Source organism: Paenibacillus sp. SZ31, assembly GCF_012912005.1.
Taxonomy (GTDB): Bacteria; Bacillota; Bacilli; order Paenibacillales; family Paenibacillaceae; genus Paenibacillus.
Genome location: NZ_JABBEA010000005.1, coordinates 57672 through 288357 on the forward strand (window position 1 = coordinate 57672; position 230686 = coordinate 288357).

A 230686-nucleotide genomic window follows, 5' to 3' on the forward strand; every position below is an offset into this window, starting at 1 on the left:
AATCCTATGAGTTATATGAGTAATCTCCCTTCTTAATCAGATCGAGGTATATAATAGCTAGATAAAAAAGCTCCCCGAGGGGAGCTCTTAATCCTTTCAACCTAAACCTTGTTGATCAAAAGTCGATCTTCCGTTTTATGCAAAACAATCACTCATCCAACGGCTTAGGCAATCACTGTCATCAGGTAATCTTCATTCTTCACTTCTGCTTCAGCGGTTTTCAAAACATCCAGGTATTTGTAGGAGTTTGTTAAAATAACTGGAGTTGTTGTAATATAACCCGCAGCCTTAATCTGCTCGATATCAAATAATAACAGAAGTTGTCCTCGTTCTACACGATCTCCCTCCTGAACCTGCTTCTCAAAATGTTTTCCTTTGAGTCGTACAGTATTCACACCGACATGAATCAGAATTTCTGCACCTTCATCCGACGTTATACCAATGGCATGTCCCGTTGGAAAGACTGTCGTAATTGTTCCATTCACCGGTGAAGTCAATCTTCCTTCTGAAGGTTCAATTAAGATCCCCTGCCCCATGGCACCTGAGGCAAAGGCTTCATCCGGTAGTGTTTCTAATGGTTGTACTTTACCTTGTAAGGGACTGTACATGATTTCTTTTTTCACTTGGGTAGCTCCTGCTTTTACAGTTGTCGTTTCCGATGCAGTTTGAGTCTCTGGCTCCGGATCTTCAAATCCAAATACATAAACAAGAATAATGGAAAGTACAAGAGAAACCAGTAAACCAATTACTAGAGATAAGAATCCGCTGGTTACAGTAGGTAGCGCCAACAGTCCAGGCAGGACGAATGCAACTGCTTCTGCTCCACCCATACCGATAATAGCTCCGCCGACAGCCCCCGCAATACAAGCATAAATGAAAGGTTTTTTCAGTTTTAACGTTACGCCGTAGATCGTAGGCTCTGTAATCCCAAATACAGCAGCCAGTGTGCTGGAACCCGCCACAGCCTTCAATTGAACATTTTTGGTTTTCAAGAATACACCAAAACCTGCGCCTACTTGAGCAATAACCGCAGCACTCAGCATCGGCAACATCGTATCATAACCAATAGTAGCTATGTTACTAAGCATTACGGGGACAAATCCCCAGTGAACACCGAAGATAACAAAAACTTGCCAGAATGCCCCCGCGATTGATCCTGCTAAGAGAGGACTTAAATTGTAAGTCCAGGTATACACAACTGCCAGTCCCTCACTAATCAGGTTTCCTACAGGTCCGAAGGCAAGAAACGTTAATGGAATAATGATGAGTAGAGACAGCATCGGAACCAAAATGTTTCTAAGCGACTGGTGAATCAATGAGTTGAACCATTTCTCAACATAGGATTGTGCCCATACTGCCAATATTATTGGAATTACACTGGAGGTATAGCTAACCAGAATAATCGGTATTCCCAAAAAATTAAGATTCTCTGTTCCGCTAACAGCGGTAACGATTGTAGGATATACAAGTGCCCCTGCCACCGCCACTGATACAAAAACATTAGCCTTGAATTTGCGTGCTGCTGTTATTGAAAGGAATACAGGAAGAAAATAGAACACGCTATCAGAAGCAGCATTCAAAATCAGATATGTGCCACCAGCTTGATCGATCCAGTTCAATGACACAATAAGTGTCAGTAAACCTTTTAATACCCCCGCTCCCACCAAGGCCCCAAGAATCGGAGAGAAAATACTTGAGATAATATCCACAGCTTTGCCGAGTGCATTTGTTTTTTCTGACGATTTGTCAGACTTGCTCGAATTCATATCCGTGTTCCCCAAACCCGTTTCCTCCATGATCTGATCATAGACCTTACCGACGTCATTACCAATGACTACTTGAAACTGTCCGCTACTCTCAACAACTGTAATAACGCCTGGAGTGGATTCCAAAGCGGCTTTATCAGCTTTATCACGATCTTTCAACTTAAATCGAAGGCGAGTAGCACAATGGAAAACCGAATTGACGTTGGCTTCCCCGCCAACGAGAGTGATAATTTTTGAAGATAATTTTGGATCGCTCATGCTCAGAACTCCTCTTATAGTTTGTTGTCTTGCATCTTATAGTCTCAGGTTCACAAGTTACTGTAGTTTAGAGAATGAGCCCGTACGCGGCCTTCCCCCTACAGACAAGAAAAACCTAAACTCGTGGTGAAAAGAGCATGAAAAAACACACCCGTTTCACCATCAGTTTAGGTTTTGCCTGCACTACCAGTTACACCCTAACCCCAGATGGAGGTTTGTATTCTATTAATCAAAAGTTGCTTCTCTCCGTCACACGATGAATGTGAATTGTTAAATATACATACTCGTCTTTGCTCAGGGATTGCTGATACGTATTTTCCAAGTAATCATTAATAATCAGCGTACACTCAAACGCTTTGGCATACGTCATTCTCACTTGATTAAATAAAAATTCTTCCCCACTTTGAATGACTTCTTTTCGGAGTACACGCATCGCAAAATGTTGTAGATGCCTAACGAATCTTGAATAATTAACTGAGGACTCGTCAAGTACAATGCGGTAATGGTACGTAACAATATTTAAAATACTTTGGACCATATCCGTCATTTTTAACGTGTATTTCATCTCATCACTATCTATACTTGCATTCACGATATGAAGTGCAATAAATCCAGCCTCATCTTCGCCTAATGAAATACCAAGTGAGTTTTGAATGAGTTTCAGAGCATCCAGTCCAATCTCGAATTCCTTTTTATAAAACCGCTTGATCTCAAACAACATAGCATTTTTCAGTTCAATTCCCTTTTCATACCGCTGAATGGCGAAATGGATATGATCTGTTAAGGTGATATAAATATTGTCCGTTAGTACAGTACCAAGTACCTCGTTGGCGTGAATAATGATTTCATTAACCACTTCCAGATGCGAGACCGGTATATCGTTTAACAGTTCAGTTAATTTGGCGATGAACTCATTTTCATTCAGCATAAAAATTTTATCTATTCTATCCTCATCGACAGTGTCTCCTGCCAATTTATTAAAGGCAATCCCTCTTCCCATTACAATCATTTCTGTATTTTTAAGATTTTTGGTCAGAAGAACATTGTTGTTGAGAATTTTCTCAATAATCATCATTGCTTATGCACCACCTTCATGTTAGTTTCAACAAAAAATGCCTAAAATAGTTAAAATAGCACCATGCATTTAAGCATAATGATATTCTAATTATTTTAGGCATTGCCCGCGTGACCGGTCACAATCCTTTATTACTGCTATTCTAGCATAAATTAAAGCGATTTCAACATATTTTTTTTCGATCCGATCAGGCTTTGAATCTTTTAAACATGATTCTTTTTCCTTTTATATACTTGTTGTACTCCGACGAACCATTGGCAGTTCTCTTCCTCTGAACGCAAAAAGAAAACTTCCCAAAGGAAGTTTTCTTTTTTTTACGTCCCAGGAGGGATTCGAACCCCCGACCGACGCCTTAGAAGGGCGTTGCTCTATCCAGCTGAGCTACTGAGACAAATATGTATAATAAATTTTCGGCGCGGTTCTTATTATACTCTGTTTTCTAGATTTTTCAATAGTTTTATAAAAAAATTAATAATTACACTTCAATGCGGGTTCAAAAATGTACTTTTCGGTATTATTCTCATACTCCATTACCTTCAGGAATATGATAGCTTGAACCAGGCTATATTGAGGAGATTGGAACAATTAGAGCAGGATTAACATAAGACATGTTCAATGTCAGAATTGCTGGGTAATCTTTTGCATACATACATTTCAATGTTCCATTGAAGGAGAGAATCGTCATGAGACAACTTTTATCAGCCCTATCCTATTTTAGTATTTTCTTTGCCCCGTTCCTGTTTCCAATCATTATATGGATTGTTGCCAAGGATGATTACATTGAGGGACACGCGAAACGCGCTTTATTCTCACATGTATTCCCGTTTCTCGCTGCTATTCCGTTATTTTATTTCTTCGTGACTGCGCACAGCCTGGGTTCTGCCGTCGGGTTTGTCATTCTATTCTTTGTGATCTACGGATTAAGCTTTGTATATAACGTGGTCAAAGGCATTCAAGTGTTACGTGAGTATGCTTAATCACATCTCAACCTGATCTGACCTCGCATGACAAACCCCGCCGTTCAATAACGGCGGGGTTTTACAGTTACACATGCAGTTACAGCAACAGATCACTGTGTACATAAAGTTCAACGTTGAGCTTCTGTCTCGCAAGCATCACATGTGACATGTGATGCTGGAGGGCCCAGTTAAGCCTGTCCAACCAGGTACCGCTGAAGTGTTGGACCCAGCAAACCAAAGGCAAACAGCTCACTCTGAAACCGAGCCTTATCTTCTTCGGCAGTAATGCCTTCGCTGTTCTCAAATGCGGTTTCTGTCGCCTCTTCAAATGCGGTATGCATATTATTGTTATACCAGTCAATCGCCGAATCGGAGTGATTGCGTACAATTCGAACGACTTCCAGCGAATTTCCGGGCTGTGTTGAGGCCACGTATACAAGTAATGACGGGTCTCCGGCATTTCCGGGCTGCACTTCAACCTCTGCACAGGACAATCCATCTACCTCTGTTAATCTGCGTATTTTGGCATCTTGAATGGCATACATTCGTCATCGCGCTCCTTTTCCTATGTGCTTATCATGTACTTTGTTCAATCTGGTATCGTGTCTCTGGTGTGCCCAATCGGTAAATCTCCCGATACACCTGTTGTAATACCGTTTCATACGCCCGGTTTACGGACTCCTCCGGTGTATCTGGCCAAGGGAATACCATACCAGGAAAGGCCTCTTCCTCCTTTTCCTGCATGAGATTGAGCAGTCCCAGCAATTGCTCCGCTTCCTGTGGCGTTGCCTGAATGATCCATTCATACGATGTTACAGATGGATCCGGAATAACGGAGCGGCCCATGACAGACACATAATACTTCATACTGTCCATTGCATGTTCTCTCCTTCACAGGCATGTTGAGGCCGTTGTCCCTAGAACTAGTTTCCGAAGAGGACAGACATTTTATGCCTGCTTTCGGCATATATTTGATACGACTTCTGACGAAAAAGACAACATTTGCTGGCTGTCAGTAATTCAAGCAGCCATACGGATGAATGACTCGACCAAGAAAGGATGAACAAACCATGTGCGGTATTACCGGATTCATACAGTGGAATCGGGATCTGACCCAGGAATCAGAGCTGCTGGTCCGTATGACGGACAGCTTGTCGAACCGGGGGCCCGACGCTTCAGGTACATGGATCTCCAATCCTTGTGCCTTTGGACATCGGCGTCTTAGTGTAATGGACCCCGAGAACGGGGCACAGCCCATGCATGCGTTACAGGGAGATACCTCCTATACCGTCGTGTATAACGGAGAACTATACAATGCACCCGAGTTGAAAAAGGAATTGCTCCAGCGGGGGCATCAGTTCCGTACGCAATGTGATACGGAAGTGTTGCTCGCCTCTTATATCGAATGGGGACCGGCATGCGTGGACCGGTTTAACGGTATTTTCGCTTTTGCCATATGGGATGGGGGTCGCGAACAGGTTTTTATCGCACGGGATCGCCTTGGCGTGAAACCTCTGTTCTACAGCAATGCCAAAGACACACTCGTATTCGGCTCAGAGCCCAAAGCTCTGCTCATTCACCCGGATGTGGAAGCCGCTGTTGGCCCGGAAGGATTGGCTGAAGTCTTTATCGTAGGGCCTGCACGGACACCAGGACACGGCGTATACTCTTCACTAAGCGAACTCAAGCCTGCGCACGCGCTGATCTATAACCGAAACGGTATCCGAACCTATGCCTACTGGAAACTGGAAAGCCAGAACCACGAACATAACCTGGAAGAGACGGCAGCAGAGGTACGCTCTCTCTTGCAAGATACACTGGAGCGCCAGTTGGCTTCGGATGTTCCAGTATGCTCTCTTTTATCAGGAGGACTGGACTCCAGCGCCTTGTCTGCATTAGCCGTTGATTATTACAAGCGAACCGGGCAAGGCCAAATCAGTACGTATTCTGTCGATTATGTGGATAACGCCAAGCATTTCCAGGCGCATTCCTTTCAGCCGGGTGCAGATGGACCCTGGATTAAGCGAATGGTGGATGAACTCAAGACCGACCATCACTGGATTGAGATTGAGAACGGAGAACTGATTCATGCACTGACACAAGCCATGCTTGTGCGGGATCTGCCAGGTATGGCAGATGTAGACTCCTCGCTCTATTTGTTCTGTAAAGAAATCAAAAAAGGGGCCACCGTTGCCATTTCAGGCGAAGCAGCGGATGAAGTGTTTGGCGGTTACCCCTGGTTCCATCGAGAAGATATGCTGAACTCCGGTACGTTTCCGTGGTCTGTAGCACCTGATATGCGAGCAGCGTTGTTATCCCCGGATATTCGGGAATGGATTCGACCACTCGACTATCTGGCAGACCGTTATTCGGATGCAGTGGCTGAAGTGCCTCTTCTGGATGGGGAAACGGGCAAAGCTGCACAAATGCGGGTGATGTCCTACCTGAACATTACACGTTTCATGCCTACACTTTTGGATCGCAAAGACCGGATGAGTATGGGGGCGGGATTGGAAGTACGGGTACCTTACTGTGACCATCGTCTGATCCAATATGTATTTAACGTCCCTTGGGAAATGAAAATAACGGGCGGGCGGGAAAAAGGCATTCTGCGAAAAGCACTCGAAGGTGTCCTGCCTGACGATGTGTTATATCGCAAAAAGAGCCCGTACCCGAAAACACATAATCCACAATATCTGGCTGCGGTCAAACAACAGGTACTTGATATCCTGGATGATCCCACATCGCCTATCTTGCCTTTAATCGACAAAGCTCAGATCCGCAATCTTGCATCTTCACCAGATGCTGCTTCCAATCTTCCCTGGTTCGGACAGTTGATGTCGGGTCCCCAGCTATTTGCATATCTGACTCAGATCAATTCCTGGTTGAAGACATATAAAGTTGCTATTCGTTAGAATGACCTTCTGATCTCTCATTCATCAAAAAAGGGTGTCAGGAGAACAGCATAACTGTTGTTCTCACTGACACCCTCTTGTTATACACATTCATGTATGCTGAATTTCACACTGGAACCATCCATCATCACACTTTAAATTGACTCAATGACTGCTGTAACCCTTCTGCCATAGACGAAAGATCATTAGCAGCTGAAGCAATCTCCTGCATCGCAGACAGTTGTTCTTCTGATGTTGCACTGACTTCCTCTGTTCCAGCAGCCGCATTCTCTGTTACTTCCATGATTGTCTTCATGGACACATTGATCTGCTCCACACCCGCTGCCATTTGTTCAATGGATGCAGATACCTCCTGAGTCTGACCAGCTACATTGCTGACAGCTTCACGAATTTCTTCGAAAGTCCCACCTGCTCTATGAACAAGCTCTATACCCTCTTGAACCTCCGCGGTTACTTCTCCCATGGATTGCATTGCATCACTCATGCCTTTGTTAATGGCAGCAACAAGTGTGCTGATCTGTTCAGCTGATTTCGCCGATTGGTCAGACAGCTTACGTACCTCGGTAGCAACTACCTCGAATCCACGACCATGCTCGCCTGCTCTTGCAGCTTCAATGGCTGCATTCAGAGACAGCAAATTTGTTTGGGCCGATATTTCAGATATACTCTCCACCATGAGTCCAATCTCCTGAGAGTGATTGCCCAGTTCTTCAATAACCGCCGCAAGGGTCTGAACGGTCTGATGAATAGAATTCATCTGTCCAACAGCGGACTGAACTGCCTCGTTACCAGACACAGTTTTGGCTGATGCATTGGTCGCTTCATCCGACATGTTCTGCGTGTTCTCCGTCATTTGTTGAAAACCCGTAGATAATTCATTAATGGTATGGAATCCGTCTCCAACCATTCTCACCTGTGTATCCATACCGGTCGCAATCTCTTCCATCGTAACAGCGACCTGTTCAGTCGCCGAGGCGGTCTGCTCTGTACTTGCCGTTAATTCCTCGGAAGAAGCCGCAACGCGATCCGCATTGTTCCCCACCTGATGGATTAGTTGACGCAAGTTAACCATCATATCGTTAAAGGATTGAGCCAGATCCCCGATCTCATCTCGGTTACGAATCACAATGGCCTCACTTGTCAGATCTCCATCTGCAATCTGCCTAGCAACTTTGGCTACATATGCAACGGGTTTGGAGATGATTCTGCCCATGAACAGTGCGATTACTGTTCCCAGAACAATAGATGCTATCCCGATCATCACGATATATAGGAGCACGTTATGAATAAGTTTATTTGCATTGACGATTCCGGTATCCAACGAACTTTGCTGATGCTGCTCCAAGGCACTGATACTCTGCTCGAACCTGGACACAATTTCTGGACCTGTTTCGAGTATTAATCTTGTAATCTCATTGCTTCTTCCTTGTCTTTTTAAGTCCATCACATTTTGAGCGTAGGCATAATATTCTTCTGAAATCTCGCTTGAACGATCCAGAAGATCAATCATTACTTCGGTTGTAACTTCCGCTCGTAATTCATCGCTTATTTTTTGATAATCCTCATAAAAAGACTGAAAATCCTGCGCACTTTTATCATTGTCTTCCACCACGAAATTTCGCAACTCCACCTGCAAGGATTTCACATCAATAACCATATTTTTAATAACAAGTAGTTTAGCTGTACGGTCTTTGATTAAATCTGTATACGTTCTTTCCACTGAACGAAATTGCGTGTACGAGATCACAACCACAGCTACCAATAAAATAAGTACCGACAAAAAACCTAACAGTAATTTACGACTAATGGAAATTCTCTTCATTTTCGTTTCCCCCGTGTGCTTAAAATGACTTGCATTCTATGATTTATGTAGTAAGACTCTTCGAAGATCTTCCCTCCTTTTGCGGAATATAGAAATGGTTAAATTTGAAACTAATTAAAATATGTTAGCACATTCACACATCCAAAAATAGGTCTTTAGTATCTACCAATACTATATTTAACGATTTTTTTATATAAAATCGACAATATACTACATTTTCTATATCCAAAACCATGTTTTTTGAATCTTTATACCCAAACAAAAAAAGACCTTACCCAGAAACATCTGCTGGTGTAAAGTCTTTATCCATTTAAAAATAGTCTATCCGTTACATCTAACGGTTGATCAATACAGGATTCCGTTCAAGCAACCCACTGCCAAACGTTTCTCTGAACGGGGAATCTTCCATATGAATATAACCGATGTAACAACCACACTTTTTCATGCGACAAGGTCGATCCGCGGCCAAAGCTTGCAGACCATCGCGATACAGATGCCCAATAATTCGGCGATCCTTGTAACACCGCTTCACATGCCCCGACCCTTGCACATAAAATACTTCTGAACCGGCAGCACAACGTTTGCCCAAGCTCTCATAATCCTGCAGATTTCCTTCAAAAAGCGGATCAATCCCGCGTAAAAACTGAATCTCTTCCGGCGTGTAATACTTGGGCCGATCTTTGAAGGCATTAACCCACATGTATACATCATCCGGTAAAGCCTGTCTCATGGACTCAATTGCGGGGAATGCACTGCGGAGTCCGACAGTACCGACACTGAAAGCAAGCCCCATCTGACGCAACGTTAGACATTGTTTTACAAAAGAAGCTTCTTTCGTCTCACGAGGATGATACGTCGCCCAAAAGGCTGCTTTATTCTCATCCAGCTCCCTTGCCCAATCCAGCTTGACGGACAGGTTCGTTTGAATCGCAACTTTATCCACATGTGGCATATGTGACAACTCAACCATCGCTTCCCGGTACCACCGACGCACCAAAGCTTCACCATAGGGATTGAAGAAAATCGAAAATTGGTGCCCCTCAACTTCCTGTTCCCTCACCCAATTCACAAATTGACGCAATTGTATTTCATCCACTTCCAACGTCTCTTTGGAATCCACTGTCTTGCTAAACGGGCAGTATGGACAGTCGTAGTTACAGGAAGACAACTTCCCCCGATAATACAAAGTCGCTCTCATGAGAAAACAAACCCTTCCATCTGTTCACGAATTTCGGCAGATATAAGCCAATCTCCAATCGCATCGGAGTAACCCAGTCCTTCTTCTGTCAGACGCAGTACCTGATTACTCTCATTGATCTCCAGCTGCGCCATACCTTCTGTCAACAGTTCAGCCAACCAGACATAGTCGGACATCACATCGGTACCGAATCGCTGGTGGTAGTCAGACAACGCCAATCCCTCCCGATGCAGCAAGGCTTTCAAAATAAAGCGCCGTCTCTGTTCCTCACGGCTTAACACGATACCATAATCCGCCACATCGTAGCGCTCAGTCGCCACATAATCGGCTATGATGCTCTGTGTGGCCTTGTAACTCACGCCGTACTTGGAAGCATAGTGTACTTCACTCGTATAAGAGCGTGCGCCGCATCCCAGACCAACCATGCCTTCCTCCTGACAGCTGTATGGCAGAAGCACTTTGGATGATGACTGTTCCTTGGCAAATCTGCGCATCGAATATTGCACATAACCTTTACTTTTCAAAGTCTCACGTGCTGCTTTATACAGCTCCATCCGAATGTCCGGTCCCTGACGGCGAATATCATCAGGCTTCACGATCGTATTTTCCCGTGTATACAAGGGGTAGATAAAGATTTCGCCCGGCTCATAGGCCAACACTCTTTCCAGTGAATAGATCCACGATTCAACCGTTTGTCCAGGCAAACCATAGATCAGATCCAGATTCAACAATGGGAAATCATAACGAGTAAGCTTCTCAAGCGCTCGTTCGACCTCCTGCGGTTTTTGCGGACGATAGATGGCGGATGCCTCAGCTTCAATAAAACTCTGAATACCCATACTGACACGATCTACACTTCGTTCCTTCATAATGGACAGCTTGGCTTCCGTAACCGTATCTGGCGACGTCTCCACTGAGATTGATGCTTGCGAGGGGTCCAGTCCCATCACATGTTCAGCAATATCAAACAGACGGTTCAACTGGACCTCATTCAATAATGTAGGCGTTCCACCACCAATCGCGAACCGCGAATACGGTCTTCGAGATGTAATAGGTGCCCACTGCTTCGCCTGACGTTCCAGCGCATCCACATAGCGTTCATGGGTATCATCCCGACGATCCGGCAGTGTGAACAGATTACAGAATCCGCAACGGGCAGCGCAAAAGGGAATGTGCATATATAGAAAATACGTATCCGTATTCTCTTTTTCCCAGAGTGGCCCCAACGGTAGTGGTGGGTCAAGCTCCCGATATGCGGTCTTGTGCGGGTATGAATATAAGTAAGAACGATACGGGAAGGCAAGTACTTCACTGAGACCTGTAGTTATGTTGGATCCAGACGGTGTGGAATGGCCTGTTGTTGTATGTTGCGATTGTTTATCCATCGGTTTCCTCCTGTCTCTATATTAAAAATTCACGATAAGGTACCGTCCAGACGACATCATGTGCGAGCCGGTGTCCTTGATACCCGTCTTCACCGTAAGCTGTACCATGATCGGAAAAAGCCAGGCAATACGCAGGCCGGGCGCGTTTTCGCATCGCCTCGAACAATGGCCCAAGAGCCTCGTCTACATATCGAAGTGCAGCCCGTTGAGTCTCCACCGAGTCTTCCTTGGCTCCTTCTACAAAGTAACGATTCGGACCATGAATGGCAGACACGTTCAAAAACATAAATATCTTTTCATCCGGCGCCGTCTGTTCAAGCAGCTTTAATGCATGCTGTACCTGATGTTCTGTCGATTTGGGGTTGGTTACCCCAAAGTTCATTCGCCAGTAGCTCTGTTGGAAATAGCCGGGCAATACTTTCGCAAGTGGGTTTTTTTTCGTAAAAAAAATGACGCCGCCAATACAGATTGTACGGTAACCTTCGGCTGCGAACCCGGATACGATATCCGGTGTATCAAAAAGCCATGTGTGAGGATGTGTCTTGAGTCCGGTATTCCGGGAATGAAACAGCCGTACATGAGATGCCTTATCTGTATTGGCAGGGGTCGGCATAAAACCACCAAAAAAAGCATGGTGCGCTGCATATGTAAAACTGCCCGGGGTATGACGCTTCTCCCACGGACCCGTACCACACAGATTAGGACAATTCTCCTCTTCCAGCTTGGCTACGTCATATCGTAACGTATCCAGCGTAATCATTAACAGATCATGGGAGCCCACGATGGTGTTCATATCAGGCATGTTGAATAGGCTCCTTTCGTAAAAGTTCCATTTCCCACTCATAGGTTCCGAGGCCATGATGCTCGACCCTGTATAACAGATCTCCAAACGGATTCACATCCAGCACATAGGCACGCGGATTCGAACCACTAGTAAGCATCACATCAATCCCGGCTGACCACGAGTTGGGAAATGCAGACATGGCTGCTTGCGCTGCCGTTCGAACTAGCGACATCCGCTGTTCATCCAGCCCTGCTTCGGTAGGCAGCATTCGTTCATTGCGCAGATGCAGATTGGTAATCGGGGTACGACTCAGCCGCATAATCGCATGACCTGCCTGTCCACCCGCAACCAGTTGGCGAATATCGTAGGCCCGTTGATCAAGCGTGGCTTTGGGCATCCACCGTTCAATCTGTGCACCTTCTACACATAACCAGTTCATCAGCGTAGCAATCTCTTCACTGCAGGTATACTTGCGTAGACGTCCTTCATTGAAAAAAATCGTCTTGCCCTGTGTCTGTTCCATCCCCATCGTCGTTACAGCGATTTCATCACCTGTTCGGGGATTAACTTGATACGCGACAACGCCTGAGGCTCCTGAGCCACTTGCGAGCTTTACAAACACTCGGTTCATACCGGCATACTTCATAACTGTACGCAGATCGGTGTAACTTCGAATCGGCTGTGAAGAGGTTAACACTGGAGGGATTCGAACCCCATGTGAGGATAAATGCTGCTGACACTGTCTTTTATCAAACATCAATTGGATGTCATCAGGATCATTCATAAATCGGACTTCAGGCCATATTTCCCGAGACTCACGGCCAATTCGATCCAAACATGCTTTCCAGCCACGAAACCACTGGGCAGGAGCGTAGATTCTTCCCCACTCCTGTTCCAATGCAAGTGCCTGTTCTGCGGAAAATGCTTCTGTACCCATTCCATCCTTTAATGTTAATTTTGACATTGGCGTATCGTTCATAGCTCCAAGGAACAGTAGCTCACGTTCCACTTCCCAATCCTCACCAGGAGCATCAATTCGAATCAAGGGTACAGGCAGATTGGAATCAACTGTATCAGCGATCGTTCCGCCGTGTCTCCAGTTCTGAAGCAATTGAGCATATGGCAGTACAACCGCAGGTTTCAAACCCAATCTATGCCTGGCCTCTTGCATCCCTTGGGTTCGTCGGTTATTAGGATTTCCAATCAATAATAAGGGCTGATCTCGTGTTGGATCAGGTACATCTATTGTTTGATGCAGGCTTTCATTCATTTCCTTTACACCTGACATCGACTATTCCGTTAACGATGGATAGCGCCAGTCATCCTCATCACTCTGTTGCTGGTCGCTAACATCTACAGATATACCCGATTGGTTCCAGCGACGGATCATTTCATTGGTCATGTAATGGTAACTTAGATCAAGATGTTTCAGTTTCTTGATCTTGTCACTGGCAAGCAACGCCTCAGCCCCTTCATCGGACAACGTCCCTTGCGATAGATCCAGTATTTCAAGTTGATCCAGAATAGGTGCTTCAGCTGCTGCTTTGGCAATCTCATCCTGAATTTCACTGTCTTTCAGACCCAAGTAAACCAGCTTTGGAAATAATCCTTTTTCTAGCAAAGGGAGTACATCTTCAAGTGATCCATTGAAACCATAATTATCCACACCCAAGTACAGTTCCAGTTTACGCAATTCAGGCAACTCGGCATGGGTGATTGAAGATAACACTTCTTTCGGGAGACCGCCACATATAATAATCAATTCTTCCAGCTTGGCATGCTGGAGCGGTTCTAGACTAAGACCGCTACTGCCCATTACCGAGAAGGATTTTAATTCTGGAAAAGCACCCAACAGTGGGGTAAGATTCGTCTGAATAATCCACGATACTTCACACTCTTCGTATCCCATATCCCCGATGAACAGTTTCTTCAATGAAGGAAAGCTTGGAGCTGACTCGACTAGCGTACCTATGAACTCGTCAGGTGAATTTTCATAAGCCTGTCCCCAATCTCCGATGACCAGACTTTCCAGTGAGCTGGCCTCCGGTTTAGCTGCCAGTTCCTTAATTAATTTTTCCATACGAATGCCGTCCTCATATTCATCGTAGGATACAACAAGCTTCACTTCTTGCATGAGTAGATCCCTCCGTTTAAGGTTCATACATGATTCGTTAATTTGAATGTTAACCCATACCACACAAGGCTTGCAACTTCTTCCAACTCCAGTCCCAATGAGATTCCCAATCATGCAATGTGAACCATTTCTGATGTAGGTACAGGAACATACGTTCTGATATATAGTCGCAGAAATAGCTATCTTCAATTAGGTATATGGATGGACCTTCGCCAAACCGGATCAAACACTTCATTTCACACAAAAAGCGTTAATGGCGGGTGAACCATCCCATCGGAATGCTTCTGTCCTTCCATTAACGCTTTGATGTTCACATATCATGAAGTTAAATCAGAATGTTTCGTTTAGTCTCAGCCTTCAAGTCTGGATACAAGCGCTCTCAGCGCATGACCACGGTGGCTAATCGCCTGCTTTTGCTCGAGCGTAAGCTCCGCCATCGTCATCTCGTATTCAGGTACATAGAAGAGTGGGTCATATCCAAAACCGCCAGTACCTGCAGCTTGAGCCGTGATCCAGCCTTCCGCAGTGCCTTCCGATTCATACTTATCACCCGTTGTCGGATCGTACAGTACCAGCGCACAGACGAAACGAGCTGGACTCAGTAGCGGTTGCTCGGTGTCCTCACCGGATTTCAACGATTCCAGTGTCTCCAGCAACTTCGCATTATTCTGTGCATCTGTTGCTTCTTCGCCTGCATATCTCGCTGAATATACTCCCGGCTCCCCGTCCAACAGATCTACGCAAAGTCCTGAATCGTCTGCCAGAACAGGCAAACCAAGCGCATCACCAACCGCCTTGGCTTTCTTCCAGGCATTCTCCGCAAACGTTACGCCATCTTCCACCACATCCGGCAGCTCCGGATAGTCAAACATGCTCTTGACCTCTTTGCCAAGCGGTGCGAAAGCATGAGCGAATTCACGGACTTTACCCGCATTGCGGGTTGCGACAATGAGGATTGGGCTGTCCAAACTCATCTTACGCTTCCCCTAATCCACGCGCGCCGATCTTAAGCGCAATCGGTCCAAGCACTTCTTTTTGACGCTCGATCATCTCCAAAATCCCCTGCTCGCCAAGTTCCAACATGGCGTTCAGCTCACGGCGATCAAATGGTGCTTCCTCACCTGTTCCCTGAAGCTCGACGTATTTACCGCCACCTGTCATCACCAGGTTCATGTCTACCTTGGCTTTGGAATCTTCATCATAGTTCAGATCCAGAACAGGCTGTTCTCCCACAACACCCACACTTACCGCTGCAATGAAATCCGTAATCGGGAACACTTGCAGTTTGTGTTGTTGGGAAATTTTGTTCACGGCAAGCGCCAGCGCTACAAACGCACCCGTAATGGACGTTGTGCGTGTGCCTCCGTCGGCTTGAATAACATCACAGTCCAAGGTAATGGTACGCTCACCAAGAGCCTGCAAATTCACTACCGAGCGCAGTGCCCGACCAATCAGACGCTGGATCTCCATGGTGCGTCCAGTTAATTTGCCACGATTGGCTTCACGTTGGTTCCGGGTATGTGTTGCACGTGGCAACATGGAATATTCCGCTGTTACCCAGCCTTTACCCTGCCCTTTCATAAAGGGAGGTACACGTTCCTCTACTGTAGCTGTACAGATCACCTTTGTATCTCCAACTTCAATCAGTACAGAGCCCTCGGCGTATTTATTCGTGTTCACTGTTAAATTCAGCGGGCGCAGCTGTTCGCTGGTTCGTCCGTTTGATCTCATTTTTCTGCCTCCTACGACTTAAGCATCCTGTAATGTTGAGCTTGTTCACACTTTTACTAATCCCTTATATTTTACCAAAGAGTTCGGTTAAAAGCATCCTTAAGCATTCCTTGCTCATTAAATCGGAATTTCGTTGATATATTCAGGCTTGGAAACAGGTGCACTGTAATCCCTGTTGTCGTCACCCATGACCGTTTTTTGGCCGTTCCATTCGATCTGCACTTTGGCATTCTTGCTGGCTGTATTCTCTGCAGTCGTTAATACGACAGACTGTAACAGCTCGCTTGGCACGATATCGCCTTCGGCAAACATATCATCTTTAAGCGCAACCGTGACCGTGCCATCCTCTGCCGTTTTGACCGATTGCAGCTCCGTTCCGCCTGTCATGACCTCTTCCAGTTCTCCGCCTTTGTCAGGTCCCTTGATCAGCTCATTCAATGCTGCCTGTACCCGATCTTCACCAGGTGTAACCAGACGTGTAACCGGAACATAATATTGGATGCCTGCTGGGGAAGCAGCGGAGAAATAGACCGTTACTGGACTGCTGTTGGTCACAAACGCATCACCCAGATCCAGATTGATTCCCACAGCCCGATTCAGCGGTTCAGGCAACGGGGTGCTATTCACCGGCATTTGCGTTAACTTTTTACCATCGACCCAGATCTGCACATTCTCCACATCAGGTGTTCCCGTTAATGTCCACGTAACAGCTTCTAGCATTTTCCGTTCTTCCTTCGCATCATACTTGGCAAAATTACCCGAGAACTCCACGACCGCCAGCTTGTCATCCGCATGAATCGTTACATTCTGTACAACCGTTCCCTGTGGGAGAACGCCCTGAAACCCTTCAGGCAGCATGCCCGCATAGGCCCCGCCTGTGACAAGTGTATCCAGTGCTGTCTTTGGACTGCTGGCATCTGTTCCAGAAGGAAGTGTCAGGGATACCGGAGCGAGCAGCCCCTGCTGGTCTTGCAGATATACCGTCGTTAACGGGAGCATTGCGAGTGCTCCATTCCCTTCGGCCGCTTGAATCATCGCTGCTTCCTGGATGGGCGGTGGTGGATCAACAGCTTCGGAAGACTGTGCTCCAAACATGCCGCAGCCTGACAATACCATAGGAATGCTCAGCAGCGCAGCTGCCGATACCGTACGCAAAGATTGGATCTTTCTCATGGTCACGTTCCCCCTCATCATTTTTACAGTTTGTACTACCATGTATACGAGCCTTTGTCCAAAAAATAACTAAAAGATAATCGCTTTGCTGAAAACATATAAATTCTATTATCTTAAAGAAACGTAAAACAGGTTCATACGTATTAGGAAGCAAGAGTAGGGACATTGCTAACTTCAGAGGAGGAATCGCCCATGGAACATCCTGAGCAAGAAAAAATCCCTTATAGCCTGAATAGCCGCAAGGTCGCGGAGGCAACAAGGGAATGGCTGCATAAGCGGGGCGTCACGATCCCTGAGATCGCAGAACTGGTCATGTTATTGCAGCAAAAATATTATCCAGGTCTTACGATAGAAGAATGTATCGAAAATGTGGAGATGGTTCTCCGTAAACGTGAGGTACAGAACGCTGTCCTGACCGGTATTCAGCTTGATATCCTGGCAGAACAAGGTCAGCTCATATCTCCTTTGCAGGAAATGATTGAGAACGATGAAGGCCTATATGGCGTGGATGAGATTTTGGCATTCTCCATTGTTAATGTTTATGGCAGCATTGGATTCACGAATTATGGTTATGTGGACAAGCTGAAACCAGGGGTGCTTGAACGACTAAACGACAAGAGCCTGGGGCCTGTCCACACGTTCTTCGATGATATTGTCGGTGCGATTGCATCGGCAGCGAGCAGTCGGATCGCCCATCGCAAACAATCCGAGCTTGAAGAAGCGCTGGGAGAAAAACCTGTCAGCGATGACGCTGTATAACGCGTAACTTGTTTCATATCTGAAGCCATGTGGAACATTGGACATGTGTGTGGATGCTTGGTGAATGAACTGTTCTGTTTCAATAAAATACCTGTTCATGGAAAAAGCGGCCTGATGGCCGCTTCTTTTGCATGTGTACGATACGTATTGCATGATCCACATGTTATTATTTCAGATGCTTAGGTCGTACCGTACCGATCAAACCAAAACCTTCAATCCGCTTCTGCTCAGCAGCTGGCTCAGATGGTGTCCATTTCGGTCCAATCGTGATTTCCGGGCCTTTGCGCTCTCGCAACATGCCACGCAGCACCGTGATACCTAGGATGCTGAGTCCGGTAAATACATACATCATCCGCATGATGATATTGCCAGAATCCGTCCCGGTAACCATGCCATGAACCAGCAGACTAATGAACACCGGATAGGACAGCATGTGGAACATGAACCACCATTTACGGCCCAGCTTGTTCCGCAGGTCACTGGATAACAGGACGATTACTAATCCGTAGAAGGCTAACGTTCCCAGACCACTGCCGATCGGATGCACAGACGCGGTAAAAGGAATCAGAAGTTCTCCCCAGGTAAACGGGCTGTAGTGATCAATATATAACGTTAACGCATGCACGAGTCCAAGTCCGAAGGCGAGCCAGGTCGTTCGTGTATGCCATTTGAACATGGCTGCTTTCGGTTTACCTTTGGCCATAGGCATCCCTTGAGCAATACCCAGGAACACACCGGCAAAGAGCAGCACATAAGCAGCAATTCCACTAATTCGAATGATATTCCACGTCGGCAGGTAATCTACAATCCATTGTGCCATAACCGGCTCCCCCATATCTGTTAGACTTGTCCTATATCAGACTGAAGCGATGATCCGGATCAAAACCGGGCCAGTGCTCAGCGAGCGTATCCGTATTCCCTCTAAAGTAAGTACTCCCATCCCGTGTCATCCACAGGACGTCATGCCGATCATAATGTCGGTTTAACCAGCCCACCGCTTCGGCGCTCCCCAAAATGCAGACCGTCTTGGCAATAATCTCGCATTGTGACGCATGCTGTCCCAGAACGGTACACTGTAGCACATCCGTATCCGTTGGTTCCATCGTCCGGGGATCAATGAGGTGGTGCGCAAGGCTTCCATCCGTATTCTGCCATTGTCTGCGGGAAATACCCGAAGTGGCAACAGCTCCTCGCTGTAAGCGAACTGCACCTGACACATTCTCTTGATCCTGCAAAGGATCTGCTACTTGCAAGGTCCACTGGGGATGGTCTGGTGTACCCCATACTTGAATATCTCCACCTGCGTTAATCACCCCCGCCGGAATATGCAATGTTCGCTGTAACCAGTCTGCGATGCGCTCCACTGCCCAGCCCTTAACGATGCCTCCCAGGTCCAGCTCAGCTCCGGGGTCCAGATGAACCATCCGACTACCTTCCCGCTGAATCCAGCTCGGACGGCTGTGGTCATATCGATCTTCCATCATTCCTGAGCATTCAGGTGTTTTCGTTTGCAAAATACGTTCAAGAAACGGAAGTTGAGACTGTCGTTGTTGTACCTTCTCGAAGCTTAGATCATATCCCGAAGCCTGAAGAGCCTGCGAGATACCCGGTTGAAAAATCCCTTCGGTCAGACCAATATATCCATATGCCAAACTCAAAACTTCATCCATCGCAGCGGAGATGGGCATCCATCCGATTGAACCATTCAGACGATTCAGTTCACTGTCTGCCACAAATCGGCTGAAGCGCTGCTCCTGCGTCTCAAACCAATTCTTCACCAAGGTTGCTGCATGTTCAGCTTCTTCCCTCCCAGCGGACAGTTGCACTTCAACATCCGTGTTCATCGCACGGAATTGAAACCGGAGCGGACGAGCGACTTGCTCCGTGCGGCTCATGATGCACCTGTACGTGACTGATAGTTGCCACTGCTGTACCCGGAGTCTGTACCCTGGTTATTTTGTCCATAACGCTGAGAATCTGAATAACTTCCCTTGTCACTCATGCTTTGATCCGCTCCAGCGGATTGTGTGCTATCGGTTGTTCCATTATATTGGCTATCATTATTGGCATTGTCCTGCGTATTCCAGTTGTGGCTGTCCGTTGTACTACTGATCCATTCATCCATCACATCATCACGCGTATCTACCTGGCTTGAAGCGGTAATGCTTGTATCTGTGCCATTCGCTGCTGCATAAGCCACATCAAAGGCATCCGAGGTTCTTACATATTGAAAGAGTGCAGCCACGGTCAACGTTGCTGCCGCTGAAGCTTGCCATTTTCTCCATTGATTCCGTTTTCTTCTGGTCATCGCTCTTCCCTGCTTTCTTTAGGGTGTGTCTCAAATCTCGCCCTAGCGAAGTTCATAGATGTATCATAGGCGCGCTGGCTTAAAAATAGATGAATGAACCGTTAAGAGAGGCTAAAAAGGCCCAGAACAGGTGAATTTCCTGTCCCGAGCCTCTATATAGGATCGAATTATGATTTCATATCCATATCATCATTCCGTTAGAATCGAAAATAGAACGTGCCATCCGGTCGTTGTTTTTGCTTCACTACTTCGCGTCGAATTAACTCCTGCAGATGGGCCAACGTCTCACTCATGGCAAATCGCAGTTGATGGGTCCCGAGTCGATTGCCAAACATGTGCACACAGATGTCATACGCATTCGCCGGTGACTCCTGAATTCGCTCCGTCATCTTCTGAAGGCGTTCCTCGTGATGAGCGAGCAGATGAACTGTACGTTCGCTGAACTGTGCAAAGGGATTCCGATGTCCTGGATACGCCTGCTTGACATTCAGAGCCCTGAGACGATGCAATCCCTCCATATAAGACAATAGTGGCTGAGGGTCACTGCCTGGTTGAAGACTGATATTTGGTGAAATCTGTGGCAATACGGCATCTCCGCACAGGATCTCCATCGACTCCGGAGCATAAAAAGATAAATGGCCTGGGGCATGTCCACCCGTCTCCACAGCAACCCAACGTTTCCCGCCCATATCGAGCCACTCACCGTCTTCAATGGGTGTCACCTTCGGAAGTGGTGTGATCTGTGAAGTAAATGCCTTCATATGTTCATGCATCTGCTCGGTCTTGTCTTCCGGCATTCCATGACGACCATAATAATCAGGTAATACTGTATTAATGCGTGAATCAGGTCCCCACATATAATCGGCCTCTTGGCGGGAACGTGTGGACATTCGAACGGGTGCCCCCGTCATCTGTTGCATCCAACCCGACAACCCCAGATGATCCGGGTGATGATGAGTCAACACAATTTGATGGATATTGTCAAAGGTCAGACCGAGATCTGACAGCGCTTCGTGCCACTCCAGTTCCGTTTCCGTATTACGCGGTCCCGGATCTATAATGGTGATCGTTCCATCCGGTTCAGACAACACATAACTGTTGACCCATCGCAGGGGAAAAGACATGGTAATCTTGACCCGGTGTATGCCCTCTGTCATGGACATCTCTTCTGTTCGCTTCATCGTACTCCCCTTCCACACGCTCTCTGTTCACTCCACAGGACGATGACCTACAAAAATCATGCGTGGAGAAGCCTGCTCGTCATATTTCTCTTCATCATAGCCGCCATGGACCTGATCTACCCGCAGTCCGGCTTCACTTAACATCTGACTCAGTTGATCCCGTGTGTACAACTTCACACGCTCCTGATATACCCGTGGTTCATCTCCGGATGTAGTATCCGTAATGCGAATTTCCTTTTGCACAAATCCATCCTCAATCTTGCGGAGCTCCTCAATCCGTTGCCCTTCATCCTCTCGAACCGAGTGCGGCACCAGATGACGCGTCACATATGCCGTGTTCATAAAATCAATAATATAGCTGCCACCCGGGCGAAGCATGCGATGAATGGCACGTAATACTTTCAGTTGTTCTCCGTCCTCCAGGAAATAACCAAACGATGTGAACAGATTAACTACGGCGTCGAAGCCACCTTTCAGCGGCAGTTCACGCATGTCCGCGTGACACCAAGATACTCGGTGTTCGTCATCCATTAGGCGGGCTTCACGCAAAAGCACATCGGACAGGTCGACTCCGGTCACTCGTAACCCTGCATCAGCAAGTGCCAGTGAGTGCCGTCCCATACCGCAGCAGAGATCCAATACTTCAGCATTGGGCTTAAGCTTCAACCAATTGATCATTTTATGTACTTCCTGATAGGCACCTTGCACATCCCGGTGCTTGTATACGAGAAGATAATCTTCTCCGAAACTCTTTTCATACCATTCCGTCATCCATTCTCGCCCTCCACCTGTTCACTGGCCCCACTGTCCGTCATCCACTGTTGTTCAGGCCTGATCATTTCCCCTAAGCTTTAATTTATTGTAACGTCTTTATCCTGCAAACTCAAAAAATTCCAGTACATCATCTACATTGAAGAGCCAAAATGCACACGATATAATGTTAAACATACACATACCCTGCGAATCGTTTAACTATAAGAGGTTGTCCAAAAAGCAACAGGAGGTGTTCTTATGATTCACATCGGACTTACCGGATGGGGGGATCAGGAAGATCTCTATCCCATCCGCACCAAAGCTAAAGACAAGCTCGGTCTATACGGGAAATACTTCTCCACCGTGGAGGTGGATAGTTCTTTCTACGCCGTTCAGCCGCGGGATCGAATGGCACGGTGGGCTGCAGAGACGCCCGAATCCTTTGCTTTTATCATCAAAGCCTATCAGGGAATGACCGGACATCTGCGAGGCAAACCATACTTCACCAGCACGTCGGAGATGTATAAGGCTTTTCGGGAATCACTGGAACCGGTCATTGAAGCCGGCAAGATGCAGGCAGCCTTGTTTCAATATCCGCCTTGGTTTGAGTGCAATAAAGACAACGTGAAAGAGCTTCGTGAAGTGAAACTGAGAATGGAGGGCATTCCGTGTGCCCTGGAATTCCGTCATCGTAGCTGGTATGAAGGTGACATGCGCGAGCGGACGCTTTCGTTCCTGAAAGAGCAAGGCTGGATTCACAGCGTCTGTGACGAACCTCAGGCAGGTCTAGGTTCTATCCCCATCGTGCCACAGGCGACGGATTCCGAGATGACACTGGTTCGCATGCACGGACGTAATGTGTCCGGGTGGCATCAGAATGGTGCGCCCAATTGGCGCGAGACCCGTTATTTATACCGTTACAACAAGGAAGAGTTGTTGGAGTGGAAAGAATATCTGGAGCAATTGCAGGAGCAGAGCAAGGATGTCTATGTTATTTTTAACAACAACTCCGGTGGCGATGCAGCAGCCAATGCACAGATGATGATGGATCTGCTGGACCAGCCAGTGAAGCCCTTTCCTGACCGTACTGAACCAGAACAGGAAGAAGGACCGGAGCAGCTGGAATTATTTTGATCCGTGTTCATGACGCAGTTATTCATATTATTGGGTGAAGGTAAGTGTGTTATTGCTATTATGCTGATCAGATTCGGGATTGAAATCACACTAAAAGCGGCAAGCCTGAGGGCATTGCCGCTTTCTTTAGCTGTTTACCTACTTATAGAGGCTATCCACATGCATCCGTTGCGTCAAACATCAGCGCTGCGCGGCTGTAACCGAAGAATCGATAGACACCTCGCGTAGCTGCTGGTTCATTTTATGTGCCTCAATGCCAGCCAACAGCACAATACCGATTCCATGGGTATCATTCAGATTCCATCCCAGATCATCGCGATAATACAAAGCGGTAAACGAGTACCCGGAGCCCCGGCATACCCCGTATATATTGCCTTTATAGTCAATCGACAAGCGCGTTATGCCTTCCCATCCTTTGCGTACGGCCTCCAGATAAGGCTCAGGCTGTTCCAGCCAGCCTTTCCGAATACCACGGGCATAAGCGTAGATAAACATCGATGTACAGGAAGTCTCTTCATACGAATCCGGGCGATTCAGCACCTGATGCCAAAGTCCATTTTCCCCTTGCAGCGCCAGATAACCCTGACTTAAATCACGATAGAAAGTTAGCAGTTCCGGCCGTTTCACATGATCATGTGGCAGGATGGATAACAGTTCGGTTAAGGAGAATAGCACCCAGCCGTTCCCGCGTCCCCACGGAATACCTGTCGCACGACCTCGCACAAAATCATACACATGGGACATGATCTGTTGTTCGGGAAGATAGAGGTATTTACGGAACATCAGGAACTGATTAACCGCATCATCCCAATACGTCCCATCGCCTGTTAACTGACCGTAACGCACCAGAAAAGGTGTGCTCATGTATAAGTCATCACACCACATCGTCTCCTGACGCATCTCTCCACTGCCGCGAACCCGGTAAAAGGCACCATCCTCCAGACGTTCCTGCTCATCCGTAATGTAGCCCGCAATCCGATCCACGGTATCTCTTCCCCCACGAATATCGCACAACTCCATCGCAGCAAGCAGCGTAGACCCAAACGAACCGCAATCATCCAGACTGTCGATGGCAGACAGTTGATTATTAATCCCTGCCGCACCATAACCTTCCCGATCCCATAGACCATAGCGATCAAATGAAGTGCTCAGTTCAATATGTTGCCGCACATACTGAATGTAATCATCACGTCCCAATTCTTGTCCCGTTTGGAGAAGTCCAAGCAGGGTGACACCGAGCGGATAATTCCACTTGCCGTAATGTGTATTCTCCAGATAGGGACGAACATGCGTACCGGGAAGATCTACCCGCCAATATACACCTTGGGCGCCATCATCAAATACGGTGTCTGTTCGCACGATGTCCGTGTGGGATGGTTCAGCACCGGGAGCAAACACACCTGTGTACAGCCAGGGGTCAGAGCATCCCGCAACCGGATGAGGAGGTTTCAGTCTCCAGCCTGTGGAACCCGAACGCTCTGCATCTTCCAACGTGAATCCCCACGAGTCACCAGCTTCCTGGATTACACCTTTAGCGACGAGATCCGAAGAACCGTAACAGCGCGAGAGTTCAACACGGAAGTTACCGCTACTTCCAGCAGAGTATACTTCAGTGCCACCCACATACAGGGTCAATGCTCCATCATGACGACCTTTTAAAATAACTGGTGATGTTCCTGGCAAGGTTACATCCAATCTGGACCATGCGTAGGCCACAGCGGGCTGTTCCGTGCCGAAGATCCGAGCAAATGAACCTGCGCTCTGCTCCTCATCTGTCCAACCCCTGCGCGGATACCAGGAAAGGCCCGTCTCTTCTTCCGTCATGCCGTCACGAGGAAGAGATAATACAGGTTCATCGACGGGTTCCGAATATAACCAGCCTTCCTGACCCTGACGATCTGCCCCAGGCATGAGGAAGTGCAGCGGGAAATTTTTGAACGAGGCTGTTCCGTAGATACCGCCGAATCCCACTTCTGTTTTGACAAAACATAGCAACACATCATTCCAGCCATAGTTAACGGAAATCGGAATCTGGGTTCTTCGCTCTGGAAATAATTCCTGCAATAGCTCAGACTTGAATACCTCTTCACCATTCACATAGATCGTCACTGGACTATAACAGTTCAGGCCCGTATTTAACGTTGCATTCTGCTCGCTCCATAACTTGCCCCGTACATACACGTATTGCCCTGCACGCGCCTCTACGCATTTCTCATTCAGATTCAGGTTGTAACGATAGTCCCCTAGCCTGCGAAAACCTCCCCGATGATAGGCTCTGAACAAAAAGGAATGTTTCGGATGATCGCCAATATAACGCTGAGCCACCGTAGTCAATATATCCGGAATTGAATCGTATACCTTGCCTGCAATCGCCTCGTTCTCATGAAAATAACGAATGATCGTCAACTCCCTTCCTTATACCTTGATTCGTTCGCTTAGCCGCAATGTCTCTCCGCCTTGCACTTCAACAATCTGCTGATCCGCAGTGAACCAAACCGGGATGGCAGACGGATTATGGATGATGGATCGATCAGCTGAACACTCCAGTCGTTGCACCGCTTTCCAGTAGGCAATCACTTCAATGTTCGTCGCGTACCAGATGTCGTTCCTGCCGCCAATCTGCTCACCAAACTGTTCGATGATCTGCCAGTTGTCGTTGTCATTGAACTCATAGCTGTGACCCCAGACGTAGAGCAATAGTGGCGTACCTGTTTTGGAATGTTGGATAAAACGTTCAGCATGCGCCGCCAGATCATGGTTATGATGACACGTCGGATGCCATTCAAGGGGACGGTCTGGCAACGTGTATCTGCCATGTGATTCAACGGTACGAGCATAATCGATGCCAAGCCACTCCAGCTTCGTACTTAACGCACGGTCATACCCTCCATTGGGATAAGCCATACCTCGTACCGGATAACCGACAAGCTGCTCCAATGCTTTTCGGTCCTCCATAATCTCTTCGGTCAGAAGTTCATTCGGAACATAAGGCAGCGTAGGGTGAGTAACCGTGTGAACGGCCACTTCATGCCCCGCATACAGTTCAGCGACTTCCCCCGCCTCAATGCGGCCTGGATTACCCAGGGTACCGGAGTTCAGATTAAATGTTCCCCGCAGGCCATACCGATTACAGATTTCCACCAGTCTGCGATCATGCACCACTCCATCGTCATAGCTGAGCGTCAACGCTTTCATCACACCACCTGGATAACGGTCAAACTGAATACGATGTCCCATTTTGCTCCTCCTCCAGCTTCTGCTCTTACTTCCTAGTCCCGAATTTCCTTCACGTTAAAATAACGAAAAACACCCTGACCTCCACGATTCGTGAACCGTGTGTTTACAGCAAAGATACCCATCTTCGCACCAACCCAGAGGGCTGTTGTGGCGTTAAACGGTGTACCTATCGGCTGAAACTCCGCTCCGTCTTCGCTCCAACTAAACTGGCACAAGGCAGGTTCTGTCAGGGTGAACCGAAGATGAATGGTCCGGTCGGTTACATGCGAACCCTGGCCCTCCCAGTCCAGTCTCGTTTCCTCCCATTCATCTGCATGCAGATGGCTGTCTGCACGTTTGGTTCCGCGAATCAGCGATAACCGAATGGTTCCATCTTCTGTCTGTAACAGACACAGGCTTGCATACGAATCACCAAACATGATGAGACCTGACTGATCCCCTTCCTGTCCAGGCAGGAACGTGAGCTTGGTCGTCGCCACAAATTCAGATGCGGGCAGCTTCTGCAACAGAAGATGAGGTGTACCAAACAAAGACTGAATGCCCTCCGGGTATGGATGAGCAGGTAATACCAGTCCTCTTTCCGTACCTGCATCAGACCACTCGGGACGGGAGTTCGCCTGCCATTGCCATTGCAGCCCCAGACGATCAGTCTGAAAATCATCGGATACATCAGGCACAGTGATCGAATAAACGGCTCCTACATCCGGTTTGACGTGCACATCCACAGGTTCACCCGTTCCATGACCTTCACGGTCTATTCCAATGACAGGCCAGCCGTCTTCCGTCCACGTCATCGGCTGAAGATGAACAATGCGCCCATAGGCATCCCGATCCTGAAAATGAATAAACCAGGACTGCCCTGATTCCAGCTCCACGTATCCTCCCTGATGAGGTCCATTGACCGGTGAAGCTCCCTGATGCATGACAATTCGATCCTCATAGGGCCCAAATACCTGTTGGGAGCGCAAAACCGTCTGCCACCCCGGCTTCACGCCTCCAGCAGGAGCAAAGATATAATAATATCCCTCGCGCTTGTAGAACTTAGGTCCTTCAATGGTCGGATGATGTTTGGTTCCATCAAAGACGATCAACCCTTCGTCCAGAAGCTTGCTCCCATCTGCAGCCATCCGGCACACCTGGATTTTGCTCTTGATTCCACTGCGACTATGGGCAAAAGCATGTACTAGATAGGCTTGCCCATCCTCATCCCATAATGGACAAGGGTCAATCCAGCCCTTCACTTCATGAACCAGATGCAGCGGCGACCACTCGCCTTCAGGGTGATCTGCCGTGGTCATAAAGATGCCCTCATCCGGTGTGCTGAAGAAGATCCAGTACTTTCCGTCGTGATACCGAATGCTGGGTGCCCATACGCCTTTTCCATGAAGAGGTACATCGTATCCTGGCAGATCCAGCCGTTCTATGGCATATCGGACAAGCCGCCAGTTCACCAGGTCCTTCGAATGTAAAATCGGTAGCCCCGGGGTATGCGAGAAACTCGATGCCGTCATATAGAAGTCATCTCCTACACGAATCACATCCAGGTCCGAATAATCGGCATGCAGAATCGGATTGCGGTATGTACCGTCTCCCTGATCTGCAACCCAGACCGGGTCCAGTCTTTGTTGTTCTGATTGGGTTGTGCTCATACGTTCACTCCTTCATCTAAATTCTTCCGCAGGTACATGACCTGCGGCCTGTAATCGATGATGTTCCGAATCAAAATAGGCGCCTTCCAGCAGGCCAATCAACGTGTTGGTAACACGAACTTCAATGTCGTTATCCCCTGGACGAAGCCAGGAGGCTTCTCCCTTCCAGCGATACGGAGACCAGCATCGCACACCAAGACTATGTCCGTTCACACGCACTTCCGTCACATCCTGCACCCGCCAATGGCTAAATTCCAGTTCAAATGAGGCAACATCTTCCCCTGACTCATCCAGCCAGAACGTGCGTTTATAACTCATTTCCCCGGCAAAATGGGGATACAGCGGCTGCGGTTCAGGTCCGATGCAAAGGGCCGTGTCCGGTTCCCGTACGAGCGAAGCCATGCCTTCATGATGGAACTCCACGCCGAATCTTCCTTGTAGATACAAGGGATCAACGATGCCATCCTCATCTTTCGTCACCTGCACAATCACCGTCATTTCGTTGAGACCGCTATGCAGCAGCTCCGTGATATTACAAGCGATGTTATTGTGGTCGGTTATTTCGATTGGATCGAATTGTTCTTTTCCAAGTGGATGCCCATTAATCTCCATGGACCAACTGCCCGAGATCGCCGTTCTGTCCATAAATAACAGGCATGCAGGCAAAGCCGTTCTCAGTTCAAATGTGGTCGTATATCGACACTCGATCGGGTAAGCAATAGATGATTTTTTCGGTGTGCCAAATACCTGATTAAACTGGACTGGCAGAGGATACTGTTCCGATAATTCTGCCGCCTGATCAATAAACGGTTTCACAGCTACATGCTGGTTTTCCAGAATTACACCGTTAGCATTGGATGCCCGAAGATCGAATTGTCCCATTCGCAAGATGTTAGGCTGCACCGTTTCCAGTCGCCATGGCCCTTCTGAAGGGACCATGATCTTACGGGCCTGATTAGCCCCTGCCGAAACTTCCGCTCCCAACGTCGATCTAGGTTTGTCTGCAACATCCACTTTCGTTGTTAATGCCTCTTCCTTCGCAGGTTGTAAAGTAAGACGAACAGCATGTGCTTCATAAGGCGCCAGCGTTAGCGAAATGCACCATTCCCCGCCACTGCTCGTATACGGCAACTCCTGGAGCTGCCCTGTCTCCAGATCGAGTCGTTCTGCCACGAGACAAGCACCCTCTGCCAGCCCCGTTCTATCCCACAGCTGTCTGGCGACCAGCTTTAATTGACCCTTCAGGTCCTGACCCTCCTGATTGGTCAAGAAAACCATATGCTCTCCATCTGACAATTGACGGGTTTGCATCAGCAGAGATGCACTTTCCTCCTCCATGATCCAGCAGATGGGTTCAGGCAATACCTGATCGAGCAGGAGAGAGATCAGCTCCAGCGAAAAGTCATCTCCTTGCCCCGTTCCTGCGGGTAGAAAATAAGCATTCCCCTCACCCTGATGCCACATGATTTCACGGTTATCGTGATCTGTTGTCACACTACGGCCCCAGTACACCTCTTGCGGCTGCTCGCCCGCACCAAAGAACTGGGCAGATTCATCTCCCTCCGGACTTCCCGGCTGAATCGCAATATGCGGAGGCATCCCAACAGAGATGACAGTTCCTCCCTGCCGAACAAATCGCTTCACCTGTTCCCAGGCCGCGGCCTCCAGATTCAGCATCGGTGGGAGAATCAGTACGTCATAACGGGCCACGCCGATCTGAATGATGCCATCCGTTAAGTCAGCGTCAGCCAACAATTCTGGATCAAGGTGGTCATAGTCCCGTCTGTTTTCGAGCAGATGGGTAGTAATCCGCATCCAGTCCTTCGTCAGGCGCTCCAGTTGCGCGCGTTCTAATTCGTCCTCGCCGCTATACTCGAATCCATGCAGCGGATTACCCATCAGACTCCAGAATGTCGTCGTTGGATCAAGCACAGCAATTCGAATGTCTGCTGCTCCGGTGCTCATGAGATAGCTCAACCGTCCGGTGTAATCCCCCAACTGCCGGAAATGCTTCCAGTAGGGATTCTGCAAAAATTGAGACGGCGGTGCATCATGCTTGGCAAGCCCACCAATCGTATAGAAGAAGGCGTGAAAGTTATAGAAATTGGTGCCCATGGCAGCCATGCGATCAATCATCCACTTGGCATCCTGCAGCGTCATGGACCAACCTACACTGTGAAAACATTCAATCAGATTGCGGCATCGGCCCAATTGCCGGGCAAGCGAACTGACCATCTTGGGATTGTCACGCATCTTTTGGCCGTAGCGTTCCAGAATCCACGATAAGGACCGTCCGATTTTCTCATGTGCCGAATCACCACCTGGCATATGGCTGAACAACTGGGTGGTCATCCGTACGCCAGGCACCTCAGCCGCGTACTGGATTCCTGCTTCCTCACACCAGTCATGCACCTGTTTGTGATAGGACTCCCTGAGAAGCAGGTGAAGTGACTGGTAATAGTCATACCGAATCCGATGCGCGTCCGGAACATCACCATATAGCAGGGCCGGTAGCGAATCAATCAGACTATAACCACAACGCTCACTGAAATAACGGGGAAGCTGTGGGGACCAGGGGATACGGCCCAGCGGTGCGATCTCATCCGAGAACATTCCTTTGATCACGCTTTCAAATTGATCTCCAACCGCTGACTTATAACGCTCGTGCGTCAGTTCAATAAAACGACTCATCGCTTCCTTGTGGCAAGGGTCAACAAAGTTGCCGTAATATTTGAAATCGTCGATCTCTTTTTCCTGAAATATAATCAATTCCCAATCACCCGCGGGAACATCCCACAACAAGCGGAACGCTGTTCGGTAGGTGAAGAACCGCTTGCGGTTATACGATGTGAGTCCGGTCTCCTGATAGACCTGATCCGTCTGGATATTGCCGATTTTGCTGCGTAGATCGATGGACTCATGCCACAGACGTTTTCCCTGTTCATCCTTGGGAATCGCCTTGGCAACCAAGACGCGTCCCCATGGCAACTCCAGATCCACAGCTTCTCCGCCCTGAACCACCAACTGGTGATGCACGAGCTGACGCTGCTTCGCTTCAGGAAAATCAAGGGTCACTTCCCCACCAGCCATCCCGCTTGGATATGGATATTCATCATATAACCATACCTGCATGCTGTGAGCAGCCGCCGCTTCCACTGCAATCCGCACCTTATCAAACCACGCTTCCGACAGATAGGGAATTTGCAGTCCCTGACGTGGACAGATGAAGAATCCACCTACACCTTGCGCCGCCATCTCAGCCACTTGCCGCTTAATCTGTTCTTCTTCCATATCCCCATTCCAGAACCAAAAGGGATGAACCCGGTACTGCGCCTCGGGATTTTCAAATGCATCCCCGTTCCACATGTTGCCTTCCTCCCTGCCTGTTCAAGAGTGTGTGGTGTCCAGCTTTACCAATAACGTTCATTTCAGTTCAAATAGGTTTGTTTTGTTTTGATTATACATCAAAAACCATATGCAGGAAGTTGTATTTTCCAGAAAGTTGGATGAAATTTGGTTCGCGAATCAAGCCATCACAGCGATAAGAAAAGCCCGGCTGTTTCCGCTACACTGAAAGCACGGCTGCCGGGCTCTGGCTTATACGACTACTTCAGCGCAGCGTACAGTTCATTAACTTCTTTGACATAATCGTCTCCACCATTGTTCTTCCACAGAGCAACAGCATCTTCGAATCCTTTCTCATCAATCTGACCTACGATATATTTGATCCGTGCATCGTTAATGATATTGTCCAGCTGCGGTCCTTTCTGAGCGTATACATCCGAGATCAGCGGTTCGCCAGGATTGGCAATGACAATCTCTTCGTTGGCTTTCTGCACCTGTGTAACCTTTTCACGGACAGGTGTCTGTTGAACGCGAAGCGTTCTGTCTTCCGGGACAAACATTAAAATCTGATTTAAGCCTTGCAGGTCGCGGAGTGCAAGCTTTTCAGTGCTCGGTACGATGTAGTCTTCTTTCTTCTCGTATTGCTTGCCTTCCAGTCCGTTGTACAACAATGCCTGCAATTCCGGTTCATTCAGCTGATCGAGGAAGCTCAGCACCTTCTTCAGGTCTTCTTCCGTTTTGACACTGCTTTTGGAGATCGCAATCAGGCCGGAGTAGCCGGACGTTGGCATATCACGCAATCCCTTTGGACCTTCCATCGCTTGCAGCACATCTACGCGTCCTGTCGCATTGGGGTCTTTATCCAGTATTTTCTGATCCATGCGCTGCGCATTATCTGCTACATCCACCATGACACCGGCTTGACCGTTTACAAATGGATCAGGCAGTTTGGTCGCATCCATCACGGCAAAATCCTTGTTTACCAGACCCTCACTATAGATTTGACGGAAAAATTTCAGGGCTTCCATGTATTCTGGTGTCTCATGCGCCGGAATCAGACCTCCGCTGCCATCATCTCCCCATTTGTTGGGTGCACCGAACCATACCTGCATGTTATCCCATGGGCCCGTGAATTTGCTGGCAACCAGACCGTACGTATCATCCTTGCCGTTACCGTCCGGATCATCCTTCGTGAACGCTTTCAATACATTGTAAAATTCATCAATCGTCTTCGGCTCTTCCAGCCCCAGATTCTCCAGCCAATCTTTGCGGATTGTGACCCCATTACGTCCTAGGGCGCGTGCCCGGTAGATTCCATAGGTTTTGCCATCGATTGACGCATTGTTGGTGATGATTTCATTCATTTGACTCAGATTCGGATAATCTTTCAGATAAGGACCAAGCTCCCAGAATGCTCCGGTTCGGGCCGCATTGATGAAACTTGGGGACTTCCCTAACACCACCATAATCTGAGGTAGCTTTCCCGAGGCAAGTGTAATGTTGAATTTGTCTTCGTACGAGCTGCTCGGCACCCACTGCAGGTTCACATCCACCTTGGTCAGTTCTTCAAGCTTCTGGATGACCGGACTGTTCTCCGGCGGATTCTCCGCTTCAAAGTTCGGTAGCATGATTGTAATCTCATCGGTGCCACCCGCTGCTGTTCCTGAACCTTCTTTATCCGTGGAGCATGCGCCCAGAATCGTACTAAGTACCAGTGACGCAGAGAGTAGCAGTGCACCTTTTTTGAATCCCGTTTTTTGTCCCATACGTTCTCCCCCTTGGCTTTAGCCTTTGATTGAACCTAACATGACACCTTTGGCAAAATGCTTCTGCAAAAACGGATACACCAACAAAATCGGAATGGTACCTACAACGATCACCGCCATTTTGATCGACTGATCTGGTGGCTGTACAAAATTGGGGTCCATGTTCGCCATATCTCCGACACTGGCTTGCGAGAGTAATACGATCTGTCTCAACATGACTTGTAGCGGCCATTTGTCACTGTCGGAAATGTACAGCAGTGCTGAGAAAAAGTTATTCCAATGTCCCACAGCGTAGAATAACGCAAACGTGGCAATCACCGGCTTCGATAAAGGCAGAACGATTCGCCACAGCACGCCTAGATCCGAACAGCCGTCGATGCGGGCCGCTTCCTCCAGCCCGGGCGGCATTTGCTGAAAAAAGTTTTTGACAACAATTAAGTTAAAAGCGCTGATCGCGCCAGGAAGCATAAGGGCCCAGTAGGAATCAAGCAGTCCCAGTCCACGAATGACGAGATACGTTGGGATCATACCACCGCCGAATAACATCGAGAAGATCACCATATTCATCATGACATTACGGCCCCAGAAGTCACTTCTGGATAGTGGATAGGCCATCGTTAGTGTGAAGAACAGATTGACCAGTGTACCTGCCACCGTAATGAAGATGGAAACACCAATGCTGCGAAAGATCGTGGACGATGAAAAGATATACTCATACGCGCTGAAGGAAAACACCTTCGGAATAAGGAAAAAACTGCGTTCAGTGATCTCGGCTTCCGTTGCGAAAGAATTCCCTATAATATACAGGAAAGGAAGGACGGTTAATATGCCCAGAATCCCCAGCATGACGTAATTGAAGATATCAAATACCTTGCCGGCAGGGCTGTTGTATAGACGGCTGTTCATGGGCGCTCCTCCTTAATAAATTCCGGGATGACCGAATTTTTTCGCAAGTTTATTACTGCCGAGCACCAGAATGATCCCCACCACAGACTTGAATAGTCCAACAGCGGTACTGTAACTGAATGCACCTTGCGTGATCCCCACCGTATACACATACGTATCAAAGACGTCAGCGACATCCCGGTTGAGAGAGTTGGTCATCAGATAGATCTGCTCAAATCCGGTATCAAGGAAATTCCCCAGTCTGAGAATGAGCAAAATGACAATGGTCGTACGAATGGCTGGAAGCGTGATATGCCACATCCGCCGTAATCGTCCTGCGCCATCTACAATCGAAGCTTCATACTGCTCCGTGTCCACACCTGCGAGTGCCGCCAGGAAGATAATTGTGCCCCAACCCATCTCCTTCCACATCATCTGTACAATAATGAGCGGACGGAACGAACCCGGACTGGAGAGGACATCAATAGGCTTGCCTGTAATCCAGGCGATCAGGTCGTATAACACGCCGCCTTGCGGGGTCAGGAACACGTACGTAATACTCGCGATAATTACCATGGATACAAAATGGGGCACATAGACCAGCGTTTGAATCGTTCTTTTGAAAAAAACGACCCGAATTTCATTTAATAATAAGGCGATAATGATCGGTGCCGGGAAAAAGAAGATAAGATCATACAGGGCCAGAACCAGCGTATTGCGTAATAGTCGGTAGAAGTCCGGATTGGAGAAGAAGTTCGTAAAGTTCTCTAGCCCCACCCAGTTGCTCTCCCGGATGCCCAGGAAAGGCTGGTAGTCCTGAAAGGCAATGACGATCCCCCACATGGGCAAGTATTTAAAGATGACAAAGTACAAAAAGCCGGGAAGCACAAGCACATATAACCATTTGTTTCGTTTGATCTGCCTTTTCCAATTGGACTCCTGTTTTAATGGTCTTGTTGCCATATCCGCTTGAGCAGTTGCAGTGCCGTTGGTATTCCAGTCCGTCTTCCCGTTCATCATGTCTCCCCTCCCTCAAAGATGTAAGCGTTATCAATTTATCTGTTATTCAGACTATACAGACGCCTGGTTTCCGGCAACCTTCATTTTTTGCATTACTACGGAATGATGGCCGAAAATCCCGCTATAACGCCATTTCCAAAAGAAATGAAACATAACGTAGCAGGTAGAATTGCACATTTTTGCGGGTTTATCCTTCTTTGTATCACGGTAAAAAAAGAAAAAACCGGCATCTGCTAAAGCAGGATGCTGGTCAGAAATGACAAAAATATAAACGGTTATTGTCCGAACCATTGATCGCGATACTGACTCGGCGTAACTCCCTCCTGTTTCTTGAAAATTCGATTAAAATAACTGTGCTGATATCCCACAGCGGCCGCAACATCATTAATTTTCATCGTTGTCTCACGTAGCAATTGCTTCGCCGCATCCATTCTCACACGTGTCAAATAATCAATAAAATTAATCCCCGAAACCTGTTTGAAAGCCTTGCTCAGTGCATAAGGTGTCATCTGCTCCTCATCAGCACAGTTTTCCAGCGAAATGTCGCTTCGGTAATGCGTATCGATATACAACATCGTTCGTTCCACCACCAGTTTCAGCGGTTCCTGCGACCATACCTCAACCTCTTGTATATAAGGTATGAATACCTCATTCACCATCCATTGCTTCATCTGTACAGGTTCACGAATACCGGATAATCGCTCATACATGTTGCTACCACCAAACAGCTTATAAGGTGTGACCCCTGTTTGCAGCATCATGTGCTGAATACTGCCGAGCAATTGAAGCATCATCTGCTGCACCTGAAATTCGGTACTGCCTGCCCGCGTAATCTCACTCATGAATTGCTCCAGCACACGTTCCGCTTCGGCTTGTTTGCCCAGCCTGACCGCCTGTAGTAACTCACGTTCCAGCCCCAATGGATAGGAAGCTGCTTCGTTTCTGCGGAAACACGCCTCATCCTCCAGATCGAGAATCTGACTTCCTTCCTCCACACTGCGATAAGCCACGGCCTGTTCCATCTCGACGAATCGTCCGGGCAGTTCCTGAAGTGAAGTTGCTGGGCGACTGACCATCAAAGTCACCTTCATTTTGAGCGTTCGTCCAATGACCTCCACCAGTTCCTGTCCCCATAACAACGCTTGTGACTTCACAGGTTCATCCTGGGGAGCGATCACAAGCATGGCTGAAGACAGGTCGTGAAAGTTCATAACACTGATCTGCCTGAAAACATTTTTCGCCACTTCCTGTGTAATATTCACTGCTGCAAAGGTGACTAATCCCGTGTCCTGGCTTCCAAATCTGCCTTGCAGCTGCTCGTACCCCGTAAAATACATCTGCACCAGCAAATACTGCTGACCCTCCAGCTCAAATCCGAGATGACGCATGCGCTGCTGGAGATCCTGCTCGTTATAGGCGTACAGATGCCCCTGCACAAGTTGTAAGACAAAACTGTCGCGCAGATGGGGAAGCTGCTCTTGCAACTGGCGATGTGCCGTTACACTGCGGGAGGTCAGTTCGTTCCACTGTTGCTCCAGCAACTCAAACTCATCCAGCTTTGCATCGGTTGGTGTTGTTTCGTTTCGGCCAGGCGTAAGCAGATGCAGCATCCGGGCTACAGGCGAATATATACGGCGTGAAGCAAACCAGGATAACAATAATCCCAGGATGAGACTGCCTGCACTGGCAATGACGATGATTTTGGATACCAGCTTGACTGGCGAAGTGACTGATGTCAAAGGTGCAGCAGAAACATAGGTCCAGTCCGAATCAATTCGACTCAATGAGCCGTACGAGACGGAATAGGTCTGATCCTCATATCGGAACAGGAATGAACGGTTGTCCGCATGCAGGGCAACTTCTTCTTTTAGCTGCTGCTCAAAAGCAGAGTTCTCTCCCGCCGTTCCCGGATTACCGGTAACCAGTGTGTTTCCTTCCTGATCCATGAGGAACGTTAACCCTTCGTCATATGGAGTAAGCGTTTTCAATAAACTGGCGACTTTCTCGTTATCCAACGTAATAATCAGTGCACCAAATGGATTAATGCTCTCCCCCGGAATCTTATGTACAAGAACCAGTGCATTGCCTGCATCCGTATGCAGTAGACTGTCGTCGGTAGAAGGTGCGGTATCTCTGTTGATGCTGGAAACCCAGTCTGTCCAGTACACGTGGTTGCCCATGGAAAGGTATCGATCATACGCTTGTACTTTGGCATCATCTTTCAACTCGTTATAATCCCGATTAAACAAGATCGGCTTCGGTTCCTGCAAATACAGCTGTGCTGACTTGATCAGCGGGTGGGAACCTTGCAATACATATAATGTAGTGACAATCTCCTGCGTTTCATTGAAATAATACACAAAATCCAGCGTCCGCAAAGCATTGCCAAACCTCGGTTCAAAAGCCCAATGAGATAAGTTCATCTCCAGATAAGCCAGCTGGTCATCCACATTGCGTGCCCGGTTCTCGATCTGGTTCTGATGCATCTGATTGAACTCGGTCTCCATCCGGCCAACCACCTGTTGATACATAACGATGCCTGTGATTAACCCGGGAATGCTGGCAATGAGTAAAATAAGCATCAGGCTGTTTCGATAAAATCGTCCTTTATGCCTTCCTGCCTTTAAATCGGATAACCGCTTGAATCTGCCAAATATTCGATCGCTCCTAGTCGGTTCCATCGTTGTTCACCTGCCTGCTTGCATCGGGTCTGACTGTCATGGAAACTTCCTCAACTCCCCTGAGAATATATGGATGAAATCCTTTTCTTGTATTATACGCACAATCTACAGGTGAATGAAACGATCTGTAACCGATCATTTTTTTAACCAATGTTTTATTAACATGGCAAAATGGATTACAATGAGATAAAGCAAACATGAAGGAGGCCTTTTTAATGAAAGAACAGACTTATTTTGAACAAAATAGAGAAAAACACCTGGCAGAACTGAATGAATGGTTGTCCATTCCGAGTATTTCCGCCATTTCAGCGCATAAAGAGGATGTTAATCGTGCAGCACAATGGGCAGCAGATGCGCTCACACGTGCAGGTATGGAAAACGTAGAGGTCATTCAAACGGCTGGACATCCGATTGTCTATGCAGATCACCTGCATGCACCGGGCAAACCGACAGCTCTGATCTATGGACACTATGATGTACAACCTGTTGATCCGCTTAATCTGTGGGAGACGCCTCCTTTCGAACCTACCGTTCGTGATGGCAAGCTGTTTGCCCGTGGTGCGACGGATGACAAAGGACAGATTTTCCTACATATCAAGGCAGTAGAAGCCATTCTCGCCGAAAACAAAGAACTTCCGGTTAACATCAAGTTCTGCATTGAAGGCGAAGAGGAAATCTCCAGCCCCAACTTGCCCATCTATCTGAATGATAATACGGACAAGCTGCGTGCAGACATGGTACTGATCTCGGATACGTCCCTGCTTGAAAAAGGCAAACCGGCGATCTCCACTGGCCTGCGCGGTCTCTGCTCGCTTCACGTAGATCTGAACACAGCCAATACCGACTTGCACTCTGGTTCATTTGGTGGTGGTGTACCTAACGCACTGCACGCACTCGTATCCCTGCTCGCTTCGTTGCATGATGAGCAAGGTCGTGTGAGTGTAGACGGTTTCTACGACGGCGTTCTGCCACTGTCTCCTGAGATGAGAGAAGAATTTGTAAAACAAGGCTTCAATGAAGAACAGCTTCGTCAAGACCTTGGGCTGGAGCAATTGTACGGCGAAGAAGGCTACTCGTTCGTGGAACGTGTTGGCGCTCGTCCAACATTGGAACTGAACGGCGTATGGGGTGGTTTCCAAGGCGAAGGTAGCAAAACGGTTATTCCGAAGGAAGCTCATGCCAAAATTACCTGCCGCCTCGTGGCGGACCAGGATCCACAACATGTATTGGATCGTATCGAAGCACATCTGCGCGCTCACGTTCAACCGGGTGCAACGCTACATGTGAAACAGATCGAGAAAGCTTTTGCTTTCAACACCGATCCTTCCAATGCAATCCTGCAAAAAGCGGCAGATGCGTATGAGCACGTGTATGGCGTTCGTGCCCTCTTTACCAAAGATGGCGGCTCCATTCCGATTGTTGAGAAGCTCTCACGTGTACTCGAAATCCCTGCTGTCATGATGGGATTCGGCTTGCCGGATGAGAATTTGCACGCACCGAACGAGCACTTCAACCTGGAGAACTTTGATAAAGGGTTGTTGACGATTGTTCAGTTTTTGAAGAGTTTGTAATCATCGTGTTTAAAACCAGTTCATGAGGGTGTGCTGCGTGGACGTTCCGGGGCCGAATCGTTCTTTAGATCGCTGTTATCGTCGGATTTTTTGGATTTTCCCTTCTCAAAGGGTAAAATCCGACGATAAAGGCGAACGCTCCGCTTCTTCAGAATCGATTTCGTCCCCTCCACTACGTTGCAGCTTTTCGCATGACTGATTTTAGGATTGAGCTAACTATTGAATGGTTAGTGTAATGGGGAGAACAAAAGGACGGCCTTCGGGTCGTTTTTTTGTTATTTATTTTGTTTTTTTGTTTTTTATTCTTTGTTCTTTGGTTCTTTGGTTCTTTGGTTCTTTGGTTCTTTGGTTCTTTGGTGACGTTGTATTTTTTTCATGGTGCTTCTTATGATGGAGACGATGGAGGCTTACTTTTAAATGGGTTAGTGTATTAGAGATAACAACATGGTGACCTTATTAGGCCGTTTCTTTGGATTTTGTCGCTATCGTTACGTTGTAGCTTTATCCCGACTGCTTCGAAGGATTGGGTCTGACTTTGATGGGTTAGTGTGATAGATTACCTTAACGATGGGCTGCTGAACACTTTTTCGATTTTTTTCTAGATAACTTCGTTATCGTTGTTCCTATGACTGATTTTATAGACGGGGTCTCGGTTTTAATGGTTTAGTGTTATAGAGATAACATACGCGACCTTATAGTCTTTTTTGATTCGGTCTCCTTCACTAGGTTTCAGCTTTTACAGTGGTTGCTTTATTGTGACTGGTTTTAGACAACGGCTAACTTTTAAGGAGTTGTGATAGAGATAACTCAAGCGGTGGTATTCGGCTGTTTGGTTGAATCGATTGATATTCAATATTTAGAATGCACTCTTATGGCGTATGATGTGGAACGGGTAATAGAGATGTTGATAGCTACAAGGGGTTTTGTGGATGGAGAATCTTGCGGGATTCCTGCGTTTTGACTTGTTTGTGCTTAGCGACTTCAGCGCGGGGCTTTTCCATGAGTGTTTACGTGCTGTTGCGCCCCGGCAAGCTAATCCAAAATGATGAGGTGAATGTTGTGTCTGCTTCTCACCTGACCAAAAATGCGCTGGCTCACTCGCTTAAATTACTGATGGAGCATACTCCACTGAACAAAATTACGGTCAAACATCTGGTTGATCATTGCGGCGTAAACCGGCAAACCTTTTATTATCATTTTCAGGATATTTACGCGCTGCTTGGATGGATCTATCAGACTGAAGCAGTGGAAAGTCTTACGGAGTACCGAAGCTACAGCACATGGACGGACGGTTTCTATAAAATATTTTGCTACATCGAGAACAACAAAACGTTTTGCTGCAACACGCTCGACTCGCTCGGGCGTACCCACCTGGATGTATACCTCTATGAAGTAACCCATGATCTGATCATGGGTGTTATTGATGAACTCGCCTGTGGGATTAAGGTCCGCGGTGAAGACAAAGAGTTCGTCGCCAACTTCTATACCCTGGCCTTCACTGGGCTGATCATTCAATGGATGAGAGGCGATATGCAAGAACCGCCAAAACAGATAATTGAGAAGCTCAGTGAGCTAATCGAAGGCAATGTCCTGAGGGCACTGCACAGGTATGAGAATAAGCTGCCATCCACTTAAGGATGCGCGGCTTTTTCATACGTGATCTAAGCCTAGGTTTTAGACACTTTTCCAAAAGTGACCAAAAATTGGACGCTCCCGTTCTTTTGATCATACCTTACGGAACCTGCAAGGTTTACATTAGGGATGTGATTACAGCAACTTTTGGAGGCGAATGATCGTGAAGAAAGAACATGGTAATAAACAGGTCTATTTTGTAGGCGGCGGCATTGCATCTTTGGCGGGTGCAGCTTATCTGGTCAGAGATTGTGGCTTTCCCGGTGAACACATTCACATTATCGAAGAAATGCCGATTCTTGGCGGCAGCAATGACGGAGCTGGTAATACCGATCAAGGATATATCATCCGCGGCGGACGGATGCTCAATGACGAGGCCTATGAGAATCTGTGGGAGTTGCTGGCTTCCATCCCTTCCATCGACCGTCCGGGCATATCTGTCCGACAGGAAATTACCGAATTTGACGATGCCAATCCCACACATTCCAATGCGCGGCTCATCAACCGTGATGGCAAGGTCGAAGATGTGCTCTCCATGGGTTTTGATATGGCGGACCGGTTGGCGATGGGCAAACTGATTATTACTCCTGAAGACACGCTGGGTAAATTGCGAATCAACGACTGGTTTGGCCCTCACTTTTTCAAAACGAACTTCTGGTATATGTGGGCGACGACCTTCGCCTTCCAACCTTGGCATAGCGCCGTGGAATTCAAAAGATACATGCTTCGCTTTTTTCACGAATTCCCAAGAATTCAGACGCTGGAAGGTGTCACCCGCACACCGTTCAACCAATATGACTCGATTATCCTGCCATTGCATAACTACCTGGAACCGTTTGGCGTTGATTTCACGCTGAAATGTACGGTTACCGATCTGGATTTCAAAGACGGCGACGGCATTACGGTAAGTCGGATGCATGTACGACGCGAAGGTACCGAGGAGATCATCGACATTCATGAAGGCGATCTGGTCATTGTCACAAATGGTTCGATGACCGAAGGGGCCGATATCGGCTCCATGACTTCCGCACCGAAACTGAACGGCAAGGGCAGCTCATGGAAGCTATGGGAGAACATTGCCGCCAAGAAACCGTTGCTGGGCAACCCTTCTTCTTTTAATGATCATGTGGATGAGTCCAAATGGGAATCGTTTACGGTCACCTTCCAGGATTCGGTCTTCTTTGATCTGATGGAGAAATTTACGCGCAATCGGGCAGGCACCGGGGCTCTGGTTACTTTCAAGGATTCCAGCTGGTTCATGTCTGTCGTTCTGGCCTTTCAACCGCACTTCCGCGGCCAACCGGAGCATGTCAACGTATTCTGGGGATACGGATTATACCCGGATAACGTGGGCGACTACGTGAAGAAAAGAATGTGCGATTGTACTGGGGAAGAAATTATGCAGGAGTTGATCGGCCATCTTCATTTCCAGGAACATCAAGAGGCCATCATGGCTACCGCCAACTGTATTCCATGCATGATGCCTTACATTACAGCCCAATTCATGCCTAGACTGAATAGTGACAGACCAAAAGTTGTGCCTGACGGCTCCACCAACCTGGCTTTTATCAGCCAATTCTGCGAAATTGCCGATGACGTGGTATTCACCGAAGAATATTCGGTCCGGGCAGCACGGATCGCCGTCTACACTCTTCTCGGAGAGAACCGGCCGATTGAGCCGATCAATAAGTATCAGTATGATGTCCGGACGTTGTTCAGTAGTTTTGTGACTTCGTTTAGATGACTAGTTATAAAGAGGATTCAGATATAGGATGAAAGAATCGTTGGATGGATCGGTGGATGGGGATAGATCTTTGGAGATATCTGTAGGATTCGGTAAGTAACTTTGTGATCTTTAGAAGCTTTGTTATCTTAATTCTATTGATTGTGCCAAGTTAGTAAGATATGAGTTACTACATGAGTTAGCTTCAGAAGCTTGCATCCCCGTTGAACGAGTCAATGAGTGAATATGGTTGTTGCTGAACTGAAGAGTCGTTGTATAAAGAAAATAGAGAGAGTTCCGTCAGCTATGACAGGACTCTCTCTTTCGTTTACTCGTTTACTATCTAAGCCCAACACATAGCTTTCATCGCGATTGCCAACAGTCGTCTAAAGAACCTCACAAGCCTTATTACTTGAAATTTCGCAGGTTTGAAAATCTAACGAATCGTAGACACCTTATTTGTGCTTAAAGCATGTTTGGGTAGCAGAATATCGCTAAATTGCATTGAATAGCGTGTCTGAGATTCGTTACATTTTGTTTGACAGCAAAATCATTGGAATAAGGCTTCACAGGTTCGTTAGCGCTACGCGGCCTACGGAGAAGACTACTTATGAAAATGGAATCGCAGTGATATGTTATTGTCGATATCCTAGTCCATTCTTTCTTGAAACTTAACTTATAACTCTTCCTACTCACTTGCTTATGTGCGGAAAGTCGTGAATTTCAACATGTGCACAAGCTTGGATAAATGTGCGATCTCCTGCTGGACTCCAGCGGTGTCCGTACCTGCCATTGCCTGATTCGCCCGCAGCGTTCTGCGTGTGTTCAGCATACCTTCGATCAGTTTCATGACCGTGTTACGTCCACGATGATCGACAATCATATACTTTTTGCGTGCATCCAGCTCTACCCATACGATGTTGCTGAATGATGTGAACAGATGCTTGCGGTACTGCTCCATATCGGTCTCATTGTAATGCTCGCCATAAAAGGCATAATATCCGTGTATGTGCAACTTCTCCGCCAACACTGTGATGAACGGATCATGTTCGAGCATAGCGTCACGTTCCATGTTTCACGCCTCCGTTATGCGTGATCCGCAGATCCCGTCTTTTTGAGATCTATTTTAACATATTGTGCAAGGTGTTGCCTCTACACAGATAAAAGCCAAGATTTAACTCCGAAGACCGATGCATCACAAATGAGAGTTATTAGCACGATACTAATTTTCTAAATCTAATATGACTCACCGATCCGTCTGCCCTTCACCCACACACCCTCAATATCCAGCTTCGCATTCAGCAAAACGATATCTGCCTGTTTTCCTTGAGCCAGGGAACCTGTCCGATGATCAATGCCCAGCAGGCGTGCCGGGGTCAGACTTGCTGCACGTGATGCAGCATTCAGGCTCAAGCCCACTTCCTGCACCAGATAACGGAAACCGCGAATCATCGTCAGTGTGCTTCCCGCCAGTGCGCCGCCGTCCTTCAGTCTGGCCTCGCCATGCTTCACGATTACGGGCAGGTCGCCGATTTTATACTCTCCGTCATCCAGTCCCGCTGCAGACATGGCATCTGTGATCAACACGAGTTGATCGTTATGTTGCTTCAGTTGAGCGAGGATCGATATCGCCGCAGGGTGCACGTGAATGCCGTCAGCAATTACCTCAGCACTGATGCGTGGATCACTCAGTACAGCTCCGGCAGCTCCGGGTAGCCGGTGATGCAACGGTGTCATGGCATTGAATGTATGTACCGCATGATGCAGTCCTGCCTCGACTGCCCGCTCCACCTCTTCATAGGTCGCATCGGTGTGACCGAGTGCCGCTGTAATCCGCTGTTCACGTAACCACGAGATGACTTCCAGCGCGCCTTCACGTTCCGGTGCCAATGTAACTTGACGGATTAGGCTAGGATATTGCTTCTCCCACGCTTCAAGCCAAGATACATCAGGCAGAATGATGTGTTCCGGATTTTGCGCGCCAGGCCATTTCGGACTAAAAAACGGACCTTCCAGGTGCACACCCTCAAGCTGTGCATATGGCATTTCACTCGAACGATAGCGGTCGACTTCAGCAAGTACGCTGTCCAGGCGCTCTTTTGGAGCGGTCATGGAAGTCGCAAGCATCGCTGTTGTGCCCTGCGTGCTATGGAAAGAAGTGATCTTGTCCAACACCTCTGGGCTTGCGTCCATAAAGTCTTCTCCGTTCCCACCATGCACATGGATATCAATGAATCCAGGCACAATGAGACCACATTCCGGTACTGGCAGCGGCAAAGCCTCGCTCCGAATCCGTTCAGGAAGACCTTCCGGTATCCCAGCATAGAGGATTTCCCCATCCCTCCAGGTTATTACACCGTCTTCCAATATTTCATCTGCAAGGAGCAGCTTGCCCCGAAGAAGAGAAATATTTTCATCGTGCTGGCTCCCGCTAACACGGCTATTCTCCTCCGTCATCTCACCAGCCTCCCAGCCGCACGGTCCAGCAATACCACCACATTCGGATGACATTGCAAAAGCGATGCAGGACAGGCCGTTGTGATTGGACCCATGAAAGCTTCGCGGATAATCTCGGCTTTTTCCTCTCCACGGGCAATGAGCAGAATCTGTTTGGCTTTCAAAATGGTACCGACACCCATCGTAATCGCCTGAGCCGGAACTTCATCAATGCTGTCGAAGAAACGTGCGTTTGCCTTTCGCGTCTCGTCTTTCAGATCCACGACATGTGTTCGTCCTGTAAGTTCAGTTCCCGGTTCATTGAAGCCAATATGACCATTATGTCCGATGCCCAGCAGTTGAAGGTCTACCGGTCCACGATCGTCCAGCCGTTGTTCATAGGAATTACATTCCTGTTCCAGATCGGTAGCCTGACCATCAGGCACATGCGTTCTGGCAAGATCCATATCAATATGATTGAATAATTGTTCATTCATAAAACTGCGGTAACTTTCACGATGTTCTGTTGGAAGTCCGACATACTCATCGAGATTAAAAGAAGAAGCCTGTGAGAAGCTGACAAGCCCCTTCTGGTACAACGTGATAAGCTGTTTGTATATGCCCACAGGAGAACTTCCTGTCGCGAGCCCCAATACAGCCCGTGGTTTGGTTTGCAACAAGCTGGCAATGAGACCAGCACCCGTGGCGTTCAAGTCTTCTTCATTTTCAAAAATGCGTATATTCATCTTCATCTGTCAGGCACCTCCGTTGTGTTGGACTCGATAAGATTGCACATTATGATAGGATTGTTCCAGTCTGGGGATAAAACGGTCAAAGTCGGCACTTACCATGCCTGTGAACAAAATATCGATCACATGCAGCAGCGCAATACGTGAAGCCATATCTCCACGCCTCATGCCTTCTTCCAGAGAGGACGTAAATAGTGGGATATCGGATACAGTTGCAAGCTTGTTACTACCATAGGAAGTCAGTGAAATCGTAGAAGCTCCGGCCTGTTTGGCACAATGCAGGGCATCGATGGTCTCTGGTGTTTCGCCTGAATAGGATACGGCCATCGCCACATCTCCCTCTACGAGCGAAGATGCGGATGTAATCTGCATGTGTGAGTCGGAGAAAGCCGTACAGCTTTTGCCGATCCGCACCAGTTTCTGATAGAAATCCTGTGTAACAATCGACGAGGTTGCCACACCGTACAGATCGATGCGGCGAGCCTGGCACAATAATTGAACGGCTTGCTCCAATCTGCCCAAATCCAGCAAACGAGTGGTATCTGCAATAGACGCGAGGTGGTTAGCTTCGATAGCTTCAACAATTTTGGATAGTGAATTGCCCGCTACAATATCCTGATACGCCGTTTCATCAGATGTGTGGGACAATTCTGCGGCGAGTTTCATTTTGAAATCGGGAAATCCTTTGAAATGAAACGACTTGCAAAAGCGGGTCACCGTCGCCGCACTCGTTCCACTCCGCTCTGCCAGATGACTAATCGTCCAGCCGGGAATGTCCGATGGAGATTGCATAATGACTTCGGCAATACGTCGCTCCTGAGACGGAAGGTTATTCAGTTCTTGCTGCAACGCACGTAATATGGCTGCCATGAGGACCTCACTTCATGAAAATTATTTTTATTTATTTTTAATAAATTAAGAAAATCATTTTTATAACTTCATTTTAATCAAGACGATCCTGCAAATCAAGAGGAATTTCACACGACTTTCGCATTCATACTGAACGTGTGGGTAGACCCTCATCTCCTTGCTCCAAATAGTGGATATCCTTTATATTGAGAATCGAGATATGATCGTATTAAAAGAAGGAGCAATTCTAATGAATCGAAGACAACGGGAAAAGCTCATTCCTTCCACCTGGATTATTGCTACCAAACAAACAGAAGGACGCGCCTATTATGCCCTCTATGCTATCGACTGGAAACGCGGAGGTCGATTGAGTTGGGAAGGCTGGAATCAGCTCGAAGACCTACTGCAATTTCATATTCCGATCAAACGAAAAGCTGGAGGGCAGAAATCCACTTCCCAACCTGCCGCCAAAATTGCGAAAAGAGCGCTCCATCTTTCTCTGAATGATGCACAGTTCGAGAAATTGGAGCAACTCTTTTATCAGCCATTTTCGAAGAAAAGATGGAGGGTGTTCATTCAAACGAATAGGAATCTATAAGTGATATGTATTCGGTTGTTTCATTTTTTCACGCTAAAACAAAAAAAAGCCTCTTCCCTTCTTTGGATAAAGAATAGGAAAGACTTTCGCGGTACAACGATTCAATTCATTTTGATTCAATTTAACTAAGTTAACTCGTTCTAACTGATGCCATCATATCGTTTTAAAAACTTGCTGGCTAAGCTGGGTATTGTCATTTGATGAACCGATTGATTCTCAATCTCCTCCGCCAAATCATCATCTGTGAGAGTAACGAAGAACGTAATGTCTACTTTGGTTTGTCCATATCGGGCGAAAACGTCATCTGCTGTCTCATTTACAACTTTGACGATGATTCGAATGATCTCATCTTTATACTTCTGGACATCCTCTGTTGCATACAACAATCGGCTAATATGGTTAAAGTGCGTATCCTCGCCATATTGATATTCGGAGCAGGCCCATCTGTAATAGATCTCGTCCTCCTCACTATCACACAGCCCTTGCTCTTTCATACTCGAAACATGCTCAGCCAGGGATTCCTCTGTATTCACCGCCAAAAACAGGGTAACCCAATCACTGTCCGTTCCAAATGCACAAGCATATACTTTTTCATGCTGCACCTTAGCCAGCGTTTGTTCCAGATCGGATAGAAACCCCGCTCGAAATTGAATTTCAAATTCACTTAAAAAGCGTTCCACTCAGCTCATCCTTTCATTTTTATTATAAGTTGAAATACCGAATAGTTACACTTGCCACTTCGCTGACAGAATAACCTTCCGATCACTGTTATCGCTCAAACCAACGTTTCACTTTCAAGCCTTACCTAATGCCTTATCCGCTTCATATATGTAATCATCATTATGGTCTACTAAAATAATGAAAACAAGCGATGCTACGTTTCGGATCTTCCCTCAATAACAGCAAAAAAGCCTTGCCCCATTCTTCATGATAAAGAATAGAGAAAGGCTTTCATGCTGCTACTTAATCCTAACTGTAATTCGCAACTAAATCTTCAGTTCTCCAAGCTTAATCAGCTCGACAACTGCCTGCGAACGACCCTTAACATTGAGTTTCTGCATCACATTCGAAATATGGTTTGAAACACACAAAAAAACTATAGCCTACCCAGTACGGAATGGATCTCAACATTGTTTGCATTATCAACAGTGATATTTGAAACCAATTTTTTTAGGATCAGGTTTACTTGGTCTACTTCAGTAAATTGACTCAGATTCGACAATTCATCAAGTGAAATGATTATTTCATTAAATTGTTCATTGTCATTCAAATCTCTTTCTAAATCATCTTTCATTTTGGATAGCTGTGCCTGTTTTTGTTTGATCTCTTGCTCATACTGTTCCTTCTCAAACTCATATTGCTCATCATCAATCTCATCGTTTAACTTTTGCTTACGAATTTCAAAAAGCAATTTACGTGCATTTTGTATCTGCTTTTCTAATTTTATAATTAATTTCCCGGTGTCTTCCCTTGCTTTTTTCGTGATGGTTATCGCTTTACCTGATTTAATCTTGGCTCTCAGTTTCTCACTTAGACTCTGAATAAGAGCATCTTTGAAATCATCATACGGAATCCTGTTGTGATTTCCACATCCAGTTTCACCCTGCCTTCTCCTCTTACTGCACACTAAGTAACGATAGGTGTTCTTCTTGCCATTAGAGGTCACAATGTTCAATGATGATTCGCAATGCTTACATTTGATTATTCCAGCGAATACATTAACCTTATTTCTTACCCCTCCACGCTTTCCACCTCCACGCTTTAAGCGAACCTCCTGTGCTTTTCTAAATAGCTCCTCACTGATAATTGCCTCATGAGTCTGCTTGCCACTCTCTTCCCATAACTCCTTATCACGTTTAACTAATTTTTTGGATCGATCAGACATATTGTTGATATCGTTATAAACCTTCACTACTGTAAACTTGTTAAATATGTTTTTACCTGTATATATCTCATTAGTTAATATTCTTTCAACTGAGGTAATACCCCATTTGCCACCCTTGTAAGAAGGTATTTCTTCCTTATTCAAGTATTTTACTATTTCCTTTTCACCCATCTTCTGATTGACATACATATCAAATATGAGTTGTACAAGGATAGCACGTTCATTAGGTACGATTGTTTTCCTATCATCAACTTTGACTTTGTCGTACCCTAATGGAGCAATTGTGCCCAAAAAATTGCCCTTCATTCCAGATTGTCTAATTCCTCTTCGTGATGAGATGCTAATTTGCTCACTCAACTTTTGGTTCACTGCTGAGAATATTTGAAATTTAAACTCTTCTTTATCAACTTCTGAATCATAGTTCTCGTCTAACGAGACAACTCTCAATCCTAGCTTATCAACAAGAATTCTCTTCAAACCTAACGAATCGTAAGTATCACGAGAAAATCTGGATAAAGAAGAAAAGAGGATGGTCTTAAAGCAACCCTTAGTCGCATCCTCAATCAACGTCTGGATGGATGGTCTTCCAACAATAGAAGTTCCGCTATCCCTGTCCACATATATGTACTCTTCACGAACCTTTAAACTTAACTGCCTTGCTTTCTCTTCACAATCCATCCTTTGATGTTCTGGACTAAATTTTTGGGACTCCTTTGTCGTGGATACCCTAACGTATATCGCTGCATCATCATATCTCATGTAACTTTCCCCTTTATTCTGCCGTTTTAATATGGATGTCATATTCTGAAGCAGGGAAATTTTTGATTGCTTTATGTACTATCGTATCAACTACAAATTGAATTGCTTCTCTTTCTTCTTCTACGCTACGGTTGTCATCTATAAAAATAAAGTTGAATGATTGTTTCTTTTTACTTGTCTCCTTCATTCGTTGCACACCACCCGTATTAGTGTCATACGGATACTTTATGCGGATACTGCTTGGACGAATGACAGACAATGTCTTCGCTGTACTTTGAATATTTACTCACCTCCCTACCTGTAAATACGAGGTGACAGTAGGTGTCACCCCATGACACCCCACTAGGCTGTTCAGAATCAATTCTAAGCATCATTCCATATGTGTTCATTCAACAAACAAGGGTGTAACGGCTAGTAGACTCAAAATTGTATTCTAGACAGTTTGTTTGGTCTTCTGTTATGTATTTAGGATTGATTTTTCAGTTTTATTTGCACTTGCTCAAAGGTAAACGGTTGATGAACGTTGAACACTTTACCATCAATCATAATCTGGCCTATTGGAATGTAACCCATATATACTTTCTGTTCACTCTCATTGCTATCTAATTCAACTGATTGCTCTCCTACCGTTGTGGCGCTTGACTGCAAAATAAACGTTTTTCCATCAGGTGTATTTGTAAAAACTCCAGTGTCGCTTTCTAAATTAGGTAAGCCCATATCTTTTTTTGCATCTGTAATTGTTTCATACCTTTTAAATGTAGCTAAGCTTTTGGATTGATTTTTCCCCATCTCAAATGCATAAACTGGTTTGGCCTGTGCCTTATAAGAATTTTTGCCGAACGGTAGCATGGCAATATTAGACAACCTGTATCCTACATCTGGATTAGTCTCAGTACGGTCAACTGTGGGACGGTAAGATTGCTGTTGATCTTTCTCTAGAAAGATTTTTGTCTGCTCAATCCACTGTAACCACATATCTGTTTTGTATTTGATAATGTCCGTTACTCCACTAATTGAATCACTCCAAGCACAATGAACTCCCTTATAGACACCTTGTTCATAGCGACAACTATGGATACGCGATTCTATTGATTTGAATAGTAGATAACAGGCAAATTCGTGCTCTTCATCAATTATCTCGTTCTCAATTAAAGTCTGTGTGCATAAAATCGCCCTTGGTAAATATGTATTGTCTCCATACTTTTCATTCCAATTGTTAATTTCCGATGGGAGCACCATATATGGTCTACCCTTCTTTTTATCTGACAACGACAACCCAACCTTTCTATATTATAATGTTATTTTAGTGTTATTAAGAATTCAGAAGTCGGACAACTACTCCCGACCCCCGTATCTGTATAATTGCTACTCGCTAACTTTCTTGAAATATTTCAGTTGTAGTTTGGGATTATAGAAGAATTCCGTGTTGGCTGTATATGTATCATCGATCACGTAGCGTTCACCCTCTGTGAAAATTGAACCGTCATCGACCAAAACTTTATACTGCTTTCCAACTGTATAATCCTTCTTTTCCCCACTTACCAGTTCAATAAAATCTGCTTCGTTAATGTCTGTAATTTGCGTTATTTCAGGTTGCATATATCTTCCTCCGTTTTATATTTTGATAGACACCAATTGACAGTACCGCCAAATCAAATCAATTCGCATCACCACCTTTAATAAGCGTCAATGGTGTCTATCTATATAAAACACTGCTTAAATCGTATGTAGGGTGTTACCATGCATTTACATATCCGAACTGGATCATTCCAGCCCTATCCAACATGGGCACGTATTCCTCAGGAACTGAACCTATCCGCCACATGAGCTGATCCTTCGATATCGTTGAAACCTGTTCCATCATAGCTATGCTATCTGTTCTTAGGCCGCATTCTGTAGCATCTAAATTCACATGCGTAGGCATTCCCTTTTTCTTAGCGGTTGTCACTGAAGCGACTTGAACTGTGGGACTATATCGATTTCCAATGTCGTTCTGGATTATCAATACCGGGCGCCGTCCTTTCTGGACACTTCCGTTGCTAGAATTACTCAATTCTGCGAACCAAATATCGTAACGTCTATATTGAGTATCTTGAGCAGTCAACATTTTTATCACTCCGTTTGTCGTTATCTTTATACTTGCATTATATATGCTGATTGATAATTTAACAAGTATTATTTTAGTGTAATTGAGTAAAAAAATAAAGATCAGGCTATATTTAGCCCAATCCTTTGTGTATTTTTATTTTTTATAGTATTACTGTTGATAGAGAGTGTATTATTTTCTGGAGAAGTTGGTCATATGTTCCGTCATCATACTACTAACTCTATTTACAACTCCACTAACAATGGACTCATAAAGGTCATAATTATAAAATAGACCCTGATCGAGTTCATCCATATTTTGCAAACATCCCATATGCCATTCATTCATTAGCTCCGACTTCTGTATAGTTATAACTTGGTCAAGCAATACTACACAGTCTTTGTCTAAAAATGGATGAACATGCTTAAGTAGGGCAACGTGGTAAGGGTACTTTAACTTGTCATTGTCTAAGTAATTATGTATGTCTGACACCGGAGAAACAATAACCCTGCTAGAATTCTTATTTGTTCTTCCTATGATGCAGATGGGGCGGATTTTTTGACCAGTGAATGTATCCGCACCATCTGAGAAGTCATACCAGAAAAGCATACCTTTTTCCACGGCGCGAGGATTAAATGGAATAGGATTTGGGGATAAATTTGGGGCTGGCAACAAGAACACCTCTATTCGTCAATTTGTTTCTTCTTTCTAAACATTTCCACGAAATTGTCTTCTTCAATCTCAACATAATCTTCATCAAATTTTCTGTAAATGGCTTCTCGTTTAGCTTTATCGAAAAGCAAATCAAAGAATTCGCCATTGTCTAAAGTAGGTCTTACATCTTTCTTTGTATAGGTCAGGACTGTAGCCATTTTTGTTTCCTCCTTTGGCTCACACATATTACACACCTCCGCAAGTTGATTAGTAAATTATATAAAGTATGCCCCAATAATTAGAATATACCCATTTTTACCAACGTAACAGCGGAAGATCTTTACAGTTATTATTATAACACGATCGAGCTATAGTTGGTAATAGTTCTTTTTTTGTTCGATTAAAAGTCGATTTCTATGTATTGTATTCGTTTGTATCTACATTGCTAATGTAAAAGTAAAGCGCCTAGAATTAGTCTAGACGCTAGTTAGGGTAGTTGTTGTTACATATTGATTATTTGTTGAAGAGCATGTAAGCGTTTAAATCAACACGTAGCGATGGATTATTTTCAGCATAGTCCAAAGCCGTTTTACTACTATTGTCTTTCAATTTTGTATCTGGGTTCTTATTGATTACCTCTCCAAAATAAAACGAACTATTCTCAATTACAGTCAGCATTAACGCTGTTTTGCCGTCATAACGTTGAACATTAACATCAAGTGCGTTACGATTTATCGCTTTATATGCCTCGAAATTATCTTCTTTAACTACGAGCATAAGCAGAGTTTCAAGAGTCTCGCTATCTTGAGCATTTACATCGAGTGTGCCATTATTCAATGCTGTACGAATTTTATCAGCATCTAATTTGCCATTCGTTGAATAAGTTTCTTTCAAATTCTTCACCTTTTTGCTTGCAGTTGTATTTGTATTGTTATTGCTTGGAGCAGTAACGACTGTTCCAGATTGGCCGCTCGTTGACCCACTATTTGTTACATTGCTTGAAGTAGCTCCTTCTTTCAATGAAACCTGAGAACTTGTAACGGATTCTACTGTATAGCCCATTGCATTAGCGGTTTCTCTGACTGGAAGATAGAGTCTTCCGTTCACGTTAAGTGGCGAATCAGATAGTTTTGCTTGTGTACCATCTACAACAACCTTTACATTGCTTTGTGTCGCTTTAAGGTATGTAGCTGCTCCTATTTCTGTTCCTGCTGTGAACGTAATGCCAACTATGGCTCCTAGCAGAAATGTTGGTAATTTTGATACTATTTTTTTCATTTTATGTACCTCCGATAGAATAGTATGGTATAGCAAACTTAATTACAAACTATACCATACTTATCGGTTCAGGCAGTTCTATTCGTTAGGAGACTATCCCATAATTTTAGAGAAATCTACGGGCTGTCCATTTACAAAGAAGAAGGGTTTCTGGTCGAATACTTGCTTACTAACATTCGGTTCTGGCTCATGTTCATTGGTGATAAGTCGCAAATATGCTTCCATTTGTTCCTCATTGTCACAATTTTTAACTTTAGCATAGAGGTATTGATCTAGTTTATCTTCAAGGCTGTTCTCCTGAACAAACCCCATCAAGGCATCGTACTCCAGTTCACACTCATTAAGCATAACTTTTGTTTCTCGCAATTCTTCGATTAGTTGTCGTTCCAGTTGAAATCTATTCATATGTATATTCTCCTCTATATGTTTTTGGATTAGTTTAAATCGATACGTGCACCATTCATTTTAATGTTGCCAGTTGCCTTAATATTGATGTCACCTTGGATGTCGATACCAAGACCTGAAGTTTTCAATTCAAAAGTTGAGCCATTGGACAATCCTAACTGATATGAACCATTTTCTGTAGCAATGAATTTGAAATCTTTACTTTCTGCCGTAAAAGAGCCATTGTCAGAAATTAATGTAATTCCATTGTCTTTGAACCTCACACTTCTTTCACGTCCAAAGTTGCTTGCAGTATACACAACATCTAATGAACCATTCGGCTTAGAGATTTTTGCCTTTCCGAATCCATTTCCATCTCCCTCTCCCAAAGTGACCTCTGGGAAAGCGTCTGCTCCTGATCCAACAAACGTATGCTTTTTCTTTAATTGTATATCCGAAAATGATGCTTTCTTAATATTCTTTGGTTCGTTCAAAGGAATTTCAGATGACATTTCCCACTTTTCAGGTGTTAGATGATAAAAGATGACTGATCCACCAACGCCTTCATTAGCAACGGCTTCATAAATAGGTAGATAAAATGAAGGAATGGAAGGATCTCCACTCTTATACTTGTCAAGTTCATTCATTGCTTTTTGCATCTGGGCTCCATAAGTTATGTAACTAATTTGGGAGTTCCCGTAATAGAATATATTTCTTCCTGTATCCCAGTTACTACTGTCCATACATTCAAAAGTAGCACGGCAATCATTATCGAATCCGTATTTAGCAAAGGCAAGCTTATCTCCTTCATCAGCCAATTTAGAGTATGTTTCCTTTGCAATCGATAGCAACTTTTTAAAACTTCTGTCTGGCTGATTTTTAAAACGAGCATATGTATTGACACATAAGATCGAATCTCCTGAGAAAAAGTACCCTTCTCCGTCTAATATATGTAATTTGTCATACTCTCTAGGGTCTGTATTTCTATAACTAATCCCTTTTCGATTAAAAGATACCGCAGTATCTACAGCGATATAATGTTCATGCTCATAACTAGCGCTAATTGCCAAGCTCATTTACTCACCCTCCTCAAAAAAATTAAACGTAATAGAAGCCAAATCATCATACTTGTATTCACGTGTATTACCATCTTCATCGTTAACATTAATTGGACGATTAGCGGTCAATCCATTAAAAAAATTAGAGTACGCTTGATTTAGGAATGGTTGTGCTTCTTCAAGTTTTAGAATTCTCCCATCCACTCCATCTAGCCGAAATTCATAACCATCTTTTAGTTTAACTACAATATCAAACTTGTTCATTGTTTAAATAACCTCTTTCACTATGTATTATTTCTTACTATAAAAATTCTCCTAAATGCTATCTGAACTTATTCCCTCTTCTTCTTCATCCCTATTGCCCTTACTAATTCTCCTCGGATCACTTTCCAGTCAAGCCTAGCCAGCTCATCAACCTATACCACGTATATCTAACCTTCCTCGTATCTCATCCCTCACTTTCATATGTATTCATAGGCTCCAAGAGCCCACCTTGGAATTCGTTAACCTTGTGTACTTAATATAATGCGAAACAATTAATTTTGTAAAGTATTATTTTGGTGTAATTATAAAATTCTTTTCTCTTCTACTATAGTGGCACCTCAGAATCGATTCTCTTCCTCATATCCTTGATTAATTAATAGGGAATTTGAACACAACTGTCCTCGCTGGTATAAAGTGACCCCCGTAATGTGACTGCTCATTTCCATTGTAATTAGTCATTTCTCCAAGTGAGTTTCCTTTTTGTTGAAACAGAATAGATTGTTCCTGCACTGTCAGATAAGCAAGTTGTTCAGCCGCTCTCACTCCAATTGCCCCATCTGAAACAAGAGATTGTAGTTCAGGTATTAAATCGTTAAGTTTAATTAGACGTTGCGTAGTGCGCTCAGACTCTCCTATAGACTCAGCAATGTCTTTCAAGGCGACCATTGGTCGTGTTGATCGGTTGCCACCATGTCCAGCTTTCCAGTACTCCTTTAAAAACGCTGCATGTCTTCCCTTCTTAACTGGATCGCTTTCAGCTTCTCCTCTGCGCTCTGTATTCTCTGCAATAAGCATGTATTCAGCTTGCCATTCATCTACATCCATAATTTCCACTGGAACTTCTACTAGCCTCCATAGATACATCATTGAACCTTCGTCAAATTGACGACACCCTCAAAGCTCCGCAAAATTTTGTGTACCTCCAATCAAAATTACACTAGACACACCAAATACTCCGTGATAATATGTGTTTAAGCATTATTTTAGTGTAATTAAACATTATCCAAAGGAGGACAACCAATATCACTCGCAAAAAGAGACGTACTGTAACAGATATCATCGGCACAGAAGTTGAACAATGGCAGCAAGGCGAGATTATCACAATTGAAGCTGGTACAGGTGTAGGTAAATCATACTTCATCAAGAACACTCTGTATGAGAAGGCTAAACGTGAGGGAACTAAGATACTGTTTCTTCTTAATCGCACTCGACTCAGTGAACAGTTTCAGCGTGAGATTGAACAGGACAATAAGGCAGATATAATAAAGATTCTGTTATACCAGAATGTCGAGGATGTTGTAAGGAAGCGAAATGTGGTATTTAGCAAAGATTATCAGTACATAGTGTCAGATGAGTTCCATTACTTTCTCTCTGAATCAAAGTTTAACAACAACACAGAAGATTCATTTAATCTGATTATCTCCGAATTAGAAAAGACCAGGATATTCATGTCTGCTACAGCAGATGGGGTAATAGAATATTTTCGCTTCAAGCATATTGAGCATCGTAGTTACAACGTCCCTCATGATTACAGTCATATCAAGGAATTAATATTTTATAGAAATGACAAAGTTCTAGAAAAGTTTCTACATACGATTCCTAAGAATCAAAAAGCTGTTTGTTTCAGCAAAAGTGCAAAGAAAGCTTCTACCCTACATACCATATTCAAGGATTCACTTTTTGTCTGTTCTGCATCTGGAACATCTAGAGAAAAGAAGTATCTCGACAAAGAAAGAATTAGCCGTATGCTCATGGAAGAGAAATTTGAGGAAAAGTTCTTGTTCACAACTTCCACACTGGATAACGGTGTTAACCTCAAAGACAAACAAATCAAGTATGTAGTTGCCGACATTGAAGACATAGATACACTTATACAATGTTTGGGTAGAAAAAGAATTGCTAGTGATAGTGATAGTGATAGTGATAAGGTAACCGTAATAATCAAGAATATCTCAGACAAGATGATTAATAAAAAACTTGAAGACTGTGAACGCATAATTAATCCTGCAAAATATCTGATGGATAATGGCACGTTAGAATATGTTAAGAAATACAGAAGATATAGCAGTCCTGTTATCTATGACACTGTGACCGTAGATAATGAAAAGGTTGAGAAAGTCATCAACGAATTACGATATTTTAAGGAATGCTACGACAAGAAATTTTATGAAGAGATACTACAGGAGGAAAATGGATACATGAAACATTTACAAACTAAGCTTCAACAAAATAGTTACACGATATTGGACGATACATATGAAAAAGCTACACTTTCTGATTACTTAGATAGTATTGTTGGTAAGCAACTTTATAAAGAAGAACAAGAAGAGTTAATTAAGAAGGTCAATATTCGAGACAGTAGAAACAGGTTACAACGTGGATGTCGAATTATTAATGAATATTTTATAGAAAATAACTGTCCATATAGTGTTAAAGACAAAATGAAGAATAACAAACGAAAACTTGATAATAATGAGCCTAATCCAAACTATACTAAAACGTATTGGTCACTGGCTAAACACAATTGATAATCACAAATAGTACATAAATAAAAACGACTAGAATTATAAAAAAGGCAGTGTTTATATAGGTTTTTTGATGATTTTGCATATTTTCCATGGAATAAACCCTTATAATAAGGATTGATTTGGATAAGCAATAGCTCAAAACACTTGATACGACTACGTTTATGGCTAATGATTGATTAATTATTTGGGAATTAAATGTACCAAATTGAATCGGAAGGTGAATTGGCGTAGCCAAGAGGAACGCGATAGGTCGATGAATACCGTTAACGAAGCGATAGCGAAGTGGTTTTTATCGAGATGGTATCGTTCCTAATTACTACCCTCTGTTACAGATAACAATAGTCAAAATTATCACTTAACACAATAATAATAGGTGGCGAGATCCATTCCGTTTCACTCCATGGCTGTCGCTCACCTTCATCCCCAACATAAACCGTTGTGTCTGTAGAATTGTTTATCTGATTAGCAAAATTGTACAATAACTTTCTCTGCCAATCTTCTCAACACCTCAATCCAATACCCATCTTTAGATTCTGGATGGAATATCTCAATAATAGGTACATTAATTTTAAACTTTGTATCATACTTACTATGCACAATACTATTTCTGTATTCATAAAGTTTTGTCGAAAATGTTGACACGTCAAGACTATCAACAAGCCCCTTTTGTTTAGCATAGTCAATTTGATTTCCAATACCCTCAATGTTCCCAAGGAGATTTTTCAGTAGTTCTGATTCCTCTTTCCGATATAAAGCACTCATCTCGATGATGAACGCGTCTATGTTATCAGCATTGTTATAGCTTTCAATAGACTTTTTGATTTCGAGTTTCTTATTAATAATAAAGAAATACTCAAGAACTCTATAATATAGGATAGGATCTTCAAGTTTTTTTGCCTTATTGTATAGGGAAATTGGCTCTGTATATTTTACTGGACTATACAAAAATTTATCAAAGCCACTATTATCTAACCTATCATCGGGGTCATTCCATTTAGTATCCTCACCATGATTCGTGTAAGGAACAATTGTAGGGTAGTCAGCAATAAACTCGTATTCAGGAGCATGATATTTAGCGATTAAAAACAAAATTTGTTGAAGAGTTTTTTCCTGATCTGCGAATTTACAACCTCTCAACTTGACTGTTTTATGACTTTCCCATTCATCACCAAATCCCTTATCTTTAGCAAACGAATTAAAAATCAGCCTGTATAAAGAACTTGGTTCAGACACTTCAGCAATAATATCTCCGATCATATAGTGCTCAACAAAACTTGAGTCAAAATAAAATAATGAATCATAAGTTATGAGAAATTCTGAATAATTTTGTTTTTTATCATGAAAACCACAATCTCTGTATATAGCAAGAGCCTTGTTTTCAAATTCGATTATTTCTTTCTTAAAGGAAGTTAGAACTCTACCAATATTTGAATGTAAATTGTGACCTGGAATAATATAAGAATAATTTACTGCTACTGTAACTTTAGTTTCTTTATGTTCAACCACAAGTTTAGATTCATCTAACCGATGAAAGTTAAACTCTGTTAAGAAATTGGGAATTAGTCTTTTAAACTCCTCACTTAATTCGGTTAGCACTTTTTGATCGATCATAGAAGCCCCTCCACTTATACATCATCAACATCTTGAATCTTATTAATCTCACTCAATTCCTTTATATCCAATCCATGCATCATCCTCAGTAGATAAAAACCATCAGATGTAGTTTCCAAACCTTCCGAATTACTTCACAATAAAAATCTTTTAATCATTGTCCAGTGTAGGAATCATACCAGATATCTGATCCATCTTCATCTTGTCCATATACCAATCCCCATATCAAACTCGCATAGAGGTGTCCTCAAAGATAGTATCTATATAGTTAGAGTTTAGATTTTCTATTTTCAAGTATAAACACTCCAATATTTTCAAGTGGATAGCTAAACACTTTTTCGTATATAGTAGTCGTCTGCTCTGCTCCTTCTTTCATGATTAAGAATCCAGAGTAATACCCGGTATTTTATGTATTGGATAAACTCCAAATCATGATATACAGCTTTAGTAATTGATTCTTATTAAGGTGGTCATTATGAGATATAAGAAACGGTATGAATATAAGACTATTTCTCGTTACCCAAACGAAGACGATGAAGTCGCAGTAGAATTTATGGAAGTGCAAATCCTCAATTGGATGGAGAATGTTCTACTGAGTTATCCAGGTGAGAACCAAATTAAAAACAGACAAAATTCGGAGGATTGAATTTTTTATGAGAGTACTCAAAGATCATGAAAAACTAACCAGGGAAGAAATCTCAGCCTTGATCGGTAAGATCAGGGCTATTGTTTATACTCGTGTATCATCTGATATCCAAATAGACAATTACTCGTTAGAATCGCAGATTGAAATCTGTATTAGCGAAGCAAAGACTAAGTTTGATATCAACAAAGATGAAATTATTGTATTAAGAGAAGAAGCCGAATCTGGAGACAATCCTAATCGTCCAATGCTGAATTATATACTGTTTCTACTTGAAAAGGGATTGGGGACAAAAGTTATCTTCCTGCATCCAGATAGATTGAGTAGACACTTGCATTTACAACAGCAAATCACACATAAGATTTGGGAGTTAGGTTGCGATCTACATTTCGTTGAGTTTGATTTACAAAAAGGAAACGCAGAATCAATGCTCAATTACAACATTCAAGGCTCCATTGCTCAATATAATAAGGCTAAGATTCTTGCAAATACAAAACGCGGTAGAAGAACAATGGTATCAAATAACAAGATTCCGGGAATGAATAGAATTTATGGCTACACCTATGATAAGGAATTGAGTACACTTGTTGAGAATACGGAAGAAAAAGAGAGATATTTAACAATGGTTAATATGATATTAGAGGGTCGTACTTGTTCTGAGGTTGCCGAATACTTAGCAAAGAAGAGATATTCAGCTCCTAAGGGGGATACTTGGTATCAAGCTACAATTAGTCGAATTCTAAGAAATGAATCTTACATGGGTACATATTATCATGGCAAAACAGAGGTTGTGCAGTTAAATGGCAAGAAGAAACAAGTTCCTAAACCTAGAGACGAATGGCAGAAGATTGATATTCCTCAATATATTGATGAGGTTACATTCGAGAGATTACAAAAGACATTGGATGGAAATATTAAGAATAGTGGAAGACCATCAGAAGACTATCTATTGAGAAGTATTGTACGATGTGGGAGATGTGGTGCTGCTGTATCTTCAGGGGTAGTAACTAAAACCCAGAATGGCATATTAAAATACTACACATGTACAAGAAAAACCAAAAAATCATATAGCGTTGAAACTGGGTTGTCCAACACCACATGCAATGGATCGAATTGGCGAGTTGACATAGTGGACTCGATAGTCTGGAATGAGGTATTGAAAATCATAGGTAATCCCGAACCAATGATTCCAGAATTATCTGAACGATTATCAGATAGAAGTAGATTAGATGAGATTATACTAAATATAAACATTATTATCAAAGATATTACTGAAAAGGAAATGTCCAGAAATAGGTATATCGATCTTTGTGGTGACTTAATTATCACAAAAGAGGAACTTTTGAAGAAGCTTCAACCAATTGAGAAAGAACTTACTGAATTGAAAAAAGAACTATCCGTTTTGAACAAAAACCTAGATCTGAACAGTGGACAAAATACTAGTATGCCACTTAGACTAACATTGCTTGAAAAATATCAAAATATTATTAATTACGAATTACAAATGATAGACATGAGAAAAATAGTGGGCGTCCTTGTCGATAAAGTAGTCTTACATGACGATAAACGCATCGAGATACTATATAAATTCACCGCTGAAAGTAAATTAGTTAGAAATGATCCCTATGTCTCTGATTCAGTCAACTTAAATAAGCTTAAGTGGGTAGTTGAATCCCCTCCTGCTAAATGGAGCGAGATTGAGCACTTTTACCCTCAGATGGTGAAAATGTACAACGAAAAGTTGCTTAGTTTCGAACAGATAGCTGAATCAACCGAAACAGATTGGTGGACAATTAAGCAAATGTTTAAAGCTAAGGGAGCCATCTTGCTTACAACTAAAGAAAGAGGCATGAAAAGACGAGCTCGTGACTTTGAGAAGATTTATAATCTACACTATGTTGAAGGGTTGTCCCTTACAAAGATTTATAAAGATTATGAATTAAGTCCACCATATTGTAGACAGGTGCTCCAAGAAAACATTCACAAGTTAAAAAAATGACCTCCCCTCTGTGTCCTCTGGAATGATAGTGTATTCCCCCTCCTCTATGGAGGGCTATTTTGTGTAGATGGGATGGCATTATAGTGTCGGTTTTATCCAATAGAATTTCACTCGTTAAAATTCAACTCTCGTGTCGAAGTGGAAGTGCTAGGCCACTATTCTGTAAAATGGATACTATTTCAAATTTAAAATATCCCCCCCATATATCTATGTATCGTCAATGCAATAACTTAGTGATCAATTGACAAGTGCTAGCGGATAATTTCCCAGATATTATTACTCACTGGGTGTAAATGCACCCCCTTATGTATGTCCAATTTTGTATCGGTTAGGCTTATTTCATTAATGATGTATGTGTTATACTGTAGTATACAAATATTTTAGGGAAGGTGTTACATGACGAATAATGATTATGAGAGATTAAAAGCACTTAGTAAAAGTATGTCTGTTCTACGTGGCGAACAAATAAGCGCACTTTCAAGGGTCGCAAAGGCTCTAAATCAATCTTCTGTAACTCAGATGGTGGGACAGATTAATATGACATCTAAAATGATTAATAATTCTCATCGTCTAAGGGCTTTGGATAGATTATCAAATTCTGTGTTGGCTGTTTCTTCAATAGGATTAGATATGTCTAGGTATGAGCCACTCTCTAAATCTTTAATGGAACTTTCTAAAGTAACATCCTCACCTTCTTACTTGAGCACAATGCACGAGTTACAGAAACTTGGAGATGTTTTAAAATATACAGCTCAAACTTTCTATGATTCACCTTCGTATAAGGCAATGATTAACGCATTTTCAAACATTGATTATAATTCCATACAAACATTTATAGATACCATTCCTGAAGATATTTCCTCAGATATCAAAAATATCGAAAATGAAATAGAGAATGACCCAGAAACTAAGGCTCATTTTCAACCTATACTTGACAGTATGGAGGAAGTATTATCTACTCAGGTGGGAGCGAAGATAGATTTCAGTAAAACTGGGTTTAATTTGACTGCTGTAAAAATTTTAATCTATGTTGCGTTCTTAGTGTTAAATATCTACTCAAACGATTGGCTGACACATGATCCGACAGATGATCTAGTGGACGAAACTAAGCGACACAATGCAGTAATAGAGCAACACAGCAAGGAACAAGTTGAGATTAGTAGAGAGATCTTAGAGGTACAAAAAGAACAGCTTAGAGTTAGCAAAGAACAATCGGATTCAGATAAGTCTAAGCATACATCACAAACAAAAAAGGACTCTAAATGAGTCCTCTTATTTGGTTTAACCGATCATACTCAGGATTAATTCCCGAACAATCCCTAGCCTAGTCCATTTGCTTTGGCTTCTTGTTGTTCATGTTCCTTTACCCTGCGATAGAAAGTATTGGGCTTCATATCTAGCTCCTTCATTGCGGCAACTGCTGTAATCCTTCCATGTTTCCATTCTGTGTATGCTTGCTTAAACTCCTCGTTGATTGCTTGCTTTGGTCTGCCGAACACTACATTGTTATTCTTAGCAGCCGCTATTCCCTCAGCTTGTCTACCGTTAATCCTCTCACGTTCAGACTCAGCCATATATGATAACAGTTCTAACACAATACTGCTTATAACCTTCTCTAATCCATTCTTGTATTGCCGTGTATCTAACAGTGGCATGTCAATTATGACAATGTGAGCACCTATATTCTGGATAATATCCTGCCATTCATTTTTTATTTCTTCTGCATTCCGTCCCAACCGATCCAACTCTTTAACAAAGAGAATATCACCTTTACGAAGTACATTCTTCATGGATTGATAATATGGTCTGTCAAAGTTCTTGCCACTCTGTTTGTCTATAAAGAAATCACGATCCATTATACCTAAGTCCTTCATTGCTTCTAGCTGTCTCGCTTCATTCTGATCTTTAGATGAAACTCTTATGTATCCATACTTCCGAATCTCGCTCATACTGATCATCCTTTACTATGTCGTTAAGGATATTATATCAAATATATGTCAAAATGTACACTAGAACTTTTGAAATGTTCCATATATATTTATATACTATTTGAAATGTATCATAACCAATTTTGACACATACTAAGAGAGTCTTTCAAAAAGTATACTTTTAGCCATACCTTTTCAATCGTAGGCACGTACCAATATGGTACTGGAACAACATCGGAAAATTACGAAGTCCCTTAGATCATGATTCCAATCGTGTACGATACAACAACTATCCATTTATACAGTTAAATCAACGTTTTAGTTTCTTTGTCAGGTTAATTTATCCTATATCGTAAACGCAATCGTAGAATGACCATCAACACCCTTAAAAGCTAGTCGTAGCAACGGTTTTAACATATTAGAAAATTTTGTAAGTTTACGATTGGAATATCAAAAAATGTAGGTAGGACAAGGAATTTCAGCGTTTTCTAAAATATCAATCGTATAGTAACAGGATTATTTAAAATGATGACTTATTTATGCATCATTTCACACTTATTCTGATTAAAAATCAAAGATGTTGATAACTTCTACTTGGATGACTAAATCACAATACCATTTGAAAGTTATAAATAACTAGTATAATCTCCAAGTAAGTTGAATATATTAAATAACAATAGTATTCATAGGAGGTTTAGTTTACATGGAAAAAGTCTCTTTCTTAGGAGATATTTACGATTACCAGGAGAATCTTGACGGCTCTAAACTCTTGTCTATTGATAAAAACAAACGAGGAATCAAAATGACCATCAAATTCTCAGGTGATTCAGAAGATCATAAAAGATCTCACGAAGCACTGAAAAACTTCTTTGTAAAAAGCTCTCCATAATGAGTACTTTTAAAAAGCGTAAGCCCAAGGAATTGATTACAGATTAAATTGTCTATTTGGTATTTCAGTTCAAACTCTCTTGATGTACCTCAAAGCCAATAAAAGATGAGTCACAAAAAAAGCATCCAGATTTATTCGTCTGAGTGCCTTTTACCTCTCATTTATGAAACGGTCATCTATGTGTTTTCACTTTAAAATAAATGTGTGAAGAAAAATCCTTCACACTAATTTAAACTAGATGTGCTGTACAATAATTTCACCAACTAAATCAATAAACTTTTCTCCCTCTAGAATTTCGCAATCAACCTTTGAACCGAATACATTTAGTTGCACCAAAACGTTCTCTAATTCTTCTAACTCAATAGCAAAGGGTTCCAGCTTACCATTTGACTCATACAGGGATGACACTTTGTTTTTCATCAAATACCACTTTCCATATAAATCATCTTTTTCTTTAACTAAGAAAACATTAAATCCTCTACCGTCAATAACTGCTAAGTATCCCCATGCTGCAATGAGTTGATTATTTAATTTAGGGCGTTGAATTTGCTTCCTTCTATTTCCAAAATAACGATCCTCGACTACTCTTTCAAAATCCTTATCAAACAAGACTTTAAATTCTATCAATCCTCTTTCACCTGAAGGCAGCTTAATATTTAAATAAAAACTATCTTTTTCAATATTATTGAGCGAATCAAGGATGATGTCGCCACTTGTGTACTTTAGATTAAATTCTTCTACAAAATCTTTGAGTGAATTATAAAGTTCCTGCTGAAATTGAAAATTTATTTCCTTTATATACTCTGTTCTTTCTCTGGCTTCTCTCTCTTTTTCAAGAGCAATTGTAATGGCGGAGTTATCTTTGCTGACTTTAGTGTTAACAAGATTGTCTACCAAACTGGAATTGGAGGTAGGCGGAATATCATCGATTTGCATAGTTGCCTCTACTTCATTCCAAGTCTTATATCTACGAGCAACATTCTTTTCTAACATTTTGATAATCGTCTGTACCATTCCGTTAGGAATAGAGGCATTTGATTGTTTGATAGGTTTAATATTTTGATATAAGTGAGCTTGTTGCCAATTTTGCATATCATCAATCTTAACGTCATACGGGTGCTGAAGAGTTGCTAATTCATAAAATACTATTCCCATAGAATAAATATCATTCTGTATCGTATTTGTCTCATATCTCCATCTTTCCGGTGCAGTATATTTTACCGAACCAGCTGCCTTAAATGTAAGTTGACGCGTGTCTTCAGTAGCATTTTTAGAGATGCCAAAATCAGCTATTTTCAAAATACCGTCATTGATAAGGATGTTCTCTAGTTTGATATCTCTATGTACTATTTGCTCATCCTCATTTATTGCCTTCATTCCATTTATTAATTGTAAGTACAAATCTTTTAACTCAGCCACATCAATAAATTCTTCTTTTTGAATATGCCTTGTAATTGCCTCTTGTAGAGTTCCTTGATTGGCATGCTCCATTATTAAGTAAGGAGGAAGCCTCTTGTAAGTCTCTCCATCGTGTACGTAGAAGTATTTTAATACATTGGTGTGACTCACTCTTAGTGCTGCTTGACATTCATTAAAAAAAGCGTCGTATGACTGAGTCGATGCAAAACCTGTGGGAAGAGTCTTAAGCGCATAGATTGAATCATTGGCCTTATTTCTTAATCGGTAAACAAGCCCAAATCCTCCTTGCCCTATCATTTCCAATACCTCATATTCTGTCTGGTTGTGATCATAAACTATTGTTCCAGGTGCTATCATCTAATTCACTCCCTGTCGATTATATTCTAATTATACATTATTTTGAAACATATTATCTCAATTAGGATTTAATGAAACATACCTTCCACCATAATGAACCATAACTCCCTGGCCCACATTTGGAACAATCCCTTTTTTTACTACTAGTTCTGCTACATCATTACAAACACTTAAGTATTGACTACTCGGATTCCCCTTAAAAACTTCTAAGATTAATCCTCGAATTTCATCAATAGAAAGGTCTAATTTTTGTACCTCACTCACAAAATCATCTCCAATGACAGAATTGTATTATGTAATTCATCTATTCACTCTTTGTATTAGTTGATTCACTATACCTTGATTCTATGGTGCTAATAATATTTTGATATGCTCCATACTGTTCATCTTGCCATTCTTGCAAAGTGTTGTAGTTATAAAACTCCTCCGTGACCAAAAGCGAGTCTAGTTTTCTAGTCTTTTTCCTCAAACTTGATGGTAATATATGAAGATTTCTATATAATATTGGCCTTACATGTTGTTTGTAATTTTCGCCATTTAGTTCTCCTAAACCATGATCATTTATTGCAGTAATCGTGTGTTCACCATCAGCTTTAAGAACTTCATTATATACTCTAAATTCCTCCTCCTTCTTATCCTGGAGTCTTTTCATTTCTATGTCTTCAAGATTCCAAATCCTTATCTTATTGTCACTACGCTCCTTAAGCTTTGTGGATACCACTGTTCCTAAAGTAGCTAACGCAGAGCCACCAAGTGTACCAAAAACTGCTATCCAAGCACAATCCATAGCCCTCTATGTAAAAGATTTATTTTATAAAGAGTGTAAACTAATATTGCTCGTTTACCGATATAAAACTGTATATAGATTTAATAATACTTTTGATTTTCAAAAGGAGCGAACCTCTTGGTATTACTTATCATAATAATTATAATTGTGGTTTTATTCTTTCCGATGGCAGGTTTATTGGCTGCGGGTGGGATTTGGGCTATCTTATCCACAATAATACCTTATGTTTTAGTGGCGATTTTGTTCTTGTTCCTGTTTGTTAAGATTATCAATTATCAAGAAAATAGAACGATTAATAAACAGATAGAACTTCAGAAATATAATTATAAGATGGGAATTGTCACAGAAGATCAATTTAAAGAAATCGTAAGAAACTATGAGATACACCATACTTTATGTATTGTGCCTTTTGAAACTTTGTCCGATGCGCAGAAAAAGACCGCTTTGATCAGAATGATTAAAAAATATCCTTCCCGCCGGTTTCCTAGAGAAGAAGAAAAATATTTAAATAAAAGTCGTCCTTAGATGGCTTTTATTTTTTTATACTAAAACTTTTTTTATTGGGTCTATTAAATTTTTACACTTACCTGTATAGATGCAATGCCGCTGTTCCGTGAATCACAACTAGGAAATATTTGTTAATTCATTAAGCCCCTCTCCCATGAGAAAACTAAAGCAAATCTAGGTAGCCCCTAAATTCTTTAAAGACACTGATGTAATCCGAGAAAAACATCTCCAGTAAAGTTTGCACCATTTCATCTTTTTCTTCTTCAAGTCGCTGCTCAACCCATTCTCTGATGTCGTCTTCCACTCGATCCGAATAGAACATGGGGGCAACTCTAGGTTTAGGCATTTCAGGTTTAGATAAATCGTATAACAATTGAATACTTATTTCTGCGAAACAGTTTTGCCGAGGGTCGCGGTCATCATCAATCTTCAAAATATAAATGAACACATTAAAACTTATAATGGTCCCGTCTAGATTTATGTTGACATCAGGTATCCCTTTAACATCCATTTGTTTAAGAAACTCTAATTTCTCGCATAAATATCCCTCTAACAGTTCTTCGGCTTTATTCAATAATTCATCAATAATTTTTTTAATGTCAAACATTTCTTTGAGTTCTTTTAATTTCTGTAATACATCAATAATCGAATTTACATATTTTTTTTGCTCATCATTAAGCGTATCGCAAACATCTTGTACAAATTGATCATAAGCCTGCTTCACGATTGTGTTCATCGAATCAATTGCTTGTTGTTTGAGTACGTCTGACGCATCTTTTAGTTGTTGCCACGCTTCGTTGATTTCTGCTTGGGTTCCTTCCTCCGCTTTAGCTATCATGCGCCTAGCTTTGTCCTCAACATTAACAAGTTCATTTGTAACTTCTGTCCAATCAACTTCGCGAGCTGCGTTTTCCGCTACCTGTCCCCAAGCGCGCACTTCTTGGCTTTTTCTCCCTATCCCAGCTCTGTCCGCTAAATCAGTACCCACTTCTTTAACTGAATCAATGACGCCTTCAGTAGAAACCTTAATTTTTGGCAATCCCATGATAATCCCTCCATAATTGTTTTATGGTACGGGATTATCATTATTATATTTTCCAGAAATTATACAGTTTTATTCCCTGTCACTGAAGTTGAAAATTAAGTGAAAGACTCATTTTAAAAGATCTTTAACAAAATCGTTTACAGCGGTTGCATTTTCTCTCAAGAGTACCACTGTTACCACAGAAGAAAATGCCCACCAAATAATATTGAATATTTTAACAATAACCTTATCACCGTTTACTCCAAGGTATTCAAAAAGATGTTTGGGGAGCAATACAACAATGCCAAGCCAATAAAATGGATTAAATGAATTCCACATTCTCGAACGGTATATTCCCACACATGACTTTAAAATTTGTATTGTCAAATGAGCAACATTCTCAAGTCTATTGGGGAATCCCAATAACATACCAACTCTCTGATATGTTCAATAATTTCTGCTGTAATCTCATCAGCAACCTTTTCTCTGCTCATATTACTCCTCTTTTCTTTAAATTTTGTTCTACTTGCATACATTCGAATCTTTGACCATCGTCAATTCATTCTCGTATTTTGCAATCTTTTTTATAGCTGCTGGCCCCATAATTTTATAAATTTCGGACTTTATTCCATATTTTGAATCAAGCTCTACTAGCCTAACCTTCTCAAGTTCTATATTCCTGACAAGCAATTCAATGTGCTTATCCTTTCTTCGCTCATCATATTTCTCTATGTCCTTTATACCCCATCTGCTCTCGATGAATGCTCGAATTTCTTCCAGAGCATTTGGATCATCACTAATATTGTCAAGTATGTATCCCTTGATATTCACCATGAATCCTTGTAATTTATCTTCATCATTAATCTTATGTCTGCCCATGCTACTCACCCCCAACATTGGGTTCAGATTCAGGCCAAAGAATCTTCCAAACCTTCACAAAGTGACTTAAAGCAAATATGTCCGAACGAGCCTCTATAGCATTTAGGTATTGAAAGTATTTCACCTTATTAGTCTCCAACCACTTTTGATTGGTCTTTTCATCTCCGAACATGGTGTCTAAAATTTTTTGGTATTCATTTGGAGTGCCAGCTCGTTTGAACTTCTCGTATACATCAAGATGACCTAGCTCATGTAATAACGAAAAGACAATAAGGACTCTCTTGTAAAATCAACACTTATAGATTCAAAAAATTGTTCTATCCGATATCTAATACCTGTTTCAAATTCATTTGCTTCACTAACGCTTTGAATGTCTTCGTGGATATAGACAACAAATTCATTCACTGTCGGAATCCCTTCAGGAGTCCGTGTCCCTCTAAACTCACAGCATGCCCCACCATGATCTGATAATCTTTTAGCTACTTCTTCTCCTTTCCAAGTTGGTCGGATACTTATTGGTATTGAGAACGTGAATTCAAAAGTATCAAGAACAACTTCAATCGCCCTTACAAAAAAATCATTTCGCATATAATTAAACTCCCCATAAAAGTATTATTTCACTAAGATAATCTCGAAATTTAAATTGACATATCCTACACTGGCCTGTCTCAATGCAATTAATTCCCTACCACAATTATACAACAACCGGTGTCAGTCTACGTATGTTTTATGAAATAACTCGGACTAGAGGTGTGGAATTAAAACACTAGTACACATCAAAAAAGCATCCCGAAGGATGCTTAGAATGTGAAGGTCTGAGCGTCAAAGTTCATGAATCCAGGCCCAGACACGTGCCATCCTACAAAATATTTATCTTCATTACTTGTTGGTGCCATCAATTTTACTTTCTCTAAACCAAAGGTTTCCCCTTCCCATATAGGAATACTTGTTGTATTAGATACTGGCTTCAACAGGCAATAAACTAAATGTGTTTTCCCTTCTTCATCAAGTAACTCAGCATCTGCCCCCAACATAAACCCACCATGATCTAGTATTAGAATTCTTTTATCAATATATAATCTTACACCATAATATTCAGCTGGAATCGACGAAGTATTATATATATCAATCTTTAATTCCTTTTCTATACTTCCCAGTTCAACAGAATAGATGAAACATTGCAATTTTAAATTAGGATGATCATGTCTTCTTCTTACATCTCGTACTTCATAATCTTCCATAGGAGAAGATTTGAAGTTGTATCTTTTATAGTATCTGTTGTCATCAGCCATATGAGGTGCGTCCACACTTTGTGGTATCGAAATTACATACAGCACTCTTCCAAAATTTTCACCGCTCAAATCAACCTGATGTATCCTTATTCCATCAATCTTTCTTTGTATACGGCTATCTATCACCTGCTCTATCCATTCACGTGTTACTTTGACCGGATCGCATCCATTATCTATTCTGACTGGAATATTGCCTTCTTCAACCACACCATAGACAAGAATACCGCCATCTGAATTTGCGAATGCTGATACATCTTTAGAAAGTTCTTTTTTACAGCCTTCGTATTTCGACAGAGTCAGAGGGGAATCCTTCCTTTATGTCGAATATGTTATTGGTCATAATTCACTAAGGGATTCTGGAATACTGCAAAGACAAATCATGGAACCACTTCAGAATGAACAACTCACACGTGCTCAGAATGCAATACCATACACAAAAGAGCGTGAAATACTCCACTATGCAACCAATTCCTATGAAGATCCCAATTTCCCAGACTATCAATACTTTAGTTATATCAACTCTAATACTCGCGACTTGCTTTTACACTACAATATTGATTTTGACGAACTTGGTATAGCTGAAACACTGCCTAGTGGAGTAAGTCTGCTTATCCGAAATACCAGATTCCTATAGAGTAATCCACTTATTATCCGTTGATGACTATCCTTCAGCGGATTTTCTGTATTTATTCATTTGTAAGAATACTCAACCTTCTTAAGTAGGTTCCTTTCTGCCATTGTCGTGATCGCGTACAAATATTTATCAACATAAGGATATAAAACAACTGCAACACCAAATATCTCCATTGCTGCCTTGCCTATTATCTCATCGGCTGTTTCTTGTGCTGTTTTATTTGCTGCATCTACAAGTCCAGGATTAAACCATTTTATAAGTGGATTCTTAAGAAGATCAATTGCAGATTGGTGAATTGGTGCTATAAGGATAGGTAGAGAATCAATCGCTGTGTTTAGTGCTTGATAGGCTCTTAGCAAGTCCCATACACCAGCTATAAGGTTAGGATGATCTACTGCATTAAATAGTGGACTATTCACAATTAAGTGAGCTGCTAAGGGTTCCTTAGAATAGTACCTTTTTTTCTTTTCATAGTGATCCATTGTTAACTCAAGTTCTCGCATAAAATTATGTAATAACTTGATACGCTGATTTCGTTCATCTTCTAATTCCTTTTCCTTGGCTCTCTTTATCGTTACACTCACACTGTATTTTACTGCTGCTACAGGCACAACAACCCCGGTGATTAATGCCATAACTGTAAACCCTTCTAACATGTGATTAGTAATTTTTTCTATAATCCCAGAAATTCTGATCACTCCCTGTGTATGATAGGAATATTATACCACTAAAGAATTTTAATTGGTTTGAGTTTCTATTTTTGGATTTTACCAAATTAGAATAGTTCAATAAGCATATGATCGCTGTCGACCACATCGACTGCTAAGGTTACCGTGTCAACTCAAGTTCAACCTGAACCCAACCTCATTTAACTTTGAAGTTAGAAACCGATTATTCCGGTTCTCAGAGTAACGATGTGGTTTTAACTCACACTATCAATATGGTTTATTAGGCGTTACACGCTTGTACACATCGTCCAACAAGGAAGGAAAATTTTTGCACATCTTAAATAGCTTCCCGTCAATTTGATGAAGACTTGAACGTAACTTCATTGTATAGAAAGGATAATCATGGTAATCTAATTTACATCTGAAGCATTTGATAAAAACATTGTTTCAGAAATATAATTAAGGTGGACTCCATGAAAAAGATATTATTAATTCTGTCATCCGTGCTACTAATAGTCCTTACAGCTTGTGAAACAAAAACAAGTTCGATCACTAAGGATGATATTGAGATTGTTAATGTACACACTAAAGAGAAAGTAAGCTATGGCATGAGCAGAGTAGAAGCAGAGAAAGTATTAGGTAAAGGAGAAATGGGTAGTGAAAATAATTTCGACTATGAGAAAGGTGTAGAAATTACATATAAAGATGATAAGGTAATATCAATTGGTTTAGGGAAAGATTCAGATGGTATATTTGAAACTTCTCATGGTCTGAAAATTGGAATGTTGGGTAGTGAAATTACAGAATTATATGGTGGAAGTCAAAACAAAATGGATTTATCAGATGATAGGTTTCTAGTTTTTTCATATGAAGCAAAAAAAGGTGAGTTTATTCATACATTTCCTGCAACCACTGAAGGGGCACCAGAAGTCCAGATTTACACTTTCACATTTTACATTGATTATAATCAATATGTAGGTAGCATAGATTTGACAGATATGACTGCACAAAAATAGTTAAAACTACATATTTATAGTCAATTTTCTTTTGTGGGATGGCATGATATGAAATTGTGCTGTCCTTTTTAGCGTCCTCCTAAATTCGAATCTACATAATATGGTTTAACAAGATGCTATACGGTTGTATCAGAACAAAACACATGTTCACCATGAATAGTTGTATTCAAGTTGGACACAACGTCCAACAACTCTCACAACTCAACTATGAGCGCACCTCATTTCAGATACCCTCAGTTTGAGGGGTACTCAGTTATCACAGTTCCACAGAAGAGTATTATTCGTGTTATTGCTTGAATCAGATAAAAAATGGCCGATAGCTCAATGTAGTACAAAATTGAATCCACATAAAAAAAGACAGCACCGTTTGTGCCATCCTCATACATAGCATTCAATTTTCATCATCATTCGTTTCTGTTTCCTTATTAATGTTAACTCTTCACGTATCTGTATCCTACGTTCAACTGTTAAGTCTAACCTACATCCTTCAGCAACTAAATGGCTATACCTTGAATCAATTGTTGTGGGATTAAGTCTACGTTGTTTCTTCGGCTTGATTTGCTGGCCTTTTCTTCTTGCTGATCTATACGGAATTTCCGTATGACTCAGGCTCATTATTGTTTCAAACAATTTGTCTCTACCATACATAGAATCCTGCTCCCCCTTTCCTCTGGAACTGTCCCCTTAGTCAATATTTGTTTCAGGCAATGGTCTCAATACCTTGTCGAACAAATCTGCCAACAATGATTCCAACTCATTCAGTTCTCTGCTGTACTCAGGCAGTACTTTATCCTCAATTAATTTAATGAGCGATTGATATCGAATGTCTTGCTCTCTTGCACGATCCATCATCCCTATTATCATAGCAACATCCAAACCATACGAGACAAAGTATTTATCAATTGCTGCACGTTTAAGTTGATAATCCTCTATGTGCCATGCCGCCTTCTCACGTGGTGGTAAGTTGTTGTAATCTGACGTGTACACTTCGTTTATTTCCACCTGTTCCGTTAACCTCCATTCTCTTCTGTACATCAAATGAAACTAGGATTTCACAGAGAATATTATGTTCATATAAAGTTGTTATAAGAATTTATCAAGCACAAATACAGTACAATGTTTATGTATAGGATCAATTGTGAGATACATTGCTGATAGCCCTGACTACATGAATGTATCTGTTCAGCTTACGTTGTTCGATTAGATGTTCAATGGTTACACCATATGTCCTCATACGTTCAACACATATAGGTGAAACCTGTTCTTTAAAGTATTGTGTGAGTGCCTTTACAGGATTGAGTAAAAACGTATCTTTGAAATTCTCATCGCTCATAGGATTCATTTCAAGCTGTTCACGTCTGAACTGTTTTAATAGAGTAAACACCTGAATAGATGTTGGATAGATTGGAACCCTTGCCATGAACTGTTGACGTAATTCCTGAGTTGTCAGAAGTACTTCAATCCCATGAATGATATTCAATGCCTTTTTCGGAACTTCACAAGCAACATATATCTCATCCAGTGTCCAATCCTGCTTTTGATCAAAATAGTAAATAATCATTGTGATAACTCCTTTCTCATCATGTTGGGAAATCGCTAACCTAAAGATGCAACAGACTTTAACGCTATCCATGTACCGTTACGTGTACGTATACATAATTGTCGATTGATCAGCTTGCCGTGTTTGTACATCTGTATCTCTCCCTTCTGACCCTGTGGAAAATTTTCCACACCTGTAACTTATAGTTGTAATATGCCGCGCTCTTGAAATAGAATTGCAAGTTTATAAAATGCAGATGCACGAATCTTCATAAAAGTATCCTTTGATATTGGTGGGTCAATCATAAAATTGTAGACTTGATAATCCTTTATGTATTCACTCACCATAAACTTGTGTGTAATCAAGTCCTTCTCTTCGTCAGCTAATAAGTTCACAGCAGACTCAACATCACGCTGGTATTGCTCTCTATCTGGATTAGAGATAGTACATTTACAAATTACGTACTGTTTGAAAATTTCACTCATGACTGAAGATATTGCTTTCACGTCGATTTCAGGCAACACTTTCTTTATTACCATATCAACACACCTTTCTATAATAGGATTCACTTTCCGCAGAATTCTGCGTAATGTTTAATATCAGTTGTTACATGCATAATAGTTACAGTACATTGTTGCTTATTTGATTCACTTTTCGAAATCGGAACTCAAGTTCCAGCATGTTTTTGATGATGAAAAGTTGTAGATAGTGTACAATGTTGTTTAAGGGTATACAATTTTGTATAGGGTATAACCTTTTAAAATGGCGACATCGCCACTCTTTTATATGCTTACAGGGTCATAATTAAAATATACTCTTATGGTCATATTTTGTCAACTGTTTGGAGGTAGTACATTGCTTAAAGTAAAAATGAAACTCAAAGATGTTCTAAAGGAGCGTAATCTTACTCAGAAACAACTAGAATCAATGTCTGGTGTCAATCAGGCTAGAATTTCTAAACTTACCAAAGATGATAGGCAAGAGATTAACCTCGATATGCTAATTAAGATAGCCAATGCCTTAAATATCACAGACATATCTGAATTGATCCAGTTTGAAGAAGTATCAGATACAGATGAACATGAGCCTACATCGCAATGATGTGGGTTTTTTTATTTGTACACGCACCCACACTCAACATTATTAAAAAACGCTAAACTTATTTGATAAATTCATTAAAACATATTTAGTGAACACCGTCAATTATTTTTAATGAACACTAATAATATTGAGTGTAATCCGTATAAATTCCTAAGATATTAGTATATAATATGATCAAACGTATTTGAGAGGGATCGATTATGAATACATTAGGCGAGAGAGTTAAAAAGTTGAGGAATGAGCAGAACCTTTCAATGGAAGCTTTAGCAAATAGGCTTCAAGTTGCCACATATGACAATGAAACTGGAGAGTTTGTTTCTTTTAAGAAATCTAAGAGTGCCACTATTTCAAATATTGAAAACAATAAGAATAGACCTTCAGTGGACTTGGCTCTTGCTATCGCTGATTACTTTAAAGTGTCAATTGAATGGTTGATTAGAGGAGACATTGAACAATCTAAAGGAATTGAACTCATTTCTGCTTATAGGGAGCTTACAGCAGAAGAAGAAAAAGAACTGCCAAATCTACTTCGACATGATAAGGAAATAACTGCTGCGGCGCTGAGATTAGTAAAGACACATATGGATTCTTTGATGAAAGACATCACTATCTCATTTAAAGAGAGCTTACGCAACAACATTAAGAAGGACTCTGAATAAGGGTCTTTTTTTATTTGCCTATCTACCCAATTACATATGCGGATTAGCCTCGCGAAGCCACCTGTAAATACTGTGTATACCTGTCTAAAGTCTAAATTATAATAGTACTTATTACGGGTGATTTTCTCCAAGAGGATTTCCCTGTGTATGTTGGATAATTTCCCTATACATCTTGGATAAATTCCCTGTCTATCTTGGATGATTTCCCTGTAGGAGATTCAGTGTTCTAATTACGCGAAATGCGTAAATAAGGATACCCTTATCTGCTCCCGGAAAACTTTCCGTAAGCACAATTAGGTTAAAGGTTCCCTGAAATTTTCGTGGAATAACCCTCAAATTTGAGGATCAGATATGTGCACATTGAGTACACAGTTAAACTTGTCAAATTGGTCATATGGGTGAAATTTAAAGTAGTTGATACATATGGACTTATTCGTGAAACCACGAAAAACTATTACCAATAGGTGATCGTCAAATTGACGAGAGGCTTCCACGAAAATTTCGGGTAACCTTGACTGTTACGGGAATTCTGTATTGCTACAATTCACGGCTCAACTTTGAGCGGTCAAAACGTCATATTGAAATGTCGCGTATATTTGGGAAGGATTGAATTAGACACCTCCTTTGATAAGTGCTAACCGAGTTGATTAGGAGCCAAATCGAACATCGATGTTCGATATAACGATATTCCGATTCAGAAGGTTAGAATGGTTATGAGTTTTGCATAGACTTTTCCGAGAAATCTCGATTAACTGTTCCTCCTTATTAAAAGGGGACGAAATTTCATCCTGAACGGACAACACAAAAAAAGGTTGACGCAATGTCAACCCCAATAGCCTACCCTATCCTATACCGTATATTGAGTTTAAATTCTCCATATTCAGAAAGCCAACTTTAAATCTTGAATAGGCGTACGAACCATCTGGCTGCTTGCCTACGTTATAATGCTCACAGATCGTATAGTATTCCTCTCTCTCCAGTTTTCCATGCTTAACATACAAGTCCCTTGCCATTTTAAGCATTCCACTATTTCTAAGGTTAGTAACAGTCAATAGCGGTAAACTGTGCCACTCAGCTATCTTACTAAGTCTAGACTGTACCAAGTATTTAGATGCTGGTTCATCTGTTCCTTGCTTAATACTAGAATTAACAGCAGATCTAATTATATAGTCATTATCAATCAATTCATTGGAATCGCTTTTGATATGTGCTTTGAGAACACCATTATTTTTGATGTACTTCTCTTCTCTATTCGCTATTCTTAGAATGTTATACAGAAAATTTGATATAGATATCTCTCTGCTTTCTCGACCTTTACGAGTATCATCATAAAGCGTTATTTTAAATTCATCCTCTGATCCAGTTATGTGTTCCATCTTCATATTAAGCAATTCACTGTTAGCCTTACCCATTATCCCCTCAAATAGTGACTGTACAATTAGTTTGTCTTGAAAATTTAAGCATCCATCTACAACATTCCCAATGTCTTCTTCACTGAACAGTACTGCTCTGCTATCATCTACAAACTGGATGTAAAAGTCATCTCCATAAACAGCGTCAAGTGGATTAATATTGTCCTTACGCAAATCTTGTTCTATCGCCCATCGAATATAGTTCTGTATAATGCTTCCTGTAGTTTTAACAGTAGCAAGTTTAGTGGATTCTAACAGAAGTAGTACCTGTTTGATTTCATTTAGATTAAAATCATATAAGTCCATTTCTAACCGTTTTTCAATAGCTGATGCTCTACGAAGCACTCTAGAGTATGCTTCTTTTGTATTCACATTCTGTCTTTGCAGAAATCGCTCTTTTTGTGACTCATTGTAAAGATTATCATCGTATATCTTTTTCACTGTTATTCCCCTCTGAGTGTAGAGTCAAAGTGATTAATTATTTGATTTCGGATACGTTTGTTTCCTGTGAGTGATTTCTTAGCATTGAGAAGTAGTTCAAGTTCTTTATAGTCAAAAATAATACTGTTCACATATTTTTCTATCTCATCTAAGCCTATATCATGATCTTTCATGAACTTTGAAAGTACAATGTATCCTATAAACATCAATGGATGGCTCATAATTGGAGTTTTACGCTTATTAGCGTCAATTGAAAACTCATCTGGATAACTGCCAACCAAATAAGTAAAGAAATCATTGAGATAATTTGAAGTTTTAATAACGTCTAACTGTCTGTCAAAATGATACATGCGATCAATTGAGTAACTCATGATATCAAAGGTGGTCAACTCTCCAGCCAATTCATTTACGGTCGTTGCTGAAGCAATATGTTTCCCTATCTCTGACTTTCTTTGTAGAATGGCAACTACCTTGTCAGACATTCTTTCCTGTGCAAGCTCATCTCTTCTTTCTTTCTTCAACACGTTAATTGTATTGATCTGTCCAAAATATTTCTGAGCTGTCTCATGGTCATATGACCTAATGGAGAGTATCATGTCTAAATCTAAATTAGGATTCATCTGTAATGCTGCTACAGCACCCTGTAAGCGGTGGAAGCCATCTAATATAGATATAATTGCCCCATCGTTAATAGTTAGCGTTCTAGAGTCCTCATGGTACGTCACAGGATCAACTTCTGTAGAATATACGTTTAGTGTAATCATATCCTCAAAGTAGTGATTATCAGCCATTTTAGTTGCAATCCTCTTAACACTTGTCTTATTGACAATTGGTGTTTTGACTACTCCTCCAGACTGATTAACTGTATATTTAGCACCACGTTGAGTTTCGTAATCGTACACAATCAATTGGCTTTCAGACATTTTCACTAAATCTGCAATCGCAATCTTGGTTATGTAGCTGTCAAATTTAAGCATGGTAGTGTCTGAGAATGAAATAGGTAATTCCTTTCTTTTCTGAACAATTGATTTAAGGTTATCCTGAGCATCTCTAATCTCACGTTTACCGAAAAGTTGATTTGGATCTAATTGTTCATTACCTGTCACACTAAATAAAGCTTGGCATACACCGTACAATATTGAAGCGTCAATTTGTGTGATGTATTGTGCAACGTACTCTTCTTTTTTCAGAAGTGAGTCAATTACCTCTACAGGAATATTTAGTTCAATGAGTTGATACTTGAATTGATACTTGAGACTCTTAGAGGTGCTTAATCCTTTGAGTTGAGTATTAATTAAATGCTCAATATCTGATCTATCTATCTTCATGTACATTAGCTCCTTCCATACATATAGTATGGTATCACAATTACACTAAAATAACATTGTACAGATAAAGTTTTGCGATTCAATTGATGACACTGTTTCAATGAACATTGCACTTCCGAAATTCGGAACTCGTTCTTAAAGTTAGGGTGTCACCAAGTGACACGATTATATGTAGCTAGGATTGGCTGTGGTGGAGTCTTGAAAGTTGAGCGACCAATGGTCGGGCAAAACAAAAAACAGCCGTATGAGGGCTGTCTAGGCTGTATGGTACTATGCATTTCTGTATCTTTGATTGGTACGATCTAATTTATAATCAGTCAGCACATATTTAGAGTAAATACCCTGTCTCATGCATTCACCACAATATGATCCGACTTCAGTTTGGCTTAAACGAATGTTTTTTTGACATCTGCTGCAACTGCACTTCAGAAGTCCATTTCTCAGCTCATCATACTTCTTAACAAGAGCTAATGTCTTCCCATTAGTGTAGCCTTCTTTAACCCGTTGCTTTTTACGATGATTGTTTGGTTTAAACCTCACTAAAAGAACCAACTCCTTACATTTTGATTCTTTCTATCGTAACACATTTCGACATAATACCCCAAGTTTTTACATCACAAACAAAATAAAAAAAGCCCACTAAGGGGCTGTATTTGAGAAGTCAGGTTTAAAGTATCCAGCATCGACCATCCAGTTTGTCCAAATTGATTCAGTCAGATCGGCTAGGCCATTCCATGCTATTAGAGTTAGTTCACTGAAACTTGGAATGTACTTGTAAAGTATAATTGCAATTGCTGCGACTCCAAGTATGAATAGGTATTTAATTACATCCAATTTTATTGCGCGTATGGTGTTCATCTCCTTGTTATTTATAGGGATATTATACCATGTATGAGAACTCACCTTCCACTTCACCCCGAGTAACGTATAATTATGATTAATTTCAAACTGCATCACATTCGAAATATGGTTACGCACCGTTTTCTCGCTGATGAATAACTGCCCTGCGATGTCACGCGTTGTTTTGTCTTGAACCAGTAATTCGAATACTTCGCGTTCACGGTGGGTCAACAAAAATTTGCTTTTATGATCGATACCCTTCAATGTTCACCCCTCCTTGCTCGGGTTGTGTTGGTGTAACAAGGTTAAGGGGATACAGTCAACTCATCTTATGTCAGGTCAAGGGCGTTGGTTCAGTTTTATAAGAAAAATGGGCAGTAAACATGTGATTCATTGTCCAGAGTAAACGTATGCATTTCTATATGTATTGGATCATGTAAAACAAACATGCCCCTGCAGCGGATGTTGCCATCCGCGCAAAGGCACACTTGTTCATGTCTTAAAAAACTACCGATTCATTCGATTCATGACACCACCGTTGTGATTACGGTTCATCAGGCCATCGTCGAGGATGCCATCACGATGATTGGTATCTGTACCGTTCGTTGGGAAAATGCGCTCTACCATTGATTGGAACGTATCAATCATGCCGCTAACCGGCTTACCATTTCGAATATCTGTGGCATAGTTCTCGACATGCTCCACAAAATCCGGATTGGCTGATACATATACATTCTCGATGTTCGGTGCAAACTGCTTGATTTTGGCTGAAATCTTACCCTTAATCTCAGCTGATGTGTTATCGTCCGAGCTATCTACACGTTGTCCTTCACTTTTCATACCATAATGCCCATCGTCTGTCCCACGTGCTTTGCCGCTGTTCGTCAGACCACGCATCATGCCAACCGCGCCTGTGCCCATCGTGCCATAGATGCCACGATCATTGCCCATATGGCTGCGATCCGTTGCAGAATTCGTGTTCAGTCCTGGAGCAATTCCGCTGGTACTGTACGGAGACATCGTGCCCGTACCGCCATTCACACGCATACCACCCATATCGTGATTCATATTTCCACCACGCATGGTATCACTGGCATGATTGCGCATCGTCCCACCCAGCATGCTCGTACGACCATTCGATTTGCTTTCCAACTTGCCTGCATGACCATCTGCCAAACGAACAGCGACGTAAGCATTACGATCCGTTAACATGACACGGGCGGATTGAACTTCCTTCATCTCCGTGATACGTTTTGCCAGCTCTTCACTGGATTTCAGGTCACTGACATTATGCATGCGATAACTTTTCGCACGAATGCCGTCCATGCCATTCGTTTCCACGCCATAACGGTTGATGCCGTTCGCTTGCTCACGAACACTTTGCGTATGCATATTGTTGGTATCCCGATTCGTGCCACAACCTGTCAAACCGGCCATTACAAAGAGTGCAGTAGATAATGATAACGTAATAGCTGTTGCCTTTTTGACTGCTGGCATGTACTCATCCTCCAATGTTTGTTGGTTTTGGTCACAAAGATAGGATGCGCTTCTGTACGTGCCGATATGCTGAAAGGATATGGTACATTACCCTTTAGTTTTTGATCTTTTAGTTGTGGTCTTTGCTAATAGATCTTCGGTTTTGATCCTGAACAATGAGGGCTTTACCTATAAAATAAAAAAACAGTGCTGCTTGTTCGCAGCACTGTCTCCATGTAACTTGAATTCAATTCAAGTTAGTTATATTCACTTCACTTACCTTACGCCTCGTTCATTTCCCGTCTGATGCTTTAATCGTGTCCGGGAATTTCTCGGCTTCCGTCAGACTCGTCGCATCCATGGCATATGCCCATTGACCATCCGGCGTAATGACCCAGATCTGATCCGGTTCGGATGGCATAGTAAGCCCCCGATACACATCTCGAACTTGTTGCCCATTGACCGTCTGTTCAACAGACAGGGTGAATCGTGGAACCGTCTCCTTCAGCTCGGACGCTTTACGCACATCATCTGGCGTAGACAAGTTTTTGATTTTGCCAATAAGAGATACAGCGTCTGTGGCTTCAATTGTTTTTCCATTCAATGTCCATGCCTGGTCTGCCGCACCGTTCTCCGATGTTGATTTTAACATCCAGGTGGCTGCTTCACCTTCCCACTCCAGAGATCCCACATTCGTCTCATCCATGTTGAAAGGTGTCGTGTCCAACAAATCACGACGAGTCAAGGCTATACTGGTAATCGCCTCTGTCTGCACGGCAACTACGGGGCCCGAATCAACACGTACATAACGTGCATCATCTGCTGGAAGCTGTCCACCAATAGCCAGTTTGATCTCCCGATTATCTTTGAGTTTGATATCCATACGTGTAGCATCTGTTCCTAATCCGTACTTATCCAGATCCGTTGGCGCTTCTTCTACCACCAGTTCCTGATTTGCACCACTCAGAGCATCCAACCAGCTGCTTACACTGTAACCGTTCAGAGGATAGGCTTTTGGCTCAACCATCTGCCAGACGCCATTCTCAAGCGCCAAAGTCGAAGATCCTGTTGCACCAGATAATTCTTCCGTTGTGTCATGTATCGTGATGGATTGGATATCCCCGGATTGAATACCGAGCAACTTGGCTTGCTCCGCTTCTTCTTCCCGAAAATAATTTTGACTGGCCGCGTACACCCAGCCCACAATTAGTACGATGACCACCAGAATCGTTGGGACCCATTTTCTCATACCCGTCTGCGCCTCCACCATAAGAGTACACCGATGATAACAAAGATGAGCGGGAACGCCACAATCGACACGAAGAAGATTGTTCTAGCCTGTTCACCGTTCAGGTATGCCATCTCATAACCGGCTTGAACCCGTGGACGAATCGTCAGTCCATCTTCTTTTTCACTCAAATAATTCACTGTATTCAAAATAAAGTCCCGATTGCCGCCATTCGCAATTTCCGAATCCTGCATGAAAATCGACGAGCCCAGAATAACCGCCTTCGGTTTACCATCCGTCGTATCGGCTGCATACCCCAGTTCAACTGGACCCTGAATGTCCTCATCGGCATCATTGGTCGTTTCATTTTGCAATAAACCGCCGATATTCGTCTCCCCATAACTGTCATTAGAAGAATGAATTATGGGTGAAAGGGTATATTTATCCTGTTCTTTGCTGGTCAACGCAATCGACAGCGACAACATCGGATACAATTGGCTCGACGCGAGTTTGTCCGTGATTGCATGTGTACCATACTCCGGCACGACCCAGAGCGGCCCCATCGTACTGGCTTGCTGGTTATCCACCATGACCGCATGTTCATCAATGACCCCATAATCAGCCATGAGGGCATCGATGTTTTTCCAACTGGATTTCATATCTTCCACAAATCCGAGGGATAATAACAACTTGCCGCCATTACTCAGATAGGTACGAATAGCCTTCATTTCCGTATCACTGAGATCACGTTGTGGACCAATAATGGCGAGCACATCTGCATCTTCCGGAACCTTCCCGGCCTGATTCAACTGCAACTCTTCCGTCTGCACATTATTTTGTTCCAAGGAGGATTGAAGTGTAGTCATCTGATCGAGACTCAACTCTTCATGTCCGGTCAAAAAGACCATTTTGTGCATCTCCGTAGATGACATATTCATGAGCGCCTGCGTTAGTTTTTCCTCACCTGTGAACTGATATGATCCGTCACTTCCGTCACCTGTCGCAGTGAACAGACTCGCAATATCAATCACTTTGTGTTGATCTCCCTGCTCCAGCACAATGGAGCTGCCTGTTATGCCATATTTGGATGCAAGCGCAGGTTCCTGCGTCAGATTATATTGTTTTAATTTCAGCTTGCTGTTGCGTTTGGTATACTCCTCCACCATATCCGTGACCTCACGGTTCAGGACCGTGTTGTTGGCATTTTCGACGGTTAATACCAGAATGTTGACGTCGTCCTTCACGTTTTTGATCGCAGTAAGGGACTGGTCAGATAACGTGTATTGTTTGTTCGAGGTCAGATCCAGCTGGAAGCCGCCAAGTGAATTCAGGAACAGTGTTAGCAAAATAAAGATGCCAATCACCGCTACGGACAGCACGGTACTGTTGGTATGACTTAACCATTTTTTCATCTTCTCACCTCCACCGCTTCCGTTCCACAATTTGAATGCTTAACAGCAGAAACACACCCGAAAGGGTGACATAATACAAGATATCCGGCCCACTAAGCACACCTTTCATGAAGCTGTCGAACCGGTTAGTCAGAGCAAACGGGTCCAGCCACTGTTGCAAAGCAGACCCTGTATTGCCTGCGAATGAATCAAGCATCCACAAAACGAGCAAAATAATAAAACCCGCCACCGCAGACACCATCTGATGCTGGGATAACGTTGAAGCGAACAGTCCAATTGCCATCATGCTTCCACCCAGGAAGAATAACCCCAGCGCAGACATCCATACCGTCGTCATATCCAGTGTCCCATAGAACGACATGATGAATGGATACACCAGACTGCACAGGATGAGTACGACCAGAATGGCGAGAGAAGCGAGATATTTACCGAATATAATTTCCGACACACGTGCCGGAGAGGTCAGCAGCAATTCATCCGTTCCCTGTCTGAATTCATCAGCGACTAACCGCATCGTCAGCAATGGTATGACAAACAGCAGCATGGACAATGTGTCCCCCAACACGAGACGATAATCGACAATGCTCGGCTGGTAATATACAAAGCTGGAATAGAACAACAGACTGGTCATCAGTACATATACGGCAAATGCAAAATAGGACGTTGGTGACAAAAAATAAGCTTGCAGCTCTTTATTGCATACCGCCATCATTCGTCTCATTTGGAGTCCTCCCCTTTGCGAGAATAGGGCGAGGAATCCGCTGATGCCCTCGCTGATGTTCCCAATATACTCGACGAGTTGCTGTCCGAAGTTACGTCCTGATCCGTCTCTGTCCCATCAAGCTGATTCAGATCTGCTGAATTCACATCCGTGTCTGTGGCCTCGGTTGTGGTCAACTTCAGGAAGATTTGCTCCAGACTCAGATTCTCCTTCTTCATCTCCAGTATCGGTAATCCAGCACCAGACAAAAGGTAGAATAACTCTTCCCGAAAATCTTCCGCGCTTTCTCCGGTGAGCAGCATTTTAACCGTATCCGCTGAATCTGATGTAAGTGAAGTGTCTTTGGCAGTATTCGCATCCGACGTCTGAATGACTTCACTCCGCACCTTCTCCCATGGTGTCAGCACATTATGTAGTTGCTCCGCAGTGGCTTTCACCTCAATCGACACCTTGAACTGATCTCCCATTGCTGAGCCAAAATGCTGTGGTGAACCATCCAGCACGAGCTGCCCCTGATTAATGATCAACATTCGATTACAGAGCGTGCTCACTTCAGGCAAAATATGCGTACTGAGCAGTACCGTGTGGTTCTCGCCCAGTTCCCGGATCAGATCCCGAATCTCGATAATCTGATTCGGATCAAGCCCCGATGTTGGCTCATCCAGAACCAGCAGATCCGGCTTGTGAATAATGGCTCCCGCCAGTCCAAGACGTTGCTTGTACCCTTTGGATAAACCGCGTACCAGTTGTTTTTCGCGACCCTGAAGTCCCAGTCTGCTAACCATCTCACTGATCCGCAGCTTGACCTCACGTGCAGGGACATCTCGCAGATTTGCTACAAATCTGAGATAGGACTGCACCGTCATATCCGGATAGAGCGGCGGCGTTTCAGGCAGATACCCAATCTTGGAACGAACACGCTGACCCTGCTCATGCACCGATACCCCGTCCACCATAATCGAACCCGCGGTTGGATGCAGATAGCCCGTAATCATACGCATCGTTGTTGTTTTTCCGGCACCATTGGGCCCGAGAAACCCGACAATCTCACCACGTTCCATGGTGAAGTCCAGTTGATGCACGCCGCGCTGCCCTTCGTACACTTTGCTGACCTGTTTCACTTCGAGCACATCATTCATCCTTTCCCGTTAAAATACCCGTGCACCATCGTTCGTTATATAAATTCAACTAAAAATATTAACACTTGCACTCCGATGGCAGAATAACCTTCCGATCACTGTTATCCCCAGATTTTTTTGATTCCTTCATTTCAGAAGGAAAAATCCGCTGATAAAGGTGAACGCTTCGCTTCTTCAAGTTATTTCTGCCCTCTCCGTTATCGTGTAAATGTTACGTTGAACTTATGTAATAGATGATGGGCACGGGAAGTTCCTTGTATCTTACGTGAGCTATCCTAGCCTCAGCTTAATGTCACTTAAAAGAAAGCTTAAAAATAATTGTCTAAAATGTGAACATTCATAGCAACACCCACACCCTGAGCTTAAAGCCAACGTACCATAGAGTACAGGAGAATGTGCTCCTGACCAAAAGTCAGAGGGTGAATCGTGTGAAAGTATTATTCACGTTTTATGTTCCAAGCGGTGGCGTGGATACGTTAAATCGACTGCGCACCGCCGTTCTGAAACGTCATGGCATTGAAGCGCACCTGTTGTATCTCAACACAGGCTCGGGATTGCAGAACAATAGCGATACGCCCATTTTCACTGCGTCCAGTGACGAGGATATCCATCATTTAATTCATACCCACCATTATGATGCCATTATTGCCACCTCAGACATTGCTATGCCCGGTCGCTTGAGAGGACTTGGTTATACCGGACGAATTATTTTTGAAGCGCAGGGACTCGGCACACGCGATCAGGCTCTGGAAACCATACAGATGGCTGTCCCTTACCTTCAAGCCCATTGCGACGCTGCCGTTTTGCCACCCACAGATCATCTGCTGGATATGTTCATTCATATCTGCCCTTGGCTGCACCGGTTTGTTATTCCCAATATGCTGGATACGGACTCCTTTGCCCCAATCTTGGTGGATACCCCACCCTACCCGGTGCTGGCTTGGGTAGGACGACTTGAACACAACAAAAACTGGCGTGAATATTTAACCATATCCAGTGAAATCATCAAAAAAAATCCGAAAGCCAGACTATGGTTGTTTCACGATCCCACCTTGGCTAACCCTGAAGATGAAGTCATGTTTCGGCACATGTTGGCAGAATACGGGCTCGAAGATAGGATTGGTATTTTCATCAATGTTCCCCATTCTCAGATGCCTGCCTTCTATTCCATGATCGCCGCTTCAGGGGGCATCATGTTATCCACTTCCCTGCTGGAAGGATTCGGCTATGCCGTCGCTGAAGCTATCTCTTGTGGCTGCCCGGTACTTAGTACGGACTCAGACGGTGTACGTTCATTTATCACACATAATAAGACTGGAAAGTTCTATCCGATTGGCGATATTAAGGCAGCTGTCTCCGAAGCAAAGGACCTCATGAACAACAAGAAACTGCGAGAATATATCCGCATTCAGGGCAGACAGCATATGAGCTTGTCTTTCTCACCAGATCGGTATGCCCTTTCTTTCCGTGAAATGATGACCGCCTTGCGTGTTTTCCAGTAAAATCGCAAAAAGGCAGCTCAGAGAAATTCTCTGAACTGCCTTAAAAGGGTTAAAATTTTTAGTGTCCCATCATCATTGCGGGATCAGGCTTGTCGCCATTTTGAAGGTCTTCTTTCGGCATTGGTTTTGGTTTGCGCAAAATAAGACTGAGCAAACATCCGAACAATGCAATACAAGCGGCCAGGAAGAACGTATCATTGAAACCACTCACCAAACCATGAACTATAGCGGCCGGCTCTGAACTCGTTGTATTGTCGGCAATTCTTGAAGTAAGGAAACCTGTAAGTCCAGCAACCGCGAAGGACACGACCACTTGCTGTGCAGCAGCCGTGAGCGGTGTAACCCGGCCAACCAACTTACGCGGTGCGGCATTCAATACATGCGTATTGAGCGGCATCATAGACAAGCCCATACCCAGACCCATCATGACCAAAGCCGTTATAATCAGACCAAGACCTGTCTCTGCCGTGATGGAGGACAGAATAAACAATGCTCCCGAGATAATTCCCAGACCCACGAAGGCCAGAGGTCTCGCACCAATTTTATCAAACAATCGACCGCCGAGCGGCATACCCACTCCAGAAGCCAAAGCTTGTGGAAGCAGAATCAATCCTGTTTCCAGTGCAGTGTACCCTTTGATCTGCTGCAAATAAAGCGGGATCAGGATCATCGCACCAAACAGCGCCACTTGGGACACCCATGCGAGAACAATCCCCCGTGAGAAATCGGATGATTTGAATACACGAAGTTCGAGCAATGGATTTTGATGACGAAGTTCTACAATAATGAACAAAATGAGCGCTACTCCACCCACAATGACACCAGTCAGTGTTGTAGCAGACGTCCAGCTCGTTCCACCCTCACTTACACCGTAAGCAAGCATAGAGAACGCAATTGGCGCCAGAATCATGCCGAGCAGATCCAGGGCAGGCGTGCGTCCACGATCCGTATCAGGCAAGAACTTGATACATAGGATGAACGCTGCAATACCGATTGGCAAGTTAATCAGGAAGATCCAGTGCCAGCTCAGTGATTCAATAAACCACCCGGACAACACCGGACCCAATGCAGGGGCAAGCAGCATGGGAATTCCGAGCATACCCATGATGGAACCTCTTCGCTCAGGAGGAGCCAGACGAAAGACCATCGCCATACCAATTGGAGCAACCATGCCTCCACCGAGACCCTGAATGATACGGTAAATGATTAATTGCTCAGGCGATTGTGCAATAGAGCATAATACAGAACCCAAAGTAAACATGGCAATCGTGAACAGAAATACTCTTTTGGCACCAAAACGGTCAGTTAACCAGCCTGCCAGTGGAATAACCGCAGACAAAGCCAAGGTATACCCTGTAACCGTCCATTGAATAGTCTTCAGATCTGTCTCAAAATATTGAACCAAATTCGGAATGGCCACGTTCACCACCGTGCTGTCCAGAATGACCATAATCATTCCGACGATAATAGCCAGGAGTGGCAGTATAATCGTTTTGATTGAAAACTCTGCGGGCTCCTGGGATACTGCTGTTTGTTCTTTCACGTTCTCCACACTCTTTTCCAGCTAGCCGATCACAGGTTTATCCCTGCGTCTTGCTCAGCCTATATTTACGACCATTTTCAAACTATCGTTTTAAACCGTCGTTTTAAACTTTCGTTTAACACTGATCTAATTCTAATGAAAATACCTTTGCTGTCAAGCTATTTTTTTTCAAACTTTCTACTATGGATGCACCACAAAAAAATGGAACAGGCATTTCCCTGCTCCACAGTTTGGCTGATCATGCCTATCCAATTATGTTCATATCAATCTGCAAGCTTCATCATCTGATATTCTGACAGTATGCCCAATGTCTGACCGTGAATACTTCTGCAGTACATCCGAATAACCAGATGATTCGGTGAAGAACTGTTGCTGATGATCCTCAGCTCATAAGGCTCGGATGACACATCCAGATTATGAATGACCTGATTACCACCTGCTCTCCCCGAACCCGATCCGATATGAAAAAGATGTCGGTATAGCTCCCCATGGATACTAGCCCCACCAATAAATACATCTGTTCCTTCCTCGCCGCCAACATAGGCTATTTCCACGTCTATATATTTCACGGGAACAAAAGTTTGTAGCAGATTCTCATGGATTTCAAGTAAATATGCCGCCACTGTAGATCCCTCCTTCGGAGCATGAACCTTCCTGTATATAGGATATGCTGCCTCTCGTCCATTGCCATTTGCATTCACCCATTTTGGAACATTTACACGGAAATGCCCGACCTTCCGGTCCTCTTTTTTCATAGAATAAAAGGATAGAAGCTCGGCCGGTGCAGGCCGTGACAAGGAGGTAGCCATGAGAGTTCTGCTCGTTACGTATTGGGAGCTTACACATATGGGAGGCATATGGACATATGTTAAACAGCTGGCCGACAGGCTGATTGCCCTTGGTGTAGAGGTTGATATCATGGGCACGAATGGTGCCAATAACGAAGTGTATATTCGTAATCTGAACCGGGCATTTTCCAAGGATAAAGTGTGGCCCATGCTGCAATCCAAGCTCAATCCGACCGATCTGCCACAGTTCACAGCTGATCCTCTTCTCGCTTATTATGAATTGAACAGATATGCCTTTGAGATGGCTGCCGCTTATCTGGGAGTGGACCATTATGACGTCATCCATGCGCAAGATCCGGTAGCCGCCGTAGCCATAAAACGCATCTTGAACCGCAATGTCCCACTCGTTACCAGCTATCACGGAGCTCTTGCACGCGAAGCCTTCTACGATGCTCAAAATTCCAATCCTCAACTTACCCTATCATCATATTTGCAATCGAAACGCGGACGTTATTTTCTATCATTGGAAGAACGAAGTGCGGCACAGTCTGAGCTGATTCTGGTGTCCAGTCACTGGATCAAGAGCACGCTTACAGAGCTTGCGGTTCCCGAATCGAAGTTTCGGATAATCCCCTACGCCGTGGACCTGTCAGCCTACCGCTCATTAGCAGCTACGAAGTTCCGTCAGCGGCCACCCGCAGGCAAAAAAGTCATTGCCTTTACCGGAAGGCTTGAATACATCAAGGGCGTTCATGTGTTGATCAAGGCTTTAGCCAGTCTGAAAAGTAAACGTTCCGATTGGGTCTGCTGGATCGCAGGAGAAGGCAACCTGAGCGATGAATTGCGGGCACAGGTCGCGGCGGCTGGCATTGGAGCCGATGTTGTATTCTGGGGCAAGCTGGACAACATTCCTTCCTTCCTGCGCCATGCCGACATCTATGTCCAGCCCAGCCTGCAGGACACCCAGCCGTTCTCCGTTACGGAAGCGCAACTGGCGGGTGTACCCGTTATTGTCAGTGGTACGGCCGGCATGCCTGAAATGGTTGACCCTGGACGCACAGGATGGGTCGTGCCTCCGCAGGATGTCGATTCGCTCCGCGAACTGCTGCATGCACTTCTGGAGGATGACGTTACCCGTAAAAAAGTAGGTGCTGCGGCCAAAGCCTGGGCTGAACAAAACCGCTCACTGGAAGAGATGGGGCTTCGTACATTACAAGTCTACCAAGAAGCCATTTACAGAGGAGGACTCACGATATGACGTTACTTGTACCCAGTGATTTGTACAATCGCTGGTTCTCGACTCCGGTTTCCACACCTCACATCGACGTGGATTACGCTGCAATGAATGAATTGATGAAGAAGCTGCCTAAAGGATATGTATTTCCCGATCCTGCATCCATGGCGATCATGAATTCAAAGGATTGAGGTTTCAATTACACGCTATGTTCATATAACATACATGAATAAGAAACAAGGGGTGTCCATTTGTCATATGAATGACATAGGGACACCCCTTGTTCGCTTTGATGCGTTCTAACAAATCCAACACATGATATTTGTTCCCTTTTGCACAAGTATGACATGTAACGAATCACAGAGAGGTTATTTCTTCTATTGTGGTCGATTTTCAGGTTCGGAAGCCCTTTTCGGAAGAAATAACGTGATTGAGATTCGTTAGAATTTATTTTTCATGGTAATCGCCCCAATAAGACGTGGCAGATTCGTTAGCGCTTGAAGCCATGGGAAATCCAGATCTTATTCATCTGTTGCCAACTTGGAATACATATTCAGATTGTTGAACGTTTCGCCTGCCCTCTCGTATGCTCTGAGGGTCCCTTCGTATGTGAAATTGAGCTTTTGTAATAACTTGATTGAATTCACATTATCAGGATCAACCTTTGCTTCAATTCGATTCAGCTTCAAAGCCGAGAATGCGTGAGCTAACAAAGAAGAGATCGCTTCCGTAGCATATCCTTTCCCCCAGTGTGATCTGGCAATGTCATACCCAATCTCTGCCTTTAAATTGTCAAAATCCAGCGAATTATAACCACAGGAACCTATGATTACATTGGACTCTTGCACAATGATAGAGAACCGAAGGGCCTTGTTTTCCTGAGCAAGATCATTCAGAAGATTAATCATTTCTATAGCTTGATTTTCATCCGTAAAATGAGTGATATTCATAAATTTAGTAACATCCGGATCAGACCAAATTTCAAACAAGCTGGCCGAATCCGATACGTTCATCTTTCGCAAATATAACCGTTCTGTGTGTAACTCTGTAATCAATACTTTTACCTCCATTAGTTTATTAATGATTAGGTTTAAGATATTGATATCTGCGCATAGTCCAGTCCCTTCGTGATATGAATGCTTTCATTATACAGAGACTTCAGCAAGCGATCTACCTTTCTGTCCACGGATCTGTCCATAAAACAAAAAAAGAGCGTCCCACTTATAGCAAATAAAAATTGCATCTAAGGGTGCTCTCTTGTCATTTTAACACCTATTCCATTCAGCCCTCTTCGTCAAATCTATCTACTTCCAGTACCCACCAACATGTAGCAGATTGAGTAGCGTAGGCCGATGCTTCGCCTGAACCCGTTCCATCTCGGCAACCAGTGCCTTGAAATGGCGTTTGGTTCCCATGGATTCATGCAATCGGTAGCACATCAGAGGTTCATTGTAATAAAACAGCTCATACATCGGAAACAGTCTCATCCACATCTCATAGTCATGCGTGTAGCGAAAATCAGTATCGAACAAGCCAAACCGCTCAAACGCCTCCATCTCCACCATGACGGTACAACCATTGATTGGACAACCTTCGAGCAGTACCTGTAACATCTCCAGACGACTGCCCACTTCCGGCTGCACCGTATCCAACCATTCACTCTTCTCATTCACATAATGGTAGGCGCCATGACAGAAGGAAGCCTTGACCTCACGCATAAACTTCAGTTGCTTCTCCACCCGATCCAGCAGCATCACATCATCTGAACTGAGCCAGACAAAGTAATCCCCTGTCGCCTGTTTGATGCCCTCATTCAATGCTGTTGCGGTTCCACCGTTTTCTTTGCGAATATAGCGGATAGAATCCATGAATGGTTGTAGCTTCTCCACGTGCTCGGTTGACCCATCATCCACCACGATCACTTCAATATGCGGATACGTCTGGTGAATGGCGCTGTGAACAGCCTGCTCGATATAAGCACAATTGTAAAAAGGAATAACGATCGATACTTTCGGCTCCATTCGGGCCTCCCCTTCCTCCGCTTGTCTCTGCGTAGCGATTGCTTTCCTCTATTATATGAAGATCCATTCGATCGGTATCGGACATCTGCGGTGCTGCGGAAGCACATTTCCATAAGGATGCACAACAACTCAGCTTGCTACCTTGAATGCTCAGGCGTGTGATATAGGAACCGTGAATCGACTTCCCACCCTCACCATTTCGGGCAAAATTGCTACGCAAAGAGGGCGTTAATCAGCCACCTTCCGGCCTCATAACTGCCCTCCTACGCTACCCGCCAAGCGCTGCTATACGCTGCAACAACGGTTCGCGATATCTGGACCATACCATGGATGCCTCTCTACCGATGACATCCGCATGACGTACCGACCCCATCCCACCATGCCAGCGATATGCGGTATGTGGCTCGTTCAGATACGGAAAACGATGACCGTTCAGAATAATACGCAGCCAGAGATCCAAATCATGCGTATAAGGCAACAGCTCATCAAACAACCCCACCCCGCTGAACAGATCCTTGCGAATCATGACAGTACAACCGTTGACCGGATTACCATTAACAAACAATCGCAACCAATCCAGATCGGCCATCGGTGCAGGCCCTCCGTTCAGCTTGGTCACGGCAGAATGTTCATTGATGTAATGAAAATTCGTATGAGAAACCAGCACATTCTCGCGTTGCATAAACGCAAGCTGATGCCGGATTTTATCAGGGTACAGACAATCATCCGAACTAAGCCAAACCACATATTCACCTGAGGCATGGCGGATGCCATGATTAAGTGCCGAAGCGGTACCTCCATTGCTTTTGCCAAGCACATTAATATAGGGAAGATAAGGCTGAAGCAGCTCCGCATGCCGGGTAGAGCCATCGTTTACAACAATGATCTCCACTTCAGGATACGTCTGGTTTAGCGCACTCTGAATTGCCTGAGGTACATAAGGGCAGTTGTAGAACGGAATGACAATGGACACTCTTGGACTCAACTTGTCGTCCTCCCTTGCTGGGCACGAACATCACTCAGAATATCCTGTAACGATGTGGCAAATGGAATTAGCGGCTTCCAGCCAAGCTTGCGCAGCATGGATAATTCCTCCTGTTTCCCCGCACCATCCGGACCGGAAGACGCCCCATCCCAGCGAACAGGCACTTCTGCTTCTGTCATGGACAACAGCAGATCTGCAATTTCACCAAGACTACGCTCGACTCGAGACACCACTGGATATACCGTACCGCTAGCCCCCTTTACCAAGAGGGTCGCATATGCTCTGACCGCATCTCTCACATCCAGAAAGTCACGGGTACTGTCCCGTCCAGACAGACGGAATGCCTCGGTTTTGCCCGCCTGCTCACAGGCAACAACATGACGTGCAAGCAATGAACAGATGCCAGTGGATGGACCGGCACCAATCAGATTGCCCGGCTCCGCCAGCATAATCTGTTGTCCAAAGAGCGACATCCAAGACAAAGACACCATCTCTTCCAAGGCTTTGCTGAGACTGTATGGATGCGGAGGCTGGGGAATCCGGCCGGGTTCCGGCGTATATTTTAACCTCGATCCCACAATAACAGTTCGTGCTGCCGGACAACTACGCAGCGCATCCAGCAAATACAGCACAGCCATCACATTGGTCTCCAGGACCAGTAGCGGATCTGCCCACGAATCGGGTACGGAATTCTTGCCGGCGAGATGCAGTACATAGTCTGGCTGCACCTCGTCGATCAGGTGACGCACTTGCTGTTTATCATTCAGATCACAGACATGGACTTGGGCTCCTTTACCGAATGAATACACATCCGGTCTCCGGACTACCGCTGCAACCACTGCACCCGCTTCCCGAAAATAAGAAACCGCATGTCGCCCGGTAAATCCCGAGGCGCCTGTGATCAGTACTTTCTTGCCTGTCAGCTCTGCTCCATCCATAATGCCAGCTCCTTCAGCATTGTAGAATAATCCGGCAGGTCTGTCTTCACATCCTCGCGAGTGGATACCAGCGTACGGTCCTGCACCATACTGTCATCACGCACAATCGTCACATCCTGCTTATCCCAGGTCTGCTTGAACAACACAAGCAGGTCATGCTTGCTGACAGGTACCGGATGAGCCAGATGGATGAGACCACTAACGGATGAAGCCAGGTAATGGTCTACCCATTTGGCCAGCTCAAGCGTGGTCACACCGTTCCAGAATACGCGGGTATACCCGCCGACTTCACCTGTGTTGGACATAAACCATTGCATCAGACCAATGCCGCCTTTCCTAATCTCGGGTCCGATAATGGACGTGCGGATCGTCAGATGACCTTCGTCTTGAACTTCGCCAAGTGCTTTGGTAATGGCGTAAGCAGAGGTCCCGTCTGTGACATCATCTTCCCGGTATGCTCCCCGGTCCCCGCTGAACACACAGTCTGTACTGATATGAATCAGACGTGCACCAATCTCATCCGCAACCCGCCGCAGACGATGCGGCAGGAAACCATTAATATGATATGCGGTGATTTTGTCCTCATCTGCAAAGCTGTTCAATACACCTACAGCATTAATAATCACATCCGGGTGCACTGCTTCTACCATTCGGTCGACCATGAAGCTGTCGTTCACATCCAAGAGCAGACCATTCGGGTCCGTGACATCCCGAGTTGTATAGAAGACGCTGTGTACACCTTGACGGCGGAAATAGTCGACCAGAATATGGCCGGCCATTCCGTTCCCACCAAGTATCAGCAGTTTCATGACAGGAATCCTCCGCGTTTCAGAATTTCACGAATTTCCTCTTTGGTCATCAGTTGATGTTCGGAACTGAAACTGTTGAAGGAGACCGGAGGGCAATTGTTGTAATGTTCACGCAGTCCCGGGATACCGAGAGTAGGGAGAATAACCAGATACTGCTCATCGTAGACCACAGTGGTCATACTCTCGAATTCACTCATCAGTATTTCATGAATTTTCTCCCCTGGACGAATACCACGTTCCACAATAGCCACATTCTCCACGCCGGAATCCTCAATCAACACCTCAGCAAGATCCACGATTTTACATGTCGGCATCGTCATGACAAAGATCTCTCCGCCCATACTCTCCACCGATGCTTTGAACAGCAGGGTAATGGCGTCCTTGAGGGTAAGAAAGAATCGAGTCATGCTCATGTCCGTGATGGAGACCTGCCCTTTCTGGCGGATCTGATTTTTGAATAGATGCACCACACTGCCGTTTGTTCCCAGTACATTCCCGCCCCGCACCGTAACAAACTTGGTATCACTGTGCAACAAGTTGGCATATACGATTAATTTCTCGCCGATGGCCTTTGTCATACCGTAGAAGTTGGACGGATTGGCAGCCTTGTCAGTCGAAATATAGATGACTTTTTCCACCTTGTTTTCAATAGCCGCCTCGATCACATTCTGTGTACCAATCACATTGGTTTTGAGCGCTTCGTACGGCTGGTCTTCACATACCGGAACATGCTTGAGCGCAGCCAGATGAAACACATAGTCCACATGCTGGCAGGCAGCCGTCAAGGCGTCCTTGTCACGAATATCTCCAATCCGGAAATGAAGACGCGGGTCTTCAAAATCACGACTCATGGCCACTTGGCTGGACTCGTTCCGGGAATACACAATAATTTCTTTCGGCTGCTGGGGCAGCAGTTGAGCCACAAGTTCATAACCCCATGATCCCGTACCACCAGTCACGAGTATACGCTTATTTTCAAACATGCATTTTCCCTCCAAGCAGAAATTTAACCACTTTACTGGATACATCTGTTGCTTTGTAGCCCTGCGGACAGTCCCAATCAGTCGACATCTGCGTCATGACTTTCACACAATCCGCGATGCGTGCCGCATCCAGACCGGAGACCACATTGCTGCCGCAATCCACCGTTTCCGGCCGTTCTGTCGTTCGACGCATAGTCACGGTCGGCACACCCATAATGCAGCACTCCTCCTGTACGGTACCGCTATCCGTAAGTGCACAGCGTGCATGGCGCTCCAACATCACAAAGTCGAAAAATCCAAACGGCTCGTGGAACTCCACCAACGGGTTCATCTCCAGTTGCAGATGCTCCGCAATCCGGATCGCTGTACGCGGATGAATGCTGCAGATCACACGCAACCCGTGTTCCTCTGCAACCTGGTTCAGCCCTTTCATAATCTCCAGCAAATGAGGGGCATGATCAACATTCTCGGCCCGATGAGCGGTAACCAAAAAGTATTGCCCGGACTTCAACTTCAGCTTCTTGAGGATTTTGCTGGAGTTTACCTGTGCGTCATAGTGCTGCATCACTTCATAGATGGGATTGCCCGTGAGCACGATCCTTCTGCTCGGTACCCCTTCGCTAACCAGATGTTTCTTGCTCTGTTCCGTGTAAGGCATATTGATGGTGGAGATGGCATCAATAACTCTGCGATTCTTCTCCTCAGGCACATCCAGATCGAAGCAACGATTGCCTGCTTCCATATGAATAACAGGAACTCCCATGCGCTCAGCCAGTACAGCACACAATGCGCTATTGGTATCGCCGAGCAGCAGCAATTTATCGGGCTTCTCCTGCAAGATCAGATCTTCCATCTGCGTAAACATCGAGGACAACTGCCGTCCCAGGGAGGCCGCTTCATCCTGGAGAACGTAATCCGGTGCACGCAGGCCCATTTCCTTGAAAAAGAGACCGCTGAGACTTTCCGTGAAGTTCTGTCCCGTGTGTACCAGAATATGATTGGACGCGTACTGGTCCAACTTGGAAATGATCAGGCTGAGTCGGATGATCTCAGGTCTCGTACCCAGCACCGTCATGATCTTCATCGTAATCCCTGCCTTCATCTTGTATTGGAACCTTTGCGCCTTACCCGGCTACGTCCCGCCTTGGCAGATTTACGTCTGCGACTAGCCGATTTCCCCATATGTGGACGCGGTCCCTTCGTTGTACGGGGTTTCCCCTTACGTTTGCCAGTTCCCGAAGCTTGTTTCAACCCCTCACGGTCGCGGCGAGTACGTGGTGCAAGTGACTTGCGTCGACGTTTCCCCGTTCTACCACCCTGTTGAATGAGCTTTGCAACGGAGCGAGCCGCTGCACCCGGAGCATCGTGACCCAATGCAATCGGAGGTAATGAGGAAAGTGGCAACGCCTGGATGACGCTCAGTGGGAATAAGAGTGCCCGCACTGTAGCAGGTTCCAGAGCCAGTACTGTGCGTAATCCGCCCTCTCCCCATGCGTACACAGGTCCATTCGGAGGCTGGATGTAGGAAAACCATCCGGGAAAACGTAACAACCACTGTGTCACCATCGTATGCAATTTCGTTCGGTAGGTTTCAATCCCGTAGAGCCTTTCCGCTTCTGTCCGATTGCGCCACCCCGTATCCGAGGCAAGCTCGGTATCATTCAGCAAGGTTGTCGCTAATGTGACAAGCGCTTCGGTATCCCCCGGCGGGGCCAGAAAGGCATCACTGCCTACAGATTCCATCAATTCCTTCAGCCCACCTTGGGCAAAGGCGATGACCGGTTTGGCAAAATAGAGACCCTCCAGTGCGGTCATACCAAATCCTTCTTTGACCATGCTCGGAATGACCACGATATCCATGGCGGTATACGCCAGAGATACATTCTCTTCAAATGTGGTGAAGATGAATCGGCGCGAATACCCGGATTTCTTCACCCGTGATACACACTCGTCGTAATACTTTTTATCCGATGGAGCACCGATGATCCAGAAGCGACAACGCGAATGCGTTTCACAGATTTTCAGAGCCATATCAACAAAAGGTTTCAACCCTTTGGCATCATATATAAAGGAAGAAATATAACCGATACAGGTCTGTGATGACTTGAAGCCGAGTTCCTTGCGCTTGCGCTCACGCAGATGAACCCAGCGGTCCGGTGCTGGTAGCGCAGGTTCCCAGGTCGGCGAAATGACGGTCAGTTTGTCACCCATGCCGGCTTCATGAAATGGAGCCACCGCTGTCTCGGATATACCGATAATCCAGTCCGCATAACGGCCAATCATCTGGACCGCCTCGGTTGTATGTTCATTCGAGTGAATGATCTCGGTGATCTTCCAGATGACCGGAATCTGTAGCGATTTCGCCACTACAGCCGGCATTACATTGACACAGGTGTTCGTTAGCACCATGTCAGGCGCGGTTTCCCGAATCAGGGAGACCGCCTCCTGATACGCTGGTGTATGGCGAAGATGCTCCGCATCGTCTGCAATGCCCCGGTAAGGTGTGTACACACCGTGAAGCATCGGCAGATTGCATATTTTGACCTGAATGCCGAATCTTCGTGCAAGCCCCGCAAGCTTCCCTTCCTGCGGAACTACGAGCACACAATCAAAGATCGAACCGATCTCCCTCATAAAATGAAGCAGCAGCTTCTCCGCGCCCGTAATGCTGCGGGTGTTGCACACATGGGAAAACAACATCAGCTTTGGTTTCATTGCCATGGCCGCACGGACCCTGTATGCGGACATCCGATACAGGGTACTGTGCACACCTCCTCCCGGCCAAAATTAAGGGAATATGATGGTTAACATTTCATTAATTCTTTTGCCGTACGTGTGGTCTTTCAGTGTACGTTCGAGCCCGCGAAGTGCAATCTCACGACGTTCTTTCTCATGAGCAAGGTAATATTCCACCTTGTCGAGCAACTCCTGCGGGGAGGAATACGTCTCGATCTCCACACCTGGTTTGTAGAAACGCGCAATGTCATCCCGTGCATCAGTCAGCTGTAGCGTGGTGGATGCGGCAATTTCAAACGTTCTCGGGTTCGGTGAAGCTGGCGGGATTTTGAGGTGATTGTTATTGACCGAGTCATCTTCGTGGGACCGATGCAGGTTGATGACAATTTTGGTGCCATTGTACACATCGTTGGTCTCCTGCGGACTCATCCAGCGGCCGAGTTCAATCTTCTCGCCATAGGCGGTGTAGTCAGGCAGGCGGTCCCACCAGATACCGTTAAATACCGTATTGTGTGACATCAGCTGAGCCATGATCGGGTTGAAGAAGTACACCCGGTTCCAGTAGGCCGAGCCGATAAAGCTGACATCTCTTTTTAATGGGGAAGGAGTTGTAATTGGGAAGTAATGATTGGTGAAGGCGGCAAAAGGAAGATAGTGAACCGATGCACAACCAGTTTGGCGGTACAGTTCAACACAGTTCAGTTCCAGTGTGAAGATATGGTCAAAATGATGCACGATCTCCAGCGTCATATCTGTATAGTACGGATCATCCGTGAGCCAGATCGCTGTCTGAATGCCTGCTTGGCGAATTGCATCGATATGCTCGATGGGAATATCCATTCCGTCCAGCACAAGCACCAGATCAGGGCGCGTTTGCAGCGCAATCTCGGAAACCGGTTGACGCGGATCAGACAGGGTTACCTGAGCTACCATGCCCTGCAGTGTGGCCATAATGGCCTCATCCAGTGGAGAATATGGGAAGCCTTTACCCGAAGATACATACAGCACGTGAAGCTGCCGGAAAGGCAACGGTTCTTGTGCACAATTCACAATATAGTTGGCGCGACCGCGCAGATATCCTTCTTCCTTACCCGCGTCATATCCGGCATGTTGCCCATTTTTACGTGCTTGATCTGCCAAGCTGAGTACAGGTGCATGAACCTTTTTGGTTTTACGGTGTTTGAGAGACATACCGCCACTCCTTTATTTTTGGGATAGGATTCTCGTTGGTGCTGCTTCAGATGGGGATGAGGATTGGGATTACAAATGTTCCAGCAACTGAGCGATGCGACGAGTGAACGTGTGCTGGTTCATCGTGGTGAGAAGTCCACGCCAAGCCATCGCCTGCCGTTCCTCTTCATGTTTCAGATAATAGTGGATTTTGTGCTGAAGCTCTGCCGCGTTGCTGAACGTCTCGATGTCATAGCCCGGCTGATAATAACGGGGCAGATCTCCACGTGCATCCGTAATCTGCATCGTGCCGCAGGCACTGATCTCATACGTCCGTGGATTAATGGAGCGGCCTTCCAGATGGTGCGTGTTGCGATTGTCTTCCCCATTCTCGCAAGTCCGGTGAATGTTAATGACGATCTTGGCGCCATTGTAATAATCCACGGTCGCTCCGGGGTCAATCCATCCTTCGTGGATGAAACGGCCAAGTACATCAAAGCGTGCCAGCCGGTTCCACTGACTACCCGCGATGAACACCTTTTTGTCCGCCAGAAAAGGGGCCAGCTCATCGAACAAAGCGATCCGGTTCCAGAACCCTGTACCGATAAAACAAATGTCGTACTGATGCTGTGGTGCCGTGCGCCGCGGTTGAAACATGCCTGGATTCACCGCGAGTGGCATATAGATGACCTGGCTCGCTCCATGTCCCAGATAGAAGGGCACCGCGGCCTCTTCATGTGTGAACACGACATCATAGTGCTGACAGAGGGTCGCTGTATCTTCGGTGAAATACGGATCATCCACAAACCATACGGCTGTTCGAATACCGAGTGCACGTATGCCGTTCACCTGCTCCAGATGATCTGCAGGGAATACATGCAGACCATTCATGACGAGCACGACATCGGGCCGATGGTGACTGGCTTCCTGCAACATTGCTGCTGGCGATCCAACAACGCATTCACGTACAGACTGCTGCAGGGCCAAGGTGACACCTTCATCGATGGCATCGAATCCTTGGGGGATATACAGCACTTTCATGTCCCGCAGGGTCGGTTGAAACATCTGCACCCGCTCCATCATGGCCTGACAGCCGCCAAATCTGCGGCCTTCTGCGTATCCGCCGCGGTAAGCCGTTTCCGCTTCGGTCAGCGGACGGTGTCTTCGTTTTGCCACATTCTTCACCCTGTCTTCCTTCAGGAGATCTCATTTCCAGACTCTCCCCGTGATTGGTCTTCCCTCTAAAGGATATGCCTCGGGGTCAGATGCATCATGGACGGGTGTCCTGCAAGGCGCAAAATTGGCGTATGCCCTCCACATCCGCCTGTACGGGCATGTCCGCTTTTGCGGCGATGCAAATAGCCCGGAGGGATCTGTCCCCCCGGGCTATCATCATTTCTTAGAGGTTGTTCAAAAAGTCCGCTTTTGATTACAAAGGATGCCTAGCGGCATCACTAGCATCGAATATGGAATTCAGCCGAAATAAGCGGGAGGCTTACGAAGTATGTTTCCTTTGGAAACATTGTAGTTGCTCACGTAGCTCTATCTACGCTCCGCTACTCCATTTCTAGCTTCATCCCATCTTCTCGGTACTGAAAACCGGTCTTTTTGAACTAGCACTTTTTTCATTCCATGCAGGAATAATCGTGTCTACTCGGTTACTGTGCTTTGTACGCCAGCTGATGTCCGTCCTCGAATCCCTTGGCGAAACCCGCGTTGAATCCCTCGTTGTACGCCTCGTTGTAGCCCTGGCTGTACGCACTGTCCGGGTTCGGATCGGTAGGGGTAGCCGGGACGAATGGTTGTACGGGCTTCGGACTCCGGTGCCGCCGTACCGTACGTTTCTTTTTTTTGAGCCACGCACTGCGTCCTTTAAGCGGGCGTTTGTGAAGAATACGTTTCGCTTTGAGCGCACGCAGCTTGCGGATTTTACGCAGACGGGCTCCACGGGTTACCAAAGCTCTTTTGGTTCTCAGTCGTATTTTCTTCTTCTTTAACATGTCAACATTCCTCCTGTATGTCCCGAACGATACGAATTGCACACCCGGGGTCTTTGAGCCAGGGCAAGCCAGGCTCCCCATGCTGGATTCGGGCCAGCCTGATTCCCGTAACCATACGAGACATCTCTTCCTGATAGCGACTCAACAAACGAATGTTCTCGGCCAGACTGCGGGCAGATACTTCCGAATGAGCGGATACGCTGGCTACACTGTCCAAAATGCGTGCCAGCGCCTGCTGACTGTGTGCAATAGATTCAATAAGAGCCAGTTTCGCTTCCTGCTCACGCCGCATCAGACTCATTTTCCCATGTCTCCCAGATCCATACCGCCAAACATGCCACCGTCCATACCGCCGCCATCTTCGCTATCGTTCTGTACCATCACCGCTTTGAGATTGTTGCACAGTCCGGTTTCCATCCGAGTCAATCCTTCCAGCAATTCCACCAGCTGATCATGCATTTTGAGTGGCTCTCCGACCTGATCCCCATGCGTCAGAAAGGTATCCCCATTCAGATGATTTAGCGTCCAGTTCCGTACCTTCTCGGCCTCAATCGCTTTTGCCTCCAGGATCAGGGCAATATTCCACTGCATCTTGGCTGCTGCGTCCAGCATCAGAATGAGGCTCTGTTCTCTACTCATGTTCCTTCACCCGCCTTCCGGGCTTATTCTTCCTCTTGAACCGCGATCTCCCGCATGACTTGGGTCAGCGTTTCGGCTACAGCCTCTTCCAGATCTGCAAGGCCTCCCAAGTAAGAGATAATGCTTTTGTTGATTTGCCCCGAGCTATCCAGCAGACCGTCAACGCCATCCAGCTCCGGTTCGATATCTGGCAAATGATTAATGATTTCAGACATGCGTACAGCGACTTGGCGTTTGGCATCCAGCACACGTGCAATCTGCTGGTGAGAGTGTGCAATATGTGTGATGATTTCATCGATTTTGCTCTGCATGGTCCTCCTCCTTACCGTCACGGCCTGCTTCACCCATAGAAAAACCCGGCCTATCAGCATTTGCCTGTTACAGCATATGCCGGGCCGGGATCGTCAGTTACTACAGCTTGCGCCTATATCGTCAGATGACATAACTCCAGTCAGAAGAATATCGACTGAGGAATTGGCGAGTACGTTCCTGTTTGGGATGCACAAATACCTCTTCCGGTGTTCCTTCCTCCACAACGGAGCCTCCATCCATGAAAACAACCCAATTCGCCACCTCACGGGCAAAACCCATCTCATGGGTAACCATAATCATGGTAATCCCTTCTTGAGCAATGGAGCGGATGACAGACAATACCTCACCCAATAGTACGCGAAAAAGCCATCCCCAAAACCGATTGGTGGATGACTTCTTCATGTATGAATATCATTGAATTATACTATTTTGGCGGTACACCACGTGGTGTTTTACACGACCATCTATCTGCGACTCGCCCATTTAATTTTACGTGCGACTTCCAATCGCTGTAATTGCAAGAGCCCGATCCGTTCCTCAAACTTCTTGCGTTCATCCGTGGAATGAGCGGCATGAATCTGGTGGCAAAGACCTGTCAGTTTGCTGTTGATGTAATCAAACCGTGTCCATAATTCCTCTTCAGGTGTGCGCTGCTGCTCCGTCGCCGTCTGAAATATTTTGAGTTGGTGGATAAGGGATTGCTGCCATTCCTGATCTTGAATTTGGATGGCAAAATGCAAAAGATCCAGATAGTCATCGATTTGCAACGATACGCCGCAATCAGGTTTAGTATTCATCGTCGTCTCTCCTTATTTCAGTACTTGGCTGGAATCAGTTACTTCTATCTTACAGGAACAAGCCCACTGAAAGCGAGTGCTGAACGATTAAATTTTGGGATTTTTTTTATTTTTTTATGTTAAAACCGCTTTACATTTCCATTAAGACCAATTTGGCTGGGCATTGATATTGGTACATATGAAATCTGTGAGAAAAACCCGCGTTAAGGAAAAAGTTCTTTCCTCAAAACGGGTTTTTAATCATGTTATATATAATATGAACAGATATAAAATCAGTCATTTTTGCCATCTCGCTGCTGTCTGGTCATCAGTAACATGAGAAACGAGATGATGATAATGGACACGGTCCACGCCCAGGCCATGGTCTGATTGCCTGAATCCACAGCGACATAGATTGCCGTGGGTACCGTTTGCGTTTTGCCCGGAATATTGCCTGCAATCATCAGTGTCGCTCCGAATTCCCCGAGTGCCCGGGCAAAGCCCAGGATGAAGGCGGTCATCAATGCTCTGCCTGCGAGTGGCAAGGAAATGTAACGAAAGACCTGCCACTCATTCGCCCCAATCGAACGGCCCGCATCTTCCAGATCACGATCCACACCGCTGAATCCCGATTTCATCGTCTGATATACCAACGGGAAAGCAACAATCACCGAAGCAATCACCGCTGCCCACCAGGAGAAAATAACCGGTGCAGAGAATATCGCTTCAATCCATTGTCCTAACAGACTTTTGCGCCCCAGTATGACAAGCAACAGAAATCCGACCACCGTCGGGGGAAGTACTAGTGGCAGCATGAATGCCGTTTCCAGCAGAATTTTTCCCCGAAATGAAGTACGCGACATTTTCCAGGCTACGGCGATTCCCAGCACGGTGGCCACCACACTGGATAACAACGCAACCTGAAGCGACAGACGCACCGGCGACCAGAATACGGACCAGTCTATTGCGTTCACATTCATTCTGAAATAGAGAATCCGTATTTCGTGAAGATATCGAGCACTTCAGGGGTTTGCAAGTACGCATAAAATTGTTCTGCTTCTGTACGATGTTTCGTTCCTTCGATAATGCCTACCGGATAATTGGCAGGTGTGTAGCTGTTCTTGTCCACCTCAAAGGCTATTTTCACCTGATCCGAAGTAAGAGCATCCGTTTTATATACGAATCCTGCATCTGCATTGCCTGTCTCTACATATTGAAGAACCTGTCTAACGTCTTTCCCCTGCACGAGCTTGCTTTCCAGTTCATCCCACAGCTTGGCATTGGTCAGAGCTTCCTTGGCATAGGTTCCCGCAGGCACACTTTCCGGTATTCCAATCGCTACGGTCTTGATGGAATCGCTGATGAGATCCGTTTCGCTAGCCACTGTATTGGTCCCATCTGCTGGCACAATCGCCACCAGTGAATTCTGTAGCAAATTCTTCTGATCGCCCGATGCAATCAGGTTTTCGTCCACCAGCGCATTCATATTTTTCGTTGCCGCCGATACAAAGATATCAGCCGGTGCACCCTGTTCAATCTGCTGTTGCAAGGCACCCGATGCGCCAAAGTTGAAATTCAGTTCTATATTGGGATTCGCTGTTTCAAAATTCGTTTCTATTTCCTTCATGGCATCCGTAAGACTGGCCGCCGCTGAGATCGTCAGATCTACCGTTTCCTGAGGATCAGTAACGCCTGCTGATGAACTTTCGCCTGATGCTGCTGGCGTCGATGTCGTTTGTTCTGCACCCGTGGATGTATCCGTAGTGCTCGTGCTTGCGCCACAACCAGCCAATACAAGAGCCAGTCCCAGTGACATACTTCCCAAAACATATCCGATCCTATTTCTCATTCATATATCCCCCAATGTTATGTTTAGTTATAACTAGATATAATTAACTATATCTGATTATACACAAATCAAATAAAATGGGAAGGTGATTTAGATCACATTTGATTTTTGTTACCTGTCCTATACGTTTCTTCAGTGTTCTCAGGTTTATGGCATCCCTCAATTAATGGTATAGTACAAGAAACATTCCATCATGATGAATGATCTGTTCACATGAATCACATAACTCACATGATATTACGCTGATGTAATAAAATCATAGTTGCTCTATACCTTTGAAGGAGGATCTTCACTTATGACGGAGGAGCAATCCTACACAACCGAAGAAATATCCAAGCTGCTCAAAATATCGAAACTGACGGTCTATGACCTGATCAAAAAGGGAGACCTCGTCGCATACCGTGTGGGTAAACAAATGCGGATTGATGCTACCGATCTGGAGGCATATAAACGACGCTCCAAGCAACTTCAGTCTCCAGGTCAACGCATCCCGACTCCGGATCAGACCTCAGCATCCGGGAATCAACTCGGTCATGTTCATTCCCCGGGTACTTCCCCACAGTCAGCAACCCCCGCTGGATCTGCGCCAGCGATGTCTAGTCCTGGTCTGACAGGTATGCCACGGCATCTAGTGATCACAGGTCAGGATGTCAGTCTGGATATTCTGACTCGCCACATGGAGAAACAAACTCGGGACATTCGTCCGCTACGTTCGTTCATGGGCAGTCTGGACGGGCTTATCTCGATGTATCGCGGCGAGTCCGACTTGGTCAGTACCCATCTGCTCGACGGAGATACGGGTGAATATAACTTGCCGTATATTCGCAAAATTCTGACGGGACGGTCCTATGTTGTGGTGAACCTGCTGTCACGTCCTGCCGGACTGTATGTTCAGCGTGGCAACCCGCAGAACTTGCAGAATTGGAACGATCTGAGCAAGTCTGAACTTCGACTCGCTAACCGGGAGATAGGTTCTGGCGCACGAGTATTGCTGGATGAGCAACTTCGACTGCATGGAATTCCATCCGCAGGTCTGATCGGATATGAAACCGAAGAAACCAGTCACATGGGGGTGGCGGCCAAAGTCAGTTCAGGCGAAGCCGACGTCGGAGTTGGCATTGAGAAGGCTGCGCGACTTGTGGGACAGGTTGATTTTATCCCGCTCGTTCAGGAACGTTATGATCTGGTCATGCTAAGGAAGCAAGGTAATGAAGCCTGGACTGAATCGGTCCTGCGGATTCTCCAATCTCCGGAGTTCAGGCAGGAACTGCAATCATTCGAGGGCTATGATGTGTCACGGACAGGTGAAATTTTGTATCAAACATAGTCATACAAAATACATCTCATGATAGTCCATGCTAAACGGATGTTGCACATCATGCATATATAAAACGCCTTGCATTCGCTGCAAGGCGTTTTTGGTGTTTCTTTCTATATATAACGCATGATATGGATGAATGAATTTCTTAATGTGGCAAATCGATCTCAAAGATGAATACACCATACGCGGACATAATGATTTCATTCTGCATTGTTGTACCCGATAGTAACTCTTTTGCTTGCTTCTTAAGCTTGATAGACACTTGTTGATCCGAGTAGTTGAGTAAAAATACATAAGCTTTATCCTCACCAGAACGGATACCTAGTTCAACTTCAGACGCTACCTCTACCAGGTCACCCACTGGTGAAGATAGCCCTATTTCATCTAGAATAGCATCTACGACCGGTTCGTTGTAAGCCGCCCCATAATACCATACCTGTCCCTGACCTACCGCACGTTTGGTCAATGCAGGACTACCTGCATAATACTCGGATGTATACTCCGCTACGACCTGCACGTCCGGATGCTCCACATGAAGAACTTCGTTAAATCCAGCCGTTGGCGTTCCCTCCTGAAGTCGCTCACTCGCTCCATTCCATTGCAGCTCAGCTGCGGGAACGGTTCCTTTGATTAAGGTGAAATCCTCCACGGTTACACCACACAGCTCAGCGACCGCCCCTGGGAACGGTCTCATGTAACAATGTCCCTTGAGATCCTTATAACCGGTACGCGCACCAAAAAACAGAGTGCCTCCTTGATTGACATAGGCTTGCAGAAGTTCTGCTGTCTCGTCTGTCATGATGGCCGGGTGAGCATAGATGATCACCTTATATTCAGATAGCTCTTCCAGTGTTGTCGTTGGTTGAAGTGTAACCATGTCCGTTGGGATATGACGATACTGGAGCTGTTTATACCAGGAGCGTACACTCTGTTGCTGAAGTGGACCGTGCCACTCGTCCAACTCTCCATCCCAGATGTTATCGTAATCCTGTAGGATAGCAACATCAGCTTGATAGGTAGTACCCGCAATAACACGCCCGATCTTGGCAAACTCTTCCCCTACTTGTGCAACCTCGCGTACCCTTCTGTTAGGTTGATTATGGTAATCATTGATGCCATGCCAGTACATCTCGGTTCCGAACGTTGCCGTCCGCCAGCGGAAGTAGACGAGCAGGTCTGTTCCGTGAAGAACGGATTGATACGACCATAATCGGATCTGTCCCGGTCTTGGCGTACCCATGCCTATACTATCAACCCAACCTCCTGGCCCAGACTGTTGTTCCATGACACAGAAGTTCGGTGACATGTTACGTACGTTCGACAGTTTCATGCTCCAGGCCCGGTCTTGTAACGAATTGTCGTCTGTCCCCGGGAAGATCGTGGCAAACTGCGGATACGAATCATAAGAAAAGAAATCCAACAGGTCTTCTGTCATTTCATGATTATCCAAGTGTCCGAACGTACCATTAGTCGTAATCCAATGTTCTGGATCTAGTTCCCGAATGATGTCCACCTGTAGCTTGGCAAATGAAATCGTATTTGCTGATATGAATCTCTTTTCATCCAATGCCAAGTGAGGATTGGGCGATTGATTGACCATATTTCGGGTAAGGTGAACTTGCTCCCAATCGGTATAGGTCTGACTCCAAAAAACAGTCCCCCATGCCTGGTTCAGATTCTCCAACGATTCATAACGATTCTTGAGCCATTCACGGAAGGCGACATGATCGGCCTCAGCATAGAAGACATCCATATGACAATTGAATTCGTTATCGATCTGCCATCCAATAAGAGCCGGATGGTCTTTGTAGGCAATCACCATATTGCGCACGATTTTTTCACATTGCTGTCTGAAGATTGGGCTGCTGTAGTTGGTATGACGCCGCATTCCGTGTTGATACAACACCCCATCTTTATTTGCGTTTAATACTTCTGGATATTTGGATGTTAACCACGCTGGTGGAGTTGCAGTAGGTGTTCCCAAAATAACACTTAAACCGTATTGATGCGCCAGATCCAGTGCCTTCTGGAAAAAACTAAAATCAAACTGACCTTCTTCCGGTTCAAAGATAGACCATGCGAATTCAGCCATCCGGATAACCGTAATATTCATCTCTTGCATTCTACGGAAATCGTCCTCCCACAACTGTTCCGACCAATGCTCAGGGTAATAACAGACCCCCAGTTTCAATTCATCCATTTGGATTGATTTTGCCACCTTCAATTGCCCCCTTAACCTGCCATATTGCCTCCATTCTATTGGAACCTTCACAGATAATAAATGACAAGATTATGCGACTTATAATAAAATATTGTCATTGTCTGAGATTCAAATAACAGTGGGCTGAATCTATTTAGGTTCACTACATAAAAATATTGCGTTCAAATGGAGGATGCACGTGAAAGAACACCTCTTTCTTCCCAAGCCGATTTTCCCCAGACATGTATGCTTCCCTGATTTTATTGGAGGGTACAGTGATTTTCCGAAGCATCGTGTGAATCGGGAATATCGAACGAAAGATATCAACTTGGATCATTGCTATAACCTGCACCTTGTACTTGATGGTAAAGGATTTCTAGACACTGGAACCACTTGTTATGAGCTAACGCGTGGACAGGGATTTCTCTATGGTCCCGGTCTTAGACAAACGTACTATTCAGATTCGGATGATCCTTGGAGCATTCGTTGGATTCACTTTTACGGCATTCGTCTCGAAGAACTGTTAAACGGAAAAGGCGTTGACGAGCCGTGGCTGTTTCAATGTTCCAACTTTCCGGTGGTTACCGCGCTAATGGACAGATTATTGGAGCTAGGAAGAAGCTATCAAGTGGAGGACGAGCACAGTGTGGCAGCCACACTATATGAACTTCTGACCAGATTACAATCCGCTGCGAGCCGGATCAACGTTTCGCTCAATCACACTTCAGAGCGAATTCGTGAAGCAGGGAATTATATTCGTTCCCATAGTAACGAGCACATCACGCTTGATCATGCTGCTGGAATAGCCGGATATAGTACACCCTACTTTAGCCGCAAGTTCAGTCAAACATTTGGCATCTCCTTCCCCGAATTCCTGATGGAATCCAGGTTATTACATGCGAAACAGCTGCTTGCGACAACTAACCTTTCCATTAAACAAATTACGCTGGAAACGGGGTTCTCTCAGTCAAGCTACTTCATCCGCTGTTTTAAAATCCAGGAAAACGTAACACCTATGCAATTTCGAATGATGCACAATCATTCGTTATAGGCACGGCACGTATTCCTTGATCAAGCTGACGTAAAAGAAGACTCTGCATACAACATGCAGAGTCTTCTTCGCTCATTTTTCATATCTGTTCATTTGTATCTTCGTCCTCGTCAGCCTTATATTCCAATATATCTCCAGGCTGACAATCCAGTGCTTTACAGATGGCATCCAGAGTGGATAAACGGATCGCTTTTGCTTTTCCTGTTTTTAATATGGAAATATTGGCGATTGTAATCTCAACTCTCTCTGCAAGCTCGGTAACCGTCATTTTCCGCTTTGCCAACATCACATCAATATTGATTATAATGGCCATATATTCACCTCAGACCACTAGGTCATTTTCTGATTTGATATCAATCGCTTCCTGTAACAATCTTTGGAGCACCGCGGAAAACACTGCAATGACCAATGAAGCAAAAATAGGAACCATTCCCATAAGAATGAGGCCTGGAGCATCATCTTTCTCTGCCACAACATAAACAAATGGCAACATCACAAAATAGAGACTACTGATTACAATAGCACAATATTTTATTGTTTTTAAGGATTTCACTGACATTAGAGAGAACGCTTCATTTTTGTCGATGTAGCTCAGCAGACGGAATGCCTGGTACAGTGCAACGATAAACGGAATAACGGATACATACATAATGATCACTATGGGGTATAGTGCACCAGCATAATTCGGACTCACCGGATTGTTCGCTAACCAGGGTATGCCGAATATACCTAAGGCAAGAATGGGAACACCAATAAGAAACACAGCCAATTTTAAAAAGATGGTTGTACCTCGCTTCACAAAAAGCACCTCACTTGTTTTAAGTGATATGAATTTATCATAATATTTATCGTTTTACAATAAATATTTATTGTAAAACAGTTTTCATTTATTCTTTTACCCGTTATAAAAGACTAACTAAAAGATCGCTTTCTGTGCTTCAGTTCTTCTTGGACACAAAAAAAGCCCGATGCTAGCCACTGAATGTCGCTAGCTTCGAACTCGGTTGCATATACGCCCTAATGGTCTGAATTGACATTTACTTTAACGAATGAAGTATACTCTTAACCGATCTGCTCACGTACGCCAGAACAGCCCGGCCTCATCCCGTTCCACCTGCTCAAGCACATTCTCAAAATCGGAACAAGGTGTAATAACATCTACCGGGTTCCAGCTGCTCTGTTCATCTCTGGCATACACTTTCCACTGATTTTCTTCCCAGTAAAATCGGGCAATATGCATCTTATCCCATTGATACCGTTCCTCGGCGGGTCTTTCTTCGGTCAGGATCAATTCATTGTCATTCATCTCATATGTCAACTTCACCATCGTACGCAGTGGCGCGGGTACCTTCTCGTGAATATAGCCATTCATCACCGACTGAATTCTTCGTAACGTAAACGAGTCCAGCATGAAGATGCACATCCTTTCAGCAAAATACCACCCTTGATCATTTTACCAACTGGATTTCGTTACCCCAGGAATCTGACCTTGATGAGCCAGTTCTCTGAACTTAATTCGAGATACCTTGAACTTGCGTAGATAACCCCGCGGGCGACCTGTTACTTCACAACGGTTCCTCAGTCTGGTCGGAGATGCATTACGTGGCAATTTCTGCAATGCTTCGTAATCCCCTTTTTCCTTCAATTCCCTGCGCAAGTCCGCATATTTTGCCACGATCGCCTGACGTTGCTTCTCACGTACCACTTTTGATTTTTTAGCCACGAATTACAGCTCCTTTATCCATTAAATTTATGTTTAGAACATCATCTTCCGAGTTATACGGCTTCCACAGGCCATGGTAGTGGATTGTCAAAATGACCCCAGTCGCCTAGCATTTCTTCATCACTGAGCAGGCACTGGTCCAGCTCGTCTTCAATGCTGGCACGTTCCATTTCGATTCCAATCATGACAAGTTCCGTCTGACGATCTCCCCACTGGGCATCCCATTTCTCCAGAACATCCGGCTCGTTACGCAAAATCTCTTCTTTGTCCGCTTCCGGCAACGCCGCTACCCAATGTCCCGCAGGACCGAACTGAATGGATGGCCCTGCCTGACTGAGGCTTGCCGCAACATCCCCCTCGGCCGCGAGCCATACCAAACCTTTGGCACGTACCACTTCTTCCGGCCAGTAACTCATGAATTCAGCCAGACGGGAAGGATGGAATGGCTTTCTACGGCGATAGACAAAGGAACCAATGCCATATTCCTCGGTTTCCGGTGTATGCGACTCCTTCTCCAGCTCCTGAATCCACCCAGCGGACATGCTCACTTTCTCAAAATCAAAGCGGCCTGTATTCAGAATCTCGGACGGATTCACCTGTCCGTTCTCGGTCCGAATGATCTTGGCGTTAGGCTGTAACTTGCGGATGATCCCTTCGAGCTTGTTCAGCTCGGTGTCATCGATCAGATCACATTTGTTCAGCAGCAGCACATCACAGGTTTCGATCTGATCAATCAACAAGTCTACAACGTCACGGGTGTCCTCATCTCCGGTCGCCTGATTACGATCCAGAAGACTCTGTCCTGATCCAAAATCATGCCAGAATCGATTGGCATCCACTACCGTTACCAGACAATCCAATCGGGCCAGACTAGTCAGGTCAATACCCGACTCTTCATCGGCGTATGTAAAGGTCTGTGCAACTGGAACAGGTTCACTGATGCCAGTGGATTCGATCAAAATATAGTCATACTTGCCTTCGTTCACCAGCTTCTCAATCTCTTGCATCAGATCATCCCGCAAGGTGCAGCAGATACAGCCGTTCGACAACTCCACCAGCTTCTCTTCCGTTCGAGACAAGGTTGCCTCCCCCTTGACCAGCGCTGCATCAATATTGACCTCACTCATGTCGTTGACGATTACGGCAACCTTAAGCCCTTGTCTGTTGTTCAACACATGATTCAAAACCGTCGTTTTCCCTGAACCGAGGTAACCACTCAGTACAGTTACCGGAACTTGCTTTTGTGTCATAGAAATCTACTCCTTATATTTGCAGTCTGTATGATTCAGACTTTAATAGTAATTATTACGATTAACAACAATGACTATAATCCTGTTAGACTGTCGTTGTCAAACTATTTTTACGAAATCGTCCAGAAAAATGGATAAGAAAAACATCTATGGACGTATTGTCACAGAAGATAGACCGCGTTTAGTTGAAGTTTTTCTTACGATAATCGAATTGTTCATCTCCGCTGAAAACCTATAAATTCTAGATATAAAAAAGACTCATGATCCGTCTCTTTCAGCTTCGTATCCTGACGATACGTCCCGGAAAATTCAGTCCATAAGCCTTTTACTTTACATTCCCACGTCGGTGCTCCAATCGCACCACAATAACTAATACCTGGCAGTAATATCCGACTGTCTATCACTGCACAGGATCAATCTACTACAATACCTTTCATCTTGCCACCGTAGAGCTGGCCTTATTACTCGCTTCCATCCGTTGCCTGAAAATGACCACCAGAATCATCGCTGCAATTGAGAGCAACGTGCAGATCATAAACATGGTCGAATACGAACTCACCTGTACAATAAGCCCCATCGCCAGTCCGCCCAGAGAGAATCCGAGGTCATACGAGGACATGAAAATCCCCATGAGTACATATCTGGAATCCGCAGGCAGCACAAAGGACAGATATGTGGTTAATGTCGGGTACAACAGTGCCAGGGCAAAACCGCTAAACACCGCGGATAAATACACTAGCGGCCCGATGGTCTCCATTAGACTGAGCAACTGGGTTCCCAGTGCAGCACATAGCATTAACCCTGCCATCAGCCAGGTATTCCAGCTACCATCGGACGGAATTTTTTTGCGCAAAATAAACCTGCACAGGATTACAACTAATCCCTGAATCGTCAGAAATACGCCTGCACTCGCCATTCCGGTGGATACCATATACAGGGGAAGAAAGGTCGCTGTTGCCCCAAAAACGCAGGACGCAAACAACATCACCACACTGCTAATCAGCAGTGGCGTACTGCGCCAGATGCCGCCGAATGAACGAAACATGTCGCCCAAGGTGTACGATTTGTTCTGCACGGTACTCCGTGGCAGATCCACATTATATCCAATCAGAAGTGGCAGCGCCGCCAGTCCGATCATCAGCAGCGTAAATGCCAGATCACTGGCATTTTCCCAGATTTGTATGGCAAGGATCGGAATGACCAGAGAAGGAACCATCGTAAAAAGGGTGTACATGGACAGTCCTTGTGCCCGGTCCTTGTCCTCCAGCTTTTCCACAATGCCTGCCTGCATCGTCATGGAGAAAAAGGCTGTAGCTACCCCTTGCAGGGCTCGCAACCACAGATACGTCTCCACACCAAAAACAACAAACAGCAGTAGCGTGCCCGCATGCAAAAGCAATAACCATTGCATCACTCGAAGTGGCCCATGCTTACCCAGCAGCTGTGCTGCAAAAGGTCTCAAGAGCATACAGGTGAACATATATGCCCCCATCATCAGACCAATCTCAGCCTGGTTCAATCCAGCGGCTTCGCTTCTCAGAGGCAGAATAATCGTCAAAGCTGAATTCGCTGCAAAAAATAAAAAGGCCAACATATAAAACCGGATAAACGAAAAGGATACCGGATTTAATTTTCCATTAGATGTTGCCGTCATTGAAGCCTTCAAACGTTCGTCACCACTTTCTCTCCTGGCAGTCAACTCACAGATGTACCTGACACGGGTCTACGCCGTTCATAGGCAAAAACGATCATTACCGCTCCTAGGATAGCACAGATCATGTACATAAATGAATAGGAAGAGAAGTCAGCGACCGGTCCCATAATCACACCACCCAGAGAAATACCCAGATCCGCCATCGCGATAAATAACCCGATCAGGACGTTCCGGTTCAGCTTAGGCAAGACAAAAGATAAATAGGTCGTGAGTGTCGGATACAGGATCGCCTGACCGATTCCCATGAATACAGCGCCCACATAGAAAAAGACTATCCCGCCTGTCACGGCAAAACTGACACATTGCGCAGCTACGGCGAGCAGACACATCGTACCCATGATGAAAGGAGAATGCCAACTGCCATCGGACGGAATCCTTTTTCGAAGCATAATTCGAGCCAGCACCACCGTTCCTGCCTGAAGCATCAGATATACGCCGGCATTCCCGTTTGGTACTTGACTCGCATACAACGGAATAAAGGTGGTAATCGCGCCAAATACAACCGAAGCGGCGAGCATCAACACACTGCAACGAAATAAATGTGGGTTCTTCACCAGCTGACCAAAGGATTCCCACATGCTCACGTTCTGCTCCGATGGATCCACAGCATGCTGCTCCTTGTTTGGTTCCATTTTGGCAGTATATCCGAAGACGCCCGTACAGACGGCAATGCCGATCAGAACCACTGTAAAATAATCCATGCCACCCGTCTGCCAGATTCCTAACGCGATAACAGGCCCCACGATCCCCGGTATATAACTGAACAGCGAATAATACGAAATCCCCTGAGAGCGATCTTTCTCCGGAAGGGCATCAATAATGCCAATCTGCAAAGCCATAGAAAAGAATGCTGTCGATACCCCCTGCAAAATACGAGCAACCAAGTAACCGCCGAGTCCCGTAAAGGTATATAAAATCAGCGCAAATCCATTGATAATCAGAATCAGACGCAATATTTTGATTGGTCCGTGCTTTTGAATAATCCGACCTGCCCAGGGTCTGAAGAACATCGTTGTGAACATATAAGCGCCCATGATCAGTCCGATTGTTGTACCGCTCGCGCCCAAGGACTCCCCTTGCAATGGGATGATCACGTTAAGAATGGCATTGGCACTGAAATATAAAAGAACCAATATGTACAAGCGCAGAAAAGGCCAAGACATCGCTCCACTCACAATGGATGCTCCCCCTAAAATGGTATTAAATGCTTCAATAATCGCTTCGCATAGTCGGACTGTACGTCCTTGAGTTGCTTGGTCGGAACGATCTCTACAACCTGTCCCTCTCTGAAAATGATTACCCTGTCACAGATATAGGCTGCCGCCTGTATATCATGTGTGATAAAGACATAGCTCAGCTTGTAGATTTCCTTAAGCTCTTTCAGTAATTGCAACACCTGGATCTGAACAGACACTTCCAGTGAGCTGATCGCTTCATCGAACACGATAAGTTTTGGGGCTGTCGAGATCGCTCTGGCAATGCACACTCTCTGAGCCTCCCCGCCGGATAGTTCATGCGGATATTTGGATCTATAGGAAGGATCCAGTCCAACTTGGTGCAGCAACAGATCCACCTTCTCTGAGTTACCCTGATCCTTTCGCAGCTTTTGCTGTGCTTGCATCGGTTCCATAATGGCAGCTTCCACGGTAAGAAATGGATTGATGGAGGACGTATAGTTTTGAAAAACGGCGCTGAGATTGCCCATCCGTACACGTCGATCCTGTACGTCTTTACCATCGAGCGAGATCGTTCCACGATCCGGGCGTTCAATGCCCAGAATCAGACGGCCCAACGTCGATTTACCACTTCCGCTTTCACCGATGATACCGAGACACTCGCCCTTCTGGCATTCAAAGGTAACCTGTTTCAAAACTTGTTGTTTGTGCTTGGAGAACAGTCCGCCTTGGTTATATGATTTTTCGATACCTTCCACCTTTAGCATCTATAAGTCCCCCTGCATCAACGCCTTAAAATGATTGCTCAGCTCAAGTCGGGTAGAGACCAGATACTGCGTATAGGCATGCTTCGGTTCCGTCAAAACAGAATGCATGCTGCCACGCTCTACGATCTTGCCGTCTTTCATGACCATCACGTCATCTGCAATCTTCTGAACGACGCCGAGATCATGGGAGATGAACATCATGGAACAGCCCATGCGTTCGCGTAATTGAATCAATTGCTCCACGACTTCATATTGAGAGATCGTATCCAGTGCCGTTGTCGGCTCATCCGCAATAATCAGATCAGGCTCCAGCACCAATGCCAGTGCAATCATGATTCGTTGCAGCATTCCACCGGAAAGCTGATGTGGATATTGATTCAGAATCTCACGCGGATGTCTAAGCATGACGCTTTCCATGGCATTGATGATTTTCCGTTCACTCTCGCGGGTGTTCCAGCCAAAATGTTGCTGAAGCGTCTCCCGAATATGAACACCAATGACACAGGAAGGATCAAATGCACTCATGCCATTTTGCAAAATCATACATAGATGCTTGCCCCGCTTACGCCGCATCTCCGGTTCCGAAAGCTGGTTCAGGTCTTCGCCCTGGAATAACATCGTGCCCGATTGACGAATCCATGGCTTGTTCAGTCGCATGATAGCTCTGCACGTGACGGACTTGCCGCTACCACTTTCCCCTACGATGGCCATACAGCTTCCCTGCCTGACTTCAAATGAACTGTCATGAATGATCACTTTGTCTGTGTTGGTGTCCCATACTTTCAAATGTTCAACCTCGACTATATTCATAAGTGGTCTTTCTCACCTCACTTTCGTAAGACTTGTCAGACTTACCTTGAGAGGTCATCAATTTGGGGTCCAGAGCCACCTGAAGGGCATCCGATAGAAAATTAAAAGCAGACACGACCACCACAATGGCCAGGCCCGGTGCCAACATCAATTCAGGTCTGGAGAACATGACTTCCCTCGCCTCATTGAGCATCATGCCCCACTCCGCATGCGGAGCCTGAATGCCAAGCCCCAGAAAGGAAAGGCCGGAGATCTGCAACATCATCGAACACATGGAACCACTCGCAATGACAGCAATATCGGCAAAAGTAACCGGAACAATATGTTTGGTTATAATTCTCAGATTTGGCGTGCCGGAGGCTTTGGCGAATTTTACATAATCCATATCAGAGAACTGCATCACAGATGTGCGAATAACGCGGGCAAACCAGGCCCATTTCATGCACACAAAAGCAATCAAAATGTTCTCCAATCCTGCACCCAAAATGCCGACCACCGCCAGTGTCATCACGTATCCGGGAAATGACAGCATAATGTCACAGACTCTCATGATCCATGCATCCACTTTCCCCTTGAAGTAACCCGCGATGAATCCAACAATAGCCCCGATCAGAACAGACAGACTGAGCGCAACCAGAACCCATAACACACTTGGACGGATACCATAGATAAGCCGGGATAACACACATCTGCCCAGATGATCATTGCCTAATAGATACTCCCAGGACGAGGAGGCATAACGCAGCTTCATATTCACTTGTCCAGGATCATGCGGCGCAATAAGCGGAGCCAGTATGCCCGCCATAATCATGACGATAATCACTACCAACGAGGTCATCGCAAGCTTGTCTTTACTGAGATTTTTCAGTATTCGCATCAGAATTCCTTTCTCAACCGGGGATTCATCGCCGCATTAATGATGTCGGATAACGTATTAAACAAGACAAAGGTGACAGCCAGCATCAGAACATACGCCTGAATAATCGGAAAATCCCTGCTTAAAATGGATTTCACGCTGAGCCTCCCGAGCCCCGGCCAGGCAAATACATTTTCGATAACCACCGTACTGCCCAACACGATCGGGATCGCCATGCAAAAGATGGACACGGCCACCTGTAATGAATTTCTCAGAATATGCAGGGTGACTTTCTTCTCGCTCAGACCACTTGCCCTTGCATATAACACATAGTCCTCATTCATATTGCTCAGCATGGAGCTTCGAACCGTTCGGAAGTAAATGCCTGTATAACTCACCGTGATTACGATCACCGGTAAAATGTAGCTTCGATACGAGTCCATGCCACTGGTAGGCAACAGATCCAGCTTGACGGAAAAATACCAGATCATAATAGCTGCAAGCCAGTAGGACGGCATGGCTGTGAGGAAAAAGGAAATACCTCTGACCGATCGATCCAGCAGCTTGCCTTCTCTCATGGCACAGATCACACCCAGCAGGATGGACAGCGCAATAATGAATACCGATGAAACGAGCGTTAACTTCAATGTGTTCATAAAAGCCGGCCCCATCAGAGACCACACGGGTTCACCCGATACATAAGAGTTGCCGAAATCCAACTGCACAACAGCCATGATCCAGTTCGCATACTGGATCATGAACGGCTGATCGAATCCCAGCGCTTTGTTCGTTTGGGCGATCAGTTCATCCGTGATCTGCGGAACTTCCTGTGCCTGTAACACGACAACCGCCGGGTCCAAGGGAGATAGATTAATCAGGACAAACGTTATAAATGAAATGATAATCAGTAAAGGGATGGCTAACAGAATCCTTTTGAAGATATAACTTCCCATATCCATCTCCGCTCTATTTAAATTGAACTAAACAATATTTACACTACACTCCGATGACAGAACAACCTTCCGATCGCTGTTATCCCCAGATTTTTTTGATTCCTTTTATATAGGGAAAATCCGGGGATAAAGGCGAACGCTCCGCTTCTTCAGGTTCTTTCTGTCCTCTCCGTTTTGTGTAAATGTTTAGTTCAATTTATATATTTAAAATTCATTTGTTCAAATGGCAGTTCATATTGGGTCTGCTTGAATGCGATTCCTTCGAGATTCTCGGGAGCGACTATGGTGACACGTCCGTTGGTAATCGGAATGAACACTGCTTCATCATGGACGATCTTCATAATGTCGGCATACAGGGATTGGCGTGAAGCCTCATCCGTGGAGACCATGACCGCATCGATTTTCTTGTACAATTCATCTGCTTCAGCAATTCCGCTTGTCGTATGCTTGTAAGCCGAATCTGATGTAAATGCAGCAATGGTACTCTGTGGATCATAGGCCAGTCCCCAGGTTTGATTAAAGAGCAGATCATATTCCCCGGTGGCTCTCCGATTCGCAATGGAAGTGGATTCTTCGCCCACGATTTCAAGCTGAATACCCAGTTCTTTCATCGAATACTGGATCAATTCGGCCTGTATTTTCTGGGAAGACGAGTTACTGTCATAGTAGAGTTTCATGGCCAAAGGCTGACCGTTCTTCATTCTCACCACTTTACCGTCTGCCAATGTCCAGCCTGCTTGGTCCAGAAGTTTTTTAGCCATTTCCGGATCATACTCCCGTTTCTTCAGGTCGACCTTGGCGTAATTGACATTGGCTGAAAATAGCGTGTCCGCTACAGTCTGCGTTCCGTTGAAAATATCTTTACTGATCGTTTCCCGGTCGATAGCATACCAAAGTGCTTCCCGAACTGCCGTTTCCTGAACTGGACTATTCTGGCGACTGCTATTGGCTACGATCATATTCGTATTCATCGCTTCACTTCGAACCACTTGATAATCACCAGATTCAGCCAATTGCTCCATGGCCTCGACATCAATGCTGTCTGCCCCCCGGTCATCCGTGAACACAAAGTTGATCTCTCCTTTTTGCAATGCCAGGAATGTCGTTTCGCCTGCGGGAAGAACCTTGGCTGTGATCTTCTTGATTGCAGGTGCACCACCCCAATAGTCTTCATTGGCTTCAAACGTGGCGTTCTCTTCAACTTTATGAGCAGTAAGCTTGTAAGGTCCTGTACCGTGGAAACCACTTACCCCGTCTTTGGTTCCGCCATCTTTGAAATCCTTGGGTGATATGAAGACGTAAGGTCTTGTCATAGACAGTTCCACCAGAGCCGGATAATAAGCTTCCGACAGCGTCAACTCCACCGTATGCTCATCGATAACTTTCACACTCGTGATTTTGGTAGACAGCTTGATCCAGGCGTGTTTTTCAGCATTGGCCTGAACTGCATCGATATTTTGTTTGACCGCCTCTGCGTTGAACGGCTCCCCATCATGGAATTTCACATCTTGTCTCAGATGAAAGGTATAGGTCTTGCCATCCTCCGAAATATCCCATGATTCAGCTAGCAATGGCTTGATTCCGTCAGGCGTGTTTTCCACCAGAGACTCGTATACCATCCCTTGTGCAGGCATGGAGCCTGTGTACAAATGGGGGTTCATATCATTAATATCTTTGGCAGAAGCATAGATGAGTTCCGTTTGCACCTGACTATTTACAGACTCCGTTTGGGCGCCCTCTTTCTCTTTTGTGCTCTGAGCGCATCCGGCGAGCAGCGCAATGGCTGACACCAGCAATAGTATAGATGTAAAAGTAAGACCCTTTTTCACAACATTTCCTCCTGATGATTAAGTTACAAGCAGACCTTGTAGGTTACATCGGACCACTCCGATTGCAGTACCATCTTCCGATCGCTGTTATCCCCAGATTTTTTTGATTCTCTTTTCCATAGAGAAAATCCGGGGATAAAGGCGACCGCTTCGCTTCTTCAGATTGGTTCTGCACTCTCCGTTATGATGTAAACATCAGGTTCAACTTGATTAATTTGAGATGTAATTAGACCTTACTACTTACAAGTCCAGTGCAGATCATGCGGATATCCTCGTCAAAGGATTGGATGACAAAGGCTTCGGACACGCGTTGATCCGGGTTGGCGTCAGCCACTTCCTGAAGCTTCGCTTCATATCTAGCGATAAATTGATCAATGGTTGGACAGCTCACATCGAGATGTCTGGCTATGCCTTGAATGATTTTGATGCGATAGTAATCTTCCTTGGGCATACGGGGGATGTCCAGTTCCCCTTCGCGGTTCATGAACGTTTTGCGGAATGGGACTGCTGAAAAGTCGAAATATTTGCCTTCCGAATCGGGTTCCGAGAATGGATCAATCAATAATGAGGTGTATCGTATGTATAATAAATACTCCTGATGAATGACCTGCAGCTGATTGAAATTCTCGATATCCTGGCGTGATATACTCTCTAATCGAACCGGATAGTTGTCATCCGTCATGAATTGAAGCAGGTTCACTCCCTGAATATCAAGTCGGTCCGTAATATTCATAATCTCCTGCCACTGTGCCCGCATATCCCGTATCAAAACTTGAGTAATCGGACCTTCGGGATACATCTTATATACATATTTCTGAATATCCGATGCTCCAAAGATGGCTTCTAATGAGAAGTCGTTCATGAACAAAGGTGGATGAACGTACAACGAAATATTTCTCGTTTCCGCCTCCAGTGGAGATCGCATCACTTCCAACGCAACACCCAAACGCTCATACACTTGGCATAGCTTACTGACCTGTTCAGACGGGTACAGAGTGGAACCGATATAAACCTTTTTCTTGACCCCTGTAGTAATCACATGATTCGACGGATGTTCGTGCATCCAACGGGTATCTCCGAGGTAGGTAGAGAAACTGATCACTTCCGGCGCTGCATTCCGCTCTCTCATATAATGGCTCACCAGTCGATTGGACCCAAACGTTGGAGAAACCAAGATAATATATTTCAGTTGTTTGATGAATTCCTCATTCATTTGTTCCAACACATCGATATACGCATCGGTGGTAACCGCCAAAATGAGTGTATCCCATTCACCCTCAATGGTGTCATATCCCTTGAACACATGATCAACGAAACACTCACCTGCGAGCGATTGATGTTTCCCATTTTGAATGCTGACCTGAATACGTTGATTGCTCTCTTCGAGGGCTGCAAATATCGACGCTGAACGAACTGATTGTCTCCCCGCAATGCCTATACAGCAATTGAGATGATCTTTGAGCGTTACCGCAAGTTGAATGGATGCAGGTCCGGTTCCGTGTATCAGGATTCGCTGAAGATTGTTCATATATGCCTCCTATATTCAAAGTTCAATCTGTAATCCATTTGGACGCACTTGGATGCACTTGCATGGCTATGCTTTTTGATACAACGCAATATCAAACACATCATCCGGGCGCAGGATCTGGTCCACCAGCTTCCACTTGCTGCTGTCCGTCTCTTTCATTGGATAATTAAACAAGGACTTCAACTGGTCACCATATCTCATGGCTACAACCACCTGTGCATTTGTCAGAGCATGCAGTTGATCGAGCAGATCATATTTAGGGGCCACGGTAGAGCTGAAAATGATATGGGTTGCTTCCTTGGTATACTCCATATTTTCCAGCAAGGTTGACTGCAAACGAATCTTCAAGCCCGCGCCCAGCGTCTCCACCACCTTCTGCCCGAGTCTAATGGATTCTTCATCAATATCGATCCCTACGACCTCTGCACCTGTTCGCTTGGCGATGAGTAATGGTGTCATGGGGAAGGAACCGGAGCCTACCAACAACACTTTCGAATCGGAGGTAACATGGAAACTGCCGAATTCTTTATCGATACACTCTTCTATATTCTTAAAATAATCGGCAATCTGTACATCCCCGTTCTCTAACTTTAATGCACGATATTTCTCCATGATCGCCACACACTGGGCGGATTTATTTCTTAACTGCCATATAAGCGAATCAAGTTCTTCCAGCTCTGAATGCTGCAACTGTTCCCAGGCTGCCTTATTCTCCTGATCGGTCACAAAGCGGGAGTAGTCATTGATCACAGCCTCCAGCTCCGAACTATGCTGAATCGTATGATCATACTTGCTCGCGAGCTTATCGAATTTCTCTGCAAATTCACTCAAACATGTCTGAAAATGGACCAATGTGATCATTTCTTTTCCCCCTATACGTTGTCTCGATCATGTATCATGTACCTCATGCGTTTACAGCGCTCCATTCTGCTGGAGCATCTATGAAGGCTTTGCCCTGTGCCACAATGCCAACCGATCCCTCAATCGTAATACTCCCAAGTTCTGCGCCATTCCACTGGGCCGCCACTTTGATCGCACCACCAGGCTGCTTGATGTACTGCGTAATCTGCCGCTGTTGGCTCCACGCGAGATAGGCTCCGACGGAGGCCGTACCCGAACCACACCCTCTCTCCCAGATCAGACTATCCAGCTCAGGAACATAGATGAGTGGGGCCATTTCTTCCGAGTGCGATTGATATAACAAGATACCGATCAGCTTATCTCCCATTGTTAATCCCAGTAATCTTGCAAGGGTCTGTGCCCTCTTCTTCATGATATCGTCGAAGTCATCGACTTCGATCACGATATGGATGAACTCAGTGTAACGGATGATTACCATATCCAGCTCGATGCCTTCGTACCGGATTGTTCGCTGCTCAATCTGCTTCGGAACCGGCATGGTTACCTGGCAGTCGTATTCGTTCTGCTGCTTCTTCACATGGCACATGATCAACTGATCGGTTCCGGAAACCTCCAGCGCGATGTCCATCGATTCCTGAAGTGCCAGTCCTGCTTCCGATGCGTGGTGTGCTGCAAGTGCCATACAGGCATTGCCACAGAACTCCCCTCCGGCCATTTCCAGACGTGCCACAGCTTCCGGTCTCCTCGTTGGCTCAATGAATCCCACTTGTTCAGCGTAAACGTTATCATACGACATTAGACGCGTCGCAATATGATTGTATTGCTCGGCTACATGATCCGTTTTAACCAGAATCGTCATGTTTTGGGTGGGACTGAACTTGATAAAATCGATCTCCTGTTTCATCGCAGCGACTACTCCTGTTCTTCTTTTTATCTAATAGTAATTATTACGATTAAAAGGTCGAGAAAAATATAGCACATCTTTTTGGGGAGCGTCAACAAATATTTCCATTTCAAAAATAAAATTTCATAATACCTTTAGCTTCCCTTCCTGTAAGAAAACCCAAACAGAGCTGACACTTCTGCGCCAGCCCTAGCCATAATTACACCATCTGATAAGATTCAAAAAATACGAAAAACGGTTGCCGCAGAACGGAACCGTTTCGATCTGGATATGATTCAGGAATTCACTGTACCTATCACTCCTGATGTGCTTGCACATTGTGCAGTGCCTGTTCAGCCAGTGCAGCCAGAAGATGTGCTCCTAGCGGCAATGCCCGTTCATCCACATCAAAGCCAGGGTGATGCCACTCATTCGGGCCAGAGGTGCCCAGGAAGAGGAACAGGCCCGGAACTTCTTTTTGATAAAAAGAGAAGTCCTCTCCTGCCGGAGAAGGCAGCGGTCTGATGCTGTTCAGTCCAATCTGGCTTGCAACTTGCTCCGCCGCAGATGCCAGAGACTCATCGTTGACCACGGCAGGTGGTCCCTGAATCCAGCGAACCGTAGCCCGTGTGCCATAGGCCGCCGCAACACCGGCTACCACCTGATTGAAACGCTCGCGAATCCGCGCACGCACTTTCTCATCAAAGGTACGCACTGTGCCATCGAGGATCGCTTCATCCGGAATAACGTTCCAGGCTGTGCCGCTGTGGAGCTTGGTGACGCTGATTACAGCACTCTCCTGTGCTCCCACATTGCGACTCACAATAGCCTGTAATGCCGTAACAATATGTGCGGCAACCACGATTGGATCAATGCCGGCTTCAGGCACGGCCGCGTGTGTGCCTACACCTTCCACTTTGACAACAAAACCGTCTGCTGCTGCCATCAATGCACCTTCCCGAATGCCCACCGTCCCCACCTGGAGATCAGGCTTGTTATGCAACCCGAATACGGCCCGAACATCGGACAATGCGCCGCTCTGGATCACTTGTCGTGCACCCGTTGCTTTTTCCTCCGACGGCTGGAACAACAAGCGTACTTTCCCAGGGAGCGTGGACTCGCGCTGTTTCAGTAATCGTGCAGCACCGATCAGAATCGCCGTGTGTGCGTCATGTCCGCAAGCGTGCATCTTTCCATCTACCTGGGAGGTAAAATCCAGCTTCGTCTCTTCCTGAATGGGCAGCGCATCAATGTCCGCTCTTAGGGCAACCACAGGTCCGTCCCCTTGGCCCACTTCAGCGACGAGCCCTGTCCGCAGCACGTATTCGTCTGCAATACGGACGCCTTCCTCTTCCAGCCAGCTGCGAATAGCAGCTGTCGTCTCCCTTTCCTCGCCGGACAATTCCGGGTTACGATGCAGGTGTCGCCGAATGGTGATTAAACGTTCCGCGAATGCTTCCGCACGTTCACCGTGAAACTCATGCTCGGGGCCCTGTACTAGTTGCTCAGCCTGCTGTTTGGGCTGTTCCAGATCACTTTTCATCACATGGCCTCCCATTCGTATATATTCACTGACCTACTTCTATCCGATTGCTGCTTCCTGTTCCTTGGATTCCAGTGCAAATTCACTTAATCCCTGCTCTGCTAGAATTTCACGCAACAATTCAAATGATCGAATTCGCTTGGAAAAGTCACGTGTAGCTGTAGTCACAATGAACTCTTCCACAGCAAAATCCTGCTGGAACTTCAGCAGCGCCTGACCTACGCTTTCCTTTGTACCTCGGGTCACACTTGGCTCCAGAATCTCGATCCGATAGGTTTCGTTGGATTGACGTCCGAATTCTTCCGCTTGTTCAACAGAACCGACCGTCAGCACTTTGCCACTCTCCATGTGAATTCTCACCAGCTTATGTTCACCCGCAAGTCCTTCCGCTTCTTCCTCACTCTCCGCCACAATTAGGGATAAAGCCAGTGCAGCATAGGGCTCCCGTCCCTGGGAACGATCGAATTGCTCACGATATACACGGATGGCTTCAAGTGCTACCTCTATATTACTGTTAATGAAAAGTGAAAAGACATAGGGGAGTCCGAGTTCCGCAGCCATGCCCGCACTATCTACACTGGCTCCAAGCACGTACAGCTCTGCTGGACTGCCGGACACAGGGGAAGCAGTGAGCCCCGCAAGTGCATGAGATGGATCTTCATGTGGTTCATTATGAATGTATCGCTTCACCTGAACAATTTTCTCTTTCAGAGATGCAGCTTCCTGAATACCTTCCTGTAACGCCTGTGTCGAACGGGGTAATCCGCCTGGTGCACGACCGATTCCCAGGTCAACTCTTCCTGGTCCGAGCGCTGCGAGTATATTGAAATTTTCGGCGACTTTATATGGGCTGTAATGCTGGAGCATCACCCCGCCAGAGCCCAGTCGAATCCGCTTCGTATGCGCAAGCAAGTGGGAAATGAGTACCTCTGGGGAGGAACCTGCAACATGCCCTGAATCATGGTGCTCCGATACCCAGAACCGATGGAATCCAAGCTGATCTGCCTGCTGTGCCAGCTCAATCGTGTGCCGAAAAGCATCCACCGCCGTTTCCCCTTCATAGATGGGGGTCTGATCCAAAATGCCAACACGAATACTCATATCCTTCTCCTCCTTGATTGTGCTGAACCTCTGTTCTTGAATCACTATTAAGTTGAACTGGAGATGTTACACTTTATCACTCCGACTGCAGTACCATCTTCCGATCACGCTTCGCTTCTTCAGATTGGTTCTGCACTCTCCGTTTTGGTGTAAAAGTCAGATTCAACGTTAGACGCTCTATAACTGCCGCAGCAGTTCCCCGAAGGGCTCTGCCAATGGCGAATATTCTTCTTTTAACGTGACGACACTGATCTGCAACGATACACCTGCTACCTCATGTACCTGAATGGGGAACAACTCCTGATTCTGCACTTCCTTCTTCACCGTGAGTCCCGGGAGAAAGGCAATGCCTGCCCCTTGCATAACCAGTTTCTTCGCCGTCTCCGAATTATCGACATGATATGTAATATTCGGCGGATGTTCCAGCGAGTCGAAAGCCCGGTGAATGCGAAGCCAGTCCAGTGAACCACATTCGAAAAAGACCAGTTGCTCATTCCGGATTGCCTCCATGCTGACATGGCCGCTTTCAATGAATGGATGTCCTTTGTACACATAGAGCTGGATCGGATCTTCATAAAAAGCAACCGTACGGATCGCAGGATGCATGACCTTGCGCACAAAAGCAAGATCGATCTCCTGACCAAGCAGTTTGGCAATCAGCTGATCCGTCGTTGCTGTAGTCAATTTGATGTTAATTTCGGGGTAAGCATCTTTGATCTTGGGTAGAAAATCGGGAATGACATAATTGGATACCGATACTGTACTACCGAGCCGAAGCGCATCCGGTGTTGATCGCCGTTGCTGAATCTTCTGCTTGCCCTTCTGAATCACTTGCAGCACTTGTTGCGCATATGGCAGGAATTTCCGCCCTTCCTCTGTCAGCACAATTTGCTTGCCAAGCCGATCAAACAACTTACAACCCAGCTCCCTTTCCAGTGACTGAATGCGAGCTGTGACCGAAGGTTGGGACAAGAAGAGTACTTCGGCAGCCTTATTGAAGCTTCCATAATGATTGATATATACAAATGCTTCAATGTTCTCGATATTCATGAGCGCCTCCGTATCCACGTCCGCAGACGTTTGACCTTATATCTATTTAACCGATAAATTTACTAGGTTTTATGATATCTTAATCCCATCCTTTTCCAGTGTCAATATCAATTCATCCAAGGAACGATCCAGACGTGTAGTAATATCCGCCGAGAGTACAAACTTTCCATCATCCAGTCGTTCAATCCCCTGATCCACAGCGTATACCCCACCCAGGATATGTCTTCCACCAAGGGCTGCCAGAACAGGCTTCAATGCATAATCAATAGCGAGTAGATGAGCAATGGAGCCACCAATGACAAGTGGAAGTGTCAACTTGCCCCGCAACCCTTCTTGTGGAATCAGATCCAGGAACAGCTTAAGCACGCCGGAGTACGATGCCTTATATACCGGTGTAGCTACAATAACGGCATCCGCCGCTTCAACAACAGCCAGTGCATCACGAATGGACGAGCTGTCGAATCGGGCTTGCACCAGATCCTCAGCAGGCAGATCCACGACGTGAATAACTTCAACCGTAATGCCTGCCTCCGTTAATTTTTGGCTAGTGTAATCCGTCAGACCTGTCAAACGCGAACGTTTGGATGGTGATCCTGCAATAATGACAACATGTGACATGAATTTCTCCTCCTTGGAATAGCGGTTTGGGCGTGCCTGAAAACTCCGAAGGAAGCAGATTTTGCCGAATTTTCGTTCCAAGCCAGGAAGTTTTCCGCAGGCGTGCCGGGGCACGTCAAGGGAAAGTGACGCAGCATGGGGCGAAAAGGCGGTAAAAGATGCACTTCAGCGAGTTTTGAGACACGTCCTAGGCCGCTCCTTTTACTTTGGGGTCCAACCGATCGCGAATATCGTCTCCAATCAGATTAACCGCCAGTACAAACAACGTGATCGCCAGCCCTGGGAACGTACAGATCCACCAGGCAACCGTCAGATAACCTCTACCTTGTGAGAGCAATGCGCCCCAATCCGGAATTTCCTTCAACACCCCAAGTCCCAGAAAACTGAGTCCGGAGCCCGTAAGGATCGATGTCCCTACGCCCAACGTAGCCATGACCAGCAGGGGTGACAATGAATGTGGCAGTACATGTTTCCAGAAAATACGTGTATTGGAACCGCCCAGTGAACGTGTCGCTGTAATGAAAGGTAGACCTTTGACCGATATGACCTGCCCACGCATCACCCGTGCGTACCCCGGAATCGAGGAAACCGCAACAGCCAGTGCAATGTTCATCAGTCCTGGCCCGAGAGCAGCTGCAACAGACAACGCCAGGAGCACGCCGGGTACAGCCATCAGAATATCGACGGCACGCATGGTGATGGTATCCACAATTCCTCCGGCATAACCGGAGATAATACCAAGCGCACTGCCCACAATGCCGCCCACAAGCACCGAAGCAAATCCAATGAGCAGCGAATCCCTGCTTCCATGCACAACCACACTGAAGATATCCCTGCCAAAATAGTCCGTCCCGAACAGGTGCGCAGCAGAAGGAGCCTGCAGGATAACATCCGTCATCATCTGAGTTGGATCATAAGGAGCAATCCAGCCTGGTACAATCGCACATGCCACGGTAAACACCACCACCAGCAATGCTGCATAAAAGAATAATCGGGATACCGCGAATGAGACGCGATAGCGCCAAGGGCGGCGATTCCACAGACGTATACGTCCTACGCCCGCCCATGCTTTTTTGTCACCAGCCAAAGGTTTCATGCTCATGAGCAACAACTCCTCCTTCCATACTCCGCGTCAGGACACTTCTGACTGTTCCAGCTGTCGTCATGTTCGGACAGCACGCCGAACCCGGGGATCAATGTACGAATACGAGATGTCCACCAGCAAGTTCAAGACGACATAGATAATGGATGTAAAGAAAACAACGCCTTGCACCACTGGCAGATCCTTGGCCATTAGCGCATCCGCAATAATCCGGCCGATTCCTTGTCTGGAGAAGACGGTCTCCACCACAACCGTTCCTGCAAGCAGATCACCGATCAGCATGCCAATTACTGTTACGGCAGGAATCAGCGCATTACGCAGCGCATGGCCATACATGATAGCTCGCTCCGAAAGTCCTTTGGCCCGTAACGCTACGATAAACGGTTCATTGATCACTTCCAGCATGCTGTTACGCACCATCCGTACGATAAATCCTGCACCAACGAGTCCCAGCGTGGCTGCAGGAAGAACCAGTGAGCTGAATCCGTCGGAACCCATCGCCGGGAACCAGCCAAGCTGTACCGAAAATAACAGGATGAGCAGTATTCCCGTCCAGAAGGTTGGCATCGAAATGCCGAACAGTCCAACAAGCCGGGCCACGAAATCAATCACGCCATTGCGATGAATCGCAGACAATACACCGAGTGTAATTCCAATCGTGATGGCAATGATGGAGCTGAGTGCGGTCAAAGCCAGTGTCGCTGGAAAATGTTCCAGTATTTTTGGCAAAACCGGATCCGAATTGATCATCGATTTACCGAAATCTCCACGCAGCATATCACCGAAATAGTTCGCAAACTGGATGTAAAACGGCTGATCCAGTCCAAGCTGAACCCGCAGATTCTCGATCATCTCCGGGGTAGCCGAGGACGGGTCCAGCATGAGCAGAACCGGATCACCCGGCAGGAGATACATGATGCAGTACACCAGCACCGAAGCTCCGAATATAACCAGAAGCGATGTTGCGAGTCGTGACAGTATCGTATGAACCATACCGGGATATCTCCTTCCTGAATCTGGATTGGCCGTTCCTATAGTGCGTGTTCAAAAAGACCAGTTTTCAGTACCGAGAAGATGGAATGAAGCTAGAAATGGAGTAGCGGAGCGTAGGAAACTACGTGAGCAACGGACATTTCGGCTGAATTTCATATTCGATGCTGATCATGCCATTAGGCATGACTCGTAATCAAAAGTGGACTTTTTGAACAACCTCTGTTAGGGCTGAATGCGAGCATCGTTAAAGAGTGGATAACCCAGTGAATCGAACTTGATACCCTCGACCTTTTTTGATGCTGCGACGGTATACGGGAATACATAGATCGGTAGAATTACCGCTTGCTCAATCAGGTATTGTTGAATCTGATTGTAGATCTCGACACGTTTATCCGCGTCACTCTCAACGGCCCCCTGCTCCAGCAGTTCATCGATCTTCGGATCAGACAAACCGGATAAGGTCGGACGCTGGCCCTCTGCACTCGTATGATAGAAAGCGTACAAGGCATTGGGATCAGAATTGACCTGACTGTTGCCATAGAGATCATAATCCCAGTTCTGATAGATGACCGTTGCTACGTCTTTGGTAATTTCCACTTCAACAGCGATGCCTACCTGTTTCAGCTGTTGCTGGATAATGGCGGCAATGTCATTGCGTTTCTCCCGATTGGGCGAACCATCGACATAACGTAGGGTCAACTTCTGGCCATCTTTGGCACGAATGCCGTCAGCGCCTTTCACCCAACCTTGTTCATCGAGCAGCTGATTGGCTTTGTTGATGTCCGGGTTGATGCTTCCTTCCAGCGATGCATTGTAACCCAGGATTCCAGGAGACAGTGCGGACCACGCACGTTCGTAGTTGCCCAGATACAATGTTTTGACAATCGATTCCACATCTACAGCGGATTGTACTGCCTGCCTTACTTTCACATCATCCCAAGGCGCTTTGCGCAGATTGAAAAAGAGTGTGTACGGCAGTCCAACCGTATTGGCCTGTAGCAATTGCTGGTTCGGATCGTTTTTCAATGCAGCGATATTCTGCGGTGGAACGGTCTCGGCAGCGAGTACCTGACCACTTTGTACACTTCCGATGCGTGTCGCTTCTTCTGGTACAATTTTGAATGTGATCGTATCCACATGTGGTGCAGCTTTATTTTCAACCGTCTCAGGTCCCCAGTTGTAATCCTTGTTCTTGGCAACGACGATATCCGCATTTTCATCCCATTTCACAAAGGTATACGGACCTGTGCCCACCGGATTTTTACCCAGCTGGTCGCCATATTTTTGGGCAGCTGTAGGGGATACGATCCCCAGAAGCGCCTGGCTCAAGTTGCCAAGAAAGGCTTGCGATGGCGATTCCAGATTTACCTTAATGGTATATTCATCAATGACTTCGGAGGAGCTGTAGGGTCTAATCAGGGCAAGGGAATTGGCAGCTTTGGTAGCCGGATCAATCACCCGGTCCAGATTGTATTTCACGGCTTCCGCATTAAACGGTGTGCCATCGTGGAACTTCACACCTTCACGCAGCTTGAACGTATAACTCTTGCCATCCTCCGATACGCTCCATTCCGTGGCGAGCCAAGGTTTGATGGAACCGTCCGGCAACTGTACTACCAGATTGTCGTAGATCGTCCGGATGGCACGTACCGTTACGGCAAGCCCACTGCGATGAGGGTCCAGCGTATCCGGTGAGGTCGCGAGTGCAAAAGTCAGGTTGCCTCCTTCAGCTTGCCCGGCCTGATCCCCGCCCGAAGCCTGTGCTGCACCGTTCGTGCTGCCTCCCGCCGCTCCGCAACCGGATAATACCATCACCAATACTGCTGCCAATGCCATATATTTCATCCATGAGATAGACCTGTTCATATCGCTTCCCCCTCTGTGTATACAGGTGTCATTAAATTGATGTTTATACCAATACTTGATATATCCTATGAGTTAAGTCGGTTTTAAAATAGTGCGAGACGTAGTAAATGACTTTATTACCGGTTGGAGAAAACAGCCAGACAAAATCAGATGCTCGTTCGCTCCCTATCCGTTATGCCAAATCAGATACGACTTGCTCCTTCGCAGCCGTATAACGGTTAACCGGAATCTGCACCCCAAGGTTCCCTCGCAATGTATCGTGTTCATAGTCCGTACGATACAGGCCGCGCTCTTGCAGTATTGGAACAACCAGTTCCACAAAATCAGACAATCCACTTGGCAGCTCCGAAGCAATAATGAAGCCATCCGCCGCTTCCGTCTCGAACCATTCCTGAATCTTGTCAGCAACCTGCTCTGGTGTGCCCAGGAATTTGCTGCGCGGTGTCGCTGCTCGCAGAGCCACTTCACGCAACGTCAATCCTTGCTCCTTGGCATCCTTCTTGATCTTGTCCGTGCCACTGCGGAAACTGTTACTTCCAATGCCATTCAGCTCCGGGAAAGGCTCATCCAGTGGATATTGGGAGAAATCATGATGTTCGAAGAACCGTCCCAGGTAATCCAGTGCTTTGTCGATGGTGACCAAGCTTGCGATCTCCTGATATTTCTGTTCAGCTTCCTCTTCGGTCTGTCCAACAATGGGATTGATGCCTGGCAGAATAACAATATCCTGTGAAGAACGCCCATAGGAAGCCGCCCGCGTTTTCACATCCTTATAGAATGCCTGTGCATCTTCAATCGTATCGTGTCCGGTAAAGACAGCATCCGCTTCTTGTGCTGCCAGCGTTTTGCCATCTTCCGATGAACCTGCCTGGAAAATCACCGGCTGTCCTTGCCGTGAACGGGCAATATTGAGCGGACCTTGTACGGAGAAAAACTCTCCTTCATGATTAAGCGTGTGCAGTTTGGATGGGTCGAAGAATACACCACTCTCTTTGTCTCTTACAAAGGCATCATCTTCCCAAGAATCCCACAATCCTTTGGTTACCTGCAGATATTCCGTTGCAATACGGTAACGTTCCGGATGCGTAGGGTGATTGCTCTTACTGTAGTTCTTCGCTGTACCTTCGAGCGGAGAGGTTACTACGTTCCAGCCTGCACGGCCATCACTGATCTGATCGAGGGAACCGAACTGTCTGGCTACGGTGAAGGGATCACTGTAGGATGTCGAGAGGGTACCCACCAATCCAATCCGTGAAGTAACGGCAGCCAAGGCGGATAGAATACTGATCGGTTCGAAGCGATTCAGGAAATGGGGAATGGATTTCTCGGTAATATACAGACCGTCTGCAATAAAAACCAGATCGAACTTGCCTTCTTCGGCTTTCAATGTCTGACGCTTGTAGAACTCAAAGTTAACACTGGCATCTGCCAGAACTTCCGGGTGTCTCCATGTGGTATTGCTTCCTCCAACGCCGTGTACAATAGCTCCGAATTTCAAACTGCGTTTCGCTGTCATGTGCATTCCGCCTTCCTTGGATTAAAATCTTCAAAAGAACTATCAAGGGCCACTTTGAACTGATTACGTATGCGAAACAACTTAATAGTTAACTATTCCTATGAGTTTGGTTTGTTTTAATTCCACAAATCTTATCACTGCCCCGTAAAAGGGTCAACAGCGCGACTAATAGATTTTTTCTATATGAGTATTGAAGATGTGAATGAGAACCATTTACATCTCATCAAGCGTTGAGTTATGAACGTTCCGGCTGCTGCACAAATGCGATCTTGCATCATGCATCAGCCGGAACGGCTTGCTCCAAAGGTATATATCGACTCCCGTTAGACCGCTGCCGCTTCGTCCGCTCGTGCCAGAAGTTCAGCCAGCTTCTCCAGATCAGGTTCCAGCAAGGCTTCAAACTTGCCGTCCCCTCCTACTTCAATGACAGGTACATGCCGAATGCCATATTTTGCTTCAAGTACATCTCGCAGCACGTCATTACCCTGCACTTCAATGTTCTCGAAAGGCTGGTTTCGCTCTGTCAGAAATGCTTTTACTTCCCCGCAAAAATGACAGCCTGTTTTGCTCCACAGCACGACTTTTTGGGTTGATGATGACATCGACATACCTCCTGGTTGGTTTTAAAATTAAGATCTGAGCGATGGATGACGAATGCCCTAGACCTTCAATTCCCATCTGTTAAATAAGAATTATGGCTATAAATGTACTCCTGCACCCTTCAGGCGTCAATGGATCTGCTAATAGAATAAACCTATAGCTAAATAGAAAGATTAAATTTTAAATTTGAAAGATGAATGATTTTACATCAATGATTCGCTATTGGCCCTCCAAACCTGTTCAAGAGCTTGTTTCGCTAATGTAGTGTAAAACTCGATCTGATCCGGACTTCGATCTATGGCCCACCTCAGGGTATCGAACGCTTTCAACAGCAAAACATACCTCGCTTGATTCAGTTCATGTTCCTGCTCTTGTACACTTGTCCCATAACCTTCTAAAAACGCTTTCATTCCTTCGTTGTCAGGACCCTCTCCCCGTAGCTGGCATTGCATGAGTTGAATGATATCCCCATACGGCGTAACGGTGACCTCCGCATTTCCCCAGTCCAGAAGGGTAATCTCACCCGTTGAACTTACGATTGTATTCTTCAAAGAGAGATCGCCATGGCATAAGCCAAAGCGGAATTTTTGCATGTTCATTTGTTCGAATAATTGCCTTACGACCTGTGATTCCTTCATCGTCATCACACCAAGCTCGATCAGCGGGTCTTGCTCCGTCAGACTATTGATATTGTATTGCACATATCCTTGCCAACTGCCATCTGATCCTGCATGAGGGGGAGAGTAGAAGCGATCCTGTACAGAATTGTGCAGATCCCTTCCGAAACCTGTAACGGGGATGGATTGCAAACGTTGCGTATACTCACCAAGTTTCCTCCAGATCATGGACGGGGGCACTGTCGTATCCAATCCGTTATCCCCTTCCACAACCGTTTGAATCATATAGGCATGTTCAGCGTTGACCCCAACGGATAATGTCTCTGGCCCAGGAATACCGGCACTCGTTGCTCGTTCGATGCACCATTTTTCTTTCAAAAAGGTCGGATATGTATCTGGATTATTCATCCGTACAATCACTTTATGACTTGCCGTTTCCACCAGGCAGACCTGATTAACAAAACCTTTACCCACAATATGATGTGAGCATGTTACTTTTTCCAGCAAAAAATCACTGGCAATCTGTTCGGCTTGGTTAACTATAGAATTCTTCACCGTGCATCCTCCCTATCTCATGATCCCAAGTTACGCTTGATGATAACTGCGTTGGTCATAGTGTAAAAGGAAATGAATGATCTTTCAATTATTCGGATGCGGAATGAGTCAGAGCGATTACACAGGATACCGCTACATCTTCCATTCCGCATCATGCTGCTGATTCGCATAAACAGATCGCCTGACATTACAGATTGGGGTTCAAGAGCTGAGGTGGGGCGATAATCGGCCAGCCTTCTTCCATCGAATTCAATTGGTCCGCAGACACATTAACGATATGCCCAGAAAGCACGCCCCAACGTTCTGCGGCATAGACCGATACAAATCTTCTGCGCTTGCCTCCGCTGATCTGATATCGAATCTCGGGTGCATCCACTGCGGCAACAATACTTCCTTCTGCCCAGCCACTGGGAGAACCTTGAACCGCTGTCGTATGCACCTGATGTGACTCCATCGGCCATCCTTGCACGTCCCCCGCTGATATCAGTGCTTCTCCGGCAGGAATGGCGAGCAGATCCGGTTTAGCAACCTGAACAGGAGATATTCCACGCGGTACAGGGATGTTCAACTTACGCCGCCGTCCGCCGGTTAAAGTATAGACATCGCCTTTGGCATCAGAAAGGAACGATCCTTCCGGGTAGAATTCACTGCTGCGTCTGAACTGTAATGCTGGATCTTGGCTACCTTGCGTTGAGATTCGCTGACGCGGATCGATTGCGTTCGTATCTCTGTCCTCTTGTTGACCGGATAAGGTACCAGAGGTTTGTCGTTTCGCCAAGCGGGTGGTTTCGGCAACCAGCGCATGGGGATCTCCCCACTTTTGGCTATAAAACTGCTCGTTATCCTTGTTCACTACAGCAAAGTCCTGCTCACCCAAGGCTTTCATGCTGACACTTCCGAAGTGATGGATAAAGGCATCCCCGGCTACCGCAAGCTGGTATCCTGCCAACTTCACCCGGATGATCCAGTCGTCATCTTCAAAATTGCCCACGGCATAACCTTCATCCAGATAACCTACCCGTGAGAACAGTTCCCGTGAGAACAGCCAGCAGAATCCGACGAGTCGATCGGTCATTCGGTGTTTCTCTGCATCCGGACGATTATGTGTGCTGGCAAAAGACCACATATCCTCGACCTCACGGTATGGAACCTGAATCTGCTGATCCCCACCAATATAGTTGGTCACCGGACCCACCACACCAATCTGCGGATCACTGGCAAGACAAGTCATCATGTTATCCAGCCAGCCCGGAGTAACCAGCGTATCGTTGTTCAGTACGATAATATGTCGTCCTCTCGCCATCATCAGCCCGTGATTGACACCTCCGGCAAACCCCCGATTCTGATCCAGGGCAGCCACCCTCACCATGCCGCCTTTGCGGAGCATCGCCTCAGCAGTTCCATCCTTGGAGGCATTATCCACGACTATGATTTCGAAGGGGGCCGGGGTATGCTTTTCGATACTGGACACACATTGCAGCACATACTCCCGCTGATTGTACGTGGGAATAATGATGCTAACTCCTTCAAAAACAAGACCAAACGAGCTCTGTCCCTGGCGGACACCTTCGTCGTAGCCTCTGTTATAACCCTGTTTGTAGAGTTTTGCACCTTTGGCTGTGAGTTTACTTTTGCCCTTGCGTCTCGATTTCCGCGTTGAACGACTACCTGCTGCATGCAGAACTGCCATTTCAGGTCGTGAGACATCTTGCTGTGTGGCAAGGCGGCCCGCTTTTTTGTCGCTGCTTATGCTGCCATTCCGTTTGTGTTCACTACGGCTTTTGTCACGACGGGTGACGTTTCGAGCATCAGCCTTGTTGTTACGACCATGACGTCCTTCCCCGCGCTGTTGACCGGGTATGCTCATGTTGCTCCCTCCATTTCCACTCGTCCGTGAGGCCAACGCGGACATGACCAGCCCCCGGACGGTCCACCTAGAGTTGAAGCTCTCCTGTTACCAGTTTGTCAGCCAAATGTCCAAAATCCAGAGCGACCTTGCCCAGTTCACCTGCAATTCGCCTACATAGGATGACCGCTGGAATGCCTGCCGCCACCAGAGCGATATCGAAAGCATGTTCTGCGGTTTGCTGCATCACCCTCGGAACATCCATAACTCCCGCCACAGAACCAATGATACCTGTGACATGAATACCCCGGCTATGCAGCAGTGCCGCAAGCTCTGCAGCCTGGCTGCCTATGAGCAGAACTCGCCGCCCTTGAAGAATGGGCAGTACCAAGCCGGACTGATGCAGACTGTAATTGATCGTGGAGCTGGTCAACTTCAGCCGGGACCAGTCGATCCCGAAGTGGCGCAATACCGGGAATAGCAAACCCTGGAACGTGGGCGCCCGGGAGATGGGGACGCCAACCCAGTCGGCGGCCTGAATAGCTTCCGCGAGCATCGCGCGGATGTCTGGCGTTGAGCATGGCACCCCTGCATAGGGCAGAAATGGTGCTAGCTCCTGCACTTCTTGGCCTGGCAGCACCGTATCGGCTGCCAAGGTGAGCAGTTCGCCATCTCCGAGGCGAACGACAGACAAGGGGCGCTGCGCATCCAGCGCCGCCGTGATGTGGCCAGCCATCTCATGCGGGCTGGACAGCCGGGCCAGGCTTGGCGCGTATTGGCGGAAGCCCGCCGCGATCAGATCTGCCGCCGCTACGGCAGGCAGAATGTGATCCGGCGGGATGTGCTGCGCCACCAGCGCCTCCCCGCCGGCGAATACGCCGTCGCGGTAGCCCTCGGCGTAGCCGCCGGGCACGGCCTGCGCCTGCGCTGCGTGCTCCGCAGGCGCAGCAGGCAAGCCCTTCGCGCTGCCCGCATGCGCGGCGGCAGCGCCTTCCCGCCCCGTGTGGGCGACACCCTTCGGGCGTGTCGCCTGGCGTGGGGCGGGGCCAGCACCGCTGGCAGGCATCGCCTGTGGCGTGCTGGCTTGCGGTGCTGGCATGGGCGCACGGCGCATCGCCGTGCGCTGCTTGGCGCGGGCAGCGGCACGCCGGCCCCGCGCTGGTGCCGGCCTGCGCCCAGCAGTGGCCTGGCGCAGGCCGGCTTTGCCTTTGCCGGAACGGCTGGCTCTGCCCGCATTGCTCCCGCTTGCCGGGCCAGCTTTGCCTGCTCTGCCCACAGCACTGCCCGTGCTGCCCGCTTTGCCAGCATGGACCTTATGCGCTGCGCCTGCAGATGTACCCGCTTTGGTCTGGGTACTCCGTTTCCCAGACTTCATACCTCTGACTCCAGCGGGCCCTGTACCCGGCCCTGCCGGAGTGCCACTGCCCATGAATACCGCCGGGTGCGTGCCCCGGGGCTTACTTGACACTGAGGCCCCAGCGGACCCGGTACGTGTCGCAACTCTCACGCCATTCCCTCCTTTGGCATGCACGAGGATTGTCGCTGCGCAAAGCGCCGGAGCATCCTTCCAGCTCCGGCGCAGGGTGTTCTGCTCCCATGGGGCACCGCACAGCGGCAGCATCAGGCGCATATATTTTAGGGCAATTGTCCTTTCATGCGGACAGCTGCTTCTTGGAGCGAATCAAATGTACCTGCATCACTCCAGTATTTCTGCAAAATATCATATTCCAGTCCACCAGCAGACGCGTAGTGATTATTTACATCCGTGATTTCAAGCTCTCCACGCGCAGACGGCGCGATGTTTTGAATCAGGTTAAATACATGATCGTCATACATGTATATGCCCGTTACACAATAAGAGGTCTTCGGCTGGCTTGGCTTCTCCTCAATGTACGAGATTCGCTCTGGATGCGTTGGATCAAAGACCGGCACCCCATAACGTCGAGCATCATCCACCTCTTTGAGCAGAACTCGCGCTGTACCAGCAGGTTGCTGCATGTAGCGGTCCACATAAGGCTTCAAATCGTCGCTGAAGAGATTATCCCCCAGAAGCACAACGAATTTTTCGCCAGGAAGGATAAAGGTAGTCGCCAGATCCAACGCTTCCGCAATGCCGCCTGCCTTTTCCTGAATGCGGTACGTCAGCTTGACCCCATGATCTGCTCCGCCACCAAGATACTCTGTATATAACCCGGCGGAATGTTTGTTAATGACAATCAATAGTTCATCAATGCCTGCCTGGCGGAGCCTGTCGATGCCATACATAATCATCGGATGTTTACCGACTGGAAGCAGATGTTTGTTAATGAGCCGGGTCAGAGGATACAGTCTAGTTCCTGTTCCGCCGGCAAGAATTACACCTTTCATTCCACATTCCCTCCTTCATCGGATATGTCCATATATTCAAGCGGATCGACATGCCATTTGCTCATAAAAATCGAACGATTACGCTCAAGCAGCTGTTTCCACGCCACCGGATCTGTCTTCTGGAAGCTTGCACTTCCCTGATGATGCACGAGAACATCCCCGCATACCAGCAAGCGATAGCCTTGCAATCTTGCTCTGTAACAATAATCATCATCCTCATAGTGTCCCGGGGAGTACGCCTCGTCAAGCAGTCCAACTGATTCCACTACACTTCGTTTCATCAGCATACACAGACCGACAATCCGGCGCACGTCCCTCCACCTTGAAGAATCCGCAACATTGTTGGAATCAGCCAGCTCCTGAAAATGTTCCATGTTCCGAAACGTCAGTTCAATCTGCTGAATGCCGCTTGCATAATTCGTGACAGGACCCGTGATCCCAATACTTGCATCACTGTACAGAGCCGTTCGCAGATTCTCCAGCCAACGAGGCGTGACCGTAACATCATTGTTCAGCAGCAACAGCTCATCCCCGCAAGCTGCACGGAGTCCAGCGTTACACGCTGCCGGAAATCCCCGATTGTCCGAGAACCTGACAAAACGAATTCGCTCCAGTGCACAATATTCAGCCGTTCCATCCGTCGAACCGTTATCCACAACGATAATTTCGTATGACGCAGGATCGCCCGAGTATAGTCGGATGGCATCGATGCAGGGCCTGATAAGATCCAGCCCGTTGTACGTTGGGATAATCATACTCGTCAGTGTCATCTGGCGTTCCTCCTGTAAGCCACTTCAGCACGGGAGAGCGTATGTGCCTGGACTGTATTCCAGCCCGTATCCAGCCAGGTAGCCAGCGCCTCCAGATGATCTCCGATGATCAATCTGGCGACATCATTCCCACTCCCCGTGTTACCGGGACGTAATCGATTGGAACGAATAACATCCACCTGACTTGGTGCCGATACGCTCAGCCCATGCTGAATGGCGAGGCATTGTGCCTTTGGTGGAACGGCCAGTGATGCTGGCTTCACGGTCTGAATCATACGACGAGACACGGCGTGGGGCACGGCTGTCATGGAATTGGAACCGAGATCTGCCCTGCCTAATGTTCGGTTTAGATATGCTTTGATCCGGCTTACCTCATCCTGCCCTGCGAACGGAGGAAGCAAGGACGTCAGATTATTCAACGCCACATCCTGTCCCCGATCTACCGCGAACAGAAATGGTGCAAGTTGTTCCGCCGCCACGACCATATCCCCATCCACGAAGAGGACCGTCTCCGCATCCGTCATCTTGGCTCCCAGTGAACGGCCCACATCATGTCCTGCCCGATCCGGTTCATATACGAGCGTAATTCCCGGCTGCTTTAATACCTGTTTCAAACTGTCATCCGTCGTTCCATTCAGTACCACAATGATATCCGTCAGAGGCAAACGCTTGAGTTGCAACAGCACCTGCCCCAGAGTGCGTTCCTCATTGCAGGCACAGACAACGGCAGCAGCCGAATGCCGAAGGGGTAAAGGTACGATCTGGAATGAATGTCCAGAAGTATGAGCATATCCTTGCAAAAATGCCTTACCTGCGTTCAGGGCAACTTCGTGGTTGCTTAGCTCCGCAACGTTGGCCGCATATACATTCCATGCGTGGCGCGCATGTTTTTCTGACGCTGTGTTGTCCGCCTTCGCCTCACTTCCTGCAAGTTGCCCTGCTTTCCACATCAAGCGCAGATCTATTAGGCCAGATTTCGACCCGGTTCTTCTCTTTTTTGAGGTGATCAACTGCTTCTTGTTCCCATGACGCTTGTTAATACGGGTGCTTCCTGTCGTCGTACGTCTTCGTCTATTTATTGTCCGCCTGCGGTGGACAACCCCTGAACGTCCCTTCATTTCCTCACCTCCAGCATGCTGCATCATCCGATGCGGCATGCTTACCTCGCCAGGCTGCGAACACGTTGCAGATCGGTATGACCTCCACGGGGACCGAGCGTGTCCGTAATCCACCTGATTGCTGCCAGATGATCATTCAGCACCACATGACTGAGCGGATCAGGCCCACTTCGTTTCTTGATCCGAACTGCATTCAATCTGCCCACAGGTACGTGATGAACAGCGCGTACCCGGAGACCGCCAATCACTGCCTTCGCTTGTGCGAGCGGCGGAACTTCCAGTGATGTTATTCCGATCACCTCAAGTCCATGACGGCTTAATGCATGCGGAATAGCTGTCATCGAAGCCCCACGGAGATCGGATCTGGCGAGTATGCTGTTCAACATGTGTTTGGCCTCCACTACCGGATGAATGGGGCTGCGAGTGACCGGTCCATGGTAGTCGTTAAGTGCCACATCCGTTCCCTTCAGCACAGCCTGCACATAAGGTGCAAGGTGCTCGGCAGGGATTGCAATATCTGCATCAGTGAACAGCAATACCTGACCGCGGGCCGCCGCTGCACCTACTTTTCGTCCTCCATCATGCCCCAGTGCTTCGGCATAAGTGAGTACTCGTGCTCCTGCACGTTTAGCTGCATTAGCTGTACCGTCTGTTGAACCATTCACAACGACAAGCACTTCAGCGTCACGGCATATCCGCAGCGCTTCCCGAACGACGGCACCAATCGTTTTCTCCTCATTCATGGCAGGGATAATGACCGAGAGCATCGGCCGCTGAGAATCGTCCCCATGCGGAGAAGCATCTCTTATGCCATTTTCAATCCCATTTTCGGCTTCATTCTTGGCCCCATCCTTTGCCTGTGGCATCTGCGGCCTGGGTGGAATAACGAACACATAGGCCTTTGTACCCTTTTTCTGTCCAGACTTCAAACTTCGTTTCTTCAGTACTGTTTTTCTGCCTGTCACTTTCGATTGCGTTGCAAAACGTGCTTTAGTACGGGTTTTACGCAACACTTTCACCTCCCGCATTCAATCATGAGCATGCCAAGGGAGTACACGTTATTCTATGTATTCGTGGAGCAGTGGAAACGGCGTATGTCCTTGTACCAAGCAGGTTCTCTCTGTGAATCAAGGGGTACAAGCCTTCCTTTTAGACAAAATACGTCAAGATATGCGAAAAACGCTACCTCTCCCCTACTTCAGACACAATTTTAGAAAAAAACCAAATTTGCATCTTTTCCAAAGTTTTACACTGTGATAATATACGATCCAAGCAGTTTTATTTACAAAAATAACCTTGTAAGGAACAGAAGTTCCCAATCATCTTATTTTACTATTTATTGACCTTAGGTTAGTTATTGATGATGCCATTCACGAAGCATGTTTTGTTGTTTGCATTTCTGATCTTGAGAGGAGTGATGCTGTTCAACACACACAGTCATTGTCATTTACGTAAACCCGGAATGAACAACCCAGTTTTCCGTGAACACACCTTCTACCTGCGCAATTGGACACCCCCCGGCTTCTGAAAGAGGAACACAATGGACGATTAAGCCTTCGGGCTGAACTGAATAAACGGTAATCCTTTGGGTTGTGTTGAACACTTCCCGAGCCAAGGTCCAGCCGATTTTGTTCCAATCGTTTCTTGTCTCATTCCACGCTTCAGGTTTAGCCCCACGCTCCGCGCTGCCCAAGTTGCAGACGGAATCCCAACCGAGATTGGCATGATATTTATCCAAAAAAAAATAAGTTTGAGAATGGAGAGTTTACTATGAAATTTGCCAAAGTTATGCCAACAATTCTTGGAGGAGCTCTTTTGCTCGCTTCCGTATCCTCTGCTACTGCAGCTCCAGTGTCTGATCAATCCATTCCACTTCAGGCCCCTTATGCCGCTGAGGAGGGTATTCCATTGAATAGTGGAACAGATGACACCATCTTCGATTACCTTGGACAACAGGAACAATTCCTGAATTCCGATGTGAAATCCCAGCTCAAAATTGTCAAAAGAAACACCGATACGGCTGGCGTAAGACACTTCCGCCTGAAACAATATATTAAAGGTATCCCGGTCTATGGTGCAGAACAGACGATCCATTTGGACAAAACCGGAGCCGTGAGTTCCGCGCTTGGCGACCTTCCACCGATTGAAGAGCAAGCTATTCCGAATGATGGTGTAGCCGAGATCAGCGGTGAAGACGCGATCCGTATTGCAACCGAGGAAGCAACCTCCCGCATTGGAGAGCTTGGTGCAGCGGAAATCACACCTCAAGCTGAATTGAACATCTATCATCATGAAGAAGACGGACAGACTTATCTCGTTTACATTACGGAAGTTAACGTGCTTGAACCTGCTCCTCTACGGACGAAGTATTTCGTAAATGCAGTGGATGGCAGTATCGTATCCCAATTTGACCTCATTAACTTCGCTACTGGAACAGGTACAGGAGTGCTTGGTGATACCAAAACCCTGACAACCACTCAATCCGGAAGCACCTACCAACTGAGAGATACCACTCGCGGCAATGGCATCCAAACGTACACGGCGAACAATGGCTCCTCGCTGCCAGGTACCCTGCTTACGGATTCGGATAATGTATGGACCGATCGCGCAGGCGTAGATGCTCATGCTTATGCTGCTGCCACGTATGATTTCTACAAAAACAAATTCAACCGTAACGGTATTAATGGTAACGGATTGTTGATCAGATCCACTGTGCATTATGGTTCCAATTACAATAACGCCTTCTGGAACGGGGCACAGATTGTCTTTGGTGATGGAGACGGAACGACGTTCCGATCCCTGTCTGGTGATCTGGATGTTGTGGGTCATGAATTGACACATGGTGTTATTGAATACACAGCCAATCTGGAATATCGTAATGAACCAGGTGCCCTCAACGAAGCCTTTGCTGATATTTTCGGTAATACGATCCAAAGTAAAAACTGGCTGCTCGGTGATGATATCTACACACCTAACATTCCAGGAGACGCGCTGCGCTCCCTGTCCAACCCTACATTGTATGGTCAACCTGACAAATACAGTGATCGCTACACAGGTACACAGGATAACGGTGGTGTGCATATCAACAGTGGTATCATTAACAAAGCCTATTTCCTTGCAGCTCAAGGCGGAACACACAATGGTGTGACTGTCACTGGAATCGGCCGGGATAAAGCAATCCAGATTTTCTACAGCACACTGGTGAACTACCTGACGCCAACGTCCAAATTTGCCGCTGCCAAGACAGCTACCATTCAAGCTGCCAAAGATCTGTACGGAGCAACTTCCGCTGAAGCTACAGCCATTACCAAAGCATATCAAGCTGTAGGCCTGTAAAATTACTTTAATTCATGTAGTTGAACTTATAATGAACTCATTTTAAATTGTAACGAAACGTTCAGACACCCCTCACCGTCCGAACGGATCAAGCTTATCTCATGCAAAAGCGGTGTCCCGGACAACTCTGGGCACCGCTTTTGTCATTTGTCTATTATTGATATAAGGCCGCATTATGCTTGCGAGGGTCCTGCTGCAATCCACGACAACAATCCGTACGTATGCTTGCAATCTGCAGTTCGCGACACTTCAAGTACCGCTTCATCCTCACTCTGCGAGAGAAGAGATACCTGAAATCCCCGATCATTGCTCATGGCTACAATCACATAATGTTCGGAAGCAAATGACTCTTCAAACACAACGGTTACCTCTGTGCATGTTTCACTCTCTGGCAGCACAAATGCTTCCATTCCGAATTGCTGTACAACCGGTTGCTTGCTTACGCTGCGAACAGGTTGAAATGCCAAATGTTTGGCCTGAACTGCACCCGATTGCAGCTGGTTGCTGCCCACGGCATCATCACACAGATGCTCCTGTGTAATGGATTGAGGGTCCGGTGTATACTCCACCTGAACAGCAGATCCTGACGACGTTTCGACTGAATCACCAGTAGATTGAAAGTTATCATCCGTTACAGGTTCTGCAATTTCTTCTATCCATCCTGTCGAGGATTCAGTTCCAGCTTGCGGCTCTTGCTGATCATACTGATTTTCCAGTTCAGGCTGTGTCTGTTGATCCTGCAGTTCAAGTAAACCAGCCAGCGCATTCGTGGCTGTCTCCGTACCAATATCCAGTCCGAACAATGCGTCATTGTCCAGACCTACCGTCTGCATAAGCTGCTGGACCTCCAGCATTGCTTCCTGCCTTTTCAGCTCTGCCAATTGCTCCAGCGTGTCTGAACTCACCTGACGAATGGCATTCCAGATCTCTTCACTTAGATGTGCCGTACCCACAATACCTGCATTCAGATGACTGGAAGTTATACTTTGATCACTTAATTTGCTGCCATCAATCGCTCGGTCAGCCAGATGCACAGCGGATATCGCGCCTGTGGACAATTTGCTTCCATCTACACTGCCGTCAGCCAGTTTGGAACCTGTAACTGCTCCTTCTTGCAGATTAACCGTGCCTACTGCTTCCTCTTCCAGATGGAGCGCACCAATACTTCCCTCTTGGATGTGATCCGCACGAATTGTCCCGTCTTGGATATGAGCAGATTGCACACTTTCGCCAGCGAGATGGGCACTTGATATTGCACCCTCGGCTAATTTGCTGCCATCGATTGCGCGGTCAGCCAAATGCACAGAGGCTATCGCGCCTGTAGCTAATTTACTGCCATCCACACTACCATCTGCCAACTTGGAACCTGTAACTGCTCCTTCTTGCAGATTAACCGTGCCTACTGCTTCCTCTTCCAGATGGAGTGCACCAATACTTCCCTCTTGAATGTGATCCGCACGAATGGCCCCGTCTTGGATATGGGCGAAATGTACACTTTCGTATGCAATGTGGTTACTCGATACCGCACCTTCCACTAGCTTACTGCCGTCTACACTGCTATCAGCCAATTTGGAACCCGCTACTGCTCCATTCTGGAGATTAGCAGTACCTACTGATTCCCCTTCCAGATGAAGCGTACCAATACTTCCCTCTTGGATATGATCCGCACGGATAGCTCCTTCTTCAATATGAATGGATTGCACACTTTCCTCTGCAAGGTGAACACTCGATACCGCACCCTCGACTAATTTATCCCCGTCTACAACGCCATCAGCCAGTTTGGAACCCGTTACTGCTCCATCCTGCAGATGAATCGTACTTACTGCATCTTCTTCCAGATGAAGCGCAGTAATGATTCCCTCCTGAATGTGATCCCCTCGGATCGCGCCTTCTTCGATATGAATCGATTGCACACTTTCATATGCCAGATGTCTGCTCGATATCGCACCCGCAGCTACTTTCGTTCCGTCTACACCGCCAGTGGCCAGTTTGGATCGGGTCACGGATTCTTCCTGCAAAATAATCGTACTCACCGATTCTTCTTCCAGATGAGAAGTACCAATGCTCCGCTCCTGGATATGGTGAGGAAGGATCGCCCCATCCTGTACATGACGAGATTGTACCGCTCCTTGCTGAAGATGATTTGCACCAAGCGCCTCCGCCTGAAGATGCAGTCCACTGATTAGACCTGGTTGCAGATGTGCTTCCGTCACGGATAAAGGCGCCAGATGTTCTGTTTGTACAGAGGATGGCGTGAGATGTTGCGACGTTATTGCCTGCCCTACGATATGATCTCCATAAATAATGTCTTCTTTCAGATGCTGGGAGTTCACGACCTGAGCAGCCAAATGATTAGATGTTACACTGCCTCCAGCCAGATGAATCGAATCGACCGAACCAGGCTGAAGATGCTCACTGCTTACCGCACCATGCTGTAATTCCGCTCCAGATACCGAATCTGCTGCCAGATGTTCTGAAGACAACGTACCTTGCCGCAGTTTGTTGCCTGTAATACTGCCATCTGCAAACAACTCCGGCGACCGGATCTCATCAGCCAGATGTTCCAGAGAAACGGCATGTTGCTTCAGGTGATAACCACGAATCGTTCCAGCAGGAATGTGCTTGGCAACGATACTTTCGGCCAATATTTTGGAAGAAGTAACACTGCCGTCGGCCAGTTTGGCTGATGTAACTGCCAAGTCAGCCAGTTTGTCAGTTGAGACACTCTCCGGTGAAAGTTTAGGAGAGGTAACCGCATGATCCGTCAGATGAGGTGGGAAAATGGACCCTCCAGCCAATTGGGCTGAGGTAACACTGCCCGGGGCCATTTTATCCGTCGTGATTGCTCCGCGAGACATCGCCTCCGTATGAACACTGCCCGGTTGAAGATGGGGTGTGCTCACCGAGTGTTCCGTAAGGTGCTCGGACTTCACAGAATAAGGTCTCAGTGCCTCAGAACCTACACTGCCTTGAGCAAGATGCGCACCTGTAACGCCTCCATTCGCGAGATGGGTCGATGTTACACTGCCCGGAGCCAGCGCCTTGCTGATAACAGAGGCAGGCCCCAGTTTCTCAGCTGTAACACTGGTATCCGCGAGCTTCGCACTTGTTACCGCTCCGTCCTGCAATTCAAATGTACCTACGGATGACTCGGCCAAGTGCTTCTCCAGTACAACACCTTCGCCCAAAGCCTCAGCAGACACACTTCCCGTGGAGAAATGGGACGCTTCAATGCTTCCACTAGCAATATGAATCGAGTGAATAGCTGAATTATCCACATGCACAGGGGTTATGCCCCGATTCGCGATATGCTCTGCACGAATGGACCCTTTGGCTAGATGTTTACCTTGTACGGCTTCATCTGCAATTTTGGAAGCAATGATGCTCTGGTCGGCGATCTTGGAAGCCGTAATCGACTGTTCCAGCAATTTCGCTGTTCCGACAGACTGGTCTGCCAGTTTGCTGCTATTTACCGCACTGTCCACCAGATGCTCACTGCTTATTTCTCCATGCCCAATCTGCTCGCTGCCTATAGCGAGCGCTCGAATCTGAGCGGAGCTGATGGAACCATCCACCAGATGCCTTCCGCTTAATGAATTCTCGGCAATGTGTCTGGTCTGGATCGCTCCGTCCTCAATCTGCTCACTTCCAATACTGCTGGCAGACAATTGGGAACGTCCCACAATCCCTTCCGCCAAATGTGCCTGTTTAACTGCACCGGACTGAATGTGGTGTGACTCGATGGATTGCTCTTCAATTTTGCTACCGGTCACTGCACCTTCACGAATTTTAGCCGATGTCACCGCATCATCAGCCAGCTTCGATGTATGAATGACTCCACCAGATAAGTGGCGGGTCTCGATCCCACTGATGGCAATCTTGTCACCGGTGACCGCGTGATTTTTGATCAATTCTTCGGTAACCAGCAAGCGGCTAAGATGCCTTGTATTGATGGAACCGTCGGCAATTTTGGCGGAATCAATGACTTGATTGCCGAGCTTCTGGGAAGTGATGCTGCCATCCCTGATTTTATCCCCGCCAATGGACGCATTCCGGATTTTATGACCCGACACGGAGCCATCAATCAGATGTTCTTCCGATACAGATGCTTCTGCCAGTTTTGCAGATACAACTGCACCATCTGCGATGTGAATGCTGGTCACTGCATAATCCTGTAAAGCTTCACTTCCAACAGCACCCGGTTTCAGCTTGGATGCATCCACCGAGAAGGGAGCCAGTCGACTCTCCGTAACAGCGAACTCACTGAGATCATCCGTGTAGATGTAGTGTCCGGTATGTCCAGGCATCTGATTCTGATTCAGAATCTCCAGCCGATCCTTGCTCTTTGTCTCCTTCTTGCCACTCTGTTCTTCCAGGGAAAGAGGAGCAATACTACTTACCTGAATTTCCTTCTCCACGACCACTGGAGTACTCACTTCCTGATTCACTGACTCTACAGATTCAGGCTTCGGGGTGTCAGCCAATTTCTCTTGCACAGGCTCGTTCGTCGTTGAACGAACTTCTGTACTTTCGGGAGAAGCTTCGGCCGACTCTTGAGTACTCTTGGGAGCAGGTACATCTGTATTCAGGCGTTCTCCCCTATTCGGTATCAGCCCTGATTTTGTTGGTTCCACTCGGCGATCAGTCAGTTCCAATTCCTTGAATTTCGGGCTCACATGCCGCAGTTTCGGCGTCAGAACCCTCTTTTTGCCATTTTTACTCATGCAGCTTGCTCCTTCCTCTAACGTTCGTCTCCGGCATCATATGCTTCCATATGGGCATCTGCCACTTCATTTATGACTTTTGCAGATTCCAGAGCACGGGTGTACAGGCGTCAAGACAGGAAGGTTCGATGATCTTCGTGGAAATAGGCGTGTCAGGGTGGTCGTGGAAAGGCGGCTGTCCACGCCCCCATCCCATTCATGTCATAGGATATTGTGTCTGATCAAACACTGGTGCATGGCTATGCATCTACACACCGGTCTGCGTTATCGCGATGTCAGAGCCATGCGGTGACAGGCCGGCATTCCATGAATGGACGATTCATGTCGCGATAACATCGAAGGAGGAACGGTCATGCTCCAAGAAACGATCGGCATTATGTTCGATTCACGCATGTACCGGGGGATACCGGCCGGAAGGACCGGTCAGGAATCACTCGCGAATTATGAACAGGCAGCGGCCAGTTATGGATTAACTCCCTGCTTTTTGCGGCTGGAAGATATTGATTCGGATCGGAAGACATGTCTTGCTTATGTAAAAAAGGAAGGTAAATATGTTCGTGAGCGCATGCCATTGCCCTCCGTCATTCATAACCGATCACTCCAGCTTCGCCGGGCGGAACAGCATCAGATCACCAAGCTGATGTTGCAAGGTATTCAGGTATTCAACGTTCGCAATCGGTACCGTAAAGATCATATTCATGACATGCTTCATCAGGACCTGGGCTTACGAGAACACCTGCCCCGTGCAGTTAAAGCTACGCCAGAGTCTCTGGCCTATATGATGGAACATTACGATGATCTCGTCATCAAACCCTGCAGCGGCAGTATCGGTCATGGCATTATGCGCGTCTTTCAGCGAGATGGACAGTGGAAGCTGACCTGTGAGACGAAGGCCGCACGCAAAGGATGGGCTACATTCCGATTGAGCAAAGGACAGCTTCCTTCCTCCACCCTTCGGCGCATCTTTCGCCATGCCTATCTCATTGAAGAGCGTATCCCGCTGGTGCGTTATGAGGGCAGGCCGGTAGATCTGCGGGTATCCGTACAGCGTGGTAGCGATGGTCTGTGGGGAATTACAGGCATGTTTGCCAAAGCCGCTCCTGCTCATACGTTTGTCACCAACATCGCCCAGGGCGGTAAAGTCATGAAGCTCGCGGAGGCCCTTGGGGCAGCAGAATCCGGCTTCGATTTGGTTCGACTGGAGCACAGGATCGGAGTTGTTGCACTCCGAATTGCCCAGAACCTGGCCGCCAGTCTGCCACACCTGGCTGATCTGGGCCTTGATCTCGGAATAACGCGCAGCGGTCAGATCTATTTTATTGAATGTAATGGACGGGATCAGCGCTACGGTTTTCGTAAAGCTGGAATGTCGGAACACTGGAAGACCACATACAGCAAACCGATGGCCTATGGCCGTCTGTTGCTGGAGCAGAATTCGAGGATTCCGAGACAACCACAGACATACGATAGGGGATTATATTGATTTCGTGTGCATTCTGTGTCAATATTATGCAGAACGGCCGGTCATGCCGGCCTTGAAGTTCGCATTAACCCTAAGGGGGATATTCATGGCAAAAACGCTGTTGCGATTAATGACCGAACTTTCTTCGCGCAAATGGATCTCCCGGACTGTGGGAGCCTTCTCCAAAAGCCGGGGAAGTAAGGCATTTATCCCTTATTTTGTCCGGACCTACGACATCCCTGTTCAGGAGGCCGAGAAAGACTGGAAGGAATACCGTTCACTGAACGATTTCTTTACCCGCAAATTAAAACCGGGCATGCGCCCGTTGGAACTTTCAGAGCATGCACTGATCAGCCCGGTCGATGCCAAGATTACGGCAGCCGGTCCGATATCTGCAGGCACACTCCTGAATGTTAAGGGACAAAATTATACACTTGCTGAATTATTAAACCATTCTCCCCATCTGGAGAAGTACAAGCACGGGTACGGGTTCGTCCTCTATCTCAGCCCTCGCGACTATCACCGCATTCATGCACCTGTCAGCGGCCGCAAAATAGAGAGCGAGCACATCAAGGGCAAAGTTTATCCCGTGAATGATTTTGGCCTGACCCATATGAGATCCGTACTTAGTCGAAACGAACGGCTCATCACGTATATCGCACACGATTACGGTGAAGTGGCGGTTGTCAAAGTGGGTGCGATGAACGTGAGTAGCATACAATATGCGGACACGGACACAAGTACCTGGGCACAAGGCGATGATCTGGCCTATTTTGAATTCGGTTCCACTGTTGTTCTGTTGACGCAGAGTGGTACATTCGAACCGGAACCTGGCTTACAGCCAGGAGATTCGGTCAAAATGGGCGCATTGCTTGGTCGTTTGAAACCGAAGAACTAATGAGTCCATACGCAAATAAAGAGGATGGCGCAGCACCTGTAACCAGGTATTGTGCCATCCTCTTTATGCATTCATATTCATCCATGTATACATGCAATACGAAGCTTCGCTCCGTCGTTATTGGTCTGCTTAATTTTCCTCAAAACCACACATCTTGCAAGTCCTCTGCCGGTTTGAAGCGGCGCAGACGGTTTCGGAAAATATTGCATCCTTTTGTAGAGCATCCCCGGTTGCGGACCCGACGTTTTCCGTTCATCACAAGTTCCCCCTTTTGGTCATCTGGAATGCTAGATAATTACCCTCGCGTTCCAGACTTGAAACGTTGTCATGTTTTTCCAACCAGAATTCTAACGAATCTCGGACGGGCTTTTGCCTGTATACTGCTTGAATTGACGACTAAAGAAGAAGATATCCCGGTACCCCAGAGCATCAGCCACTTCGGTCACATTCATGCCGGTATGCACCAACAGATGTTCTGCCCGTTCAATACGCATACGGATAATATAAGATTGCACCGATGATCCGACCAGTTCCTTGAACTTGATCGAGAAGTATCGGGGCGATAAGCCAGCCCGTGCAGCCAAATCTTCCACCCGATGCGTAATCCCTGGATGCTGACGCACATAATTCGCGACCTCCTGGATCACATCGGATAACTGGTTGCTTACCTTTTTCTCCACAGGTTCTTCTGTATCGGCGCGCAGCAAATGAATCATCAGCTGTTTCAGAATCAATCGACTCTCTTCATCACGTCCGTACACATCCGATAAGAACAGTCTTACATAACGTGCCAACAAGTGCTCAAATTCCACGGTCTCCTGTACTTCACGATAAGACTGAGGAACATCAGCAACAGGTACGTCCACATCAAAATGAATATACGTCAGAACCAATGGTTTTTGCTTATTATGTGTTGCAGTAGGATGATCGCCTGGCCTAAACAGAAAACAACTACCCTTGCCAACTTCATACGACTGGTCATTCAATATAAGCGTTCCTTCACCACTCCATACATAAAATAAATCATAGTTTTGCATCGGTTTTTCCCGCTTCTGCCACTTCCAGCCCGGTTCACAGACAATTTTGGCGACAGCGGGCAAAATAACAAATGATGACGGCGATGCCTGCAGCATGTCGCCACTCCCCCTTGATAGTTAATCTCTCTGCATATGGCATCATTCTGATCTGAATCTCACTTCTTCAATCAAGGCCATATGTATTTCGGAATGTTGAATCACTCAAACCAACTGCTTATATATGATCTCTGCTCCTACAGGAGCGAAATGTCTTATCCCATTATACAGCGGAATTCACCGAAACGAAAATGTGCACTTCTCCCAGGCTAGCCGCATTCGCCGGATTCCCTCTGTAATCTCTACTTTCTCCAGATGTGCAAAAGCAAAACAGGCCGCCGGATGACCTGAAGTCAGCCGATATCGCTCTGCATCACGGAACAGTATTCCATCCTCCTGAGCGAGCTTTTTAAACTGCTGGTAACTATCCACATCGCCATTCCAGGTAGCGTAGATATGCAATCCAGCATCACCAAGATGCATCGTGAATGCCTCCGGCAACTGCAGTTCCATCTCTCGTACAAAAAAATCATGCCGTTCTTCATATAAACGGGTTAACCTCCGTAAGTGCCTCAGGTAACCTCCTCGGGTCATAAACTTCGCCAGTGCGCGCTGCTCCAGCAGTGCCGGAGGTACCGGTTCATACAACGCCTTGGCGGCAAGCAGCGGTTCTACCAGACCAGGTGGCAGGACGGCGTAGCCAAGTCGAAACGAAGCAACCATCGTTTGCGAGAATGAACCAACATAGATGACACGCTGTTCACGATCAAGCACTTTGAGGGGCTCAATTGGTCTTCCGCCCCACCGGAATTCGCTGTCGTAATCATCTTCAATAATGACCGCATTCCGCTTCGAGGCCCACGCGAGCAAAGAACGTCTTCTGTCCAACCCCAGCACGGCTCCTGTTGGAAACTGCCGGGTAGGGGTGACAAATAACGTCTGTGCCTCCCAAGGCTGAGGAATAATGCCTGCGGTATCCACATCTGCGGGGATGATTTTCCCACCACAGGACTTAACGGCATGGGCAATGCCCGGATACCCCGGGTTCTCCAATACAACCGCTTCCCCCTCTGCAATCAGCAGCTGGGATAGAAGGGTGATGCCTTGCATTGAACCGCTGAACAAGACAATCTGTGATGCATCAGCCTGAATGCCACGTGTCCATCTGAGATGGGAGGCGATGGCCTCACGCAGCTCCGGATCACCGGCTGCACCGCTAGGTTCTCGCCAACCACTGCGATGAACAGCAGCGAGTGCGCTCTTCCACTCCGCCAGCGGGAAATGTTCTGCAGGCATGCGCTGCATTTGGAAATTAATGATCGACGGCTTGGGTGAAGGCATCTGGGCTCGCGGGACATCATGTTGCGTATTCAACATCTGGACTCGTTCGCCCCAGGGAGACAGCCTGAGAACAGCTTCCTGTTTCTCATTTTCCTGTGTGGATAATGTTTCGGTTACGAACGTACCTCTTCCCCGATGTGCATGGACATAACCATCCGCAAGCAGCATGTCGTACACCTGAGCTACCGAACCACGTGACATCTCATATTGCCTTGCCAGTACGCGCGTCGAAGGAAGCCTCGTGCCTCCCTCCAGTGTGCCTGCATGAATCGCATCACGTAACGCATGGTACAATGCCTCATACTTGTAACGATGCTGAAGTTCATACGTATCCATCGGCAGCCACAATTCCATCGTGCACCTCTCTCCATCCGTCTTCATTCCTGATCGCGGACCAATTGGCCTACTAAAGTGAATGTAAATTGGATCTATTTCATTGTCAATGTATGAACTAATGTTATCCATAGGATATGGCGTTCTATTATACATTTTATTAATGGGGGAATACACATGAGACGGAAAGAATTCACAGTAGATGAAGAACAGGAGATTACCGCATTTCTGGATCAGTGCTCCTTCGGGTTTCTGGGAACGGTCAGTCCAGATGGACAACCACGGGTTACACCACTGAATTTCGTCTATATGGACGGTCACTTTTATTTTCACGGCAGTCTGGCTGGCGAGAAGATGAAACAGATCAAACAGGATTCGTCGGTCAGTTTCACGGTGGCAGAAGAGTTCTCCCTGATTCCGTCCTACTTTAGTGATCCTGAACTTGCTTGTCCGGCGACTTCTTTCTTCAAAAGTGTCATGGCCTTCGGTGAGGCAGAACCAGTTAAGGATCTGGACATCAAGGGTAAAGTGCTGCAACGATTCATGGAGAAACTCCAGCCGCAAGGCGGATATGTGCCCATTGATGCTACTGACTCGCGTTACACAGGCAATCTCAAAGCTGTAGCCGTTGTAAGAATTGTGCCAGAACGAATCAGCGCCAAGTTTAAATTCGGACAAAATCTCTCCAGTGAACGATTCGATCATATCAGTGGTCAACTGGAACAACGCAATGAGGGACGAGATACCGAAACCGCCGAGATGATGCGGAAATATTGTCCATTTCATCAGCAATAAGTATCCATTTCGAAGGATTCATCCAAGGATAAATTCAGCTAATTTCCACCTTAAAACCCTCTGCAACAACGCGGTAAAGCGATATAACTGTCATGTTGCGTAATTTCCGTGACGGGGGGATGTCAAGGTGTTATAATGTTAGGCAGTTGAATCCCAAAGACTTGGAAGGATGAAAAGAATGAATCCACTGGCTGAACAGTTGAACGAAAGTATTCAGGCAGGCAGCAGTCACGTCTACTCCATGCTGTCACAGCTCGGCAAAGAAATTTATTTTCCAAAAGAAGGTATCTTAAGTCAGTCTGCTGAAGCAGCAAGCTTGGCCAAGACCTATAATGCAACGATTGGTATTGCTCTGGAGGGCGGTGTGCCGATGCATCTTCCAGTCATTCAGGAGAAGCTCTCTGCATTCCAGCCGAAGGATCTGTACCCTTACGCTCCGCCTGCAGGCAAGCCTGAACTGCGGACCGTCTGGAGAGATAAGATGCTGAAGGAAACGCCTTCGCTTGAAGGCAAGACGTTCGGCAACCCGATTGTAACCAATGCATTAACCCATGGACTAAGTATCGTAGCCGACCTGTTCGTTGATGAAGAGGACGCTGTCATATATCCGGATAAAAACTGGGAAAATTATGAGCTGACCTTCGGAATTCGTCGTCATGGCCAGTTGGTTCATTATCCCCTGTTCGATGATCAATTGAACTTCAACAGTGAAGGTCTGCTTCAGGCCCTGCTTGATCAGAAGGACAAAGGTAAAGCGATCGTACTGCTCAACTTCCCGAATAACCCAACAGGTTATACGCCTGGAGCGGAAGAAGCAGATGCGATTGTGAACACGATTCTTCAGGCAGCTGAAGCAGGCGTTAACGTGGTTGCTGTAACAGATGATGCTTACTTCGGACTGTTCTTCGAAGATTCCATTCATGAATCCCTGTTTGGCAAACTTGCCAACATTCATCCACGTGTGTTGACTGTAAAAGTGGATGGTGCAACCAAGGAAGAATTCGTATGGGGCTTCCGCGTTGGATTCATTACGTATGCCCATGAAGATGCAGCCGTTCTGCACGCATTGGAACAGAAGACACTCGGTATTATCCGGGCGACTATCTCCAGTGGCCCGCATCCTTCCCAGACTTTTGTATTGGATGCGCTCAAAGCACCGGAGTTTGAAGCACAGAAACAGGAGAAGTTCGAGATTATGAAAGGCCGTGCCAACAAGGTGAAGGCCATTCTCGATAGCGGCAAGTATGAAGATGCATGGGATTATTATCCCTTCAACTCCGGTTACTTCATGTGCCTGAAGCTGAAAGAAGTTGGCGCTGAAGAACTTCGAAGCCACTTGCTGCACAAATACGGCGTAGGTACAATCGCGCTGGGTGAATCGGATCTGCGAATCGCCTTCTCCTGTATCGAAGAATCCGGATTGGAAGATCTGTATGAAACCATCTATCGTGGAGTTCAGGATCTGCAAACGACCTAGTTAACACACCGTAACGAAGTTACAACAATCTCAATAGATCAGGGGACACAGGATCATGTCTGTACCCTGCATGATATAAGAACCCTTTGTATAACGGCGACGTTTCATGTCTCCGGATATACAAAGGGTTCTTTTGTGTTTCATCTGCCCAAAAGCTTCAATTTCTGACTTTACCGGGCATCGGCCCAATCAGCCTACCCCCAAGGCACATAGTATACGATGTACGCAAGGGCGTGCCAAACAACCACTTGAAAGGGGAATGACCATGTCTGGAGTTGAAGATACAAGAGGCGGTTATGGATGCGGCGGTTACGGCGGAGGATTTACAAACACAGGTGCCATTCTCGTTCTGTTCATCTTGCTCGTGATTATCACTAAATCGTTCCTCTGTTAGTACCAATACACACACTTGCGCGAGAACCAAGTGATCTGACTGCATGATTCCATTACAGCACAAAGAAGGGTATACCGGGATACAGCCCGGCATACCCTTCTTTTGTTATCTTTTGTACCGCTCATTGTTAAACCCAATCTAATAATCCGAGCTTGTCAGGTGTCCCATCGTTTACTCGTCCTCTTCTTCCTTCAACCACTTGTTCCCTTGCGAACGCCGCATGATTACAATGACCAGTAGGCCCAATACAAGCGCCACTCCGGTGATGCTTAGGCCGCTCACTCCGGCAGCCAGCATAGGCAGCCACATGAGCAATGCAGCCAATGCGTGCAGATGGAATATGAATCCTAACACCTGAGAACGACGACTTTCTCCCGAGATCGGATAGATCATAATCCAGAACGATTCACTATGACTGCGACGCAGCGCACCAAGCTGTACACCTGCAAGCAACAGGAAGAACAGATACACACCTACACCAAAGTAGCTGCCTGCTGTCCACCAGGATAGTAACATGCCCAGCACAACTAGGCGTAACACGATTGAGAACACTTCGGTTCGAATAAACGTTTTGGTAATCAGATATCGGTAAGCTTTCCCCGCATTCCAGGGAAGACCGCTTCCCAATTTGCTAAGCCAGCGACGCGAACTTACTTTCTGTCCGGATGAAGGTACATCCACGAACCAGCCTAGTGTCCGCATAACCCTGCCAGCCTGCCCCTGCTCCACCTGAATCAGTCGTTCCCACGCTACCCGATGTTTCATCGGTACACGCAAGGCAACGATGTAGACGACAGCTAGCAGCAGCAGGAACCAGACGCTACGCTGCGGTGGCTGCCACAACCATGCGCCAACCGCCAGCACTGCCAGAGCCCATCGCAAGAGACGATATCCTCTTGCTGCCCCAACCTGAACCATTCTTAGCTCTTGCCACGCTCCGTAACTGGACAACCCTTTCCACAGCAGCAGGAATACGATGAACCAGCCAAATGGCCGTGCATCCAGATCTGCTCTGACATAGAGGGGCCACAGCGTAACAAACACAAGCAGCAAGCCCAGACTTTTATAGATAATACCCCGGGCAAAGCTGTTCTTCAAATATTCCTGCATCCGGTATTCCTGTGGTCGCAGGAACACGATATCTGCCGGAAGCAGATATGTACGATAACTGCTAAACAGCACTAGTGGTGCCAGCAGCAACAATGCAATCCAGCGAATCGGAAATTCCGCGGGAATGTTCTGGACAAACGATGTATACCAGGCGGAGAACGCAATGACGAGAAATAAAAAGACCATAGCTACACCGCTCTGGATCACATAACCCAGATAAGGAAGAATTCCGTTCCAGAATCCTGTGCGTCTTTGCTTCCATAGCAGCTTGAGATCCATGCTCAATCCCTGCCTTGTACGAGGGAATAGAACATGTGCTCCAGCGTGGCATCCGATTCCCCGAATTGAAGGCGCAATTCATTCAGCGTCCCTTGAGCAATGACCTGTCCACGGTGCAGAACGATAAAACGATCACAGTAATTTTCAATTGTGGACAGAATGTGTGAACTGAGCAAGATGGATGATCCCGAAGCTTTCATCTCCAGCATAAAATCAAGCAAAGAGCGAATACCTAGCGGGTCCAGTCCCAGGAAAGGCTCATCAATGATGTACAGTGGTGGTCCGGCCACAAAAGCACACATGATCATGACCTTTTGCCGCATCCCCTTGGACAGGTGAGTCGACAGACTTGTACTTTTTTCATTCATGCGAAACAATGCCAGCAATTTCTCCGTACGTTGTTTGAAGTCAGCCTCCGACACATTGTACGCTCTTGCCGTAAACTCCAGATGCTCCATCACCGTCATCTCATCATACAGTTCGGGTGATTCCGGTACGAATGCCATGGCCGATTGGTAGATCTGCGCATCCTCGTCCCGCTTCTTGCCCATCACTCGCACTTCACCCTGTTGAGGGGTCATCAAGCCGAGGATATGTTTCATGGTTGTGCTTTTGCCAGCACCATTTAATCCGATTAGTCCAACCATCTCTCCACGTCCGACTTCCAGATCGATGCCGTGAAGGACCGGCCGTTTGGCACTATAACCTCCGCTTAGCCCACTGATTTGCAGAACAGGCGATTGAACGTTTTCCATCTATCCCTGCACCCCTTTCGTCAGATTCTATTCTTCGGAGCGTGGCGTTTTGTCTTTACTCCACTTGGGTGCTCCCTTGTTTTTACGATCCTGATCGCGCTCCGTGCGGCCAGTATTGCCAGCTGGTTTGCTACCTGCTGGACGCGAATTGGAGATTGTAGCTCGGGTACCGCCATTGCGGCTGCCCTGACCTGGTTTGCGATCTCTGGATTGTCCTGGTTTTCTGGAGAACGAATGTCCCTCAGGACGTGTATCCGGACGCGGATCAGCCTCCAGTACTTTACCGCCAAAGAGTACACGTTCTGGCAGTTCAATCCCGAGTTCGCGTGCGAATTTACGCATAATAAAGATCTGTGTTTCGTCCACAATGGACAGAACAATACCTGAACGTCCCATCCGGCCTGTACGACCTGCACGGTGAACATAGTGCTCCGAGTCAAATGCAGGATCATAGTTAATGACCATTGGCAATCCTTCGATATCCAGTCCTCTGGCAGCGACTTCACTGGCAATCAACAATTGCAGTTTACCGTTACGGAAGGCAGACAATACGTTACTGCGGGTCACTTTGTCAGCATCCCCATACAGCGCAGCAGCGGACAAGCCCAGATGATTCATTTTCGCTTCCACTTCACCAATATCTTCAGTTGCATTCACAAATACGATCGCCCGATCCGGATTGTACTGTCTGACCAGACGACGCAGCATGTCAATTTTGTTGCGGTTTTCTTCTACAAAATAAAAATGCTCAAGGCCCGCAGCCGTAGCGCGGTCCGGTTCAATTCCGATATGAACAGGCTCTTTCATCTCACGCTTCGCGAGCCCAGCCGTATGCTCATCAATGGTTGCTGATAGGAAAATCAGCTGACGGTCCCGCAATGCGCTCTTGAGTACAAAGTTCACGTCACTTACGCCGCCAAGCTGGAATACCTGATCCGCCTCATCAATGACAATGGTGGAAACGTTGTGCATTTTCAGTTTTTTGAGTGTAATCAATTCTTTCAGCCGGCCCGGTGTACCCACCACCAATTGCGGATGCTCACGCAGCTTCTCGATCTGACGTTTAGCTGCTGCGCCACCAATCAGACCCAATACGCCGATCTTGCGTTCTTCCGCATAACGTTGCGCTTCACGTACAATTTGCATTGCCAGCTCTTGCGTAGGTGCAATAATAAGCTTCTGCGTACCTTTGATATCCATTTTGATGGATTGTAACAGGGGCAGCAAATACGCCAACGTTTTTCCTGTTCCCGTCTGGGATTTGGATACGACATCTCGGCCTTCCAAAATAACCGGGATCGTCTGAGCCTGTACAGGTGAAGGTTCGTTAATGCCATGTTTCGCCAAAACGGCCTCCAGATCCTGTTCCACGCCAATTGAAGCAAATGTTTGATTCGTCATGTATGTCCATCCTTTTAATTTATTCATTTTGATGTTATATAAGTTCAACTAATTATTATTTACACTGACACTTCGAGGACAGAACAACCTTCCGATCACTGTTATCCCCAGATTTTTTTGATTCCTTTTTTTAAAAGGAAAAATCCGGGGATAAAGGTGCACGCTTCGCTTCTTCAGGTTATTTCTGTCCTCTCTGTTATTGTGTAAATGTTTAGTTAAACATATAAGTTGCTTGTATAAAACCGAAGCCTGTCATCACATTACCTTTCATTATATGCGAAAAAAGCCCGTGGACCAAATCTTATTCAGGAATTATCAATTTGCACACAAAAAAAAGAAAAGCCCCTCGGCGGAGCCTTTCTTTCATCCCGTATATGATGCCCAATATTGCATTTACTTCTGATTCATTACACCGTGCGACAATCGGTCTGCAAGACGTGGAAATAGCTGGTACAGCCATATGCCAGCAGAAGCAAGTCTTGGCAGATTCACTTCTTCCTTGCGCTTCTTCATCGCCCGAATCATATGACCCGCAACGTCTTCCGGTTTCAACATCATCCAGCGTACATTATTCACATAATTGCCAGATGGGTCAGCCCGATGGAAAAATGGTGTATCAATCGGACCCGGGTTAATGGTTGTCACCAGGACTCCTGTCTTGCGAAGCTCCTGACGCAGCGCGTTACTAAATCCGAGTACAGCGTGTTTCGTAGCTGTATAGGAAGCGGATTTGGCCGTACCGATTTTGCCAGCCATGGAAGCCACATTCACAATCTGTCCTCTACCCCGTTCCAGCATCTGTGGAAGTACTGCTTTGGTGCAGCGGACAATGCCCATGTAATTAACGTCCATCATCTCATCGAATTCCTGTACAGACATGTCCGTCATGGCTGCGAATTTACCATAACCTGCGTTATTCAGCAAAATGTCAATTCGTCCGTATTTATGCAATATCGCATCCACAGCTGCCTGAACCTGCTCACTGTCCGTAACATCAAGCGTAAGCAATTCATGCTGCCCTTTCAGCGAGGCACCAATCTCTTCCAGCTTGTCCCGCGAACGGGCAGCCAGAATCGGGATGGCTCCTTCTTCTATCAGCATCCGCGCACAAAGCGCACCGATACCACTCGATGCACCTGTGATAAACACTACCTGATCTTTCAGCATCCGTGATGTCCTCCCGTATGAACACATATTGCCTTATGAGGCGTATGGTTCTATTCTACGAGATCATGACCTGAATATCCATCTCACCAATGCCGTCCATCAGCAAAGGAATGCTCAGTGCTTTCGTTGCACTAAATGTAGTCAGATGTTCGGATTTCATCACTTGTGGAGGTGTAATATCGACCACAACACCCTGGTTCGACAGGATGGTGCTGGCATTACCACTGATCATATTACCGAGTTCCGAAATAGCACTTTTGCTCATTTCATCCATTTCTGTGATAACGAATCCGCCCATCATCGCAGATACAATTTTCAGTGCAACTTGTTCATTGATTCCAAATACAATGTTTCCGCTAAGTTGTCCGGTCATTCCGATCACGATCCAGACATGGTCTGCAATGTACTCTACATTCTTCACGCCAAGACTCCCGGTGGAAGGCGAAACCTGGATGAGCTGTTCGAATACGTTCCGTGCCGATTCCAGGAAAGGATTAATCACTTCCGCTTTCACTGTCTATGTCCCCCTCGCACTGGGTTATTGGTCACACACCAAAAGTCCCATATTCAATAAATTTATTATACTTTATCACGTACAAGAATTCATTAAGAATTCGTTAAACCATGTGTACTATAATTTATCGTCATCCGTGGGGCAAATGTTTATAGCTGATTCTATCGAATAAACAGAGCTTTTCACTTCTTTTGAAGAAAGCTTTTCGATCATTGTGCGTGGCAAAAGGCATTTAGGACTTTATGACTGTTTTCTCACAACTGTTAAAAAAATCAAAATCTTGCATTCGCATTTTTTTCACAGTCTCTTGAACTACTTTTCATCCCGAGAATCGCCTTCATTGCTCTGCTGTCCTGAATCACCTATAATTTAAGATAACGGAACAATAACCAGTTACGGGATTCCATCGCACCAAACACTACATAATCAAGATACTTTGCCTGCAAGGAGGTCACCTATGAACATAAGCCAACTGGAGACACTAATTACCATTTCCAAAACGATGAGCTTCCGCAAAGCGGGAGAACTTCTGAACCTGACCCAGCCTGCCGTCTCGGCCCAGATCAAAAGTCTGGAGGATGAATTCAGCACCGTTCTTGTGGATCGCAACCAACCCGTCACCCTGACAGACCGGGGACAGGTATTTCTGGAGCATGCTGAACGGATGCTCGACATCGTCGATGAGTTGAAACAAAAATTGTCCGATCTCGATGAAACGCCTCAGGGACGTATCGTGCTGGGTACAACGACTTCCATTGCTATTCAGATCTTGCCAAGGGTGTTATCCTATTTCCAAGATCAATTCCCGCTGATCAAAACCAGTATCCAATCCCTGCCTTCATCACAGATCTATACTCAAGTCGAAAATGGTATGGTTGATATTGGTATCGGTTATCTCACGGAGCGCAATCCCAACCTGAATACATCTGTGCTGTACTATGACACATTCGAACTCGTGGTATCTCCTTCCCATCCGCTGGCGAAGAAAAAACATGCTGCAGTGGATGTGCTCCGAAGTACACCACTGATTCTGCTGTCCCCTGATACCGTAGGACGCCGGTTTACGGAAACCATCTTCAAGAAACATAATATTGAACCTAATATTGTGATGGAGTTGTCTAGCAGTGAGGAAGTGAAACGGATGGTCGAGATTGATCTCGGAGCAGCTGTCATATCCAAACAATCGGTTGCGCATGAGTTGCGCCAAGGTACTCTGAGAATGATACCCTTAAGTGAGCTGGAGGTCAGTCACCCTGTTGGTGTTATCTATAAGTCCAGTCGTTACCTCAACTCAGCAATGCAGCAATTCATAAGTGACCTCAAAGGCATGCCGGAAACCCAATTCATCAGTTCAGAATGACAATGAGCCATGAGAAAGGAAGGATTCCATATGAAATTCGATCTTCATACACATCATTTTCGTTGTGGTCATGCAGACGGCAACATCCGCGATTATATAGAGGCAGGTATTGAGGCAGGACTTCAGGCCATCGGTATCTCAGATCATACGCCATACTTTGGCAGTGAGCTTGAGCAGGCATTTCCCCGGATTGCAATGGGCAAATCGGAATTACAGCATTATGTGGAAGAAGTCCTTGCTCTGAAAGAAGAGTACGCTGGTAAAATCGATGTGCTGCTCGGCATTGAATCCGACTACTTCCCTACTCATGCGGAATTGTACCGTACCACGCTGGGACAGTATCCTTTTGACTATATTATTGGTTCAGTTCACCATACCGAGGATGTGAGTATCTTCAACAAAACCCGGTGGAATGGACTAAGCAATGCTCGCAAAGTTGAAGTAAAAGAAAGCTATTATTCATTGATCCGAGAATCGGCTCGCAGCGGTATGTTCCAGATCCTTGGGCATATTGATGCGATGAAAGGAAACTATCCACCCTTCTCGGAAATTATCGCTGATCAGGCCATTGATGAAACGTTACAAGTCATTGCCGAATCCAACGTAGCTATCGAAATTAACACTTCAGGCAAAACCAAACTCAGCGGTGGCTGGTACCCGTCAGATGCCATTTTGGAACGGGCCCATCACTATGGGGTGAAGGTGACCTTCGGATCGGACGCTCATAAACCACAGCGGGTGGCAGACGAGCTGGATGACGTTCGTACACGTCTCAAGGAGATCGGATTCACCGACTGGGTGTACTTCAAGCAGAAACAGATGCAGATTGTAACACTGTAAAATAGAGCAAACACAAAGCCCCCCCCGGATGCTGAAGTGCACCGTGGGGGTTTTTGGGCAAAAAAAATGAACCCGCTCGCGCGGGTCCCAACAGCATTATCTATTATCAAAAAGGGGGTCATGAGATAAGTTTACCCCCTGTCTGTTAGAGTTCAATTGCAGCTATATTTCAATTGTGTAACAAATGATTGAAGTTCGATTCATTCACGTTCGACTACTCTTACTCTATGTTATTGCAGCTTGTCAGATACCAAGGTCGGCAAGTCTTTCTCCTGAAACGGGCGTACGTATTGTTCCCGGTACATGCTGTACACTTTGACATCCATCAGGGATTCTGATGCCTCATCATCCTCATCAGGTAGTACGAACGAGGGAAGACTCCGCTCGTAGGACATCCCTATTTTGCTTAGCACCCGTTCTGAAGATACATTCGCCTCATAACAACGTGCCTCCACCCTCCACAGATGAAGATCAGCAAATCCAAACTGCAGTAGCCGCTCTACCGCCTCGGTAGCCACACCCATGCCCCAACAGGATCTGTTCAGGATATAACCAATCTGTGCGGTGCCATTCTGATCATTCCAGTGCTGGAATGACGTGATCCCGATAACCTGTTCTTTACCTCTCCAGCAGATCCCATAATGTAACGAATCCAGCTTGGCACTGCTGCTCCGTATCTGGTTCAATAACCGTCTCGCCCTGATTGGTGTGGGCTGGCTTCCCCTATTCACATATCGGATGACTTGAGGATCGGAAAAGAGTTCCGATAATGTGCTGTAATCACTTTGACGCAATGATCGCAAGACAAGACGCTCTGTCCACAAAGCGGGCAGACCTTGAACCAGCATTTTTCGGGTAAGCATGACAATCGCTCCTTTTGCCTAAACGGGCTCTAGTCCGGTAAGACAAGCATGCTCTGAAGGTGATCCGGCGTAATACCATTTGAACTGATCCACGAACTTTAGTATTAGCATTTTAGTATCAACATATTGCATCATTCAATTAATAGCGCTAAAGGGTTCGGGTGCTGACTACTCCTGCAACCCGCGATAGACCCCCGTACGAATCTCACGGATATAGAAATCCAATGCAGGGACATTCGCCGACTGTGCAGCTTTTACTTCCCGCTCAATATCATAAGGTACCCGCACAAATTGAACATTGAACGGGGTATTATTATCGTTGCTATCCTCACCCTCCAGAATACAGTAGGAAGCTTGGGGAAGATCGAGCGGATTACCGACACTGCCTGCATTAAACAGCAACTTGCCATTCATATACTGCAAGTATGCGTTATGCACATCACCATAACCCACAACGTCTGCCATACCTCGGTCAGGCTCATCAGCCGGAGGATCAAACATCGCTAACCTCTTTTCCAGCTCATCCCAAGGCTGTACACGATGGTATACACTTTGAGGTGAAGCATGAACCAGGCGGATGGTGCGACCACTCAGCTGAAACTGATGACTGAAAGGTAGATTCGCCAAATATGCCAATCGTTCCTCTCCCAGCCGTTCTGCTTGCCATGTGAAATTCTCGTTGTCCTGGTTAACCGCAACCAGCTCATCCCAATTACCGCGGATGACAAGTTCGCACGTCGCTCTCACCTGATCGACAACCTGTACCGGTTCTGGTCCCTTGCCTACGAGGTCACCAAGACAAAAGATTCGCTCCACGCCACGACTTCGGATATCTTTTAACACTGCTTCCCAGGCAGTCATGTTGCCATGAATGTCGGATACAATCGCAATTCGTTCCATCTGGATAACCTCCATTCATGTTGAATCCTTTATGTTTTGCGTTCATCTTATATTCCTTTTATGTGGTTAATCCTTTAAGCTCAAACACCGTTAGTTCGGGTCTGCACAGGAAACGAATAGGCAGTTGGGTCATGCCAAAACCACGATTCACATACACCGGCATCTGTGTCTGGGTGGAGTAATATACCCCCTGGACATCCGTGTAATACAACCCCTGAACATACTTGTGTGAACCTCGCGGAGTCGTCAGTGCCCCGACCCAGGGAAAACGTACCTGTCCACCATGGCTATGACCCGAAAGTTGCAATCCGAAACCATAGGGAGTGGCAATGTCGGCATAATCCGGTTCATGCATGAGCAGCAGCTTCCACACATCATGATCCAATTCCTTGATGGCTTGGGCAGGATCCGGCCTGCCAGTAAGTGCGTCATCCAGACCAGCTATGGCCAGACGTTCGCCCCCTTGTTCAATCACCACATGTTCGTTCCTCAACAAAGTGAATCCGGCTTCACGGAACATGGTTGCCACTTCATTCTGCTGCCCGCCCCGATAATCATGATTCCCCAAAACCGCAAATTTTCCATACTTCGCTTGCATGGAGGCCAAAACCGGAATACATTCACGCATCGGTTCTGCTTCCCTCTCGACTATATCTCCGGTAAAACAGATCAGATCCGGTTGCTGCTCTTCAATCGTCGCTGCCAGCTTCTTCATTTCTTTCACCCCGGTATGGAAACCAAGGTGAGCATCGCTGAACTGAACGACACGCAATCCGTCAAATGCCTTCGGAAACTTCGGCAGTTTCAGCTCCACTTGCTTGATTTCCAGCCGACGCGGCTCCCAAAGCCAGGCATAACCTCCTGTGAGCAAACTGGCACCCGCCGTCATCAAAACCATACGCAATAAGAAACTTCGGCGAGAGGGATCATGATCCTTTTCTTCTCCAGGAAACACCGATTCTTCTGCACCAGGTGCCTTGTTCGAGCGTTGGGACGGCGAGTTGTTGCTGCCCTGACGCGGTGTCTCTGCCATATCTCCCCCTCCTTCTACGCTCCAGATCCATCCCCTTAGTATACCATATTCTGCATGGGTGGCCCGGTTCCTCTGCTTCTTTGTAAAAAGAAGCCGGGATCTCCGGCATGTTGCTGCACGGGATCACGACTTCTTCTAAGTTGCAGATTACACTTCTGCACATGTTATGACGAGATTATACACCCAACCAGCGTTTGAACATATGCTTGGTCGTTTGTTTGTTCATTTCCGCAATAGAGGTTGTCAGTGGAATACCTTTCGGACAGGATTGCACGCAGTTCTGTGAGTTACCACAGCCCTCAATGCCTCCGTCTTCCATTAATGCTTCCAGACGATCGTCGGCGTTCATCTCCCCTGTTGGGTGAGCGTTGAACAGACGCACTTGGGACAGTGCTGCTGGACCGATAAAGTCTGTTTTCTCATTGACGTTCGGGCATGCCTCCAGACATACACCACATGTCATGCACTTGGACAGCTCATATGCCCACTGACGCTTCTTCTCAGGCATCCGTGGACCTGGACCGAGGTCATAGGTACCATCGATCGGAATCCATGCTTTTACGCGTTTCAGGGCGCTAAACATCCGGGTACGGTCGATGACCAGGTCACGCACTACCGGGAATGTCTTCATTGGTTCGATGCGTACAGGCTGTTCAAGCTTGTCGATCAGGGCTGCACATGCTTGACGAGGCTTGCCGTTGATGACCATGGAGCAGGCACCGCAGACTTCTTCGAGACAGTTGGAATCCCAGCACACGGGAGCAATGGATTTGCCATCTGTATTAACCGGGTTACGCTGAATCTCCATCAGGGCGCTGATCACGTTCATGTTGGGACGGTACGGAAGCTCAAATTCTTCGTTGTACGAAGATGACTCCGGGCTGTCCTGACGGGTGATGATAAACTTGACGGTTTTGTTGGCTGTAGCTTGTTCCGCCATATCGTTGTCCCCTCCTTTGAGTGACGATGATTGGTGTTGCTGATGCGCAAAGTTACTCTTTTGGTGCACGGGTGGCGCTTCGTCAGCGGAATGCCCCTCTGATCGCTGTTATCCCCGGATTTTTTTGATCAACCCTTCACAGGGTTAAAATCCGGTGATAAAGGCGAGCGCTTCGCTTCTTCTGGGCATTTCCGCTTCCTCCGCTACGTTGTGCACGCAGAGTCACTTTGCTGGAAAACTGCACTCCATTCATGTTGGATGGGCAGTATTGAAGTTCTGAAGCATCGCTAAGGCGGCTTTGCTTCTTCTGGGCATTTGCATCACGTTGATGGCAGTAACTTTGAAGAAGCTTTGCTTCTCCAAAGTTCTCCTGCCTCTCCGTTCAGGTGTTTAACTATTCATTGCATGAATAGTGTGATACTTCTTAATCCTTGGAGTAATCCCGAATACGTGGTGGGATCAGGGATACGTCTACTGGCTCGTACGAGATTTTCGGGCCTTCCTTCGACCAGCTTGCGATCGTCGTTTTCAGGAACTCTTCGTCATTACGTTCCGTGAAATCCGGCTTGTAATGCGCGCCGCGGCTTTCGTTACGTAACAGTGCGCCCAGCGTCATCGCTTCTGCCAACTCAATCATGTTCCACAGTTGGCGGGTGAACGCTGCGCTCGGGTTGTTCCAACCGGAGCTGTCGTACATGTTGATTTTGCCATAACGCTCTTTCAATTCCTTGATCTTACCGATCGTGGCTTCAAGCTTGTCGTTGTAGCGTACAACCGTCATGTTGGCTGTCATCCACTCGCCAAGCTCTTTATGAATGACATAGGCATTTTCCGTGCCCTGCATTTTCAAGATGCCTTCGTATTTGTCGCTTTGTTGTTTGGTGTGTTTCTCGAATACGGAAGATGGGATATCAGCGGACGATTTTTTAAGTCCTTTGATATATTCAGCCGCTTTCGGTCCAGCCACCATACCACCATAGATCGCGGATACCAGTGAGTTTGCACCCAGACGGTTCGCACCATGGTATTGATATTCACATTCACCGGCTGCGAACAGCCCCGGAATGTTGGTCATTTGGTTGTAATCTACCCACATGCCGCCCATGGAATAATGGACTGCCGGGAAGATTTTCATCGGGATTTTACGCGGGTCATCTCCCATGAACTTCTCGTAGATCTCAATGATCCCGCCGAGTTTAACATCCAGTTCCTTCGGATCTTTGTGCGACAGGTCGAGATAAACCATGTTCTCGCCGTTCACACCCAGACCCATGTCTACGCAGACGCTGAAGATTTCACGAGTCGCGATATCACGTGGAACCAGGTTACCGTAGGAAGGATATTTTTCTTCAAGGAAGTACCAAGGCTTGCCGTCTTTGTACGTCCAGATCCGTCCACCTTCACCACGCGCGGATTCGGACATGAGACGCAGCTTGTCATCCCCTGGAATGGCTGTCGGGTGAATCTGAATGAACTCCCCGTTGGCGTAATTTACACCTTGCTGATACACGGCACTTGCCGCTGTACCTGTGTTGATGACCGAGTTGGTCGTTTTACCGAAGATGATACCCGGACCACCACTCGCCAGAATAACCGCTTCTGCCGGGAAGGTCTGTACTTTCATCGTTTTCAGATCTTGAGCTACGATCCCGCGACATACGCCTTCATCATCTAGAACTGCCTGCAGGAATTCCCAGTTCTCATATTTTGTAACCAGACCTGCTGCTTCCCAGCGACGCACCTGCTCGTCTAATGCATAGAGCAATTGTTGCCCTGTTGTCGCTCCGGCAAACGCCGTACGGTGATGCTTCGTTCCCCCGAAACGACGGAAATCAAGCAATCCTTCCGGTGTTCGGTTGAACATTACGCCCATCCGGTCCATCAAGTGAATGATGCCAGGTGCAGCTTCGCACATTGCTTTAACCGGAGGTTGGTTCGCGAGGAAGTCACCACCGTATACCGTATCGTCAAAGTGTACCCATGGGGAGTCACCCTCACCCTTGGTATTTACCGCTCCGTTAATGCCGCCTTGGGCGCATACAGAGTGTGATCTTTTAACAGGAACCAGTGAAAATAAATGAACATGGACTCCGGCTTCAGCCGATTTGATCGCCGCCATCAATCCCGCGAGACCGCCGCCCACAATAATTACATTCGTTGATGCCATTGTTGTTCACTCCCTTATAAGTCAGCATTTATACGCTAAATGCTTAAATTAGAACTGTTTTAACTGCGTCAATCATCGAAGTAGCTGTCTGGAAATCAATGCTCCGGAAAGCAAATAGTGAAGCAATAAACATGATGGAAACGATAGCGAACAAGCTCATACATACATAAGAGGATACACGTTGCGCACGCGGACCAACTGTAATCCCCCAGCTAACGAGGAACGACCACAGACCATTGGCAAAGTGATATGACGCCGCAACCACACTGATCATATATATCGCAAAGGTTATCGGATTCGTCACTGCATCATGTATGACGCCGCCAATCTCTTCATGGGATACATTACCCAGCGCAATCTGTACTCGCGTCTCCCATACGTGCCAGATGACGAATACAAACGTAATGATACCGCTTACCCGCTGTAACGTGTAGCGCCAGTTGCGCTCATTACCGTAACGCCCAACGTTAGGCTTGGCCTGATACGCAATGTAAAGACCATAAACACCATGATAGAACAACGGCAGCCAAATGAGTGTCGCCTCAATTACAATAACAAGAGGCAAACCGTTCAGGAATGCAACGGCACCGTAAAAAGCTTCTTTGCCGCCTTCAACTGCCGTGAAGTTCGTCACCAAGTGCTCAATAAAGAAAAGACTGAGCGGAATGACGCCAAGCAAGGAGTGCAGCTTTCTGGAGTAAAACCCTTTCATAAAATGTCGATCCCCTTTCGCTAAATACAACGTTTTCATAAATAATTTCACTTATCATGACACGAATCCTTTTCCATGAAAAGGTTCGACAAATTGTTCCGTTTTCGCCAGGTGTGAACAACTTGTGTCACGATTCATGTTACTCCTTTTTTTCTTATAAGGGAATTGCAATATAATTATTAAATGTTATAACCTATAGGTATAAGCAGTGAAACATTGGGTTTACAGGCCATACAACATGGAAAACGATTAAGCAAGGGCAAGAATCACACTCATCACTCATGGAAAAGAGGTTGTTGTTCATGTTCGAAGAGTTAAACGCATTTGCAGCTGTCGTGGAACAGTCCAGCCTGAACCGCGCATCCAAGTTACTGAACTTGTCCCAACCCGCACTCTCACGCAAAATTGCCAAATTAGAAGATGAACTCGGAGTTGCCCTGTTCCACCGCCGAGGTAAACGGCTAGAGTTAACCAATGTGGGCCAGTTCGCCTATACGTTCGCTGTGGAACAGAAGCAGCAACAACAGAAATTTCTGACCATGCTGGCCCAGTATAAAGACGAAGAACAGAGCACCATTACACTTGGCGCCAGCCTGACGACGCTTCAAACCACATTACCACCTCTGGTTAATGCCTTTATGGAGAAACATCCGAATGCCGAACTGAAATTGTTGACGGGAAAAACGCATGAGATTGTCTCTTTTGTACGTGATAAAAAAGCCGATGTGGGCATTGTCGCCTCCTCCATTAGTGAAACAGGGCTGAACTGTGTGCCGCTCTTTGACGATCATCTGGAGCTGGTTGTGCCGCTTACGCACCCTTTGTCCGGCAAGGAAGCCGGGATGGAACATTTACAGGATCTGCCGATGATCACGTTCTCCAAAGGCACCTGGTACCGCAAATTAACGGATGACCTCTTCCAGCGCTGTGCCGTGATGCCGGATATTCGTATGGAGATTGATTCCTTCGAAGCGATTATCCGCCTTCTGCCTTCCGCCAAAGCCGCTGCTCTATTGCCAAAGTCATACCTCCGTCCACAATTGCTCGCGGATAATGATCTGGTTTCTGTTCATTTGCCACAACTACAGCAGACCCGAAGAACTACCTGCATGATCTATGGGGAAAAAGAAGACCTCAGCGAGACCTCCAGACAATGGGTCAAGGAGACGGCTGCACTCTTTACAGCAAAGGCGCCGTTGCCCTCACGGAGGACCACGACGCCTTAGCCTTAATCTGATCAGCCAGGTTCCAACGCCTGGCTCCCATTTTAATTCATCTTAAGTTATCAACTTTCCTGGCTGATAACCTCTTCTTCAAACCGGTCGATATCTGCATTATTACCAATAATGACCATGATATCCCCCATCTGAAGCGAATCCAGTGCCGTCGGAGCGATAATGACTCCGGCTTCTTTCTGTAACGCCACAATGCTACAACCAAAGCGTACGCGTGCATTCAGGGTCGAAAGGGTTTTATTGTGCAGACAGGCGGGAACCTTCATCTCGACAATACTGTAGTCATTGGATAGTTCAATGTAATCCAGCAAATTCGGGGTAACCAGCTGATGGGCAACCCGAATGCCCATATCCCGTTCAGGGTAGACGACACGATCGATCCCCAGTTTATCCAGCGCTCGTCCGTGAAGGACGGATATGGCCTTGGCCACGACGGTCTTGACGCCCAGCTCTTTTAACAGAATCGCAGTGAGAATGCTCGTTTGGATATCATCCCCGATGGCAACGATGCAGCAGTCAAAATTACGAATACCCAGGGAGCGCAGCACTTCCTCATCTGTGGCATCGGCTACAACGGCATGGGTGACCAGCTCACTCATGTCTTCGACGACTTCTTCATTTTTATCGATTCCGAGTACCTCGTAGCCGAGTTCCATTAATTCCTGTGCCAGACTGGAGCCAAAACGCCCAAGCCCAATCACCGCAAACTGCTGTGTTTTCATTGTTCTTCACGAACCCCTTATCCAATAATCATTTTGCCTTCCGGATACCTGTATAACTCTTTACCCTTTTTCTGCCCAAGTGCATACGCTAATGTGATGGGTCCAAGCCTTCCTGCAAACATCGTAAAACAGATCAGGAGCTTCCCGATTGTAGTCAGCTTCAGCGTCAGTCCGAGCGATAATCCCACGGTGCCAAAGGCCGATGTCGTTTCAAATAAGATCATCATAAAACTGGCGTCTTCCGTGGTACTCAGCGCCATCGTTACGGCTATGATGAACAAGAGCGCCAGCAATGTAATGGTAAGTGCCTTGAAAATCCGTTCCTGTACCAGCCGATAGCGGAAAAACACAATATCTTCACGGCCACGCATCATGGCGATGACTGCCCCAGCCATAATCATAAACGTCGTCGTTTTGATCCCGCCTCCGGTAGAACCCGGCGAAGCACCAATGAACATCAGAATGATCATAAAGAACTGCGTTGCTTGCCTTAGCCCGGCAATGTCTACCGTATTGGCCCCTGCTGTTCGCGGTGTAACCGACTGGAAGAAGGAACCGAGTATTTTGCCACCCCAGTTCAGACCCCCGAGCGTCCGCGGATTGCTGAATTCGAATACGAAAATAACAAGTGCACCAAACGCAATCAACAATCCGGTCATCAGTAGTACCACTTTGGAATGTAAAGACAGCTTCCGCGTTTTCCGGTAATCCACCAGATCGGACAGCACCACAAAACCGATGCCACCAGCGACAATCAGGAACATGGCTGTAAAATTCACTAACGGGTCATATACATATCCGGTCAGACTGCGGAAATCCCCAAACATATCAAAGCCCGCATTGTTGAACATGGAGATCGCATGCCAATAGCCATAATAGATCGCCTGTCCGATTGGCATGTCGAACGACCAACGAATGGCAAACAGCGTGCCACATATGCCTTCGAGAATGAGGGAGTAGATCACAACTTTACGAATCAGCCGAACGATGCCCTCCATCGTGCTCTGGTTCATCGCTTCCTGTAGAATCAGCCGCTCCCTAAGCGATATCCGCCGTTTGAACGCAATGGCAACCAATGTGGACATCGTCATGAAGCCCAGACCGCCAATTTGAATCAGAATCGCGATCACAACCTGACCCAGCATCGAAAAATGAGTACCTGTATCGACCACAACCAAACCGGTGACACAGACGGCCGAAGTTGCCGTAAAGAGCGCATCAATAAATGCAAGGCTGTCACCGTTGCGGCTGGATGCAGGAAGCATTAATAGCAGCGTACCTACCAATATGATGCCAGCAAACCCTAACACAAGAATACGTGGTGGCGATAATCGCATCCATTGAACATTCAGTTTCACTTGAGTATCATCCACCTCTGCTAAAATGAAAATAACTCCACACCCCGTGGAGCCTCCTTCATCTGAAATGCTGTTTCCAAACGTTAAACATGTATGATTCAGATTAAAACGACATATATAATGAAGTTGGAATATAATCTATTCGTTCCCTTGTTGGGCGAAAGACATGCGAATCGTTGCACATTTGTTTCAAAATTATAAGCGCTGCGGCGTTTGCAGACAAAACGTTTTTTGTGTAAATCGGATCGAATTCAGCCAAAAAGGGAAAAACTCAGATATGGCGACGGATGGATCAGATTCTTTCGGTCCTTTTCATTCATTTTCAAGGATTTACACCTGTTTTCGTTACATGATTGGCATTCGATGCTTGCCCTGTGCTATGTTTACTTTAATATCCATATTAGTGCGTGTTCAAAAAGGATGGTTTTCAGTACCAAGAAGATGGGATGAAGATAGAAATGGAGTAGCGGAGCGTAGATAGAGCTACGTGAGCAACGGACATTTCGGCTGAATTCCATATTCGATGCTGATGATGCCGTTAGGCATCCTTCGTAATCAAAAGTGGACTTTTTGAACAACCTCTATTAATGAAGGAGGAACACCATAACATGAATCCCTTAGGGCAGCCTTTGCGACTCAAGGCTAACTTCAAGCGTCTGGGGTTGCTTGCGGCGATCGGCCTGATTCTATTTTTTGTATTTCAGATCTTTCCTGCTACCTCATCGCAAACGACAGAAATTCCGTCTACGTCCTTCATAACCAAGGAGCAGGCGACGCAATCCGCACGATCATTCGCAGCTTCTGTGGATGACTATACACTGCCAAATGATGCTGGAAACACCCTGGTAACCTACCAAACACATTCCGATATCTACGGGTATATGGCCAAAACGAAACAACTCGACGCCTATAATCAGAAATGGGAAACAGCCTATCCTTACGATGTATACCGCGTTCGTTTGCCTGATCAGGACAAAGGCGGTTTTCTTCATGTTGACGTACATATGAAAACAGGAAAAGTGGTCGGCTTCAAACGAGAACTTCCTTCGTCCCTCTATACCGCCATTGAGGCAGAACAAAGCACTGGGATAGTGACCACATCGCAAGTGCTTGCCGAAGGCAATATGTCTCTGGACGAGAAAGAACAGCTTGCGGCTGGCGTGCTGGCCGAATTCGGTTATGAAGTGCCGACACTTCAACTGGATACGCGCGATGGTGAAGCGGGACTGAAGTATACAGATTCTGCAAAAGCCATTGGAGACTCCAAGCTTGAACTGAACTTTACGTTTGAAGAGGGTGCGGTACGATCGTTCGATCCTGGCTTCTCGGTCCCTGAATCCCATACCGATTATGTGAAAGCTCAAACGCGCCAAGCCAACTGGATGACCTATGGCGGATACGCGTTCCTGACCCTTGTTCTGGGCGTGCTGGCCATTATCTATAGCATTCTGACCCGAACACATACGTCTTTCAAACGCGGGATCATTCTCTCGGTGGTGTATTTCGCAGCTTCGGTGATTGGCACGCTGAACATGATTCCTCTGCTTCAGGCACAAGGATTCTCCAACTTCATGTTAGCGTTCCTGATGTTATTTCAGATAGGCATTACGCTGGTCATGAGTGCAACCATCTATCTATCCCTCGTTGCTGGTGACGGCATGTGGCGTAAAATAGGTCTGAATCCTTGGCCTCGTGCCAAAGAACCGGGATACGGAAAATATGTACTTCACAGTATGTATGCTGGTTACCTGTGGGCATTCATTCTACTAGGTGTGCAATCCATCCTGTTCTTCATTCTGGAGCGGAGCATTGGCACATGGTCAACGACGTCAGCAGATCAATCTACATTCAATATGACCTATGCGTGGCTCTTCCCGATTATGGCCTGGATGGCCGGTATTGGTGAAGAAGCCGTCTATCGACTGTTCGGCATTCGTATGATGCAGAAGATTGTGCGTAATACGTTTATCGCATGTCTGATCCCAACCATCATTTGGGCACTTGGACACACATTGTATCCAATCTATCCAGTAATCACCCGTCCCATTGAACTGATGGTGATAGGATTACTATTCAGTCTGATCATGCTGCGTCACGGCTTCATTGCCGTTGTATTCGCCCATGTGATCTTCGACAGCTTGTTGATGGGACTCAGCCTGATATTTATGGGCGATGCCCTGAATATGGCTGCTGGACTCTTCTGGATCGTACTCCCGGCCATCGTTGGATATGTGGTCTACAAATTCAATCCAAAACAAAAAGAGAAGCCGTATGTTACGACTCCTCATCCCGAAGTGCTGCAATAATCTGATTAGCCAACTTGTCACCAATAGATAGAGGCCGGAAGTCTTCGACGCTGGCCTCTTTTATTTTGCGTAAAGAGCCAAAATGCTTCAACAGCAGCTTACGCCGCTTCTCTCCGATCCCCGGAATGGCATCCAAACGGGACGTGACCATCGATTTGCCACGCTGTTCACGGTGGAACGAGATCGCAAAACGGTGAACCTCTTCCTGTATTCGCTGCAACAGGTAGAATTCCTGACTATCCCGTGGCAGGGAGATAACTTCCGGTGGATTACCGATCATCAACTGTGAAGTCTTATGCTTCGCATCCTTCACCAGACCGCATACTGGAATATACAGCCCTAGCTCATTTTCCAAAATATCAACCGCAGCCGAGATCTGTCCTTTACCGCCATCGACCACAATCAGGTCAGGCTGGGTCAGGTTTTCTTTCAATACCCGCTCGTAACGGCGACGGATGACTTCTCTCATCGTTTCATAATCATCCGGTCCTTCAACCGAACGGACCTTGTACTTCCGATATTCCTTCTTATCTGGTTTACCATCCGTAAATACGATCATGGCCGATACCGGGTTCGTTCCCTGGATGTTCGAGTTATCAAATGCTTCAATACGGCGAAGCTGGTCCAGTCCAATAAAGCGTCCCAGTCCTTCGGCAGCTTTGGATGTCCGTTCTTCATTACGCTCAATCAGACGGAACTTCTCTTCCAATGCCACACGTGCGTTATCCACGGCCATGGTGATCATCTGCCGCTTCAATCCACGTTGCGGAATGAGCACTTTAATCTCCAACCACTCCTGTAACGCAGCAGCAACCTGAGTTGGGTCTTCCAGTCCTGCTGGGAGCTTCTCAGCTGATTCAGTTGTATCCGTTATTGGAGCATTCTCTTGCATACTCTCAGGTTGATCACCTTCTGCTTCAGCTGAACTTCCGTATGCTTCACGAGTCTCGGCAACCAATGGCTGGGAAGCGATACTTTGTTCCACTTGTCCCGTCTGTTCGAATTCTACCGTAACAGCGGCAGGCACCGCTCCATCAGCATCAGATACCGTATTCGTACTGTCGTCACCCGTTGACATATCTTTGGGCATTTCCGGCAACAAAATCTCTTGAGGCAATGCCGGATTATCGCTGTAATACTGCGTCACATAGGACATAAAGTCACTGTACGCCTCACCGTAAAACGGGAAGGTGGAGACATGGCGTTCGATCATTTTACCCTGACGCATATATAGAATCTGGACACACATCCAGCCTTTATCAATGGCAAAACCAAATACATCACGGTCTCTGGCATCGGCCATCGTAATTTTCTGTTTTTCCATCATTGCATCAATGGCGATTACCTGGTCCCGCAATTCCTTGGCACGTTCAAAATAAAGGTCTTCCGCAGCTTCCTGCATCTTACGCTGCAAATCCTTCTTAATCTCTTCATGCCCACCGCTCAGAAATGAACCGATCTCTTGCGAAATCTGATCATACTGCTCCTTCTCCACTTCCTTCACACAAGGGGCAAGACACTGTCCCATGTGATAATACAGGCACACTTCTTTGGGCATTACACCACATTTGCGCAGTGGATACATGCGGTCGAGCAGTTTTTTCGTTTGATGTGCCGCATACGAGTTCGGATAAGGTCCGAAATATTTGGCTTTATCTTTCAGCACACGCCGGGTTACTTCCAGCCGAGGGTGCTTTTCATTCGTAATTTTAAGATACGGGAATGTCTTGTCATCCTTGAGTAATACGTTGTAACGCGGCATATGTTTCTTGATCAGGTTACACTCCAGAATAAGTGCTTCCATGTTACTGCCCGTCACGATATATTCGAAATCACGGATTTCGGACACCAGACGCTGGGTCTTTCCGTTATGACTGCCAATAAAATAAGAGCGTACGCGGTTCTTCAGCACTTTGGCTTTACCTACATAGATAATGGTGCCTTCACTGTTCTTCATCAGGTAACAACCAGACATGTCTGGCAGCAAAGCAAGCTTATGACGAATCTGCTCCAATGCCTTCTCCTGATCCTGCAAATCATTGATGAATTGATCCATAATTCGGTGAATCCTCCTTCCCGAAAAAGCTGAAATCCTCACCTTACATGAGTTACTCCGATGACAGAATGATCTTTTTGATCGCCGTAATACAAAAATTTTGATACCTTTATATCAGTTAAACTAAAGATAATTCACACGAACACTACGATAACAGAACAACCTTCCAATCGCTGTTATCCCCAGATTTTTTTGATTCCCCTTTTTAAGGGGAAAATCCGGTGATAAAGGCGAACGCTTTGCTTTTTCAGGTTTTTTCTGTTCTCTCCGCTATTGTGTGAGTAATTAGTCCAATACATATTAAAGGTGAAACTCGGATAAAAATTGCAACGGCTATGCTTTTACAGTTCATTTCTGTCTTCTTCGTTAAACATGTAAATTTCCAGTTTCATTTTATATAAATAGTATACTTTATATTGTCCTATATAAAGGTATTCGACGCAAAACGCCCCCGGCATGTAAACCGGAGGCGTATGTGTAAGCCTGTTAAATTATTGGTGTTTTGCAATGATGCCTTTGAGCGCATCTTTCGAGTTCAGACCAACCACTTTATCTACTGGTTGACCGTCTTTGAAGAAGATCAATGTTGGAATGCTCATTACGCCAAAGCGGGAAGCAGATTCCGGATTTTCATCCACGTTAACTTTAGCAATTTTCACTGCATCGCCAACTTCTGTGGACAGCTCTTCCAAAATTGGAGCGAGCATTTTACAAGGACCACACCAAGGCGCCCAGAAATCAACAAGAACCGTTCCTTCGCCTTCTACTTCAGCGTTGAAGGATTGATCGGATACGTTAACAATAGCCATGAAATTGTCCTCCTTATATATACTTACGGTTTATTTTAACCTGTAACGTCGTGAACGACACTTCCAGTATAACACAGGTACGTCAAACTTGTGAATTGAACGCTACAATGTTCATCTTCCCAACATCAAATCTTCACAATTATAAGATGTGGCATGCCAACTGCAAAATCTTTACAAACGCTTTCTTTTCCAAGTATACTAAAATTACTCCGGGTTTCAGCCCCCATACGGGCAAGCTGTCATTCCCTATAAGGAGGCAATAACATGGACGCAAATGTACGGATCACCGACCCGCGTGAACATGTGAACGAGGAACCCCGCAACGATCTGTTTGATCTGATCGTGGGTGTTGCCGGCATGGGCGGCCTGATGACAGTGATCTTTTTCGGTATGGTGATCTTCAAATTCATCACCGAATAGGATGCTCAGGCTCACGCAGGACCAGAAAAGCCCGGTTTTCGCGACAATGCGAAAGCCAGGCTTTTTTTGGGGCTACTTTAGCTTTTGATTGCAATCAGCTCAGCTTCTAAATCAAAAGCTCCACCGATAATTTGAAGATTAACCTTGTCCAGAACCATTTCGTTCAATTAGATCGGTTCAACGTTTGCCGCGCTGATTCTCACCCCGAACGGAGATTACATCCACGAAAGGACGAATCCGGTCCATGAGACGCTGACCTTTATTCATTTCCTCGCCGTCCCGATTGGTGAAACTAAGATGTTTCTCCAGCCCATCCAGATTGTAATTGGACGTGTAGAACGTAGGTTTACGATTCATCCGATAGTTCAGAATGGACCCCATCACATGATCTCGAACCCAAGGGTTCAGATTCTCTGCCCCGATATCGTCAAAGATGAGCAGATCACAACTTTTCAGAATATCCGTCATTTCCTTCAGCTTCTGCCCTTCACTGATCATGGATTTCAGGTCCTCCACAAAGTCAGGCATATAAATAATGACACCCGTGTGGCCTGCAACCGCCAGTTCATGCAGCAGATAACACATCAGAAACGTTTTACCTGTCCCGAAAGTTCCTTCCAAAAACAGTCCTTGCGGAGACAGTCCGTTCTCTTTGGTCTCGCTAATATACCGAAGCACCTGATTCACAGCCGGAGCACGCATCCGATCCTTGCCCATAATCTCCACATCGTTGTATCCGGCACTGAGCGCACGCTCGTCCACATAGAAACTGCGAATTCGTTGCTTAATGATATGTTCATTTTGCCGGGCGATATGTTTGGAACAAGGCGCTTTTATATCTATGATTTCGGGTTTACCGTTAAAATGTTCTACTTCCAGTTTGCAAAAGTGGCCCTGAAAATCATTAGGGCAGTTGTCGAGTCCTGGGCAATTCGCACAGTTCTTTGAGTCTTTGGCGTACTGAAACAGCTTGCTCAGATCGGTCATGAGCTGTGCATCTTGCAGTTCAGGATGACCTGCGCGGAATTCGCGTACGTACGGATTTTCCATCAATTCCGCCGCAATCCGCCGCGATTGCTCACGAAAGGCAGGGTTCAGCTGCTGAAGCAGTCCTCCCAAGGATTCCATGGCTTCAAGCCCCCTTAATGTTTCAATATAGAATGAACAATGAAGTGTACCTGTGACCATCTTGATGGCATAGGAACTTTCGATCATTAGCAATTCTACTGTTCATTCTATAGAAAAACAACCAATAACTCAACTCATAGATCTGGTAAATAGCGTAACCCTTCCACCACCGTACGTAATGCCTAGTTTAGAGCATACTTGCAGTTCTGTACCTTTTAGTGTGTGTTCAAAAGTCTGTTTTTCGACTCTTTAAACAACTTTTATCAGCGGCGCAAGCCGACAGTAACGATCTCGCATGAACCTGTCTGTATGTTCCATTCCTTGGTGGCAAATGATAATGTTGATGCCTCTTCTATGCTGTTGAGATGAAGTATTTCGCCCTCTTCCTCCAGGATGTTGCTTTTGTATGCCGTTTCGAATGGCTGTGGATTCGCTTGTGATGCGGCAAGTTTCAACGTGGCAGAGTCGGTGGTCATATTGAACCAGCGTAGCATGACATCGCCGGAATCCTCATTTACCTTGAGTGAAGAAAATGCTAAACCGTCCCCTTGCCATGCAAACGGTGTGTTGCTAGGTGTCAGATAACCCGGGTGTACTTCGGTTTGTGCCAGCGTCCAAGGAACCTGGAACTGATACGCCTCAATATATGCACCTGATGATGCACCATTTCCATCATGCGGAATGATCTCGATCTGAAATGTATGTTCACCAAGGCATTGTGCTTCAGGTGTCGGGAACAAGCCCCAGTCTCCGAGTTCGCCCACAGCACGAAGCAGCGTTACGGCGATCGTGTTACGCCCATCTTGAAGCACTTCATATTCATTCAGACCCAGATTGGCCACGACCAGTCCCGCCTCTTTTTCACTCACATCCACAAAATTCTGTTGATGCTGAGTATTGCTTGGATTTTGCCACTCCGGTGCAGGCTTGTTATCGCGCGTTGCAATTTCGAACATGGAGTCCACATGATGAACCCGAGATACGAGATCCGTTGGGAAAAGAGCGCGCACCCGATGATCCTTCGCCTGATTGTTGAAGGTTGTTTCTATTTGCACGCCTTTTCCAATGCGACTAAGCGATACAACCGTGCGGATCTGGAGCGGAATCATTTTCGTTGATCGCTGGGCTTTGCGGTGTGGATAATAAATCAGTTCTCGTTGTTCCTGATCCAGCATCTCATCCGCCGACTCTGGTATTTCCCAACGATGAATCACTTCGAACGAGGCGAAGTATGATGTATCCTCAAGGATTCGAATCTCAGCCTGAAGTGCTTCAGTTGTCAATGCTACTTCTTTCTCTGGCTGCTTGAACATGTATTCATTACCGATATCGCCCACATTTTCGTATACGCCAAGGTCTTTGTAAGTCCGGCCTGTTCGTTTGTCTGTGAGTGTGAATGAACCGTTGTCAGCAATTGTGACGATCAAATGTTGATTTTCCATGCCACGTTCACCACGCAACAGCGTAGTCGTTTTCGACGGAGTACCACTCTTAGCATCATCCGCAAAATTGACCAATGCATAGGTTTTTAGCCCAAATGCAGCTACATTCTCTGTTTCAAAACGAATACGAACGCGCCGACAGCTATACGGCTGACGGAAGCGATCATCTGGCAGATCATAGCCAAATTGCAGACCCAGATCCTCCACCATACATGGAATGTGGTTACCATCTTCATCTACAAGTATGCGGTCTGACAGGTTCACGGCTTTCATCTGTGCCGCCATCTCTTCCAATGTATATCCATCCCGGAAATACAACCGAGCCGCGTCCAGTTCCATCTGAACCACACCGCTTCGTTCCCAACCCGTTGTATTAAACACCACAATAGGCCGAGCATTTTCGCCGTAACTCTCAAATATGGAGGTATCGACAGCTGTAGCAATCTGGCTGGTGCTCTCTTCAATTAAAGCCTCTGCTACATGACGGCTCTTATCAAACCGTGTCACCATCTCGCGGTGCACCTCATCCACACTGCATCCACAGATGCTGTCATGTGGATGATTTTGCATCAGCGTTTTCCAGGCATACGTCAGTTGGTCATGTGGATAGGCATGTCCAAGCAGATAGGCGTAGGATGCCAGGGGTTCAGCCACTTTTTCCAGCATGGTCTGGCCCAGCTGGTTCATCTGTTTCAGATACACACGAGCCGAGGCTGTGTTCACCAAAGTTCCCCAGCCATCGGTACGCTGGCTGCGTAGTTCGCCTTTGACTGTAGACAGTTCATGTTCAGCCGATGCTCTCAAAGCTTCCAGATAATCTGGAAAGTTAGAGTGAATGAACTCAATGTCGGGATATAATTGTTCAGCCATACGGATGGCTTCTGGCAAGTCTCGCTGAATCGGCTGGTGGTCACATCCGTTCATGTAGAGCAGCTCATTCGTTGACGCATATTTCTCAGCATCTGCAAGCTTGGTTTCCCAGAACTTGCGGGCCGATTCCTCGTCTACCGGAACTTCATTCCCGTTGGAGTACCAGTTTGCGAACAATACACCGAGCACTTCCGATCCGTCTGGCCCTTCCCACATCAGCTCCGAGAAGCTCGATTCATATCCGGCATCCGATACCGTATTATTGAAGCCCGTAGGCTTCACACCACGTCCAAAGAACACATTATCAATGCCTGATTGCTGCATCAGTTGCGGGGTCTGTCCGACCAATCCGAATGTATCGGGAAAGTAACCAATTTTCGAAGGAATGCCGTAACGCTTGGCGTCTTTATGTCCAACCTGCATGTTGCGCACATTGGCTTCGCCGCTCGTCAGAAACGCATCCTGCAAAATGTACCATGGTCCAATCACAATCCGGCCATTACGGATATGTTTCTCCAGTCGTTCCTTCTGCTCCGGGCGAACCTGAAGATAGTCATCGATGATAATCGTTTGTCCATCCAAATAAAAGCTTTTATAGTCCGATCCCTCATCAAGCTGATCTAACAGTGAATCGACGAGCTGAATAAGACGCATATGATGCTTCTCATAAGGCAAATACCATTCCCGATCCCAGTGGGTATGTGAAATGATGTGTGCTCTCTTCTTCTTGGTCATCGTGTTATCCCACCTCTTTCATCTTGCTGTATAATCTCAACCTCATCAGGGCGATACACGCCATTCAGCTTTCCGGAAGTATCTGTGGCAAACAGCACGGAACGATTTTTCTCCAATTGGAAGGCATACGATACACCTGTACGTTGATCTCTTACGTGAACCTCATGATTCAAGGCAAACTCCGATACGAATACATAGAGATTTCCTTTTGGAAAACTCAGCTTCCGCCCGTAGATTCCTGCAACATCCCCGCCAGATATCCATTCCAACTCCTGTTCGATGCCAGCAATCTCAGTAGCGTAACGATATAATTCAGCAAGTGGTTCATCGCGTCCGTTTAACTCGAGCGGCAGTGGGGTCCAGATTAATTTTCCTTTACCCAAAGGCAATACGGTTACTTCATCTGGTGTACCATTATCCCTGTGAAGTAAAGTTTCCTTCGCCACCTCGGCGATACGACGCCGTCCATAGGTCACTCGATGATTCACTCCGTTAATATTCAGCAATTCCTCCCGCTGCACGTTACCCAGACTGCGTTTGCCTACGATATGATCGGCCCGGTCACTTGTTTTCCAGTATGCGTCTAGTCCCAGTGGTCCAGTGATGAGCAGACTTGTACCTTCCTTCTCCGCAAACGTGAGCAATTGTTGTAGTGCATCGCTGTCCATATTGTGCGGACTTGGTACGATAATCAGCTTCGGCGGCTGTTGCTCCAACGCTTCCAGATGATATTCGGATAACGCACGGAACGGCAGTTTCAGATCATAGGACATCACCCGAGTAAGCTTCGTTGTGGCATCATAGGCCAGGGCACGGTTGGAGAAGTCATTGGAATACGGGAACATTACTGCAATATCCTCCAGCTCACGGTCTTCAAAGAGATCTCGAATGCCATGCATGAATCGGCCAAAATCATAAGATACATCTGCCTCTGGCTTCTCCGTACCATCTGCACGCAGGGCTCCGATATGAGACTCATTGGCATTATCCATATAGAAGTTGGTATTCCAGATCCATTGCACGGCCCCTGCGCCGCCTGTCGAGAAAGCATAGGCGTACTTGCGTTCGAGAATGCCACGAAGCTCTTCTTCCGAACGTTTGGCTCGTCCATCCGGGGTTTCCACATACATGATGCCCGTCTCCTGAATGAGATTTGGTTTGTTTGGCGTTTTGACGAAAATACCGTCCCAGATCAGATCATCATTCAACCACCAGGAATGCACGGTTGTATAATCCACTTCACGTTCATAGAAGAAAGGCGAAGGACGCTGCGCACCAAGGGCTTCATCCTGTCCCACGGTGACCAGATGATCCGGTACCAGATCCTTGATCGTACCTACAAGCTCTCTTGCCCAAACATTGTGCATCTCCATGGAGAAGAGACAGTAATCGAGCCAGCGTGTTCCTTTTTTGGCCTTGTGCATGTCCTGTACATCAAAATTAATCTCTTCCGCCTCCGGGATCACCACGGCTGCAAAGTTCGGAAGCTGCTTCGGTGACATGTTCCATGCCTCCTGCAACGCCTCAATCGTCTGATGACGCTGCTGAAGCCAAGCGATATAAGCCTGCTGTTCATACAAATCCCTTGCGGAGCGTGGGCCAGCTGAGAAGATACGCACCGGATCAAACATCGATGGCTCATTAATCAGATCCCAGTCCACATGGGTTGTATGCGTATGACGACTGACGATACTGCGAATGAAACGTTTCTGTGCTTCGACACTCTGCGGATCCAAATACGGATTCGTGCCTTCCCATGTCTCTGGTGTAAAGGAGAAGAAAGTGAACGTGACCTGCAAGCCATGGCGTTTCGCCGTTAAAATAAATGCATCAATGGCACGAAGCACATCTTCTGCCATATGTCCGTCCACCTGCATCATGTTGCGATAGGCGGTCCAGATTCCCGTCCGAATCCAGTTAATGCCGGCTTTTGCCATCTGAGCCATGTCTCGATCCCAGACATCCGCATTGGGCAAAAACAGAAATTTCCGTGCCACATCGGAGGTCATGTAGGTCATGCCCACAACAGGCAGAGGTCGTCCGTCTTTTACAAAATAATCCCTGCTGCGGGTAATCACTTCCCCTTCTGCCAGCAGTGCAGCATCCTGCCCCCAGAAGCCTTGACGCAAGATTCGAACTTGCCCGTCTGGTGCCTGTGCGCGGCATACGATCCGATACAGCCCACTTTCAATGGAAACCGGGAGAAGTATACGTTCGAAACGCTGCTCACCGGAAAGTTCCATCTCCAGTCGATGGCTCCATACCTTCTCCGTCGTGCCACTTGTGCGATCTTCATGCTCGACCGTTATGTCAAACGTCCACAGCTCGGATTCGGTAAGTCTGTTGCCTGCACGCTGTAAAATCTGGCCTTGAAGTGTGAGTACAGCCCGCTCATCTGGCTCATACGAAGCATAATTCGTTTTGAGGGATAACTCAGTTACACCTTGCGCACAGAATTGCGCCCATTTCACAATCTCGGCAGCGCCATCCTGCGTCCAGAATGAGGTGGTCAGCGGCAGATGTACAAACATCCAGCGTGAACCTACGAAAGTCCCGCGCGAGTTTTCCCACAGAACGACCGGAGCGGCGACACTGCGCCCGTCTTTACTCATGCCACGAAGCAATGGATAAATCTGCGTACTCATCGGTCCTGATGAACCCATCTGGTGGGGCAGATCACTTGTTTTGGTTGTATGTGGAACCAAATTCCATGTATCTGCCTTCTCGAACAGCCCCTCTTTCCCAGTGAGAAGCGGGATCTGTTCGGATGAAGTGTACGATTGCACATTGGCAGAAGATACGTTCAACGCCTCATGAATATAGAGTTCCTGATGATACGCGGTCTGCTCTGACTCTACAACCCAAGCCCCATTCTCATATCGAACCGGACGTTTGAAGGGCGCACCCCCCACACTGATCAGGCTCCCGCCCTGATGCAGGTAAGCTGCAATCTCCGTCCAGGCGGACTTGGGAAAATAGGGTGCATGCAGATTGACCAGACATCCTTCACCTGCTGTGGTCTTCAAAGCCTCTGCGAGTTCTTCGGCGTTTACAACGGTGATCTCTTCGACTGCTTTCCATGTATTCAGAGCCTCATGAGTTGGAGAAGCACCTTCCATCGGAAACGCAGGATCAGCGAAGATAATCAGCTTTTTATCATTAGGTTGCATACTCATAACAGGCCATCCTTCATGGATCTATAGACCAACTGGGAGAACAGGCTGTTGGACCATGCAAACCATTTTCGTGTAAAAATCGTTGGATCATCGGCGTGGAAGCCTTCATGCATATACCCCGTATCTGCATCTGTCGCTTCGAGCATGCGAATAATCTCCAGTTTCTCCTCCGCAGACTGTGAAGTCAGTCCCTGCATGGATAAGCCCATATGCCAGATGTAATCGGGCGGTGTGTGTGGGCTACCGATTCCTTTGGCAACCTTGCCCTCATAATAGAACGGGTTCTCTTTGCTCAGGGCAAAACGGCGTGTATTCTGGTAGATCGGATCATCCGCTGTGACGTAACCCAGATATGGAATGGACATGAGTCCCGGTGTACCCGCATCGTCCATGAGACAGTGGTTGCCATAACCGTCCGTCTCGTACGCGTAGATTGGTCCAAATTCCGGATGGAGATAAATACCATACAGTTGAATGCCGTGATCCACGTCCTGCTCCAAATCCTTCAATTCCTGCAAAAATTCCATATCCCGGAACACCCACTCGGCAAACTCCTGCATCTGACGCAGAGCGACAACCGCGAACATATTGCCTGGAATGTTGTAGTGGAAATCGCACGCATCATCACTGGAACGGAAGCCGGACCAGATCATACCCGTGTAATTGACTGGCATACCCTTTCCGTGATTACGGAGAGAATCTGTTGGGATACCGTTATTACGAGTAAAGCGATATGGAGATTGTTCCATGTGATGCTGTTCGACTTTGAACAGGTCCACGATTTTACGCATCGCTGCTTTGAAGCTTGAATCGAAAATGTCGGTCAGCTCGGTTTCCTTCCAATATAAATACGCCAAACGTACAACAAAGCATAATGAGTCGATCTCAAATTTGCGTTCCCACACCCAAGGTGACATGTCGGTCTCGTCCGTGGTGTTCCAATGCCAGTCATTCGCCGTCTCATTGAAGGCATTGGCATAGGGATCGATGTGAACATATTGGATATGACGTTTGATCAGCCCACCAATGATGCGCTGCAGGTCCTCATCTTCTTTTGCAAACGGAATGTAATGTACCACCTGCTCCACGGAATCACGCAGCCAGGAAGCCGAAATATCTCCTGTGATGACAAAAGTCGTACCGTCCTCCATCAACTTGGTTGTTGTTTCAATTGTGTTGGGGAAGCAGTTTTTGAATAATTGCAGCAGTTTTGGTCGGTGAGCCAGTTTCTGTTCTGCTTCTTCGAGCACGGCCTGAATGGATTGTGGCAAAGCAACAGGTGGCATGGGTATTTTGGGTAATCTGAACTGTTCCATGGATGAGTGCAACTCCTTAAACAAATTGAATGGTGTAGCTATAAAAGATCAAGCTGAGAACATTCACACTAGACCACTACGATGACAGAATAACCTTCTGATCGCTGTTATCCCCAGATTTTTTGATTCCCTTTTCTAAAGGGTAAATCCGGGGATAAAGGCGAACGCTGACGCTTCTTCTGGTTATTTCTGTCCTCTCCGTTAACGTGTGAATAAAGAGCTGGACATGTATAGCTCGAAATATTTCAAAAAGGTTTACCGCAGTAGCACGGTTTGTATTTCGTAAGGTTTAAAAGATAATGTGATCTGGCCATTGGTATGGGCCAGTGGTTTGATCGGTTCTTCCAGTGCGTTGGAGTGATACGCTTGCTCAAAGGCATGCGGCCAATGCAATGTGATGTTGTCGCGTTTGCCTGATGATTCATAGAAACGAAGCACGGTGCCTGGCCCATCCTCCGCCATTTTGACCGTATCAAGAATGACGTGATTACTATTAAAGTTAATCCAGGAGCCTGTTGCTGGACGTACAGGTGCCGCAATTGCAGTTGCATCTGCAATTGGATCTACTCCAGTCCCTGTGCTTGGCTGTACCTGCTCTATCTGCTGCTCTTGTTGTATCTGGCCCTTTTGTTGCACTTGTTTCACTTGCTGTACTGTCACCTCATGATTCAGCTCGGCAGCCTGACGTACGGTGTGTGCAGTTCGCCAGTCTCCGTCATGTGGATATAGGGAATAGGTGAATTCATGTTCTCCCAGATCAGCCGTGCGATCAGGCCATTTCGGTGCTCGCAGCAAGGACAAACGAATGGTGCTTCCCTGCACGTCATACCCGTATTTGCAATCATTGAGCAGGCTCACGCCGTATCCATATTCGGATACATCCGCGAAGCGGTGTCCACAGACTTCATACTGGGCTTGTTCCCAGCTTGTGTTACGATGTGTTGGGCGTTCCAGTGCGCCAAATGGAATCTCAAATGTCGCTTTGGAGGTAACCACATCAATTGGGAAGCCAACTTTCAGAAGTTTGTGATTCTCGTTCCAGCTCACCTGTGTCTGGAAGTCAATTCGCCGTGAATCATGATAAAAGACGATATCTTGTGTGATTTCCGATTGATGTAGCTTCCAGCGGAAACGCAGGATATCCTTCGTTGTACCCGCCAGCACCAGCTTTTTCTCCAACAGTTCCACTTCGCCAGCAATCTGCTCTTCATAACGACTGTCGATATCCCATGCATCCCATAACGTCGGACGATCGTGGAAGAAGTGAAGTTGATTGCCTCGTTCACCCGGCTTCAACATCTCACGCTCTGCGGTTTTATCCCACAGACGGGTGATCTCCCCACGTTCATTGAATTGCACATGATAAAAGGCGGTATCCCATGTATCATTAAAGGTTGGTTGTGCGGCAAGGGTGGTCATTTCCCGTACATTCGTTTCCCTTGTATTTTCCGGTACAAGCCAAATCGTTTTATATCCAAACGCCGGAATGTCTGTCACGAGAATAGACATGCTGTCATCCTCCCGATCCATCCGCAAGCGCTGGCCTTTTTCATCGATGCCGTAGCGATCCAAGCCATCCTGCACAGGAAGTTGAACGACTGCACTCCGTTTCCAGCCCAGGCTGTTGAATACAACATAGGCTACTGAACCTTCTGGTCCCTCTGTGTTGATACTCGTTGTCAATGCTGCAATGCCTTGATCCAGTCCGGTTCTGCCTAATTCAAATACCTGTACATATTCCTCATTCGAAGTGACGTAGGACTCCGTAATCGCCGATCCCGGTATAATATCGTGGAATTGATTCAGCAAAATTAATTTCCAGCCTTCATGCAGTGCTGAACGCACTTCAGCTTCTGCATCTGCCTCCATATCTGGCAGAGCGAGTGTATTCCACAGCTCAGCTTCTCGATATAGAACCTCCGCTTTCCGGTTGTTACGCTTATTGCGCGCATGGGTCGTATAGGTTCCCCGATGTAACTCCAGATACAGATCGCCATGCCACTTCGGAAGTACAGGTTGCTCCTTTTCAATTCCGGCAAAGAAAGCTCCAGCTGTGCTATATCGGCTCGCAGGCTGACCTACCATCAGGTCTGCGCGATCCACATACTCCAGCATCTCGCGTGTTACGCCACCGCCGCCATCACCGTGTCCGTATAGAAGCATATGCTCCGGATGAGTTGCTTTCTCACGGTAGGACTGCCAGTGATCATGAATGTCCTTCGGCAGGGTGTGTTCGTTAACCCCATGATTGAGGTAGGACAGGATCGGTGTGCCGTCAATACCCACCCAATGGAAGAGATCGTATGGAAACACATTTGTGTCATTCCATCCGAGCTTTGTTGTCATGAAATACTCCACATTGCCATGCTTCAAAATCTGCGGCAGGGAGGCACAGTAACCAAACGTATCCGGCAGCCATTCAATCTGTGATGTCTTGCCAAACTCCTCCATATAGAAACGCTGACCATATAACATCTGGCGAATCAGGGACTCCCCGCTTGGGATGTTCAGATCGGGCTCAACCCACATGCCGCCCACCAACTCCCAGCGACCTTCTACAATCCGCTGCTTCACCCGTGCATACAGCTCGGGATCATGCTCCTTCAGAAACGCATATAGTAAGGGTTGGCTCTGGGAATAAACATAGTCAGGATATTCATTCATGAGTGCATCCACGGTGGAGAAAGTACGGCTCGTTTTGCGTACCGTCTCACGTACAGGCCACAGCCAGGCAATATCAATATGGGACTGTCCCACCATATGCTCCAGACCTTCCGCGTTTCCGCCAATCTCACGCACATGATGCTTCAGATTATTCTCAATCTGACGAATACCCTCTCCCTGCTCAATCTCTTCTGCTGACATGCCTACAAATTGATCCATCGCACGATACACCAGTTCTAACAGGCGAACCCGCCGAAAGTCACTTTCCGGTAGCAACACAGCCGAATCACGGACAATAATGACGGTATACATCAGACTACGAACCGCTTCATTGGGTCTCACCAGCAAGCTCGTAATTGATGTGATTGGCGGCTGAATAACCGCCTGTTGATTCAACGGGTCTACAGGTTCAGGTACCGGATCAAACATCTCGATCTCCAGTTCTGGAGCGTTTCCGACTTTGGATGGATCAAGCGTGACGTAGGTATGATTGCGGTCAAGGCCCTGATAAGAGTTCCCATTTACCCGAAGCAAGCCTTCTCCGCCTGTCTCAAATACAAGTCCATAAGGTGTTTGCTGCCATGTAGCAGGAATCTCCAAACGTGTTCTGAAAAAATAAGTCGTTCCCTGTTTGCTCGGAAAACGCTCAAAATCTTGCCCTTCGGGGTACTCACCCTGATCCTCATACTGTCCTGGCACATGATAATAAGCGCGGGTAATGTCCCAGTTGCGCAGCTGTAATTGCTCAAGCCACTGATGTTCGGACAACTCGCGAATAAATCGTCTGATACGTTCCAACGTCTTACGCCTCCCTTACGGTCAGTTCGGCTATTTGCGTATCGTTAACGCAGCTGCCGATATGAATATGGAATTGTCCCGGTTCAACGACAGGCTTCAAATCACGACCAATATACTGCAGCTGCTCGGCCCCGATGTGGAATTCCACGATCTGTGTTTCTCCAGGCTCCAGCTTCACTTTCGCAAACCCCTTTAGTTCCTTGGCGGGACGAGTCAGCGAACTGACCACATCAGAGATATACATCTGTACAACCTCTGCACCTGCATAACGGCCAGTGTTGGTCACATTCACCGATACCGTAACCGTATCACCAGCTGTCATGGACTCAGCACTCAGTTTCGGCTCGCTATACTCAAATGTGGTATAGCTTAGTCCGTATCCAAATGCATAACGTGGCTCCAGATCCTCTTCCAAATACCTTTTGCCTCGGGAACGTTTGCCGTTATAGTAGATTGGTAACTGACCGACATGCTTCGGAATGGAGATCGTCAATTTGCCTGACGGATTCACATCACCGAATATAATATCTGCGATGGCATGCCCGCCCTCTTGACCCGGATACCACGCCTCCAGAATCGCATCAGCATGTTCATCTACCCAAGGTTCAGTGATGGGACGACCATTAATGTAAACAACGACAAGTTTTTTGCCGAGCTTGTGAATCTCCTGAATGAGTTCCAACTGTACTCCGGCAAGACCCAACGTCATCCGGTCGATCCCTTCGCCACACTCCATATCATTCCAAGAGTTATCCGACACATTGGAAGCTCCCGTTTTCAGATCGATCGTTCCTTCTCCAAAGTCACGCGCACTGGAGCCGCCAACCACCATAATGACCGTATCCGCCTGGCTGGCAACTTCAATCGCACGCTCAAATCCTTCTTTTGAATCACCTTTAATCCGGCAGCCCGGTGCATAAAGAATCTGATCTGTACTGCTGTCACCAGTCAACGGACCAACAGAACTCTTCTCCGTTTGCCCATCCACATGATTAGCCAGCTTACTGCGAATCCCATCCAGTACCGTCGCCACTTTCGACTTCGGTTGCGGAGATGTGTAATCGCCCAGTTGATTGTAGGCCTGATCCGCATTGGGGCCAATGACGGCAATCCGGCCCACATTTGTTATCGATAGAGGTAGAGTTTCAGCCTCATTTTTGAGAAGTACAACACCTTCCGCAGCCAACTGGCGTGCCAGCTGAACATGCGCTTCACTGCCAATCACTTCTGCTGCCCGATCGGCATCCACGTAAGGCTGTTCGAATAAACCCAGTCTGAACTTCAACACCAGCACGCGAGAGGCAGCCTGTTCCAGAACCTGCATATCAAGCTTTCCTTCTGTCACAGCCTGCATCAGATATTGCCCAAACATCTCACCGGACATTTCCATATCGATGCCTGCCTCAATCGCCTGTACGGAAGCTTCCATTCCATCTGCCGCGACATCATGCCCACTTGCCAGCATGTTGATCGCACCACAATCCGTAATGACCAGACCGTCAAAGCCCCAATCCTTACGCAAAACATCTTCCAGCAATTCCGTATTCACGGTGCAAGGCGTGCCATCAATTTCGTTATATGCTGGCATGATCGACGCAGCGCCCGCTTCCACCGCTTTGCGGAATGGATAGAGATCCACTTCCAGCAGTTCGCGCCAGCCCATATGTACAGGCCCTGCATTACGTCCACCTTCCGAGCTGCCATAACCAACAAAATGTTTCAGCGTTGCCGCTACTGCATCGTCCCGATCAAGACTTTCACCCTGAAGCCCTTCCACGGAAGCAACTGCCAGTTCTCCAATAAGAAACGGATCTTCACCGAAGCATTCCTCCGTACGTCCCCAGCGCGGATCACGCACAACATCCAGTACCGGAGAATAGGTGACCGCACCACCTTGGGCACGTGTCTCCCTTGCTACTGCCTGGCACATCTTCCGATACAGATCCACATTCCAGGTGCTCCCCAACAAAAGGGGGACAGGATAGACCGTTCCGTCAATGGCCATATGACCATGCGAACACTCTTCCCCGATCAGGATAGGAATCCCCAGTCTGGAATGCTCTACCGCATAACGTTGAATCAGGTTAACCGCCTCAGCGCCTTCTCTGGCGGATAGTCCATTTTCCAGCGTAACGCCCGTCCACGGATCTGCCCGAAGTGCACCATAGAGGGAGCCGACGCCCCCATTTTCCACTTGCTGTTTAAAGGAATCATTTAACGTGATGTTCCCTTGATCATTCGTATATGTTTGCCAGCCAAATGGCTGCGTAAGTTGGCCTACCTTTTCTTCCGTAGTCATCAGGCTAAGCAGGTGTTGTGCCCGTTCCTCTACGGATTTGCTTTGGTCCTTGTAAGTCATCAATCTGCATCTCTCCAATCCTATAACGTGATCCGGTTATTCTTTGACCGCGCCCACCGTCAGACCCTGTACGAAATAACGCTGGAAGAACGGATAGGCGAATATAATCGGCAACGTAGCAAGCACAACCATCGCCATTCGGGACGTATCCTGCGGAATGGACTGCATGGCTGCCAGACTCATCGAACTGTTAGCAGAGTTCTGCTGGATAAACTGGATGCTCGACTCAATCCGCATCAGCATGGATTGCAGCGGTACCAGATTCGGATTATCGATGTATAATAACGCATTGAACCAATCATTCCAGTAACCGAGTGTACTGAACAACCCGATGGTTGCCAGCCCCGGCAAGGAGAGTGGAACCACGATTTTCATAAAGGTATAGAACTCACCGGCGCCATCAATTTTCGCCGATTCAATGACTGCATCCGGTACACTGGTGGAGTAGAATGTACGCAGGATCATAATATAGAAGGCATTCATCGCCAGCGGCAGAATCAGTGCCCATAACGTATCTTTCAACCCAAGCAGCTGGGATACGACCATATAGGTTGGAATCATCCCGCCGTTGAACAGCATGGTAAGAATTGCAAAGATGGAGAAAAATCTCCGATATCTGAAGCTCTTGCGGGAAACCGCATACGCATACAGCGACATGAGAATCAGACTGATGATGGTACCAAGTACCGTCACCAGGATGGTAACTCCATACGCCCGCAGCAGCGTGTCCCCACTCTGCCAGACAAACTGATATGCCGCGAGACTCCATTCTGCCGGAATCAGACGATACCCATCACGGGCCAGTGCTTTCTCGTCTGTGAACGAGATGATGACTACAAATATAAAAGGAAATACACAGATCAGAGCGAATAGACCTGCGATGATGTTCATGATCACGTTCCAGCCGTTGGATACGTGGTGGAAGTCGCGTTTTTTAACGAGCCCTGCTTGAGCCATAGTGGTTCACTCCTTTCCCTGTCCTAGAATAGGCTGCTGTCTTTATCTACTTTGCGAACAACATAGTTGGAGATAATAACAAGCACAAAGCCCACCACGGATTGATACAATCCCGCTGCTGTACTCATGCCGATCTCACCACTAGTTTTCAAACCTCGATATACATACGTATCAATAACATTTGTCACGGAATATAGCGTACCCGAATCCCTTGGCACCTGATAGAACAGTCCAAAGTCGGCATAGAAAATGCGGCCTACGGCCAGTAAGGTCATAATCGTGATGATAGGCGACAGCAACGGAATCGTAATGTTACGAATCTGCTGCCATTTGCTTGCTCCATCAATCATGGCTGCTTCATACAGTGATTTATCAATCCCCAGAATGGAAGCCAGATAGACAACGCTGCTATACCCGATGGTTTTCCATAACGCTACGAATACCAGAATATACGGCCAATATTTTGCCTCGGAGTACCACTGAATCGGTTCCATCCCGAACCAGCCGATGATCTGATTCAACATACCGCGGTCCATGCTCAGGAAGCTGAATGCGAAGTAACCAACGATAACCCAGGAAAGGAAATACGGCAGGAACATGCCCGTTTGATACAGTTTGGCGAGTCGTTTATTAACCAGTTCCGAGAGCAGGATTGCCAATGCCACAGCAAATACCAGTCCCAGGAAGATAATGGCGATGTTATAAAAGAGGGTGTTGCGTGTAATGAGCCATGCATCACTTGTGCTGAACAGGAATTTGAAATTGTCCCAACCTACCCATTCGCTCTTCATCAGACTTGCCCAGAACCCTTCACGGCTGAAGCGATATTCCTTAAAGGCAGCCACTGTGCCCACGAGTGGCAAGTAGGAGAAGAAGAAGAACCAGATGGCGCCTGGCAGCACCATGAGCAGCATGACTCGGTTTCTAATCAGGTTTTTCAAAAATGTAGTCATTGTGGAGATCCTCCTTCAGGCTTGAATGAAAAAGGACCGGACGCGATAAGCAGTCGCCCGATCCTTACGATGTATCGTTACTTGTTTTCCGCTCTCCAGGCATCCAGTTGGCTTTGGGCTTCAGCCATTACTTTCTCCAGTCCGGCTTGATTGAACTTCTCAATCACTTGATCCAGATTGGTCGCCGGGTCCAGTGTACCTGTCATCAGTGCTGCCCAATATTGCTCTTTCACGTTCTGTACCGCCGTCAGTTCGGAAGATACATTACTTGCATCGAAGTTGAAGCTGAGGATCGGGGAATTGACACCTTCAGCATTGAACTTCTTGAACTCATCCCATTTGTTGTCCGGGTCATTGCTGTTCAGGAAGAGCAGCATGTTGTTGCCCAGGGAATATGAAGGCATATCGTAGTTTTTCGACTCAGGCAGATTTTCCATATGTGTGTCATCCACTTTTTTGTAGTGTGTGCCCTCGATACCGGAATCCACCATATTGCGCAGCACAGGATCTGTGTTCAACAGGTTCAGGAATTCCATCGCTTTCTCCGGATATTCCGAGTTGGCCGAGATCGCCATGATGGAGCCTTGTACAGATGTATTCGTGATGATCGCATCACTGGCTGGAGTCGAAACGACTTCATAACCGTAACTTGCAGACCATTGATTGTCCGCGAGCGGCTGAGTCTGTGCACGATCCAGGAACCAATTGCCCGATGTTGTCAGGTCGTTCGTGGAACCTGTTGTTGCTGCTTCTGCCGACACATAACCTGCTTTGTAGTATTTGTTCATGGTGGTGAGTGCTTCTTTCATTTCAGGCGTTTCCAATATGTTCACGAGCTTATAGTCCGTTGTATCCAGCTTGATTGCCATCGGCAAGTTCTGGATGACATAGTCATACGGCACGTAAGGAACATAGTTCTTATCCATCGCGAATGGTGTTACACTCGCCTCGTTTTCCTTGATCGTTTTGAGCAGAGGCTCCAGACTGTCTAACGTACGAACGCCAGAGATGTCCAGCTTGTATTTATCAACCAGCATCTGGTTAAAGCGCCATACCTCTTGTTGAGGCAGCTCTTTGTTGGCTGGAATTCCGTAATTGTGTCCATCTACCTTCGAACCGCTGAGGAATGCAGGATCAATGGTCTTGGTGAGATCTTGACCGTATTCAGCAAGCAAGTCATCCAGTTCAAGGAATGCTCCTTTTCTTGCATTTTGTACATAATCGAATCCACCCGAAGAGGTGAACAGAATATCCATTGGCTCACCGGATGCTACGTTAACCTGCATCTTCTGCGGGTAGTCGCCCCAGTCAACCATCTTCATCGTCACCGTGGCATTAATTTTCTCTTTGGTATACTTGCTGACTTCTTCCATCACTTTGTTGACGTCTTTCTGAGGGGTACCTATGGTATACCAGATCAACTCAACCGCGTCATCTCCCGCTCCCCCGGATTCTGAAGCACTTTTGCTTCCTCCACAGGCACTAAGAACAAGCGTAACGGCCATTAACAATGCAAGAACGAGTGAGAAGCGTTTTCTTTGTTTACTCATTTCTTTGATCCTCCCTTTTCGTGTTCCCTTAGGCTCTACTTACTAACTGCTTTAACCTTATCGAATGAAAGCATTTACAAAAAGAAGATAAACTTAAGTTTTCGGGGTACAAATTAAAGACAAATCATCCTTGGGCATTAAAATTATCCCTGTTTTAATAAATCGCTTACATGAAAGAGACATACCGGGTAACGTATGGCACGAGTCTCATTGCATGCCATTCTTGTTCCCGATATGTCTCTTGGAATCCGTCCGCAAACTTAGTTTCTACTCGTCACCGAATTAACCAAACACCTTGAAATCAGTCGGTGAAATTCCTACATATTTGCGGAACTGCTTGTAGAAATAACCCGTCTCCCAATATCCCACATTTCGGGCGATCTCATGTACCTTCAGATTCGAATTGCGTAGCTGCTCCTTCGCACGTTCAATCCGGTATTTGTTGATGTATTCGGCAAACGTCTCCCCGGTCTCCTTATGGAACAATTGTCCCAAATACACCGGATGCAGATGATAATGGGCACCCAATAGCTTCAAGGAGAGCTCTTCTGCGTAGTGTTTGTCGATATGCTGAAGCACCTGGTTCACAATCGGATTCTTCAAATCCTGCAATAGGGATTGGATGGTCTGTGACCCAACCTGCTGAAGTGCATGCACGAGCTCATCAAAAGTGCCACTCTCCAGCACAAGTTGAAGCCCTTGTTGGTATATGGCAGACTCATCCGAGTGTTTGATGCTCTCCAGTTCCATTTTGAAGCGAATCACAACTTCCAGTGCGGTATTCTGTAACTCCCCAGGCGTAAGCCCATCGCGATGCTGTTCAAAATCCATGCGAATCCGGTCGGCAAGTTGTTCTGTATTGCGGGACAGAATGAGTTTGGCATACTCCCTCCAATCAATGAAAAAGGTCGCCGTGGAATTTCCGCACCTTTCCAGCATGGCATGGTCGATGACTTTAAGGTCGGGATAAATCATCACATACTGGAGTGCTTTTTTGGCCTCCTCATAACTGGTCGGCGCATGGTATAACCCTTTCATCAATCTGCCTGCTCCAATGCGTGCCGCCGGATGGGTTACGTTTATCTCATCAGATAATGCCTGCAAGCCATCCATCAACTTCTGTTCCTCGTCACTCGTACCCTGAATATTGGCAATAATGACGATGTCTCCATCGATATCATGAAATACGTTCAGATGGCGTCTGTCTCTCAGCATCTCTTCTACGCGTTCAAACATGCCGGGTACTTGCCCTTTGTCACGCAGAATGGCCACAGCAACGTCTGGTGCATCCAACGAAAGGTTCATAAACTGGGCACGTTCTTCAAATTCGGTAGCTGCAATCTGTCCTGTAAGCCATCGATGAAGAATGTTATCTTTCAGAATCTGAATGCCATACGCATCATCGGCTTGAGGTGATACTGTATGATCCAGCTTGGACGCTGTGTTGCTCAGCGTGGATTCCAGTTCCTCTACATTAATCGGTTTGAGCAGATAGTTTTCGATCCCCAATTGCATGCCTTCCTTCAGATATTCGAACTCATTGAAACCACTGAGGATAATGACCTTAATCTCAGGTTGTACTCGCCTTGCTTCCCGAATCAGGTCAAGACCATTCATGAGTGGCATGGATATATCCGTGATCAGAATGTCCACAGGCTGAGTGGAGAGCGCTTGTAAAGCTGCCTGCCCATTACCTGCATGGCTCACAATTTCCATACCAAATGAAGACCAATCCACAATATCGTATAAGCCTTCAATGATGAATGGCTCATCGTCCACAATAAACACCTTGTACATGTTAAACACCTGTCCCTTCTGTATGTGGATAACGCACCCTGATTCGTGTTCCTTCTCCGAGGGTGCTCTCTATGGTGATACCGAACTCTGGCCCATACAGGAAACGCAATCGACTATGGACACTGCGCAGCCCGAACATCTGACCAGACTCTTCAGGACGTTCCAGTTCTTCAAGGATTTCCGTCAGGCGTGCCGGATCAATGCCTTTGCCATTATCTTTGACTTCCACTTGCACCACATCATCTGTCTCTTCCACAACAATCGATAATCGGTTATCCGAACGTTCTGTCTGAATGCCGTGTACGACATAATTCTCAATGATAGGTTGCAGCGAAAGTTTGACCACAGGGTGTTGATAATATGCAGCATCGATCTGGATCGTATATATGAAAATATCCTTGTAGCGGATTCGGAATAACTCCAGATACAAGCGGCAAGCTTCCATCTCATCCTTCAGCGTATAGTTCTTCTTCTGCTGTACCAGGCTCTTGAACAATACGGATAAACTATAGATCATCTCGCCAACATCTCTCGCCCCTTGGGATATCGCCCTCATCCGAATCACTTCAAGCGTATTGTAGAGAAAATGAGGGTTGATGCGCGCCTGTAATGCGACCAGCTCGGTCTCCTTCTGTTTGATCTCGGCTTTGTAGACTCGTTCAATATAGAGATTTAGCTCGTCCAGCATGTCGTTGAAGCTATGTGAGATCTGCCCCAGTTCATCATCACGCGGATCGTCAATGCGAGCCGTGAAGTTGCCGTATTTCACTTTTTGGGTGAAGCGAATAATTCGACGGGTTCGTTTGGCAAAGTTAATAATGAAAAATGCGGGAACCAGCACGGCAAACAAAATACATACGATACTGATCGAGATAATGGTATTGCGAATCCCCGCATAGGTTTCAGCCATCTCTTCTACCGGAACGGTGCCTATGACCACATAACCCTGATCCGCGGAGACAAACTTGTTCACATACATGTTCTGCTCCTTTTTCATTGAATCCATATCGGTCTGATCAAACAGGGAATCGGCTACATTCACGTAGGGATACTTCTTCCCGTAATAATGATTGTTGGAGTCAAATAACACTGTCCCTTTCGCCGATAACACCACGATTTCTCCCTTGAGATTACTCTCGTAGTTATCCAGCGCATTCCCGATTCCCTCCGAGTCAAAGAAGACAAGAAATTGGCCCAGATTCCGAAGAGTCTGTGTATTGTTAATCGGTACGCGGATGGAGTAGAGCGCAGGGTCCCATTGATTAATCTCTTTGCGAATCCAGTAGTTGGGTGCACTGATATTGGGTGTTTCCATCGCCATCACGTCCGGAATATAGGAATGAGCTACATTGGCGTCCAGCTTGCGGAACTGCTTGTGTTGATTAAAGGTAGACAGATCCTGCTGCTCAGCGCTATACAACATGAGTTGATTAATCTGCGAATTACGATCCATGATGTTCTGAAAATGTTTCAACACATCGGCCGAATAGTCATCCTGATTAGCATAATATCCATTGGTCATGTGCTGAACATATTCAGCGTACGAATGATTCATCAGGTACGTAATGTTGGCCGAGAGTGCCTCATTCTGATGCATATCCCTCACCATGTTTTGCACCGATTCATACTGCTGATGAATGTATCGATCTACATGTTCCATTGCCGCCTTCTGGATCGCCAGTTCCCGGCGAATCGTGGAGTCGGACACCGACAGGAAGATGATATAAGACAACGTAATGATCGTGACAATCGATATCATCGAGAAGATCAGCAACATTTTCATAAACATATTATTTTTGAAGAAATTATTGTAAACGCTAACAATTTTCAATTCGCATGTTCCCTCCGATGCTGTTTTCCTGACTTGAATTATACCATCAGGCTTCTGACATTAACTTGTCACCTGCAACTTTTCTTTAGTTTGTACTAGCGATTCTTTAATTTCACCCTATTTAAAAACGCTTTCATCCACTATCGTTAACCATAAGTTTAGCTTTGTGTAAAAGAATACCTTACATTCATTCCACTTGAAGGAGGAACAGCATGACACGCAAACTCAAACCTAAAGGCCTCATACCCAAGGTAACCGCCATGGTCCTGACTACGGCTCTGCTTGGACAAGTTGTTGCATCATCCGTTTATGCCGGAGACACGCTCCCTTACACCGGTGAAAGTGCCAAAGGGGTGAATCAGCCCTATCAACATGGATACACCTCGGCCCAGATTTTGAACTGGACACCGGAAAGTGATATCCATGGCGATTTACTTCGTGCCCATGTTCCCTTGCAGCCCCGTAATGAAGCGTTCGCTGCCACACAGGCTTATCCTGAGCTTAGTCCGGACACCCAGCTATTCACGATGAGTGGTGATTACGGCAATGCATTCTTCGATAGCACACCTTATACCAATGAATTCAGCCAGTATCTGTTTAATTATTGGCAATATACAGACTACTACAGCTATTGGCACGGCATGGCCTCTGCGGGCGTACCTGAGGAACTGTATGATCCGAGTAAAGAGTGGACGGAGAAATACTTCGAGTTTGGCATTTTGAACATTCCGAATCCGGCCTACACCAATGCAGCCCACAAGAATGGCGTTAAGTCCATTGCTAACATCTTTTTCTCGGACAATGACCGTGGGCCACAAACCTATAAACAAATGCTGATCCAGGATGAAAACGGTAATTTCCCTGTGGCCGAGAAACTGGCCGAGATGGCAGGATACTACAATTACGATGGATATTTCTTCAATCAGGAAGAAGTTGCCCGGGGTGTAGCCCCTGAGGATATCGCATCCTACAAGAAATTCATGAAATATCTAAGAGATAAAGGCCTGTACGTTCAGTGGTATGATTCCACCATCAATACAACAGGCAAGATTCAATACCAGAACCAATTTAATGGACTCAATAGCCCCTTTGTACAGGATTCCGTTCTCGGCAGAGTCTCGGATTCCATCTTCCTGAACTATGTGTGGAACCACAAGATGCTCCGCGATTCCCGTAATCATGCCCTTAGTCTGGGACTTGATCCACTGGAAACCGTATTTGCTGGTGTCGAAGGTGGACATGACAAATTCGGCCGCTGGAAGCAATCCTATGACCTGCGCCATAACCTGGATGAGAACGGTCAACCCATGAACAGCATCGCGACATTAGGTGCCGACTTCACCCACAACGCTCTGGATGAAGAGATGGGCGATGGCAGCACCAATCATCGTGCGGAGGATGAGTACCAGTGGATGACCTTTGTACGTGATCGTGCCTGGTGGTCTGGTCCAAATCAAGACCCGACAGATGCACGTCGTAATGCGTCTGCCGATCTGTCGGATGTGTATGCTTCCGGTGCAAATTGGGATGGAATTGCCGCTTATCTTACCGAGCGATCCGTCATCAACGGCTCCAATTTTGCGACCAACTTCAATACGGGCCACGGTCTGAAATATTATGAAGACGGTGCTGTCTCGAACGATAAAGAATGGTCAAATATCAACATTCAGGATATCCCTGTCACTTGGCAATGGTGGATGGATAGTGAAGGCGACAAGCTCAGTGTTGATTTTGACTATGGTCCCTCTTATGAGAAAGGCGCAAGGTACAACTATGACTCCATTGGCGCGTTTAATGGCGGCAGCTCTCTCGTGGTGAACGGCACACTGAACGCAGAGAACTTCCTGCGCCTGTACAAGACCGACCTGTCCGTCAACGGGCAATCGAAACTGGAACTGACGTATAACAAACCGTCGACTAGTGACGCTTCCTCCCTGCATGTTGGGTTGATCTTCGAAGACGATCCATCCAACGTGGTCAACGTAAATGTGCCTAATGCAGGCCAGCATACGGAAGGTTGGAAGACGGCTACACTTGATTTGAGTGCCTATCAAGGAAAGACCATTGCCGCTATGGGATTATCCTTTGACCCGAATGGCGAGACAATTGAGAATTACCAGATGAACATTGGCGAGATCCGCATTTCCGACGGTTCAGCGGCTGTACCGGATGCACCGACCGGATTCCATATTGCCAAAGCACTGACCAACACCGATGAACTGGTTGTCGCATGGGACATGAAGGACTATTCAGAGGTTAAGCAATACAATTTATATGAAAATGGTGCTTATGTTGGCGGCGTGTATGATTCCACTTTTTATATCAAATCGCTAAAACAGCCGTCTGGAGAACTATCCATTCGTGCGGTTGGTGCAGATGGTACCGAAAGTGAAGCAGCGCTCCTGCCTTATGATCTGAATGCAGCCGTTCAGAATATCGATGTGAAATTCAAAAAGAATGGTGATGCAATTGTAAGCTGGAAAAACCCGAAGAAAGCGAAAGATTCGGGTAAAGATAAAGACAAGGATAAAGGCAACGAATCGATTCAGCTCACACTAGATACCGAATACACGAAAGAACCCATCACCAAGTCACTTCAGGTCAAAAAAGGAAAACAGTCTGCCGTCTTGACCGGACTTCCGACCAACGGTGAGCATTACGTGCTGAACATCGCCATTGGCGGCCAGAATCCGGTAACCTATACCGGACAGCTAGCAGATCTTCAGATTACACCATACGCCAAGGAAAAGGTCACGGTAAAAGATGGAAAGTACACATTAGCCCTCCCGGATCTGGAGGACTGGTACAAGATCTATGTATATGAAAATGGGGTGCCACGCGAGTTCGGAGTCACTTACGTATCGCAAAAATTCCCGTATATCATTCGGGGAAGAACGAAGCTTAGTGAACTGACCTTTACGCCGTCATCCAACAACAGCTCATTGAAGCTGGTTATTGAGGATTATGCGGGCAATCAGGCCACTACGATTTTGAGGTAAAAGAGATCCGCAAGGTTAACCGAATTAGAGGCTTAGAGGTTTAGAGCTCTTTTAAATTTCCAGGTTCCTACGTTGCGAGAAATGAATCTTTCTAGGGCTGCCGTGAGAGGGATTCCCCTCTCCCTTCAAGCGCTAACGAACCTACCGCACCCTAAACGGCGGATTCTCAAGGAATGCAAATTTTAACGAACTCCAGTGGCGTTATTTCGCAATAAAACAGCGCCAGCACTTAAAAATCGACCAAATTGACGAAATAACGCCTCTTCGATTCGTTACACCTGAACACTGTGCAAATTGGAGCGAATAGCGTGTGCTCGGTTCCTTAGACCAACATTTACACTTGCCCCTCGGATGACAGAACAACCCTCCGATCACTGTTAGCCCAGATTTCTATGATTCCTTTATGAAAAGGGGAAGTCCCGAGATGAGATAAAGGCGAAGCAGATGCTTCTGATGCAGCTTTCTTTCAGAAAGCTTTTAGCTTCGATTCTTCAGGTTATTTCTGTCCTCTCCGTTATTATGTAAATGTTTAGTTCAACTTATATAGCCAAAAGGCGAGTCTCCATTCATCAGGAGACTCGCCTTTTGGCTATTATATAAATTAAGAAGTTCCTTTTTGTTTACTCGCCTGCATCTGCTGGGCAAATCGCATCATCTCTTCGAACTCTTCCTCGGATACGGCGTCTCCATCGGTGCTTATGTCTTGTACAATCGGAATTTCGGGCTTGGCTTTGGTTCCTTTGCCGTATGTACGGGTACGGGTTCCAGCTGCACCAGCAGCCTGTTTGCCTTTGACCTTGGCCTGATCGCGAATATATTGGACGGCTTTCTCGTAGGAGTTCACCTGCTTGAGCAACATGTTGGAGGCGATCGCCTCAACGAAGTTACGATTAATCCGCTGCTCTCCGCCGGATACAAGCAATGCCATCAAATAATGAATCAATACATTGATGACTTCACCAGGCAACTTGTAGCTCAGATCAATTTTCTCAAATATATCGATCAGATTGTCCGGTACTGCACCTGGGAAGAATGTCTGCAGCAAGCGGGTATATGGCTCATTGCGTAACATCATATTGTATTGGTGAATATCACACTTCGTCATAAATTGTGGAGGTACTTCGACATAGTATTCCATCTGTACCCCATGTTCAAGAGGGGGTTCACCCGAGTCCTCTTTCCGTTCAGGCTCCTCCATATGCTGTCTCAGTGCCACGACTTTGGCTGCCTGTACAGTCTGTTGCTCATGACGCTTCTTCGTCTGTCTGAACTGCATGCTCGCCTTATGCTGGAGATCATCCAAAATCAATTGGCCCTGTGGACTGAAGATATCATCTTCATCCAGCAGACGGCATACATCCTGCACACTGAGGTTGAACTTGTTCACGACATAATTCACAATGCCCAATTGTTCATGATCGAACCGCAGCTGCTCTACATGACGGCGATTGACCGACTCCCGCGGAAAACGCAAAATAATGTCGGCATAGTTCAAACTGTTTTCTTCCGCTGCATCATTCGTGCCTGTCCGCTGGGCCGTAGTCGATACTTCCGACAATGCCTGCTCCAACTCGTAATCAATTACATGGGTATTCAATTCAAATATATCGTAAAAGGGAACGGAAATATTCTCTTTATTGGCTGCTGGATAAGGCGCGTCCCCATTTTCCACTGCCGAGAAACCGGATCGCAGGGAAAGGACGGCAAATTTGCCTATCTTGTCACGAAGCAGCAGTGTCAAATGCTGTGTCCGGAAAAATTCTGCCGGAGAGAGCGGCGGTTGCAGCTCATATTCGTAGATGTAATCATCATTTTCCGGAATATATAGCCGTGAAGTCTGAAGCAGCCCCACTGCCTCAAGCTTGGATGTCTGCTCTAACAAATATTTACGCCCTTTCTCACTTGGCTCAAGTCCAAGTGTCATGAACAGCCTCCGTTGCTGTTCAAGCGGCGAATAACCGACCTGTTCACCGGGAAGATGCTGAAAAAATAGCCGATACAAGCCAACCGCAAAAGCACCTACCATGGGCTGATATGCTCCTGTAAGCATACGGTCATCCAGGGCGCTAAGTCCAAACTCCCTGTATACGCAGTAGCGATGATGTTCAGTATAATGGTGCAGATTCTTCATGCGCATAGCCTGATCTCCTTCTCCCCAAAAGTATGTTTATCTATTCTATCATAAATGTCTGATCCTCAAATGCTCAAAAACAGGTAAAAAGATGGCCTGTTCTCGCTCCGTTTCGTCCTAGGTCGACATCATTCACGTTTTCGCCGAATTCAGCAACTTTCGAAAAAAACATGTCGAGAGTCGCTAGAATACTATAAAAGCTCTAGCAGCAGAATACAAGTGAAGATCTGAAGTGAATGTTCTCCAGATGTATATGAAGTACAACTGTACAATAATCCATCTTATATCAATGAACAGCAAAAAAGCCTTCCCTTTGTACTCGTAAGCGTTTACGACAAAGACAAGACTTTCACGCGATTACAGTCATGCATGTGTTACCTCTTTCCAGCAAACTAAAACATTCTGTACCCACCCAGACGCAACTTCTGGATCGTCCAGCCACTGATTACCGCACCAGCCAATCCAGCGATACCCGTCATATAGTCAACAATCTGGAACGAACCCAGATGTGACACCAGAGATGACGAATGATCCCATAGAGAGTACACGACGATAGGCAGAATTACAATGATGAACAAATAGGAAGGAAACCAGGTGGTCTTCATCAGCATGTTCAGAATGAAACCGATACCAAACATCATAACGAAAAATAATACCATTAATACCAGCACAGGTATAAATTGCATCGGCCGACGTTCACCTCTTCTTTCACACATTCGGGTTTCACTTCTGGATAGTAGTTAGTGTACCGCAAAAAATGTGGCGAAGCAACGAACTTTCTGGACAAATTTCCCTATATTCACGCTCTGTCCATTTGCCCTTCTGCTTCATGTTGGGATACAATGTAAACGATAAAGCACTCACCCGTCCCTTATAGTACGTGTTCAAAAAGACTGTTTTTCAGTACCGAGAAGATGGAATGAAGCTAGAAATGGAGTAGCGGAGCGTAGATAGAGCTACGTGAGCAGCGGACATTTCGGCTGAATGCCATATTCGATGCTGATGATGCCACCAGGCATCATTCGTAATCAAAAGCGGACTTTTTGAACAACCTCTTATAGGGATTTGGAAATATACCTTGCAGGAGGAACACAACCAATGAACGAAGCCGCATCAACACTGGAGGGCTGGTATGCCCTGCATGATTTTCGCTCGATTAACTGGGCCGCCTGGAAAGCAGCAGATGATGAAGAACGTGCTGTAGCACTGGACGAGCTTCAAGCCTTCTGGAAAGAATGGAAAGAAGTTGAGGATTCATCCAAAGGAAGTACAGTCGTGTATACGGTTGTAGGTCAAAAAGCAGACCTCGTCATGATGCACCTGCGTGAAACGCTGGAAGATCTGAAGGCTGTTGAGAACGCGTTTAACAAAACGATGTTTGCCCAATACACAACCAAATCGTATTCCTACGTCAGTGTAGTGGAACTGAGCAACTACCTTGGCAAAGAAGGCGAAGACCCGATGCAGAATCCGGATATTATCGCCCGTTTGAAACCTGTTCTGCCGCAACGACAATACATCTGCTTCTATCCGATGAACAAAAAGCGTGAGCTGAATGACAACTGGTACATGCTGTCCATGGACGAGCGTCGCACCATGATGCGCAGTCACGGCATGATTGGTCGCAGCTATGCAGGTAAAGTGAAACAGATCATTACTGGTTCTGTCGGTTTCGACGATTGGGAATGGGGCGTTACGCTGTTTGCGGATGATGCACTTCAGTTCAAGAAACTCGTCTATGAGATGCGTTTCGATGAAGTTAGCGCCCGTTATGGCGAATTCGGTTCGTTCTACGTGGGAAGTCTGTTGAACGAAGGAACTTTGGAAGAGATGCTTAAGCTGTAAAAATAGTGCAACACACAATAAAGCACCCCGACATCTCCTCTAAAGGATATGTCAGCGGTGCTTTTCTCATTCATGTACAAATGGACAACCAAGTCGGACGATGATCCATTTCATTTGCAGTTGTTCACTCTATTTTATAAGTCTCAGTTAATTCTTAATCCTCGTCCTCTTCATCAACTGGTTTTAGCGATTCGAGGAACTCGGCTGTGGCCCGGTCACGGTCTCGACCCTTCTCTTTCAGCCGCTCAATCGCGGGCAAAATGAGAATATCCACTTCTTTCTGCACAATGTAGGCCAGATCATACTGATCCTGTTCCTCCAGATAACCACCGACCTGCATCAGGGCGTTGTATCGATCCAGTTCTTCACGCGTTAATAGTCCCCGGACCTGAACACTGCAATGTCTCATCCAAAAAACCGCCCTTTCTTCAGGACTAACGGAATACCACCAATAATGAACAGATAGCGCAGATCAACCAGCTTCTTCAACTGAGCCGCTTTCCAGCCTTTGTATTTCTTACCGCCTACAACGGCAATCGCTTCACCTTTACCCAATGAAGCAACCGTACCTTTGCTCGTAAATACAAAAGGTTGTGGCTGTTTCTTGCGAATGGATGCCACGACGTTCTTGGCGCAGTTCACACCCTGTTGCATCGCAATCTGGGCTGTTGGCGGATAAGGCCGTCCTTCCGCGTTGAACACAAGTGAATTGTCACCGATGACATAGACATGCTCATGCCCTGGAGCACGCAAGTAGTCATCTACTTTCACACGTCCTCGCATCACTTCAAGACCGGCCTGTTCAAGCAGTGAGTTACCGCGAATACCCCCAGTCCATACGACTGTAGCAGCATCGAGCTTTTCACCCTCACCCACAATAACCCCGTCCGGGAGACATTGCTTGATTGGAACACCAATTTTGAAAGTAACGCCCTTCTTCTTGAGCACATTCATCGCATGCTCTACCAGTTCCGGATCAAATCCAGGCAAAGCCGAAGGCGCTGCCTCTACATTGTAGATATGCACATGTTTCGGATTCACGTCGAACTCCTTGCACAGCTGTGGAATGCGATCTGCAAGCTCAGCTACGAATTCAACGCCACTGAAACCTGCTCCACCTACGACAAACCGAATACGATTTCGTTTGTTGTCGTTTTTATACATCGCAAATTGATATTCGATGTGTTCTCGAATCAGTCTGACCGAGTTAATGCTGCGGATCGTCATCGCGTGATCGAGCATCCCCGGAATACCGAAGGTCTCAGGCTCACCGCCTAGTCCAATAATCAGATAATCATAGGATAACGTGCCGTCCTCCAGAATAATCTTCCGATCCTGCAGACGAATCTCCTTCACGGAAGACTTGACCAGGTCAATCTTGAACTCATCAATCAGCTTCGAAATAGGGACTCTTGCATGCTCAATGGTATCCGTGCCGGCTGCCGGCATATGTAGATGTGTAGTAATATAATGATAATCATGCCGGTTCACCAATGTGACGTCGGCCTCGTTATAGTTCAATTCCTTCTGCAGCCGCTGGGCTGTCAGAATCCCGCCATAGCCCGCGCCGAGGATGACGATTTTGGGAATACTGCTCATGTCTATACCCCTTCCGGTTTCACTTGCACCAGCCCAATCCTGGGTGAGATGCAAAATACACTTACTTACAAATATTGATGAAGTCTTGCCCATTATGACAACAAATGTTAACTTCGCGAATTTATTTAAACGTTTGCATCAATTTCATAACTCACAAAAAATGGATTTATGAAATTGATTCGCATGCACGCAAGTTATCGTTTCAAGTTGTGAAATTAACCACAAGTTTTCACAAAACACGGGAGTTGTATTCACATTACTTATTGACTCTAAATTAGACAAAAAAACACATAGTACAGGTCAAGGATATCTGTATTTCTGGTAAAGATCAAGGTTTTTTTTGTTATTTTTCATAACCTTTCATTTCCAATTTCATCCTATTCTCATCTGATCTTCATCAATTATTCTCAGATTAGTGATGCAGCTAACTTTGCAACCCTGAATACACCGTTTATAATAGGAAAGACAGTTCAGCACCAACGCCGGTTACGATACGTAGCCCGCACATTCTTCCTGTTAACTACCTATTAAAATATGAAAGGTGTTGTTGATTCTTGACTGCACAGAATTCCAGTCATGATATGACTGATTTGCTTATTATCGGTGGAGGCCCTGCGGGTCTGTTCGCCGCATTTTACGGTGGGATGCGTCAGGCATCCGTTACACTGATTGAAAGTATGCCACAGCTTGGTGGACAACTTGCTGCTCTTTATCCGGAGAAATACATCTATGATGTAGCCGGATTCCCGAAAGTAACTGCTCAGGAACTGGTAAATAACCTGATTGAGCAAATGAGTCATTTTAACCCGAACATTCGTCTTGAAGAAAAGGTTATATCGGTTGAGAAAAAGGATGAACAACATTTCGTCGTGAAGACGGATGAGAATGAATATCATGCCAAAGCCGTCATTATTACAGCTGGTGTAGGTGCATTTGAACCACGTCGCCTGGAGCTTGAAGGTGCTGCCAAGTTCGAGAAGAGCAACCTGCACTACTTCATCAATGATCTGAATGCCTTCGCCGGCAAAAAAGTACTGATCAGTGGCGGCGGCGACTCTGCTGTAGACTGGGCACTCATGCTGGAGCCAATTGCTGAGCAAGTAACGCTGATCCATCGCCGGGACAAGTTCCGTGCACATGAGCACAGTGTCGAAAACCTGATGAATTCCAAGGTTAATGTCGTTACACCGACTGAAATCACGGAACTTCATGGGGATGACACCATTACCAAGGTAACCCTTTCCCATGTGAAAACCAAAGAAACACAGGAAATCGAAGTAGATGACGTGATTGTTAACTTCGGATTTGTCTCTTCACTCGGACCAATTGCCGAGTGGGGAATCGAAATTGACAGTAACTCCATCGTTGTTGATTCCCGCATGGAAACATCCATTCCAGGAATCTTTGCTGCCGGAGATATCACAACGTATCCAGGTAAACTGAAGCTGATCGCTGTCGGATTCGGTGAAGCCCCAACAGCAGTCAACAATGCGAAGGTATACTTCGATCCGGATGCCAAGTTGTCCCCAGGACATAGTAGCAACATGAAACGCTAGTTTCGCTGAAATAACATAATTGACACAAAAAAGGGTATCTTACTCCTGAGTGAATCCATATCAGGAGGGATACCCTTGTCTTATATATGCCCGCTGTGTAACGGTCTGGTTGTACCGGAGCAGGCTTGCCCCCACTGCCTTCAGGGACTGTTAGAATGCGGCAAATTGGACGACTACACCGGACCATACAGCCCCTACGTATTCCAACTTTCCTCTGACACGGCAGACGAAGCCGAAAACGTTTGCAATCATGTGATGTACTGTCACCATTGTCAGACGAGCACGCCATGGCCTGTCTCACTATGGGACTTGTCCGGAAACCTGTAACATTGCCTGCAATGAGGATCTCTAGTGAAGAATGGCAGATACGTCGGTACCCAGTTTGCGCTTATGGATTTCTGCCAACAGCAGTGCGATGAAATCTCGTTCGAGATTCAACTCAATCGCTTTATGGTAGGAATCCAACAACATCTCATCGGATAACATAGCCATTTCCCGCCACAACCTTTCCTTTTTTTTCCTCAAAACTATCATATCAGAGATTCATATAGAGAACAAGCGTTCTTGTTATCCACAACGATATGTGGAAATCCTGTGCATAGTTTGTTGATAATTGGTAAAAATGTTGAGTAATCAACGTGTATAGTGTGGACAATATTTATGCACAGGGAAGATGTACGACCATCAGAACGTTTATCAGCGTATTTTTTTTGGAATAAATTCATAGTTTCAAGACTTGTTGCGAGTAAATTACCCTGGAATGTAAAATTTCAAACGTTTTTCATACCGTTTTCTTCTATATATTATCGGTTTTTCTTGGATTTTCTTGAGCTTTTCCATCCATTTTTTATTGTGGTCTGGTATTCACTTCCAGAATCCAGATCTTGCCTGAATAATCCAGTCCATAATCAAATCCCAGCTGACCTACACCGGGGAACTGACTTTCCATAATGTACGTGCATGTCAGTGTTAGGGAGCGCATCTCCCGGCGTTTGTGCCGACCTGATATATGGGGCAGGGATAAACCAAGGGCTCGCCTTCCCGATAACATGGTGCCACCTTTGCTCAGATTCGTCACACAGAGTCCTGGGCGAGCGAGTCGTCCTACCAAGGAACGGAATACCCAGCCTCGTTCGGTCTTGACGACTTTGACTCTGTAATCAACAGGTCTTCCTTGAATTGTTGCCAGATGAATGCCCTGCTGAATCAAATACCTGCGTCTTGCCTTTACACGGACCAGCGAGCGATACATCTGACTGAAACTGGCGAAAGAACGTGTCGTTTTCATATGGGTGTATCGATAAGTCCCTCCGCCCGCCGATACCCGGATGACACCGTAACCTCCACCACCGACAATAGGTTTGACATACACCATTCCATAACGACTGAGCATGTGCAGCAGATTCCCCGAGTTGAATGCCTTGGTCTGTGGAATATGGACAGCAGCTACTGGGTACTTCAGCAGTGCCGCTGTCTTCCGCCATTTGCTTGCAAGCTGTCTCGACATGGGTTGATCTCCTTCCCTAGAACAATAGTCCTTCCTTATACATACTCAACAGGAGCCGTGCTTTCTTGGATGTCTGTCCAAGGCAAAGGCCCCTTTTCCCTGGAACATGTCCCAGGGTGATGGCGGAAAAAGGAACAAGCGCCCGGTTTGCTTTTCAAACAAGTCAATCTGTCGTATGCTACTAAGGAATGGCTGGAAGGGCTTAAATATGAGGATCTAAGGAGCGTTCTGAAGAAATGGAAGCATTTTTCAAATCACTGTATGGCGTAGCCTATTTTGCAATGTCGATCGTTCTGGTAGCCGTCACGGTACTTCTCTTTGTCACAGGTATCCGACTGTTTATTCAAAAGCGCAATCGCGGCTTTGCTGTGAGTTGTCTTATATTTGCCTGTTTCATCGTCTTTATCATTGTTGTTATGTTAACTACGCCCTTCTCTGCCACACCTCCGGGTTCACCGGAAGCCATGGCTGCCCTGCTTCACTTCGGGTAGTTGAACCTCTGTAGAAGGAGATGCTTATGACACATAATGAAACTTTAGGAATTATTGATATTGGCTCGAACTCCATTCGGCTTGTAATATACGAACTGGATCAGAACGAAGCCTATCGCATCATTCATGAAGACAAATACGCCGCTCGTCTGAGCAGCGTTGTTGAGCAGGATGGTACCATCCTGCGCCATTCACTGGATAAAGCGATCACTATCTTGCGTCAATTCAAAGCGACCTGTGATGCGTATCAGACCAAGCTGATTCGCGCAGCAGCTACGGCAGCTATTCGTAATGCAAGCAATGTCCTGCAGATTATTGAATGGCTTGAGACAGAGACGGGGCTTACCATTGAATGCGTATCGGGTGATCGGGAGGCCTATTATGGTTTCCTTGGTGTCACTCAATCCATTGATCTGGCCGACGGTTACGTCGTGGATATTGGAGGCGGGAGCACGGAGATCACGGTCTTTCGGGATCGGAAAAGGTTACATAGCATCTCCCTCCCCATTGGTGCAGTAAATTCACATGCCCGTTACGGGGGTGAAGATCAGTGGAGCGAGGCGAATGCGAATGCACTGTGCAACGAAGTCATTCAAGCTCTACGTGGACAGGATTGGATTGCTGAGCACCCCGGTCTGCCACTTATCGGACTTGGAGGCACAATGCGTACACTCGCCAAAGTGGAACAGAAGCGCACCCAGTATTCGCTGCCTGTCACCCATCATTATGAGATCGGTGAGGAAGCGATGGAGAACATCGCGCGTTCATTGCCACACCTCACCTCGGCACAGCGCAAAAAGGTGCCTGGGCTCGCCAAAGATCGTGCAGATATCATCGTGCCTGGCGTATTGATCCTGCGAACTGTTTTCCGGTTAATACAGGGCGATCGGTATGTGGTTAGTGGTGCGGGGTTACGAGACGGGTTGTTGCGAGATTACATGGCTGGAGGTCAGCCGGTCATTCCGGACGCGCTGAAGGACAGTATCCGTAACTTTATCCATTTTGGTCCGCCTATTCCAGAGAAACGTCTGCAACGGATTCATCAGGATGCGGTTACCCTGTATACAGCACTACAAGGGTCTGCTCCTGATCAAGCAGATGCCCGAATCCTGTATGCGTCCTCCATGCTGCATATGGCTGGTAAGCAGATTAACTATTTCCGTTATACACAGCACTCGGCCTATTGGATCATGAATGCGAGCATCTATGGACTTTCTCATCGGGAGACCATTCTCAGTGCCAGTGCGTCCGATTATCATCCTAAAAAAAGAACGCCCCAGCTGCTGAATAAGCACCGGGACATTCTGAAAAGCTCGGATGAGCGGCATGCTCATCGTATAGGCTCTCTGCTGCGTGTAGCCGAAGCCATCAATCGATCCGAGAGCATCGCTACGATCGAAGCAACAAAAGAAAACGACTCGCTGCAGGTGCAATTCACCTGTACAGCTGAGCCGTTACTGGAACTTGATGGCCTGGAAGAGGCCGTCAAAGACTTACAGGAAGCCTGGGGAGTTACGTTAGCGCACTCCATTCAGCAGGCTTCCAAGGGATAATTCCCATGGCCTCCGTCTGACTTCTCAGCGGGGGCTTTTCATTTTCTACAAATACATAATTGCCACCAGGCATAAGTTGTCTCGCTTTGACATTATCCATAAGGGATAGATTAAGGATATCCACCAGCATCTTTTTCAGCTCTGGATCGAATACAGGACACATCAGTTCAATTCTTCGATTCAGGTTACGTGTCATCCAGTCTGCACTGGAGATGAATACATCAGGGTTACCGCTATTTTCAAAATAAAACAACCGTGAATGCTCCAGAAAGCGGTCTACGATGCTAATGACCCGAATATTTTCACTGAGCCCCTCTACCCCCGGACGCAGGCAGCATACGCCGCGCACGATCAGATCGATCTGTACTCCGGCTTGAGAAGCCTCATACAATTCATCAATCATGTCCTGATGGGATAAGGAGTTGATCTTGGCAATGATTCTGGCAGGTTTGCCTTTCAGGGCATGCTCCGTTTCTCTACGAATCAGTGAAAACAGTTCGTCCTTCATACCATCCGGAGCAACGTGGAACGCCTGTAATGCCTTCGGACCGGAATAACCGGTAATCTCATTGAACAATTCGGATGCATCTTCTCCAATAATCGGATTGGAGGTGAACAGTCCCACGTCCGTATACACTTTGGCTGTACTCTCATTATAGTTACCGGTTCCTACGTGAACATAACGTCTCAAACCCTGCTGTTCCCTGCGTACGACAAGAATGATTTTAGCATGGGTTTTCAGTCCAACCAGTCCATAAACGACGTGACAACCGGCCTTCTCCAGCTTACGGGCCCAAGCAATGTTGCGCTCTTCATCGAACCGGGCCTTCAATTCCACGACAACCGTGACCTGCTTACCACTCTCAGCAGCAAGCGCAAGTGCCGGAATAAGGCGTGAATCGCCATTGACCCGATATAGGGTCATCTTGATGGCCAGAACTCTTGGATCTTCCGAAGCCTCCAATATAAAGTCGGTAACCGGCTCAAACGATTCATACGGATGATGCACCAATACATCCCGTCTGCGCAGCAGCTCGAAATGACTTTCTCTGGGCAGGAACTCCAGTGGATAGACGGGTTTCACCGGACTGTATTTCAGATGTGAGAAGCCCTCCAGACTATCTACGAATCCAGCCAGAAAACTCAGATCGAGTGGTCCATCAATTTCGTATACCGGGTCCTGAATATCGAATTCATCCTGCAATTCCAATAAAGCATCCGCACGAAAATTCTTGCATACCTCCAGTCGTACAGGTGCTCCTCGGCGTCTGCGCCGCAATTCCTTTTCAATGGCCTCCAGCAAATCTCCGGTTTCTTCTTCATTAATGAACAGATCCGCATTGCGGGTCACCCGGAATTCCTGTACAGCCAGCGAAACATATCCGCTGAACAGAGTGTGAATATGATGTTTGATGAGGTCTTCAATCAGTATGAATGTTTTCTTTTTGCTATTCGCCCGGATTGGGGCCTGAACCACCCGCGGCAAATTGGAAGGTACCTGAACAATAGCCATAAATGGCTCGCCCCCTAGCTCCTCTTCCTTCTGCAGCATCACGGACAGATAGACAGACTTGTTGTGCACCAGCGGGAATGGACGACTCTGATCAATCGCCATCGGTGTGAGTACCGGAAAAATAATCTCATGGAAGTACTGGTCCATTGCACGTTGCTGTGTCACATTAAGATCTGTATAATCCTGAATGTTCACGCCTTTCTTGGCGAGTAAACGAATGAGTTCATGATACGTTTTATACTGTTCGGCGACCATGGTCCCGGTTCGTTTGATCAATCTGCGGTATAATCCCGAAGGCGTATACCCTGTAAAATCCTTTTGCGTGAATCCGGCTTTGATCTTTTCTTTTGTCTCCGCGACCCTTACACTGACGAACTCGTCCAGGTTACTGGCGACAATGCCGAGAAACCTCATGCGTTCCAGCAACGGTGTCGTTGGATCCTGAGCCTCCTGCAATACGCGCCGATTAAATTCAACCCAACTTAAATCACGATTAACGTAGTTGCCTGTTTTGACATCTCTATGCATATATGGCCTCCGAATGTGTTGTATCTATCCTTAGTTAGATGTTCTCATATAATTGTACTATTCGTAATCAACATCAAGCGTCAGCGCAGTGTAAACGCTGCGTAAAATTTATGTAAATGATACCTCATGGACGCAACTTTTTCCATCCCTTTACAAAGGTCAATAGACAGAGTAAAGTGAAGTACAGTGTGATTTGGTCCGGTTGCTTGTTATCATTTCCAAATATCAATATTTAAAGGAGTATATAATGAAATCCAACAAACCTAGAACGTTACAAAAAAATATAGAGTTTTTCACGGCTGCACTCTCTCAATGTGTAGTGTGTGCATGGCAGGAAGACCCTGCTGGCGTCTACTGTGAAGTAGGTAGCGGCATCGTCGAGCGGATCAGTGAAGACAGCGTGCGCATTCGCAACAATGACGGAACGAAGAGTCACTATGCACGAGATATTACGATGTTCCAGACCGAAAAATAATTTTGCGTAAATACGTAAAAAAGACTAGCTTTCCCAAACAAGGTGTTGTATACTCTTGCCACAAGGAAAGGAGGTGCGTCAACATTTCTAATGTCATGTTGAACGTGTCCCTTACCCGATCCACTAGCTCAAAATAAAATGAGTCTGGTGGAGGCGCGGGATACGGATCAATGTTTTAAAAAGCGCCACGGGTAGAAAAGCCGTCTTCGGACGGCTTTTTGTTTTGTCTTTTTTCATAGAGAGGTTGAGAAAACACCCAAAATATTGGAAATGGACCCTTTAGTCGAGTAAACCAGGATGGCTATAATTAGGATGCAACTCAACCCAAATCCGAGGAGGCATCTTGTAATGTTCAAAAATGTAAGGGGTTTCAAGACATCCATCATGTTGGCTTTTGTTTTGTTATTCACCTCCATCATGTTGCCCGCAGGTCAGCATGCCAGCGCAGCACCAAGTTTCGCCAAAGGAGCCGACATCAGCTGGGTTCCCGGAATGGAAGCCCAAGGTTACAAATGGAAAGATAAAAACGGGGTACAGCGTGACATCATTGATATTTTGAAAAAGGATTATCAAATTAACTCCGTTCGCATTCGGGTCTTTGTTAATCCTTCGAATGATTATGGGAACGGTTACATGAATAAGGATCGTGCGGCTACACTCGCACAACGTGCCAAGAATGCCGGCATGAGCGTAATGCTTACCCTGCATTACAGCGACTCTTGGGCAGACCCTGGTCAACAGACCAAACCAGCTGCCTGGAAAAACTATACCTTCCAACAGCTCATGGACGCAGTGTGGAATCACACACGTGATGTCATGACTGCGATGCAAAGCAAAGGCGTTACCCCGGACTGGGTACAGATCGGGAATGAAACAAGTAACGGCATGTTATGGGAAGATGGTAAAGCATCCACCAACATGAAAAACTATGCGTGGCTGGTGAACACAGGCCATAATGCAGTGAAATCCCTGAGCAGTGGCACCAAAACCATTGTGCACCTGGCAGGTGGGGATGATAACGCCCTCTATGTATGGAATATTGGTGGTTTGATCAATAATGGAGCTAACTTTGACATGATTGCCATGTCCCTCTACCCTTCGGCTTCCGGCTGGAACACAGCTGTGACGAATACGGTAAACAATGCCAAGGATATGATCAACCGTTATGGCAAAGAGATCATCATCTCCGAAATTGGCATGGACAATAATCAGGCTGCGGCTGGTAAAAGTTTTGTCGCGGCGATGAAAAACCAAATCCGCAATCTGCCGAATGGCAAAGGAAAAGGCGTATTCTACTGGGAGCCTCAGGCTACACCAGGTTATAACAGTGGCTACGGCAAAGGCGCTTGGCAATCGAATATGATGCCAACGGTTGTCATGGAAGGATTTATTGACTAGAACACGGAGAGGTTAGAAGTGTGGGCTTTGGGGGGCAGCGTGGTGGGCGTTCCGATGGCGGATCGTTCTTATGATCGCTGTTATCCCCAGATTTTTATGAATTCCCCTTATTGGGGAAAATCCGGGGATAAAGGCGCAGTTTATGCTTACGATGTAGCTTTCTTTCAGAAAGCTTTTAGCTCCGCTTCTTCAGAATCGATTCCGCCCCCTCCACTACGTTGTTGCTCTATGAGGCACTTCTAAAACCGTGGGTAGTCAAATGGATTAAGTAGTAAGGTAAACAAGAGCTTGAGGCGCTATTCCTGGGGGAGTAGCGCCTTTTTTTTACGTTGAAGCGAGTTGTACAGTTGAGGTTGCCATTTTACTAGCGCGCTGGGCATTCCGGGGCAGATCGTTCTTATGAGCTAGGCTGAATGCAGAATGGTTTTTTCACTTACATATGAATATAATAAAATAAACATGCAGAACATCGGTTAGCTTATTTCAAGAGCGGGGGAATATGGATGAGTTTTTTAAAAGGTATGGGGCAATTGGCTGGGGAAGTTACCGGGAAAGTATTGGGTGGCAGTGTGCGGGTTGTGGGTGAACTTGCGGGAAGTCCCTTTATCAAAGAAATCGGAAACGGCGTAGAGAAAGCTACGATTAACACAGGGAAAACCGTTGGGCAACTGGCTAGCGGGACATATGATCTGGCGAGTGGTGCGATTCGAAAAGATGATACCGCCATAGACGCGGGGCTTGCCGATATTGGAGGTGCCGTAACCAATACTGCAAAAGGTGTAGCGATATCAGCCAAGTATGTCTATAACGGTGGTAAGGATGTCGTCGTGGGCTTGAAAGAGGAAGATAAGGACAGAGTCAAGCTTGGCGCCAAGAATCTTTTAGCTGCCGCTGCGGTGACAACACTCGCTGTAGGTGTGATTGATGCAGTTGATGGGGTTGAAGGTGTGGATGCGTAGGATTTGGTTGTTTAGATCACCAATATCACAACAACTGAAGAAATACAGCCTAGCAGGGCAACAAAAATATGTAGGCAACTAAATGAAATTTTTTCAATAAAAATCCGTTGTTTCTTCTGAATAAAGCACGAGTAGATGAACACTGTAACCACAATCGGTAGATATAAATGAAGATCAGGGCCATCAGTACTCGGTAATAGTTTATGAATAAATCCACCTATCGTCTCGTTGATGAGCATAAATCCATATATAATACCGATTACCGCTGAAACAGCAAACTGAAATATTGTCTGAACTACATCATTCTTCAAAAAGAACAAACCTCGTTTACGGTATAGGTCACTAACCATAATATATGTTGCCTCCTCGTTTTTTTGATTACTCTCTTATGATTACTGCTCCTGTATTTTACCATAACGTCGATCAGCTGCCTTTTTAGTTTTTATCGACTTATCGCTCCCCCACAAACGAAAAATGGCCCTGTCCACCTCATTGGCGGACAGGGCATTTATGGCGAGACCAGCAGAATATCGCTCTATTCAGCTTACCTTGGCAAGTCTCGTAGCACGTATCGATGCGGTAGCGTATACGATAAGCGCTGTCCAGATCATCGCGAAACCGACGAGCAGAACTGGCGAGACCGTCTCCTTGAACACGAACACACTCAGGATCAGCATGATCGTCGGCCCGATATATTGCACGAAGCCAAGCGTGGACAACGACATCCGAGCAGCTGCCCGTGCAAAGAAAAGCAGCGGCAGCGCTGTCACCACGCCGGCTAGAAGTAATTCGAAGAACATGGGCGCAGGCAGCGTCCATGCTGTTGCTTTTCCCACGATGGCCAGTAGATCCAGTATCCGAGTGCGATGGGAAGAACTACAGCTGTCTCTGAAAACAAGCCCACAGAAGCGTCTTGCTTGATCTTCTTCTTTGCCAGACCATACAAGCCAAATGATACGGCCAGCGATATCGCAACCCATGGGAAACGCCCATAGTCGATAGCGATGATAAGCACCGCAACACCAGCAATGGCAATCGCGAGCCATTGGCCACGGTTTGGCTTTTCATGAAGGAAGACAACCGCCAGTAGCACGTTCAGCAACGGATTCAAATAATAGCCCAGACTTGTCTCAACGACATGGCCATTGTTAACTGCCCAGATGAAGATCAGCCAATTAATGGCAATCAATAGTCCGCTAGCTGTGAGCGATAACAAGAGCGAACGGTCAGCCACAATCCGTTTCATGTCCCCCCAGCGGCGCTGGACGGCAACGAGAATACCCATGAAGACAAACGACCAGACAACCCGATGCGACAGAATCTCGCCTGCGGGTACATTTTCAAACAACTTCCAATACAGCGGGAGAACCCCCCACATGATATACGCAATGATAGCGTTGATTAACCCATTGTTCATAACTCTTCCCCTCTTAATGCTCTGATGTCTCAACGGATTATACGCCTCGATCCTCGTTTAAGTAAAGGGACGCTATTGGTTTAAAGCATTTTTTTCATCTCATAGTACTCGGCTTTTGTCTCATCGCCGCGCTCCCTATAAAACTGAATCAGAATATTCAGTGCATTGTCAAACTTTATCTCATAAGGTTGCTGTATACTTAACGTCCATGAATAAGGCCTATTTTCAAATAACATGCCTTTGTACACTTCCACAAGCTGCTCGAGGCTTTCCATTTTACTCTTATCTTCATTATAACGTTCATTGAAGTAATCGAACTCCAACAAATCGACTTTCATGTCTTCGAGGTTGAGACTGATATTCCCGAGTCTGCTCTTGAGCAAATGATGGATTCCAAACGCGTCGAATCGCTTCTTTAAGTTATATTGTGTCGTATATAAGTTCGCATAACCTTTATCCATCACCAAATCCGGCCATAAGTCATTAATGATTCGTTCTCTAGGCACGGACTTGCCGTTCATACATAACAAATAGGCGAAAAGCTCTTCTGTTTTTTTGGTTCTCCAATTGTCGTCGATCACTTTCCCGTTTATAGATACGGCAAAATCACCAAAACACTTTATCTCAACTTGGTGCCCCATACTGCTTTTACTTCTAATCTTCTTTATTTTTTCCACTGTGACATAAAGCTGTTCGAACTTCACCGGCTTAACGAGGAAATCCAATGCCTTTGTTTCAAGCGTGTCTGTCACATAGGCATGGTAAGCCGATGTAAAAACAAAATCCATATCCGGTCTTTTTTTGAACATCATCCCGAGCAAGGTTATGCCATCGATCTCTGGCATTTCGATATCCAGAAAAGCGAGGTCAGGCTGTATTCTGCTCATTTCATCCAAAGCTATTGCAGGATCTTCATACATGGCAACAACTTCGACACCCGTAATTTTCTCCAACTTGCTTTTCAAGTTCCGCAGCGCATAATATTCGTCGTCTACAATAATAACTCTCATGGCTGCTCCTTAATGGGTATATGAAAATGAACCGAAGTTCCTTTACCCTTCTCGCTGACGATTTGAAGCTGTGTTCCATACTCGGCCTTAAGCCTCGCGTTTATACTGGCAAGTCCAATACCCTTGCCTTTCGAGTATTCAAGCAGGTTATGTTGGTCCGCGTCTTCAATGCCGACACCGTCGTCTTCTACCGATATGAAGTAGCTCTGTTCAAGCTTTTTAATCCTGATCTTGACTGTTCCTGCAATGTTCCTTTTACGTATCCCATGTCTTATCGCATTCTCTACCAAGGGTTGAATAACGAACCGCGGTACCTTCAACTGAATATCTGAATCAATGTTATAGTGGATACCTATTTTTCCTGGAAACCTGGCTTGCTCAATGCGAACATAAAACTTGATTGCATCCAGCTCCTCATCGATAGAAATATATCTCTCCGAATTGCTGTAATCGAATATATTCCTGAGATAATGGGATAAATCGTTGACCAAGCTTCCCGCTTTTTCTTGGTTTTCAGTAATAACTCCTTCGATCACGTTCAACGTATTGTGAATAAAATGTGGGTCCATCTGCGCTCGTATAAAAGCAAGCTCAAACTGCCTGGATTGTATTTCGGAATTTTCAAACAATGTTTGATTGTATTTCTTCTCTTCATCTAGACTATTGATGATTTCTGCGAGAGATAAGGAAAAAGCAATAGCCGACACACTAGAAAGAAAAAATATGTAATATACCATAATGTAACTTTGAGGTATTGCTCCGAAAGACATCATATAAAACAGAACTACCGACACAAAGCACAGGAGCCATGCAGCTATGAGTTGTGGTGAACGCAAGTTTTTGCGCCTGATTCCTCTAATCATAATTATAAAGTACAATACAAACATCATAGCAGATGCGATTGCACCCAGTCCCCCCAACTCTTTACTGATGAAAAAAAAGATCAATAGAGTAATGGGGAAGCAAATGATGAGCACCTTCAAACAAGAATCGATCATGGGAAACTTGGTTTCAGTCTGAAAAATCGCTCTAATGAAAATTGCTATGGAAAGCGACATGAGAATACCGAACCCTGTGGAATATTCCGCAAGCAGGTAAACGTATTTGAAGCCCGTGATATTTATAAGTCCGGCTGTCGCTATGTTCCACAACAAAGTAGTGAATACATAGAAACAGGATTTTAAAAACGTTTTGTTTTTTATGGATAAGCCCATGATTAGATTATAAAAAAACAATGCCAGCAAAACGCCGAATAAGATGCCACTCGCCCAGACGTTTATCATACTTGTCTTTCTAAAAAGTTCATCATTTACAATTTGTACAATAAAGTTCTGTCCGTATAACGATTGGCTTGTCATGTATATGTACTGATTAGGATCAAACTGAAGCGGAATTTTGATTGCTGGGTAGACATAATCGATCTCATCCGAATGGCTCTTATATGCGTACCCGAAATGCTTTGTTATGTAATCGTTACTTGTCGGGAGGTACAACGTTACATCTTCAAACAGAGGGTTGTTTATTGTGAGGTAATTCAATTCATCCGCGTCATATTGGTTTATTTTTATTTTGAACCATAAGCGAACCGGAGAATAGCCAACTTTGGAATAGTTTCCAGGTAAAGCTGCGAATTGATCGCTGACTTTAACATCGGACAAGGTCATGTTTCCTAATTTGTCCCGTAGAACTTCCATACGGATATCATCTTTAGATTTGTTCACATCCTGAAAGTAAACGACGAAAACGAATCCGGTACAAAGTGATATCGCTAAAAAAATAGTTATTACTTTCATTCTAAATATAATGGATTCTGATCTCATTAACATACTCCCCAGTAAACTCGAACGTTGTCGACTCTTGGAGTAATTTTACCATGGTTCCGTCCATCCTTCAAAAAGATTATATAACTTTGGTTATCGTATTTAATTGGAGACACATGAATTCGACTCTTACTAGACGCTATTCGATAACACACAAAAAAACGGACACCGATCTGTGGAGATCAGCGTCCGTTTTTTTGTTCAATATTATGATTTGAAAGATATTACTTCGCTTCGCCAACAACGGTAAAGCGCTCATTTTTGTGTTGGGGGTTCTCGATCTCGTCAACCAAAGCAATCGCATAGTCAGCATAACTGATGTAGCTGTTGCCTTCACTGTTGACCAGAAGAACATCATTGCCTGCTTGATATTTACCTGTGCGTACGCCTTCCGGATTGAAGAATCCAGCTGGGCTCAGGAATGTCCATTGAATACCAGAGGATGCTTGCAGATCCTGCAAGTTTTGGCCTTGGTTCGTTGCTGTCGCTTTGTAAGCATCCGGGAATCCTGGGGATTCAAAGACACGTAATGTCTTGGACTCGTCTGTGAACAGGCTTCCTGCTCCACCCACGACGATCAAACGAGTGTTTGGTGCATCCTTCAGGATGTTGATTAACGCTTGTCCCACTTCCACATGCAGGTTTTCTTTACCCGCTGGAGCACCAAATGCATTTACAACCACATCGAACGCCTTAAGATCTTCAGCTGTAAGATCGAATACATCTTTCTCCAGCGTATTCAAGCTTTTATCTTCCAATTTGGATGCATTACGAACGATTGCCGTTACTTTATGCCCTCTGTCTGCTGCTTCTTTCAAAATTACACTTCCTGCTTTGCCTGTTGCACCAATGATTGCGATGTTCATCATGATCTCTCCTTTAAATTATCGATATTGTTTATGTTCAAACCTCATATTGTAACTATAGTTGTTACAACTAACTTTGTCAACCATGTAACATTCCATAAACATAAAAAAGCCCCTGATATCATGCCCGTGCTAAACGGGTACAATTCAGAGGCTATCTATTAAAGGGACTGCAACTGCTTTATTTTAGATCATCATCAGAAACCGCTATACAACTCAGTCTCTTAACAATCTTTATCTGGTACACCCGCTTCTTCCTTCGTACGGAAAGAAGATCCACAGCCACAAGTCGCTACCGCGTTCGGATTATGGATGGTGAACCCACCCGTCATACCGGACTCTTCAAAATCAATTTCGAGACCATCCAGGTATTTCAGGTTTTCTTTCTCGACTACAACCTTCATACTCTGAATATCCATATACAGGTCCTCATCGGACTCTTTATCGTCAAAGCCCATGGCGTACGAAAATCCGGTACAACCGCCCGGTGCTACGCCAAGACGCAGGAACATACCAGGTGTCTCTTGCTGTGCAAGCATCTCTTTCAATCTGTCAGCAGCCGTTTCGCTGATGTTAATCATGCCAGGTCACTCTCCTTTTCATTAACTCTTCTTTAAATTATACTCCACCCCGTCAAGGGTCTCAAGTCATGTTTGCCTCTTTCCGCGTTCCCCCTGAACTCCTTTTTCTTCCCAGTGTATTGAACCCCCGCGACACGAGGTTTATAATGAATAGGTGGTCGCACTGAAATGTCGATATTTTGTCATGACTTATTCAGACGATGGTCATAATTGGAGTTGTAATTTTTTTCACATTTCGAGACTGTTACGCAGTCCCCAATGCATATATGAGTCAACAGACTCCATTTTCTGAAAAAATTTAGCTTTCATATGCAGCACACGCTGCACCGGGTAAATAAGAGTTAGTCCAATAAGAAAGCGGCAGATGACCGCATCTTTGCTATGTAGTTCTGTATGCAGATCCTACACACAACTCAATTCCGGTTAAGAACAGGAGGAAACAGTATGTCTACATTGGTAACACCGTTCACAGACAAAAGAATGGCTGAAATCGTTGAGAAAGTGCAGAACGGCGTAAGGCTGAGCGTAGAAGACGGCGTATATCTGTATGAAACAGATGATCTGCTGACTTTGGGCCAGTTGGCCAATGAGGCCAACCTGCGGAAGAATGGTAAGAAAGTGTATTTCATCGAAAACATGAGTCTTTACTTTACGAACGTATGCGAAGCCCGCTGCGCTTTTTGTAATTTCCGCAAAGACCAGGGTGAAGATGGTTCTTATACGTTGTCCGGTCAGGAAATGATTGATTATGTGGAACAGCATATTCATCCAGGCGTACGAGAGTTCCATATTGTAGGCGGACATAATAACCATGTTCCTTTTCAGTATTATGTCGATTCCCTGCGTGCTTTAAACGAGAAATATCCGGATGTTACGCTGAAAGCCTACACGGCAGCCGAGATTGATTTCTTCACTCGCATCAGCGGACTCAGTATTAAGGAAGTTCTACAGGAGCTGCAAAAAGCAGGTCTGAAAACATTGACTGGCGGCGGCGCTGAGATTTTGTCGGATGAATATCGCAAAAAAATGCGTGTGGACAAAGCGAACGTGGATCGTTATCTTGAGGTGCACCGCACAGCTCATAACCTGGGCATGCGTACACATACTACGATGTTGTATGGATCGATTGAATCCTATGAGGACCGCGTTAACCATATGGCGCAGATTCGTGAATTGCAAGACGAGACGAACGGATTCATGGTCTTTATCCCGCTTTCCATGCAGCCAAAAAGTAAAAACGCGAGCATTATGCGTCGTAACTCGGCCTATGAAGATCTCAAAACAATTGCGATCAGCCGTTTGATGCTGGATAACATTGATCATATCAAAGCCTACTTCATTAACATCGGCCCTCAGCTGGCTCAAGTTGCCCTTGGATTCGGTGCTTCGGATGCACACGGCACGATTGTTCGCGAACGGATCAGTCATGCAGCAGGTGCACTAACGCCTGAAGGCCTCACCCGTAAAGAGCTCATTTGGCTAATTAAGGGTGCAGGACGTATTCCGGTAGAACGTGATACGTTCTACAATGAAATCCAAGTGTACGAATAGTATATTAACAGCATCTAAAACTAATATTGCACAGCATCACTCCAGGACGCTACTTTCATTATAGGGAGACGTTTGAATTCGAGTGGTGCCAACTGCTGAAGTATACCTTCAATTTTCAATTCCTATTTTTCAATTATTCAAATCCAAACAAAAGGAGCAGCTATGTTATTGCATAGCTGCTCCACAGGTTACAGCCCCATTTCAGTGGGACTGATGCAGAAAGGAAGCCGAGTCATGAAAAATTTCGTCATTCTTGGAGGCGGCTATGGCGGCCTCACCATCATCAAGGAACTTCTGGAAGGCAAAATTCCATCCGATACACAAATTATTTTGGTGGACCG

At 46.1% G+C, this 230686-nt stretch carries 199 protein-coding genes, 1 tRNA gene and 4 pseudogenes (1 of these 204 running past the window's edge); 43 read left to right on the forward strand and 161 right to left on the reverse strand.

What is annotated here, in order from left to right:
* Window positions 1–164: 164 nt before the first annotated feature.
* From HF638_RS12275 to HF638_RS12285, 3 genes are all read right to left on the reverse strand, one after another.
* Window positions 165–2024, reverse strand: a complete 1860-nt coding sequence (locus HF638_RS12275; protein WP_169480469.1) for a beta-glucoside-specific PTS transporter subunit IIABC — start codon at window positions 2022–2024, stop codon at window positions 165–167.
* A 229-nt stretch (window positions 2025–2253) separates the two neighbouring features.
* Window positions 2254–3096 (reverse strand): BglG family transcription antiterminator LicT, encoded by an 843-nt coding sequence (gene licT, locus HF638_RS12280; RefSeq protein ID WP_169480690.1) that lies wholly within the window; start codon window positions 3094–3096, stop codon window positions 2254–2256.
* A 320-nt stretch (window positions 3097–3416) separates the two neighbouring features.
* Window positions 3417–3490: transfer RNA gene (locus tag HF638_RS12285), tRNA-Arg, on the reverse strand.
* A 292-nt stretch (window positions 3491–3782) separates the two neighbouring features.
* Between HF638_RS12285 and HF638_RS12290 the strand changes: the two genes are divergently transcribed.
* Window positions 3783–4076: a magnetosome magnetite crystal formation protein family gene (locus tag HF638_RS12290; RefSeq protein ID WP_017692583.1), complete on the forward strand. Its 294-nt coding sequence runs from the start codon at window positions 3783–3785 to the stop codon at window positions 4074–4076.
* A gap of 170 nt (window positions 4077–4246) precedes the next feature.
* Here HF638_RS12290 and HF638_RS12295 read toward each other — a convergent pair whose 3' ends face one another.
* On the reverse strand, window positions 4247–4603 hold the full coding sequence (locus tag HF638_RS12295) for a hypothetical protein (protein WP_062837823.1): 357 nt from the start codon (window positions 4601–4603) through the stop codon (window positions 4247–4249).
* A 31-nt stretch (window positions 4604–4634) separates the two neighbouring features.
* Window positions 4635–4934 (reverse strand): hypothetical protein, encoded by a 300-nt coding sequence (locus HF638_RS12300; protein WP_145325243.1) that lies wholly within the window; start codon window positions 4932–4934, stop codon window positions 4635–4637.
* Window positions 4935–5128: 194 nt separating this feature from the next.
* Between HF638_RS12300 and asnB the strand changes: the two genes are divergently transcribed.
* Window positions 5129–6973 (forward strand): asparagine synthase (glutamine-hydrolyzing), encoded by a 1845-nt coding sequence (gene asnB, locus HF638_RS12305; protein WP_169480691.1) that lies wholly within the window; start codon window positions 5129–5131, stop codon window positions 6971–6973.
* Window positions 6974–7100: 127 nt separating this feature from the next.
* Here the strand turns inward: asnB and HF638_RS12310 are convergent, their stop codons facing one another.
* From HF638_RS12310 to HF638_RS12350, 9 genes are all read right to left on the reverse strand, one after another.
* Entirely contained in the window at window positions 7101–8795 is a 1695-nt protein-coding gene (locus HF638_RS12310; protein ID WP_169480470.1) for a methyl-accepting chemotaxis protein, read from the reverse strand.
* A gap of 334 nt (window positions 8796–9129) precedes the next feature.
* The gene (locus HF638_RS12315) at window positions 9130–9993 is read right to left on the reverse strand and encodes an STM4011 family radical SAM protein (protein WP_169480471.1); all 864 of its coding nucleotides are present in this window, start codon (window positions 9991–9993) and stop codon (window positions 9130–9132) included.
* Window positions 9990–11378, reverse strand: coding sequence for an STM4012 family radical SAM protein (locus HF638_RS12320; protein WP_169480472.1), 1389 nt, complete (start codon window positions 11376–11378; stop codon window positions 9990–9992). The genes HF638_RS12315 and HF638_RS12320 overlap by 4 nt, the downstream gene beginning before the upstream one ends.
* A 16-nt stretch (window positions 11379–11394) precedes the next feature.
* Window positions 11395–12180 (reverse strand): STM4013/SEN3800 family hydrolase, encoded by a 786-nt coding sequence (locus tag HF638_RS12325; protein WP_169480473.1) that lies wholly within the window; start codon window positions 12178–12180, stop codon window positions 11395–11397.
* A complete protein-coding gene (locus HF638_RS12330; RefSeq protein ID WP_169480474.1) occupies window positions 12173–13432 on the reverse strand; it encodes an STM4014 family protein in 1260 nt (419 codons plus the stop codon). Before HF638_RS12330 ends, HF638_RS12325 begins: the two co-directional genes overlap by 8 nt.
* 21 nt (window positions 13433–13453) lie before the next feature.
* Window positions 13454–14296 carry an STM4015 family protein gene (locus HF638_RS12335; protein ID WP_169480475.1) on the reverse strand — a complete coding sequence of 281 codons (843 nt, stop codon included), beginning with the start codon at window positions 14294–14296 and terminating at the stop codon, window positions 13454–13456.
* Window positions 14297–14646: 350 nt separating this feature from the next.
* Window positions 14647–15270: an XTP/dITP diphosphatase gene (locus HF638_RS12340; RefSeq protein ID WP_169480476.1), complete on the reverse strand. Its 624-nt coding sequence runs from the start codon at window positions 15268–15270 to the stop codon at window positions 14647–14649.
* A gap of 1 nt (window position 15271) precedes the next feature.
* Entirely contained in the window at window positions 15272–16027 is a 756-nt protein-coding gene (gene rph / locus HF638_RS12345) for a ribonuclease PH (RefSeq protein WP_017692572.1), read from the reverse strand.
* A gap of 117 nt (window positions 16028–16144) precedes the next feature.
* Window positions 16145–17200 (reverse strand): GerMN domain-containing protein, encoded by a 1056-nt coding sequence (locus HF638_RS12350; protein ID WP_169480477.1) that lies wholly within the window; start codon window positions 17198–17200, stop codon window positions 16145–16147.
* A 192-nt stretch (window positions 17201–17392) separates the two neighbouring features.
* Here HF638_RS12350 and HF638_RS12355 point away from each other — a divergent pair, with 192 nt between their 5' ends.
* Entirely contained in the window at window positions 17393–17959 is a 567-nt protein-coding gene (locus HF638_RS12355; RefSeq protein WP_169480478.1) for a phosphatidylglycerophosphatase A family protein, read from the forward strand.
* 166 nt (window positions 17960–18125) lie between these two features.
* Here the strand turns inward: HF638_RS12355 and HF638_RS12360 are convergent, their stop codons facing one another.
* From HF638_RS12360 to HF638_RS12380, 5 genes are all read right to left on the reverse strand, one after another.
* On the reverse strand, window positions 18126–18779 hold the full coding sequence (locus tag HF638_RS12360; RefSeq protein WP_169480479.1) for a ferric reductase-like transmembrane domain-containing protein: 654 nt from the start codon (window positions 18777–18779) through the stop codon (window positions 18126–18128).
* Window positions 18780–18810: 31 nt separating this feature from the next.
* Window positions 18811–19854, reverse strand: a complete 1044-nt coding sequence (locus HF638_RS12365; RefSeq protein WP_169480480.1) for an FAD:protein FMN transferase — start codon at window positions 19852–19854, stop codon at window positions 18811–18813.
* Window positions 19851–20267, reverse strand: coding sequence for a hypothetical protein (locus tag HF638_RS12370; RefSeq protein ID WP_169480481.1), 417 nt, complete (start codon window positions 20265–20267; stop codon window positions 19851–19853). Before HF638_RS12370 ends, HF638_RS12365 begins: the two co-directional genes overlap by 4 nt.
* A gap of 197 nt (window positions 20268–20464) precedes the next feature.
* Entirely contained in the window at window positions 20465–21448 is a 984-nt protein-coding gene (locus tag HF638_RS12375; protein ID WP_169480482.1) for an MBL fold metallo-hydrolase, read from the reverse strand.
* Window positions 21449–21475: 27 nt separating this feature from the next.
* Window positions 21476–22219, reverse strand: a complete 744-nt coding sequence (locus HF638_RS12380) for a class I SAM-dependent methyltransferase (protein WP_169480483.1) — start codon at window positions 22217–22219, stop codon at window positions 21476–21478.
* A 240-nt stretch (window positions 22220–22459) separates the two neighbouring features.
* Between HF638_RS12380 and HF638_RS12385 the strand changes: the two genes are divergently transcribed.
* A complete protein-coding gene (locus HF638_RS12385) occupies window positions 22460–23335 on the forward strand; it encodes a DUF72 domain-containing protein (protein ID WP_169480484.1) in 876 nt (291 codons plus the stop codon).
* 180 nt (window positions 23336–23515) lie between these two features.
* On the opposite strand, the gene HF638_RS12390 is transcribed toward HF638_RS12385, so the two are convergent.
* The 8 genes from HF638_RS12390 to HF638_RS12425 all read right to left on the reverse strand — a co-directional run bounded on the left by HF638_RS12390 (window position 23516) and on the right by HF638_RS12425 (window position 37918).
* Window positions 23516–25741 carry a glycoside hydrolase family 88/105 protein gene (locus tag HF638_RS12390; RefSeq protein ID WP_211175621.1) on the reverse strand — a complete coding sequence of 742 codons (2226 nt, stop codon included), beginning with the start codon at window positions 25739–25741 and terminating at the stop codon, window positions 23516–23518.
* A 9-nt stretch (window positions 25742–25750) separates the two neighbouring features.
* A complete protein-coding gene (locus HF638_RS12395) occupies window positions 25751–26572 on the reverse strand; it encodes a polysaccharide deacetylase family protein (RefSeq protein WP_169480485.1) in 822 nt (273 codons plus the stop codon).
* 32 nt (window positions 26573–26604) lie between these two features.
* A complete protein-coding gene (locus HF638_RS12400) occupies window positions 26605–28221 on the reverse strand; it encodes a glycoside hydrolase family 43 protein (protein ID WP_169480486.1) in 1617 nt (538 codons plus the stop codon).
* A gap of 12 nt (window positions 28222–28233) precedes the next feature.
* Entirely contained in the window at window positions 28234–31587 is a 3354-nt protein-coding gene (locus HF638_RS12405; protein ID WP_169480487.1) for a glycosyl hydrolase, read from the reverse strand.
* A 239-nt stretch (window positions 31588–31826) separates the two neighbouring features.
* A complete protein-coding gene (locus HF638_RS12410; protein ID WP_169480488.1) occupies window positions 31827–33332 on the reverse strand; it encodes an extracellular solute-binding protein in 1506 nt (501 codons plus the stop codon).
* 18 nt (window positions 33333–33350) lie between these two features.
* Entirely contained in the window at window positions 33351–34238 is an 888-nt protein-coding gene (locus HF638_RS12415; RefSeq protein WP_169480489.1) for a carbohydrate ABC transporter permease, read from the reverse strand.
* 12 nt (window positions 34239–34250) lie between these two features.
* Entirely contained in the window at window positions 34251–35180 is a 930-nt protein-coding gene (locus HF638_RS12420) for an ABC transporter permease (protein WP_169480693.1), read from the reverse strand.
* A 332-nt stretch (window positions 35181–35512) separates the two neighbouring features.
* On the reverse strand, window positions 35513–37918 hold the full coding sequence (locus HF638_RS12425) for an AraC family transcriptional regulator (RefSeq protein WP_169480490.1): 2406 nt from the start codon (window positions 37916–37918) through the stop codon (window positions 35513–35515).
* Window positions 37919–38133: 215 nt separating this feature from the next.
* On the opposite strand from HF638_RS12425, the gene HF638_RS12430 reads away from it, so the two are divergent.
* From HF638_RS12430 to HF638_RS12440, 3 genes are all read left to right on the forward strand, one after another.
* Window positions 38134–39489 (forward strand): dipeptidase, encoded by a 1356-nt coding sequence (locus HF638_RS12430; protein WP_169480491.1) that lies wholly within the window; start codon window positions 38134–38136, stop codon window positions 39487–39489.
* Window positions 39490–40488: 999 nt separating this feature from the next.
* Window positions 40489–41124 carry a TetR/AcrR family transcriptional regulator gene (locus tag HF638_RS12435; RefSeq protein ID WP_211175622.1) on the forward strand — a complete coding sequence of 212 codons (636 nt, stop codon included), beginning with the start codon at window positions 40489–40491 and terminating at the stop codon, window positions 41122–41124.
* Between the two features lie 154 nt (window positions 41125–41278).
* Complete coding sequence (locus tag HF638_RS12440) at window positions 41279–42865, forward strand: oleate hydratase (RefSeq protein ID WP_169480492.1); 1587 nt, start codon at window positions 41279–41281, stop codon at window positions 42863–42865.
* A gap of 679 nt (window positions 42866–43544) precedes the next feature.
* On the opposite strand, the gene HF638_RS12445 is transcribed toward HF638_RS12440, so the two are convergent.
* The 4 genes from HF638_RS12445 to HF638_RS12460 form a co-directional block, all read right to left on the reverse strand.
* The gene (locus HF638_RS12445; RefSeq protein ID WP_169480493.1) at window positions 43545–43916 is read right to left on the reverse strand and encodes a hypothetical protein; all 372 of its coding nucleotides are present in this window, start codon (window positions 43914–43916) and stop codon (window positions 43545–43547) included.
* Between the two features lie 164 nt (window positions 43917–44080).
* Window positions 44081–45301 (reverse strand): N-acetylglucosamine-6-phosphate deacetylase, encoded by a 1221-nt coding sequence (nagA, locus tag HF638_RS12450; protein WP_169480494.1) that lies wholly within the window; start codon window positions 45299–45301, stop codon window positions 44081–44083.
* Window positions 45298–46026: a glucosamine-6-phosphate deaminase gene (gene nagB, locus HF638_RS12455; protein ID WP_169480695.1), complete on the reverse strand. Its 729-nt coding sequence runs from the start codon at window positions 46024–46026 to the stop codon at window positions 45298–45300. Before nagB ends, nagA begins: the two co-directional genes overlap by 4 nt.
* Window positions 46027–46035: 9 nt before the next feature.
* Window positions 46036–46899: a MurR/RpiR family transcriptional regulator gene (locus tag HF638_RS12460; RefSeq protein ID WP_169480495.1), complete on the reverse strand. Its 864-nt coding sequence runs from the start codon at window positions 46897–46899 to the stop codon at window positions 46036–46038.
* Between the two features lie 229 nt (window positions 46900–47128).
* On the opposite strand from HF638_RS12460, the gene HF638_RS12465 reads away from it, so the two are divergent.
* The gene (locus HF638_RS12465; RefSeq protein ID WP_169480496.1) at window positions 47129–47476 is read left to right on the forward strand and encodes a hypothetical protein; all 348 of its coding nucleotides are present in this window, start codon (window positions 47129–47131) and stop codon (window positions 47474–47476) included.
* A gap of 140 nt (window positions 47477–47616) precedes the next feature.
* Here the strand turns inward: HF638_RS12465 and HF638_RS12470 are convergent, their stop codons facing one another.
* The 14 genes and pseudogenes from HF638_RS12470 to HF638_RS12535 all read right to left on the reverse strand — a co-directional run bounded on the left by HF638_RS12470 (window position 47617) and on the right by HF638_RS12535 (window position 56678).
* A complete protein-coding gene (locus HF638_RS12470) occupies window positions 47617–48156 on the reverse strand; it encodes a DUF4303 domain-containing protein (protein ID WP_169480497.1) in 540 nt (179 codons plus the stop codon).
* Between the two features lie 306 nt (window positions 48157–48462).
* Window positions 48463–48561, reverse strand: a pseudogene (locus HF638_RS12475) (LuxR C-terminal-related transcriptional regulator); the annotation flags it as partial.
* Window positions 48562–48572: 11 nt separating this feature from the next.
* On the reverse strand, window positions 48573–50120 hold the full coding sequence (locus HF638_RS12480; protein WP_169480498.1) for a recombinase family protein: 1548 nt from the start codon (window positions 50118–50120) through the stop codon (window positions 48573–48575).
* 13 nt (window positions 50121–50133) lie between these two features.
* Window positions 50134–50307 (reverse strand): hypothetical protein, encoded by a 174-nt coding sequence (locus HF638_RS12485; protein ID WP_169480499.1) that lies wholly within the window; start codon window positions 50305–50307, stop codon window positions 50134–50136.
* A 278-nt stretch (window positions 50308–50585) separates the two neighbouring features.
* Window positions 50586–51389, reverse strand: a complete 804-nt coding sequence (locus HF638_RS12490; protein WP_169480500.1) for a hypothetical protein — start codon at window positions 51387–51389, stop codon at window positions 50586–50588.
* Window positions 51390–51485: 96 nt separating this feature from the next.
* Complete coding sequence (locus tag HF638_RS12495; protein WP_169480501.1) at window positions 51486–51719, reverse strand: hypothetical protein; 234 nt, start codon at window positions 51717–51719, stop codon at window positions 51486–51488.
* Between the two features lie 136 nt (window positions 51720–51855).
* Window positions 51856–52227 (reverse strand): type II toxin-antitoxin system PemK/MazF family toxin, encoded by a 372-nt coding sequence (locus tag HF638_RS12500; RefSeq protein ID WP_169480502.1) that lies wholly within the window; start codon window positions 52225–52227, stop codon window positions 51856–51858.
* 171 nt (window positions 52228–52398) lie between these two features.
* Window positions 52399–52878, reverse strand: a complete 480-nt coding sequence (locus tag HF638_RS12505) for a type II toxin-antitoxin system PemK/MazF family toxin (RefSeq protein ID WP_169480503.1) — start codon at window positions 52876–52878, stop codon at window positions 52399–52401.
* Between the two features lie 11 nt (window positions 52879–52889).
* Complete coding sequence (locus HF638_RS12510) at window positions 52890–53078, reverse strand: hypothetical protein (RefSeq protein WP_169480504.1); 189 nt, start codon at window positions 53076–53078, stop codon at window positions 52890–52892.
* A 295-nt stretch (window positions 53079–53373) separates the two neighbouring features.
* Entirely contained in the window at window positions 53374–54138 is a 765-nt protein-coding gene (locus HF638_RS12515) for a stalk domain-containing protein (protein ID WP_169480505.1), read from the reverse strand.
* Between the two features lie 93 nt (window positions 54139–54231).
* Complete coding sequence (locus HF638_RS12520; RefSeq protein WP_169480506.1) at window positions 54232–54543, reverse strand: hypothetical protein; 312 nt, start codon at window positions 54541–54543, stop codon at window positions 54232–54234.
* A 29-nt stretch (window positions 54544–54572) separates the two neighbouring features.
* The gene (locus HF638_RS12525) at window positions 54573–55598 is read right to left on the reverse strand and encodes a hypothetical protein (protein ID WP_169480507.1); all 1026 of its coding nucleotides are present in this window, start codon (window positions 55596–55598) and stop codon (window positions 54573–54575) included.
* The gene (locus HF638_RS12530) at window positions 55599–55844 is read right to left on the reverse strand and encodes a hypothetical protein (protein ID WP_169480508.1); all 246 of its coding nucleotides are present in this window, start codon (window positions 55842–55844) and stop codon (window positions 55599–55601) included.
* Window positions 55845–56213: 369 nt separating this feature from the next.
* Window positions 56214–56678: a hypothetical protein gene (locus HF638_RS12535; RefSeq protein WP_169480509.1), complete on the reverse strand. Its 465-nt coding sequence runs from the start codon at window positions 56676–56678 to the stop codon at window positions 56214–56216.
* A gap of 224 nt (window positions 56679–56902) precedes the next feature.
* Here HF638_RS12535 and HF638_RS12540 point away from each other — a divergent pair, with 224 nt between their 5' ends.
* Entirely contained in the window at window positions 56903–58372 is a 1470-nt protein-coding gene (locus HF638_RS12540) for a DEAD/DEAH box helicase family protein (RefSeq protein WP_348982106.1), read from the forward strand.
* A 462-nt stretch (window positions 58373–58834) separates the two neighbouring features.
* Here HF638_RS12540 and HF638_RS12545 read toward each other — a convergent pair whose 3' ends face one another.
* The gene (locus HF638_RS12545; RefSeq protein ID WP_169480511.1) at window positions 58835–59983 is read right to left on the reverse strand and encodes a hypothetical protein; all 1149 of its coding nucleotides are present in this window, start codon (window positions 59981–59983) and stop codon (window positions 58835–58837) included.
* Between the two features lie 653 nt (window positions 59984–60636).
* Between HF638_RS12545 and HF638_RS12550 the strand changes: the two genes are divergently transcribed.
* A complete protein-coding gene (locus HF638_RS12550; RefSeq protein ID WP_169480512.1) occupies window positions 60637–62625 on the forward strand; it encodes a recombinase family protein in 1989 nt (662 codons plus the stop codon).
* A 396-nt stretch (window positions 62626–63021) separates the two neighbouring features.
* A complete protein-coding gene (locus tag HF638_RS12555; protein ID WP_169480513.1) occupies window positions 63022–63891 on the forward strand; it encodes a hypothetical protein in 870 nt (289 codons plus the stop codon).
* 53 nt (window positions 63892–63944) lie between these two features.
* On the opposite strand, the gene HF638_RS12560 is transcribed toward HF638_RS12555, so the two are convergent.
* Window positions 63945–64574, reverse strand: a complete 630-nt coding sequence (locus tag HF638_RS12560) for a recombinase family protein (protein ID WP_169480514.1) — start codon at window positions 64572–64574, stop codon at window positions 63945–63947.
* 682 nt (window positions 64575–65256) lie between these two features.
* Here HF638_RS12560 and HF638_RS12565 point away from each other — a divergent pair.
* Window positions 65257–65442 (forward strand): hypothetical protein, encoded by a 186-nt coding sequence (locus tag HF638_RS12565; protein WP_169480515.1) that lies wholly within the window; start codon window positions 65257–65259, stop codon window positions 65440–65442.
* Window positions 65443–65676: 234 nt separating this feature from the next.
* Here HF638_RS12565 and HF638_RS12570 read toward each other — a convergent pair whose 3' ends face one another.
* Genes HF638_RS12570 through HF638_RS12580 form a run of 3 tightly spaced genes read right to left on the reverse strand, consistent with a single transcriptional unit; the run spans window position 65677 to window position 68005 of the window.
* On the reverse strand, window positions 65677–67218 hold the full coding sequence (locus HF638_RS12570; protein ID WP_169480516.1) for a serine/threonine-protein kinase: 1542 nt from the start codon (window positions 67216–67218) through the stop codon (window positions 65677–65679).
* 57 nt (window positions 67219–67275) lie between these two features.
* Window positions 67276–67482 (reverse strand): hypothetical protein, encoded by a 207-nt coding sequence (locus HF638_RS12575; RefSeq protein ID WP_169480517.1) that lies wholly within the window; start codon window positions 67480–67482, stop codon window positions 67276–67278.
* A gap of 40 nt (window positions 67483–67522) precedes the next feature.
* Complete coding sequence (locus tag HF638_RS12580; RefSeq protein ID WP_169480518.1) at window positions 67523–68005, reverse strand: hypothetical protein; 483 nt, start codon at window positions 68003–68005, stop codon at window positions 67523–67525.
* 117 nt (window positions 68006–68122) lie between these two features.
* Here HF638_RS12580 and HF638_RS12585 point away from each other — a divergent pair, with 117 nt between their 5' ends.
* Entirely contained in the window at window positions 68123–68530 is a 408-nt protein-coding gene (locus HF638_RS12585; RefSeq protein WP_169480519.1) for a hypothetical protein, read from the forward strand.
* A gap of 145 nt (window positions 68531–68675) precedes the next feature.
* On the opposite strand, the gene HF638_RS12590 is transcribed toward HF638_RS12585, so the two are convergent.
* The 6 genes from HF638_RS12590 to HF638_RS12615 form a co-directional block, all read right to left on the reverse strand.
* Window positions 68676–69557 carry a hypothetical protein gene (locus tag HF638_RS12590; protein WP_169480520.1) on the reverse strand — a complete coding sequence of 294 codons (882 nt, stop codon included), beginning with the start codon at window positions 69555–69557 and terminating at the stop codon, window positions 68676–68678.
* 108 nt (window positions 69558–69665) lie between these two features.
* A complete protein-coding gene (locus HF638_RS12595; protein ID WP_169480521.1) occupies window positions 69666–69923 on the reverse strand; it encodes a hypothetical protein in 258 nt (85 codons plus the stop codon).
* Between the two features lie 135 nt (window positions 69924–70058).
* Window positions 70059–70415 carry a hypothetical protein gene (locus tag HF638_RS12600; RefSeq protein ID WP_169480522.1) on the reverse strand — a complete coding sequence of 119 codons (357 nt, stop codon included), beginning with the start codon at window positions 70413–70415 and terminating at the stop codon, window positions 70059–70061.
* 243 nt (window positions 70416–70658) lie between these two features.
* Window positions 70659–71003: a hypothetical protein gene (locus HF638_RS12605; protein ID WP_169480523.1), complete on the reverse strand. Its 345-nt coding sequence runs from the start codon at window positions 71001–71003 to the stop codon at window positions 70659–70661.
* Between the two features lie 212 nt (window positions 71004–71215).
* A complete protein-coding gene (locus tag HF638_RS12610) occupies window positions 71216–72007 on the reverse strand; it encodes an RNA-binding domain-containing protein (protein ID WP_169480696.1) in 792 nt (263 codons plus the stop codon).
* Between the two features lie 390 nt (window positions 72008–72397).
* Complete coding sequence (locus HF638_RS12615) at window positions 72398–72976, reverse strand: hypothetical protein (RefSeq protein ID WP_169480524.1); 579 nt, start codon at window positions 72974–72976, stop codon at window positions 72398–72400.
* A 506-nt stretch (window positions 72977–73482) separates the two neighbouring features.
* Between HF638_RS12615 and HF638_RS12620 the strand changes: the two genes are divergently transcribed.
* The gene (locus HF638_RS12620; RefSeq protein WP_169480525.1) at window positions 73483–74025 is read left to right on the forward strand and encodes a hypothetical protein; all 543 of its coding nucleotides are present in this window, start codon (window positions 73483–73485) and stop codon (window positions 74023–74025) included.
* Between the two features lie 684 nt (window positions 74026–74709).
* Here HF638_RS12620 and HF638_RS12625 read toward each other — a convergent pair.
* From HF638_RS12625 to HF638_RS12635, 3 genes are all read right to left on the reverse strand, one after another.
* Window positions 74710–75027: a hypothetical protein gene (locus HF638_RS12625; protein WP_169480526.1), complete on the reverse strand. Its 318-nt coding sequence runs from the start codon at window positions 75025–75027 to the stop codon at window positions 74710–74712.
* Between the two features lie 130 nt (window positions 75028–75157).
* Window positions 75158–75586, reverse strand: a complete 429-nt coding sequence (locus HF638_RS12630; RefSeq protein WP_169480527.1) for a hypothetical protein — start codon at window positions 75584–75586, stop codon at window positions 75158–75160.
* A gap of 179 nt (window positions 75587–75765) precedes the next feature.
* Window positions 75766–76104 carry an ArpU family phage packaging/lysis transcriptional regulator gene (locus HF638_RS12635; protein ID WP_169480528.1) on the reverse strand — a complete coding sequence of 113 codons (339 nt, stop codon included), beginning with the start codon at window positions 76102–76104 and terminating at the stop codon, window positions 75766–75768.
* Window positions 76105–76420: 316 nt separating this feature from the next.
* Between HF638_RS12635 and HF638_RS12640 the strand changes: the two genes are divergently transcribed.
* Both HF638_RS12640 and HF638_RS12645 read left to right on the forward strand, forming a co-directional pair.
* Window positions 76421–76666: a helix-turn-helix domain-containing protein gene (locus tag HF638_RS12640; RefSeq protein ID WP_211175623.1), complete on the forward strand. Its 246-nt coding sequence runs from the start codon at window positions 76421–76423 to the stop codon at window positions 76664–76666.
* Between the two features lie 200 nt (window positions 76667–76866).
* Entirely contained in the window at window positions 76867–77325 is a 459-nt protein-coding gene (locus HF638_RS12645) for a helix-turn-helix domain-containing protein (RefSeq protein WP_169480530.1), read from the forward strand.
* An 842-nt stretch (window positions 77326–78167) separates the two neighbouring features.
* Here HF638_RS12645 and HF638_RS12650 read toward each other — a convergent pair.
* From HF638_RS12650 to HF638_RS12685, 8 genes and pseudogenes are all read right to left on the reverse strand, one after another.
* A complete protein-coding gene (locus tag HF638_RS12650) occupies window positions 78168–79178 on the reverse strand; it encodes a phage lytic cycle repressor MrpR family protein (protein WP_169480531.1) in 1011 nt (336 codons plus the stop codon).
* 2 nt (window positions 79179–79180) lie between these two features.
* Window positions 79181–80506 carry a DNA sulfur modification protein DndB gene (locus HF638_RS12655; RefSeq protein WP_169480532.1) on the reverse strand — a complete coding sequence of 442 codons (1326 nt, stop codon included), beginning with the start codon at window positions 80504–80506 and terminating at the stop codon, window positions 79181–79183.
* Between the two features lie 948 nt (window positions 80507–81454).
* Window positions 81455–81610 (reverse strand): annotated as a pseudogene (locus HF638_RS12660) (LuxR C-terminal-related transcriptional regulator); the annotation flags it as partial.
* A 243-nt stretch (window positions 81611–81853) separates the two neighbouring features.
* On the reverse strand, window positions 81854–82843 hold the full coding sequence (locus HF638_RS12665; RefSeq protein WP_169480533.1) for a YhcN/YlaJ family sporulation lipoprotein: 990 nt from the start codon (window positions 82841–82843) through the stop codon (window positions 81854–81856).
* Window positions 82844–83114: 271 nt separating this feature from the next.
* Complete coding sequence (locus HF638_RS12670; RefSeq protein WP_169480534.1) at window positions 83115–84071, reverse strand: DUF4340 domain-containing protein; 957 nt, start codon at window positions 84069–84071, stop codon at window positions 83115–83117.
* A complete protein-coding gene (locus tag HF638_RS12675) occupies window positions 84068–85462 on the reverse strand; it encodes a GldG family protein (RefSeq protein WP_169480535.1) in 1395 nt (464 codons plus the stop codon). The genes HF638_RS12670 and HF638_RS12675 overlap by 4 nt, the downstream gene beginning before the upstream one ends.
* A 4-nt stretch (window positions 85463–85466) precedes the next feature.
* A complete protein-coding gene (locus tag HF638_RS12680; protein WP_169480536.1) occupies window positions 85467–86183 on the reverse strand; it encodes an ABC transporter permease subunit in 717 nt (238 codons plus the stop codon).
* Window positions 86180–87313 (reverse strand): ATP-binding cassette domain-containing protein, encoded by a 1134-nt coding sequence (locus HF638_RS12685; RefSeq protein WP_169480537.1) that lies wholly within the window; start codon window positions 87311–87313, stop codon window positions 86180–86182. Before HF638_RS12685 ends, HF638_RS12680 begins: the two co-directional genes overlap by 4 nt.
* 437 nt (window positions 87314–87750) lie before the next feature.
* Between HF638_RS12685 and HF638_RS12690 the strand changes: the two genes are divergently transcribed.
* Window positions 87751–88824: a glycosyltransferase family 4 protein gene (locus HF638_RS12690; RefSeq protein ID WP_348982101.1), complete on the forward strand. Its 1074-nt coding sequence runs from the start codon at window positions 87751–87753 to the stop codon at window positions 88822–88824.
* Between the two features lie 58 nt (window positions 88825–88882).
* Here HF638_RS12690 and HF638_RS12695 read toward each other — a convergent pair whose 3' ends face one another.
* Both HF638_RS12695 and HF638_RS12700 read right to left on the reverse strand, forming a co-directional pair.
* Complete coding sequence (locus HF638_RS12695; RefSeq protein WP_169480539.1) at window positions 88883–90367, reverse strand: DHA2 family efflux MFS transporter permease subunit; 1485 nt, start codon at window positions 90365–90367, stop codon at window positions 88883–88885.
* Window positions 90368–90630: 263 nt separating this feature from the next.
* Entirely contained in the window at window positions 90631–90990 is a 360-nt protein-coding gene (locus tag HF638_RS12700; protein ID WP_169480540.1) for a hypothetical protein, read from the reverse strand.
* A 184-nt stretch (window positions 90991–91174) separates the two neighbouring features.
* On the opposite strand from HF638_RS12700, the gene HF638_RS12705 reads away from it, so the two are divergent.
* Together HF638_RS12705 and HF638_RS12710 are read left to right on the forward strand one after the other, a co-directional pair.
* Window positions 91175–92413 carry a glycosyltransferase family 4 protein gene (locus tag HF638_RS12705; RefSeq protein WP_169480541.1) on the forward strand — a complete coding sequence of 413 codons (1239 nt, stop codon included), beginning with the start codon at window positions 91175–91177 and terminating at the stop codon, window positions 92411–92413.
* Entirely contained in the window at window positions 92410–92580 is a 171-nt protein-coding gene (locus tag HF638_RS12710) for a hypothetical protein (protein WP_167350959.1), read from the forward strand. Before HF638_RS12705 ends, HF638_RS12710 begins: the two co-directional genes overlap by 4 nt.
* Before the next feature lie 330 nt (window positions 92581–92910).
* Here the strand turns inward: HF638_RS12710 and HF638_RS12715 are convergent, their stop codons facing one another.
* From HF638_RS12715 to modA, 18 genes and pseudogenes are all read right to left on the reverse strand, one after another.
* Window positions 92911–93444 carry a GNAT family N-acetyltransferase gene (locus HF638_RS12715; protein ID WP_169480542.1) on the reverse strand — a complete coding sequence of 178 codons (534 nt, stop codon included), beginning with the start codon at window positions 93442–93444 and terminating at the stop codon, window positions 92911–92913.
* Window positions 93445–93693: 249 nt separating this feature from the next.
* Window positions 93694–94410 carry a glycosyltransferase gene (locus HF638_RS12720; protein ID WP_169480543.1) on the reverse strand — a complete coding sequence of 239 codons (717 nt, stop codon included), beginning with the start codon at window positions 94408–94410 and terminating at the stop codon, window positions 93694–93696.
* 268 nt (window positions 94411–94678) lie between these two features.
* Complete coding sequence (locus HF638_RS12725) at window positions 94679–95395, reverse strand: glycosyltransferase (RefSeq protein ID WP_169480544.1); 717 nt, start codon at window positions 95393–95395, stop codon at window positions 94679–94681.
* Window positions 95392–96333, reverse strand: coding sequence for an NAD-dependent epimerase/dehydratase family protein (locus HF638_RS12730; protein ID WP_169480545.1), 942 nt, complete (start codon window positions 96331–96333; stop codon window positions 95392–95394). Before HF638_RS12730 ends, HF638_RS12725 begins: the two co-directional genes overlap by 4 nt.
* Window positions 96315–97142 carry a dTDP-4-dehydrorhamnose reductase family protein gene (locus HF638_RS12735; RefSeq protein ID WP_169480546.1) on the reverse strand — a complete coding sequence of 276 codons (828 nt, stop codon included), beginning with the start codon at window positions 97140–97142 and terminating at the stop codon, window positions 96315–96317. The genes HF638_RS12730 and HF638_RS12735 overlap by 19 nt, the downstream gene beginning before the upstream one ends.
* Window positions 97139–98125 (reverse strand): polysaccharide biosynthesis protein, encoded by a 987-nt coding sequence (locus HF638_RS12740; RefSeq protein WP_062837867.1) that lies wholly within the window; start codon window positions 98123–98125, stop codon window positions 97139–97141. Before HF638_RS12740 ends, HF638_RS12735 begins: the two co-directional genes overlap by 4 nt.
* Window positions 98118–99209 (reverse strand): non-hydrolyzing UDP-N-acetylglucosamine 2-epimerase, encoded by a 1092-nt coding sequence (wecB, locus tag HF638_RS12745; protein WP_169480547.1) that lies wholly within the window; start codon window positions 99207–99209, stop codon window positions 98118–98120. Before wecB ends, HF638_RS12740 begins: the two co-directional genes overlap by 8 nt.
* A gap of 14 nt (window positions 99210–99223) precedes the next feature.
* Entirely contained in the window at window positions 99224–100894 is a 1671-nt protein-coding gene (locus HF638_RS12750; protein WP_348982102.1) for a glycosyltransferase, read from the reverse strand.
* Between the two features lie 18 nt (window positions 100895–100912).
* Window positions 100913–102052, reverse strand: a complete 1140-nt coding sequence (locus HF638_RS12755) for a CgeB family protein (protein WP_169480548.1) — start codon at window positions 102050–102052, stop codon at window positions 100913–100915.
* A gap of 69 nt (window positions 102053–102121) precedes the next feature.
* Window positions 102122–103216, reverse strand: coding sequence for a CgeB family protein (locus HF638_RS12760; protein WP_340399305.1), 1095 nt, complete (start codon window positions 103214–103216; stop codon window positions 102122–102124).
* Between the two features lie 473 nt (window positions 103217–103689).
* Window positions 103690–104031 carry a hypothetical protein gene (locus tag HF638_RS12765; RefSeq protein WP_169480438.1) on the reverse strand — a complete coding sequence of 114 codons (342 nt, stop codon included), beginning with the start codon at window positions 104029–104031 and terminating at the stop codon, window positions 103690–103692.
* 1 nt (window position 104032) lies between these two features.
* Window positions 104033–104332: a hypothetical protein gene (locus HF638_RS12770; protein WP_062837871.1), complete on the reverse strand. Its 300-nt coding sequence runs from the start codon at window positions 104330–104332 to the stop codon at window positions 104033–104035.
* Window positions 104329–104670 (reverse strand): alpha-helical endospore appendage domain-containing protein, encoded by a 342-nt coding sequence (locus HF638_RS12775; protein ID WP_017692510.1) that lies wholly within the window; start codon window positions 104668–104670, stop codon window positions 104329–104331. Before HF638_RS12775 ends, HF638_RS12770 begins: the two co-directional genes overlap by 4 nt.
* A gap of 23 nt (window positions 104671–104693) precedes the next feature.
* Window positions 104694–104981, reverse strand: a complete 288-nt coding sequence (locus HF638_RS12780; protein WP_017692509.1) for a hypothetical protein — start codon at window positions 104979–104981, stop codon at window positions 104694–104696.
* A 121-nt stretch (window positions 104982–105102) separates the two neighbouring features.
* Window positions 105103–105336: pseudogene (locus HF638_RS12785) on the reverse strand (amino acid ABC transporter ATP-binding protein); the annotation flags it as partial.
* 110 nt (window positions 105337–105446) lie between these two features.
* Window positions 105447–105779, reverse strand: a complete 333-nt coding sequence (locus HF638_RS12790) for a hypothetical protein (RefSeq protein WP_169480550.1) — start codon at window positions 105777–105779, stop codon at window positions 105447–105449.
* A gap of 272 nt (window positions 105780–106051) precedes the next feature.
* Window positions 106052–106738: a molybdate ABC transporter permease subunit gene (gene modB, locus HF638_RS12795; protein WP_211175625.1), complete on the reverse strand. Its 687-nt coding sequence runs from the start codon at window positions 106736–106738 to the stop codon at window positions 106052–106054.
* Window positions 106735–107607, reverse strand: coding sequence for a molybdate ABC transporter substrate-binding protein (modA, locus tag HF638_RS12800; protein ID WP_169480551.1), 873 nt, complete (start codon window positions 107605–107607; stop codon window positions 106735–106737). Before modA ends, modB begins: the two co-directional genes overlap by 4 nt.
* A gap of 295 nt (window positions 107608–107902) precedes the next feature.
* On the opposite strand from modA, the gene HF638_RS12805 reads away from it, so the two are divergent.
* Window positions 107903–108934, forward strand: a complete 1032-nt coding sequence (locus tag HF638_RS12805) for a substrate-binding domain-containing protein (RefSeq protein ID WP_169480552.1) — start codon at window positions 107903–107905, stop codon at window positions 108932–108934.
* Between the two features lie 139 nt (window positions 108935–109073).
* On the opposite strand, the gene HF638_RS12810 is transcribed toward HF638_RS12805, so the two are convergent.
* Complete coding sequence (locus HF638_RS12810; protein WP_169480553.1) at window positions 109074–111146, reverse strand: beta-galactosidase; 2073 nt, start codon at window positions 111144–111146, stop codon at window positions 109074–109076.
* Window positions 111147–111321: 175 nt separating this feature from the next.
* Here HF638_RS12810 and HF638_RS12815 point away from each other — a divergent pair, with 175 nt between their 5' ends.
* Window positions 111322–112179 (forward strand): helix-turn-helix transcriptional regulator, encoded by an 858-nt coding sequence (locus HF638_RS12815; protein WP_211175626.1) that lies wholly within the window; start codon window positions 111322–111324, stop codon window positions 112177–112179.
* 79 nt (window positions 112180–112258) lie between these two features.
* On the opposite strand, the gene HF638_RS12820 is transcribed toward HF638_RS12815, so the two are convergent.
* The 31 genes from HF638_RS12820 to HF638_RS12970 all read right to left on the reverse strand — a co-directional run bounded on the left by HF638_RS12820 (window position 112259) and on the right by HF638_RS12970 (window position 145200).
* Window positions 112259–112492, reverse strand: coding sequence for a helix-turn-helix domain-containing protein (locus HF638_RS12820; protein ID WP_169480555.1), 234 nt, complete (start codon window positions 112490–112492; stop codon window positions 112259–112261).
* A 9-nt stretch (window positions 112493–112501) separates the two neighbouring features.
* Window positions 112502–112978 carry a DUF2975 domain-containing protein gene (locus HF638_RS12825; protein ID WP_169480556.1) on the reverse strand — a complete coding sequence of 159 codons (477 nt, stop codon included), beginning with the start codon at window positions 112976–112978 and terminating at the stop codon, window positions 112502–112504.
* A 276-nt stretch (window positions 112979–113254) separates the two neighbouring features.
* A complete protein-coding gene (locus tag HF638_RS12830; RefSeq protein WP_169480557.1) occupies window positions 113255–113590 on the reverse strand; it encodes a DUF3024 domain-containing protein in 336 nt (111 codons plus the stop codon).
* A gap of 42 nt (window positions 113591–113632) precedes the next feature.
* The gene (gene rpsN, locus HF638_RS12835; RefSeq protein WP_169480558.1) at window positions 113633–113902 is read right to left on the reverse strand and encodes a 30S ribosomal protein S14; all 270 of its coding nucleotides are present in this window, start codon (window positions 113900–113902) and stop codon (window positions 113633–113635) included.
* 53 nt (window positions 113903–113955) lie between these two features.
* Window positions 113956–115152 (reverse strand): GTP-binding protein, encoded by a 1197-nt coding sequence (locus HF638_RS12840; protein WP_101314251.1) that lies wholly within the window; start codon window positions 115150–115152, stop codon window positions 113956–113958.
* 433 nt (window positions 115153–115585) lie between these two features.
* On the reverse strand, window positions 115586–116806 hold the full coding sequence (cntE, locus tag HF638_RS12845) for a staphylopine family metallophore export MFS transporter CntE (protein ID WP_169480559.1): 1221 nt from the start codon (window positions 116804–116806) through the stop codon (window positions 115586–115588).
* A gap of 41 nt (window positions 116807–116847) precedes the next feature.
* Complete coding sequence (cntE, locus tag HF638_RS12850; RefSeq protein ID WP_169480560.1) at window positions 116848–118041, reverse strand: staphylopine family metallophore export MFS transporter CntE; 1194 nt, start codon at window positions 118039–118041, stop codon at window positions 116848–116850.
* Between the two features lie 14 nt (window positions 118042–118055).
* Window positions 118056–118808, reverse strand: coding sequence for an ABC transporter ATP-binding protein (locus tag HF638_RS12855; protein WP_169480561.1), 753 nt, complete (start codon window positions 118806–118808; stop codon window positions 118056–118058).
* Entirely contained in the window at window positions 118809–119618 is an 810-nt protein-coding gene (gene cntD / locus HF638_RS12860) for a staphylopine uptake ABC transporter ATP-binding protein CntD (RefSeq protein WP_169480562.1), read from the reverse strand. It abuts the gene before it with no gap.
* Window positions 119599–120495 (reverse strand): staphylopine uptake ABC transporter permease subunit CntC, encoded by an 897-nt coding sequence (gene cntC, locus HF638_RS12865; RefSeq protein WP_169480563.1) that lies wholly within the window; start codon window positions 120493–120495, stop codon window positions 119599–119601. The genes cntD and cntC overlap by 20 nt, the downstream gene beginning before the upstream one ends.
* Complete coding sequence (gene opp1B / locus HF638_RS12870; protein ID WP_169480564.1) at window positions 120495–121427, reverse strand: nickel/cobalt ABC transporter permease; 933 nt, start codon at window positions 121425–121427, stop codon at window positions 120495–120497. Before opp1B ends, cntC begins: the two co-directional genes overlap by 1 nt.
* Before the next feature lie 191 nt (window positions 121428–121618).
* A complete protein-coding gene (gene cntA, locus HF638_RS12875; protein ID WP_169480565.1) occupies window positions 121619–123256 on the reverse strand; it encodes a staphylopine-dependent metal ABC transporter substrate-binding lipoprotein in 1638 nt (545 codons plus the stop codon).
* A 226-nt stretch (window positions 123257–123482) separates the two neighbouring features.
* The gene (locus HF638_RS12880) at window positions 123483–124784 is read right to left on the reverse strand and encodes an opine metallophore biosynthesis dehydrogenase (protein WP_169480566.1); all 1302 of its coding nucleotides are present in this window, start codon (window positions 124782–124784) and stop codon (window positions 123483–123485) included.
* Between the two features lie 66 nt (window positions 124785–124850).
* A complete protein-coding gene (locus HF638_RS12885; RefSeq protein WP_169480567.1) occupies window positions 124851–125645 on the reverse strand; it encodes an SAM-dependent methyltransferase in 795 nt (264 codons plus the stop codon).
* Between the two features lie 43 nt (window positions 125646–125688).
* Window positions 125689–126549 carry a histidine racemase CntK family protein gene (locus tag HF638_RS12890; RefSeq protein WP_169480568.1) on the reverse strand — a complete coding sequence of 287 codons (861 nt, stop codon included), beginning with the start codon at window positions 126547–126549 and terminating at the stop codon, window positions 125689–125691.
* 295 nt (window positions 126550–126844) lie between these two features.
* Window positions 126845–128071 (reverse strand): amidohydrolase, encoded by a 1227-nt coding sequence (locus tag HF638_RS12895; protein WP_211175627.1) that lies wholly within the window; start codon window positions 128069–128071, stop codon window positions 126845–126847.
* A gap of 39 nt (window positions 128072–128110) precedes the next feature.
* Window positions 128111–129172 carry an LLM class flavin-dependent oxidoreductase gene (locus tag HF638_RS12900; protein ID WP_169480569.1) on the reverse strand — a complete coding sequence of 354 codons (1062 nt, stop codon included), beginning with the start codon at window positions 129170–129172 and terminating at the stop codon, window positions 128111–128113.
* A gap of 177 nt (window positions 129173–129349) precedes the next feature.
* Window positions 129350–130222: a LysR family transcriptional regulator gene (locus tag HF638_RS12905; RefSeq protein ID WP_062837890.1), complete on the reverse strand. Its 873-nt coding sequence runs from the start codon at window positions 130220–130222 to the stop codon at window positions 129350–129352.
* A gap of 69 nt (window positions 130223–130291) precedes the next feature.
* Complete coding sequence (gene ssuE, locus HF638_RS12910; RefSeq protein ID WP_169480570.1) at window positions 130292–130840, reverse strand: NADPH-dependent FMN reductase; 549 nt, start codon at window positions 130838–130840, stop codon at window positions 130292–130294.
* Between the two features lie 187 nt (window positions 130841–131027).
* Complete coding sequence (locus HF638_RS12915; RefSeq protein WP_169480571.1) at window positions 131028–131942, reverse strand: ABC transporter permease; 915 nt, start codon at window positions 131940–131942, stop codon at window positions 131028–131030.
* Between the two features lie 60 nt (window positions 131943–132002).
* Window positions 132003–132935 (reverse strand): ABC transporter permease, encoded by a 933-nt coding sequence (locus tag HF638_RS12920; protein ID WP_169480572.1) that lies wholly within the window; start codon window positions 132933–132935, stop codon window positions 132003–132005.
* A gap of 222 nt (window positions 132936–133157) precedes the next feature.
* Window positions 133158–134801 (reverse strand): ABC transporter substrate-binding protein, encoded by a 1644-nt coding sequence (locus HF638_RS12925; protein WP_169480573.1) that lies wholly within the window; start codon window positions 134799–134801, stop codon window positions 133158–133160.
* A gap of 172 nt (window positions 134802–134973) precedes the next feature.
* Window positions 134974–136317 carry an LLM class flavin-dependent oxidoreductase gene (locus HF638_RS12930; RefSeq protein ID WP_169480574.1) on the reverse strand — a complete coding sequence of 448 codons (1344 nt, stop codon included), beginning with the start codon at window positions 136315–136317 and terminating at the stop codon, window positions 134974–134976.
* A 323-nt stretch (window positions 136318–136640) separates the two neighbouring features.
* Window positions 136641–136919: a glutaredoxin family protein gene (locus HF638_RS12935; RefSeq protein ID WP_169480575.1), complete on the reverse strand. Its 279-nt coding sequence runs from the start codon at window positions 136917–136919 to the stop codon at window positions 136641–136643.
* 201 nt (window positions 136920–137120) lie between these two features.
* Entirely contained in the window at window positions 137121–138089 is a 969-nt protein-coding gene (locus HF638_RS12940) for a phosphotransferase (protein WP_169480576.1), read from the reverse strand.
* Between the two features lie 187 nt (window positions 138090–138276).
* Window positions 138277–139956: a glycosyltransferase family 2 protein gene (locus HF638_RS12945; RefSeq protein WP_169480577.1), complete on the reverse strand. Its 1680-nt coding sequence runs from the start codon at window positions 139954–139956 to the stop codon at window positions 138277–138279.
* A 67-nt stretch (window positions 139957–140023) separates the two neighbouring features.
* On the reverse strand, window positions 140024–141565 hold the full coding sequence (locus HF638_RS28895) for a GT-D fold domain-containing protein (protein ID WP_348982103.1): 1542 nt from the start codon (window positions 141563–141565) through the stop codon (window positions 140024–140026).
* A gap of 5 nt (window positions 141566–141570) precedes the next feature.
* Window positions 141571–142302 (reverse strand): sugar phosphate nucleotidyltransferase, encoded by a 732-nt coding sequence (locus HF638_RS12955; RefSeq protein WP_169480579.1) that lies wholly within the window; start codon window positions 142300–142302, stop codon window positions 141571–141573.
* Window positions 142299–143072, reverse strand: coding sequence for a glycosyltransferase family 2 protein (locus tag HF638_RS12960; protein ID WP_169480580.1), 774 nt, complete (start codon window positions 143070–143072; stop codon window positions 142299–142301). Before HF638_RS12960 ends, HF638_RS12955 begins: the two co-directional genes overlap by 4 nt.
* Complete coding sequence (locus tag HF638_RS12965) at window positions 143069–144190, reverse strand: glycosyltransferase family A protein (protein ID WP_248278128.1); 1122 nt, start codon at window positions 144188–144190, stop codon at window positions 143069–143071. The genes HF638_RS12960 and HF638_RS12965 overlap by 4 nt, the downstream gene beginning before the upstream one ends.
* Window positions 144191–144231: 41 nt before the next feature.
* Entirely contained in the window at window positions 144232–145200 is a 969-nt protein-coding gene (locus HF638_RS12970; protein ID WP_169480581.1) for a glycosyltransferase family 2 protein, read from the reverse strand.
* Between the two features lie 760 nt (window positions 145201–145960).
* On the opposite strand from HF638_RS12970, the gene HF638_RS12975 reads away from it, so the two are divergent.
* Window positions 145961–147526 (forward strand): M4 family metallopeptidase, encoded by a 1566-nt coding sequence (locus tag HF638_RS12975; protein ID WP_169480582.1) that lies wholly within the window; start codon window positions 145961–145963, stop codon window positions 147524–147526.
* A 173-nt stretch (window positions 147527–147699) separates the two neighbouring features.
* Here HF638_RS12975 and HF638_RS12980 read toward each other — a convergent pair whose 3' ends face one another.
* A complete protein-coding gene (locus HF638_RS12980) occupies window positions 147700–152250 on the reverse strand; it encodes a WIAG-tail domain (protein ID WP_169480583.1) in 4551 nt (1516 codons plus the stop codon).
* Window positions 152251–152602: 352 nt separating this feature from the next.
* On the opposite strand from HF638_RS12980, the gene HF638_RS12985 reads away from it, so the two are divergent.
* Together HF638_RS12985 and asd are read left to right on the forward strand one after the other, a co-directional pair.
* Window positions 152603–153733 (forward strand): YheC/YheD family endospore coat-associated protein, encoded by a 1131-nt coding sequence (locus HF638_RS12985; protein ID WP_169480584.1) that lies wholly within the window; start codon window positions 152603–152605, stop codon window positions 153731–153733.
* Between the two features lie 85 nt (window positions 153734–153818).
* Window positions 153819–154610 (forward strand): archaetidylserine decarboxylase, encoded by a 792-nt coding sequence (asd, locus tag HF638_RS12990; RefSeq protein WP_169480585.1) that lies wholly within the window; start codon window positions 153819–153821, stop codon window positions 154608–154610.
* Window positions 154611–154957: 347 nt separating this feature from the next.
* Here the strand turns inward: asd and HF638_RS12995 are convergent, their stop codons facing one another.
* The gene (locus tag HF638_RS12995) at window positions 154958–155743 is read right to left on the reverse strand and encodes an AraC family transcriptional regulator (protein ID WP_169480586.1); all 786 of its coding nucleotides are present in this window, start codon (window positions 155741–155743) and stop codon (window positions 154958–154960) included.
* Window positions 155744–155920: 177 nt separating this feature from the next.
* Window positions 155921–157378: a MocR-like pyridoxine biosynthesis transcription factor PdxR gene (pdxR, locus tag HF638_RS13000; protein WP_169480587.1), complete on the reverse strand. Its 1458-nt coding sequence runs from the start codon at window positions 157376–157378 to the stop codon at window positions 155921–155923.
* 156 nt (window positions 157379–157534) lie between these two features.
* Here pdxR and HF638_RS13005 point away from each other — a divergent pair, with 156 nt between their 5' ends.
* From HF638_RS13005 to HF638_RS28415, 3 genes are all read left to right on the forward strand, one after another.
* Window positions 157535–158152 (forward strand): pyridoxamine 5'-phosphate oxidase family protein, encoded by a 618-nt coding sequence (locus tag HF638_RS13005; protein WP_169480588.1) that lies wholly within the window; start codon window positions 157535–157537, stop codon window positions 158150–158152.
* 178 nt (window positions 158153–158330) lie between these two features.
* Window positions 158331–159629 (forward strand): aminotransferase class I/II-fold pyridoxal phosphate-dependent enzyme, encoded by a 1299-nt coding sequence (locus HF638_RS13010; RefSeq protein WP_169480589.1) that lies wholly within the window; start codon window positions 158331–158333, stop codon window positions 159627–159629.
* A 265-nt stretch (window positions 159630–159894) separates the two neighbouring features.
* Window positions 159895–160023: a hypothetical protein gene (locus tag HF638_RS28415; protein ID WP_017692471.1), complete on the forward strand. Its 129-nt coding sequence runs from the start codon at window positions 159895–159897 to the stop codon at window positions 160021–160023.
* 171 nt (window positions 160024–160194) lie between these two features.
* On the opposite strand, the gene HF638_RS13015 is transcribed toward HF638_RS28415, so the two are convergent.
* From HF638_RS13015 to HF638_RS13035, 5 genes are all read right to left on the reverse strand, one after another.
* Window positions 160195–161412, reverse strand: coding sequence for an ABC transporter permease (locus tag HF638_RS13015; RefSeq protein ID WP_169480590.1), 1218 nt, complete (start codon window positions 161410–161412; stop codon window positions 160195–160197).
* 2 nt (window positions 161413–161414) lie between these two features.
* Complete coding sequence (locus tag HF638_RS13020; protein WP_169480591.1) at window positions 161415–162167, reverse strand: ABC transporter ATP-binding protein; 753 nt, start codon at window positions 162165–162167, stop codon at window positions 161415–161417.
* Between the two features lie 27 nt (window positions 162168–162194).
* Window positions 162195–163568: a DEAD/DEAH box helicase gene (locus tag HF638_RS13025; protein WP_169480592.1), complete on the reverse strand. Its 1374-nt coding sequence runs from the start codon at window positions 163566–163568 to the stop codon at window positions 162195–162197.
* 393 nt (window positions 163569–163961) lie between these two features.
* Window positions 163962–164735 (reverse strand): SDR family NAD(P)-dependent oxidoreductase, encoded by a 774-nt coding sequence (locus HF638_RS13030; RefSeq protein WP_169480593.1) that lies wholly within the window; start codon window positions 164733–164735, stop codon window positions 163962–163964.
* Window positions 164736–164790: 55 nt separating this feature from the next.
* Window positions 164791–165249 (reverse strand): chemotaxis protein CheX, encoded by a 459-nt coding sequence (locus HF638_RS13035; RefSeq protein ID WP_036605799.1) that lies wholly within the window; start codon window positions 165247–165249, stop codon window positions 164791–164793.
* Window positions 165250–165706: 457 nt separating this feature from the next.
* On the opposite strand from HF638_RS13035, the gene HF638_RS13040 reads away from it, so the two are divergent.
* Window positions 165707–166609: a LysR family transcriptional regulator gene (locus tag HF638_RS13040; protein ID WP_169480594.1), complete on the forward strand. Its 903-nt coding sequence runs from the start codon at window positions 165707–165709 to the stop codon at window positions 166607–166609.
* Window positions 166610–166639: 30 nt separating this feature from the next.
* Window positions 166640–167449, forward strand: a complete 810-nt coding sequence (locus HF638_RS13045; RefSeq protein WP_169480595.1) for a histidinol-phosphatase — start codon at window positions 166640–166642, stop codon at window positions 167447–167449.
* Between the two features lie 230 nt (window positions 167450–167679).
* Here HF638_RS13045 and HF638_RS13050 read toward each other — a convergent pair whose 3' ends face one another.
* The 6 genes from HF638_RS13050 to HF638_RS13075 form a co-directional block, all read right to left on the reverse strand.
* A complete protein-coding gene (locus HF638_RS13050) occupies window positions 167680–168312 on the reverse strand; it encodes a GNAT family N-acetyltransferase (protein ID WP_169480596.1) in 633 nt (210 codons plus the stop codon).
* A 168-nt stretch (window positions 168313–168480) separates the two neighbouring features.
* Window positions 168481–169212, reverse strand: a complete 732-nt coding sequence (locus tag HF638_RS13055; protein ID WP_169480597.1) for a metallophosphoesterase family protein — start codon at window positions 169210–169212, stop codon at window positions 168481–168483.
* A 58-nt stretch (window positions 169213–169270) separates the two neighbouring features.
* The gene (locus HF638_RS13060) at window positions 169271–170245 is read right to left on the reverse strand and encodes a metallophosphoesterase (protein WP_169480598.1); all 975 of its coding nucleotides are present in this window, start codon (window positions 170243–170245) and stop codon (window positions 169271–169273) included.
* Window positions 170246–170420: 175 nt separating this feature from the next.
* The gene (gene sdhB, locus HF638_RS13065; protein ID WP_062837919.1) at window positions 170421–171185 is read right to left on the reverse strand and encodes a succinate dehydrogenase iron-sulfur subunit; all 765 of its coding nucleotides are present in this window, start codon (window positions 171183–171185) and stop codon (window positions 170421–170423) included.
* A 424-nt stretch (window positions 171186–171609) separates the two neighbouring features.
* Window positions 171610–173352 (reverse strand): succinate dehydrogenase flavoprotein subunit, encoded by a 1743-nt coding sequence (gene sdhA, locus HF638_RS13070; protein WP_036605793.1) that lies wholly within the window; start codon window positions 173350–173352, stop codon window positions 171610–171612.
* Window positions 173353–173395: 43 nt separating this feature from the next.
* A complete protein-coding gene (locus tag HF638_RS13075; protein WP_062837920.1) occupies window positions 173396–174064 on the reverse strand; it encodes a succinate dehydrogenase cytochrome b558 subunit in 669 nt (222 codons plus the stop codon).
* Between the two features lie 302 nt (window positions 174065–174366).
* On the opposite strand from HF638_RS13075, the gene HF638_RS13080 reads away from it, so the two are divergent.
* Window positions 174367–175290 (forward strand): LysR family transcriptional regulator, encoded by a 924-nt coding sequence (locus tag HF638_RS13080; RefSeq protein ID WP_169480599.1) that lies wholly within the window; start codon window positions 174367–174369, stop codon window positions 175288–175290.
* 59 nt (window positions 175291–175349) lie between these two features.
* Here the strand turns inward: HF638_RS13080 and HF638_RS13085 are convergent, their stop codons facing one another.
* Window positions 175350–176021, reverse strand: coding sequence for a potassium channel family protein (locus HF638_RS13085; protein ID WP_074096339.1), 672 nt, complete (start codon window positions 176019–176021; stop codon window positions 175350–175352).
* 17 nt (window positions 176022–176038) lie between these two features.
* Window positions 176039–177358 carry a TrkH family potassium uptake protein gene (locus tag HF638_RS13090; RefSeq protein WP_211175644.1) on the reverse strand — a complete coding sequence of 440 codons (1320 nt, stop codon included), beginning with the start codon at window positions 177356–177358 and terminating at the stop codon, window positions 176039–176041.
* 629 nt (window positions 177359–177987) lie between these two features.
* Between HF638_RS13090 and HF638_RS13095 the strand changes: the two genes are divergently transcribed.
* The gene (locus tag HF638_RS13095; protein WP_169480601.1) at window positions 177988–179685 is read left to right on the forward strand and encodes a CPBP family intramembrane glutamic endopeptidase; all 1698 of its coding nucleotides are present in this window, start codon (window positions 177988–177990) and stop codon (window positions 179683–179685) included.
* Here HF638_RS13095 and uvrC read toward each other — a convergent pair.
* Window positions 179654–181741 (reverse strand): excinuclease ABC subunit UvrC, encoded by a 2088-nt coding sequence (gene uvrC / locus HF638_RS13100; RefSeq protein WP_169480602.1) that lies wholly within the window; start codon window positions 181739–181741, stop codon window positions 179654–179656. The two genes, HF638_RS13095 and uvrC, sit on opposite strands and share 32 nt — an antisense overlap.
* Window positions 181742–182232: 491 nt before the next feature.
* Window positions 182233–182550, reverse strand: a complete 318-nt coding sequence (trxA, locus tag HF638_RS13105; RefSeq protein WP_017692451.1) for a thioredoxin — start codon at window positions 182548–182550, stop codon at window positions 182233–182235.
* Between the two features lie 264 nt (window positions 182551–182814).
* On the opposite strand from trxA, the gene HF638_RS13110 reads away from it, so the two are divergent.
* Window positions 182815–182970 carry a YqzM family protein gene (locus HF638_RS13110; RefSeq protein ID WP_169480603.1) on the forward strand — a complete coding sequence of 52 codons (156 nt, stop codon included), beginning with the start codon at window positions 182815–182817 and terminating at the stop codon, window positions 182968–182970.
* 177 nt (window positions 182971–183147) lie between these two features.
* Here HF638_RS13110 and dnaI read toward each other — a convergent pair whose 3' ends face one another.
* From dnaI to HF638_RS13165, 11 genes are all read right to left on the reverse strand, one after another.
* Window positions 183148–184098 carry a primosomal protein DnaI gene (dnaI, locus tag HF638_RS13115; protein WP_036605787.1) on the reverse strand — a complete coding sequence of 317 codons (951 nt, stop codon included), beginning with the start codon at window positions 184096–184098 and terminating at the stop codon, window positions 183148–183150.
* Window positions 184099–184361: 263 nt separating this feature from the next.
* Window positions 184362–187145: an alpha-mannosidase gene (locus HF638_RS13120; RefSeq protein WP_169480604.1), complete on the reverse strand. Its 2784-nt coding sequence runs from the start codon at window positions 187143–187145 to the stop codon at window positions 184362–184364.
* Window positions 187142–190321, reverse strand: a complete 3180-nt coding sequence (locus HF638_RS13125; RefSeq protein WP_169480605.1) for a beta-galactosidase — start codon at window positions 190319–190321, stop codon at window positions 187142–187144. The genes HF638_RS13120 and HF638_RS13125 overlap by 4 nt, the downstream gene beginning before the upstream one ends.
* Window positions 190318–191637 carry a glycoside hydrolase family 125 protein gene (locus tag HF638_RS13130; protein ID WP_169480606.1) on the reverse strand — a complete coding sequence of 440 codons (1320 nt, stop codon included), beginning with the start codon at window positions 191635–191637 and terminating at the stop codon, window positions 190318–190320. The genes HF638_RS13125 and HF638_RS13130 overlap by 4 nt, the downstream gene beginning before the upstream one ends.
* A gap of 255 nt (window positions 191638–191892) precedes the next feature.
* Window positions 191893–195099 carry an alpha-mannosidase gene (locus HF638_RS13135; RefSeq protein WP_169480607.1) on the reverse strand — a complete coding sequence of 1069 codons (3207 nt, stop codon included), beginning with the start codon at window positions 195097–195099 and terminating at the stop codon, window positions 191893–191895.
* A 4-nt stretch (window positions 195100–195103) separates the two neighbouring features.
* A complete protein-coding gene (locus HF638_RS13140) occupies window positions 195104–197458 on the reverse strand; it encodes a glycoside hydrolase family 3 N-terminal domain-containing protein (protein ID WP_169480701.1) in 2355 nt (784 codons plus the stop codon).
* 36 nt (window positions 197459–197494) lie between these two features.
* The gene (locus HF638_RS13145) at window positions 197495–198415 is read right to left on the reverse strand and encodes a carbohydrate ABC transporter permease (protein ID WP_036605781.1); all 921 of its coding nucleotides are present in this window, start codon (window positions 198413–198415) and stop codon (window positions 197495–197497) included.
* 23 nt (window positions 198416–198438) lie between these two features.
* Window positions 198439–199368 carry an ABC transporter permease gene (locus HF638_RS13150; protein ID WP_036605780.1) on the reverse strand — a complete coding sequence of 310 codons (930 nt, stop codon included), beginning with the start codon at window positions 199366–199368 and terminating at the stop codon, window positions 198439–198441.
* Between the two features lie 77 nt (window positions 199369–199445).
* The gene (locus HF638_RS13155; protein ID WP_169480608.1) at window positions 199446–200918 is read right to left on the reverse strand and encodes an ABC transporter substrate-binding protein; all 1473 of its coding nucleotides are present in this window, start codon (window positions 200916–200918) and stop codon (window positions 199446–199448) included.
* 282 nt (window positions 200919–201200) lie between these two features.
* The gene (locus HF638_RS13160; protein WP_169480609.1) at window positions 201201–202715 is read right to left on the reverse strand and encodes a response regulator transcription factor; all 1515 of its coding nucleotides are present in this window, start codon (window positions 202713–202715) and stop codon (window positions 201201–201203) included.
* A gap of 1 nt (window position 202716) precedes the next feature.
* Complete coding sequence (locus HF638_RS13165) at window positions 202717–204546, reverse strand: sensor histidine kinase (protein WP_169480610.1); 1830 nt, start codon at window positions 204544–204546, stop codon at window positions 202717–202719.
* A gap of 212 nt (window positions 204547–204758) precedes the next feature.
* Here HF638_RS13165 and HF638_RS13170 point away from each other — a divergent pair, with 212 nt between their 5' ends.
* Window positions 204759–207545 carry an endo-beta-N-acetylglucosaminidase gene (locus tag HF638_RS13170; RefSeq protein WP_169480611.1) on the forward strand — a complete coding sequence of 929 codons (2787 nt, stop codon included), beginning with the start codon at window positions 204759–204761 and terminating at the stop codon, window positions 207543–207545.
* A 601-nt stretch (window positions 207546–208146) separates the two neighbouring features.
* Here the strand turns inward: HF638_RS13170 and HF638_RS13175 are convergent.
* Window positions 208147–209682 (reverse strand): replication initiation and membrane attachment family protein, encoded by a 1536-nt coding sequence (locus tag HF638_RS13175; RefSeq protein WP_169480612.1) that lies wholly within the window; start codon window positions 209680–209682, stop codon window positions 208147–208149.
* Window positions 209683–210068: 386 nt separating this feature from the next.
* Window positions 210069–210362, reverse strand: coding sequence for a YuiB family protein (locus HF638_RS13180; protein WP_169480613.1), 294 nt, complete (start codon window positions 210360–210362; stop codon window positions 210069–210071).
* 412 nt (window positions 210363–210774) lie between these two features.
* Between HF638_RS13180 and hemQ the strand changes: the two genes are divergently transcribed.
* The gene (hemQ, locus tag HF638_RS13185; protein ID WP_169480614.1) at window positions 210775–211521 is read left to right on the forward strand and encodes a hydrogen peroxide-dependent heme synthase; all 747 of its coding nucleotides are present in this window, start codon (window positions 210775–210777) and stop codon (window positions 211519–211521) included.
* A gap of 154 nt (window positions 211522–211675) precedes the next feature.
* Here the strand turns inward: hemQ and HF638_RS13190 are convergent, their stop codons facing one another.
* Window positions 211676–211930, reverse strand: a complete 255-nt coding sequence (locus HF638_RS13190) for a hypothetical protein (protein WP_169480615.1) — start codon at window positions 211928–211930, stop codon at window positions 211676–211678.
* A complete protein-coding gene (locus HF638_RS13195; protein WP_036605766.1) occupies window positions 211927–213120 on the reverse strand; it encodes an NAD(P)/FAD-dependent oxidoreductase in 1194 nt (397 codons plus the stop codon). Before HF638_RS13195 ends, HF638_RS13190 begins: the two co-directional genes overlap by 4 nt.
* Window positions 213121–213701: 581 nt before the next feature.
* Here HF638_RS13195 and HF638_RS13200 point away from each other — a divergent pair.
* Together HF638_RS13200 and HF638_RS13205 are read left to right on the forward strand one after the other, a co-directional pair.
* Complete coding sequence (locus HF638_RS13200; RefSeq protein ID WP_211175646.1) at window positions 213702–214676, forward strand: NAD(P)/FAD-dependent oxidoreductase; 975 nt, start codon at window positions 213702–213704, stop codon at window positions 214674–214676.
* A 75-nt stretch (window positions 214677–214751) separates the two neighbouring features.
* Window positions 214752–215003 carry a hypothetical protein gene (locus tag HF638_RS13205; RefSeq protein WP_169480617.1) on the forward strand — a complete coding sequence of 84 codons (252 nt, stop codon included), beginning with the start codon at window positions 214752–214754 and terminating at the stop codon, window positions 215001–215003.
* A 21-nt stretch (window positions 215004–215024) separates the two neighbouring features.
* Here HF638_RS13205 and sda read toward each other — a convergent pair whose 3' ends face one another.
* Window positions 215025–215168: a sporulation histidine kinase inhibitor Sda gene (gene sda, locus HF638_RS13210; RefSeq protein ID WP_017692430.1), complete on the reverse strand. Its 144-nt coding sequence runs from the start codon at window positions 215166–215168 to the stop codon at window positions 215025–215027.
* A gap of 355 nt (window positions 215169–215523) precedes the next feature.
* Window positions 215524–216183, reverse strand: coding sequence for a YheC/YheD family protein (locus HF638_RS13215; RefSeq protein ID WP_169480618.1), 660 nt, complete (start codon window positions 216181–216183; stop codon window positions 215524–215526).
* Window positions 216184–216419: 236 nt separating this feature from the next.
* Between HF638_RS13215 and HF638_RS13220 the strand changes: the two genes are divergently transcribed.
* Both HF638_RS13220 and HF638_RS13225 read left to right on the forward strand, forming a co-directional pair.
* Window positions 216420–216674, forward strand: a complete 255-nt coding sequence (locus HF638_RS13220) for a hypothetical protein (RefSeq protein ID WP_062837940.1) — start codon at window positions 216420–216422, stop codon at window positions 216672–216674.
* Between the two features lie 26 nt (window positions 216675–216700).
* Window positions 216701–218227: a Ppx/GppA phosphatase family protein gene (locus HF638_RS13225; protein WP_169480619.1), complete on the forward strand. Its 1527-nt coding sequence runs from the start codon at window positions 216701–216703 to the stop codon at window positions 218225–218227.
* Here the strand turns inward: HF638_RS13225 and ppk1 are convergent.
* A complete protein-coding gene (ppk1, locus tag HF638_RS13230) occupies window positions 218187–220268 on the reverse strand; it encodes a polyphosphate kinase 1 (protein WP_169480620.1) in 2082 nt (693 codons plus the stop codon). The genes HF638_RS13225 and ppk1 overlap by 41 nt on opposite strands.
* 247 nt (window positions 220269–220515) lie before the next feature.
* Between ppk1 and HF638_RS13235 the strand changes: the two genes are divergently transcribed.
* The 3 genes from HF638_RS13235 (at window position 220516) to HF638_RS13245 (ending at window position 223100) form a co-directional block, all read left to right on the forward strand.
* Window positions 220516–220743 carry a hypothetical protein gene (locus HF638_RS13235; protein WP_169480621.1) on the forward strand — a complete coding sequence of 76 codons (228 nt, stop codon included), beginning with the start codon at window positions 220516–220518 and terminating at the stop codon, window positions 220741–220743.
* Window positions 220744–221091: 348 nt separating this feature from the next.
* Window positions 221092–222141, forward strand: coding sequence for a glycoside hydrolase family 53 protein (locus tag HF638_RS13240; protein WP_169480622.1), 1050 nt, complete (start codon window positions 221092–221094; stop codon window positions 222139–222141).
* Between the two features lie 503 nt (window positions 222142–222644).
* On the forward strand, window positions 222645–223100 hold the full coding sequence (locus HF638_RS13245) for a hypothetical protein (RefSeq protein WP_169480623.1): 456 nt from the start codon (window positions 222645–222647) through the stop codon (window positions 223098–223100).
* An 11-nt stretch (window positions 223101–223111) separates the two neighbouring features.
* Here the strand turns inward: HF638_RS13245 and HF638_RS13250 are convergent, their stop codons facing one another.
* The 6 genes and pseudogenes from HF638_RS13250 to HF638_RS13275 all read right to left on the reverse strand — a co-directional run bounded on the left by HF638_RS13250 (window position 223112) and on the right by HF638_RS13275 (window position 228794).
* Window positions 223112–223450 carry a hypothetical protein gene (locus HF638_RS13250; protein WP_169480624.1) on the reverse strand — a complete coding sequence of 113 codons (339 nt, stop codon included), beginning with the start codon at window positions 223448–223450 and terminating at the stop codon, window positions 223112–223114.
* 189 nt (window positions 223451–223639) lie between these two features.
* Window positions 223640–224517 (reverse strand): annotated as a pseudogene (gene rarD / locus HF638_RS13255) (EamA family transporter RarD).
* 80 nt (window positions 224518–224597) lie between these two features.
* Window positions 224598–225527, reverse strand: a complete 930-nt coding sequence (locus HF638_RS13260) for a response regulator (RefSeq protein ID WP_169480625.1) — start codon at window positions 225525–225527, stop codon at window positions 224598–224600.
* Window positions 225524–227347 (reverse strand): histidine kinase, encoded by a 1824-nt coding sequence (locus tag HF638_RS13265; protein WP_169480626.1) that lies wholly within the window; start codon window positions 227345–227347, stop codon window positions 225524–225526. Before HF638_RS13265 ends, HF638_RS13260 begins: the two co-directional genes overlap by 4 nt.
* A gap of 224 nt (window positions 227348–227571) precedes the next feature.
* Complete coding sequence (locus HF638_RS13270) at window positions 227572–228213, reverse strand: NAD(P)-dependent oxidoreductase (protein WP_169480702.1); 642 nt, start codon at window positions 228211–228213, stop codon at window positions 227572–227574.
* Between the two features lie 224 nt (window positions 228214–228437).
* The gene (locus HF638_RS13275) at window positions 228438–228794 is read right to left on the reverse strand and encodes a HesB/IscA family protein (RefSeq protein WP_169480627.1); all 357 of its coding nucleotides are present in this window, start codon (window positions 228792–228794) and stop codon (window positions 228438–228440) included.
* Between the two features lie 444 nt (window positions 228795–229238).
* Between HF638_RS13275 and mqnE the strand changes: the two genes are divergently transcribed.
* Window positions 229239–230345 (forward strand): aminofutalosine synthase MqnE, encoded by a 1107-nt coding sequence (gene mqnE / locus HF638_RS13280; RefSeq protein WP_169480628.1) that lies wholly within the window; start codon window positions 229239–229241, stop codon window positions 230343–230345.
* Between the two features lie 234 nt (window positions 230346–230579).
* Window positions 230580–230686, forward strand: the 5' portion of a protein-coding gene (locus HF638_RS13285; RefSeq protein ID WP_169480629.1) for an NAD(P)/FAD-dependent oxidoreductase. It continues 955 nt past the right edge of the window; 107 of the gene's 1062 nt are visible here — the first part of the coding sequence; its start codon is at window positions 230580–230582; its stop codon lies beyond the right edge, outside the window.

Bases quoted from the DNA above. Each gene is read 5' to 3' on its own strand.
- HF638_RS12275 (WP_169480469.1), bottom strand. From the start codon at position 2,024: ATGAGCGATCCAAAATTATCTTCAAAAATTATCACTCTCGTTGGCGGG.
- licT (WP_169480690.1), bottom strand. From the start codon at position 3,096: ATGATTATTGAGAAAATTCTCAACAACAATGTTCTTCTGACCAAAAAT.
- HF638_RS12290 (WP_017692583.1), top strand. From the start codon at position 3,783: ATGAGACAACTTTTATCAGCCCTATCCTATTTTAGTATTTTCTTTGCC.
- HF638_RS12295 (WP_062837823.1), bottom strand. From the start codon at position 4,603: ATGTATGCCATTCAAGATGCCAAAATACGCAGATTAACAGAGGTAGAT.
- HF638_RS12300 (WP_145325243.1), bottom strand. From the start codon at position 4,934: ATGGACAGTATGAAGTATTATGTGTCTGTCATGGGCCGCTCCGTTATT.
- asnB (WP_169480691.1), top strand. From the start codon at position 5,129: ATGTGCGGTATTACCGGATTCATACAGTGGAATCGGGATCTGACCCAG.
- HF638_RS12310 (WP_169480470.1), bottom strand. From the start codon at position 8,795: ATGAAGAGAATTTCCATTAGTCGTAAATTACTGTTAGGTTTTTTGTCG.
- HF638_RS12315 (WP_169480471.1), bottom strand. From the start codon at position 9,993: ATGAGAGCGACTTTGTATTATCGGGGGAAGTTGTCTTCCTGTAACTAC.
- HF638_RS12320 (WP_169480472.1), bottom strand. From the start codon at position 11,378: ATGGATAAACAATCGCAACATACAACAACAGGCCATTCCACACCGTCT.
- HF638_RS12325 (WP_169480473.1), bottom strand. From the start codon at position 12,180: ATGCCTGATATGAACACCATCGTGGGCTCCCATGATCTGTTAATGATT.
- HF638_RS12330 (WP_169480474.1), bottom strand. From the start codon at position 13,432: ATGAATGAAAGCCTGCATCAAACAATAGATGTACCTGATCCAACACGA.
- HF638_RS12335 (WP_169480475.1), bottom strand. From the start codon at position 14,296: ATGCAAGAAGTGAAGCTTGTTGTATCCTACGATGAATATGAGGACGGC.
- HF638_RS12340 (WP_169480476.1), bottom strand. From the start codon at position 15,270: ATGAGTTTGGACAGCCCAATCCTCATTGTCGCAACCCGCAATGCGGGT.
- rph (WP_017692572.1), bottom strand. From the start codon at position 16,027: ATGAGATCAAACGGACGAACCAGCGAACAGCTGCGCCCGCTGAATTTA.
- HF638_RS12350 (WP_169480477.1), bottom strand. From the start codon at position 17,200: ATGAGAAAGATCCAATCTTTGCGTACGGTATCGGCAGCTGCGCTGCTG.
- HF638_RS12355 (WP_169480478.1), top strand. From the start codon at position 17,393: ATGGAACATCCTGAGCAAGAAAAAATCCCTTATAGCCTGAATAGCCGC.
- HF638_RS12360 (WP_169480479.1), bottom strand. From the start codon at position 18,779: ATGGCACAATGGATTGTAGATTACCTGCCGACGTGGAATATCATTCGA.
- HF638_RS12365 (WP_169480480.1), bottom strand. From the start codon at position 19,854: ATGAGCCGCACGGAGCAAGTCGCTCGTCCGCTCCGGTTTCAATTCCGT.
- HF638_RS12370 (WP_169480481.1), bottom strand. From the start codon at position 20,267: ATGACCAGAAGAAAACGGAATCAATGGAGAAAATGGCAAGCTTCAGCG.
- HF638_RS12375 (WP_169480482.1), bottom strand. From the start codon at position 21,448: ATGAAGCGAACAGAAGAGATGTCCATGACAGAGGGCATACACCGGGTC.
- HF638_RS12380 (WP_169480483.1), bottom strand. From the start codon at position 22,219: ATGACGGAATGGTATGAAAAGAGTTTCGGAGAAGATTATCTTCTCGTA.
- HF638_RS12385 (WP_169480484.1), top strand. From the start codon at position 22,460: ATGATTCACATCGGACTTACCGGATGGGGGGATCAGGAAGATCTCTAT.
- HF638_RS12395 (WP_169480485.1), bottom strand. From the start codon at position 26,572: ATGGGACATCGTATTCAGTTTGACCGTTATCCAGGTGGTGTGATGAAA.
- HF638_RS12400 (WP_169480486.1), bottom strand. From the start codon at position 28,221: ATGAGCACAACCCAATCAGAACAACAAAGACTGGACCCGGTCTGGGTT.
- HF638_RS12405 (WP_169480487.1), bottom strand. From the start codon at position 31,587: ATGTGGAACGGGGATGCATTTGAAAATCCCGAGGCGCAGTACCGGGTT.
- HF638_RS12410 (WP_169480488.1), bottom strand. From the start codon at position 33,332: ATGGGACAAAAAACGGGATTCAAAAAAGGTGCACTGCTACTCTCTGCG.
- HF638_RS12415 (WP_169480489.1), bottom strand. From the start codon at position 34,238: ATGAACAGCCGTCTATACAACAGCCCTGCCGGCAAGGTATTTGATATC.
- HF638_RS12420 (WP_169480693.1), bottom strand. From the start codon at position 35,180: ATGGCAACAAGACCATTAAAACAGGAGTCCAATTGGAAAAGGCAGATC.
- HF638_RS12425 (WP_169480490.1), bottom strand. From the start codon at position 37,918: ATGGAACCGACTAGGAGCGATCGAATATTTGGCAGATTCAAGCGGTTA.
- HF638_RS12430 (WP_169480491.1), top strand. From the start codon at position 38,134: ATGAAAGAACAGACTTATTTTGAACAAAATAGAGAAAAACACCTGGCA.
- HF638_RS12435 (WP_211175622.1), top strand. From the start codon at position 40,489: ATGAGTGTTTACGTGCTGTTGCGCCCCGGCAAGCTAATCCAAAATGAT.
- HF638_RS12440 (WP_169480492.1), top strand. From the start codon at position 41,279: ATGATCGTGAAGAAAGAACATGGTAATAAACAGGTCTATTTTGTAGGC.
- HF638_RS12445 (WP_169480493.1), bottom strand. From the start codon at position 43,916: ATGGAACGTGACGCTATGCTCGAACATGATCCGTTCATCACAGTGTTG.
- nagA (WP_169480494.1), bottom strand. From the start codon at position 45,301: ATGACGGAGGAGAATAGCCGTGTTAGCGGGAGCCAGCACGATGAAAAT.
- nagB (WP_169480695.1), bottom strand. From the start codon at position 46,026: ATGAATATACGCATTTTTGAAAATGAAGAAGACTTGAACGCCACGGGT.
- HF638_RS12460 (WP_169480495.1), bottom strand. From the start codon at position 46,899: ATGGCAGCCATATTACGTGCGTTGCAGCAAGAACTGAATAACCTTCCG.
- HF638_RS12465 (WP_169480496.1), top strand. From the start codon at position 47,129: ATGAATCGAAGACAACGGGAAAAGCTCATTCCTTCCACCTGGATTATT.
- HF638_RS12480 (WP_169480498.1), bottom strand. From the start codon at position 50,120: ATGAGATATGATGATGCAGCGATATACGTTAGGGTATCCACGACAAAG.
- HF638_RS12485 (WP_169480499.1), bottom strand. From the start codon at position 50,307: ATGAAGGAGACAAGTAAAAAGAAACAATCATTCAACTTTATTTTTATA.
- HF638_RS12495 (WP_169480501.1), bottom strand. From the start codon at position 51,719: ATGCAACCTGAAATAACGCAAATTACAGACATTAACGAAGCAGATTTT.
- HF638_RS12500 (WP_169480502.1), bottom strand. From the start codon at position 52,227: ATGTTGACTGCTCAAGATACTCAATATAGACGTTACGATATTTGGTTC.
- HF638_RS12510 (WP_169480504.1), bottom strand. From the start codon at position 53,078: ATGGCTACAGTCCTGACCTATACAAAGAAAGATGTAAGACCTACTTTA.
- HF638_RS12515 (WP_169480505.1), bottom strand. From the start codon at position 54,138: ATGAAAAAAATAGTATCAAAATTACCAACATTTCTGCTAGGAGCCATA.
- HF638_RS12520 (WP_169480506.1), bottom strand. From the start codon at position 54,543: ATGAATAGATTTCAACTGGAACGACAACTAATCGAAGAATTGCGAGAA.
- HF638_RS12525 (WP_169480507.1), bottom strand. From the start codon at position 55,598: ATGAGCTTGGCAATTAGCGCTAGTTATGAGCATGAACATTATATCGCT.
- HF638_RS12530 (WP_169480508.1), bottom strand. From the start codon at position 55,844: ATGAACAAGTTTGATATTGTAGTTAAACTAAAAGATGGTTATGAATTT.
- HF638_RS12545 (WP_169480511.1), bottom strand. From the start codon at position 59,983: ATGATCGATCAAAAAGTGCTAACCGAATTAAGTGAGGAGTTTAAAAGA.
- HF638_RS12550 (WP_169480512.1), top strand. From the start codon at position 60,637: ATGAGAGTACTCAAAGATCATGAAAAACTAACCAGGGAAGAAATCTCA.
- HF638_RS12555 (WP_169480513.1), top strand. From the start codon at position 63,022: ATGACGAATAATGATTATGAGAGATTAAAAGCACTTAGTAAAAGTATG.
- HF638_RS12560 (WP_169480514.1), bottom strand. From the start codon at position 64,574: ATGAGCGAGATTCGGAAGTATGGATACATAAGAGTTTCATCTAAAGAT.
- HF638_RS12565 (WP_169480515.1), top strand. From the start codon at position 65,257: ATGGAAAAAGTCTCTTTCTTAGGAGATATTTACGATTACCAGGAGAAT.
- HF638_RS12570 (WP_169480516.1), bottom strand. From the start codon at position 67,218: ATGATAGCACCTGGAACAATAGTTTATGATCACAACCAGACAGAATAT.
- HF638_RS12580 (WP_169480518.1), bottom strand. From the start codon at position 68,005: ATGGATTGTGCTTGGATAGCAGTTTTTGGTACACTTGGTGGCTCTGCG.
- HF638_RS12590 (WP_169480520.1), bottom strand. From the start codon at position 69,557: ATGGGATTGCCAAAAATTAAGGTTTCTACTGAAGGCGTCATTGATTCA.
- HF638_RS12600 (WP_169480522.1), bottom strand. From the start codon at position 70,415: ATGGGCAGACATAAGATTAATGATGAAGATAAATTACAAGGATTCATG.
- HF638_RS12605 (WP_169480523.1), bottom strand. From the start codon at position 71,003: ATGCGAAATGATTTTTTTGTAAGGGCGATTGAAGTTGTTCTTGATACT.
- HF638_RS12615 (WP_169480524.1), bottom strand. From the start codon at position 72,976: ATGGCATTAATCACCGGGGTTGTTGTGCCTGTAGCAGCAGTAAAATAC.
- HF638_RS12620 (WP_169480525.1), top strand. From the start codon at position 73,483: ATGAAAAAGATATTATTAATTCTGTCATCCGTGCTACTAATAGTCCTT.
- HF638_RS12630 (WP_169480527.1), bottom strand. From the start codon at position 75,586: ATGATTATTTACTATTTTGATCAAAAGCAGGATTGGACACTGGATGAG.
- HF638_RS12635 (WP_169480528.1), bottom strand. From the start codon at position 76,104: ATGGTAATAAAGAAAGTGTTGCCTGAAATCGACGTGAAAGCAATATCT.
- HF638_RS12645 (WP_169480530.1), top strand. From the start codon at position 76,867: ATGAATACATTAGGCGAGAGAGTTAAAAAGTTGAGGAATGAGCAGAAC.
- HF638_RS12655 (WP_169480532.1), bottom strand. From the start codon at position 80,506: ATGAAGATAGATAGATCAGATATTGAGCATTTAATTAATACTCAACTC.
- HF638_RS12665 (WP_169480533.1), bottom strand. From the start codon at position 82,843: ATGCCAGCAGTCAAAAAGGCAACAGCTATTACGTTATCATTATCTACT.
- HF638_RS12670 (WP_169480534.1), bottom strand. From the start codon at position 84,071: ATGAGAAAATGGGTCCCAACGATTCTGGTGGTCATCGTACTAATTGTG.
- HF638_RS12675 (WP_169480535.1), bottom strand. From the start codon at position 85,462: ATGAAAAAATGGTTAAGTCATACCAACAGTACCGTGCTGTCCGTAGCG.
- HF638_RS12680 (WP_169480536.1), bottom strand. From the start codon at position 86,183: ATGAGACGAATGATGGCGGTATGCAATAAAGAGCTGCAAGCTTATTTT.
- HF638_RS12705 (WP_169480541.1), top strand. From the start codon at position 91,175: ATGAGAGTTCTGCTCGTTACGTATTGGGAGCTTACACATATGGGAGGC.
- HF638_RS12710 (WP_167350959.1), top strand. From the start codon at position 92,410: ATGACGTTACTTGTACCCAGTGATTTGTACAATCGCTGGTTCTCGACT.
- HF638_RS12720 (WP_169480543.1), bottom strand. From the start codon at position 94,410: ATGGAGCCGAAAGTATCGATCGTTATTCCTTTTTACAATTGTGCTTAT.
- HF638_RS12730 (WP_169480545.1), bottom strand. From the start codon at position 96,333: ATGGATGGAGCAGAGCTGACAGGCAAGAAAGTACTGATCACAGGCGCC.
- HF638_RS12735 (WP_169480546.1), bottom strand. From the start codon at position 97,142: ATGAAACTGCTGATACTTGGTGGGAACGGAATGGCCGGCCATATTCTG.
- HF638_RS12740 (WP_062837867.1), bottom strand. From the start codon at position 98,125: ATGTTTGAAAATAAGCGTATACTCGTGACTGGTGGTACGGGATCATGG.
- wecB (WP_169480547.1), bottom strand. From the start codon at position 99,209: ATGAAGATCATGACGGTGCTGGGTACGAGACCTGAGATCATCCGACTC.
- HF638_RS12755 (WP_169480548.1), bottom strand. From the start codon at position 102,052: ATGTCTCTCAAACACCGTAAAACCAAAAAGGTTCATGCACCTGTACTC.
- HF638_RS12765 (WP_169480438.1), bottom strand. From the start codon at position 104,031: ATGTTAAAGAAGAAGAAAATACGACTGAGAACCAAAAGAGCTTTGGTA.
- HF638_RS12770 (WP_062837871.1), bottom strand. From the start codon at position 104,332: ATGAGTCTGATGCGGCGTGAGCAGGAAGCGAAACTGGCTCTTATTGAA.
- HF638_RS12775 (WP_017692510.1), bottom strand. From the start codon at position 104,670: ATGAGTAGAGAACAGAGCCTCATTCTGATGCTGGACGCAGCAGCCAAG.
- HF638_RS12780 (WP_017692509.1), bottom strand. From the start codon at position 104,981: ATGCAGAGCAAAATCGATGAAATCATCACACATATTGCACACTCTCAC.
- HF638_RS12790 (WP_169480550.1), bottom strand. From the start codon at position 105,779: ATGAATACTAAACCTGATTGCGGCGTATCGTTGCAAATCGATGACTAT.
- modB (WP_211175625.1), bottom strand. From the start codon at position 106,738: ATGAATGTGAACGCAATAGACTGGTCCGTATTCTGGTCGCCGGTGCGT.
- modA (WP_169480551.1), bottom strand. From the start codon at position 107,607: ATGAGAAATAGGATCGGATATGTTTTGGGAAGTATGTCACTGGGACTG.
- HF638_RS12805 (WP_169480552.1), top strand. From the start codon at position 107,903: ATGACGGAGGAGCAATCCTACACAACCGAAGAAATATCCAAGCTGCTC.
- HF638_RS12815 (WP_211175626.1), top strand. From the start codon at position 111,322: ATGCACGTGAAAGAACACCTCTTTCTTCCCAAGCCGATTTTCCCCAGA.
- HF638_RS12820 (WP_169480555.1), bottom strand. From the start codon at position 112,492: ATGGCCATTATAATCAATATTGATGTGATGTTGGCAAAGCGGAAAATG.
- HF638_RS12830 (WP_169480557.1), bottom strand. From the start codon at position 113,590: ATGCTGGACTCGTTTACGTTACGAAGAATTCAGTCGGTGATGAATGGC.
- HF638_RS12840 (WP_101314251.1), bottom strand. From the start codon at position 115,152: ATGACACAAAAGCAAGTTCCGGTAACTGTACTGAGTGGTTACCTCGGT.
- cntE (WP_169480559.1), bottom strand. From the start codon at position 116,806: ATGACGGCAACATCTAATGGAAAATTAAATCCGGTATCCTTTTCGTTT.
- HF638_RS12855 (WP_169480561.1), bottom strand. From the start codon at position 118,808: ATGCTAAAGGTGGAAGGTATCGAAAAATCATATAACCAAGGCGGACTG.
- cntD (WP_169480562.1), bottom strand. From the start codon at position 119,618: ATGAATATAGTCGAGGTTGAACATTTGAAAGTATGGGACACCAACACA.
- cntC (WP_169480563.1), bottom strand. From the start codon at position 120,495: ATGCGAATACTGAAAAATCTCAGTAAAGACAAGCTTGCGATGACCTCG.
- opp1B (WP_169480564.1), bottom strand. From the start codon at position 121,427: ATGGGAAGTTATATCTTCAAAAGGATTCTGTTAGCCATCCCTTTACTG.
- HF638_RS12880 (WP_169480566.1), bottom strand. From the start codon at position 124,784: ATGAACAATCTTCAGCGAATCCTGATACACGGAACCGGACCTGCATCC.
- HF638_RS12885 (WP_169480567.1), bottom strand. From the start codon at position 125,645: ATGATCACATTGGTCCATTTTCAGACATGTTTGAGTGAATTTGCAGAG.
- HF638_RS12890 (WP_169480568.1), bottom strand. From the start codon at position 126,549: ATGAAACAGGAGATCGATTTTATCAAGTTCAGTCCCACCCAAAACATG.
- HF638_RS12895 (WP_211175627.1), bottom strand. From the start codon at position 128,071: ATGAAAAGTGATCTGGAACAGCCCAAACAGCAGGCTGAGCAACTAGTA.
- HF638_RS12900 (WP_169480569.1), bottom strand. From the start codon at position 129,172: ATGAGTATTCGTGTTGGCATTTTGGATCAGACCCCCATCTATGAAGGG.
- HF638_RS12905 (WP_062837890.1), bottom strand. From the start codon at position 130,222: ATGAATATCGAGAACATTGAAGCATTTGTATATATCAATCATTATGGA.
- ssuE (WP_169480570.1), bottom strand. From the start codon at position 130,840: ATGTCACATGTTGTCATTATTGCAGGATCACCATCCAAACGTTCGCGT.
- HF638_RS12915 (WP_169480571.1), bottom strand. From the start codon at position 131,942: ATGAGCATGAAACCTTTGGCTGGTGACAAAAAAGCATGGGCGGGCGTA.
- HF638_RS12920 (WP_169480572.1), bottom strand. From the start codon at position 132,935: ATGGTTCATACGATACTGTCACGACTCGCAACATCGCTTCTGGTTATA.
- HF638_RS12925 (WP_169480573.1), bottom strand. From the start codon at position 134,801: ATGAACAGGTCTATCTCATGGATGAAATATATGGCATTGGCAGCAGTA.
- HF638_RS12930 (WP_169480574.1), bottom strand. From the start codon at position 136,317: ATGACAGCGAAACGCAGTTTGAAATTCGGAGCTATTGTACACGGCGTT.
- HF638_RS12935 (WP_169480575.1), bottom strand. From the start codon at position 136,919: ATGTCATCATCAACCCAAAAAGTCGTGCTGTGGAGCAAAACAGGCTGT.
- HF638_RS12945 (WP_169480577.1), bottom strand. From the start codon at position 139,956: ATGAGCATACCCGGTCAACAGCGCGGGGAAGGACGTCATGGTCGTAAC.
- HF638_RS28895 (WP_348982103.1), bottom strand. From the start codon at position 141,565: ATGCGCCTGATGCTGCCGCTGTGCGGTGCCCCATGGGAGCAGAACACC.
- HF638_RS12955 (WP_169480579.1), bottom strand. From the start codon at position 142,302: ATGAAAGGTGTAATTCTTGCCGGCGGAACAGGAACTAGACTGTATCCT.
- HF638_RS12960 (WP_169480580.1), bottom strand. From the start codon at position 143,072: ATGACACTGACGAGTATGATTATCCCAACGTACAACGGGCTGGATCTT.
- HF638_RS12965 (WP_248278128.1), bottom strand. From the start codon at position 144,190: ATGAAGGGACGTTCAGGGGTTGTCCACCGCAGGCGGACAATAAATAGA.
- HF638_RS12975 (WP_169480582.1), top strand. From the start codon at position 145,961: ATGAAATTTGCCAAAGTTATGCCAACAATTCTTGGAGGAGCTCTTTTG.
- HF638_RS12980 (WP_169480583.1), bottom strand. From the start codon at position 152,250: ATGAGTAAAAATGGCAAAAAGAGGGTTCTGACGCCGAAACTGCGGCAT.
- HF638_RS12985 (WP_169480584.1), top strand. From the start codon at position 152,603: ATGCTCCAAGAAACGATCGGCATTATGTTCGATTCACGCATGTACCGG.
- asd (WP_169480585.1), top strand. From the start codon at position 153,819: ATGGCAAAAACGCTGTTGCGATTAATGACCGAACTTTCTTCGCGCAAA.
- HF638_RS12995 (WP_169480586.1), bottom strand. From the start codon at position 155,743: ATGCTGCAGGCATCGCCGTCATCATTTGTTATTTTGCCCGCTGTCGCC.
- pdxR (WP_169480587.1), bottom strand. From the start codon at position 157,378: ATGGAATTGTGGCTGCCGATGGATACGTATGAACTTCAGCATCGTTAC.
- HF638_RS13005 (WP_169480588.1), top strand. From the start codon at position 157,535: ATGAGACGGAAAGAATTCACAGTAGATGAAGAACAGGAGATTACCGCA.
- HF638_RS13010 (WP_169480589.1), top strand. From the start codon at position 158,331: ATGAATCCACTGGCTGAACAGTTGAACGAAAGTATTCAGGCAGGCAGC.
- HF638_RS28415 (WP_017692471.1), top strand. From the start codon at position 159,895: ATGTCTGGAGTTGAAGATACAAGAGGCGGTTATGGATGCGGCGGTTAC.
- HF638_RS13015 (WP_169480590.1), bottom strand. From the start codon at position 161,412: ATGGATCTCAAGCTGCTATGGAAGCAAAGACGCACAGGATTCTGGAAC.
- HF638_RS13020 (WP_169480591.1), bottom strand. From the start codon at position 162,167: ATGGAAAACGTTCAATCGCCTGTTCTGCAAATCAGTGGGCTAAGCGGA.
- HF638_RS13025 (WP_169480592.1), bottom strand. From the start codon at position 163,568: ATGACGAATCAAACATTTGCTTCAATTGGCGTGGAACAGGATCTGGAG.
- HF638_RS13030 (WP_169480593.1), bottom strand. From the start codon at position 164,735: ATGCTGAAAGATCAGGTAGTGTTTATCACAGGTGCATCGAGTGGTATC.
- HF638_RS13040 (WP_169480594.1), top strand. From the start codon at position 165,707: ATGAACATAAGCCAACTGGAGACACTAATTACCATTTCCAAAACGATG.
- HF638_RS13045 (WP_169480595.1), top strand. From the start codon at position 166,640: ATGAAATTCGATCTTCATACACATCATTTTCGTTGTGGTCATGCAGAC.
- HF638_RS13050 (WP_169480596.1), bottom strand. From the start codon at position 168,312: ATGCTTACCCGAAAAATGCTGGTTCAAGGTCTGCCCGCTTTGTGGACA.
- HF638_RS13055 (WP_169480597.1), bottom strand. From the start codon at position 169,212: ATGGAACGAATTGCGATTGTATCCGACATTCATGGCAACATGACTGCC.
- HF638_RS13060 (WP_169480598.1), bottom strand. From the start codon at position 170,245: ATGGCAGAGACACCGCGTCAGGGCAGCAACAACTCGCCGTCCCAACGC.
- sdhB (WP_062837919.1), bottom strand. From the start codon at position 171,185: ATGGCGGAACAAGCTACAGCCAACAAAACCGTCAAGTTTATCATCACC.
- sdhA (WP_036605793.1), bottom strand. From the start codon at position 173,352: ATGGCATCAACGAATGTAATTATTGTGGGCGGCGGTCTCGCGGGATTG.
- HF638_RS13075 (WP_062837920.1), bottom strand. From the start codon at position 174,064: ATGAAAGGGTTTTACTCCAGAAAGCTGCACTCCTTGCTTGGCGTCATT.
- HF638_RS13080 (WP_169480599.1), top strand. From the start codon at position 174,367: ATGTTCGAAGAGTTAAACGCATTTGCAGCTGTCGTGGAACAGTCCAGC.
- HF638_RS13085 (WP_074096339.1), bottom strand. From the start codon at position 176,021: ATGAAAACACAGCAGTTTGCGGTGATTGGGCTTGGGCGTTTTGGCTCC.
- HF638_RS13090 (WP_211175644.1), bottom strand. From the start codon at position 177,358: ATGCGATTATCGCCACCACGTATTCTTGTGTTAGGGTTTGCTGGCATC.
- HF638_RS13095 (WP_169480601.1), top strand. From the start codon at position 177,988: ATGAATCCCTTAGGGCAGCCTTTGCGACTCAAGGCTAACTTCAAGCGT.
- uvrC (WP_169480602.1), bottom strand. From the start codon at position 181,741: ATGGATCAATTCATCAATGATTTGCAGGATCAGGAGAAGGCATTGGAG.
- trxA (WP_017692451.1), bottom strand. From the start codon at position 182,550: ATGGCTATTGTTAACGTATCCGATCAATCCTTCAACGCTGAAGTAGAA.
- HF638_RS13110 (WP_169480603.1), top strand. From the start codon at position 182,815: ATGGACGCAAATGTACGGATCACCGACCCGCGTGAACATGTGAACGAG.
- dnaI (WP_036605787.1), bottom strand. From the start codon at position 184,098: ATGGAATCCTTGGGAGGACTGCTTCAGCAGCTGAACCCTGCCTTTCGT.
- HF638_RS13120 (WP_169480604.1), bottom strand. From the start codon at position 187,145: ATGACCAAGAAGAAGAGAGCACACATCATTTCACATACCCACTGGGAT.
- HF638_RS13125 (WP_169480605.1), bottom strand. From the start codon at position 190,321: ATGAGTATGCAACCTAATGATAAAAAGCTGATTATCTTCGCTGATCCT.
- HF638_RS13130 (WP_169480606.1), bottom strand. From the start codon at position 191,637: ATGGAACAGTTCAGATTACCCAAAATACCCATGCCACCTGTTGCTTTG.
- HF638_RS13140 (WP_169480701.1), bottom strand. From the start codon at position 197,458: ATGACTTACAAGGACCAAAGCAAATCCGTAGAGGAACGGGCACAACAC.
- HF638_RS13145 (WP_036605781.1), bottom strand. From the start codon at position 198,415: ATGGCTCAAGCAGGGCTCGTTAAAAAACGCGACTTCCACCACGTATCC.
- HF638_RS13150 (WP_036605780.1), bottom strand. From the start codon at position 199,368: ATGACTACATTTTTGAAAAACCTGATTAGAAACCGAGTCATGCTGCTC.
- HF638_RS13155 (WP_169480608.1), bottom strand. From the start codon at position 200,918: ATGAGTAAACAAAGAAAACGCTTCTCACTCGTTCTTGCATTGTTAATG.
- HF638_RS13160 (WP_169480609.1), bottom strand. From the start codon at position 202,715: ATGTACAAGGTGTTTATTGTGGACGATGAGCCATTCATCATTGAAGGC.
- HF638_RS13170 (WP_169480611.1), top strand. From the start codon at position 204,759: ATGACACGCAAACTCAAACCTAAAGGCCTCATACCCAAGGTAACCGCC.
- HF638_RS13175 (WP_169480612.1), bottom strand. From the start codon at position 209,682: ATGCGCATGAAGAATCTGCACCATTATACTGAACATCATCGCTACTGC.
- HF638_RS13180 (WP_169480613.1), bottom strand. From the start codon at position 210,362: ATGCAATTTATACCTGTGCTGGTATTAATGGTATTATTTTTCGTTATG.
- hemQ (WP_169480614.1), top strand. From the start codon at position 210,775: ATGAACGAAGCCGCATCAACACTGGAGGGCTGGTATGCCCTGCATGAT.
- HF638_RS13190 (WP_169480615.1), bottom strand. From the start codon at position 211,930: ATGAGACATTGCAGTGTTCAGGTCCGGGGACTATTAACGCGTGAAGAA.
- HF638_RS13195 (WP_036605766.1), bottom strand. From the start codon at position 213,120: ATGAGCAGTATTCCCAAAATCGTCATCCTCGGCGCGGGCTATGGCGGG.
- HF638_RS13200 (WP_211175646.1), top strand. From the start codon at position 213,702: ATGACTGATTTGCTTATTATCGGTGGAGGCCCTGCGGGTCTGTTCGCC.
- sda (WP_017692430.1), bottom strand. From the start codon at position 215,168: ATGGCTATGTTATCCGATGAGATGTTGTTGGATTCCTACCATAAAGCG.
- HF638_RS13215 (WP_169480618.1), bottom strand. From the start codon at position 216,183: ATGTCGAGACAGCTTGCAAGCAAATGGCGGAAGACAGCGGCACTGCTG.
- HF638_RS13220 (WP_062837940.1), top strand. From the start codon at position 216,420: ATGGAAGCATTTTTCAAATCACTGTATGGCGTAGCCTATTTTGCAATG.
- HF638_RS13225 (WP_169480619.1), top strand. From the start codon at position 216,701: ATGACACATAATGAAACTTTAGGAATTATTGATATTGGCTCGAACTCC.
- ppk1 (WP_169480620.1), bottom strand. From the start codon at position 220,268: ATGCATAGAGATGTCAAAACAGGCAACTACGTTAATCGTGATTTAAGT.
- HF638_RS13235 (WP_169480621.1), top strand. From the start codon at position 220,516: ATGAAATCCAACAAACCTAGAACGTTACAAAAAAATATAGAGTTTTTC.
- HF638_RS13240 (WP_169480622.1), top strand. From the start codon at position 221,092: ATGTTCAAAAATGTAAGGGGTTTCAAGACATCCATCATGTTGGCTTTT.
- HF638_RS13245 (WP_169480623.1), top strand. From the start codon at position 222,645: ATGAGTTTTTTAAAAGGTATGGGGCAATTGGCTGGGGAAGTTACCGGG.
- HF638_RS13250 (WP_169480624.1), bottom strand. From the start codon at position 223,450: ATGGTTAGTGACCTATACCGTAAACGAGGTTTGTTCTTTTTGAAGAAT.
- HF638_RS13260 (WP_169480625.1), bottom strand. From the start codon at position 225,527: ATGAGAGTTATTATTGTAGACGACGAATATTATGCGCTGCGGAACTTG.
- HF638_RS13265 (WP_169480626.1), bottom strand. From the start codon at position 227,347: ATGAGATCAGAATCCATTATATTTAGAATGAAAGTAATAACTATTTTT.
- HF638_RS13270 (WP_169480702.1), bottom strand. From the start codon at position 228,213: ATGAACATCGCAATCATTGGTGCAACAGGCAAAGCAGGAAGTGTAATT.
- HF638_RS13275 (WP_169480627.1), bottom strand. From the start codon at position 228,794: ATGATTAACATCAGCGAAACGGCTGCTGACAGATTGAAAGAGATGCTT.
- mqnE (WP_169480628.1), top strand. From the start codon at position 229,239: ATGTCTACATTGGTAACACCGTTCACAGACAAAAGAATGGCTGAAATC.